The organism is Blautia sp. HCP3S3_C4 (assembly GCF_052064095.1).
Classification (GTDB): Bacteria; Bacillota; Clostridia; order Lachnospirales; family Lachnospiraceae; genus Blautia_A.
Window position 1 is genome coordinate 115,343 of sequence record NZ_JBQHWF010000002.1, and the last position, 226,076, is coordinate 341,418.

The 226,076-nt window shown below is 42.3% G+C and carries 202 protein-coding genes, 1 tRNA gene, 6 pseudogenes and 2 other annotated features (1 of these 211 cut by a window edge); of the genes and pseudogenes, 177 read left to right on the forward strand and 32 right to left on the reverse strand.

Annotation, left to right across the window (positions count from 1 at the left end; translation table 11 throughout):
• The 12 genes and pseudogenes from ACTNC6_RS02460 to ACTNC6_RS02515 all read left to right on the forward strand — a co-directional run.
• On the forward strand, positions 1-622 hold the 3' portion of the coding sequence (locus ACTNC6_RS02460) for a type III pantothenate kinase (protein WP_441034981.1). The gene continues 143 nt to the left of window position 1, outside the view; only the last 622 of its 765 coding nucleotides appear in the window; its start codon lies off the left edge, out of view; it ends in the stop codon at positions 620-622.
• A gap of 33 nt (positions 623-655) precedes the next feature.
• Complete coding sequence (locus ACTNC6_RS02465; RefSeq protein WP_441034982.1) at positions 656-1,999, forward strand: MATE family efflux transporter; 1,344 nt, start codon at positions 656-658, stop codon at positions 1,997-1,999.
• 313 nt (positions 2,000-2,312) lie between these two features.
• Positions 2,313-3,473, forward strand: a complete 1,161-nt coding sequence (gene cbiD / locus ACTNC6_RS02470) for a cobalt-precorrin-5B (C(1))-methyltransferase CbiD (protein WP_441043127.1) — start codon at positions 2,313-2,315, stop codon at positions 3,471-3,473.
• Positions 3,474-3,728: 255 nt separating this feature from the next.
• Positions 3,729-4,505, forward strand: coding sequence for a precorrin-4 C(11)-methyltransferase (gene cobM, locus ACTNC6_RS02475; protein ID WP_347457334.1), 777 nt, complete (start codon positions 3,729-3,731; stop codon positions 4,503-4,505).
• A 73-nt stretch (positions 4,506-4,578) separates the two neighbouring features.
• Entirely contained in the window at positions 4,579-5,700 is a 1,122-nt protein-coding gene (locus ACTNC6_RS02480; RefSeq protein WP_441034987.1) for a cobalt-precorrin 5A hydrolase, read from the forward strand.
• The gene (gene cobJ, locus ACTNC6_RS02485) at positions 5,693-6,424 is read left to right on the forward strand and encodes a precorrin-3B C(17)-methyltransferase (RefSeq protein ID WP_008704807.1); all 732 of its coding nucleotides are present in this window, start codon (positions 5,693-5,695) and stop codon (positions 6,422-6,424) included. The genes ACTNC6_RS02480 and cobJ overlap by 8 nt, the downstream gene beginning before the upstream one ends.
• On the forward strand, positions 6,417-8,468 hold the full coding sequence (gene cobK, locus ACTNC6_RS02490) for a precorrin-6A reductase (RefSeq protein ID WP_441043128.1): 2,052 nt from the start codon (positions 6,417-6,419) through the stop codon (positions 8,466-8,468). The genes cobJ and cobK overlap by 8 nt, the downstream gene beginning before the upstream one ends.
• Positions 8,469-8,590: 122 nt before the next feature.
• Positions 8,591-9,985 carry a cobyrinate a,c-diamide synthase gene (locus ACTNC6_RS02495; protein ID WP_441043129.1) on the forward strand — a complete coding sequence of 465 codons (1,395 nt, stop codon included), beginning with the start codon at positions 8,591-8,593 and terminating at the stop codon, positions 9,983-9,985.
• 4 nt (positions 9,986-9,989) lie between these two features.
• The gene (gene cbiB, locus ACTNC6_RS02500; protein ID WP_441034994.1) at positions 9,990-10,967 is read left to right on the forward strand and encodes an adenosylcobinamide-phosphate synthase CbiB; all 978 of its coding nucleotides are present in this window, start codon (positions 9,990-9,992) and stop codon (positions 10,965-10,967) included.
• A 67-nt stretch (positions 10,968-11,034) separates the two neighbouring features.
• Entirely contained in the window at positions 11,035-12,078 is a 1,044-nt protein-coding gene (locus ACTNC6_RS02505) for a pyridoxal phosphate-dependent aminotransferase (RefSeq protein ID WP_441043130.1), read from the forward strand.
• Between the two features lie 32 nt (positions 12,079-12,110).
• Entirely contained in the window at positions 12,111-13,619 is a 1,509-nt protein-coding gene (locus ACTNC6_RS02510) for a cobyric acid synthase (RefSeq protein ID WP_441043131.1), read from the forward strand.
• A gap of 91 nt (positions 13,620-13,710) precedes the next feature.
• Positions 13,711-14,346: pseudogene (locus tag ACTNC6_RS02515) on the forward strand (precorrin-8X methylmutase); the annotation flags it as partial.
• On the opposite strand, the gene ACTNC6_RS02520 reads toward ACTNC6_RS02515, so the two are convergent.
• Positions 14,240-14,473 (reverse strand): DUF6783 domain-containing protein, encoded by a 234-nt coding sequence (locus tag ACTNC6_RS02520; RefSeq protein WP_441043248.1) that lies wholly within the window; start codon positions 14,471-14,473, stop codon positions 14,240-14,242. The pseudogene ACTNC6_RS02515 and the gene ACTNC6_RS02520 sit on opposite strands and share 107 nt — an antisense overlap.
• On the opposite strand from ACTNC6_RS02520, the pseudogene ACTNC6_RS02525 reads away from it, so the two are divergent.
• Positions 14,423-14,533: pseudogene (locus tag ACTNC6_RS02525) on the forward strand (DUF6783 domain-containing protein); the annotation flags it as partial. The gene ACTNC6_RS02520 and the pseudogene ACTNC6_RS02525 sit on opposite strands and share 51 nt — an antisense overlap.
• On the opposite strand, the gene pdxR reads toward ACTNC6_RS02525, so the two are convergent.
• The gene (gene pdxR, locus ACTNC6_RS02530) at positions 14,514-15,839 is read right to left on the reverse strand and encodes a MocR-like pyridoxine biosynthesis transcription factor PdxR (protein ID WP_441043132.1); all 1,326 of its coding nucleotides are present in this window, start codon (positions 15,837-15,839) and stop codon (positions 14,514-14,516) included. The pseudogene ACTNC6_RS02525 and the gene pdxR sit on opposite strands and share 20 nt — an antisense overlap.
• Positions 15,840-16,002: 163 nt before the next feature.
• Here pdxR and ACTNC6_RS02535 point away from each other — a divergent pair, with 163 nt between their 5' ends.
• From ACTNC6_RS02535 to ACTNC6_RS02590, 12 genes are all read left to right on the forward strand, one after another.
• Positions 16,003-16,872 carry a pyridoxamine kinase gene (locus ACTNC6_RS02535; RefSeq protein ID WP_441043133.1) on the forward strand — a complete coding sequence of 290 codons (870 nt, stop codon included), beginning with the start codon at positions 16,003-16,005 and terminating at the stop codon, positions 16,870-16,872.
• 66 nt (positions 16,873-16,938) lie between these two features.
• Positions 16,939-17,475: a TIGR04002 family protein gene (locus ACTNC6_RS02540; protein ID WP_441043134.1), complete on the forward strand. Its 537-nt coding sequence runs from the start codon at positions 16,939-16,941 to the stop codon at positions 17,473-17,475.
• 44 nt (positions 17,476-17,519) lie between these two features.
• Entirely contained in the window at positions 17,520-18,125 is a 606-nt protein-coding gene (locus ACTNC6_RS02545) for a TIGR04100 family radical SAM protein (RefSeq protein WP_008704792.1), read from the forward strand.
• Between the two features lie 287 nt (positions 18,126-18,412).
• Positions 18,413-18,697, forward strand: coding sequence for an autorepressor SdpR family transcription factor (locus tag ACTNC6_RS02550; protein ID WP_008704791.1), 285 nt, complete (start codon positions 18,413-18,415; stop codon positions 18,695-18,697).
• On the forward strand, positions 18,681-19,709 hold the full coding sequence (locus tag ACTNC6_RS02555; protein WP_441043135.1) for an SdpI family protein: 1,029 nt from the start codon (positions 18,681-18,683) through the stop codon (positions 19,707-19,709). The genes ACTNC6_RS02550 and ACTNC6_RS02555 overlap by 17 nt, the downstream gene beginning before the upstream one ends.
• Positions 19,710-20,171: 462 nt before the next feature.
• Positions 20,172-20,849: a transposase gene (locus ACTNC6_RS02560; RefSeq protein ID WP_441043136.1), complete on the forward strand. Its 678-nt coding sequence runs from the start codon at positions 20,172-20,174 to the stop codon at positions 20,847-20,849.
• A gap of 357 nt (positions 20,850-21,206) precedes the next feature.
• Complete coding sequence (locus ACTNC6_RS02565; protein WP_005341250.1) at positions 21,207-21,413, forward strand: helix-turn-helix domain-containing protein; 207 nt, start codon at positions 21,207-21,209, stop codon at positions 21,411-21,413.
• A gap of 355 nt (positions 21,414-21,768) precedes the next feature.
• Entirely contained in the window at positions 21,769-21,954 is a 186-nt protein-coding gene (locus tag ACTNC6_RS02570) for a DUF6440 family protein (protein WP_019161960.1), read from the forward strand.
• Positions 21,955-22,702: 748 nt separating this feature from the next.
• Positions 22,703-24,040 (forward strand): TrkH family potassium uptake protein, encoded by a 1,338-nt coding sequence (locus tag ACTNC6_RS02575; protein WP_441043137.1) that lies wholly within the window; start codon positions 22,703-22,705, stop codon positions 24,038-24,040.
• Positions 24,041-24,059: 19 nt separating this feature from the next.
• Positions 24,060-24,707 carry a potassium channel family protein gene (locus ACTNC6_RS02580; RefSeq protein WP_173696772.1) on the forward strand — a complete coding sequence of 216 codons (648 nt, stop codon included), beginning with the start codon at positions 24,060-24,062 and terminating at the stop codon, positions 24,705-24,707.
• Positions 24,708-24,777: 70 nt separating this feature from the next.
• Entirely contained in the window at positions 24,778-26,343 is a 1,566-nt protein-coding gene (locus ACTNC6_RS02585; protein WP_441043138.1) for a sensor histidine kinase, read from the forward strand.
• On the forward strand, positions 26,336-27,040 hold the full coding sequence (locus tag ACTNC6_RS02590; protein WP_118338429.1) for a response regulator: 705 nt from the start codon (positions 26,336-26,338) through the stop codon (positions 27,038-27,040). Before ACTNC6_RS02585 ends, ACTNC6_RS02590 begins: the two co-directional genes overlap by 8 nt.
• Here ACTNC6_RS02590 and ACTNC6_RS02595 read toward each other — a convergent pair.
• Positions 27,024-27,248: a hypothetical protein gene (locus tag ACTNC6_RS02595; protein ID WP_441043139.1), complete on the reverse strand. Its 225-nt coding sequence runs from the start codon at positions 27,246-27,248 to the stop codon at positions 27,024-27,026. The genes ACTNC6_RS02590 and ACTNC6_RS02595 overlap by 17 nt on opposite strands.
• A 207-nt stretch (positions 27,249-27,455) precedes the next feature.
• Between ACTNC6_RS02595 and ACTNC6_RS02600 the strand changes: the two are divergent.
• The 8 genes and pseudogenes from ACTNC6_RS02600 to ACTNC6_RS02635 form a co-directional block, all read left to right on the forward strand.
• Positions 27,456-27,961, forward strand: a pseudogene (locus ACTNC6_RS02600) (AAA family ATPase); the annotation flags it as partial.
• A gap of 531 nt (positions 27,962-28,492) precedes the next feature.
• A complete protein-coding gene (gene hemA, locus ACTNC6_RS02605) occupies positions 28,493-29,722 on the forward strand; it encodes a glutamyl-tRNA reductase (RefSeq protein WP_441043140.1) in 1,230 nt (409 codons plus the stop codon).
• Positions 29,712-30,209: a precorrin-2 dehydrogenase/sirohydrochlorin ferrochelatase family protein gene (locus tag ACTNC6_RS02610; RefSeq protein ID WP_022381476.1), complete on the forward strand. Its 498-nt coding sequence runs from the start codon at positions 29,712-29,714 to the stop codon at positions 30,207-30,209. The genes hemA and ACTNC6_RS02610 overlap by 11 nt, the downstream gene beginning before the upstream one ends.
• Positions 30,187-31,107: a hydroxymethylbilane synthase gene (hemC, locus tag ACTNC6_RS02615; RefSeq protein WP_441043141.1), complete on the forward strand. Its 921-nt coding sequence runs from the start codon at positions 30,187-30,189 to the stop codon at positions 31,105-31,107. Before ACTNC6_RS02610 ends, hemC begins: the two co-directional genes overlap by 23 nt.
• A 48-nt stretch (positions 31,108-31,155) precedes the next feature.
• Entirely contained in the window at positions 31,156-32,661 is a 1,506-nt protein-coding gene (gene cobA, locus ACTNC6_RS02620; protein WP_441043142.1) for a uroporphyrinogen-III C-methyltransferase, read from the forward strand.
• Positions 32,662-32,721: 60 nt separating this feature from the next.
• The gene (hemB, locus tag ACTNC6_RS02625; protein ID WP_195565688.1) at positions 32,722-33,705 is read left to right on the forward strand and encodes a porphobilinogen synthase; all 984 of its coding nucleotides are present in this window, start codon (positions 32,722-32,724) and stop codon (positions 33,703-33,705) included.
• Entirely contained in the window at positions 33,705-34,979 is a 1,275-nt protein-coding gene (hemL, locus tag ACTNC6_RS02630) for a glutamate-1-semialdehyde 2,1-aminomutase (RefSeq protein ID WP_441035027.1), read from the forward strand. The genes hemB and hemL overlap by 1 nt, the downstream gene beginning before the upstream one ends.
• Positions 34,980-35,198: 219 nt before the next feature.
• Positions 35,199-36,263: a lactonase family protein gene (locus ACTNC6_RS02635; RefSeq protein ID WP_441043143.1), complete on the forward strand. Its 1,065-nt coding sequence runs from the start codon at positions 35,199-35,201 to the stop codon at positions 36,261-36,263.
• Positions 36,264-36,358: 95 nt separating this feature from the next.
• Here ACTNC6_RS02635 and aroC read toward each other — a convergent pair whose 3' ends face one another.
• Entirely contained in the window at positions 36,359-37,453 is a 1,095-nt protein-coding gene (gene aroC, locus ACTNC6_RS02640; protein WP_441035031.1) for a chorismate synthase, read from the reverse strand.
• A 251-nt stretch (positions 37,454-37,704) separates the two neighbouring features.
• On the opposite strand from aroC, the gene ACTNC6_RS02645 reads away from it, so the two are divergent.
• The 4 genes from ACTNC6_RS02645 (at position 37,705) to ACTNC6_RS02660 (ending at position 42,622) form a co-directional block, all read left to right on the forward strand.
• Entirely contained in the window at positions 37,705-38,646 is a 942-nt protein-coding gene (locus ACTNC6_RS02645; protein WP_303242541.1) for a magnesium transporter CorA family protein, read from the forward strand.
• 64 nt (positions 38,647-38,710) lie between these two features.
• Positions 38,711-39,583, forward strand: a complete 873-nt coding sequence (locus ACTNC6_RS02650) for a hypothetical protein (RefSeq protein ID WP_441035033.1) — start codon at positions 38,711-38,713, stop codon at positions 39,581-39,583.
• A 24-nt stretch (positions 39,584-39,607) separates the two neighbouring features.
• Positions 39,608-40,888, forward strand: coding sequence for a diaminopimelate decarboxylase (locus tag ACTNC6_RS02655; RefSeq protein WP_441035035.1), 1,281 nt, complete (start codon positions 39,608-39,610; stop codon positions 40,886-40,888).
• A 177-nt stretch (positions 40,889-41,065) separates the two neighbouring features.
• The gene (locus tag ACTNC6_RS02660) at positions 41,066-42,622 is read left to right on the forward strand and encodes a glycerophosphodiester phosphodiesterase family protein (protein WP_441043144.1); all 1,557 of its coding nucleotides are present in this window, start codon (positions 41,066-41,068) and stop codon (positions 42,620-42,622) included.
• 97 nt (positions 42,623-42,719) lie between these two features.
• On the opposite strand, the gene ACTNC6_RS02665 is transcribed toward ACTNC6_RS02660, so the two are convergent.
• Positions 42,720-42,803 (reverse strand) — tRNA-Leu (locus ACTNC6_RS02665).
• A 135-nt stretch (positions 42,804-42,938) separates the two neighbouring features.
• Here ACTNC6_RS02665 and ACTNC6_RS02670 point away from each other — a divergent pair.
• The 8 genes from ACTNC6_RS02670 to ACTNC6_RS02705 all read left to right on the forward strand — a co-directional run bounded on the left by ACTNC6_RS02670 (position 42,939) and on the right by ACTNC6_RS02705 (position 52,689).
• Positions 42,939-43,946, forward strand: a complete 1,008-nt coding sequence (locus ACTNC6_RS02670; protein WP_441043145.1) for a glycoside hydrolase family 5 protein — start codon at positions 42,939-42,941, stop codon at positions 43,944-43,946.
• Positions 43,947-44,075: 129 nt separating this feature from the next.
• Positions 44,076-45,992 carry an ATP-dependent zinc metalloprotease FtsH gene (gene ftsH / locus ACTNC6_RS02675; protein WP_441035041.1) on the forward strand — a complete coding sequence of 639 codons (1,917 nt, stop codon included), beginning with the start codon at positions 44,076-44,078 and terminating at the stop codon, positions 45,990-45,992.
• A gap of 330 nt (positions 45,993-46,322) precedes the next feature.
• Positions 46,323-46,670 (forward strand): anti-sigma factor family protein, encoded by a 348-nt coding sequence (locus ACTNC6_RS02680; RefSeq protein WP_441043146.1) that lies wholly within the window; start codon positions 46,323-46,325, stop codon positions 46,668-46,670.
• Positions 46,671-46,709: 39 nt separating this feature from the next.
• Positions 46,710-49,364: a DNA polymerase I gene (gene polA, locus ACTNC6_RS02685; protein WP_441043147.1), complete on the forward strand. Its 2,655-nt coding sequence runs from the start codon at positions 46,710-46,712 to the stop codon at positions 49,362-49,364.
• Between the two features lie 264 nt (positions 49,365-49,628).
• The gene (gene coaE / locus ACTNC6_RS02690) at positions 49,629-50,228 is read left to right on the forward strand and encodes a dephospho-CoA kinase (protein ID WP_441035046.1); all 600 of its coding nucleotides are present in this window, start codon (positions 49,629-49,631) and stop codon (positions 50,226-50,228) included.
• Positions 50,215-51,009: an MBL fold metallo-hydrolase gene (locus ACTNC6_RS02695; RefSeq protein ID WP_019161326.1), complete on the forward strand. Its 795-nt coding sequence runs from the start codon at positions 50,215-50,217 to the stop codon at positions 51,007-51,009. The genes coaE and ACTNC6_RS02695 overlap by 14 nt, the downstream gene beginning before the upstream one ends.
• A gap of 16 nt (positions 51,010-51,025) precedes the next feature.
• Positions 51,026-51,298 carry an ACT domain-containing protein gene (locus ACTNC6_RS02700; RefSeq protein WP_019161327.1) on the forward strand — a complete coding sequence of 91 codons (273 nt, stop codon included), beginning with the start codon at positions 51,026-51,028 and terminating at the stop codon, positions 51,296-51,298.
• A 26-nt stretch (positions 51,299-51,324) separates the two neighbouring features.
• The gene (locus tag ACTNC6_RS02705) at positions 51,325-52,689 is read left to right on the forward strand and encodes a PFL family protein (protein WP_173742971.1); all 1,365 of its coding nucleotides are present in this window, start codon (positions 51,325-51,327) and stop codon (positions 52,687-52,689) included.
• A gap of 385 nt (positions 52,690-53,074) precedes the next feature.
• Here ACTNC6_RS02705 and ACTNC6_RS02710 read toward each other — a convergent pair whose 3' ends face one another.
• Entirely contained in the window at positions 53,075-54,163 is a 1,089-nt protein-coding gene (locus ACTNC6_RS02710) for a pyridoxal phosphate-dependent aminotransferase (RefSeq protein WP_441035049.1), read from the reverse strand.
• 214 nt (positions 54,164-54,377) lie between these two features.
• Positions 54,378-54,629, forward strand: a binding site (T-box leader).
• Positions 54,630-54,817: 188 nt separating this feature from the next.
• Between ACTNC6_RS02710 and ACTNC6_RS02715 the strand changes: the two genes are divergently transcribed.
• The 3 genes from ACTNC6_RS02715 to ACTNC6_RS02725 all read left to right on the forward strand — a co-directional run bounded on the left by ACTNC6_RS02715 (position 54,818) and on the right by ACTNC6_RS02725 (position 57,700).
• Positions 54,818-55,840, forward strand: a complete 1,023-nt coding sequence (locus tag ACTNC6_RS02715; RefSeq protein ID WP_441043148.1) for an ABC transporter substrate-binding protein — start codon at positions 54,818-54,820, stop codon at positions 55,838-55,840.
• A 150-nt stretch (positions 55,841-55,990) separates the two neighbouring features.
• The gene (locus ACTNC6_RS02720; protein WP_173743007.1) at positions 55,991-56,902 is read left to right on the forward strand and encodes an ABC transporter permease; all 912 of its coding nucleotides are present in this window, start codon (positions 55,991-55,993) and stop codon (positions 56,900-56,902) included.
• 3 nt (positions 56,903-56,905) lie between these two features.
• Positions 56,906-57,700: an ABC transporter ATP-binding protein gene (locus ACTNC6_RS02725; RefSeq protein WP_441043149.1), complete on the forward strand. Its 795-nt coding sequence runs from the start codon at positions 56,906-56,908 to the stop codon at positions 57,698-57,700.
• Between the two features lie 83 nt (positions 57,701-57,783).
• Here ACTNC6_RS02725 and ACTNC6_RS02730 read toward each other — a convergent pair whose 3' ends face one another.
• The gene (locus ACTNC6_RS02730) at positions 57,784-59,046 is read right to left on the reverse strand and encodes a chloride channel protein (protein WP_441043150.1); all 1,263 of its coding nucleotides are present in this window, start codon (positions 59,044-59,046) and stop codon (positions 57,784-57,786) included.
• Between the two features lie 18 nt (positions 59,047-59,064).
• Complete coding sequence (locus ACTNC6_RS02735) at positions 59,065-59,601, reverse strand: HdeD family acid-resistance protein (RefSeq protein WP_441043151.1); 537 nt, start codon at positions 59,599-59,601, stop codon at positions 59,065-59,067.
• Positions 59,602-59,695: 94 nt separating this feature from the next.
• Between ACTNC6_RS02735 and ACTNC6_RS02740 the strand changes: the two genes are divergently transcribed.
• Complete coding sequence (locus ACTNC6_RS02740) at positions 59,696-60,109, forward strand: potassium channel family protein (protein WP_173701971.1); 414 nt, start codon at positions 59,696-59,698, stop codon at positions 60,107-60,109.
• Positions 60,110-60,118: 9 nt separating this feature from the next.
• Here the strand turns inward: ACTNC6_RS02740 and ACTNC6_RS02745 are convergent, their stop codons facing one another.
• Entirely contained in the window at positions 60,119-60,907 is a 789-nt protein-coding gene (locus ACTNC6_RS02745; RefSeq protein ID WP_441043152.1) for a hypothetical protein, read from the reverse strand.
• 79 nt (positions 60,908-60,986) lie between these two features.
• Positions 60,987-62,354, reverse strand: coding sequence for a tRNA(Met) cytidine acetate ligase (locus ACTNC6_RS02750; protein ID WP_441043153.1), 1,368 nt, complete (start codon positions 62,352-62,354; stop codon positions 60,987-60,989).
• Between the two features lie 154 nt (positions 62,355-62,508).
• Between ACTNC6_RS02750 and pta the strand changes: the two genes are divergently transcribed.
• The 7 genes from pta (at position 62,509) to ACTNC6_RS02785 (ending at position 71,651) form a co-directional block, all read left to right on the forward strand.
• Positions 62,509-63,519 (forward strand): phosphate acetyltransferase, encoded by a 1,011-nt coding sequence (gene pta / locus ACTNC6_RS02755; protein ID WP_019161337.1) that lies wholly within the window; start codon positions 62,509-62,511, stop codon positions 63,517-63,519.
• Between the two features lie 118 nt (positions 63,520-63,637).
• Complete coding sequence (locus ACTNC6_RS02760) at positions 63,638-64,828, forward strand: acetate/propionate family kinase (protein ID WP_441043154.1); 1,191 nt, start codon at positions 63,638-63,640, stop codon at positions 64,826-64,828.
• A gap of 277 nt (positions 64,829-65,105) precedes the next feature.
• Positions 65,106-65,633, forward strand: coding sequence for a YceD family protein (locus ACTNC6_RS02765; protein WP_227218182.1), 528 nt, complete (start codon positions 65,106-65,108; stop codon positions 65,631-65,633).
• 3 nt (positions 65,634-65,636) lie between these two features.
• Entirely contained in the window at positions 65,637-65,819 is a 183-nt protein-coding gene (gene rpmF, locus ACTNC6_RS02770) for a 50S ribosomal protein L32 (RefSeq protein ID WP_008704709.1), read from the forward strand.
• 145 nt (positions 65,820-65,964) lie between these two features.
• Positions 65,965-67,317, forward strand: a complete 1,353-nt coding sequence (locus ACTNC6_RS02775; protein ID WP_441043155.1) for an MATE family efflux transporter — start codon at positions 65,965-65,967, stop codon at positions 67,315-67,317.
• A gap of 133 nt (positions 67,318-67,450) precedes the next feature.
• Positions 67,451-69,694, forward strand: coding sequence for a hypothetical protein (locus ACTNC6_RS02780; RefSeq protein WP_441043156.1), 2,244 nt, complete (start codon positions 67,451-67,453; stop codon positions 69,692-69,694).
• A gap of 52 nt (positions 69,695-69,746) precedes the next feature.
• On the forward strand, positions 69,747-71,651 hold the full coding sequence (locus ACTNC6_RS02785; protein ID WP_441043157.1) for a sensor histidine kinase: 1,905 nt from the start codon (positions 69,747-69,749) through the stop codon (positions 71,649-71,651).
• A 44-nt stretch (positions 71,652-71,695) separates the two neighbouring features.
• Here ACTNC6_RS02785 and ACTNC6_RS02790 read toward each other — a convergent pair whose 3' ends face one another.
• The gene (locus tag ACTNC6_RS02790) at positions 71,696-72,418 is read right to left on the reverse strand and encodes a LytR/AlgR family response regulator transcription factor (RefSeq protein WP_441035070.1); all 723 of its coding nucleotides are present in this window, start codon (positions 72,416-72,418) and stop codon (positions 71,696-71,698) included.
• A gap of 248 nt (positions 72,419-72,666) precedes the next feature.
• Between ACTNC6_RS02790 and ACTNC6_RS02795 the strand changes: the two genes are divergently transcribed.
• The 15 genes from ACTNC6_RS02795 (at position 72,667) to queA (ending at position 88,557) form a co-directional block, all read left to right on the forward strand.
• On the forward strand, positions 72,667-73,479 hold the full coding sequence (locus ACTNC6_RS02795; protein WP_441035072.1) for a hypothetical protein: 813 nt from the start codon (positions 72,667-72,669) through the stop codon (positions 73,477-73,479).
• Between the two features lie 447 nt (positions 73,480-73,926).
• Positions 73,927-75,753 carry an ABC-F family ATP-binding cassette domain-containing protein gene (locus ACTNC6_RS02800; RefSeq protein ID WP_441035074.1) on the forward strand — a complete coding sequence of 609 codons (1,827 nt, stop codon included), beginning with the start codon at positions 73,927-73,929 and terminating at the stop codon, positions 75,751-75,753.
• A 140-nt stretch (positions 75,754-75,893) separates the two neighbouring features.
• Positions 75,894-76,934, forward strand: coding sequence for a phosphate acyltransferase PlsX (plsX, locus tag ACTNC6_RS02805; RefSeq protein WP_441035076.1), 1,041 nt, complete (start codon positions 75,894-75,896; stop codon positions 76,932-76,934).
• Positions 76,935-76,969: 35 nt separating this feature from the next.
• Positions 76,970-77,197: an acyl carrier protein gene (gene acpP, locus ACTNC6_RS02810; protein ID WP_441035078.1), complete on the forward strand. Its 228-nt coding sequence runs from the start codon at positions 76,970-76,972 to the stop codon at positions 77,195-77,197.
• A gap of 118 nt (positions 77,198-77,315) precedes the next feature.
• Entirely contained in the window at positions 77,316-77,999 is a 684-nt protein-coding gene (rnc, locus tag ACTNC6_RS02815) for a ribonuclease III (protein ID WP_019161348.1), read from the forward strand.
• Between the two features lie 11 nt (positions 78,000-78,010).
• On the forward strand, positions 78,011-81,571 hold the full coding sequence (gene smc, locus ACTNC6_RS02820; protein WP_441043158.1) for a chromosome segregation protein SMC: 3,561 nt from the start codon (positions 78,011-78,013) through the stop codon (positions 81,569-81,571).
• A gap of 13 nt (positions 81,572-81,584) precedes the next feature.
• Complete coding sequence (gene ftsY, locus ACTNC6_RS02825) at positions 81,585-82,535, forward strand: signal recognition particle-docking protein FtsY (RefSeq protein ID WP_441035082.1); 951 nt, start codon at positions 81,585-81,587, stop codon at positions 82,533-82,535.
• A gap of 13 nt (positions 82,536-82,548) precedes the next feature.
• Positions 82,549-83,760 (forward strand): threonine ammonia-lyase, encoded by a 1,212-nt coding sequence (ilvA, locus tag ACTNC6_RS02830; protein WP_441035084.1) that lies wholly within the window; start codon positions 82,549-82,551, stop codon positions 83,758-83,760.
• Between the two features lie 72 nt (positions 83,761-83,832).
• Complete coding sequence (gene ylxM, locus ACTNC6_RS02835; RefSeq protein ID WP_019161352.1) at positions 83,833-84,156, forward strand: YlxM family DNA-binding protein; 324 nt, start codon at positions 83,833-83,835, stop codon at positions 84,154-84,156.
• Between the two features lie 3 nt (positions 84,157-84,159).
• Positions 84,160-85,515 carry a signal recognition particle protein gene (gene ffh, locus ACTNC6_RS02840; protein ID WP_186994884.1) on the forward strand — a complete coding sequence of 452 codons (1,356 nt, stop codon included), beginning with the start codon at positions 84,160-84,162 and terminating at the stop codon, positions 85,513-85,515.
• Positions 85,516-85,624: 109 nt separating this feature from the next.
• On the forward strand, positions 85,625-85,870 hold the full coding sequence (gene rpsP, locus ACTNC6_RS02845; RefSeq protein ID WP_019161354.1) for a 30S ribosomal protein S16: 246 nt from the start codon (positions 85,625-85,627) through the stop codon (positions 85,868-85,870).
• Positions 85,871-85,930: 60 nt separating this feature from the next.
• Positions 85,931-86,161 (forward strand): KH domain-containing protein, encoded by a 231-nt coding sequence (locus ACTNC6_RS02850; protein ID WP_019161355.1) that lies wholly within the window; start codon positions 85,931-85,933, stop codon positions 86,159-86,161.
• Between the two features lie 111 nt (positions 86,162-86,272).
• Complete coding sequence (rimM, locus tag ACTNC6_RS02855) at positions 86,273-86,776, forward strand: ribosome maturation factor RimM (protein WP_173742994.1); 504 nt, start codon at positions 86,273-86,275, stop codon at positions 86,774-86,776.
• Positions 86,777-87,535 carry a tRNA (guanosine(37)-N1)-methyltransferase TrmD gene (gene trmD / locus ACTNC6_RS02860; protein WP_441035086.1) on the forward strand — a complete coding sequence of 253 codons (759 nt, stop codon included), beginning with the start codon at positions 86,777-86,779 and terminating at the stop codon, positions 87,533-87,535.
• On the forward strand, positions 87,532-88,557 hold the full coding sequence (gene queA, locus ACTNC6_RS02865) for a tRNA preQ1(34) S-adenosylmethionine ribosyltransferase-isomerase QueA (protein WP_173742996.1): 1,026 nt from the start codon (positions 87,532-87,534) through the stop codon (positions 88,555-88,557). Before trmD ends, queA begins: the two co-directional genes overlap by 4 nt.
• Positions 88,558-88,657: 100 nt before the next feature.
• On the opposite strand, the gene ACTNC6_RS02870 is transcribed toward queA, so the two are convergent.
• Positions 88,658-88,891 (reverse strand): hypothetical protein, encoded by a 234-nt coding sequence (locus ACTNC6_RS02870; RefSeq protein WP_173742997.1) that lies wholly within the window; start codon positions 88,889-88,891, stop codon positions 88,658-88,660.
• A gap of 237 nt (positions 88,892-89,128) precedes the next feature.
• On the opposite strand from ACTNC6_RS02870, the gene ACTNC6_RS02875 reads away from it, so the two are divergent.
• Entirely contained in the window at positions 89,129-90,424 is a 1,296-nt protein-coding gene (locus tag ACTNC6_RS02875) for a CapA family protein (protein WP_441043159.1), read from the forward strand.
• Positions 90,425-90,540: 116 nt separating this feature from the next.
• Here ACTNC6_RS02875 and ACTNC6_RS02880 read toward each other — a convergent pair whose 3' ends face one another.
• A complete protein-coding gene (locus tag ACTNC6_RS02880; RefSeq protein ID WP_433844193.1) occupies positions 90,541-91,530 on the reverse strand; it encodes a 2-hydroxyacid dehydrogenase in 990 nt (329 codons plus the stop codon).
• A gap of 189 nt (positions 91,531-91,719) precedes the next feature.
• On the opposite strand from ACTNC6_RS02880, the gene ACTNC6_RS02885 reads away from it, so the two are divergent.
• Complete coding sequence (locus ACTNC6_RS02885; protein WP_019161362.1) at positions 91,720-91,983, forward strand: barstar family protein; 264 nt, start codon at positions 91,720-91,722, stop codon at positions 91,981-91,983.
• Between the two features lie 90 nt (positions 91,984-92,073).
• Here ACTNC6_RS02885 and aroA read toward each other — a convergent pair whose 3' ends face one another.
• Both aroA and ACTNC6_RS02895 read right to left on the reverse strand, forming a co-directional pair.
• Positions 92,074-93,351: a 3-phosphoshikimate 1-carboxyvinyltransferase gene (gene aroA, locus ACTNC6_RS02890; RefSeq protein WP_441043160.1), complete on the reverse strand. Its 1,278-nt coding sequence runs from the start codon at positions 93,349-93,351 to the stop codon at positions 92,074-92,076.
• Positions 93,352-93,360: 9 nt separating this feature from the next.
• Complete coding sequence (locus tag ACTNC6_RS02895; protein WP_441035093.1) at positions 93,361-94,452, reverse strand: prephenate dehydrogenase/arogenate dehydrogenase family protein; 1,092 nt, start codon at positions 94,450-94,452, stop codon at positions 93,361-93,363.
• 426 nt (positions 94,453-94,878) lie between these two features.
• Between ACTNC6_RS02895 and ACTNC6_RS02900 the strand changes: the two genes are divergently transcribed.
• From ACTNC6_RS02900 to eno, 4 genes are all read left to right on the forward strand, one after another.
• Entirely contained in the window at positions 94,879-96,969 is a 2,091-nt protein-coding gene (locus ACTNC6_RS02900; RefSeq protein WP_441043161.1) for an elongation factor G, read from the forward strand.
• Between the two features lie 161 nt (positions 96,970-97,130).
• Positions 97,131-99,785 carry a hypothetical protein gene (locus ACTNC6_RS02905; protein WP_441043162.1) on the forward strand — a complete coding sequence of 885 codons (2,655 nt, stop codon included), beginning with the start codon at positions 97,131-97,133 and terminating at the stop codon, positions 99,783-99,785.
• Positions 99,786-99,915: 130 nt separating this feature from the next.
• Positions 99,916-102,318, forward strand: coding sequence for a leucine--tRNA ligase (gene leuS, locus ACTNC6_RS02910; RefSeq protein WP_173743004.1), 2,403 nt, complete (start codon positions 99,916-99,918; stop codon positions 102,316-102,318).
• Positions 102,319-103,219: 901 nt separating this feature from the next.
• Positions 103,220-104,524: a phosphopyruvate hydratase gene (gene eno / locus ACTNC6_RS02915; RefSeq protein WP_441043249.1), complete on the forward strand. Its 1,305-nt coding sequence runs from the start codon at positions 103,220-103,222 to the stop codon at positions 104,522-104,524.
• 183 nt (positions 104,525-104,707) lie between these two features.
• On the opposite strand, the gene mscL is transcribed toward eno, so the two are convergent.
• From mscL to ACTNC6_RS02945, 6 genes are all read right to left on the reverse strand, one after another.
• On the reverse strand, positions 104,708-105,124 hold the full coding sequence (gene mscL, locus ACTNC6_RS02920) for a large conductance mechanosensitive channel protein MscL (RefSeq protein WP_441043163.1): 417 nt from the start codon (positions 105,122-105,124) through the stop codon (positions 104,708-104,710).
• Positions 105,125-105,282: 158 nt separating this feature from the next.
• Complete coding sequence (locus ACTNC6_RS02925) at positions 105,283-105,690, reverse strand: EAL domain-containing protein (RefSeq protein WP_441043164.1); 408 nt, start codon at positions 105,688-105,690, stop codon at positions 105,283-105,285.
• Positions 105,602-105,805, reverse strand: a complete 204-nt coding sequence (locus ACTNC6_RS02930) for a FeoA family protein (protein WP_441043165.1) — start codon at positions 105,803-105,805, stop codon at positions 105,602-105,604. The genes ACTNC6_RS02925 and ACTNC6_RS02930 overlap by 89 nt, the downstream gene beginning before the upstream one ends.
• 197 nt (positions 105,806-106,002) lie before the next feature.
• A complete protein-coding gene (locus tag ACTNC6_RS02935) occupies positions 106,003-106,878 on the reverse strand; it encodes a ComEC/Rec2 family competence protein (RefSeq protein WP_441043166.1) in 876 nt (291 codons plus the stop codon).
• 344 nt (positions 106,879-107,222) lie between these two features.
• On the reverse strand, positions 107,223-107,915 hold the full coding sequence (locus tag ACTNC6_RS02940; RefSeq protein WP_441036502.1) for a hypothetical protein: 693 nt from the start codon (positions 107,913-107,915) through the stop codon (positions 107,223-107,225).
• A 128-nt stretch (positions 107,916-108,043) separates the two neighbouring features.
• The gene (locus ACTNC6_RS02945) at positions 108,044-109,462 is read right to left on the reverse strand and encodes an alanine/glycine:cation symporter family protein (protein ID WP_441043167.1); all 1,419 of its coding nucleotides are present in this window, start codon (positions 109,460-109,462) and stop codon (positions 108,044-108,046) included.
• Positions 109,463-109,550: 88 nt separating this feature from the next.
• Between ACTNC6_RS02945 and ACTNC6_RS02950 the strand changes: the two genes are divergently transcribed.
• From ACTNC6_RS02950 to codB, 4 genes are all read left to right on the forward strand, one after another.
• Positions 109,551-110,408 (forward strand): leucine-rich repeat protein, encoded by an 858-nt coding sequence (locus ACTNC6_RS02950; RefSeq protein WP_441043168.1) that lies wholly within the window; start codon positions 109,551-109,553, stop codon positions 110,406-110,408.
• Positions 110,409-110,593: 185 nt separating this feature from the next.
• Positions 110,594-110,812, forward strand: a complete 219-nt coding sequence (locus ACTNC6_RS02955) for a DUF3791 domain-containing protein (protein WP_441043169.1) — start codon at positions 110,594-110,596, stop codon at positions 110,810-110,812.
• Between the two features lie 259 nt (positions 110,813-111,071).
• Complete coding sequence (locus tag ACTNC6_RS02960; protein WP_441043170.1) at positions 111,072-112,199, forward strand: hypothetical protein; 1,128 nt, start codon at positions 111,072-111,074, stop codon at positions 112,197-112,199.
• A gap of 19 nt (positions 112,200-112,218) precedes the next feature.
• On the forward strand, positions 112,219-113,487 hold the full coding sequence (gene codB / locus ACTNC6_RS02965; protein WP_441043171.1) for a cytosine permease: 1,269 nt from the start codon (positions 112,219-112,221) through the stop codon (positions 113,485-113,487).
• 349 nt (positions 113,488-113,836) lie between these two features.
• Here the strand turns inward: codB and ACTNC6_RS02970 are convergent, their stop codons facing one another.
• Entirely contained in the window at positions 113,837-114,931 is a 1,095-nt protein-coding gene (locus tag ACTNC6_RS02970; RefSeq protein ID WP_441043172.1) for a hypothetical protein, read from the reverse strand.
• Between the two features lie 205 nt (positions 114,932-115,136).
• Here ACTNC6_RS02970 and ACTNC6_RS02975 point away from each other — a divergent pair, with 205 nt between their 5' ends.
• The 10 genes from ACTNC6_RS02975 to ACTNC6_RS03020 all read left to right on the forward strand — a co-directional run bounded on the left by ACTNC6_RS02975 (position 115,137) and on the right by ACTNC6_RS03020 (position 127,006).
• Positions 115,137-115,973 carry a deoxyribonuclease IV gene (locus tag ACTNC6_RS02975; protein WP_441043173.1) on the forward strand — a complete coding sequence of 279 codons (837 nt, stop codon included), beginning with the start codon at positions 115,137-115,139 and terminating at the stop codon, positions 115,971-115,973.
• A gap of 54 nt (positions 115,974-116,027) precedes the next feature.
• Positions 116,028-117,977 carry a bifunctional metallophosphatase/5'-nucleotidase gene (locus tag ACTNC6_RS02980; protein WP_441043174.1) on the forward strand — a complete coding sequence of 650 codons (1,950 nt, stop codon included), beginning with the start codon at positions 116,028-116,030 and terminating at the stop codon, positions 117,975-117,977.
• Positions 117,978-118,135: 158 nt separating this feature from the next.
• Complete coding sequence (locus ACTNC6_RS02985) at positions 118,136-119,677, forward strand: ABC transporter substrate-binding protein (RefSeq protein WP_441043175.1); 1,542 nt, start codon at positions 118,136-118,138, stop codon at positions 119,675-119,677.
• A 69-nt stretch (positions 119,678-119,746) separates the two neighbouring features.
• Positions 119,747-120,760, forward strand: coding sequence for an ABC transporter ATP-binding protein (locus ACTNC6_RS02990; protein ID WP_441043176.1), 1,014 nt, complete (start codon positions 119,747-119,749; stop codon positions 120,758-120,760).
• Entirely contained in the window at positions 120,753-121,667 is a 915-nt protein-coding gene (locus ACTNC6_RS02995) for an ATP-binding cassette domain-containing protein (protein ID WP_441043177.1), read from the forward strand. The genes ACTNC6_RS02990 and ACTNC6_RS02995 overlap by 8 nt, the downstream gene beginning before the upstream one ends.
• A complete protein-coding gene (locus ACTNC6_RS03000) occupies positions 121,664-122,668 on the forward strand; it encodes an ABC transporter permease (RefSeq protein WP_008707781.1) in 1,005 nt (334 codons plus the stop codon). The genes ACTNC6_RS02995 and ACTNC6_RS03000 overlap by 4 nt, the downstream gene beginning before the upstream one ends.
• Positions 122,665-123,552: an ABC transporter permease gene (locus tag ACTNC6_RS03005; protein ID WP_441043178.1), complete on the forward strand. Its 888-nt coding sequence runs from the start codon at positions 122,665-122,667 to the stop codon at positions 123,550-123,552. Before ACTNC6_RS03000 ends, ACTNC6_RS03005 begins: the two co-directional genes overlap by 4 nt.
• Positions 123,553-123,663: 111 nt before the next feature.
• A complete protein-coding gene (locus tag ACTNC6_RS03010; protein ID WP_441043179.1) occupies positions 123,664-125,364 on the forward strand; it encodes a fibronectin type III domain-containing protein in 1,701 nt (566 codons plus the stop codon).
• Positions 125,365-125,539: 175 nt separating this feature from the next.
• On the forward strand, positions 125,540-126,082 hold the full coding sequence (locus ACTNC6_RS03015; protein ID WP_303243515.1) for a flavodoxin family protein: 543 nt from the start codon (positions 125,540-125,542) through the stop codon (positions 126,080-126,082).
• Between the two features lie 33 nt (positions 126,083-126,115).
• Positions 126,116-127,006 (forward strand): LysR family transcriptional regulator, encoded by an 891-nt coding sequence (locus ACTNC6_RS03020; RefSeq protein WP_433844246.1) that lies wholly within the window; start codon positions 126,116-126,118, stop codon positions 127,004-127,006.
• Between the two features lie 135 nt (positions 127,007-127,141).
• On the opposite strand, the gene ACTNC6_RS03025 is transcribed toward ACTNC6_RS03020, so the two are convergent.
• Complete coding sequence (locus tag ACTNC6_RS03025) at positions 127,142-129,517, reverse strand: phosphoketolase family protein (RefSeq protein WP_441043180.1); 2,376 nt, start codon at positions 129,515-129,517, stop codon at positions 127,142-127,144.
• A gap of 485 nt (positions 129,518-130,002) precedes the next feature.
• On the opposite strand from ACTNC6_RS03025, the gene ACTNC6_RS03030 reads away from it, so the two are divergent.
• The 5 genes from ACTNC6_RS03030 (at position 130,003) to ACTNC6_RS03050 (ending at position 134,892) form a co-directional block, all read left to right on the forward strand.
• Positions 130,003-131,178, forward strand: coding sequence for an ABC transporter substrate-binding protein (locus ACTNC6_RS03030; protein ID WP_173742581.1), 1,176 nt, complete (start codon positions 130,003-130,005; stop codon positions 131,176-131,178).
• Positions 131,179-131,345: 167 nt separating this feature from the next.
• The gene (locus tag ACTNC6_RS03035) at positions 131,346-132,230 is read left to right on the forward strand and encodes a branched-chain amino acid ABC transporter permease (protein ID WP_303242654.1); all 885 of its coding nucleotides are present in this window, start codon (positions 131,346-131,348) and stop codon (positions 132,228-132,230) included.
• Positions 132,231-132,243: 13 nt separating this feature from the next.
• Positions 132,244-133,323 carry a branched-chain amino acid ABC transporter permease gene (locus tag ACTNC6_RS03040; RefSeq protein ID WP_441043181.1) on the forward strand — a complete coding sequence of 360 codons (1,080 nt, stop codon included), beginning with the start codon at positions 132,244-132,246 and terminating at the stop codon, positions 133,321-133,323.
• Entirely contained in the window at positions 133,323-134,168 is an 846-nt protein-coding gene (locus tag ACTNC6_RS03045) for an ABC transporter ATP-binding protein (protein WP_441043182.1), read from the forward strand. Before ACTNC6_RS03040 ends, ACTNC6_RS03045 begins: the two co-directional genes overlap by 1 nt.
• A gap of 1 nt (position 134,169) precedes the next feature.
• Positions 134,170-134,892 carry an ABC transporter ATP-binding protein gene (locus ACTNC6_RS03050; RefSeq protein ID WP_441043250.1) on the forward strand — a complete coding sequence of 241 codons (723 nt, stop codon included), beginning with the start codon at positions 134,170-134,172 and terminating at the stop codon, positions 134,890-134,892.
• 74 nt (positions 134,893-134,966) lie between these two features.
• Here the strand turns inward: ACTNC6_RS03050 and ACTNC6_RS03055 are convergent, their stop codons facing one another.
• Positions 134,967-136,712: an Rqc2 family fibronectin-binding protein gene (locus ACTNC6_RS03055; protein ID WP_173742577.1), complete on the reverse strand. Its 1,746-nt coding sequence runs from the start codon at positions 136,710-136,712 to the stop codon at positions 134,967-134,969.
• A 451-nt stretch (positions 136,713-137,163) separates the two neighbouring features.
• On the opposite strand from ACTNC6_RS03055, the gene ACTNC6_RS03060 reads away from it, so the two are divergent.
• The 6 genes from ACTNC6_RS03060 to pgsA are packed head-to-tail and all read left to right on the forward strand — an operon-like array spanning position 137,164 to position 141,195.
• Positions 137,164-138,045, forward strand: a complete 882-nt coding sequence (locus ACTNC6_RS03060; RefSeq protein WP_173742576.1) for a YicC/YloC family endoribonuclease — start codon at positions 137,164-137,166, stop codon at positions 138,043-138,045.
• 15 nt (positions 138,046-138,060) lie between these two features.
• Positions 138,061-138,333 (forward strand): DUF370 domain-containing protein, encoded by a 273-nt coding sequence (locus ACTNC6_RS03065; RefSeq protein WP_173742575.1) that lies wholly within the window; start codon positions 138,061-138,063, stop codon positions 138,331-138,333.
• On the forward strand, positions 138,326-138,949 hold the full coding sequence (gene gmk / locus ACTNC6_RS03070; protein ID WP_019161441.1) for a guanylate kinase: 624 nt from the start codon (positions 138,326-138,328) through the stop codon (positions 138,947-138,949). Before ACTNC6_RS03065 ends, gmk begins: the two co-directional genes overlap by 8 nt.
• Positions 138,950-138,995: 46 nt before the next feature.
• Positions 138,996-139,322, forward strand: coding sequence for a DNA-directed RNA polymerase subunit omega (rpoZ, locus tag ACTNC6_RS03075; RefSeq protein WP_441036466.1), 327 nt, complete (start codon positions 138,996-138,998; stop codon positions 139,320-139,322).
• Between the two features lie 12 nt (positions 139,323-139,334).
• Positions 139,335-140,672 carry a 30S ribosomal protein S12 methylthiotransferase RimO gene (rimO, locus tag ACTNC6_RS03080; RefSeq protein WP_433844249.1) on the forward strand — a complete coding sequence of 446 codons (1,338 nt, stop codon included), beginning with the start codon at positions 139,335-139,337 and terminating at the stop codon, positions 140,670-140,672.
• Complete coding sequence (pgsA, locus tag ACTNC6_RS03085) at positions 140,656-141,195, forward strand: CDP-diacylglycerol--glycerol-3-phosphate 3-phosphatidyltransferase (protein WP_441036462.1); 540 nt, start codon at positions 140,656-140,658, stop codon at positions 141,193-141,195. The genes rimO and pgsA overlap by 17 nt, the downstream gene beginning before the upstream one ends.
• Before the next feature lie 25 nt (positions 141,196-141,220).
• On the opposite strand, the gene ACTNC6_RS03090 is transcribed toward pgsA, so the two are convergent.
• Entirely contained in the window at positions 141,221-141,517 is a 297-nt protein-coding gene (locus ACTNC6_RS03090) for a hypothetical protein (RefSeq protein WP_173742571.1), read from the reverse strand.
• Complete coding sequence (locus tag ACTNC6_RS03095) at positions 141,498-141,872, reverse strand: hypothetical protein (RefSeq protein ID WP_441043183.1); 375 nt, start codon at positions 141,870-141,872, stop codon at positions 141,498-141,500. Before ACTNC6_RS03095 ends, ACTNC6_RS03090 begins: the two co-directional genes overlap by 20 nt.
• Before the next feature lie 178 nt (positions 141,873-142,050).
• On the opposite strand from ACTNC6_RS03095, the gene ACTNC6_RS03100 reads away from it, so the two are divergent.
• Complete coding sequence (locus ACTNC6_RS03100) at positions 142,051-142,200, forward strand: hypothetical protein (protein ID WP_441036455.1); 150 nt, start codon at positions 142,051-142,053, stop codon at positions 142,198-142,200.
• A 32-nt stretch (positions 142,201-142,232) separates the two neighbouring features.
• On the opposite strand, the gene ACTNC6_RS03105 is transcribed toward ACTNC6_RS03100, so the two are convergent.
• Complete coding sequence (locus tag ACTNC6_RS03105; RefSeq protein ID WP_303242647.1) at positions 142,233-142,535, reverse strand: hypothetical protein; 303 nt, start codon at positions 142,533-142,535, stop codon at positions 142,233-142,235.
• Between the two features lie 235 nt (positions 142,536-142,770).
• Here ACTNC6_RS03105 and ACTNC6_RS03110 point away from each other — a divergent pair, with 235 nt between their 5' ends.
• The 11 genes from ACTNC6_RS03110 to ACTNC6_RS03160 all read left to right on the forward strand — a co-directional run bounded on the left by ACTNC6_RS03110 (position 142,771) and on the right by ACTNC6_RS03160 (position 156,052).
• On the forward strand, positions 142,771-144,141 hold the full coding sequence (locus ACTNC6_RS03110; RefSeq protein WP_441036453.1) for a cell wall hydrolase: 1,371 nt from the start codon (positions 142,771-142,773) through the stop codon (positions 144,139-144,141).
• 146 nt (positions 144,142-144,287) lie between these two features.
• Positions 144,288-144,586: a binding site (T-box leader), on the forward strand.
• Between the two features lie 50 nt (positions 144,587-144,636).
• Positions 144,637-145,866: a tyrosine--tRNA ligase gene (gene tyrS / locus ACTNC6_RS03115; RefSeq protein ID WP_008704520.1), complete on the forward strand. Its 1,230-nt coding sequence runs from the start codon at positions 144,637-144,639 to the stop codon at positions 145,864-145,866.
• 63 nt (positions 145,867-145,929) lie between these two features.
• Positions 145,930-148,569, forward strand: a complete 2,640-nt coding sequence (gene alaS / locus ACTNC6_RS03120; RefSeq protein WP_441043184.1) for an alanine--tRNA ligase — start codon at positions 145,930-145,932, stop codon at positions 148,567-148,569.
• A 132-nt stretch (positions 148,570-148,701) separates the two neighbouring features.
• A complete protein-coding gene (rpsU, locus tag ACTNC6_RS03125) occupies positions 148,702-148,878 on the forward strand; it encodes a 30S ribosomal protein S21 (protein ID WP_004222305.1) in 177 nt (58 codons plus the stop codon).
• Between the two features lie 234 nt (positions 148,879-149,112).
• The gene (gene cls, locus ACTNC6_RS03130; protein WP_173742609.1) at positions 149,113-150,600 is read left to right on the forward strand and encodes a cardiolipin synthase; all 1,488 of its coding nucleotides are present in this window, start codon (positions 149,113-149,115) and stop codon (positions 150,598-150,600) included.
• A gap of 209 nt (positions 150,601-150,809) precedes the next feature.
• Positions 150,810-151,625, forward strand: coding sequence for a metallophosphoesterase (locus ACTNC6_RS03135; protein WP_441043185.1), 816 nt, complete (start codon positions 150,810-150,812; stop codon positions 151,623-151,625).
• Entirely contained in the window at positions 151,625-152,422 is a 798-nt protein-coding gene (locus ACTNC6_RS03140) for a segregation and condensation protein A (RefSeq protein ID WP_019161455.1), read from the forward strand. Before ACTNC6_RS03135 ends, ACTNC6_RS03140 begins: the two co-directional genes overlap by 1 nt.
• Before the next feature lie 10 nt (positions 152,423-152,432).
• Positions 152,433-153,002 carry an SMC-Scp complex subunit ScpB gene (scpB, locus tag ACTNC6_RS03145; RefSeq protein ID WP_173742563.1) on the forward strand — a complete coding sequence of 190 codons (570 nt, stop codon included), beginning with the start codon at positions 152,433-152,435 and terminating at the stop codon, positions 153,000-153,002.
• Between the two features lie 23 nt (positions 153,003-153,025).
• Positions 153,026-153,820: a zinc dependent phospholipase C family protein gene (locus ACTNC6_RS03150; protein ID WP_441043187.1), complete on the forward strand. Its 795-nt coding sequence runs from the start codon at positions 153,026-153,028 to the stop codon at positions 153,818-153,820.
• 113 nt (positions 153,821-153,933) lie between these two features.
• Positions 153,934-155,166, forward strand: a complete 1,233-nt coding sequence (locus tag ACTNC6_RS03155; protein ID WP_441036440.1) for a D-alanyl-D-alanine carboxypeptidase family protein — start codon at positions 153,934-153,936, stop codon at positions 155,164-155,166.
• Between the two features lie 109 nt (positions 155,167-155,275).
• Entirely contained in the window at positions 155,276-156,052 is a 777-nt protein-coding gene (locus ACTNC6_RS03160) for a shikimate kinase (protein ID WP_441036438.1), read from the forward strand.
• 80 nt (positions 156,053-156,132) lie between these two features.
• On the opposite strand, the gene aroD is transcribed toward ACTNC6_RS03160, so the two are convergent.
• On the reverse strand, positions 156,133-156,894 hold the full coding sequence (gene aroD, locus ACTNC6_RS03165) for a type I 3-dehydroquinate dehydratase (RefSeq protein ID WP_441043188.1): 762 nt from the start codon (positions 156,892-156,894) through the stop codon (positions 156,133-156,135).
• A gap of 274 nt (positions 156,895-157,168) precedes the next feature.
• Here aroD and ACTNC6_RS03170 point away from each other — a divergent pair, with 274 nt between their 5' ends.
• The 39 genes and pseudogenes from ACTNC6_RS03170 to ACTNC6_RS03360 all read left to right on the forward strand — a co-directional run bounded on the left by ACTNC6_RS03170 (position 157,169) and on the right by ACTNC6_RS03360 (position 198,380).
• Positions 157,169-158,605 (forward strand): acyl-CoA carboxylase subunit beta, encoded by a 1,437-nt coding sequence (locus ACTNC6_RS03170; RefSeq protein WP_441043189.1) that lies wholly within the window; start codon positions 157,169-157,171, stop codon positions 158,603-158,605.
• Between the two features lie 14 nt (positions 158,606-158,619).
• A complete protein-coding gene (locus ACTNC6_RS03175) occupies positions 158,620-159,363 on the forward strand; it encodes an OadG family transporter subunit (RefSeq protein ID WP_441036432.1) in 744 nt (247 codons plus the stop codon).
• Between the two features lie 27 nt (positions 159,364-159,390).
• Positions 159,391-159,759, forward strand: coding sequence for a biotin/lipoyl-binding carrier protein (locus ACTNC6_RS03180; protein WP_008704467.1), 369 nt, complete (start codon positions 159,391-159,393; stop codon positions 159,757-159,759).
• A gap of 16 nt (positions 159,760-159,775) precedes the next feature.
• On the forward strand, positions 159,776-160,924 hold the full coding sequence (locus ACTNC6_RS03185; protein ID WP_441036429.1) for a sodium ion-translocating decarboxylase subunit beta: 1,149 nt from the start codon (positions 159,776-159,778) through the stop codon (positions 160,922-160,924).
• Positions 160,925-160,958: 34 nt separating this feature from the next.
• Entirely contained in the window at positions 160,959-162,371 is a 1,413-nt protein-coding gene (locus ACTNC6_RS03190) for an oxaloacetate decarboxylase subunit alpha (RefSeq protein WP_008704465.1), read from the forward strand.
• Between the two features lie 216 nt (positions 162,372-162,587).
• The gene (locus ACTNC6_RS03195; protein ID WP_441043190.1) at positions 162,588-163,931 is read left to right on the forward strand and encodes an NAD(P)/FAD-dependent oxidoreductase; all 1,344 of its coding nucleotides are present in this window, start codon (positions 162,588-162,590) and stop codon (positions 163,929-163,931) included.
• Between the two features lie 283 nt (positions 163,932-164,214).
• Positions 164,215-164,886, forward strand: a complete 672-nt coding sequence (gene cmk, locus ACTNC6_RS03200; RefSeq protein ID WP_173742554.1) for a (d)CMP kinase — start codon at positions 164,215-164,217, stop codon at positions 164,884-164,886.
• Positions 164,887-164,967: 81 nt separating this feature from the next.
• Complete coding sequence (gene ispH / locus ACTNC6_RS03205) at positions 164,968-165,846, forward strand: 4-hydroxy-3-methylbut-2-enyl diphosphate reductase (protein ID WP_441036423.1); 879 nt, start codon at positions 164,968-164,970, stop codon at positions 165,844-165,846.
• On the forward strand, positions 165,827-166,903 hold the full coding sequence (gene rpsA, locus ACTNC6_RS03210) for a 30S ribosomal protein S1 (RefSeq protein WP_441043191.1): 1,077 nt from the start codon (positions 165,827-165,829) through the stop codon (positions 166,901-166,903). The genes ispH and rpsA overlap by 20 nt, the downstream gene beginning before the upstream one ends.
• Before the next feature lie 192 nt (positions 166,904-167,095).
• On the forward strand, positions 167,096-168,439 hold the full coding sequence (locus tag ACTNC6_RS03215; RefSeq protein ID WP_441043192.1) for an N-6 DNA methylase: 1,344 nt from the start codon (positions 167,096-167,098) through the stop codon (positions 168,437-168,439).
• Between the two features lie 5 nt (positions 168,440-168,444).
• Positions 168,445-169,188 (forward strand): hypothetical protein, encoded by a 744-nt coding sequence (locus ACTNC6_RS03220; protein ID WP_441043193.1) that lies wholly within the window; start codon positions 168,445-168,447, stop codon positions 169,186-169,188.
• Positions 169,185-170,801 (forward strand): hypothetical protein, encoded by a 1,617-nt coding sequence (locus ACTNC6_RS03225; RefSeq protein ID WP_441043194.1) that lies wholly within the window; start codon positions 169,185-169,187, stop codon positions 170,799-170,801. The genes ACTNC6_RS03220 and ACTNC6_RS03225 overlap by 4 nt, the downstream gene beginning before the upstream one ends.
• On the forward strand, positions 170,788-172,140 hold the full coding sequence (locus ACTNC6_RS03230; protein WP_441043195.1) for a hypothetical protein: 1,353 nt from the start codon (positions 170,788-170,790) through the stop codon (positions 172,138-172,140). Before ACTNC6_RS03225 ends, ACTNC6_RS03230 begins: the two co-directional genes overlap by 14 nt.
• A 126-nt stretch (positions 172,141-172,266) precedes the next feature.
• The gene (gene srtB, locus ACTNC6_RS03235) at positions 172,267-173,070 is read left to right on the forward strand and encodes a class B sortase (RefSeq protein ID WP_441043196.1); all 804 of its coding nucleotides are present in this window, start codon (positions 172,267-172,269) and stop codon (positions 173,068-173,070) included.
• Positions 173,071-173,074: 4 nt separating this feature from the next.
• Positions 173,075-173,383 (forward strand): hypothetical protein, encoded by a 309-nt coding sequence (locus tag ACTNC6_RS03240; RefSeq protein WP_441043197.1) that lies wholly within the window; start codon positions 173,075-173,077, stop codon positions 173,381-173,383.
• Positions 173,384-173,660: 277 nt separating this feature from the next.
• The gene (locus ACTNC6_RS03245) at positions 173,661-174,419 is read left to right on the forward strand and encodes a tyrosine-protein phosphatase (RefSeq protein ID WP_441043198.1); all 759 of its coding nucleotides are present in this window, start codon (positions 173,661-173,663) and stop codon (positions 174,417-174,419) included.
• Between the two features lie 25 nt (positions 174,420-174,444).
• On the forward strand, positions 174,445-175,380 hold the full coding sequence (locus ACTNC6_RS03250) for a hypothetical protein (RefSeq protein ID WP_441043199.1): 936 nt from the start codon (positions 174,445-174,447) through the stop codon (positions 175,378-175,380).
• A gap of 8 nt (positions 175,381-175,388) precedes the next feature.
• The gene (locus ACTNC6_RS03255; RefSeq protein WP_441043200.1) at positions 175,389-176,879 is read left to right on the forward strand and encodes a polysaccharide biosynthesis tyrosine autokinase; all 1,491 of its coding nucleotides are present in this window, start codon (positions 175,389-175,391) and stop codon (positions 176,877-176,879) included.
• 14 nt (positions 176,880-176,893) lie between these two features.
• Positions 176,894-178,327, forward strand: coding sequence for a polysaccharide biosynthesis tyrosine autokinase (locus ACTNC6_RS03260; protein ID WP_441043201.1), 1,434 nt, complete (start codon positions 176,894-176,896; stop codon positions 178,325-178,327).
• Between the two features lie 303 nt (positions 178,328-178,630).
• Positions 178,631-180,661 carry a polysaccharide biosynthesis protein gene (locus ACTNC6_RS03265; RefSeq protein WP_441043202.1) on the forward strand — a complete coding sequence of 677 codons (2,031 nt, stop codon included), beginning with the start codon at positions 178,631-178,633 and terminating at the stop codon, positions 180,659-180,661.
• A gap of 36 nt (positions 180,662-180,697) precedes the next feature.
• Positions 180,698-180,862 (forward strand): hypothetical protein, encoded by a 165-nt coding sequence (locus tag ACTNC6_RS03270; protein ID WP_441043203.1) that lies wholly within the window; start codon positions 180,698-180,700, stop codon positions 180,860-180,862.
• A complete protein-coding gene (locus tag ACTNC6_RS03275) occupies positions 180,859-181,134 on the forward strand; it encodes a sugar transferase (protein WP_441043204.1) in 276 nt (91 codons plus the stop codon). The genes ACTNC6_RS03270 and ACTNC6_RS03275 overlap by 4 nt, the downstream gene beginning before the upstream one ends.
• A 629-nt stretch (positions 181,135-181,763) precedes the next feature.
• Positions 181,764-183,044: a DegT/DnrJ/EryC1/StrS family aminotransferase gene (locus ACTNC6_RS03280; protein ID WP_441043205.1), complete on the forward strand. Its 1,281-nt coding sequence runs from the start codon at positions 181,764-181,766 to the stop codon at positions 183,042-183,044.
• Positions 183,037-184,113, forward strand: coding sequence for a sugar transferase (locus ACTNC6_RS03285; protein ID WP_441043206.1), 1,077 nt, complete (start codon positions 183,037-183,039; stop codon positions 184,111-184,113). Before ACTNC6_RS03280 ends, ACTNC6_RS03285 begins: the two co-directional genes overlap by 8 nt.
• A complete protein-coding gene (locus ACTNC6_RS03290; protein ID WP_441043207.1) occupies positions 184,110-184,712 on the forward strand; it encodes an acetyltransferase in 603 nt (200 codons plus the stop codon). Before ACTNC6_RS03285 ends, ACTNC6_RS03290 begins: the two co-directional genes overlap by 4 nt.
• Before the next feature lie 46 nt (positions 184,713-184,758).
• On the forward strand, positions 184,759-185,058 hold the full coding sequence (locus ACTNC6_RS03295; protein ID WP_441043208.1) for an HAD family hydrolase: 300 nt from the start codon (positions 184,759-184,761) through the stop codon (positions 185,056-185,058).
• Between the two features lie 46 nt (positions 185,059-185,104).
• Positions 185,105-186,232 (forward strand): glycosyltransferase family 4 protein, encoded by a 1,128-nt coding sequence (locus ACTNC6_RS03300; RefSeq protein WP_441043209.1) that lies wholly within the window; start codon positions 185,105-185,107, stop codon positions 186,230-186,232.
• A gap of 20 nt (positions 186,233-186,252) precedes the next feature.
• Positions 186,253-187,197, forward strand: coding sequence for a glycosyltransferase family 2 protein (locus tag ACTNC6_RS03305; protein ID WP_441043210.1), 945 nt, complete (start codon positions 186,253-186,255; stop codon positions 187,195-187,197).
• 14 nt (positions 187,198-187,211) lie between these two features.
• The gene (locus ACTNC6_RS03310) at positions 187,212-187,706 is read left to right on the forward strand and encodes a serine O-acetyltransferase (protein ID WP_441043211.1); all 495 of its coding nucleotides are present in this window, start codon (positions 187,212-187,214) and stop codon (positions 187,704-187,706) included.
• A 14-nt stretch (positions 187,707-187,720) separates the two neighbouring features.
• Positions 187,721-188,941 carry a glycosyltransferase gene (locus ACTNC6_RS03315; protein WP_441043212.1) on the forward strand — a complete coding sequence of 407 codons (1,221 nt, stop codon included), beginning with the start codon at positions 187,721-187,723 and terminating at the stop codon, positions 188,939-188,941.
• 49 nt (positions 188,942-188,990) lie between these two features.
• Positions 188,991-190,250: an O-antigen ligase family protein gene (locus ACTNC6_RS03320; RefSeq protein WP_441043213.1), complete on the forward strand. Its 1,260-nt coding sequence runs from the start codon at positions 188,991-188,993 to the stop codon at positions 190,248-190,250.
• The gene (locus ACTNC6_RS03325; RefSeq protein WP_441043214.1) at positions 190,156-191,349 is read left to right on the forward strand and encodes a glycosyltransferase family 4 protein; all 1,194 of its coding nucleotides are present in this window, start codon (positions 190,156-190,158) and stop codon (positions 191,347-191,349) included. Before ACTNC6_RS03320 ends, ACTNC6_RS03325 begins: the two co-directional genes overlap by 95 nt.
• A 4-nt stretch (positions 191,350-191,353) precedes the next feature.
• On the forward strand, positions 191,354-192,439 hold the full coding sequence (locus ACTNC6_RS03330; protein ID WP_441043215.1) for a polysaccharide pyruvyl transferase family protein: 1,086 nt from the start codon (positions 191,354-191,356) through the stop codon (positions 192,437-192,439).
• 127 nt (positions 192,440-192,566) lie between these two features.
• Positions 192,567-193,556, forward strand: a complete 990-nt coding sequence (locus ACTNC6_RS03335) for a glycosyltransferase family 2 protein (RefSeq protein ID WP_441043216.1) — start codon at positions 192,567-192,569, stop codon at positions 193,554-193,556.
• A gap of 16 nt (positions 193,557-193,572) precedes the next feature.
• Positions 193,573-194,568 carry a glycosyltransferase family 10 domain-containing protein gene (locus ACTNC6_RS03340; RefSeq protein WP_441043217.1) on the forward strand — a complete coding sequence of 332 codons (996 nt, stop codon included), beginning with the start codon at positions 193,573-193,575 and terminating at the stop codon, positions 194,566-194,568.
• Positions 194,568-195,164 (forward strand): acyltransferase, encoded by a 597-nt coding sequence (locus ACTNC6_RS03345; protein ID WP_441043218.1) that lies wholly within the window; start codon positions 194,568-194,570, stop codon positions 195,162-195,164. The genes ACTNC6_RS03340 and ACTNC6_RS03345 overlap by 1 nt, the downstream gene beginning before the upstream one ends.
• Positions 195,165-195,350: 186 nt before the next feature.
• The gene (locus ACTNC6_RS03350; protein WP_441043219.1) at positions 195,351-196,178 is read left to right on the forward strand and encodes a glycosyltransferase family 2 protein; all 828 of its coding nucleotides are present in this window, start codon (positions 195,351-195,353) and stop codon (positions 196,176-196,178) included.
• 238 nt (positions 196,179-196,416) lie between these two features.
• Positions 196,417-198,004 (forward strand): annotated as a pseudogene (locus ACTNC6_RS03355) (IS3 family transposase).
• Between the two features lie 244 nt (positions 198,005-198,248).
• Positions 198,249-198,380 carry a glycosyltransferase gene (locus tag ACTNC6_RS03360; protein WP_441043220.1) on the forward strand — a complete coding sequence of 44 codons (132 nt, stop codon included), beginning with the start codon at positions 198,249-198,251 and terminating at the stop codon, positions 198,378-198,380.
• Between the two features lie 3 nt (positions 198,381-198,383).
• On the opposite strand, the pseudogene ACTNC6_RS03365 reads toward ACTNC6_RS03360, so the two are convergent.
• A pseudogene (locus ACTNC6_RS03365) lies at positions 198,384-199,526 on the reverse strand (IS3 family transposase).
• Between ACTNC6_RS03365 and ACTNC6_RS03370 the strand changes: the two are divergent.
• From ACTNC6_RS03370 to ACTNC6_RS03440, 15 genes are all read left to right on the forward strand, one after another.
• Complete coding sequence (locus ACTNC6_RS03370) at positions 199,461-200,333, forward strand: glycosyltransferase (protein ID WP_441043221.1); 873 nt, start codon at positions 199,461-199,463, stop codon at positions 200,331-200,333. The pseudogene ACTNC6_RS03365 and the gene ACTNC6_RS03370 overlap by 66 nt on opposite strands.
• 27 nt (positions 200,334-200,360) lie before the next feature.
• Positions 200,361-201,884: a lipopolysaccharide biosynthesis protein gene (locus ACTNC6_RS03375; protein ID WP_441043222.1), complete on the forward strand. Its 1,524-nt coding sequence runs from the start codon at positions 200,361-200,363 to the stop codon at positions 201,882-201,884.
• 39 nt (positions 201,885-201,923) lie between these two features.
• Positions 201,924-202,700, forward strand: a complete 777-nt coding sequence (locus ACTNC6_RS03380; protein ID WP_441043223.1) for a glycosyltransferase family 2 protein — start codon at positions 201,924-201,926, stop codon at positions 202,698-202,700.
• Between the two features lie 37 nt (positions 202,701-202,737).
• On the forward strand, positions 202,738-203,781 hold the full coding sequence (gmd, locus tag ACTNC6_RS03385; RefSeq protein ID WP_441043224.1) for a GDP-mannose 4,6-dehydratase: 1,044 nt from the start codon (positions 202,738-202,740) through the stop codon (positions 203,779-203,781).
• A 6-nt stretch (positions 203,782-203,787) separates the two neighbouring features.
• Positions 203,788-204,729 carry a GDP-L-fucose synthase family protein gene (locus ACTNC6_RS03390; protein ID WP_441043251.1) on the forward strand — a complete coding sequence of 314 codons (942 nt, stop codon included), beginning with the start codon at positions 203,788-203,790 and terminating at the stop codon, positions 204,727-204,729.
• A gap of 173 nt (positions 204,730-204,902) precedes the next feature.
• On the forward strand, positions 204,903-206,219 hold the full coding sequence (locus ACTNC6_RS03395; protein WP_441043225.1) for a sugar phosphate nucleotidyltransferase: 1,317 nt from the start codon (positions 204,903-204,905) through the stop codon (positions 206,217-206,219).
• A gap of 83 nt (positions 206,220-206,302) precedes the next feature.
• Positions 206,303-207,289 carry a type I phosphomannose isomerase catalytic subunit gene (locus tag ACTNC6_RS03400; RefSeq protein ID WP_441043226.1) on the forward strand — a complete coding sequence of 329 codons (987 nt, stop codon included), beginning with the start codon at positions 206,303-206,305 and terminating at the stop codon, positions 207,287-207,289.
• Positions 207,290-207,317: 28 nt separating this feature from the next.
• Positions 207,318-207,854 carry an NUDIX hydrolase gene (locus tag ACTNC6_RS03405; protein WP_441043228.1) on the forward strand — a complete coding sequence of 179 codons (537 nt, stop codon included), beginning with the start codon at positions 207,318-207,320 and terminating at the stop codon, positions 207,852-207,854.
• Positions 207,851-208,063 (forward strand): hypothetical protein, encoded by a 213-nt coding sequence (locus ACTNC6_RS03410; protein ID WP_441043229.1) that lies wholly within the window; start codon positions 207,851-207,853, stop codon positions 208,061-208,063. Before ACTNC6_RS03405 ends, ACTNC6_RS03410 begins: the two co-directional genes overlap by 4 nt.
• Before the next feature lie 130 nt (positions 208,064-208,193).
• Positions 208,194-208,493: a helix-turn-helix domain-containing protein gene (locus tag ACTNC6_RS03415; RefSeq protein ID WP_055060664.1), complete on the forward strand. Its 300-nt coding sequence runs from the start codon at positions 208,194-208,196 to the stop codon at positions 208,491-208,493.
• A gap of 26 nt (positions 208,494-208,519) precedes the next feature.
• Positions 208,520-209,170, forward strand: a complete 651-nt coding sequence (locus tag ACTNC6_RS03420) for a transposase (protein ID WP_441043230.1) — start codon at positions 208,520-208,522, stop codon at positions 209,168-209,170.
• The gene (locus ACTNC6_RS03425; protein ID WP_441043231.1) at positions 209,155-210,699 is read left to right on the forward strand and encodes a YifB family Mg chelatase-like AAA ATPase; all 1,545 of its coding nucleotides are present in this window, start codon (positions 209,155-209,157) and stop codon (positions 210,697-210,699) included. Before ACTNC6_RS03420 ends, ACTNC6_RS03425 begins: the two co-directional genes overlap by 16 nt.
• Entirely contained in the window at positions 210,699-211,460 is a 762-nt protein-coding gene (gene dprA, locus ACTNC6_RS03430) for a DNA-processing protein DprA (RefSeq protein ID WP_441043232.1), read from the forward strand. Before ACTNC6_RS03425 ends, dprA begins: the two co-directional genes overlap by 1 nt.
• Before the next feature lie 667 nt (positions 211,461-212,127).
• On the forward strand, positions 212,128-213,342 hold the full coding sequence (locus ACTNC6_RS03435) for a hypothetical protein (protein WP_441043233.1): 1,215 nt from the start codon (positions 212,128-212,130) through the stop codon (positions 213,340-213,342).
• Positions 213,343-213,790: 448 nt separating this feature from the next.
• Entirely contained in the window at positions 213,791-214,090 is a 300-nt protein-coding gene (locus ACTNC6_RS03440; RefSeq protein WP_441043234.1) for a helix-turn-helix domain-containing protein, read from the forward strand.
• A gap of 83 nt (positions 214,091-214,173) precedes the next feature.
• Here the strand turns inward: ACTNC6_RS03440 and ACTNC6_RS03445 are convergent, their stop codons facing one another.
• Both ACTNC6_RS03445 and ACTNC6_RS03450 read right to left on the reverse strand, forming a co-directional pair.
• The gene (locus tag ACTNC6_RS03445) at positions 214,174-215,262 is read right to left on the reverse strand and encodes a GDP-mannose 4,6-dehydratase (RefSeq protein ID WP_441043235.1); all 1,089 of its coding nucleotides are present in this window, start codon (positions 215,260-215,262) and stop codon (positions 214,174-214,176) included.
• Between the two features lie 70 nt (positions 215,263-215,332).
• A complete protein-coding gene (locus ACTNC6_RS03450; protein WP_441043236.1) occupies positions 215,333-216,790 on the reverse strand; it encodes a nucleotide sugar dehydrogenase in 1,458 nt (485 codons plus the stop codon).
• A gap of 506 nt (positions 216,791-217,296) precedes the next feature.
• Here ACTNC6_RS03450 and ACTNC6_RS03455 point away from each other — a divergent pair.
• The 3 genes and pseudogenes from ACTNC6_RS03455 to ACTNC6_RS03465 all read left to right on the forward strand — a co-directional run bounded on the left by ACTNC6_RS03455 (position 217,297) and on the right by ACTNC6_RS03465 (position 220,016).
• Entirely contained in the window at positions 217,297-217,857 is a 561-nt protein-coding gene (locus ACTNC6_RS03455) for a VanZ family protein (RefSeq protein WP_441043237.1), read from the forward strand.
• A 219-nt stretch (positions 217,858-218,076) separates the two neighbouring features.
• Positions 218,077-219,785: pseudogene (locus tag ACTNC6_RS03460) on the forward strand (IS1634 family transposase).
• A gap of 3 nt (positions 219,786-219,788) precedes the next feature.
• Positions 219,789-220,016 (forward strand): ErpK protein, encoded by a 228-nt coding sequence (locus ACTNC6_RS03465; RefSeq protein ID WP_441043238.1) that lies wholly within the window; start codon positions 219,789-219,791, stop codon positions 220,014-220,016.
• A 460-nt stretch (positions 220,017-220,476) separates the two neighbouring features.
• Here ACTNC6_RS03465 and ACTNC6_RS03470 read toward each other — a convergent pair whose 3' ends face one another.
• On the reverse strand, positions 220,477-220,659 hold the full coding sequence (locus ACTNC6_RS03470) for a hypothetical protein (protein WP_441043239.1): 183 nt from the start codon (positions 220,657-220,659) through the stop codon (positions 220,477-220,479).
• Positions 220,660-220,946: 287 nt separating this feature from the next.
• On the opposite strand from ACTNC6_RS03470, the gene ACTNC6_RS03475 reads away from it, so the two are divergent.
• The 6 genes from ACTNC6_RS03475 (at position 220,947) to ACTNC6_RS03500 (ending at position 225,969) form a co-directional block, all read left to right on the forward strand.
• Positions 220,947-221,483, forward strand: coding sequence for a hypothetical protein (locus tag ACTNC6_RS03475; RefSeq protein ID WP_441043240.1), 537 nt, complete (start codon positions 220,947-220,949; stop codon positions 221,481-221,483).
• A gap of 1 nt (position 221,484) precedes the next feature.
• Entirely contained in the window at positions 221,485-222,162 is a 678-nt protein-coding gene (locus tag ACTNC6_RS03480; RefSeq protein WP_441043241.1) for an HAD family hydrolase, read from the forward strand.
• 56 nt (positions 222,163-222,218) lie between these two features.
• Positions 222,219-223,184, forward strand: a complete 966-nt coding sequence (locus ACTNC6_RS03485; RefSeq protein ID WP_441043242.1) for a radical SAM protein — start codon at positions 222,219-222,221, stop codon at positions 223,182-223,184.
• Positions 223,185-223,188: 4 nt separating this feature from the next.
• Entirely contained in the window at positions 223,189-224,751 is a 1,563-nt protein-coding gene (locus ACTNC6_RS03490) for a hypothetical protein (RefSeq protein WP_441043243.1), read from the forward strand.
• Positions 224,726-225,364: a DUF2284 domain-containing protein gene (locus ACTNC6_RS03495; RefSeq protein WP_441043244.1), complete on the forward strand. Its 639-nt coding sequence runs from the start codon at positions 224,726-224,728 to the stop codon at positions 225,362-225,364. The genes ACTNC6_RS03490 and ACTNC6_RS03495 overlap by 26 nt, the downstream gene beginning before the upstream one ends.
• 278 nt (positions 225,365-225,642) lie before the next feature.
• The gene (locus tag ACTNC6_RS03500; RefSeq protein ID WP_441043245.1) at positions 225,643-225,969 is read left to right on the forward strand and encodes a hypothetical protein; all 327 of its coding nucleotides are present in this window, start codon (positions 225,643-225,645) and stop codon (positions 225,967-225,969) included.
• The last annotated feature ends 107 nt before the right edge of the window (positions 225,970-226,076 follow it).

Sequence of the window (226,076 nt, forward strand, 5' to 3'; positions counted from 1 at the left end):
TATTTATCATATAAAACGGACAGACATTGAGGGGTGCATTATTTCTTCTGTTGTGCCTCAGATTACAGATATTGCAAAACTGGCAGCAGAGAAAATTCTGAAAAAAGAGGTTATGGTGCTGGGGCCTGGTGTAAAGACTGGTTTGAATATTGTGATGGATAATCCGGGACAGCTGGGAGCTGATCTGGTGGCTGATGCGGTGGCAGGACTGGCTAGCTATCCGGTTCCTCTTGTGGTGATCGATATGGGCACTGCTACTACAATATCAGTGGTGAACAGCAAGAAACAATATGTAGGTGGTATGATCATGCCAGGTGTGGGAATTTCTTTGGATGCGCTCACTGCCAGAGCTTCCCAGCTTAGTGGAATCAGCATCGATGCACCCAGACATATTATCGGAAAAAATACAATTGAGTGTATGAAAAGTGGGGTGCTTTATAGCAATGCGGCGGCTTTGGACGGAATTATTGACCGCATAGAAGAAGAACTTGGAGAAAAAACAACTGTGATTGCTACCGGCGGTCTGGCAAAGAAGATTGTGCCTCACTGCAGAAAGGAAATCATCCTGGATGAAGAACTGCTTCTCAAGGGCTTGATGTTGATTTACAGGAAAAATAAATAATTCGGGTAAAGTAAAAAAGAGGAATTGACGAAAATGGAAGAACAGCAACATATTTTCACGAACAAAATGCTCCGAACCCTGTTGATACCGGTTATTTTTGAACAGGTACTGAATTCCCTGATGGGAACTGTGGATACCATGATGGTCAGCAATGTAGGCTCTGCTGCAATATCCGCGGTATCTCTGGTGGATTCCATCAATGTATTGGTGATCCAGGCGTTCTCGGCGCTGGCAGCAGGCGGTGCAATCCTCTGTTCACAGTACATAGGTCAGAAAAATCATGAAATGGCAAATAAATCAGCAAGACAGGTATTATTTATCATTACTGCCATATCCGTAGCAGTGACTGCTCTGTGCCTGCTGTTTCGTGTGCTGCTGTTAAAACTGATATTCGGAAAAGTAGAAGCAGATGTTATGACTGCCTCTCAGGTGTATTTCTTCTATACGGCATTATCCTTCCCATTTATAGCACTTTATGATGCGGGAGCATCCATATTCCGGTCCCAGGGAAATACCAGAGGGCCAATGACAGTATCGGTTATTTCAAATGTGATTAATATCGGCGGAAATGCGGCGCTGATCTGGGGATTCAATATGGGAGTGGCAGGAGCTGCCATCGCAACTCTTGCATCCAGAGTCTTCTGTGCTGTAGTGGTACTCTGGCAGCTTCGTATGGACAGACAGCCTATTGTAGTCAGAAATTACAGACAGATCCGTCCGGATGGAAAAATGATTAGAAGAGTTCTGGCTCTGGGAATCCCGTCCGGCATAGAAAACAGCATGTTTCAGCTTGGAAAGCTGGCAATACAGTCTTCCGTATCTACACTGGGGACGGTAGCCATTGCAGCTCAGGCAATGACGAATATCCTTGAGAACCTTAACGGTATTGCAGCTATCGGTGTAGGAATCGGTCTGATGACTGTAGTAGGACAGTGTCTGGGAGCGGGCAGAAAGGATGAGGCAGTTTACTATATTAAGAAATTAAGTGTTCTTGCAGAAATCATTGTTGTTGCAAGCTGTCTTTTGGTGTTTGCCTTAACCATTCCGGTCACAAAGCTGGGTGGTATGGAACCGGAAAGTGCAAGAATGTGTTTCCATATGATATCCTGGATAACGGTTGTCAAACCTATTGTATGGACTCTGGCATTTATCCCTGCCTATGGCCTCAGAGCAGCCGGAGATGTAAAATTTTCTATGATCACATCCTGTATCACTATGTGGACATTCCGTTTTTGTCTTTGTGTATATCTGATCCGTTTCAGAGGCTTCGGCCCAATGGCTGTATGGATTGGAATGTTTACTGACTGGACAGTGCGGGGAATCGTATTTTCTCTTCGCTTCCACAGCAGGAAATGGCTGAAGCATAAGGTAGTATAACAAGGCGGTATAACCATGAAATGCGTTGACTTTTACTGCTCAAAATTATATAATGATTCTCGGAAATAATTCTGGAAAAGCATTACAGGAAGTCAGGTGAAATTCCTGCGCAAGTCCGTTACTGTAACAGCCAGATACTGTCTGCTTTTCATTGTAGAGAGGAAATATGATCTGCGGCAACCAGAGGATATTTCGGGAAAAGAACTTTCAGGAGGGATTTTGTTGCACACAGAAATCCCTCCTTTTTATGTATAGCAATGCTGTGGAGTAATCTGCAGACAGAATGTGACAACAATGCAGCAAGGGAGGCGTCATGAAAAACGGACTGGAAGATTACTACGTGATACGTGGCAATAAAAAAATGAGGTTTGGCTATACAACAGGCTCCTGCGCAGCAGCTGCATGTAAGGGTGCTGCAGAGATCCTGCTGGGTGGTGTCATGCAGAAGGCTGTCACCTTGATGACTCCTAAGGGAATCCTGCTTACACTGGAACTGAAAGATATCCGAATTGAAGAGGATAGAGTGACCTGTGCAATTCAGAAGGATGCAGGAGATGATCCAGATACTACCAATGGAATTCTGGTCTATGCCACAGTGCAGAAGACAAAAGAACCGGGAATCATCCTTGACGGAGGCGTTGGCGTGGGAAGGGTAACAAAAGCCGGACTTTCCCAGAAAATCGGGGAAGCAGCTATTAATCCTGTGCCAAAGGCCATGATTTTGCGTGAAGCCACAGAAATCGCTGAGAAATATGATTATGAGGGTGGTCTGAAAATCATCATTTCCGTTCCTGAAGGTGTGGAGATTGCAAAGAAAACCTTTAATCCACGTCTGGGAATTGTGGGAGGAATCTCCATTCTGGGAACTTCCGGGATTGTAGAACCTATGAGCGAAGCTGCTCTTGTACAGAGTATCAATGTAGAGATGAAGCAGCATTTTTTCCAGGGAGAAGAATATCTTCTGGTAACACCGGGAAATTACGGGGCAGATTATCTGCGGGAGCATATGGATCTCCCTTATGAAAAAAATATTAAATGCAGCAATTATGTAGGTGAGACCATTGACATGGCAATTGATATGGGAGTTAAGGGAATCCTTTTCATTGCTCATATCGGAAAGTTTGTAAAAGTTGCAGCAGGAATCATGAATACCCATTCCCACAGTGCAGATGCCAGGATGGAAGTGCTGGCATCCAATGCGATCCGGGCAGGAGCATCGTTGGAGTGTGCAAAGGAAATCCTGAATGCATCTACTACAGATGAAGCAATAGACATTCTGGAAAAATATCAGATACTTCAGAAGACCATGAAAGAGATCCTGGACAGGATCCAGTTTTATTTAAATCACAGATCCTATGAGCAGATCCTTCTGGGGGCAGTGATTTTTAATAATACTTATGGGTATCTGGGGCAGACTGCAGATGCAGAGAAGCTGATAAAGCTGATTAATGCACAGAATGATGAGGCACAGTAAAGATCCTATCGCAAAGGCGATTTTAACCGAATCAAGTAAGTCCCCTGCTTCAATTGCGAAAAGCAATAAGCAGTGGGTGGGGACTTGCTTGTATCAGGAGGAGTGCAAGCTCCTTCTGATAAACTGCGGAGCAGTTATTCGGTTATGAGCAAGTAGCGAAGCGGATTGCGAATATCCGCTTGAATGGATTTTGACTCACAACTGTGAAAGTATTGAACAGTTGAAATAAATTTATAATAAGGAGAATGATAGATTATGGTACATTTCGTAGGAGCAGGTCCGGGAGCACCGGATCTTATCACAGTAAGAGGAAAACAGTATCTGGAGGAAGCAGATGTGGTGATCTATGCAGGATCACTGGTAAATCCAAAGCTTCTGGAATATACAAAGGACATCTGCACTATCCACAACAGTGCAAAAATGACACTGGAGGAAGTGATCCATGTGATCGAGAAGGCGGAAGCAGAGGGAAAGACAACTGTCCGCCTTCATACCGGAGATCCATGTATTTACGGTGCAATCCGTGAACAGATGGATATTCTGGATGAGAAAAATATCGCTTATGATTACTGTCCGGGTGTCAGTGCATTCTGCGGTGCTGCAAGTGCCCTGAATCTGGAATATACTCTGCCGGATATTTCCCAGAGTGTGATCATTACACGAATGGAAGGCAGAACTCCGGTTCCGTCCAAGGAAAGCATTCAGTCATTTGCGGCTCATCAGGCAACTATGGTTGTATTCTTAAGTACAGGAATGCTGGAAGAACTGAGCAGACGTCTTATTGAAGGCGGTTACACAGCAGAAACACCTGCAGCCATTGTATATAAGGCAACCTGGCCGGAACAGAAGACCTTCGTCTGCACAGTGGGAACACTGGCAAAAACGGCTGCAGAAAATAATATTACAAAAACTGCTCTGATGATCATCGGAGATACAGTTGCAGCAGCACACTATGACCGCTCCAAACTGTATGATCCGGAGTTTACTACAGAATTTCGTGAAGCTGTGAAATCAAAAACACATCACTCATAGAATCTGGTAACCTTAAGGAATTGCTATCGTTTATGAGATTACTGTAAACAGGAGAAAGAGAAGGAATATAACAGTGAAGGTTGCACTTATATGCTTCAGCCTTACCGGTCAGCAGACCGGGGAGAGATTATGCCGGGGTCTGGAAGCTGCCGGTATGACAGCAGAACTGGATAAAAAAAGTAAATATCTTCCGGATTCTATTCAGATCAGTACCTCTGCATGGGCAGGAGAGAAATTTTCTGATTCAGATGCACTGATCTTTATCGGTGCCACCGGAATTGCCGTCCGCAGCATTGCGCCTTATGTAGCGTCAAAGAAGTCAGACCCTGCGGTGCTGGTCGTAGATGAGTGTGGAAAGTTTGTCATTTCCCTTCTGTCAGGACATCTGGGCGGTGCCAATGAACTGGCGCTAAAAACAGCAGAAATTCTGGATGCTATACCAGTGGTCACAACAGCCACAGACCTGCATCGTCGTTTTGCAGTAGATGTTTTTGCAAAGAAAAACAATTGCAATATCTTTAACATGAAAGCAGCAAAGGAAGTCTCTGCTGCACTTCTGGCAGGAAAGAAAGTTGGATTTTACAGTGAGTTTCCGACGGACGGCGAACTGCCAGAGGGGCTGATCCGGTGTGACGAATATGGGAATCCTGTCAACAGTACGGATGACAGATCAGAAGAGGAAACACAGAAAAGCTCTGATTTTGATGGAACAGGGACAGACTGTACGAATATAGACTGCGGAGTTGCGGTTACTGTACATACTTCCTGTAATCCTTTTATTTCTACCACACAGGTAGTTCCGAAATGTCTGACTCTGGGCATGGGCTGCAGGAAAGACAAGGATGCCCGTGGAATCGCAGAGGAAGCGCAGAAGGTGCTGGACAGATCCGGATTTTATAAAGAAGCATTTGAGCAGATTGCAAGTATCGATCTGAAGAAAGAAGAACAGGGAATCCTGTCATTGTCACAGGACTGGCAGATTCCTTTTGTGACTTATACAGAAGAAGAACTGAAACAGGTGCCTGGAGAATTTACTCCCTCACCTTTTGTAAAAAAGATCACAGGTGTGGACAATGTCTGTGAGAGAAGTGCAGTCCTTGCCAGTGGAAATGGCAGGCTGCTGCAGAGAAAAACAGGAGAAAATGGTGTGACCACAGCAGTGGCTGCCAGGGAATGGAGGATACATTTTGAGTAAAATATATGTAATCGGAATCGGACCGGGAGCTTATGACCAGATGACAGGAAAAGCGATCCGCGCCATGAATGAAAGTGATGCGATCATCGGATATACCGTATATGTAGACCTGGTGAAGGAATATTTTCCGGGAAAAGAATTTATGACTACACCAATGAAAAAGGAAGTGGACCGCTGTGTACTTGCTTTTGAAGAGGCAAAGAAAGGCAAAACTGTTTCCATGATCTGCAGCGGTGATGCAGGAGTTTACGGTATGGCAGGTCTGATGTATGAGGTTGGTGTCAATTATCCGGAAACAGAACTGGAGATCATCCCGGGTGTGACAGCTGCAACAGGTGGAGCTGCTGTTCTGGGTGCACCTCTGATCCATGACTTCTGTCTGATCAGCTTAAGCGACCTTCTCACACCATGGGAAAAGATAGAGGCAAGACTTCTGGCAGCAGCCCAGGCAGATTTTGTTGTATGTCTTTACAATCCGTCAAGTAAAAAACGTCATGATTATCTGCAGAAAGCCTGTGATCTGATGATGAAATACAAATCACCGGATACCATCTGCGGAACAGTTTCCAATATTGCAAGAGAAGGCGAAGAAGCTCATGTAATGACATTAAAGGAACTGAGAGATACACAGGTGGATATGTTTACCACAGTATTTATCGGTAATTCTCAGACAAAGGAAATCAACAATAAGATGGTAACACCGAGGGGATATAGGAATGTATAAAGTTCTTGTTTTTGCGGGAACAACAGAAGGATACGAGATCTGCCGGTTTCTGGCAGATCATAAGATAGAGACAAAGGGATTTGTTGCCACAGAATATGGCAGCAAATCTCTTACAGAAAGTGAATTCCTCACTGTGCAGACCGGAAGACTGGATGCAGCGGCCATGGAGGAGACCTTTTTACAGGAGAAACCGGAAATGGTGCTGGATGCCACTCATCCTTATGCTGCTGAGGTGACTGTAAATATCAGGACAGCCTGTGAGAATACGCAGACAGCATATTACAGGGTGCTGAGAGAAGCAGGAGAACATGAGGACAGGGCAGTATATGTGGACAGTGTTCAGGCTGCTGCAGATTATCTGGATCAGACCCAGGGAAATGTACTGCTGACAACAGGAAGCAAGGAGCTGGCCGGCTTTACAGGCATGAAGGATTATCAGAACCGTCTTTATGCAAGAGTCCTTTCTCTGCCCAATGTGATGAAAGCCTGTGCAGAGCTGGGATTTGAGGGAAAACATCTGATAGGAATGCAGGGGCCTTTTTCCAGAGAGCTGAATGCTGCAATGCTCAGACAGTATGACTGCAGATATCTGGTCACAAAGGATACAGGAAAAGCAGGGGGATTTCAGGATAAGATCGATGCTGCCCTGGAATGTGATGCAGTTCCTGTGATCATCGGGCGTCCTCTGAAGGAGGAAGGCATGTCTGTGAGAGAATGTAAGAGATTTCTTACAGAGCATTTCGGTTTAGCCCACAGACCGCATATTACATTGCTGGGAATTGGAATGGGAAGTCAAAAACTTCTCACTGTCCAGGGTAAGAACAGCCTGGATCAGGCGGAGCTTCTGATCGGTGCCAGGAGGATGGTGGATTCTGTGAAACGTCCGGGACAGGATGTGTTCGTGGAATACAGAAGCCAGGAGATCAGGGATTATATTGATGCACACCCGGAGTATAACAATATTGTGATCGTCCTTTCCGGAGATGTGGGATTCTACAGCGGGGCCAGAAAACTTCTGGAAGTACTGTGTCAGGACAGTGCGGATCTGAGAGTACAGAGAAAGAACAGATCAGAGAAGGGTGAGGAAGAACGGGATAGTTCAGCACAAAATAATACAGAGATAGAGATTCAGTGCGGGATTTCCTCAGTTGTATATTTTATGTCCCAAATAGGATTGTCCTGGGATGATGCCAAAATCGTCAGTGCACATGGAAGAGGCTGTAATCTTATCTCACATATCTGTAATACAGAGAAAGTTTTTTCCATACTCGGAACTTCAGACGGTGTAGCAGTTCTGGCAGAGAAACTGGTAAAATACGGGATGGGTGATGTGCTTCTTTATGTGGGAGAAAATCTGTCCTATGAAAATGAGAAGATTTTTGCAAAGCCTGCCAGCGAACTGACAGAATATAAGGGTGATCCTTTGTCCGTCATCTGTGCAGTAAATGAAAATGCAGGAACACGTCTGGAGACGCATGGGATTAGAGATGAAGAATTTATCAGAGGCAAAGCTCCTATGACAAAGGAAGAGGTGCGTACGGTATCCCTTTCCAAACTGCGATTGACTGCTGATTCCGTCTGCTATGATGTGGGCGCAGGAACAGGCTCACTGTCAGTAGAGATGGCACTTCGTGCTCATCAGGGACAGGTCTGGGCAATCGAGAAAAAGGAAGATGCAGTTGAACTGATCCACCGGAATAAGTTGAAATTTGCAGCGGATAATCTGGAGATCGTGGAAGGACTTGCACCGGAGGCTCTGAAAGATCTTCCGACACCAACCCATGCTTTTATCGGAGGCTCGTCAGGAAATCTGAAAGAGATCGTGAAGCTGCTGGTTGAAAAGAACCCTCAGGTCCGGATCGTGATCAACTGTATCACTCTTGAGACTGTGTCTGAAGCATTGGAAACAGCGAAAGAGTTTGGATTTGAAGAAAATGAAATCGTGCAGTTAAGTGCGGCACGTTCAAAGGCAATCGGACGTTATCATATGATGATGGGCGAGAATCCTATTTATATTATTACACTTCAGAATCCCGGGAAATAACAAATGATGCAGATATCAGGGATTACAAATTAACAGTTAAGGAAATACAGATTAACAGTTAATAGATTGGAATGCCCTGAAATTGTTGAAAAAATATAGGACAGAAACAGAGGAGAACAGGGATGGATATTCCAAGAATACTTCTTGCGGCAGGATCCAGCGGCAGTGGCAAAACACTGATCACCTGCGGACTTCTGCAGGCACTGGTCAATCGAAAAATGAAAGTGGCATCTTTTAAATGCGGACCGGATTATATAGATCCCATGTTTCATTCCAGAGTCATCGGGACGAAATCCCGTAATCTGGACACCTTTTTTACAGATGCCCAGACAACCCGATACCTGCTTGGGAAAAATGCAGCAGACTGTGATATTGCAGTGATGGAAGGTGTTATGGGCTATTATGACGGCGTGGGTGGAATATCCACGAAAGCAAGCGCCTATGATCTGGCAGATACCACAGATACTCCGGTCATCCTTGTGGTAAACAGCAGAGGGATGAGTATTTCCGTGGCAGCTTATATTAAAGGTTTTATGGAGTACAAAGAGAACAGTCATATCAAAGGCGTGATTTTTAACCAGATGTCCCCCATGCTTTATCCCAGAATGAAGAAGCTGGTGGAAGAACAGCTTGAGGTGGAGGTTCTTGGATATGTGCCAAAGGTAGAGGACTGCGTGATCGAGAGCCGTCATCTGGGTCTTGTGCTTCCTGAGGAGATTTCTGATCTGAAGGAACGTTTGCAGAAGCTTGCCGGAATATTGGAAGATACACTGGAGATTGACAGGATTCTTGCACTTGCCAGGCATGCAGAGGAGCTGCAGGTGCCGGAATCGCTGGTACAGAAAGACGAGACATATGGATATTGTCTGCCACAGAAGCTGCGTATCGGAGTGGCAAAGGATGAAGCCTTTTGTTTCTTTTATGAAGACAATTTCCGTCTTCTGCAGGAAATGGGTGCAGAGCTGGTTGATTTCTCACCAATTCATGATGAACATCTTCCTGCAGATCTGGATGGGCTTCTTCTCTATGGCGGTTATCCGGAATTAAATGGAGAGGCACTGGAACGCAATACATCCATGAAAGAGGAGATTGCACAGGCAGTTAAACAGGGTATGCCATGTATGGCAGAATGCGGAGGCTTCATGTATCTTCATGAGCAGATGGAGGATATGAATGGAGTGTTCCGGAAAACCTGCGGAGTGATCCCCGGAAAATGTTTCCGTACTCCCAGACTGACCAGATTTGGATATATCACATTAACTGCCGGGAAGCCTGTTTTCGGCAGAAGCGCAGAGGAGATCGGTGAGATTCCGGCTCATGAATTCCACTATTTTGATTCTGAGAATTGCGGAAGTGACTTCCATGCGGCGAAGCCTTTAAGTAAAAGAGGCTGGGACTGTATACATAGCAGCAGTAATCTGCTGGCAGGATATCCTCATATCTATTATTATGGAAATCCCCAGATTCCCAGGGCTTTTCTCATGAAATGTCTGGAATATCATAACAAGGAGTTTTAAAAATATGTTATATTACAGTATGCCTGCTCTTGCTGCAGGCTTCATACTTGATCTTATGATAGGAGATCCCAGATGGCTGTATCATCCGGTATGTCTGATCGGAAATCTGATCGCATTTCTGGAAAAAATACTCCGAAAGATTTTTCCGAAAACAGATAAGGGCGAACTGGCTGCAGGTACAGTGGAAGTGATCCTTGTCTGTCTGTTAAGCGGTGGAATCCCATTTCTGATCCTGCACATTCTCTATGGAATTTCAGTATGGGCGGGATTTGCACTGGAAACCTTCTGGTGTTATCAGCTTCTGGCAACGAAATCTCTGAAAACAGAGAGCATGAAAGTCTATGACAGACTGAAAAACGGAACTTTGGATGAGGCCCGTTATGCAGTATCCATGATCGTAGGCCGTGATACCCAGTCGCTGACAGAGGAGGGGGTTACAAAGGCGGCAGTAGAAACTGTGGCAGAGAATGCTTCAGACGGTGTTATAGCACCGATGTTCTATATGGCAATCGGCGGAGTGTGGCTGATGTTTCTTTACAAAGGAATCAATACCATGGATTCCATGCTGGGTTATAAGAATGATAAATATCTGTATTTTGGTCGCTGCGCTGCAAAGCTGGATGATGTGGCCAATTATATTCCAGCCAGACTTTCAGGATGGCTGATGGTGGCAGCCTCTGCATTTGTAAAAATGGATGTGAAAAATGCAGCGAAGATCTACCGCAGAGACAGAAGAAATCACGCCAGCCCCAATTCTGCACAGACAGAGGCAGCAATGGCAGGTGCGCTGGAGGTACAGCTTGCAGGCAATGCTTACTATTTCGGAAAGCTTTATGAAAAACCAACCATCGGAGATGGAATCCGCCCTGTGGAGGTGGAGGATATCAGACGTTCCAACCGCCTGCTTTATGCAACAGCGATCCTGGGGGCTGTGATATTCCTTCTGATCGGAAGCGCGGTGCGATATTGTTTCTTTTTATAATTCCGGTAACGTGGATTGCTGAATAGTTGTTAATATAAAACATGTATAGTAAGACAGGAGACAACTGATGACAAAACATATACATGGCGGTGATGTTTATAAATATGATCACTGTCTGGATTTCTCTGCAAACTGTAATCCGCTGGGAACACCGCAGAGTGTAAAGCAGGCGATCATAGACAGTGTAGAGGACCTGAGTGATTATCCCCGTGTAGGATGCGGACCTCTGAAAGAGGCAATCGCAGATTATGAACATACAAAAAAAGAATATCTGATCTGCGGGAATGGAGCCGCAGACCTTATTTTTTCCCTCAGCAGGGCATTGAATCCAAAGAAGGCCCTTCTTCCTGCTCCTACCTTTGCGGAGTATGAACAGGCACTGATCAGTGTTGGCTGCGAAATCAGCAGATATTATCTGAAAGAGGAAAATGATTTCTGTATACAGAAAGATTATCCGGATGTTCTGAAAAGAGAAAAGCCGGATATTATTTTCCTGTGTAATCCCAATAATCCTACAGGGATCACCATACCTCAGGACCTTCTGGAAGAAATTCTGGAAACCTGTGCCATGCAGGGAATATTTATGGTAGTAGATGAGTGCTTCCTGGATTTTGTAAAAGATCCGGAGAAACATACGCTGAAGGGAAAACTGGAAAAATATCCGGGACTTTTTATTCTTAAGGCATTTACCAAAAGATATGCGATCCCCGGTGTGCGGCTGGGCTATGGATTCTGTTCGGACGGGGAAGTACTTGACCGGATGGAGGCAGTCACCCAGCCCTGGAATGTGTCTACCATGGCACAGCAGGCAGGAATGGCAGCACTGAAGGAAGCAGAATATGTGGAAGCAGGACGGCAGATCATTTTCTGTGAATCTGCATGGATGAAGGAAAAGATGAGACAGCTTGGGCTGACGGTATATCCTTCTGAAGCAAATTATATATTCTTTTACGGACCTGAGGATCTCTTTGAAAGATGCGTTGCAAAGGGAATCCTGATCCGGGACTGCAGTAACTATCCGGGGCTGAAAAAGGGATATTACCGTGTGGCAGTGAAGCTGCATGAACAGAATAAAAAGCTAATAGAGGTACTGGAAGAAGTGCTTTCATAAGTATTTATACAGGAGAAAAGGGGAAACAAAAAATGGCAAAAGCAATTATGGTGCAGGGGACAATGTCCAATGCAGGAAAAAGCCTTCTGGCAGCAGGGCTTTGCAGGATTTTTAAACAGGATGGATACAGGGTGGCACCCTTTAAATCCCAGAATATGGCACTGAACTCTTTTATTACAGAAGAGGGGCTGGAGATGGGCAGAGCTCAGGTGATGCAGGCGGAGGCAGCCGGAATTAAGCCTTCTGTGCTGATGAACCCCATTCTTCTGAAGCCTACCAATGATGTAGGCTCCCAGGTGATCGTAAACGGAGAAGTCCTGGGAACCATGAGTGCCAGAGACTATTTTAAATATAAGAAAAAGCTGGTGCCGGATATTATGAAAGCTTATGATAAACTGGCATCAGAAAATGATATCATTGTGATCGAGGGGGCCGGAAGCCCGGCGGAGATTAATCTGAAAACAGAAGATATCGTAAATATGGGAATGGCAAAGATGGCAAAGGCACCGGTGCTTTTGGTGGGAGATATTGACAGAGGTGGTGTTTTTGCACAGCTGATCGGTACAGTGGAGCTTCTGGAAGAGGATGAAAGAGAGATGGTAAAGGGTCTGATCATCAACAAATTCCGCGGCGACAAGACCATCCTTGATCCGGGAGTGCAGATGCTGGAGGAGAGAAGCCATATCCCTGTAGTGGGAGTGGCTCCGTATCTGGATATTCAGGTGGAGGATGAGGACAGCCTCACAGAAAGATTTGACAGAAAACAGGAAGTGGATCTTATTGATATTGCGGTGATCCGGGTACCAAGGATCTCCAATTTCACAGATTTTAATCCACTGGAAAGTATCCCGGGAGTTTCCCTGAGATATGTACAGCATGTCAGTGAACTGAAAAATCCGGATATGATCATCCTTCCAGGAACAAAAAATACAATGGAAGATCTGCTGTGGATGCGGGCTAATGGTCTGGAAGCTGCAGTTTTGAAGGAAGCTGCAAAGGGTAAGATCATTTTTGGAATCTGTGGCGGTTATCAGATGTTGGGTGAGACCTTAAGTGACCCTCATCATGTGGAAGCCGGAGGAACCATCAAGGGAATGGGACTGCTTCCTATGGATACTGTTTTTGCGGAAAAGAAAACCAGAACCAGAGTTTCCGGCAGATTTCTGGAACTTGAGGGAGAGCTGCAGGCACTTTCCGGCGCAGAACTGGAGGGTTACGAGATCCATATGGGAGAAACTGTGTTAAAAGGCGAGGCCGAACACAGTGTATCCATTGAAGATCAGGTGTCAGGAGAGTGTAAGGAAGACGGTGCATACTGTAAAAATGTCTGTGGAACCTATGTCCATGGAGTTTTTGACAGGGAAGATGTGGCAGAGGCTGTTGTACGTGTCCTGGGTGAGAAAAAGGGAATCGATGTATCTCAGATGACAGGAATCGATTTTGCAGCATTTAAAGAAACCCAGTATGATATTCTGGCAGCAGAACTGAGAAAACATCTGGATATGAAGAAAATCTACGAAATTCTGGAGCAGGGAATCTGATCCGGAACTGTATGGTGAAAATCCAGATAAACCAATGAGTGATAGATGTAACTATTGTATACGGGAATTTATGGAATTTGGGAGATAAGGAATGAAAGTAGAACTGGAAAATGTAAAACCAATGGATATAGAGAAACGCAGCTTTGAGATCATCACAGAGGAACTTGGAGATAAAAAGCTGGTTCCCGGAACAGAGCTGATCGTAAAAAGATGTATTCACACAAGCGCAGACTTTGATTATGCAGAGAACCTCTGTTTCTCTGAGAATGCAGTTGAGAAAGCAATTGCTGCTATCAAAGACGGTGCCTGCATTGTGACAGATACACACATGGCAGAGTCCGGGATCAACAAGAGAGTCCTTTCCCGTTACGGCGGAGAAGTATTCTGCTTTATCTCTGATGAGGACGTAGCTGCCACAGCCAAAGCCAACGGAACCACAAGAGCTACAGCCAGCATGGATAAGGCTGCTGCCATGGGAAAGAAGCTGATCTTTGCCATCGGAAATGCCCCCACTGCGCTGGTACGTCTCTATGAACTGATTGAGGAGGGCAAGCTGGATCCTGAGCTGATCATCGGTGTGCCGGTAGGATTTGTAAACGTGGTTCAGTCCAAGGAACTGATCATGCAGGCAGACGTACCTTATATTGTAGCCAGAGGAAGAAAGGGCGGAAGCAATGTTGCCGCATGTATCTGTAATGCATTGCTTTATATGATTGATAATAACAGAGGATACTAGAGTGTGTTTGAAAAATCATTCTCACAATCTGCACGCCCAACTTTGTGGTATATTTTGCCCGAATTCGGTTGCCGTAGCCCGCTACGACGCCCTCATTCGGACAAAATCTCCCACAAATTGTGACGCACATCTTGCGAAAAGCATTTTTCAAACACGCTCTAATTCTGTATCTGACTGATATCCTTTAACAGCTTGCATGCCGGGACGAAATCTGCCACAGGCATGGAGGAGCAGGAGAGAATCAGGGTAATCTTACCGGGAGCCTCTCTCAGAAGCTGCAGGCGCAGACCATTGGTCTGTGCCTTTTTTTGAAGCTCCTGCCAGGTAAGAGTTGTGGACAGAGTCAGGGCCAGGCTGGTACCTGCGGCTCCGGTCTGGATCTGGGAATCTTTTCCAAATACTTCCCGCACAGCACTGCGGAGTGCTTTCAGCTTTACAGAATACAGACGTTTCAGCTTACGGGTCTGTGCTGACAAGTGACCATCCCGGATAAATTGGCACAGAGCAATCTGCTCTGTTTTTGATGCTGTCTGATTATATTGGGCTGCTTTTTTTCTGTACAGTACAGACAGCTCCGGAGGAAGGACCATAAAGCTGATACGGATGGAGGGCAGTAGAAGTCTGGAAAAGGTTCCCAGATACACCACATTCTGACCGCCTGCCAGACCAAAAAGAGAAGGGGTAGGCTTCTGCAGATACACAAATTCATTTTCAAAATCATCCTCAATGACCAGACTGCCATGTGCAGCAGAGTAATTCACCAGCTCCAGGCGTCTGGAAACAGGCATAATATCACCCCATTTTGTCATATGTGCAGGAGAAACATAAATAATATCACAATCCTTATTCCTGTAATCTACCTGAAATCCATAGTCATGAAACACAGTGCTTCCCTGTACAAAGGAAGGATTGGGAAAAGAAACAGTCTGGCGTTGCTCAAGGAGCGGGCAGAGGATGTGCAAAAGACTCTGAATACCTGCACCGATCACAATATCCTCCCCACTGCATAGCACGTTTCTGCGTTCTCTCACATAATCGGCAAGTGTATCTCTCAGGTCAGCCTCACCCTGAGGCTCTCCATAAGACAGTAGTCTTTCATCCTGGCGAAGAGCGCTTTTGATATAACGTCTCCAAAGGTCAAAACGGAAACTCTCCCGATCTACTCCTGAAGAAGCAAAATCAAACCGGCAAGGTGTCTGAGCGTGTTTCTCTGTTTTTCTGACAGATGTGTGTTGTCTGTCAGCTATATCTGTCACATAGTATCCGCTCTGGGCTTTGGAAATAATATATCCCTCCGCAGCCAGCTGCAGATAGGCATTTTCAATGGTGGTGCGGCTCAGCTTCAGTTCCTGCGAACATTTTCGAAGGGAGGGCATCCTGCTTCCGGGAGGAAGCTTTTTCTCCATGATCAGTTCCCTGTAATAGTGGAACACCTCCAGATACAGGTGCTCCTTTTTTTTATTCTTATCTAAAATTAATTCCATATGTAAAACTCCGATCCTTCAAACATGCTGATGGCATTCTTGAATTGCTATAGGGTTAAAAATAAACTGACCCTTAAAAAAACATTAAATCTGGCTATATTCATATATCCACTGTGATGCTATATTAATACAAAGCATAAAAGAAAGCAAGAGGAATAAAAAATTGAAAAAAATTGCAGTAATTCATGATCTGTCCGGTCTGGGAAAATGCTCTCTTACAGCGGCGATTCCTGTAATTTCCGCCATGGGAGTCCAGGCTTGTCCGCTGCCCACCGCAATATTGAGTAATCAGACAGGATACGGATCTTATTTCTGGGATGATTATACAGACCGGATGGAGCTGATCATGGATGAGTGGAAAAAAACGGGATTTACACCGGATGGTGTTTATACAGGATTTCTGGGAGATGCCAGACAGGTGGATCTGATCCTGAAATTTGTAGATATGTTCTGCACAGAGGGAACACATATCCTGGTTGATCCCGTTATGGGAGACAGAGGGGAAACATACAAAACCTACTCAGAGACGCTCTGTGAAAAAATGCGGACTCTGGTCAGAGAAGCTACAGTGATCACACCGAACCTGACAGAGGCACTTCTTCTTTTGGATGGAGAAGACAGAATGAAAGAAAGAATGAGAGCGCTTTCTGATATGGAAGAAACACAGCTGCTTAGGGAAATAGAAACATCCGGCAGAGAACTGACTCAGCGTTTTGGACTGGAAGCAATTGTGATCACAGGAGTAGAGGTGTCCGGCAGTGACGGCAGAGCACGAATGGGAAATCTGGTTCTGGAGAAAGAAAAAGCAGACTGGTGTTTTTCTGTAAAAGAGGGCGGCAGTTATTCCGGAACAGGAGATCTTCTGGCATCTGTCCTGAGCGCAGGAATGGTGAGAGGGATTCCCATGAAAGCATGTGTGGAGAAGGCTGTTGAATTTCTGGGAGGAGCTATTCACGATGCAGTGGAAGAAGGAACTGACAGAAACGACGGGGTCTGCTTTGAAAAATATCTGGGGATACTGACACAGATATAAAACAGGAAATCATAGATACCAAATGCCGGATAGTTAAGTAAAATATATAACAGGAGGGACCATATTATGTCTGAATTAACAGCAAAAGAGAACGTCAAAACAGCCGACACAGTGAAAAGGATCACAGCCACAGCGGTAATGGCAGCATTGACTACTTTGATGACAGCTTATATCTTCCACATTCCGGTAGGGGTGAACGGAGGATATGTACATCTGGGCGATACTATGATCTATCTGGCAGCAGCGTTTCTGCCATTGCCTTACGCATGTGCGGCAGGAGCAATCGGAGGTGGTCTGGCAGACCTTCTGACAGCACCTGTATGGGCTCCTGCAACCATAATCATCAAAATGCTGATCTGTCTTCCGTTTTCTTCTAAGGGAACAAAGCTGGTCATAAAGAGAAATGTAGTTGCATTACTTCTTGCATTCGCCATCTCAGCAACAGGATACTATATTGCAGAAGGAATTATGTTTGGATTTACAGCATCCTTCTTTACTTCTGTCAGCGGAAGTATTGTACAGTCAGGGGGAAGTGCTATTATGTTTGTGATCATCGGTACTGCACTTGATAAAATCGGATTTAAGACCAATATTGCGAAATAATACGAAAAATAAAATAACTAAGTTTAAAATGAGGAAAATATAAAATGACAACAGATATCATATACAGATATAAAAACCAGGTATATTTTAACATTACCAATAAATGTCCATGCAGATGCACTTTCTGCATCCGAAATACAGAGGATGCCATCGGTGAGGCATCCAATCTCTGGTTTGAACATGAACCTGCATTGGAAGAGATTTACAAAGCCATTGATGAGTTTGATTTTTCAGACTGTAATGAAGTGGTTTTCTGCGGATACGGAGAACCGACCATGGCTCTTGAGAACCTTATAGCAGTAAGCAAATATATCAGGGAAAGATACCCATTCCGGATCAGGCTGAATACCAACGGCTTATCTGATCTGATTCACAAACGTTCTACTGCAGAAGAAATCTGTCAGGCTGTAGACAGTATATCCATCAGCCTGAATATGCCGGATGCAGCTTCCTACAATGAAGTAGTCCGTCCTGCATACGGCGAGAAATCCTTTGATGCCATGCTGAAATTTGCAAGAGACTGCAAGCAGTATCTTGATGATGTACGCTTCACAGTTGTAGATGTGATCGGCGAGGAAAAAGTAGAGCAGAGTAAAATCCTGGCTGCTCAGAATGGGATTCCGTTAAGAGTGAGAAAATATTCACCGTGATACAGAATAGAAAGTTTCTGTTTTTGACTTTTGAGTTTGTCTGAAAACTACAGCAGTCATGCACCTTACCGTGCGTGGCTGCTTATTTTTTATGTTATAGGAAATTACTCCGTAATGTTTCTATAACATAAAAAGCCTTCCGGGCAGGATGAAGTCCCCTTCTTCGAAAATTGCAAAAAGTAATAAGTAATAAGCAATAAGAGAGTGCACTTGACATATGATATTCTTTATACTATATTATATTTAACAATTAGGTTAAATGTTAAATGAAAGGATGTGATGAACTATTGGGATTACAGGATACATTGAAAGCACTGGCAGATCCAATACGACGTGAGATTCTAAATTTGTTAAAGGGCGGACGGCTTTCAGCAGGAGAGATATGTGAACATTTTTCAGTGACGGGGGCGTCTATATCCAGACATCTGGCAATATTAAAGGATGCTGATCTGATCAGGAGCAAAAGGGAAGGAAAATTTATTTATTACGAACTAAATACTTCTGTATTGGAGGATGTTATGTTGTGGATCACAGACTTAAAGGGGGTATCGGATTATGAAGGAAATGATTAAAAAATATAAAGGTACATTGATCTGTTCTGTACTGGTAATGCTTGCAGGAATTTTGGTGGGTTTTACGATGGCGCAGAGCATATGGATAAACGTGTTTTTTGTAGTGACAGATTGTATACTGGTGACAATCATCTTTTATGACAACAGGAACAGACAGCAGAGCAGCAAGGTTATAGGGATGATCATATGGATGATACCTGTTACCGCGTTAATCTATAATGGTATGGCAAGACTGATCAGTATGGATGCGGATAGTGAGAATCTGTTTATGGCAGTAATTTACTTTGGAACAGGATTATTGTTTATGATCATAGGAAATTATTTGCCAAAGGTGAAACAGAATAACACCATAAGAATCAGGGTTGTATGGATATTGCAGGATGAAGAAAACTGGAGTGCAACTCATAGATTCAGTGGAAAATTATGGGTGGCATCAGGTGTCTTATGTATGCTTTGCGGCCTTTTTGGAGAAAGCATTGCTGCTTTGGTTTTGTATATTGTGAGCATTATGGCTGCTGCAATTGTCAGCATTCTTTATTCTTATCTTTTTTATAAGAAAAAAATGGCAGCCGGAAAAAAATTAAAAATCCAGTATAACAAGAAGACAATCGTGATATATGTAATCGTATCAGTTTTTGTCGTAATATTTACTATATGGACTTTGTTCTGGGGTGGTATTGATATCAGTTTCCATGATAATGATTTTACTGTTGAGGCACAGGGATGGAGTGATTATACAGTGGATTATGAGCAGATTGACAGTATCTCATACAAAGAAAATTTATTTCAAAATGGGAATGATCGCAGAACAAATGGTATGGGAAACCTGAAGTATGGTATGGGAAATTTCAGAAATGATATTTATGGAGATTATATCCGCTACACCCATGCATCCTGCCACTCATATGTAGTTATGGATATAGGCGGAAAAATCTTGGTGGTAAATGGCGTAGATGAATCAGAAACAAAGAAAATTTATGACACTCTCAGAGAGAAATGTCAGATGAATTAGTGTGTATTTAATTATAAAAAATGACCTTTTTGTATGTATGGCTGGTGCTGTAAGAGTACAAAAAGGTCATTTTTATAGAAAAAAGATTCTTCTGATAATAATAAATCATTTATTTCTAACAACCGTAGCAAGAATTCCCTCACCTATAGGTGAGGGGATGAATTGCACATTCGAGCATGTCTGCTCAAATTCATAAAAAATCGCAAAACACTTGTTCTGATACAATAAATATATTATAATAGAAAAAAGAACAATATGCTCTTGGAATTTGGACGGTCGAAATAAGCAATAAGTGAGTGTACATAATGAGTTTAGATAATAATTCTCATTCAGTGTTTTTGTTTGATTCTGGTTATGAAATATAGCAGAAAGATGCTGGACGATAAGATGTCAGAGAGAACAAAAGAAATCTTTGAAATATAGCACCTGTTGAAACAATCCATCAGTATATAGAGAGTCAGGGTGAGAAAGATAAACCGAGCAGTAAAAATAAGGATCTATCCAAATAAAGAACAGATAACCCAGATAGAGAAGACAATCGGCTGCAGTCGTTTTCTCTATAACCGGATGCTTGCGGATAAGATCCGTTATTATCAGGAAGAAAAAAAGATGCTGAAAAATACGCCGGCCGGATATCCCATGTTTTACCGGAATGCAGAGAAAAAACTTGCCCGGGAACAGAGAAAGCTTTCCAGATGTGAAAAGGGCAGCCGTAACTATCAGAAACAGAAGAAAAAGGTTGCTTTATATCATGAAAAGATAAAGAACCAGAGGAAGGATTTCCAGCATAAGCTCAGCCACAGCCTTGCAGAAGACTATGACGCAGTATGTGTGGAGAATCTGAACCTGAAGGGGATAGCCGGAGGCCTGCATTTCGGAAAAGGGATACAGGATAACGGATACGGTCAGTTCCTTTCCATGCTTGGATATAAGCTGGAAGAACGTGGAAAATATCTGATAAAAGTAGACAGATATTTTGCATCCAGCAAGATATGCAGTGTATGCGGGCATAAAAAGAAAGAGCTGGCATTATCAGAACGGACATACCTGTGCGAATGTGGAAATCGGATGGACCGGGATGTGAATGCGGCGGTCAATATTCTGGAAGAAGGAAAAAGAATATATAAAAAATGTGCATAATAGCACAGAAAAGATCCGTAACCGGATAAAAAAGAACCGCGGGACACGCGGGGATAGCCCGTTTTAGCTTTGCCCTGAAGGGCAATTGAGCAGGAAGCTCCCACTTCAAAATCTGTAAGATTTAAGTGGCGAGAGCATGTCACAAGCATTTCTAAACTGTTTTGGAGTCATATGATAGTGTTCCTTAAAACACTTATAAAAATGAGTTGTGTTAGTAAAGTTTGGTTGGAGAGGCTGCCCTTTGCCGGGATATCCTCTTTTCTATTTTACAGAAGAAATCAAAAATTACAGGTATTCAACCTAACGAAATCGTGATATAATCAAAATATATTTGAATGAGAAATATTGAGGTAGCTTATGGGCGTAAGTTATAACAGATTGTGGAAAATGCTCATAGATAAAAATATGAAGCGGATAGAGATGCAGTACCTCACTGGAATCAGTGGAAACATTCTTGCCCGGATGGGAAAAAACCAGTATGTATCAATGGAGACGATTGAGAAGATCTGTAAGAAACTGGACTGCACCGTTGATGAGATGATGGAGTTTACAGATGATGAGTAACAGGAGCAGACATGTCAAATTATTAAAACTGGCAGAATGCACCAGAAGTCGAAAAAAGAATTTGAAAAAAGATAACACGCCGGATACGGCATAAATCTCTTAGCAAAGCTAAGAGCGCACTTCTATACAGGCAATTTCATCTGCCTGTATCGTGCGACCTGCGGTGCTGCTCCCGGTTTTGAGAAATCTCAATCTGGGAAATACAGCGAAATCAGAGATTTCGTACAAGGGGCTGTTTCCCCTTGCGGCACAGGTGCCTATCCCCGAAGTTTGTGACTGAATACCTCAGATACAAACATATGGGGTGAAAAAAAGCGTGAAATCGGGATTTAACGCTTAACGAGGAGGAATAAACATGGCAAAGAAAGAAGAAAGATTTGAAGTTATATTTAGAGATGGAAGTTCGCTTAAAGATGAAGGGATTCGACAAATTCTTGTAGATAAGGAGACTGGAGTTAATTATCTTTGTTGGAAATCTGGATACGGGGCTGGTATTACACCTCTTCTGGATTCTGAAGGAAAAGTCATAATTACAAAGTAAAATTCAGTGTTTTCAAGGGTTTGCAGAGAATTTAATAACAAAATATAACAGTTATTAAATCGCTTAAAACAGGTGAAATCTCAATCGGTATTTGGAGGAACATAAATGAAACAAACAACAAAGAATACGGGAACAGATATGGCATTAGGGATGTGCTTTGGTGCAGCTGTTGGTTCTGTGATTGATAGTTTAGTTTAGCAGGAAAAACTGAATTGTCCTGCAAGATTATAGATGCAGATGATGAATGGATAAAAATTTGCTATACAGAGAAAAAAGATAAACAGGTAGTTAAACTGATGCGGATTGAAAATGTTGACTCAATAGAAGAACAGTAAGTTTCGTTTTGGAAATTCAAGGGCAGCATCGTTTAAAACTTTACGAAATGTGAGGTGGAACGTATGGGAATAAACTATACGTTCTCTTTTTTTGCTCATTTTCGAGAAAAAGTGATTAAAAAACTATTGACATTTTGTTGAAGGATTGTCCAGATTGTTTGTAAGAAACTTCAATATAGGGTGTGAACCCGGTTGTTCGATATCTGGAAAATAGCCCTTCTGTTCATCGTCAGACTGTCCGCATGTCTATTGATTTTTTACCCTTTTGCAGTTGTATGTTCCAATAGAAAATCTTTATACAATCTTAATACGAAATCATAGACTTTTATACTATCTTTGAAAGCAATTGTATATAATAAAACGCATTATGAAGATATTGCTATAGAATCATTAGTAAGGAGTTATGATCATTTATGCCGGAAAAAATGTGTAGGAAAAAACACCTGACATCTTTTCAGCTGATTATTCTGGGATTTGCAGGTGTGATCCTTTTGGGAAGCATTTTGCTGATGCTTCCGGTTTCTTCTTTGGAGAAAGTGCCGACGCCATTTCATGAGGCACTTTTTACAGCCACTTCGGCAGTATGCGTTACAGGGCTTGTAGTAAAGGACAGCGGAAGTTACTGGTCTGTGTTCGGACAGACGGTTATTCTTGCGCTTATACAAATAGGTGGATTTGGAGTAGTAACCGTAGCGGCAGCGGTTTCGCTTCTTTCAGGGAAAAAAATATCTCTCATGCAAAGAAGTACAATGCAGGATGCAATTTCAGCACCTAAAGTTGGAGGAATCGTCAGATTGACAAGGTTCATTTTAAAGGGGACTCTTTTGATTGAAGCAGCAGGAGCTATGTTATTGCTGCCGGTTTTTGTATCGGATTATGGCTTAAAGGGAATCTGGATGGCAGCCTTTCATTCTGTTTCTGCTTTTTGTAATGCAGGATTTGACATTCTGGGAACGGCAGATAATGCCTTTCCGTCTTTGACAGGGTATTCTGGAAATATCCTTATAAATGTGGTAATTATGCTGCTGATCATCACAGGAGGAATCGGTTTTCTCACCTGGGATGATATTTATAGGAATAAAATGAATTTTAAACGTTACCGCATGCAAAGCAAGATTATTCTCATGACTACTGTATGTCTGATTATTTGTCCGGCAGTTTTTTTCTTTGCCTGTGATCTGAAAAACCTGCCTGCAGGAGAACGCCTGTTAGCTGCCATGTTTCAATCGGTAACTACAAGAACTGCCGGCTTTAATACCATAGACATTTCAGAGATGAGAGAGGCATCAAAAGCGGTTATGATACTGTTAATGCTGATCGGTGGTTCGCCGGGTTCTACAGCAGGAGGAATGAAAACAACCACTTTTACGGTACTGATTCTGAATGCAATTGCAACCTTTCGCAGTCAGGAAAATGCAGGGGCTTTTGGACGGAGACTGGAGTATCATGTGATAAAAAATGCAGCCACAATAGCTATGCTCTATTTTACATTATTCTTTTGTGGAGGTGTTGCAATCAGCGTATACGAAGGTCTTCCCCTTTTGGATTGTCTGTATGAAGCAGCTTCAGCTGTGGGCACGGTAGGTCTGACCTTGGGAGTCACACCGGGACTTCATGTTTTTTCACAAGTTGTGCTGATCATACTGATGTATCTGGGACGCGTAGGCGGCCTGACCCTGATTTATGCAGTATTCTCAGGAAGAAATAAGGGAAATGCAAAGCTTCCTCTGGAGAAAATCACAGTTGGATGAGAAGGAGAAAAGTAATATCATGAAGAATGTATTGATTATTGGACTTGGAAGATTTGGAAGACATATTGCCATGCAGCTGAATCAGCTTGGGCATGAAATTATGGCAGTTGACTGGAATGAAGAAAGGGTGGACAAAGTGCTTCCGTTTGTGACTAACGCCCAGATCGGGGACAGTACCAATGCTGAATTTTTACAATCCCTTGGAATTGGAAACTACGATATCTGTTTTGTGACTATTGGAGGAAGCTTTCAGAATTCTCTTGAGACCACTTCCCTTCTGAAAGAACTGGGAGCAAAACTGGTAATATCCAGAGCTGAACGTGATGTCCAGGAAAAATTTCTTTTACGCAATGGTGCAGATAAGGTGGTTTATCCGGAAAAGCAGGTTGCAAAATGGGCATCTATCCGTTACACAGATGATCATATCCTTGATTATATGGAGGTGGATGCTTCCCATGCGATTTTTGAGGTAGAAGTGCCGGAGGAATGGACTGGAAAAACTGTAGGCGGACTGGATATCAGAAAGCGTTACAATATTAATATTCTGGCAGTAAAAAATGAAGGAGAATTTAATATTGCAATTTCTCCGGATACGTATTTGGAAGAGAATAGTAAATTACTGGTGCTGGGAGAATACAGAGCTCTTCAGAAGTGCTTCCACATATAGTAAAAAAGATTTTTGACCACAACACAGCCCCATGATATAATTTTCAAAACAGTAAAAGGTGGGGGACAGGATGAATTTAAAAAATGTGAATCATCAGAAACGATCATTTACATGGTCTATGGAAAAACCGTCTGCAAAGGATTATTTTCTGACAGTATTTATATTTGTGGTATGCACCTTAATTGGTCTGTTGTTTCAGAAACTGAATTTTACGGATACGAATATTGTAACCATATATATTCTGGGGGTTTTGATTACTTCGATTGTGACAGATGGCTATCTTTGCAGTGTGGTAGGCTCTTTTTTAAGTGTATTTTTATTTTGTTTTTTTCTGACAGAACCAAGGATGTCTTTCAAAACCTATGCGGTGGGTTATCCGGTGACATTTTTCATAATGCTTATTTCATCCGTACTTACGGGAGCACTTGCAGCAAAGCTGAAAACACATGCAAAGCTGTCTACACAGCTTGCTTTTCGTACACAGATTCTGTTCGATACAGACCGTCTGCTGCAAAATGCAAAAGGGGAAACAGAGATTCTTGATGTCACCTGTACACAGCTTCTCCGTTTATTAAACCGCAATATTACAGCATATGTAGTAGAAAACGGAACTTTATCAGAGGGAAAGCTTTTTTCCGGGGAAAAAGAGGACACAGAAGATTTTTTGATACCAGAAGAGCAGCAGATAGCCAGATGGGTCTGTGAAAACAGACAGCATGCCGGTGCGTCCACACACCATTTTCCTCAGGCTAAATGTTTATATCTGGCAATCCGGAGCGGGGATAATGTTTACGGTGTGATCGGGATACCATTGCAAAAAGAAACACTGGACTCTTTTGAATACAGCATCCTGTTGTCTGTAATAAATGAATGTGCGCTTGTAATGGAAAATGCGAAAAATGCATTAGAAAAAGAAAAAAATGCAGTTATGGCCAAAAATGAACAGCTGCGGGCAGATCTTCTTCGGGCGATTTCGCATGATCTTCGTACGCCGCTTTGCTCCATTTCCGGTAATGCAGATATGCTGCTTGGCAATAGTGACCGTCTGGACGAAGCTACAAAACATCAGATTTATAGCGATATCTATGATGATTCTGAATGGCTGATCGGAGTTGTGGAGAATCTTCTTTCCATTACCAGACTGAATGACGGAAGACTGAAATTTAAATTTACAGACCAGCTTCTGGATGAGGTGATTGCAGAATCCCTGCGGCATATCAGCCGGAAACATGATGATTATAAAATTGTGACAGACTGCGAAGAACTTGTTCTTGCACGTATGGATGTACGTCTTATTATGCAGGTTCTGGTAAATTTAGTTGACAATGCAATAAAATATACACCACCGGGTTCTGTGATCTGTATTCGGGGAACGAAAACAGATGGGAAAGCGCAGATAAGTGTGGAAGATAATGGCCCGGGAATTCCGGAAGAAATGAAGTCACATATTTTTGAGATGTTTTATACAGGGAAAACAACAGTTGCGGATAGTCAACGAAGTCTGGGACTTGGACTGGCACTTTGCAGCTCTATTATAGAAGCACATGAAGGAACCCTGGTTTTGACAGATCATAATCCTCATGGATGCAATTTTACTTTTACTTTACCCTTAAGCGAGGTGACATTAAATGAATAAAACATTAATTCTGGTGGTTGAAGATGACAGACCCATACGCAATCTGATCGTTACTACATTAAAAACACATGACTATAAATATCTGACTGCAGAAAACGGATCTTCAGCTATTCTGGAAGCTTCGTCCCACAATCCGGATATTGTTCTTCTGGATCTGGGGCTTCCTGATATGGAAGGGGTAGAAGTGATAAAAAAAATCCGTACCTGGTCGAACATGCCGATTATTGTGATCAGCGCCAGAAGTGAGGACACAGATAAAATAGAGGCGCTGGATGCAGGAGCGGATGATTATATTACGAAACCGTTCTCTGTTGAGGAATTACTTGCGCGTATCCGTGTCACCCAGAGGAGACTTGCGGTTATGCAGAGCGGAGAGCAGATAGAAAGCTCTGTTTTTGAGAATGGTGGATTAAAGATAGACTATACGGCAGGCTGTACATATCTGAAGGGAGAGGAATTGCATCTGACACCTATAGAATATAAGCTGCTCTGTCTTTTGTCCCGCAATGTGGGAAAGGTATTGACACATACCTATATTACCCAGCAGATTTGGGGACGGTGTTCGGATAATGACGTTGCTTCTCTCAGAGTTTTTATGGCAACATTGCGAAAAAAACTGGAGCCTGAGAAAAATGGGGTGCAATACATCCAGACCCATATTGGCATTGGATATCGTATGCTTAGAATTGAAAAGTAAAAGGCTGGATACGGAGTATGTCACATACAATGACTGTCTTTCCATCGTTTTCCGGGTCGATCGTATCTGCTGCATCAACGTAAACTGCGTCTTTCAGAGCTGCTTTTGTTTTGGGGTTATCCACAAAGATCATCTTTAAAGCAGATACAAAAAAGAATATTCCGATTATTACAAGGAGAACCCCTCCTGCTTTCTTCAATATCTTCACAAATTTCATCACCTTCCCTTTCTGTTAATATTTTCTGCAAGTATCTCAATCATATTATTACATATTTTGCTTCGTTTGCCACTGTCACTTGCGATAGTAACAGGTTAGATTATTTTCTGGAATTACCATAGGATTCATGCTATTATGAAAAGTAATAAGACGGATAACAATAATAAGGTATGCTTTATAAATGGAAGGGGCGATAAGATGGCAGGATTAAAAAAACTTCCAATTGGAATTGAAAATTTCGAAAAGCTGCGGAAGGAAGATTTCTATTATATAGATAAGACACGACTGATTGAACAGCTGCTTACAAGATGGGGTGAAGTAAACCTGTTTACCCGCCCAAGACGCTTCGGAAAATCCCTGAATATGAGTATGCTCCAGAGTTTTTTGAGATTGGAAAAGATAAGGCTCTGTTTGATGGGCTGAGGATTTCAGATAATCAGGAATTATGTGAAAAATATCAGGGAAAATTTCCGGTGGTTTCTGTCAGTCTGAAGGGAATTAATGGTGCCACATATGAGGAAGCCCGAAGATTTCTCATAAAAACAATCAATGAAGAAGCCCGCAGACTATCCGTACTTTCAGACAGCACAGAGCTTGATGAAACAGATCACGAATTACTGACACAGTTAAAGAAAAAAGAAATGACAAACGATTCTCTGGTGTACAGTATCCGTGAACTGACAGAATTGCTGGAAAAGCACTTCAGCAGATTATAGATATCAGATATACTGAGTCGTTGGAACAGGAAGGGATTCATACAATTATAAAATATGGAATCGCCTGTTACAGAAAGAAATGTAAGGTGCTGATGAGAATAGACAAACAGTGAACACAGAATATTCAGACCTCATTACCGGATGCAGAACGAACGGTAATGAGGTCTTGTCACGTTATCCTTTAGTTACTGTTCACTCCGTTCACAGTAACTTAGCCAAAATTTATTCCAGATTGCCTGCGGCAATGGAATTTTGGCTTGTATGTCTCGGGATTTTGGCATATTCATGCCAAAACACCTCGCGGGATAGTGGTATGTGAACAGTAACATCCTTTACTCTAATGCTGAGCTTTTTCCATGTTTACAATTGACATCTTAACAGGAAATGATTATGATATTTCTGACAGCGCTTTTTAGCTGTCCCGATTTCATATCAAATCAAATACCCTGTTGCCAGTGGGATATTTGATTTGATATGAAATGAATGAGGAATGGTGAAATACGAAGGAGAGTTAGAGTTATGAGTATTTCCATGATTGGAATTGACCATAATATGGCACCGGTGGATATTCGTGCGAAATTTGCATTTACAAAGAAAAATGCCGGTGAAGCAATGGAAAAAATAAAGAATCAAAATGGAATATATGGATGCGTGATCCTGTCCACCTGTAACCGCCTGGAGGTCTGGGCAAGTGTGGATGATGAGGTGGATGTCTGTCTTTATGACTGCCTCTGCAGGATAAAGGGAATTACTGAGGATTCTTACAGACAATATTTTGTGGAGCGTAAGGATCAGGAGGCAGTTGAGCATCTTTTTTATCTTACCAGTGGTCTGAAATCACAGATCATAGGGGAGGATCAGATCCTTACACAGGTGAAGGATGCCCTGAATCTGGCAAGAGAGAATTTTGCGGCAGATGGTGTTCTGGAGGTTTTGTTCAGAATGGCTGCCACAGCAGGAAAGAGGATTAAGACAGAGGTTCCTTTTTCTCATGGAAATCCGTCAGTGATCCATCAGGCCATCGGATTTCTGGCAGAGAAGGGGTATTCTCTCAGGGATAAGACCTGTATGGTCATCGGTAACGGTGAGATGGGCAAGGTGGCTGCTCAGGCCTTGCAGGAGGCAGGTGCAGATGTAACAGTGACCATCCGTCAGTACAGAAGCGGAGTTGTGAATATTCCGCTGGGCTGCAAGCGTATTAATTACGGTGACAGAATGGAGTATATGCCACAGTGTGATCTTGTAGTAAGTGCAACTGCAAGCCCGAATTTCACATTAAGAGAAGAATTATTCCAGGGAATCCGGACAAAGGATGACCTGATCCTGATCGATCTGGCAGTTCCCAGAGATATAGAGCCATCTGTTGGAAAGATCCAGGGGGTCACACTTTATGACATGGACAGCTTTCGTATAGAGGAGGTTCCTGCAGAACTTCAGGAAAATCTGGAGGCAGCAGGCGCGATCGTAAGAGAGCAGATGGATGAATTTTTCCAATGGCTGGATGGAAGGGACCTGATTCCAAGAATTCAGGATATTAAAGATGAGGCAGTCAATGACCTGAATTTAAGGATTGCAAAGATATTAAAGAAAACACCCATGGAAGAGGATGACAGGCAGAATCTGGTCCATGCAGTGGATACGGCAGCAGGAAAAGTAGTAAATAAACTGATCTTTGGTCTGCGTGACAGTCTGAATCAGGAGATTTTCCTTGAGTGTGTGGCAGGACTGGAGAAAATATATGAAGAATAAGCCGTATTTTCCAATGTTTATAGATTTATCAGACAAGAATATCGTGGTTGTGGGCGGCGGAAACATTGCAACCCGTCGAGTGAAAACCCTTTTATCATTCACCAGAAATATCAGAGTCATTGCTCCGAAGGTCACCATGGAGATGATGGAGCTTGGCAAAGCCGGCTATGTAGAGCTGATCACACGTCCGGTGAAGCGTACAGACTTTGCGATGGCATATATGGTGATCGCAGCTACTAATGACAGAAAGTTAAATGATGAGATCCACAGGATCTGCAGGCAGGAAGGCGTTTATGTTAATGTAGCCAGTGACAGGGAGCAGTGCGATTTTTATTTCCCGGGAATTTATATGGAAGAGGGACTGGTGGTGGGAATCACAGCCAGCGGTCTGGACCATAAAAAAGCGCGCAGGATAAGAGAAGAGATTCAGAATGCCCTGGAGAGAGTTGCGCAGGAAGATGATAATGAGGAGGAAAATGATGACTGAGGTGATCATTGGAAGTAGAGAGAGTAAGCTGGCAGTTCTCCAGAGTGAGATGGTAAAAAGCTACATAGAACAGAAAAACCGTGAAGAAAATGCCGGCTCTGAAGTAACAGTAAATATCCTGACTATGAAAACGACAGGAGATATTATTTTGGATCGTACCCTGGATAAGGTGGGCGGAAAAGGACTGTTTGTAAAAGAACTGGACAGGGCATTGCTGGATGGTAAAAGTAATCTGTCTGTACACAGTCTTAAAGATATGCCTATGGAGGTTCCAAAAGAGCTTCCGCTTCTGGCCTTTTCAAAGCGTGAGGATCCAAGAGATGTACTGGTGCTTCCTGAGGGAGTGGCGGAGCTGGATCCGGATAAACCTCTGGGATGTTCCAGCTTAAGGAGAACTCTTCAGTTAGAGAAGTTGTATCCTGAGATGGAGGTAAAGAGTATCCGTGGAAATCTGCAGACAAGGCTTCGCAAGCTGGATGAAGGAGAGTATTCCGGGCTGATCCTGGCAGCGGCAGGTCTGAAACGACTGGGGCTGGAAAGCAGGATCAGCAGATATTTTACACCGGATGAGATGATTCCTTCAGCAGGTCAGGGAATCCTGGCTGTGCAGGGACGCAAAGGTGAGGATTATGGGTATCTGGACGGATACTGTGACAGGGATGCCTGGATTGCAGGAACTGCAGAGCGCGCATATGTAAAATATCTGGACGGAGGATGTTCTTCGCCTGTAGCTGCATTTGCAGAGGTGGACGGAGATGAGATCTTTATCCGCGGTTTATATTACAGTGAAGCTACAGGAAAGTGGCTTACAGGTCAGATCAGAGGTGCAGCAGAGGATGGAGAGAAGCTTGGAATTGCACTTGCAAAGCAATTGAAATCTGACTGTGAGGGAAGATAAAAAAATTTATAAAAAGAAAATTCTTGTGATGCAAAAAGGAGAAGAAACATGGCAGCTGGCAAGGTTTGGCTGGTTGGTGCGGGACCGGGTGATATCGGGCTTTTTACATTAAAGGGCGCAGCGGTTCTGCAGCAGGCAGATGTGGTAGTATATGACAGTCTGGTAGGCGAAGGGGTTCTGGCAAAGATCCCGGAGCATGCCAGACTGATTAATGTAGGCAAAAGAGCAAATCACCATACCATGGTGCAGGAGGATATTAATAAGGTTCTTCTGGAAGAAGCTGAAAAAGGAAATAAAGTAGTAAGACTTAAAGGTGGAGATCCCTTTCTCTTTGGAAGAGGCGGGGAGGAACTGGAACTTCTTTCTGAGAATGGAATCCCTTATGAGATTGTACCCGGAGTGACATCTCCCATTTCTGTTCCTGCTTATAATGGGATTCCTGTGACACACAGGGATTTCTGTTCGTCCTTACATATTATTACAGGACATAAACGTGCAGGGCAGGAGTATGATATAGATTTTAAAGCACTGACTCAGACAAAGGGAACACTGGTATTTCTAATGGGAATTGCAGCATTGGAGGATATCTGCAAAGGGCTTCTTGCAGGCGGCATGGATCCGGATATGCCGGCAGCAGTTCTTCAGAAAGGAACAACAGCAGGACAGAAGCGGGTGGTTGCTACTGTAGGTACACTCAAGGAAGAGGTGGACAGACAGGGGATAGAGACACCTGCCATTATTGTTGTGGGAAAGGTATGTTCTCTGGCTGACAAATTTGCCTGGTATGAGAAGCTTCCTCTGGCAGGCTGGAAGGTTCTGGTCACAAGACCAAGACAGCATATTTCAAAGACAGCAGATCTTCTCCGCCAGAAAGGTGCCGAGGTTCTGGAACTGCCGTCTATCTGTACAGTACCTGTAGAGGATAACAGCAGACTGTATGAGGCATTTGAGAAACTGGATACTTACCAGTGGATTATTTTTACAAGTCCTGCAGGTGTGGAGATCTTTTTCGATGAGATGGACAGAAAAGAGATGGATGTGCGCAGTTTGGGACAGGCGAAGATTGCAGTGATCGGTGAAGGAACGAAGAAAAAGCTGAAAGAGCATCACCTGCTGGCTGATTTTGTGCCAGGTGTGTATGATGGAGATACTCTTGGAGCAGAACTTGCAAAAGAACTTCAGGGAAATGAAAAAATTCTGATCCCAAGAGCTGAGGCCGGAAATAAAAAGCTGACAGAATTGCTGGAGCAGACAGGTGCGAAGGTAGATGACATTGCTACTTACACAACCTGTTATGAAAAGAGCAGGTTGATCGATGAGAAGAAAGAGCTGGAGACAGGAAGTGTGGACTGTGTAGTATTTACCAGTGCCTCTACTGTAAAGGGATTTGTGGAAGGCACAAAGGGACTGGACTATACGAAGGTAAAAGCTGCCTGTATCGGAAAACAGACCAAAGCTACAGCAGATGCTTATGGTATGCAGACCCGCATGGCAAAGAAGGCTACCATCGAAAGTCTCATAGAGCTTGTGGAAGAGATGAAACAGGAAAATTGATAACTATTCTGCAAAAAATGGAACAGTTATGAGAATTGTTGATAAAAGGAGCAAAAAGACATGGACTTAATTCAGAGACCAAGAAGATTAAGAGGCAGTGAAAACTTAAGAAAAATGGTAAGAGAGACCAGAATGGACAAGTCTTCTCTTATTTATCCCTTATTTGTAAAAGAGGGAACAGGGATTGAAGAAGAAATCCCTTCTATGGAAGGACAGTTCCGCTACAGTGTAGACCGTCTTCCTTTTGAACTGGAACGTCTGCAGAAGGCAGGAGTAAACAGCATTATGCTGTTCGGCATCCCGGATCACAAGGATGAGGTGGGAAGCGGTGCATACGATCCCAACGGAATTGTACAGAAGGCCCTGAGAGAAGCAAAGAAACAGTTCCCGGACATGTACTATATCACAGATGTATGTATGTGTGAGTACACTTCACACGGACACTGCGGAGTGCTCTGCGGTCATGATGTAAATAATGATGCAACACTGGAATTACTGGCTAAGACAGCTGTTTCCCATGTGGAGGCGGGTGCAGATATGGTAGCTCCTTCTGATATGATGGACGGACGTGTACGTGCTATCCGTGAGGCTCTTGATGCAAACGGACATTATGGAGCACCGATCATGTCCTATGCAGTAAAATATGCATCTGCTTTCTACGGACCATTCCGTGATGCTGCAGGTTCTGCACCGTCCTTTGGTGACAGAAAGAGTTACCAGATGGATTTCCACAATAGAAGAGAGGGAATGAAGGAAGCTCTTACAGATGTAGAAGAGGGCGCAGATATCATTATGGTAAAACCTGCCATGTCTTATCTGGACATGGTCTCTGAGGTATCAAAGGCTGTAAATGTGCCGGTTGCAGCATACAGTGTAAGTGGTGAATATGCAATGGTGAAAGCAGCTGCAAAGATGGGCTGGATCGATGAAGAACGTATTATGTGTGAGATGGCAGTCAGTGCATACCGTGCAGGTGCCCAGATCTATCTTACTTATTATGCAAAAGAACTTGCGAAATGCATGGATGAAGGGAGAATCGGCTGATGGGTTTATCAGAAGAATTATTTGACAGAGCAGTAAAGGTAATTCCGGGAGGAGTAAACAGTCCTGTACGTGCCTATGGCGCTATCGGTATTGCACCGAGATTTATCGACCGTGCAGACGGATGCCATATTTATGATGTTGATGGAAAAGAATATGTGGATTATATCGATTCCTGGGGACCTATGATCCTGGGACATAATTTTCCGGAAGTAAAAGAAAGTGTACTGAAGGCATGTGAAAAGGGCCTCAGCTTCGGATGTGCAACTGCAATCGAAGTGGAGATGGCTGAATTCATCTGTGACCATATTCCACATGTGGATATGGTGCGTATGGTAAATTCCGGTACAGAAGCTGTTATGAGTGCAGTCCGTGTTGCCAGAGGATTTACAGGAAAGAATAAGATTATTAAATTTGCAGGATGCTATCATGGACACAGTGATGCCATGCTGGTAAGCGCAGGCTCCGGTGTGATGACAAGCGGTGTTCCGGACAGTGCCGGTGTTCCTAAGGGATGCACAGAGGATACCATGACTGCTGTTTATAATGATCTGGACAGTGTACGTGCACTGATGGAGCAGGCTGACGGACAGACTGCTGCTGTTATTGTGGAAGCTGTAGGCGCCAACATGGGTGTGGTTCCCCCGAAAAAGGGGTTTCTGGAAGGGCTGAGAAAACTCTGCGATGAGTACGGTGCTCTTTTGATCTTTGACGAGGTTATTACTGGCTTCCGTCTGGCTTTTGGCGGTGCTGCAGAATATTTTGGCGTGACCCCTGATCTGGTTACCTATGGTAAGATCATCGGCGCAGGTATGCCGGTTGGTGCATATGGTGGACGCAGAGAAATCATGGAACTGGTTTCTCCTGTTGGAAAGGTTTATCAGGCCGGTACCTTAAGCGGAAATCCTATTGCAATGGCAGCAGGACTGACACAGTTAAAATACCTCTATGAGCACCAGGAAATCTATAAAGATCTGGAGGAAAAAGGAAAACGTCTCTATGGCGGTATGGAGAAAATCCTGGCAGAGAAAAATCTGCCTTACCATATCAATCACGTATCTTCCCTGGGAAGCCTGTTCTTTACAGAGCAGGAGGTTGTGGATTATACCTCAGCCAAATCCTCAGATACAAAAGCTTTCTCTGAATATTTCAAGGGAATGCTTGCGCAGGGAATCCATATGGCTCCGTCACAGTTTGAGGCAATGTTTTTATCTGTTGCCCATACAGATGAGATCATAGACCAGACATTGGAAGCTGTCAGAAATTATTTTGCCTGAATCAGAGGAAAATACAGTTTTTGCCCTATGGATCTGATATTTTATTTTTACCCATGGACAGGAAAAAATACATAAATCTAAGCTTCGGAATCTTGTTCTGATTGGAAAAATGTGCTATAATCTTTCTATTGTATGACATATATTATTGTTCACTGACAGTAACCGGAAACGGAGTGGACAATGAAGTAAAACTTCAGGACAGTAGGAGGCAATGGCTTTATGAGTGAGAGAAAATATGTAGCCTATGTGGGATCCTATACACATGGCTCTTCCAAGGATGGAATTCATGTTTATGATGTTGATGTAGAAAAGGGCACTCTTACAGAGCGCAGCGGAGTGGAAGTAAGCAATGCATCCCATACAGCAATATCAAAAAACGGCAGATACCTGTATTCTATCGAAGATGAAGGTGTAGCAGTATTTGAGAGAGATTCTGAGGGTGACCTGTCACGTATCAACAGTGTAAATATTGATGGCATGAGAGGCTGCTATCTGGCTACAGATGTAGATGGTAAATATCTCTATGTAGCAGGCTATCATGACGGTAAGGTGACCGTTGTACATACTCATCAGGATGGACGTCTGGGAAGTTTGATGGATGGTGTATTCCATAAGGGGCTTGGCAGTGTGGCAGAGCGTAATTTCCGTCCGCATGTAAACTGCGTACGTCCTACACCGGATAACAAATATCTTTGTGCAGTAGATAATGGAATCGATCAGGTGAAGATTTATAGGATCAATAAGAGAAGACATAAATTGGAACTTGTGGATATTCTGAGATGTCCCAGAGAGAGTGGACCGCGTATTATCCGTTTCAGTGATGACGGCAAATTTGCATACATTCTTTTTGAATTGACAAATGAGATCAAGACCTATAAATATGACGGTAGTGGCAAAACTCCGGAATTTGAACTGATTCAGAGTATTCCTACCATTGTAGTGAAAGATAAGGATACTCACAATGCATCTTCAGGACTGGCTATGTCTCATGATGGCAAGCATCTGTTCTGCACCACAGCCGGTATAGATACTGTGACTATGTTTGAGAGAGATGAAGAAACAGGACTTCTGGACAGAAAGTTTTTCCTGCCTGTAAGTGGCGAATATCCCAAAGATTTGGTGCTGTTTCCGGATGATAAGCATCTGGCAGTGGCAAATCATGCAAGTAATACGGTTACGGTATTTACCATTGATTATGAGAAAAATATCATTGTAATGAATGGAAAACCATTAAAAGTGGAAACACCGAATTCCATTCACATCTGGGCAGTGCCGGAGAAATAAGAATTACAGAGAAATCAAAATTACAGTTTGCTTTGATAAAAGTATTATTTGTCAAAGCAAACTGTTTTTTGTTAGTAGAACTAAATGGGGTCATGTTAATTCATGTAAAAATCCCGAACCCTGTCCATCTGGGAGCTCATATTGACAAAGAGTGCATCTGCCAGTGTAATTGCTGCCATGGATTCTACTACAACTACAGCTCTTGGAACAATGACCGGATCATGGCGGCCGTGGATTTCAAGAGAAAGAGTTTCCTTATCTTTGGTCACAGTCTGCTGGGGCTGACTGATGGATGGAGTTGGCTTAATATGGGCGCGGAGTATAATCTCACTGCCGTCGCTGATTCCGCCCATGATTCCCCCTGCGTGGTTAGAGGTTTTGACAATTTCACCATCTTTGATTGTGAATCCATCATTGTCAGTGGAACCGTTTAAGGAAGTCACTGCAATGCCATCACCGATTTCAACAGCCTTGACTGCGCCGATGGACATCAGGGCGTGGGAGAGAAGAGCACTGAGTTTGTCAAAAACAGGTTCGCCAAGTCCGGCCGGTGTTCCGGTAATGCGGCATTCGATCACACCGCCGGCACTGTCCTGGTTTTTCATACATTCTTCCAGATACTCACCGGCTTTTGCTGCTGCCTGGGCATCCGGCATGTAAAATGCATTCTGGTTGATTTCTTCTTTGTCAAAAGAAGAAATTTTGACAGGTCCGATAGATTTGGTATAGGTGCAGATGGAAATGCCAAGCTCACCTAATATTTTAGAGGCAATGGCACCTGCTGCAACTCTTCCGATAGTTTCCCTCCCTGAAGAACGTCCGCCTCCGCGGTAATCCCGGAAACTGTATTTCTGGTCAAAAGTATAGTCTGCATGTCCCGGACGGTAGGAGTATGCAATATTTCCGTAGTCTCTGGAGCGCTGGTCAGTGTTTCTCACCATCAGAGAAATGGGGGTGCCGGTAGTTTTACCTTCAAAAACGCCGGAAAGGATCTCGACCAGGTCTCCCTCTTTGCGGGCAGTGGTATAACGGCTCTGACCAGGTTTTCTTCGGTCAAGGAAAATCTGGATATCGTCTTCAGAGAGAGAGAGGCCGGCAGGACATCCGTCTACTACAGCTCCAAGGGCTTTTCCGTGGGATTCGCCCCAGGTGGTTACTTTAAATTTATTTCCAAATGATGACTGGCTCATATATTTTGTATCCTTTCGTACTGTCATTTTTGTGTGATATATATATATGAATGTGGAATATATATGACTTTATTATAGCGAAGTGTAAAAGTTTTGTAAACCGGAACCATTGGAATTGACAAAAATTAATGTTCAAATTATAATGTATGGTGTGTTTTTGGCAGCTTTGGGTAAGCTGTCTGATGAGGGGAAAGATAGACTGCTGTGTAAACTCTTACAGCAGTAATAGAAAAAGAAGGGAAGTGTGAATCGTGGTAAGGATTTTTAAGACAATCGATGGCTCCATCCATGAGATCCAGGAACCTCAGGAGGGATGTTGGATTGCATTGACAAATCCTACAGCAACAGAGATATTTGAGATTTCTGAACAGTTTGGGATAGAGGTAGACGATTTGCGCGCTCCGTTGGATGAAGAGGAACGTTCCCGTATCGAAGTAGAGGATAATTATACGTTGATCCTGGCAGATGTGCCTACCATTGAGGAGCGGAATGAGAAGGACTGGTATGTGACCATTCCTCTTGGTATCATCGTCACTCAGAAGATGATTTTTACTGTTTGTCTGGAGGATACACAGGTTCTGACCAGATTTATGGAGGGCAGAGTGCGGAATTTCTTCACATATATGAAGACAAGGTTTATTTTACAGATTCTGTACCGTAACGCCAGCATGTATCTGAGATATCTGCGTATTATAGATAAAAAAAGCGAACAGATTGAGGAAAAGCTTCATCTGTCCACCAGGAATCAGGAGCTGATGGAGCTTCTGGAACTGGAAAAATCACTGGTATACTTTACAACCTCTCTGAGATCAAATGAAATGGTACTGGAGAAATTGCTGAAGGTTGAAAGTATTAAGAAATATCCGGAAGATACAGAGCTTCTGGAGGATGTTATTATTGAGAACAAGCAGGCGATTGAGATGGCCAATATTTATAGCGGAATCCTGAGCAGCATGATGGGAACCTTTGCTTCGGTTATTTCAAATAACCTGAATATTGTCATGAAGGTTCTGGCTGTAATTACCATTGTCATGAGTATTCCGACTATTGTATTCAGTGCCTACGGTATGAACCTCAGTGCTGCGGGAATGCCCTTTTCCAGGACACCCTGGGGATTTCTCATAGTGATCATTCTTTCTGTAGTAGCAAGTATCATTGCAGCGATATTTCTGTCCAAGAAGAAATTTTTCTGATGAGAGAAACTGGTTGTGGAGAGATGCTGACTGTGGCAGATTTCCCGGATAGTAAAGGAGAGTTATGAGATTTATTGACAAACTGGAACGAAAATATGGAAGGTATGGAATTGAGAATCTGACGATGTATATTATCATCAGCTATGTGCTGGGATATGCACTGATGTATATTAATCCCGGTGCACTGTCAATGCTGAGCCTGAATGTTACGAAGATACTTCAGGGACAGGTATGGAGGTTGATCACCTGGATCGTATATCCGCCAAGTACATCATCACCTCTTTGGTTTGTGATCGCGATTTTATTTTTTTATTATCCGATCAGTGCTTCTCTGGAGCATACCTGGGGAAAATTTAAATTTACCTTATATATATTGTCAGGAATGATTTTTACTGTAATCGCTGCATTTATCCTTCATTTTGTGATGGGAGGCGTATTAGATGGGCTGGGAGGAATTATTTTTTCCACATATTATATTAGCTTATCTATTTTTCTGGCATATTCATTGACATATCCTGATATGACAGTGTTACTTATGTTTGTAATACCGGTTAAGATGAAATGGATGTCAATTGTCTATGCTGCGATTGTGATCTATGATGTTGCCAGATATTTTATGAATGGAGCATGGTTTATGGCACTTCCGATCATTGCATCATTGCTGAATTTTGTGATCTTTTTCCTGGGAACCAGGGATTTCAATCGTTACAATCCCAAGGAAATCCACAGAAAGAATGAGTTTAGGCGTGCAGTGAACGGCGGAAGTAAAACAGTGCCTTTCCCTGGAAGCAGCAATGCGGTTACCAAGCACAAATGTGCAGTCTGTGGACGTACGGAAAAGGATGATCCTAATCTGGAATTTCGTTTCTGTTCCAAGTGTAACGGAAATTATGAATACTGTCAGGATCATTTATATACACATATACACAAGAAATAGGGCATAAGAGGAGAGAAAATTATTATGAAAAAAGTACCATTCGTTACTCTGGAAAAACTTCAGGAGATTACATCACAGTTTCCAACACCTTTTCATCTCTATGATGAGAAGGGAATCCGCGAGAATGCCAAAGCAGTGAAGGAAGCATTTGCATGGAATAAAGGCTTCAAAGAATACTTTGCAGTAAAGGCTACACCAAATCCTTTTCTGATCCAGATTCTTCAGGAGTATGGCTGTGGCTGTGACTGCTCGTCTATGACTGAGCTTATGATGTCCAAGGCCCTTGGCTGTAAAGAGGGAGATGTAATGTTTTCTTCTAATGATACTCCGGATGAAGAATTCAAATATGCCAATGAGATTGGCGGAATTATTAATCTGGATGACATTACTCACATTGAGAGTGTGGAGAAAGCAGTGGGATATATTCCCAAAGTGATCAGCTGCCGTTATAATCCGGGCGGATTATTCAAGATCAGCAATGATATTATGGACAATCCGGGAGATGCAAAATATGGTATGACCACAGAGCAGATTTTTGAGGCATTTAAGATTCTGAAGGCTAAGGGAGCAGAGGAATTTGGTATTCATTCTTTCCTTGCAAGTAATACAGTGACTAACGAGTATTATCCTATGCTTGCCAGAGAATTGTTTAAGCTGGCAGTTGATCTGCAGAAGGAAACAGGCGCTCATGTGAAGTTTATCAATCTTTCCGGTGGTGTGGGAATCCCTTACAGACCGGATCAGACACCTAATGATATCCGTGAGATCGGCGAGGGCGTCCGCAAGGTTTATGAGGAAGTTCTGGTTCCGGCAGGAATGGGAGATGTGGCAATCTATACAGAGATGGGACGTTTTATGATGGGACCTTATGGCTGCCTGGTAACGAAGGCAATTCATGAGAAACATACTCACAAGGAGTATATCGGAGTGGATGCCTGCGCTGTAAACCTGATGCGGCCGGCAATGTATGGTGCTTATCATCACATTACAGTAATGGGCAAAGAAGATCAGCCGTGTGATCATATGTATGATATCACAGGTTCTCTCTGTGAGAATAATGATAAATTTGCCATCGACCGTTATCTGCCCAAGGTTGATATGGGAGATTTGCTGGTGATCCATGATACAGGTGCTCATGGTTTTGCAATGGGATATAATTATAATGGTAAGCTGAAATCTGCTGAGATTCTTCTTCATGAGGATGGAAGCTTTGAAATGATCCGCCGTGCTGAGACACCAAAGGATTATTTTGCAACATTTGATTGTTTTCCGATTTATGAAAAATTGCTGGAAGATACGAAATAAGTCTGAAAGGACTTGTGATTGTCTGGAGTTTCGTGAATAGGAACATCAGACAGTTACATAAGCTTTTGTGAAGTCAAGGATATACCGGTCTGCTCGGAAAGGACTGCAGACCGGTTTTCTTGCGCCTTTATGGAGAAGACAGAAAACTGCATGATTATGGGATTTGGAGCGAGAAATATGAAATTGAAACTGAAAATAAAATTATCCGGAATGATAATCCTGCTTGGATTATTATTGATAGGAAATTTCTGCTGTCAGGTACAGGCTGCAGAAGAATATTATGTGCCTTATGGGACGATGGAGATTAAAGCAGGAAAGTCCAAAGCGATGGATATTTACTGTGATAATGTAAAGCTGAAACCATCCGGATTTAAATGGAGCAGCAATAAACCGGAATGTGTGTCTGTTGTGGGCGGTATTGTAAAGGGGAAAAAGACTGGATATGCCAGAGTCACTGCCGAAAAAAATAAAAAAACCGTAAGCTGTATGGTGTATGTATACAATAAAACACAGACAGTACCCTTTAAGAATTACCGGGGACAGGTGAAGATTACCAGAGATTCGGATCTGACACTAAAACCGGAAAAGCTTGGAAAAGGAATTACGTATACATCTTCTGATTATAATGTTGCAAATGTGACGGCTGATGGAAAGGTGATTCCATTTAAAAAGGGAAAAGTAACGATTACCTGTTGCTCCTATGGTACCAGCAAATATGTTTCCAAAATAGTAGTAGTAATTGGAAAGGCTGCCCGGGATATCAGTATAAAAAAACAGCTTTCTTTGGAAACCGGAGAGAAAATCCAGCTAGATGTAAAGGCAGTTCCTGCGAATAGGGTTTTATCTGCAATCAAATATTCTTCCGATGACAGCACAGTAGCATCTGTGGATAATAAGGGGCAGATTATCGGTAAATCTGCGGGAAGGGCCAATATTACAGTGACTGCTGCTGGTGCTGACGGGACAATTCAGAAGAATGTGGAGGTATATGTAGCGGAGGCAGATAAGGAAACAGACATTACCCAGGGAACGGATACCGGATATATCTATCACAGAGGAGATCCCACCAGTGCTCCTGAGAATACTCTTCCTGCTTTTGAAATTGCAGGAAAAAATGGGGCCCAATATGTGGAAACAGATGTATATGAGACAAAGGATGGTGTACTTGTGATTTTCCATGATACATCTCTGAAACGAATGTGTGGTGTGGATAAAAATATTCTGGATATGACATATGCAGAACTTTGCCAGTATCCGATCATTTATGGCAGAAATGCGGCTATGTTTCCCAACAATGTGGTTCCAACGCTGAAGCAGTATATTGACTGCTGTAATACCTATAATATGACACCTGTGATTGAGATCAAGCAGATTCCCAGTGCCAATGGGATGAAACAATTTAAACAGCTTTTATCTATATCTAAAAAGCAGCCGTTGATCATTTCTCTGAGAGACAGTTATCTGATCACATTGAGACAACTGGGAATTCCGTATAAAATGCAATGGGTGATCAAGGAGCCGATCACAGACAGCATCATTCGCCGATGCTCACAGTATAACTGGGATGTAAGTACCATGTATAACTTTGTGAAAAAAGAAGATATTCCCAAAGCACATCAGATGGGAGTAGGAGTTGCAGTATGGCTTTGCAAAGACCGGAAAATTGCAGATTTATTTGAAACCTGGGGTGTGGATTATATCACATGTGAAATAAATATGGAGGAGATGCTTTAGAGCGTTTTTTAAACACGCTCTAGAACATATAGAAAAAAAGGCCTGTAAAATACTTGATTTTACAGGCTTTTAAATATAATATACAAATTAAAAGAAGTGCCGGCAGTGGGACTTGAACCCACACGATGTTGCCACCAACAGATTTTGAGTCTGCCTCGTCTGCCAATTCCGACATGCCGGCGTTTGAACTTTTACTATGATATCATGATTCTGACAGATTGGCAAGAAAAATTTTACATATTTTTATAAGATATTTTTTTATAAGATACTTTTATAGTTCATTGACAATGTGATGAACGGAAACAGGGAGGGGAAAATGAAAAAAAACAAAACAATAAGGATACTTCGGATTTTATGTGCAATGCTTTGCTGTATCTGTCTGGTGGGAACGTTGCCTGTGGAAAATGTGAGTGCAGCCACCACACCGGTGAAGAAAAACGGACGCCTTAGTGTAAAGGGTACGAGACTGGTCAATTCCCAGGGAAAGGCTGTGGTATTAAAAGGGGTCAGTACCCATGGAATCAACTGGTTTCCCCAGTATGTGAATAAGGCTGCGTTTAAAACACTGAGGGATAACTGGGGTGTGAACTGTATCCGGCTGGCAATGTATACGGAAGAATATAATGGTTATTGTTCCGGAGGAAATCAGGCAGAACTGAGAAAACTGATCAACAATGGTGTGAAATATGCCACAGAACTGGGAATGTATGTGATCATTGACTGGCATATTTTAAGCGACGGAAATCCTGTGAAAAATAAAAAGCAGGCAATGTCATTTTTTAAATATATGGCAAAGAAATATAAAAACCAGAACAATATTTTTTATGAAATCTGCAATGAGCCTAATGGGGATACATCCTGGAACAGGATCAAAGGCTATGCCTCATCTGTTACAAAAATCATCCGCAAATATGATAAGAAAAATATTATTCTGGTGGGAACACCTACCTGGTCCCAGGATGTAGATGTGGCAGCAGACAGTCCTATTAAAGGATATTCCAATATTATGTACACTTTTCATTTTTATGCAGCTACTCACGGTGACAGCTATAGGCAAAAAGTGCAGGCTGCTATTCAGAAGGGACTGCCGGTTTTTGTCAGTGAATTTGGAATCTCTGAAAGTTCCGGGAATGGCAGAATTGACAAAAACGAAGCAAATAAGTGGATGCAGTTTCTGAAGAAAAATAAGATCAGCTATGTCTGCTGGAGCCTGTGTAATAAAAATGAAAGCTGCTCACTGCTGAAAAGCTCCTGCAGCCGGACGGGAAATTTCAAAAAATCGGATTTGTCCCAGGCTGGCTTGTGGTATAAGTCTGTAAAATGACAGAGAGATGGAAGAATCTGATTTCTAAAAAGTTTATGAAATTCTCATGAAATTTTCGGCCTTTTATTGAAAATTACATGAATAAGTGATATGGTACTTGTTACAAAATAACAAATGGAGGAATTGCCAATGAACTTTGATAATAAAAAGCCAGGCAGAAAACCGCTTTATGTCTATTATATTATTGCTGCGGTTATTATAATTCTGCTGAATGTGCTGCTTCTTCCTGCAATTGAGGGAAGAAAGGTACAGACCACAGATTATAACACCTTTCTCACTGGCGTAGAAAAAAATTATGTAAAAGCAGTTGAGATTCAGGATAATTATATTTATTACGAAGTTGAGAGTGATGGACAGGAGTTATATTGCCGGACAGTAAAGGTGAATGATCCGGAGCTGGTAGACAGACTTCACGATGCAGGCGTAAAATTTGAAGCAGTTGCACCTCAGCAGACATCTATCTGGGTGAGTATTCTGGCTGGATATGTACTGCCTATCCTTATCTTCGTTCTTCTGGGACGCTGGCTTAGCAAGAAGATGATGAGTTCCATGGGCGGAGGACCGGGAGGTGCTATGTCCTTTGGAAAAAGTAATGCCAAAGTATATGTAAAATCATCTACAGGTATTAAATTTGCAGATGTTGCCGGCGAGGAGGAAGCAAAGGATCTGTTAAAGGAGATAGTAGATTATCTTCATAATCCTCAGAAATACAGAGAAATTGGTGCGTCCATGCCAAAGGGAGCCCTGCTAGTAGGCCCTCCGGGAACAGGTAAAACTCTTCTGGCAAAGGCTGTAGCAGGCGAGGCAGAGGTTCCTTTTTTCTCTATTTCAGGTTCAGAATTTGTGGAAATGTTTGTTGGTATGGGAGCAGCCAAGGTTCGTGATCTGTTTAAACAGGCTAATGAGAAGGCACCCTGCATTGTATTTATTGACGAGATAGATACCATTGGTAAGAAACGAGATGGTGCAGGATTTACAGGTGGTAATGATGAGCGTGAGCAGACATTAAACCAGTTGCTGACAGAGATGGACGGTTTTGATGGTTCCAAGGGTGTTGTGATCCTTGCCGCCACTAACAGACCGGATTCTCTTGATCCGGCTCTTCTCAGACCTGGCCGTTTTGACAGACGTATTCCGGTAGAGCTTCCGGATCTGAAGGGAAGAGAGGATATCCTTAAGGTTCATGCTAAGAAGATTAAAATTGCAGATTCTGTCCGCTTTGATGAAATTGCCAAGGCTGCAGCAGGAGCTTCCGGCGCAGAACTTGCCAATATTGTAAATGAAGCTGCGCTCCGTGCAGTTCGTGACGGAAGAAAATTTGCTACACAGGCTGATTTTGAGGAGAGTATTGAGGTAGTTATTGCCGGATATCAGAAGAAGAACAGAGTTCTTTCCAACAAGGAAAAACTTATTGTAGCTTATCATGAAATCGGCCATGCGCTGGTTGCTGCAAAACAGACAGAATCCGCACCTGTTCATAAGATCACAATTATTCCGCGTACTTCAGGTGCCCTGGGATATACCATGCAGGTAGATGACGGTGACCATTATCTTATGACAAAGGAAGAATTGGAGAATAAGATTGCTACCTTTACAGGCGGCCGTGCAGCAGAGGAACTTATTTTCCATTCCATTACTACAGGAGCTTCCAATGATATTGAGCAGGCTACCAAGATTGCCAGGGCTATGATCACCAGATACGGTATGAGTGAGGATTTCGATATGGTTGCTATGGAAAATGTTACCAACCAGTATCTGGGAGGAGATTCCAGTCTTGCATGTTCCTTTGAAACACAGACACTTTTGGACAAGAAGGTTGTGGATCTGGTGAAAATGGAGCACCAGAAAGCACTGAAGATTCTGCAGGACAATATGGGAAAGCTTCATGAGCTTGCAAAATATCTGTATGAACATGAGACTATTACAGGGGAAGAGTTTATGAAAATCCTGAATGATCCCCTTCCTTCTGTGAATACCGGGACTGCAAAGCAAGAGAATACAGAAGAAAATACAGAAGAGAATACAAAAGAGAATACAGAAGAATAGAAGACATATTGACAAAAAGTTATGTAGAGAAAGCAGCAGGAGAAGAGTGCCTGCTGCTTTTTTCGGTGGTCAGGATTCTTGTTACTGTTCACTGATAGTATCCCGCGAGGTGTTTTTTGTGAGCGAAGGTCACAGAAAACCTGAGACATACCGCGCGAATTTATGCGATTAGCATAAATCCTGTGCATCGCGAAGCGTGTTATTGGGCGCGGAGTGAACAGTAACGGATTCTTCCTTGTAAATCAGACCGGGTTCAGTTATAATAGGAACAATGAAATGAAGTTTAGCCGGTTGACAGAGAAAACAGGACAGTCAGAAAGAAGGGACGTTATGAACTGCCGTACTGCAGAGGGAATGGTAAACGGATATATTAATCATGAACTTTCTTTGAAGGAGCTGGAGGAATTTTTGGATCATATCCAGACATGTTCTTCCTGTTATGATGAATTGGAGACATATTTTATTGTTTATGAGGCCATGCAGCAGCTGGATGACAATGACAGCGGATCAGTGATGGATTTCAAGAGACTTCTGGAACAGGATATTCGGAAATCCAGACGATATATCCGTAAGAAAAAATTAGGCCGTTTTTCAGTGGGAGTCCTTTTGTGTATACTGATCGTGGCTCTGGCAGCGTTTATGGTATATGTGGTGATGCAGATGATTCGTATTATCTGATCGCTAAATGAAGAGGTTATTGTATGATTGGAGGAACTTATGAGTGAAAAAATATTACTGATCGACGGACATAGTATTTTAAACAGGGCTTTTTACGGTCTGCCGGATCTGACTAATTCTGAAGGAAAGCATACAGGGGCAGTCTATGGCTTTCTGAATATTCTTTTCAGAATTCTGGAGGAGGAAAAGCCACAGTATCTGACTGTGGCCTTTGATCTTCACGCACCTACCTTCCGTCATAAAATGTATGAGGCATACAAAGGAACCCGTAAACCCATGCCTGAGGAACTGAGAGAACAGGTGCCCTTGATCCAGGAAATACTTACTGCCATGGGTGTAAAAATTGTTACTATGGAGGGCTATGAAGCAGATGATATTCTGGGAACTTTGGCCGGTAGAAGTGAGAAGAAAGGGATGGATGTGATCATTCTCTCAGGAGACAGGGATTTACTACAGCTTGCCACTGAGAAAGTAATGATCCGCCTTCCAAGAACTGTAAGAGGGAAGACTACCATAGAGGATTTTCATGCAGAGCAGGTGCTGGAGAAATATCAGGTAACACCACCTCAGATTGTTGATCTGAAGGCTCTTATGGGAGACAGCGCAGATAATATCCCCGGAATCCCGGGAGTTGGTGAGAAAACTGCTACAAAGATCATAGCGGAATATGGCTCTGTTGAAAATGCCCATGAACATCTGGAGGAGATCAAACCCAACCGCGCAAAGGAATCTCTCAGAGAGCATTATGATCTGGCACAGCTTAGTAAAGCATTGGCTGCAATTAATACAGACAGCCCGGTGGAGTTTGACTATGAGCAGGCGAAGCTTGGAAATCTTTATACACAGGATGCATTTTTGCTTTGTAAGCGATTGGAATTCAAAAATTTACTGGGTCGTTTTGATTCAGAAAATGCACAGCCACAGCAACAGATGCAGGAATTTTTCAGCTGCAGTGATCTGTCCGGATGTGAAACACTTTTTGACAGAGCTGCAAAGCAGGAATATGTGGGAATTTCGCTGGTTGCAGAGCAGGGACAGGTATTTGGTGTGGGACTGGCACTGGATAGCGAGGAAGTTTATTTTATACCTGTGGAGGGACTGCTTACAGAGAATTATCTTTGTGGAAAGCTTCAGCAGCTTTTACAGAAATCCTCCCATGGAGCTTTGACAATCTGCTCCATGGATGTGAAATCCATGCTGAAATATGTAGATGGTGAGGATTTTGGTGAGATTTTTGACACAGGAGTAGCTGCTTATCTTCTGAATCCGCTGAAATCATCATATACCTATGATGATATTGCAAAAGAATATTTAAATGGCCGGCTTCTTCCGTCCAGAGAGGAACTGCTGGGAAAAATGACCCTGGAAAAGGCATGGCAGCAGAGCGAGGACGGGCTGGTAAATATGGCCTGTTATATGGCGTATACGGCACTTGTGAGTAGAGAACCTCTTTGCGAAGTGTTGAAAGAAACGGACATGTGGAGAGTTTACACAGAAATTGAGCTTCCTTTGATTTTTACATTGAATTCCATGGAAAAATGGGGAATCAAAGTAAAGGGAGAGGAACTGAAAAGCTACGGAGAGAGACTGAATATTCGGATCGCAGAGCTGGAACAGCTGATCTGGAAACAGGCGGGAGAGGAATTTAACATTAATTCTCCCAAACAAATGGGAATCATCCTTTTTGAAAAGCTGGGGTTAAAGGGTGGAAAGAAAACAAAAACAGGTTATTCTACAGCTGCTGATATTCTGGAGAAGCTGGCACCGGAGTACCCGATTGTGAAAGATATTCTGGAGTACAGACAGTTAACAAAACTGAAATCCACCTATGCAGATGGGCTGGAAAAGGTGATCGAAAAGGACGGAAGAATCCATTCAACCTTCAATCAGACCATTACTGCTACAGGACGTATCAGCAGTACAGAGCCTAACCTTCAGAATATTCCTGTCCGCATGGAATTGGGACGCCTGATCCGAAAGGTTTTTGTACCGGAGGATGAGTATGTATTTCTGGATGCAGATTATTCCCAGATTGAGCTGCGTGTGCTGGCACATATGTCAGGGGATGAGAAGCTGATTCAGGCTTACCGTGAGGCACAGGATATTCACAGACTGACGGCGTCACAGGTATTTCATGTGCCTTTTGATCAGGTAACTCCTTTGCAGAGAAGAAATGCCAAGGCAGTTAATTTTGGAATTGTGTATGGAATCAGTTCCTTTGGACTCAGCCAGGATTTAAGTATTACAAGAAAAGAAGCGGCTGATTATATTGAAAGATATTTTGAAACTTATCCTAAAATCAAGGGATTTCTGGATGAGCTGGTGGAACAGGGCAAGAAAAAGGGCTATGTGACAACCATGTTTGGAAGACGAAGACCAATTCCGGAATTGAAGTCCAGCAATTTTATGCAGCGTTCTTTTGGGGAAAGAGTTGCCATGAATTCTCCTATTCAGGGAACGGCAGCAGACATTATTAAAATTGCCATGAACCGTGTCTATAAGCGACTGAAGGAAGAGGGATTGCGTTCCCGTCTGGTATTGCAGGTTCATGATGAGCTTCTTATAGAAACTTATAAAGAAGAAATTGAACAGGTTTCTGCAATCCTGGAGGAAGAAATGAAAGGAGCTGCGAACCTGTCAGTAGAACTGGAAGTGGATATGCACCAGGGCAATAACTGGTATGAAGCAAAGTAAGAACCTTTGGGTTACTGTTTACTGGTAATATCCCGCGAGGTGTTTTTGGTGAGCGAAGGTCACAGAAAACCTGAGACATACCGCGCGAATTTATGCGTTTAGCATAAATTAAGTTTGCGAAGCAAACGATACTCCTTGGGCTTTGCACAAGGAGATTCATATTTCCTGCATCGCGAAGCGTGTTGATGGTAACGGAGTGAACAGTAACACTTTGGGTATTGTAAGGCAGAGGAACCATTGGTGGATATCTTGTTAGGAGTATAAATGATTACAATAGGGATTACCGGCGGAGTGGGAGCCGGCAAGAGTACAGTGCTGGATTTTCTGGAACAGGAATATCAGGCATATGTGATGAAAGCAGATGAGATAGGTCATCTGGTGATGGAACCGGGACAATCCTGTTACGAACCGGTAATTGCATTATTTGGAAAACAAGTTATAAAAAATGACAAAACTATTGACCGCAGACTGGTTTCGGATGTAGTATTTTCACATCCGGACATGCTTGAGAAATTAAATCACATTATTCATCCTGCGGTGAAGGAATACATCCGCAGACAGCTTGCCCTGAAAAAGGAAGAGGGACAGAGAATCTGTGTGGTAGAAGCAGCCCTTCTTCTGGAGGATCATTATGAGGAATTTTGTGATACCGTCTGGTATATCCGTACGGATTCAGAGATCCGTATCCGCAGGCTGATGGAAAGCCGGGGATATACCAGAGAGAAATCAATGAGTATTATAGCCAGTCAGGCACCGGAAGAATTTTTTAGAACGCATACAGATTATGTGGTTACAAATAATACTGATCTGGAGGATACCTGGCAACAGATCAGGGAAGGAATTAAAAAATATGAGACTTTGTAGTATTGCCAGCGGCAGCAGTGGGAACTGTATTTATGTAGGCTCTGATCAGACACATCTGCTGGTAGATGTAGGAATCAGTGGTAAGCGCGTGGAGCAGGGACTGAATGAGCTGGAGCTGACAGGAAGAGATATTGACGGTGTTCTGATTACCCATGAGCATTCGGATCATATTAAAGGACTGGGAGTGCTTGCCAGAAAGTATCAGATACCTGTTTATACCACAGGAGGTACGGTGGATGCCTTGTCCAGAATGAACCTTGGGAAAATGCCGGAAGGTATTTTTCATGAGATCAGGGAAGATGAGACATTCTCGGTGGGAGATCTGAAAATAGATCCTTTTACGATTTCTCATGATGCCGCGCAGCCGGTGGGATACCGTATAGAATGTGATGACCACTCTGTGGGAATTGCCACAGACCTTGGAAAATATAATGAATACATAATTGAGAATCTCCAGAATCTGGATGCCCTTCTTCTGGAGGCAAACCATGATATCCGTATGCTTCAGGTGGGAAAATATCCTTATTATCTGAAACAGAGGATTCTGGGAGACAGAGGACATCTTTCTAATGAAAATGCAGGCAGACTTTTATGCAGGCTTCTTCATGACAACATGAAAGCTATTTTTCTGGGACATTTAAGCAGAGAAAATAACTATGAAGAGTTGGCCTATGAGACTGTGTGCTCAGAAGTAACCTTAGGTGACAACCCTTATAAGTCCCGTGATTTTAAAATACAGGTGGCAAAGAGGGATTGCATATCAGAAGTAATTACAGTGTAGAAAGGACAAAGAACTTATGAAAAAAACAATCATTACCGTAGTAGGAAACGACACAGTGGGGATTATTGCAAAGGTTTGTACTTATCTTGCAGACAACAATGTAAATATTCTTGATATCTCCCAGACCATCGTACAGGGATACTTCAACATGATGATGGTAACAGATGCCACAAAATGTGAAAAAGATAATGGGGTTCTTGCAAAAGAACTGGAAGACCTTGGAAATCAGATCGGCGTAGTGATCCGCTGCCAGCATGAAGATATCTTCAATGTAATGCACAGAATCTGAGAAAACATACAAGGGAGAAAAATAAAATGATCAATATTTTTGAAGTAAATGAAACCAATAAAATGATCGAGCAGGAGAATCTGGATGTGCGTACCATTACAATGGGAATCAGCCTTCTGGACTGTATCGACAGTGATCTTGAGACCTTGAATAAAAAGATTTATGACAAGATCACAACCTGCGCCAAAGATCTGGTATCTACAGGTGAGGCAATTTCCATGGAATATGGGATCCCCATCGTAAATAAAAGGATTTCCGTAACTCCCATCGCTCTGGTCGGTGGTGCTGCATGTAAGACAAAAGAAGATTTTGTGACAATTGCAGAGACTCTGGATAGGGCTGCAAAGACAGTTGGGGTCAACTTCATCGGCGGTTATTCTGCTTTGGTAAGCAAGGGAATGACTCCTGCAGAGAAACTTCTGATCGAATCTATTCCGCAGGCACTGGCAAAAACCGAGCGTGTCTGCAGTTCTGTAAATGTGGGCTCTACACGTACAGGTATTAATATGGATGCTGTCAAACTGATGGGAGAGATTGTTCTGGAAACAGCTCAGGCAAGTAAGGAACAGGATTCTCTGGGATGTGCGAAGTTGGTTGTATTCTGTAATGCACCGGATGATAATCCGTTTATGGCAGGTGCGTTCCACGGTGTGACAGAGGCAGATACGATCATCAACGTAGGTGTCAGCGGACCCGGTGTTGTTAAGACTGCTCTGGAACAGGTTAGAGGTAAGGATTTTGAGACTCTTTGCGAAATGATCAAGCGTACTGCTTTCAAGGTAACACGTGTTGGACAGTTGGTAGCCAGAGAGGCTTCCAAGCGTCTGGGTGTGAAGTTTGGTATTGTGGATCTGTCTCTGGCTCCCACTCCTGCCATCGGCGACAGTGTTGCTGAGATCCTGGAGGAGATTGGTCTGGAGCATGCAGGTGCACCGGGTACAACAGCAGCTCTTGCTCTGTTAAATGACCAGGTGAAAAAGGGCGGCGTTATGGCTTCTACTGCAGTTGGTGGTTTAAGTGGTGCATTTATTCCGGTCAGTGAGGATCAGGGTATGATCGATGCTGTAAATGCAGGGGCACTGACTCTTGAGAAGCTGGAGGCTATGACCTGTGTATGTTCTGTAGGTCTTGATATGATTGCGATTCCAGGAGATACCAAGGCTTCCACTATTGCAGGTATTATTGCAGATGAGGCAGCTATTGGTATGGTAAATCAGAAGACAACAGCTGTACGTCTGATCCCGGTTATCGGTAAGGGCGTTGGAGAGGTTGTTGAATTTGGAGGATTGCTTGGTTATGCACCGATTATGCCGGTGAATCAGTTCTCCTGTGATGCGTTTGTGCAGAGAGGCGGAAGGATTCCAGCGCCGATCCATAGCTTTAAAAACTGATAAAAAAGGCCGGAAACTTCGGAAAAGGAGTTTCTGGTTTTTTTGTTCAAGAGGGACGCGGGGCGGAAAATATTTTGTCTGGGGTGCGGTTTCGGAGCCTAAGATATTCTAAGCCGCCAGAAATCTGCTAAAAGCATGAGCCGTCCTGTCAAACTCGCTCCGCCTCCGACTTCGCTCAGACAGTGAGGCAGACGGCTCATAACGCAGATTTCTGGTGGCTAAGAATATCTAAGACTCCTGCAAATGCACCCCAGACAAAATATTTTCCGCCCCGCTGGTATCTGTTTTTAACTATAGAAATTCTGACGCAGGACTGCACGCTATGAAGGATTGGATTGTTTGCATTATTTTATAGAATTGCTATAAATAAAGGAAGTATTTTGCTTTAAAGGGACTCCAATACATGGAGGAGCCGGGTGTTGTCTTCGGGGTGCATGATGCAGAAGCGGATGTATTCGCCGTCCAAGCATTCGAAGGAGGAGCAGTTGCGGATCATGAGGCCCTGGCGGATGCAGGTGTCGAAGATGTCCTGGGAGGTCAGGCCGGGCTTCTGGATTTTCAGGAGGAGGAAGTTGGCATAGGTTGGGTAGGTTTTGTAAGTGGGAGTATTCTCCAGTGCTTTGAGCAGGCGGGTGCGTTCTGAGAGGATGAGGTCCCGGGTCTGGCGGATGTAGGTTTTGTCCTGGAGCATCAGTTCGCCGGCCAGGGCTCCCAGACTGTTGAGGGACCATGGTACCTGTTTTTCTTTCATTTTTTTGAGAAATTCCAGGTTCCCGGTGATTCCGTAGCCCAGACGCATGCCTGGGGCTGCGTAGAATTTGGATACGCCGCGGAGTACCATCAGGTTCTGGAATTCTCTGGTGAGGCTAATGGCGGTAATTTCATTGATATCCGGGGCAAACTCTACATAAGTTTCGTCGATCATTACGAAAATGTTCCGTTCATTGCAGAAGGAAACGATTCTGCGCAGGTCGTTTACCTTAATTGCAGATGAGGTAGGATTATTTGGGTTGCAGAGGATGAGAAAATCATATTTTCCCTCCAGAGTGTGACAAAGATCATCTACGTTGAGGACAAAGTTATCCTCTTCGCGCAGATGATAATATTCCTGTGTACTTCCGGAGAAGGAGAGCTCCCTGGCGTATTCTGAATAGGTCGGACCCAGGATAAGGGTGTGTTTTGGATTTTGTTCCTGTATCAGCAGCGCGATCAGTTCGCTGGAACCATTTCCCGGCAGGATGAATTCAGCAGGAATATTGCAATATTCTGAAATTGTGCTGCAAAGTGAAGTGTAATTTCTGTCAGGATAAGAAGACAGGATATCCAGACGCCCTGCAAGCTGTTCCTTTACATGCTCAGAAAGCCCCAGAGGGTTTACATTTGCCCCAAACATAATGATATCTTCTCTGCGAAGTCCGTAAATCTCGCAGACTTTCTCAATGTCACTTCCGTGAAATTCTATTTTAGCACTCATAATAAAGCCTCACAATCTGTTATAATAGTTCTGAATATGTGATATCTGAAATATAGTATATCATTTTTGTGCTTTTGTTTCCAGAAAAACAAATCATTTCTTGTCATATATTCAGACAGATGGTAAAATGAACCTATAATTATCATATTAAACCTCAGGCAGAAAATTCAAAAAACTCTTGACATATCTGCATTACCGTGGTAAAGTAAACACATCAAAACCGATGAGAAAGAAGAGTAAGCAACCAAGGATCATTACAGAGAGCAGCAGGTGGTGGGAAGCTGCATGAGACTGATTGTTGAATGGCCTTTCGAGGGCGGTCCGAAATCTTAATAAGCGTGAGAGTAGGCACCGACGGGAACCGAACCCGTTATAAATCAGGAGTGTATGTTTGTACATGAGAAAGTGGACGTTTCGTCAATTTGAGTGGCACCGCGATAATAAGATACTTATTACCGTCTCAAGCAAATGCATTGTTTGAGACGGATTTTTTATATATACAAAGCGGCTTTCACATCAGTTGGCACATCCGGTAAAAGGAATCCGGGAGTTCTTTCTCACAGACGGTAACAGGGGATTGGCATATATCCCTGAGGCTACGGCAGTTAATATTATGAGCTGCTGAATCATTGATGTAGAGAGAGGAAAAAGACTATGAAGAAAAGAGTATTAGCAATCGCAGCAACAGCAATGGCAACTATGATGATGGCATCACCGGTTATGGCACAGGATTTCAAGATCGGCATCTGTAATTATGTAGATGACGCTTCCTTAAACCAGATCGTAGACAATATTCAGTCCCGTCTGGAAGAACTTGGCAAGGAAAAGGATGTAAACTTTGAGGTATCTTATGATAACTGCAATGCTGATGCCAATGTTATGGAGCAGATCATTTCTGATTTTCAGGCTGATAATGTAGATTTAATGGTAGGTGTTGCAACACCTGTAGCAATGCGTATGCAGTCCGCAACAGAAGGAACGGATACACCGGTTGTATTTTCTGCAGTATCTGACCCTGTAGGAAGTGGCCTTGTAGAGGATCTGGAGGCACCGGGAGCAAATATCACCGGAACCAGTGATTATCTTGATACAGCTTCTATTATGAAATTGATCCAGGCAGTAAATCCGGATGTGAAAAAAATCGGACTTCTCTATGATGTGGGACAGGATGCTTCCACTACAGCCATCCAGGAAGCCAAGGATTATCTGGACAAGGAAGGCATTGAATATGTAGAGCGTACAGGAACCACAACAGATGAGGTACAGCTTGCGGCAGACGCTCTGGTGGCAGATAAGGTAGATGCAATATTTACCCCGACAGACAACACCATCATGACAGCAGAGCTTTCTATTTATGAAAAATTTATTGAGGCAGGAATCCCACAGTATACAGGGGCTGATTCCTTTGCATTAAACGGTGCGTTCGTTGGATATGGTGTGGATTATGCAAATCTGGGACAGAAGACAGCAGATATGATCGCAGCAATCCTGGTAGACGGTGAAGACCCATCTGAAACACCGGTAGAAACCTTTGACAATGGTACAGCAACTGTAAATACAGAGACCTGCGAAGGGCTGGGACTTGATCTTGACACAGTTAAAAAGGAATTTGAGCCATTATGCACACAGGTAAACGAGATCGTTACAGCAGAGAGCTTTGATGAAGTAGAAAAATAATAAAGATGTTTGGATTGTGTTTTGATCGGACGTGAATTTGAACAAAATATTTTCTGAATTGAAATGAACAGCAGCAGTTTTTCTGTTGCTGTTCATTGAATGTAATAAAATAAATACAAATTGGAGGAAATTATCGTGACTATTGCGACTATGCTCTCCCTGGGAGAGACTGCGCTGAAGCTTGGCCTGATCTGTTCACTGACAGTTCTTGCCCTGTTTCTCAGCTATTCCATGCTGAATGTCTGTGACCTTTCCACTGATGGCTGTTTCACACTGGGAGCAGCAGTGGGAGCGGTAGTGGCAGTCAGCGGACATCCTTTTTTATCTATTTTTGCAGCCATGGCTGCAGGTGTATGCTCAGGCTTTGTGACAGCCATACTTCAGACAAAGCTGGGGGTTGACAGTCTTCTTGCAGGAATTATCGTTAATACAGGGCTTTATTCTGTGAATATTGCAGTGATGGGAGGTTCTTCCCTGATCAATATGAACAGAACAGATACAGTATTTTCCATGATGAAAGAAACGCTGAAAAATACACCGCTGAAAGGCAGAGGAGATATTGTAGTTGCCCTTATCGCAGTGATCATAGTGATCGCTTTTCTTGTATTCTTTCTGAGAACAAGACTTGGCCTGGCGATCAGAGCCACAGGAAATAATGCAGATATGGTAAAATCCTCATCTATTAACCCGGTGTTTACCACGATCGTAGGTCTCTGTGTTGCCAACTCCTTTACAGCACTTTCCGGATGTCTTCTGTCTCAGTCACAGAAATCCGTAGATATCAATATCGGACAGGGAATGGTTACCATTGCACTGGCCTCCCTGCTGATCGGAGGTACGATTCTTGGCAGAGGCGGAATTTTTGTGAGAGCCGTAGGCATGGTGCTTGGATCTTTTATTTTCCGTCTGGTATATACGGTTGCGCTGAGGTTTAATATGCCTGCATTTATGCTGAAACTGGTATCTTCTGTGATCGTTGTATTGGCTATTTCAGGCCCATATCTGAAGAAACAGTGGCCGCAGATTAAGAGAAGAATGACTCACAGGAAGGGAGTACAGTGATTTATGCTGAAGATTGAACATATTTCCAAGACTTTTAATCCGGGTACGGTAAACGAGAAACAGGCCATCAGAGATTTATCCCTGAATCTGGAGAAAGGTGATTTTGCAACAATCATCGGTTCTAACGGTGCTGGTAAATCCACTCTGTTTAATGCAATCTGCGGAGATTTTCTTACAGATTCCGGCATGATCATGCTGGATGGACAGGATATTACTTTTATGCCCCAGCATGTACGCGCAAAAACCATCGGCCGCCTGTATCAGGATCCTATGAGGGGAACTGCACCTGGAATGACCATAGAAGAGAATCTGGCACTTGCAGCAGGGAAAGGCGGATGGCTTTCCCATGTGTCCAGACAGGAAAAAGAGCGATTCCATGAAGAACTGAAGCTTCTGGATATCGGACTTGAGAAGCGAATGACTCAGCCGGTAGGACTTCTTTCCGGCGGACAGAGACAGGCGCTGACACTTCTCATGGCAACCATGAATCCGCCCAAGCTTCTGCTTCTGGATGAGCATACAGCAGCCCTTGACCCGGGAACTGCAGAAAAGGTGCTGAATCTTACGAAACGGATTGTAGAGGAACATCAGCTTACCTGCCTGATGATCACCCACAATATGCAGTCAGCCCTTGATTTGGGAAATCGTATCCTTATGATGGATTCAGGAAACGTTGTGCTGGATATCCATGAAGAAGAAAAGAACGGCCTGACTGTAGAAAGACTTCTGGATAAGTTTAAGACAGGTGCAGGCAAGATGCTGGATAATGACCGAATTCTTCTTTCCGGAGAGAAATAAACATAATAAAAGAACCATTATATACAGCTGTATAGTCTGATATAATGGTTCTTTTTTTGCAGGTTCTTTTTTAGAGACTTGTTCTAATTTGCAGAAGGTTCCTGCTCTGCTTTAAGTGTAGTAAGCTTGCTTCCAACTACTGCTGCAATGAAAATCCAGATAAACATTTTAACCGGGAAGCAGAGGAAGAGAAGCATGGTTATTGCCAGTGGCTTTTTCATAATTCCGCCCAGAAGTGACGCAGTAACGATTGCAGCTCCAAATACCACATGTCCCCCGTCTGGCCCGCAGGTCAGCATTGCCACGCCGTATCCCATACATACTCCGGCAAAGATGACAGGGAAGAAATGTCCTCCCTTTAAACCGAACTGAATACACAGATTTGTCAGCAGAAGCTTGAAAAACGCAATGCCAATAAGTGCCAGTGGCAGATAAGAGGTATAGGTTTTCATAAGTGTTCCCATCTGTTCTTCTCCGGAAAATATAAGTGCAGGTAAGAATGAACCTGTGATTCCAAGGCATAAACCTGCAAAAATCTCTTTGACAACTGCCGGGAATCTGTTGGAAATATTTCCGGTCAGCTTGTGCGTTGCCTGATAGAAGTATGCCAGAATAAGACCGCACAAAATATACAGAATTATAAGCAGATAGTCTTTTTTCTGGATTTCCACCATATCAAAGGATGGAAATCCGGAAAGCCCTGCACCAAAAAGTGCAGATAAACCTGCATAAATACCGGTGCCTGCAGCCAGCGCGATTCCGTAAATAAATAATTTGGAACCCTTTGTTAAGGATGCAAGGTCTTCCTCAGAGTTTTCTTCTACTTCGAAAATACCGAACAGAGGTGCGTGAAACAGCACACTCATGGAGACTGCGGCACCGATCTGCGAATAATTTCTGGTATTCTGTTTGGCAAACTTCAGATTGTCTCCGGCCCAGTAGCATAAACCTATGATAATTCCGGTAAGTCCGGCTTCGGGACCTACACTGCTTCCTATGAGTAATGGCAGCAGTGCTGCCACCATCATTACAAGCATGTTTTTGTATTCGTATCTTTTTTCTGTTCTGACTTTTTCCATAACGGTTTCCAGATCTTCGGGATAGTCTCCGAATATTTTTCGGAAAATACCGATAATTGCTGCACCGGCTACACAGATAAGAATTGTATAATAGGGAACAGAGGTTTTTCCGGGAAACCATTTCCACAGAAATTCAGTTCCCACTGCCATTATTTTCAGCAGGATCCATACCAGTGCACCGGCAACAGCACCAATGAGTGCGCAGAACAGCCACAATTCAAGCTGATTTTTTAAAGATACGTTTTTGGGGCTTTTTGTGTTATTCATACAGTCATAACCTTTTTGTTAGTTTTCGGTCTTTCCGAAATTGATTCCAAGTACGATCATATTAATACCCTGCATTAAAACAGAAAAAGCGATCATATATCCTGCAGAGATCATGGTAAGAACAGGATGAGTAAATGAAATGATGCTGACGATCACGGATAAAACACCGCACACAATGCTCAGGATACCTTTTCCTTTAGAGGTTTTATATACCTTTGCGCCGCCGGCAATCTGGAAAATACCATAAATCAGAATGATTGCGCCAACCATATAAGCAGCCATTACGTCTGTGATGAATCGCTGAATGCCGCTGAATAATAAGATAATACCTGCAAGTCCTTCCAGAACACCGAGAATACATGCTCCGATTTCTTTCTTTTCTTTGGATAAAGAAAGGATTACAAGTTCAATACCATTTACAAACAGAAGGATTCCCAGGATCCATCCGATGGCAAGAAAAGTTCTCATTGGTCTTACAAGAGTGTAGACTCCTAATAACAATGTTAAAACTCCGGTGATCAAAGTGAGGTATTTTAGTGCTTTATTATCTTTCATACTGTTAAGCTCCTTTCATATTGCAAGTGAAACCGTTTTATACTATACTTCAATTAATTTCAGATAGTAGATTATTTCATTGGAGGACAGGTGCATGAAAAGAATTAAAGTATTAGGCAGTGTATTAAAACGGACTCGCGCAGATAAAATTATCATTGGTTTTATTGTGTTTATTTTTGCTATCGCAGCAGTGATCCAGCTGGTTGAACCAGACATTAACCGATATGGAGATGCACTGTGGTATTGCTATGCGGTGATCTCCACTGCCGGATTTGGCGATGTAGTTGCGGTTACTTTCATTGGAAAAATGTGTTCCGTTCTTCTGACAATCTATTCCCTTTTTGTAGTTGCCATTGCTACCGGGGTAGTGGTTAATTTCTACACCCAGATGGTGGAAATGCAGCGAAAAGAGACACTTGCCATGTTTATGGATCAGCTGGAAAGACTTCCTGAGCTTTCCAGAGAAGAACTGGAGAATATTTCCAGAAAAGTGCGCCAGTTTCGGTAACTGTGGATCTTACTGATCTCTGGAAGAATGTTCTTCTTCCTGCTTGCTGCGTACCTGCGGGATCAGAGAAGCTGCCAGCTTTCCTTTTCCGCGGTTTCGCAGATACAGAATACCGATAACAGAAAATACTACTGCACCGATAAAGTTTACGATCAGATCTTTCATGGTATCAACAATACCAATATCAAGATAGCCTCCCAGATCCCAGGTCTCACCGTTAACGACCAGGGACTGAACATCTACATGGATGGGAACGTTTGCACCGGTAGGATTCAGCTTCACAGAGTTGATGGCCGGTACGATCCAGTCCTTCTGCATATCCATTCCAAAGAACCAGTCCATGCTGAATTCAAAGAATTCCCACATAACACCAACAGTCATTGAAAAACAGAATGCAAAAAAAACTACAAAATACGGTGACATTTTAATGGAAAACCTGTCACTGCGGTTAAAAAGATCAATCAGTGCAAATCCGATGGCGGCCATCAGAAAACCGTTAGTAGTATGTAAAATGGTATCCCAGATAGGGATTTTTACATAAAAGGCATTGATTTCGCCAAGAATTTCTGCTGAAAAGATAAAGATCAGAATTACTGTCTCCAGTCCCGGTGGTATTGTGACGTTCAGTTTTCTGTCCAGAAACTGTGGAACCATAAAAAGGATCAATGTTAAGATTCCCAGAAACATATTGTGGTAATTTCCCAGGAAAAACTGACGTACAACAGATAAGATTACTAGGGCGCTAAGCACCATCTGAATCTTTGTTCTATTCTTTTTCAAACCTGAATTAGCTTTCATTTTTCTTTTCCTCCTTCCTTATTTTATATCCCTATCCTCACTGTTTTATTCTAACATAAGCGGATTTAAACAACAAGAATTATATGATAATAAGCTGTTTCTGGGACTGGTGGCAGAATTTTCTGCCGGTTTTCAGACACAGAAGTTTTTCATATAAATTGGAAGAAAAAACAGTTTCAGATAAAATCTGATTTCCTTTACTGTCCAAAAGATTTTGTGCATCTGCAAGCTTGGTAATGAGAGGGATACTGCTGTGCTGCTTGATCTGGCTTAGCAGTTCACTGCTTTCCTTGCGGAAACCAAGAACCCGGGCAAAGGGAATCTGTGTGGGCGCAGTATGGATATTTAATATAATATGAAGCAATGCTCTCTGTATTCTTGTCTGAGTCAGCTCTCTGGTTTTTAAAACAGATACAGACTGGGAAAAGGACGACAGAAGATTTTGCTGATTTATGATCCGTCGGGCGAGATCCTCGGAAACATCCATATAGGAAGAAAGGCTTTTCACGTTTTCCTTCATAAGGCAGTAGGAGAGGATAGAGTCCAAAGAATTTTCTGTGAGAAATTCACCGGAATTTACAGCCTTTTGAAAAACAGGAAAAGCCTGTCCCGGAATCTGGGATGCCAGGGAATCCGGGTCAGGGGAATCCTGAAGAATCAGATTTCGTATAGCAGTTGCAGATGCAAAGAAATCAGTGGGTGACTGTAGATCCGGGGAGGATACTGCGGAATGTTCATCAGGGACAGTGGTTTCATGATACCCCATTCCTTCCCTGCGGATGGTAACAGGGCGGATCTGGCTGTTCAGGCGGAGAAGTGCCTTGCAGTATTCGATTCCCAGGATATTATTGGGTGTATTCAGGATCTGTGTGACTTCATTTAACAGAGGAGTAAGTACCCCGTCAAAATCGTCACCGCTGAAGTTGCGAAGATTTTTAAAATATTCTGTCAGTGCCTGGCTTCTGGCAGCCGGAAAAGTCAGCCCTTCGCATAAAAAGCTTTTCAGCAGCTTTTTATATTCTTCAGGTTCTTCTACAAGGATCTCAGCCAGTTCTCGCAGTGCGCTGATCTCTCCGGATTCACTTCCAAAACAGAGCATATCAACAATGCCAAGGCTGTCCAACAGGGAAACACCTCCCATTGCGAAGGCTTCTGCACTTGCTGTAGAGATGGATACCGGCATTTCAAGCACAAGGTCGGCACCACACCGCAGAGCCATTTCTGCACGTGCGTGTTTGGAGATGAGAGCGGGAGTGCCGCGCTGCACATAATCTCCGCTCATGGCAACAATCACATAGTCTGCCTTTAGCTTTTCTTTTGTATACCGGATTTGATATTCATGTCCTTTGTGAAAAGGATTATATTCTGCAATAATTCCTGCTGTTTTCATAAATTTAGACAGAAAGCTCCTTTCTGAAATTTTGTAGAGTTCTCTCTTTTTTACCATATTGCATCTTAAAAAATACTTTTTTATGTCATATTCTACCATTCAGATGCTTGAAATACAAGGCTTCAGGAGTTATAATGAAAACAGCGCAGATAATTGATAGAAAATTGATATTGGATATCAGAACTGCTATATGAAAGGAGCCATTTTAATCATGGGATTTATTGACACACTCAAAGAAAGAGCAAAAGCAAACGTAAAAACAATCGTACTTCCGGAGACAGAGGATAAGAGAACTCTGGCAGCTACAGAGAAAATTTTAAAAGAAGGAATTGCAAAGGTTATCCTTGTTGGTAACGAAGAAGCTGTTAAAAAGAGTGCAGCTGAAGACGGATATGACATTTCCGGCGCACAGATCGTAGATCCTGCTACATCAGAGAAAACACAGGGATACATTGACAAGTTAGTAGAATTAAGACAGAAAAAAGGCATGACACCGGATCAGGCTAAAGAGATTCTTCTTAACCAGTATCTGTACTATGGTGTAATGATGGTAAAAATGGGCGATGCAGACGGTATGGTATCCGGTGCATGTCACTCTACAGCTGATACCTTAAGACCATGTCTTCAGATCCTGAAAACAAAACCAGGTACAAAACTTGTATCCGCATTCTTCTTAATGGTAGTTCCGAACTGCGAATACGGCGCAAACGGCGCATTTGTATTTGCTGATTCCGGTCTGAACCAGAACCCGACTTCAGAAGAACTTGCAGCAATCGCAGCATCTTCTGCAGAATCCTTTGAACTTCTTGTTCAGGAGAAACCAATCGTTGCCATGCTTTCACATTCCACTAAAGGCAGTGCAAAACATGCTGACGTAGACAAAGTAGTAGAAGCTACAAAGATCGCAAAAGAGCAGAATCCGGAACTTGCACTTGACGGAGAATTCCAGCTTGACGCAGCTATCGTTCCAAGTGTAGGTGCATCCAAAGCTCCTGGAAGCGAAGTTGCCGGTAAAGCTAACGTACTTGTATTCCCAGACCTTGATGCAGGTAACATCGGATATAAACTTGTACAGCGTCTTGCAAAAGCAGAAGCTTACGGACCTGTAACCCAGGGTATTGCTAAACCTGTAAATGACCTGTCCCGTGGATGCTCTGCAGACGATATCGTTGGTGTAGTAGCTATCACAGCAGTACAGTGCCAGGCTGATGACAACAAATAAGATTTCGGTCAGACAGTAAAGCAGAATTATTTTATCGACTACATAATTTATTGATATTATAATATGAAAGGAAAAGCTGGCAGAAATATTCGGAATTTATTGCCGGCAGAATATGAAAATGAACGTATTAGTAATCAACTGTGGAAGTTCATCCCTGAAATATCAGCTGATCAACTCTGATTCAGAAGCAGTTCTTGCAAAAGGTCTCTGCGAGAGAATCGGTATCGATGGAAGATTAGTATATCAGAAAACAGGCTGTGACAAAGAGATCACAGAAGCTCCTATGCCTACACATAAAGAAGCAATCCAGATGGTTCTGGATGCCCTTACAAATGACAAAACAGGCGCTATCGGAAGCCTGAAAGAAGTAAACGCTGTTGGACACCGTGTTGTACATGGTGGTGAGAAATTTGCCAAATCTGTAGTAATCACAGATGAAGTGATCGCAGCAGTAGAAGAGTGCAACGATCTTGCACCGCTTCATAACCCGGCAAACCTGATCGGTATCCGTGTATGCTCTGAGCTTATGCCGGGTGTACCTCAGGTAGCAGTATTCGATACCGCTTTCCATCAGACAATGCCTGCAAAAGCATATCTCTATGGCCTTCCACTGGAATATTACAAGAACTACAAAGTAAGAAGATATGGTTTCCACGGAACCTCCCACAGCTTTGTTTCTAAACGTGCTGTTGAATGCCTTGGCCTTGACAAAGATAACTCAAAAGTTATCGTATGCCACCTTGGAAACGGTTCTTCTATCAGTGCTGTTGTAAACGGTCAGTGTGTTGATACAACAATGGGTCTTACTCCGCTTGAAGGTGTTGTTATGGGAACACGTTCCGGTAACATTGACCCGGCTATCATGGAATTCATCGCTAAGAAAGAAAACCTTGACATTGCAGGTATGATGAACGTTCTCAACAAGAAATCCGGTCTTCTTGGATTATCCGGCGGATTATCCAGTGACTTCCGTGATCTGAACGATGCAGCTCAGAGCGGAAACGAAGATGCAGCTAACGCAATCGACGTTCTCTGCTATGGTATCGCTAAATTCGTTGGCGGATATGTTGCAGCCATGAATGGTGTAGATGCGATCGTATTTACAGCAGGTATCGGCGAGAATGCTATTCCTGTACGTGAGAAGGTTGTAAGCTATCTTGGATACCTTGGAGTTACACTTGACAAAGAAGCTAACGGAGTTCGCGGAGAAGAAATCGTTATCTCTACACCGGATTCCAAAGTTAAAGTTGCTGTAATTCCTACAAACGAAGAACTTGCAATCTGCAGAGAGACAGTAGCTCTGGTTTAATTTTCACAGATAATAAAGTGTCTGTTTTGTGTCCGGACGAGAGAAATATAGTTGGATGAAACTATATTTATTATAGAAAGGAAAGGTGCATCTGTTAGGAGCACCTTTCTTTCTGTCTATGCCTATAGCGGATTCAGACGGGATAATATCCGCTGCTTTTTACAGGAAATATGCCGTAAAGGAATATTACTTGACAAAATGTGAAATTTTTCTAATTTATCGTTGACAAAAGCAGAGGCGGTATGTATAATAAAACAAGTGTGGATAGGAGAAAAGTATGCAGATACATTTATCAGATATTTCATCCAGTGAAGGAATGCGTATTCAGAAGACTGTAGAGTTTGGAATGGATACGATCACCTTTCAGTCAGGAAGCTTTCCGGTACTTGCAAAAGAGCCTATAGAGCTTACGATTACGAATATAGGTGACAGGAATCTTGAGATCAGAGGAACAGGTAAGATTACCGTAGGTATTCCCTGTGACAGATGTCTGGAAGAGGTTTCCACAGAGATTCCTTTAGAGATTGAGCGAAAACTTGATATGAAGCTTACGGATGAAGACCGTGTGAATGATCTGGACGAGAGTTCTTATCTCACAGGTATGGACCTGGATGTGGACCAGCTGGTCTATCTTGAGGTACTGATGAGCTGGCCTTTGAAGGTTTTATGTAGAGAAGACTGCAAAGGAATCTGTAGCCAGTGCGGGAAAAACCTCAATGACGGTCCTTGCGGATGCGTCGAGGGACCAAAGGATCCCCGTATGGCAGCTATCAGTGATATATTTAGTAAATTTAAGGAGGTGTAACATATGTCCATCTGTCCAAAGAATAAATCTTCTAAAGCAAGACGTGATAAGAGAAGAGCAAACTGGAAAATGAGCGCTCCGAACCTTGTAAAATGCAGCAAATGTGGCGAACTGATGATGCCGCACAGAGTATGCAAAGCTTGCGGAAGCTACAACAAAAAGGAAATCATTAAAGTTGAAGACTAATTTTTAATGATTGCAAAGTATGGCAGGTTCTCCCGTTTGGGATGCCTGCTTTTTTGTATGTTAAAATATAATGCCATGGAACCCATGGTGCTCGGACTGCGGCAAAATGCAGAAATATTTTTAAAATGTGGATGAGGGAAAAGAAATGGAGAAAAAGGAAAAGGTAAATCAGATTACAGAAGGAGTGATCTGGAAACAATTGCTGTTATTTTTCTTTCCTATTGTATTTGGAACGTTTTTTCAGCAGATTTATAACACTGCAGATACAATTGTTGTAGGCCGTTTTGTAGGAAAACAGGCACTTGCTGCAGTCGGAGGCTCTGCCAGTCAGATTTCCAATCTGATCGTGGGATTTTTTGTAGGCCTTTCTTCGGGGGCTGCAGTTGTAATTTCACAGTTTTATGGAGCAAAGGATAAAAAGAATGTAAGCAAGGCGTTGCATACGGCATTTGCATTTTCCATTGCTGCCGGGATTTTTCTTACAGTAGCAGGAATTCTGCTGACAAGACCTGCATTGCTGCTTATGAAGACACCGGCAGATGTTGTGGAGGATTCGGCCATTTATCTTCATATTTATTTTGGAGGGATGATTTTTAATCTGATCTATAATATGGGGGCTTCTATTCTGCGTGCAGTGGGAGATTCTAAAAGACCACTTTACGTGTTAATTATTACCTGTGTGTTGAATATTATTCTGGACCTTTTGTTTGTGGTAGTTTTGGGTATGGGAGTAACAGGTGTGGCAGCAGCAACCGTTACTTCGCAGGTGATCAGTGCATTGCTTGTAGTGGGTATGCTGCTTAAGACAGAAGAAATTTATGTGTTAAAACTGAGAGAAATCCGATTTGATCAGAGAATGCTGTCTTCAGTGCTCAGGATCGGAATTCCGGCAGGACTGGAATCTGTCATGTATAATATCTCGAATATTGTGATTCAGATATTTGTCAATAATCTTGGCACCGATACTGTGGCGGCGTGGGGTACACTTGGAAAGATTGATGCCATTTTCTGGATGGTGATCAATGCATTTGCGATTTCCATTACTACCTTCGTCGGACAGAATTACGGGGCAGGAAAGTATCACCGTATGAGAAAGAGCGTGCGTGTCTGCATGACTATGAGCATGGTTGGAGCGACGGCTCTGATCGCGGTTATGTATGCGTTTGCGCCGTGGATATACAGTCTGTTTACTACAGACAGTGCTGTTATTGGGCACGGTGTTCATATGAGTCGTTTTTTACTGCCGTCCTATTTCATTTATGTGATCATAGGAATTTTGTCCGGGGCACTGAGGGGTACCGGAAAGGTTCTGGTGCCTATGATCCTGACCTGTGGCGGAGTGTGTTCTCTGAGGATTCTGTGGCTTTTTACAGCAGGACAGATGTATCCCGGAATTAATACGATCATGCTTAGCTATCCGGTTTCCTGGAGCATTACGGCAGTATTATTTATTGTATACTATTTTATGAAATTTCCGGGAAAGAAAAAGGAGAATTAACCATTTTCCGGCACACCATTTTTCATGAAATAATGCAGTTTATCCTATGTCTGTTGCCGAAATCCGCCAGATAAGGTAAGCTAAGAACAAAGGAAATTGAGAATAAAGATAACAGATTGAGCAGTAACGTAAAATGAAAGTATGGAAAAGCATGAGAAAACAGAAAATAACAGTTCTGATTTTTATGATAGCCCTGTGTCTGACTGGCATATGGGGAATGAAAAAAAATACCACAGTATGGGGCGCGGTGATCCAGGTAAATGATGTGATCGTACCTCATGATATTCCTGCAGTAGCTGTAGAAATAAATAAAAGCAGCGAACTGATCGCTGAGAAACTGTCCCAGGTTTTCTATACAGTTTATACAGATGCAGATACACTGCATATTCCGGTTTTCTGGGATGTTTCTTCTGTGAATATGAAACTGGCAGGCGTTTATACAGTGAAAGGTGTATTTAAACTTTCGCCTGAGTATGCTTTTGAAGAGAGTGAAAGTCTGCAGGTGCAGACAACTGTTTCTGTGCAGTACCCGGACAAACCGGATATTAATACATATTACAGGCTGACTGCGGCAGGAATCTATATATTTCCCTGGTTGAAACAGGAAAATTCCGATTCCATGGAAGCTTATCTGAAGAAAGAAAGCGGACAGTGGATCAATCTTACTGAGGAGGGCTTTGCTCTCTGTGAAGAGGAGGGGCTGTATGTATCTAACCAGAGTATGGTTGTGGGTAATACCTATTCCCTGCTGGTAACCTATGATAATGGAAAGAAGCAGACCAATACTCTGCGGTTTCAATACCAAAAAGACGGCAGTCTTAAAATTTACGGTTATCAGCACAGTTTGCTTGGAAACACACAGAAGCCTGGAAAGATCATCTGTTCTTATGATACCGGAGATGAGAAATATCTCAGCAGATGTGCTGCCTATGCAGTAAAAACGGGGGGAAGCCTGAAGCAGATTGAGAAAGAATTGAAGGAGAATATCAGACTGAGGGTCAGTACTGCTGAAACATTTGAAAATACAGCCGAGAATCCGGAGCTGATTCTGGAATCCTCCTGGGATCTGAGCCAGGTAAACAGGGAAAAACAAGGTGTGTACAAGGTAACCGGATCATTTGTAATCCCAGAAGGATATGAAGTAGCTGACAGCCTGGCGCTGCCAGAGGCATATGCATATCTTTCTGTACAGAAAAAAGGAGAACCACAGATTAATACCTACAGTATGCCAACTGTGGATCTGCTGGAATTTCCTGTGCTACTGGATGGACTTTCCACAGAGGAACGCCGGAATATACAGGTTTATCTTTCTGAGAATGAGGGGAATTACTGGAAAATAGATGATGACCTGGTGGAAGTGACTTCTGATGGAATTCAGATTTATTACAGAGAGATATTAAAGAAAGGACAGAACTACCAGATCTGTGCTGTCTATGAGAATGGGAGCACGGGAATTTATTCTTTTTCCTATAATGATGCCTTTATTGTCAACGAATACTGGCATGAGCGGAATTTTTCAGACAGGGAGGAAAAAGATCTTCCTGACATTGTGCAGAAAGCACCTGCTTCGTCAGAAGTAGTACAGGGAGAAAAGGAAGAGAATCTGAATACGGGAAGTGCCGGATATCATTATGACAATTCTTACGGAACAGACAATAATACAGACGGACAGAATAGCAGCAGTAACAAAGCTTCTGATGCAAAATCTGCTGAAATATCGGATACAGAGAATTCTGTGACAGAGTTAAGCACCGACACCATTACTGCAGTCAGTGGAAAGAGAATGCTTCTTATGATCCAACAGAATGGAAGTGCAAGGTATGAGAAACAGGGAATCTCTGTAACATTTTCTCCGGATACAGTGAACGGATGGAAGATCAATGCAGAGGATGAAATCCAGATAGGAATCGAGAAAACGTCAGAAACTGCATTTTCTCTGCGGATTTTTGTCAGAGGTGAGGAGGTAACAGAAGTTCCGGGAACAGTGGTGGAATTTCAGATATCTGTGTTTGGCGGAATCCAGTCACCTGAAACAGTAAAAGCGGAGGATGTGCAGGGAAATCAATATACAGTGAGCTATCAGGAAAAGCAAAATGTTCTCCGTATGGAGATCGGACAGACAGGGGACTATTTTTTGACAGATGGAGAGTCGGAAAATATCGAGGACCAGACGGTTGAGGACAGTGTGAAAGCTATTTCAGACGGAGAAGATATAGGTTTTACAGAAGAGCCAATGCCAGAGGAGGAAACGGGGCAAAAGACAGAGCAGAAAACAGAGAATTCCGCCAAACAGTTTCTGATGATAATACTTACATTATCGGCAGTATGTATCGTGGTGGCTGCCATTATTTTTGCAATTCGTAAAAAACGCAGATAAGCGACAGTGGAAAGGCAAACAAAGCACCTGAAAACAGAAGGAGGTGTCAGCAATGAAGAAGAACTGGAAATATTCATTACTACTTATAGCAACTGTATTTGCATTGGCTATGGGCGTATTCTTTCTGTTTTACTGCTTTGATAACAAATATACGGCCAGGGGAGATCAGGCCATTCAGGGAATCCTCTATGTGCCTGATGATGATTCTGTGCATTATCTTGCCAGGGAATGGGAATATTATCCGGATGTATTGCTGACACCGCAGGAAATAAAGGAAAAGAAGGATAAATACTACAGCTGTTATGTTTCCATTGGCGAGTACGGTGGAATGGACCTGGGCGACAAAAATAAATCTCCTTTTGGAAGTGGTACCTATCGGATGACCCTGGTGCTTCCTGAAAAAGAAAAACAATATGCTATTGGCCTGACAGAGATTTTTTCTGCTTACAAGCTGTATATTAATGGGGAATTGATGGGGCAGATGGGAAATCCGGATCCGGACAATTACCAGGAGCAGATTCAGAACAGGGTATTTACCTTTGAGGGAAAAGGAACTGCAGAGATTGTGATCGCAGTGACAGACAAACATTCGGTGTCATCGGGAATTCAGTATGTGCCGGTTTTGGCTTCTCCTTTTAAAGTGAATCTTATCCGCGGGTTGTCACTTATGATTGCTGTGGTATTTATGGCTTTTACATTTTTTATCCTGATTTTTTCAGTGTATATGTATATGCGAACTAAAAAAGTGGAGTTTGGACTTTTTGCCCTGCTTTGTATCTGTGTGCTGGGATATGGTTCTTATCCGATCCTGCATTCCTTTGTTGCAGTAAAAGTACAGCCTTGTTATGGAATGGAGGCATTGTTCTATTATCTGATGTTTGCCGGTGTTATGCTGGTCCAACAGAAGATCCTGGGAGGTGAGGAAAGGATTCCGGAAATTCTTGCAGGTGTGGCCGCAGCAGCCGGAGTGATGGTTTTTGTGGCAGAAATGCTGTGCAGCAGGGCCCAGTCTGCAACAGGGCTGTATCGGATCTCTAAGCTTACAGAGATTTTGAAGTGGGCAGCAGCCGGTTATCTGCTTTTCAGAAGTGTAAAGGAGATAAAACAGAAGTACAGTAATGTACTTTTAGTGGGAATTGTTGTTTATGCAGCGTCTCTGGCAGCAGACCGGATATGGAGATTATATGAGCCGATCATTGGCGGGTGGTTTACGGAAATTGGTGCAGCAGTGCTTGTAGCCAGTGTGGGACTGACTCTGTGGATGGAGATTGCCAATGCTTACAGATTTCAGCTTACCTATAGAGAATACAGCCGTCAGATGGAACAGAAACTGCAGATACAGAAACAGAATTATGAGGAACTTACAGAAAAGGTGGATGAGATCAGCAGGATGCGCCATGATATGAGACACCATCTGCGCACCATCATGTCTTACACCCAGCAGGGAAAATATCAGGAGATGATGGAATACCTGCAGGAGTATGCATCCGTTATAACAGAAGAGGAAAAGCTAATCTGTTATTGCAGAAACATGGCCGTAGATGCAGTGATCCATTTTTATGCAGGAGAACTGAGAGAGAAAGGGATTCCTTTTGAATGTGATATGATGCTGCCGCAGAACATTGGCATTTCAGATACAGATCTGTGCAAAATATATGGAAATCTTCTGGAAAATGCCGTAGATGCAGTAAAAGATCTGTTGCCGGAAAATAAGCCTTATGTAAAGATGCTTACAAAGGTTAAGAACAAGAAGCTTCTGATAGAGATTTCAAATCCATATTCCAATGAAATCCAGCGAAGAGAAAAAGTTTTTTATTCAACAAAGCATGAAGGCTTTGGAATCGGAACAGCATCTGTGGCAGAAGTGGTACAACGAATGGGCGGATATGTAGTTTTTAATACAGAAGAGGGTATTTTTAAAGTAAATATCTTTCTGCCGGTGAAAACAGTACAGTAAATAAATAGTTACTGCCCGGAGGGGGAAAGGCATATCGGAAATACTTATTTATCAGAGTCTGAAGAGAATAAGTATTCCAGATATGCTTTTTTTATTGCGTTGGAGCCACGTTTGCGTACAGTGACAAGCTCCTGATTGTCCATAACAAAGCCTTCATCTGTGGATTTCTCGATGTGATCCATATTTACGATACAGCCTCTGTAACAGGAGAGAAAACATTTCATTCCCTCCAGAAGCTCTTCGAATTTCTGGAAGGTTATGTAGGAGCGTATGATACCTGCATCTGTGGTATGTACCTGAACTGCATTGCGGTAGGTATCCACGTACAGAATGCTTCTGATAGGAATCTTTACAGGGGTGCGGTCGGAGATCAGCTCTATATATCTGGAATTCTGCGACTGCCTGAACTGGATCGTTGAGAGGATCCGGCAAAGCTTCTCCGGGTCAAAGGGCTTCAGCAGATAGTAGGATGCCTGTACATCATAGCTTTCCACAGCAAAGGAATCACTGCTTGAAATAAAAATCAGAGCAGCTGTATCCCTGGCTTCGCGGAGCTTTCTGGCTGCATCCATACCGGTCATACTGCCCATATAAATATCCATAATGATCAGGTCGTAAAATCCGGGTATGTATTTAGTAAAAAAAGCTTCTGCGCTGGAATACAAATGGATGTCTGCGGATGTATTCTGGGATTCATAATAAGAAGAAATGACAGATTTTACCTGACGCAGATCTTCCTTTGAATCGTCAAGGATTGCAATATTCAAAAGGGGTACCTCCTAAATTAACTTAAACATAATTTGTATTTTAGCGTATTTTCATGAGTTATTCAAGTACGGATTCCTTACTGAAAGCAAGTAATACCATAAATATTTATTCATTTTTCCATATTTCATGAAAAATGTCATTTAATCCCATGTATCTTGAAAATAAGACTGAAATTTTTTATAGTAAGAACATAGAAATTCAGTTTAGAAATATGTACACACATTTTAAGAAAGGATGGTAAAAAAATATGAAAAACTGGAAAAAAATAATGGCAGGTCTTTGTGCTACTGCAATGGTAAGCTCTATGGTTGTTCCGGTATGGGCAGCAGAGGAGACTACAGAAGAAGCAGCAGATGACGGAGATGTCGCGGATGTATCAGAGGCAATGTTAGGACTCTGGAAGGACAGCGCAGGAGATATCTACGGATTCTACAAAGATAATTCGTTTTTTGGTCAGTGGAAGGATGAAGAACAGGATATTTTAGGCGTATATGCGCTGAGCTCAGATGGAGAGAATACAGCGCTGGTAATGCAGCTTGCAAATGACGACGGCACGTATGATGATGAAAATATGGTATCTTATTTGGTACAGGCAAATGAAGAGGAAAATCTTCTGGAGCTTTATGACCCAGATACTGAGGAGCTGACAGCAACTCTGGAACCTTACGAGGGAACCGGCGATGAGGCAGATTACAACAAGACCTATCAGGATATGGGTGATCTGCTTACAGAATGCTATTCCGGTGAGACAGAAGCAGGTGAGACTTTTATTTATGCAGCAAATGAAGATGGAACTTTCTGCTCAGTGCTTGTGATCGACCAGGATGATAATTATGTAAGCTTCATCGGCAAAGGTACTTTTGATGAGGAAAATGCAACAGTAACTATTGAGGATGAAGTATCTGAAATGTCACTTACCTTTGGTGTGACTGCAAATGATGATGATACTCTGACACTGGATATGGGTGATCTTGGAAGTGCTACTGTACAGGAAGCTACACTGGCAGTTGCAGTTCAGGGACTGAAATATGCAGTTGAGAACGGAACAGAGATGAACTAATGCTCTTTTCTTGAAAATGAATAGTGTTTGGGATGCTCCTCTTCGGGTTTGCCTGGAGAGGAGCTTTTTGCGTATCTTTGAAAAGGGACGCGCAGAAAAATAGTTTGTTTTGGGTGCGGTTTCGGGCACTAAGATATTCTAAGCTGTCATAAATCTGCTAAAAGCATGAGCAATCAGAGCCAAACTCGCTGCGCTCAGACAGTGTCTCAGATTGCTCATAACGCAGATTCCTGACGGCTAAGAATATCTAAGAACCCTGCAAATGCACCCAAAACAAACTATTTTTCTGCGCTGGGTATTGAACGTCGAAAGTTGTTTTGGGAGGGAGATGTTCTGGATAACTGGGGGTTTTAGAAAAGGGAGAAAAATGGTATAATAAGGTGCAAATTTGTTTTCGGATAAGTAAAAACAGGTAGAAAATGAAAATTACGAGAGAGGTTTGGACTTATGAATATTCTGAATATAGAGCATGTTTCCAAGGTGTTTGGCGAGAAGACGGTTCTGGATGATGTTTCCTATGGAGTGCATCAGGGGGATAAGATTGGGATTATCGGGATTAACGGAACCGGGAAATCTACGATCTTAAAGATTATCGGTGGTCTGGAGGAGCCGGATGAGGGACAGGTGATCACACAGAATGGTCTGCGGATTACCTATCTGCCGCAGATGCCGGAGTTTCCCCAGGGAGCTTCTATCCTGGATTATGTGGCTGAAGGAAAATGGCAGAAGGACTGGAGTACAGAAAGCGAAGCAAGAAATGTGCTGAATAAGCTTGGGATTACGGATCATGAGGAAAAGATTGATCATTTGTCCGGCGGGCAGAAGAAAAGGGTGGCGCTGGCCAGGACGCTGGTGAATCCCTGTGATGTGCTGCTTCTGGATGAGCCCACCAACCATCTGGATAATGAGATGGTGACCTGGCTGGAGGATTTTCTGAGAAGCTTTAAGGGGGTTGTGATCATGGTTACCCATGACCGATATTTTCTTGACAGGGTTACCAATAAAATTCTGGAGATTTCCCATGGAAATCTGTATGCTTATGAGGCCAATTACTCGAAATTTCTGGAGCTGAAGGCAGAGCGTGAGGAGATGGAGCTTGCCAGTGAGAGGAAGAGGCAGAGTGTGCTCCGCATGGAACTGGAGTGGGCGAAACGTGGCTGCAGGGCCAGAAGTACCAAGCAGCGAGCCCGTCTGGAACGTCTGGAAGCTCTGAAGAATGGAAAGGCACCTGTGAGGGATGCCAGTGTGGAGCTGGATTCTGTGGAAACCCGTATGGGAAAGAAGACCATTGAGCTTCATCACATCAGTAAGAGCTTTGGCGAAAAGAAGATTCTGGATGATTTTAATTATATTGTGCTGCGTAATCAGCGTCTGGGAATTATCGGCCCCAATGGATGCGGAAAGTCAACTTTGATCAAGATTATTGATGGGATGGTACAGCCGGATGCAGGGGATGTGGAAATCGGGGAGACTATCCGCATTGGGTATTTTGCACAGGAGGTACCGGATATGGATACGGATCAGCGTGTGATCGATTATATCCGTGATGTAGCGGAATATATTCCTACCAGAGATGGGAAGATTTCTGCAACAATGATGCTGGAGAGATTCCTTTTTGATTCAGCCATGCAGTATGCGCCTATTGCCAAGCTGTCAGGGGGAGAGAAGAGAAGACTTTATCTGCTGAAGGTTCTGATGGAGGCGCCCAATGTGTTGCTTCTGGATGAGCCAAGCAATGACCTGGATATCCCCACATTGACAATCCTGGAAGACTATCTGGATTCTTTTGCAGGAATTGTGATCGCAGTCTCTCATGACAGATATTTTCTGGATAATATTGTGGACAGGATTTTTGCGTTTGAAGGGGAGGGACGCCTCACTCAGTATGAGGGCGGATATACGGATTATGCCCAGGCAGTAAATAAAAAAGGCGCTGTCTCTGATATGCAGGGAGGAAAGTCTGCTACTGACAGTGAAGAGGATAAAAACAGAAAGAAGGCTTCCCAGGCAGACTGGAAGCAGAACCGTCCCCAGAAGCTGAAATTCAGTTACAAGGAGCAGAGAGAATTTGAGACCATTGATGATGAGATCGCTGCTCTGGAAGAGAAGCTGGAGAAGCTGGACAAGGACATGGAGGCAAATGCCACCAATTCCATGAAGCTTCGGGAGATTATGGAAGAGAAAGAAAACACCCAGCAGAAGCTTGATGAAAAAATGGACAGATGGGTGTATTTAAATGATCTGGCAGAGAGAATCCAAGCCCAGAAAGCGTAAATAAAATACAGCAGAAGTATTGACTTGCAGAGGTTTTCTTTAGTATGATACAGATTATGGATTATTGACAGATATGAAAGAAGAGTAATGATCTGACAGAAACGGAATCATTACAGTGAGAGAAACAGGAGGCAGAAATCATGGCAGAACAGGTCAGGGTAGTGGTAGATGCAATGGGCGGGGATAATGCCCCCGCAGAACCTGTCAAGGCAGCAGTGGAAGCTGTAACTGAGAGACAGGATATAAAAGTAATACTTACAGGAAAACAGGATGTGATAGAGGGAGAACTGGCAAAATACTCCGGATATCCCACAGAACAAATCCAGGTCGTTCCTGCCTCAGAGGTGATCGAGACAGCAGAACCGCCTGTATTTGCAATCCGTAAGAAAAAGGATTCCTCCATTGTAGTGGGTCTGAAGCTGGTTAAGACACAGGAAGCAGATGCTTTTGTTTCCTCAGGAAGTACAGGAGCTGTGCTGGTAGGCGGACAGGTACTGGTAGGCAGAAGTAAGGGGGTGGAGAGACCTCCTCTTGCACCGCTGATCCCTACCACCAAGGGAGTGGCCCTGCTGATCGACTGTGGCGCAAATGTGGACGCACGTCCCTCTCATCTGGTACAGTTCGCAAAGATGGGATCCATCTATATGGAGAATGTAGTGGGAATCAAAAATCCAAAGGTGGCCATTGTTAATAATGGAGCTGAAGAAGAGAAGGGAAATGCACTGGTAAAAGAAACTTTCCCGTTGCTTAAGGAATGCAAGGGAATTAATTTTATCGGAAGCATTGAAGCCAGAGATATTCCCTATGGATATGCAGATGTGGTAGTATGTGAAGCCTTTGTGGGTAATGTTATCCTGAAATTATATGAAGGTGTAGGCGGCGCACTGATCCAGAAGGTGAAGGAAGGACTGATGACCAGTCTGAAGACAAAAATAGGAGCTCTTCTGATCAAGCCTGCACTGAAATCCACTTTGAAATCCTTTGATGCCAGTGAGCATGGAGGAGCACCGCTTCTGGGCCTGAAGGGTCTGGTGGTGAAAACCCATGGAAGTGCAAAGGCAATTGAGATCAAACATGCTATTTTCCAGTGTGTGCAGTTCAAACAGCAGAAGATTAATGAAAAAATCGCAGAACATATTCTGGAGGACCAGCCGGATAAGACTGCAGAGAAGCAGGAGTAGTAGCCAGGCTGTCAAAAAGGGAAGGAGGATGAAGGATGGAACTTGAAAAGCTCAGAGAGATTATTGGGGAGGTCCTGAATATTGACCCGGATACCATAACTGCAGATACTACCTTTGTGGATGATCTGGGAGCAGATTCTCTGGACATTTTTCAGATAATCATGGGAATGGAAGAGGAATATGATATTGAGTTGGAGAACGAAGCAGCAGAGCAGATCCGGACAGTAGGAGATGCTGTGGAAGCAATTCGTGCGATCCGATAACCGGGCTGGAATTCAGACCGGAGAGCAATACAAAAAGTAACAGGAAATAACAGACGAAGCGAAGAGGCAGGGGGCTGTGAGGACAGCGCCCTGTAATCGCATTAAGGAGAATGATGTTATGAATAAAAAGACAGAAGAACTGGAAGAAATCATAGGATATCATTTTAAAAATAAACACTATCTTACCCAGGCCCTTACCCACAGCTCTTATGCCAATGAAAAGAAGCTTGGCAAGCTGGGCTGTAATGAGAGACTGGAGTTTCTGGGAGATGCTGTGCTGGAGCTGATCAGCAGTGATTTTTTGTATGCCAGGTTTTCCAAGGTTCCTGAGGGAGAACTGACAAAAAAGAGAGCCAGTCTGGTATGTGAGCCAAGCCTTGCTTATTGCGCCAGAGAGTTTGGCCTGCCCCAGTTTCTGCTCCTTGGAAAGGGTGAAGATATGACAGGCGGCAGAAACAGGGATTCTATTGTTTCAGATGCTACAGAAGCTCTGCTTGGAGCTATTTATCTGGATGGTGGTTTTGCTAGTGCAAAGGAGTTTGTACTGAAATTTATTCTGAATGATATTGAACACAAACAGCTCTTTTATGATAGCAAGACCATCTTACAGGAAATCGTCCAGGAAAAAGGCACCCAGCCGGTGGAATATGTGCTGATTGCTGAGGAAGGACCGGATCATAACAAAAGCTTCACAGTGGAAGCAAGAGTGAATGGCAGACTTATGGGAACAGGAACCGGCCATACCAAGAAGGCAGCAGAACAGGCTGCCGCATATCAGGCGATCCGTGAGATAAAAAAATAGACAGGTGAACTATGTATTTAAAGAATATTGAGGTACAGGGCTTTAAATCCTTTGCCCAGAAGATCAATTTTGAATTCCATAACGGGATTACCGGTATTGTAGGGCCTAATGGAAGTGGTAAGAGCAATGTTGGTGATGCAGTGCGTTGGGTATTGGGAGAACAAAGCGCAAAGTCTCTCCGAGGGGGGAATATGCAGGATGTTATATTCTCGGGAACAGAGACCAGAAAGCCCTTAAGCTATGCTTCTGTTGCCATTACGCTGGATAATTCAGATCATAAGCTTCCTGTAGAATTTAATGAGGTTACTGTTACCAGGCGGCTTTACCGTTCAGGGGAAAGTGAATATCTGATCAATGGCAGTAACTGCAGACTGAAGGATATTAATGAAATGTTTTATGACACAGGTATCGGTAAGGAAGGATATTCCATTATCGGCCAGGGTCAGATTGACCGTATTTTAAGTGGTAAGCCGGAGGAACGCAGGGAGCTTTTTGATGAGGCAGCAGGAATTGTCAAATTTAAGAGAAGAAAAAATACAACAGTAAAAAAGCTGGAAGAGGAACGTCAGAATCTGGTTCGTGTGACAGATATTCTGTCAGAGCTTACCAGACAGCTGGGACCTTTGGAGAAGCAGTCTGAGACAGCGAAGATTTATCTGGCAAAAAGAGAGGCTTTGAAGGAACTGGATGTAAATATGTTTCTTTTGGAATATTCCTCCACAGCAGAGAGCCTGAAAGAGCTGGGAGAGAAGCACAGGCTTGCTCAGGAGAATCTGGAGGATACACAGAAGGAATATGAACAGACCAGAGTGGAATATGACAGGCTGGAACAGGAACTGGAGGAATTAAATACCAGAATGGATGCCCTGCGCATGGAAAGCCAGGAGCAGGCTTTGCACAAGCAGCAGCTGGAAGGCCAGATTAATGTACTGAATGAGCAGATTCTGGCCGGAGTCCAGAATGAGGACCATTACAGGGGCCGTCTGAAAACCATAGAGGAGGAGCTGGCTGTAAGAGAGGCTTCCAGAAAAGAGCTGGAAGAAGAGAAATCCGATCTTTATTCACAGTTAAAGGAAGTGCGCAGCAGACTGAAGGATGAAGAAGAGAAGCTTAATACTGCCCAGGAAAATATCCGGACCTGTACCCAGGCTGTGGAGGAAGGCAAGAATGAGATCATAGAAATTTTGAACAGTCGTGCCAATACTAAGGGAAAAGCCCAGAGATTTGATGCAATGATGGAGCAGGCGGATATCAGAAAGGCTGAGATCAGCCAGAGGATCCTCCGCTTAAAGAGTGAAGAGGAGGAGCAGCAGACCATCCTCAGGAAAGCCCAGGAGCAGTATGATTCCATTACAGAATCCATCCATTCTGCAAACGAGGAATGTGACAGACTGAATCAGGAAGTGGGAAATATCCAGGAGAAATTAAAGGAGCAGACGGTTCAGCTGGAAAAGGAGCAGACCTCTTATCACAGAGAAGCCTCCAGACTGGAATCCTTACGTAATCTTACAGAGCGCTATGATGGTTACGGCAACAGTATCCGCCGGGTAATGGAACAGAAGGAACGGGTTCCCGGTATCCAGGGTGTTGTGGCGGATCTGATCCAGGTAAACAAGGATTATGAGGTAGCAATTGAGACTGCTTTGGGAGGTAGCATCCAGAATATTGTCACAGACAATGAGCAGACAGCCAAAACCCTGATCGAGTTTTTGAAAAAGAACCGATATGGAAGGGCAACCTTCCTGCCTATGAGCAGTATCAGTCCCAGAGGGGAGTTTTCACCCAGGGAAGCACTGAAAGAACCGGGAGTGATCGGTGTGGCCAGTGAACTGGTGACTACAGCACCTCAGTATCAGCAGATTGCCAGATTTTTACTGGGAAGGGTACTGGTGGTGGATCATATTGACCATGCCATTGCTATCGGCAGAAAGTACAGACATAGCCTGCGAATGGTTACCATAGAGGGTGAGTCCTTAAGCCCGGGTGGTTCCATGACAGGTGGTGCTTTTAAGAATAACAGTAATCTCCTTGGACGAAGGAGAGAGATCGAGGAACTGGAAAAAGGCGTTGCAAAGCTGAAGTCAGAGGTTGCCATGATCCAGAAGGCAATGGAAGACAACAGAAACAGAAGAAATGTACTTCGGGATGCCATTGCAGATTTTCAAGACAAGCTCCGCCAGCAGTATATAGAACAGAATACTGCAAAGATGAATATTGCCCAGCAGGAAGAGAAAGCAGAGGAAATCCGCGGAGGCTATGAGCAGATCAACAGAGACAAGGAACAGATCAGACGCCAGATGCTGGAAATCCGTCAGGATCATGAGCAGATTGCCAGGGAGCTGGAAAGCTCCCGCCAGGATGAACAGGAGCTGGAAAGCTTCATAGAGGAGAAACAGGCAGAGCTGGATCAGTGGAAGGAAGAAGAGACAAAGCTAACCAGAGAGTTGGAGGAAATCCGTCTTCAGGCTTCTTCCCTGGATCAGAAGAACCGGTTTGACCAGGAAAATCTGAACCGTCTGAATTCGGAGACCCAGACTCTGGAGAATGAGCAAAAAAGTATCTATGAATCTCTTGCCCACAGCAGTGAGGAGATGGAGCAGAAGAAACTGACGATCCAGGAGCTGAAAACAGAGGCTGCCAACTCCGGTATCCAGGCGCAGGAAGCAAAGCTGCAGCTGGAGAAATGGCAAAAGGAGAAAGAGAAGAGAAACGGAAAGCATAAAGAATTTTTTGAAAAAAGAGATCAGCTTTCCGGTCAGATCGGCCTTCTGGACAAAGAGTGCTTCCGTCTGAAAAGCCAGATGGATAAGCTGGAGGAGAGCAGGGAAGAACGTATTTCCTATATGTGGGAGGAGTATGAGATCACTCCCAACAATGCCCTTTCCTACAGAAAGGAGGAGCTGACCGATCTGCCTGAAATGAAAAAGCAGGTAGCTCAGATCAAGGAGGAGATCCGCAGACTGGGTTCTGTTAATGTTAATGCCATTGAGGATTATAAGGATCTTCTGGAACGGCACACCTTCCTTTCCGGACAGTATAATGATTTGATCACTGCAGAGAAAACTCTGGAGCAGATCATACAGGAGCTGGATGAAGGAATGCGTAAGCAGTTTACAGAGAAATTTGCAGAAATCCAGAGAGAGTTTGATAAAGCCTTCAAAGAGCTTTTCGGAGGAGGAAAAGGAACTCTGGAGCTGGACGAGGAGGCAGACATCCTGGAAGCAGGAATCCGGATCACCTCTCAGCCGCCAGGGAAAAAGCTTCAGAATATGATGCAGCTTTCCGGTGGAGAAAAGGCACTGACAGCCATTGCCCTGCTTTTTGCCATTCAGAACCTGAAGCCCTCTCCTTTCTGTCTTTTGGATGAGATCGAGGCAGCGTTGGATGACTCCAATGTAGGAAGATTTGCAGGATATTTACAGAAGTTGACGAAAAACACACAATTTATTATAATAACCCATAGGCGTGGGACCATGAATGCAGCCGACAGGCTTTATGGTATCACCATGCAGGAAAAAGGGGTATCTACGCTGGTTTCCGTAGATCTTGTAGAGAACCAGCTTACCCAGTAACAGGAGGAGTATTATGGCAGAAGAGAAGAAAGGCTTTTTCAAACGACTGGTCAGCGGACTGGCCAAGACCAGAGATAATATCGTTGCCGGCTTTGACAGTATTTTCAGTGGCTTTTCCAGTATTGACGAGGATTTCTATGAGGAACTGGAGGAAATCCTGATCATGGGAGATATTGGTATTAATGCCACTACTTCTATTATAGAAAATCTGAAAAAAGAAGTTGCAGAACAGCACATTAAGGAGCCAATGGAATGCAAACAGCTTCTGATCAATGAAATCAAGGAGCAGATGCGTGTGGACAGCACAGAATATGAGTTTGAGAACCGTAAGTCCGTGATCCTTGTGATCGGTGTCAACGGTGTGGGAAAGACTACTTCTGTAGGCAAGCTTGCGGGCAAGCTGAAGGATCAGGGCAAGAAGGTGATCCTGGCAGCTGCGGATACCTTCCGTGCAGCAGCAGGTGAGCAGCTGACACAGTGGGCAAACCGTGCAGGAGTGGAGATCATTGGCGGACAGTCCGGTGCAGATCCGGCTTCTGTAGTTTATGATGCAGTTGCAGCAGCAAAGGCGAGAAATGCAGATGTTCTTCTGTGTGATACAGCAGGACGTCTTCATAATAAGAAGAATCTTATGGAGGAGCTGCGTAAGATTTATAAAATTCTGGAGAGAGAGTATCCGGAGGCTTATCTGGAAACTCTGGTGGTGCTGGATGGTACCACAGGACAGAATGCCCTTTCCCAGGCAAGACAGTTCTCAGAGGTGGCAAATGTAAATGGTATCATCCTTACCAAGCTGGATGGAACAGCCAAGGGCGGTATTGCAGTGGCGATCCAGTCTGAGCTGGATATACCGGTAAAATACATTGGTGTAGGCGAAAGTATTGACGATCTTCAGAAATTCGATGCAGATGCATTTGTAAATGCATTGTTTGATGTAGACCACAAGGATGAGCCGGACAACTAAAGGAGGAAAAACAATGCTTACATTAGAAAGCTTTGAACAGGCAGCAGAGATTGTAAAACAGGTGACACAGGAAACAAAACTGATCAAAAGCAGTTATTTCAGCGATCTGACCGGCAATAAGGTTTACCTCAAACCGGAGAATATGCAGCGCACAGGAGCATACAAGGTTCGTGGCGCTTATTATAAGATCAGCACTCTTTCGGAAGAAGAGAGAAATAAGGGACTGATCACAGCATCCGCAGGAAACCATGCCCAGGGTGTGGCTTATGCGGCATATAAATACGGAGTGAAGGCAGTGATCGTCATGCCTACCACTACTCCGCTGATCAAGGTTGAGAGAACCAAAAGCTATGGCGCACAGGTAATTCTTCACGGTGATGTATATGATGAGGCCTGCGCCCATGCCCTGGAACTGGCTGAGAAAGAGGGTTATACCTTTATCCATCCTTTTGATGATCCGGCAGTTGCCACAGGTCAGGGTACCATTGCCATGGAAATTGTCCAGGAGCTTCCGCTTGTGGACTATATCCTGGTTCCTATCGGAGGCGGCGGTCTGGCAACAGGTGTCTCCACTCTGGCAAAGCTTCTCAATCCACACATTAAGGTGATCGGTGTGGAACCGGCAGGAGCAGCCTGCATGAAGGCTTCCCTGGCTAAGGGTGAGGTGGTGACTCTTCCCCATGTAAATACCATTGCAGACGGTACTGCAGTACAGACACCGGGCAAGAAAATCTTCCCATATATCCAGCAGAATCTGGATGATATCATTACTATTGAAGATGATGAGCTGATTGTAGCTTTCCTGGATATGGTGGAAAATCATAAGATGATCGTTGAGAATTCCGGCCTCCTTACAGTGGCTGCCCTCCGTCATCTGGATGTAAAGAATAAAAAGATCGTTTCTATCTTAAGCGGAGGAAATATGGATGTGATCACCATGTCTTCTGTTGTCCAGCACGGACTGATCCAGAGAGACAGAATCTTTACAGTTTCAGTGCTGATCCCGGATAAGCCGGGTGAACTGGTGAGAGTTGCCAGTGTGATCGCCGGACAGCAGGGTAATGTGATCAAGCTGGACCACAACCAGTTTGTAAGTACCAACAGAAATGCAGCTGTGGAACTGAAGATCACTCTGGAGGCCTTTGGCACAGAACACAAGAATCAGATCGTGAAGGCACTGGAGGATGCAGGCTGCAGACCCCGCCTGATCAGACCAAGTTTATAAATATTTTTTCTGTCAAGAAAAAATACTTGACACAGGTAAAATTATAAGGTATGATAGCCAAGGTGATTACAGATGGAGAAGTTTGTAGAGCAGGGTTATTTGTATGATTTTTATGGTGAGCTTCTGACAGAGAGACAGCAGCAGGTTTATGAGAGCGTGGTGCTGGAGGATTATTCTCTCAGTGAAGTGGCAGAGGATCTGGGAATCAGCCGCCAGGGTGTGCATGATATGGTAAAGAGATGCAACAAGACTCTGGAGGAATATGAACAGAAGCTCCATCTGGTTGAGAAATTCCTGAATATCAGAGCCCAGGTGAAAAGAATACGGGTTCTGGCGCAGGAGTATCATTCCGAGGAAATTGCAAATATATCCAGCGAGATTTTAGAGGAGTTATAATATATGGCATTTGAGAGCTTGACAGATAAACTGCAGAATGTGTTTAAGAAGCTTCGAAGCAAAGGCCGCCTTACAGAGGAGGATGTGAAGCTTGCCCTTAAGGAAGTTAAGATGGCTCTTCTGGAAGCAGATGTTAACTTCAGGGTTGTAAAGCAGTTTACCAAGTCCGTACAGGAGCAGGCAATCGGACAGGATGTTATGAATGGTCTGAATCCCGGTCAGATGGTGATCAAGATCGTAAATGACGAGCTGGTAAAACTGATGGGAAGTGAGACTACAGAGCTGCCCATGCATCCGGGAAATGAGATCACTGTATATATGATGGCAGGTCTTCAGGGCGCAGGTAAGACAACTACGGTTGCCAAGCTTGCAGGTAAGCTGAAATCCAAAGGTAAGAAGCCTCTTTTGGTAGCCTGTGACGTTTACCGTCCCGCAGCGATCACACAGCTGCAGGTGAATGGTGAGAAGCAGGGCGTGGAAGTTTTTTCCATGGGAGATAAGCAGAAGCCTGTAGACATTGCGAAGGCCGCAATTGAGCATGCAAAATCCCATCAGCAGAATGTAGTCCTGATCGATACAGCAGGACGACTTCATATAGATGAAGACATGATGCAGGAGCTTGCAGATATAAAAGAAAATATTCATGTGGATGCCACTGTTCTGGTGGTAGATGCCATGACAGGACAGGATGCGGTAAATGTTGCCAAAACATTTGCAGACAAGGTTGGAATCGACGGTGTGATCCTGACCAAAATGGACGGCGATACCCGAGGTGGTGCTGCACTTTCCATTAAGGCGGTAACCGGTAAACCTATCCTCTATGTAGGTATGGGTGAGAAGCTTTCTGACTTAGAGCAGTTCTATCCGGAGCGTATGGCTTCCAGGATCCTGGGTATGGGAGATGTAATGAGCCTCATCGAGAAGGCAGAAGCTGCTATTGATAAGGAACAGGCTCAGGACATGCAGAAGAAGCTGAAGAAGATGGATTTCGACTTCAACGACTACCTGACCAGCATGGAACAGATGAATAAGATGGGCGGCATCGGCAGTATTCTGAATATGCTTCCGGGAATGGGAAGCAAGATGAAGGATATTGAGGGAATGATCGATGAGAAGGCTCTGGACCGTACCAAGTCCATTATCCTTTCCATGACACCACAGGAGAGAACCAATCCGTCAATCCTGAATATTTCCCGTAAGAACCGTATTGCCAGAGGTGCAGGTGTGGATATCGCAGAAGTGAACCGTCTGGTCAAACAGTTTGAGCAAAGTAAAAAAATGATGAAGCAGATGCCTGGACTTATGGGCGGCAAAGCCGGCAAGCGAGGCGGCGGATTCAAGCTTCCTTTTGGACTGTGAGCAGGACAGCTGACACAGAAGCCGGGGAATGAGCAGTTAGCGAAGCGAATAACGCTTTGACATAAAACCTAAGAGATAATATATTTAATTTAATGGAGGAAAAGAAACAATGGCAGTTAAAATCAGATTAAGAAGAATGGGACAGAAGAAAGCACCTTTTTATAGAATCGTAGTTGCAGATTCCCGCTGCAAACGTGACGGAAGATGCATCGAAGAGATCGGAACATACGATCCAAATCTTGAGCCAAGCGCAGTTAAGGTTGACGAAGAAGCAGCTAAAAAATGGCTTGCAGCAGGAGCTCAGCCTACAGACGTTGTAGCTAAACTTCTTAAGGATGCCGGAATTGAAAAATAATCAGATCTACCAGTAGGTATTTCTGCAGCGTCCAGCTAGGACGGGTCAGGGAGGTATGTAATGAAAGAATTAGTGGAAGTAATTGCAAAATCTCTTGTTGAAAATCCGGATGAAGTAGTCGTTACTGAGACTGAAAAAGAAGATGCAGTTATTGTAGAACTGAAAGTTGGACCTGCCGATATGGGCAAGGTGATCGGACGCCAGGGAAGAATTGCCAAGGCAATCCGTACTGTAGTCAAAGCGGCCTCTTCAAAAAGCAGCAAAAAAGTGATTGTGGATATTCTGCAATGAAAATAAAAGGGAAAGGAGCTGTGGTTGCCATAGCTCCTTGTTTTTACCATAAATGTCAGGACAGATAGCTTTGTAGCCTGACAGCATTATATATAAAAGAGGAGTCAGCAGATGGAGGATTTATTAAAGGTAGGTGTGATCACCACCACACATGGTGTACGGGGAGAAGTTAAGGTTTATCCTACAACAGATCCGGAGCGTTTTCCGGAGCTGGATTATGTTCTCCTTGACACAGGCAGAGAAAAAAGAAAACTGGAAATTGAAAAAGTAAGATTTTTCAAGAATCTGGTGATCCTGAAATTTAAAGGCATTGATAATATCAACGATATTGAAATGTATAAACAGAGAGAGCTGTGGATTCCCAGAGAAGAGGGACAGGATCTGGAAGAGGATGAGTATTATATTGCAGACCTGATCGGTATGAAGGTAGTCCTGGAGGATGGCAGCAGCTTTGGAACCCTGACAGATGTTATGGAAACAGGGGCCAATGATGTATATGTGGTAGAGAACGGAGAAGGGGAAGAGATTCTTCTTCCGGCCATCAGGGAATGCATTCTGGATGTGGATGTGGAGAAAAATGTGATGACCATCCATCTGATGAAAGGATTAATCTAAATGAATTTTCATGTTTTAACGCTGTTTCCGGAAATGATTGAAAATGGTATGAATACCAGTATCACAGGCCGGGCCATTGCCAAAGGACTTCTTTCTCTGGAAGCCATTAACATCCGGGATTTTGCCTTTAACAAGCACCAGAAGGTAGACGATTATACTTATGGCGGCGGTGCAGGGATGCTGATGCAGGCAGAGCCGGTATATCTGGCCTATGAATCTATTGCCAGCCACACGGCAAAGAAGCCCAGGGTGGTATATGTGACCCCTCAGGGACAGGTGTTTAACCAGAATATGGCCCGGGAAATGGCAGCGGAGGAAGATCTTATCTTTCTCTGCGGACATTATGAGGGAATTGACGAACGTGTGCTGGAGGAAATTGTAACAGATTATGTGTCCATTGGAGATTATGTACTTACAGGCGGGGAACTGCCGGCTATGGTAATGATGGATTCCATATCCAGAATGGTACCGGGAGTACTAAATAACCAGGAGTCCGGAGAGACAGAATCCTTTGCCGGAAATCTTCTGGAATACCCTCAGTACAGCCGTCCGGAGGAGTGGCACGGAAAAAAGGTACCGGAGGTGCTAATGTCCGGACATCATGCAAATATAGAAAAATGGCGCAGAGAGCAGTCCATTCTCCGCACTGTCCAGAGACGGCCGGATCTGCTGAAAAAAGCAGACCTGACAAATAAAGAATGGAATTATGTACGCCAGTTAAGGAAACAGATGAAGGAAGAAGAGGAGCAGACAAAATGAGAACAGCAGATTTTTATTATGATCTTCCTCAGGAATTGATTGCCCAGGATCCTCTGGAGGATAGAAGTTCATCCAGACTGATGCATATTTCCCTGAAGGATGGAAGTATAGAGCACAGACATTTTACAGATATTCTGGATTATCTGAACAAGGGTGACTGTCTGGTTATCAATGATACCAAGGTAATTCCTGCCAGATTATACGGACATAAGGAGGAGACAGGGGCACTGATTGAGATCCTTCTCCTGAAGAGACGGGAAAATGATATCTGGGAGTGTCTGGTCAAGCCTGGTAAAAAGGCCCGCCCTGGAGCAAAGATCACTTTCGGAAACGGGATTTTGAAGGGCGAGATCCTGGATGTGGTAGATGAAGGTAACAGACTGATCCAGTTCCACTATGAGGGAATCTTTGAGGAGATCCTGGATCAGCTGGGCGAGATGCCTCTGCCTCCTTATATCACCCATAAACTGAAAGACAAGAACCGTTATCAGACCGTATATGCCAAACACGAAGGCTCTGCCGCAGCACCTACTGCAGGTCTGCATTTCACAGAGGAGCTTCTGGAAAAGGTAAAGGAAAAAGGGGTTAACATTGCCCACGTGACCCTTCATGTAGGTCTGGGAACCTTCCGTCCTGTAAAGGTAGATGATGTGGAAAAGCATCATATGCATTCAGAATTCTATATTGTGGAGGAGGATCAGGCAAAACTGATCAATGACACCAAGAAAGCCGGTGGCCGTGTGATTTCCGTGGGAACCACAAGCTGCAGAACTTTGGAATCCGCAACCGGTGAGGATGGAATTTTGAAAGCAGGCAGCGGATGGACAGAGATTTTTATTTATCCGGGATATCATTTCAAAATGATTGATGGACTGATCACTAATTTCCACCTTCCGGAATCTACTCTTCTTATGCTGGTATCCGCACTGGCAGGAAAAGAGACGATTATGCATGCCTATGAAGTGGCAGTGCAGGAAAAATACCGATTCTTTTCTTTTGGGGATGCCTGTATTTTGATCTGACAGAAATATCCAACATTTGTTGGGTGGAGAGATCATACAAAGAACAGAAAGAAACCAGGAGGAAAAACGCTTCCTGGTTATTTTTGAGCTCAAATAACTGTTAATTATCTGTGTTTTCTACGTCTTCGGCATCGTCCGGATCATCGATGGATTTCATATCGTCATCTGAAGTATCTGCATCCATGGCGTTCAGCTCGTCCTCTGTAAGGGGCTGCAGATCATCTTCGAAAATCTCCTTGTTTGTAATATCATCCTCTGCCTTCTTGCCACAGCCGGACAGACCGATTGTAGCCAGAAGCATTCCTGTGAGTAAAAAATATTTAAATTTCTTCATAAATTTCATCCTTTCCATTTGGGGGTTCATTATTTGCTTATGAAATTCTTTGACGTCTGTAATATTAATGTAACCTTTTGTCATAATATTATAACAAAAATGTGCCTTTATGAAAAGACTTATTTATTGACGATTGTGTGAATTCTTTATATACTTTTAATAGTTGCACCCATTTCAGGGTGGCTTCTGTTATACATAATTTCCGGAAAGCTTTCCGGACAGAAAGAGAGAAAGTATATGTCTATACAAAAGAAACCTATAAGGGGAAGATCAGCAGCTTCAAGAAAAAGAAAGCTTCTGAGAAAATCCAGATATTACCAGAAGTCCTGCCAGAAACTGTATCTGGCAGCAGGGGTTGGGATATTTGTTTTTGTCTTTATATTAATCCTGGCAGGAATCAAAGGATGTGGTAATTACCGTCATGCAAAAAAAGCAGCCTCAGATAATGTGATTTCCATGAAAGCAACCCAGGATTCAGCTTCTGACAGCGCAGATACAAAAGAAGCGGAGAATACAGTTACAATGTCTGCACCTGTGACTCTTACGCTGAGTGTGGTAGGCGACTGTACCCTGGGAACAGATGAGACCTTTGATTACAGCACCAGCTTAAATGCATACTACGAAAATAATGGAGCTGCCTATTTTCTGCAGAATGTAAAGAGCATTTTTGCAGCTGACGATCTGACCATTGCCAATTTTGAGGGCACTCTCACAGAATCAGATGCCAGGGAGGACAAAACCTTTGCCTTTAAAGGCCCGGCAGAGTTTACCTCAATTCTCACATCAGGTTCAGTGGAAGCAGTTACCACAGCCAATAACCACAGCCACGATTATGGTGATCAGGGCTATGAGGATACCATTGCAGCGCTGGATGCTGCAGGGATCGTAAATTTTGGCTATGATAAAACTGCTGTTATGGATGTAAAAGGTGTGAAAGTGGGACTGGTGGGAATATATGAACTGAAGGATCACCTGGAGAGAGAACAGCAGCTGAAAGATAATATTGCCAAGGTAAAGGCTGAGGGCGCCCAGCTGATCGTAGTGATCTTCCATTGGGGAAATGAGAAAGAAACCTGTCCTGACAGCAATCAGACAACTCTGGGCCGTCTGGCTATAGATGAGGGCGCAGATCTGGTATGCGGACATCATCCCCATGTTCTTCAGGGAATTGAGACCTACAAGGGGAAAAATATTGTGTACAGCCTGGGCAATTTCTGCTTCGGTGGAAACAGCGCCCCCAGTGATATGGACACCATGATCTACCAGCAGACCTTCACCATTGACCAGAATGGAGTAAAGACGGACAATGTGACCAATATCATTCCCTGCTCCATTTCCTCTGCAGCCTATGAGGGCTACAACAATTATCAGCCCACTCCGGAAGAGGGGGATGAGGCTGACAGGATCCTCTCAAAGATCAATGAGAGAACTGCTGAAATTTCTACTGCTGAGGGAACTACCTTTACAGCAGAAACCAGGAGTACAGATACTGTATCCGTTGATTCCTCTGAGGATGAAAATACAGCAGAATAAGAACAGAAATTCATAATAAAAAGCTCCGTAACAGATACAAGGAAGTATCTTTACGGAGCTTTTTTGTGGGATATTCAAAGAATGTTTATGACAGATCTTCCTGTCCGGTCTGGAACTTATGACAGTACTTCGTTTTTCAGTTCCTCGCCGTTCATGTAAGCTCTGGCATTTTCCATAGTAGTCTCTGCAATATTGGTCAGCGCCTCTCTGGTAAAGAAGCCCTGATGGGAAGTCATAACTACATTTGGGAAGGAGAGCAGTCTCTGGGTGATAGAGCTTGGCAGGATCATTTCGGACATATCCTCAAATACGAAATCTGTTTCCTCCTCGTATACGTCCAGACCTACCGCAAAGAATTTATGCTCGCGGATGCCTGCGATCAGGTCATCTGTGCGGATCAGACCACCTCTGGAGGTATTGACAAGGATCACACCATCCTTCATTTTTTCGATGGTCTCTGCATTGATCAGATGTCTGGTTTCCTTGGTAAGCGGGCAGTGAAGACTGATCAGGTCACTCTGAGCCAGCAGTTCGTCCAAAGATACATATTCCACGCAATCCAGGTTTGGATTTGGGAAAAGATCATAAGCGATAACCTTCATACCAAAGCCTCTGCAGATTCTTGCCATAGCCTGACCGATTTTTCCGGTACCGATGATGCCGGCGGTTTTGCCGTAGAAGTTTACACCCATCAGACCGCTTAATGCAAAATTATTCTCGCGGCATTTGATATATGCCTTGTGAGTGTGACGGTTGGCTGTGAGAGCCAGAGCCATGGCATGCTCAGCAACTGCCTCCGGAGAATATCCCGGGACACGGAGCACCTTTATACCATATTTATGGGCTGTTTCCAGATCTACGTTGTTGTAGCCTGCACAGCGCATAAGGATTAATTTAACACCCTGATTATGGAGTTCCTCAATGATTTCAGTACCCAGGTCTGCATTTACAAAAGCACAGATTGCTTCATAGCCCTTGGCAAGGGAAGCAGTTTCCTCATGGATATTTGCTTCTGTAAATTTGATTGTGATTCCCGGGAAAGAGGGAAGAAGTTTTTCGAAAAATTCTTCGTCGTAGTTTTTTGTGCCGTAAAACAAAATTTTCATAAAAATATTCGCTCCTCTCTGGAAAAATAGATAATGGTGTGATATACTCACCGTGAACATCAGGACAGTAATAAAAGTCTGCCCCTGACATGATAATTATATACTATTTCAGACAGTATGAAAAGAGGAAACAGGATAAAAATTATCAAGTATTAAAAAAGATACATCATACGTAATGTGGAGGTAATTATGCAGGAAGTATATGTGAATGGAAGCGAATTTGATAGTGCACAGGAGATTCTGGAATATCTGAGGGATGAGATTGGACTGGATGCAGAGAATATCAATACTCTTTATGATGCACTGACAGCCGTAAGTGATGATACAAAGATCACCATGGATATGTCCGGGGTAACAGATGATGAGCTGCTGGATGCTATGGAACGTATGTCTGAGGTCATGGGAGATGCGGCAGATGACAGTGATTATCTGGAGATCACCTGTATAGAATAAACAGGCACATAAAATAGATAAAAATACATAGACAAAGTCAAAAAGGATTGCCGGTCCATTGTGGATCAGCAATCCTTTTTTTGCAGCAGATCAGCATTCTCCAAGAGAATACAGATCCTTGTAAAATTCCGGATAAGAAATATTCACGCAGTCTCCCTTTACAATATCCATGGTTCCGTCACAGATAGTTCCTGCCACAGCAAAAGACATGGCAATTCTGTGATCCAGATAGGAATTGATCTTGGCACCCTGGAGCGGTTTGCCTCCGTGGATGATCATACCGTCCTCTGTTGGCTGGATATCTGCACCCATACGGCGGAGCCCTTCGGTGACGACTGCAATACGGTCAGACTCCTTTACCTTCAGCTCTGCAGCATCGCGGATCACAGTGGTACCCTCTGCAAAAGCAGCCATTACAGCAATCATAGGGATCTCATCGATGAGCGTGGGGATAATAGAGCCCTCCACTGTTGTACCGTGAAGCTGACTGGAGCGGATCAGCAGGTCTGCCACCGGCTCTCCCTCCTCATTAACATTCAGAAGGGTGATATCTGCACCCATGGCCCTGCACACCTTCAGGATTCCGTCTCTGGTAGGATTGATCCCTACATTCCGGAGAAGGATCTGACTGTCCGGGGTGAGAAGCCCTGCTGCAATAAAATAGGCAGCAGAGGAAATATCTCCAGGCACCTGGATTTCCCTGGCCTTTAACAAAGGTTCCGGCTCAATGGAGGCGGTAGTACCCTGTGAAGTAACTTTGGCCCCCAGATAATTCAACATGATCTCCGTGTGATTTCTGGAAAGTACGGGCTCTGTTACCCTGGTGATTCCATCTGCATACATACCTGCCAGAAGTACGCAGGACTTCACCTGGGCAGAAGCAACCGGTGACTGGTAGTGTACAGCCTGGAGAGACTTTCCTGTAATACGCAAAGGTGCACATCCATTTCCTTTTATACTGACAATATCTGCCCCCATAGACTGAAGGGGAGTCATGATCCTCTTCATAGGGCGGGACTGGATGGAGGCGTCACCGTTTAACTCACTGGTAAAAGACTGGCCTGCCAGAATGCCGGAGATCAGCCGGGTGGTGGTACCGCTGTTGCCTACATCCAGAATTTCTGAGGGCGCACTTAGACCGTGCAGACCCTTGCCGTGAACCAGAATCTCAGAAGCATTGCGCTCAATGTCTACGCCCATTTTGCGGAAACAGGAGATGGTGGAGAGACAGTCTGCACCCTCCAGAAAATGTGTGATCCTGGTAGTTCCCTGGGCAAGAGAGCCAAACATAACTGCCCGGTGGGAGATGGATTTGTCTCCCGGTACAGTCAGTTCCCCTCTCAGCCTTGTCTGTTTTTTGATTTCCATTTATGTTACCTACCGTTCGTATACAATATAGTTTCGCTTTTTCAGGAGAGCGGCTCCCTTTTCCATGGAGGATCCGTCATAGAATTCGATTTTTAAGACACCTTCCTCAAATTCCCGGTTATGGATAATGCCGATATTCTTGATACTGATCTTCTCCAGAGCCAGGATAGTGGCGATTGTGGCAATCCCTCCGGCCTCATCTGCAATATCCAGATAGAGCACATAGGCTTTCTTCAGGAGACCGCTGTCCACTACATCAATAGAATCTCTGTAATCCCTGGAGCTTGCAAACATCTGGTACAGGCTCTGGGAATCCTTGTTATCCACAAAGCAGCGGATCTGGATCAGAAGACGGATATAGTCATCCAGCACATTGGAAATATTCTTATTATTTTCCACGCAGATCTGCTCCCACATGATAGGGGAAGAGGAGGCAATACGGGTAATATCCCGGAAACCTCCGGCTGCGATGGTCTTCATATATTCCTGGTCACTGTCCAGCATGCTTACCAGATTTACAAGGGCAGAAGCAATGATATGAGGCAGGTGGCTTACACCTGCGGTGATAAAATCGTGTTCCTCACTGGTCAGTACCATGGGAATGGCACCCAGGGAAGAAATCAGCTCTGTAAAGTCTGTCAGACGGTCCAGAGGAATCTCTCCTCCCGGTGTGATGATATAATAAGCGTTTTCCAGAAGTCTGTCGCTGGAGGATTCAAAGCCGGTTTTTTCAGAGCCGGCCATGGGATGTCCGCCGATAAAGCAGGATTCCATACCCAGACGTTCTACCTCCTTATGGATGATGCCCTTTACACTGCCCACATCTGTGAGAATGGTATTGGGACCCAGGTGCTCCTTGAAATATTCCAGATACTGGACATTAAATTCCACAGGGGCACACAGGAAAATATAATCGCAGCCTGCAAAACGTTCATCATGTTCCTCGCATACAGCGTCGATCATATTGGAGCTTACTGCTGAGGCAAGTGTCTCCCGGTCCTGATCGTAAGCCAGGATCCTGTAATCGCTATGGTATTTTCGGATGGTTTTGACGATGGAACCGCCGATGAGACCAAGTCCGATAAAACCGATGGTTTTCATAAGTTTCTCTGTATCCTTTCAAATAGCAATTTATCAGTTGCGTACACAGGGTGTGCAGCAATTGTCATTCTGTATGACTTATACAGAAACAGTCTGCATATATTTTAAGATAGATAGGAAAAAAAGTCAATCAGCAGCAATACTTTTGCACATAAATAATTTAAAGCAATACAGTAAATAAAAGCCTCTCTGAATGGTGAAAAAACCAGATGATAAAAATGCCAGATAGTATTTTGGAACATAATAAAAAATATTGTTAAAATTACATAAAATGCTTGAAAATTACAAATAAATTTAGTAATATATAAACATATAGTTGCTGAGACAGAAATGAAAAAGATGAACAATCTGACTATTTCGGGGCTCAAACAGAGAAAAGCTCCCACAACAGCAGCGCATATCAGACAAACAGGGAGGTATTACAACATGGATGTATTTAGAACTGACCGAATCAGAAATGTAGTTCTTTTAGGGCATGGGGGTGCAGGCAAGACTACACTGGCTGAAGCAATGGCGTATCTGGCAGGAATGACCAGCAGGCTTGGCAGAGTTGAGGACGGCAATACTGTCAGCGATTTTGACAAAGAAGAGATAAAGAGACATTTTTCCATTTCCACAACATTGATCCCGGTACCATGGGATAAGGTGAAGGTCAATGTACTGGATACTCCCGGATACTTTGACTTTGTAGGAGAGGTAGAGGAAGCGGTAAGTGCGGCAGACGCAGCTGTGATCGTAGTCTCCGGCAAGACAGGCGTACAGGTGGGAACCCAGAAGGCATGGGAGTTATGTGAGAAATATAAACTTCCGCGTATGATCTTCGTTACAGATATGGACGTAGATGATGTCAGCTACCGTAAGGTAGTAGAGCAGCTGACAGAACTCTATGGAAAGAAGATCGCACCTATCCATTTCCCGATCCGTGAGGATGGTAAATTCGTAGGTTATGTTAATGTAGTAAAACAGGCAGGACGTAGATTCATTGATAAGGCAGGTAAGGAAGAATGCCCGATTCCTGAATATCTGAATGAATATCTGGAGAAATATCATGAGATTCTTATAGAATCTGTAGCTGAGACCAGCGAGGAATTTATGGATCGTTACTTTGAGGGAGATACCTTCTCTGTGACAGAGGTTTCCGCAGCACTGGCTACCAATGTACAGGAAGCTGCTATTGTACCTGTATGCATGGGATCACCTATTAATCTCCGCGGCGTATCCAATCTGCTGGATGATATCTGTGGATATTTCCCAAGTCCGGACAAGCGTTCCTGCAATGGTATTGCAGTGAAGACAAATGAGATCTTCGAGGCAAATTATGACTTTGCAAAAACAAAATCTGCATATGTATGGAAAACAATCGCAGATCCGTTCCTTGGAAAATATTCTCTGATCAAGGTATGCTCCGGTGTTATCAAATCAGATGATACCTTGTTAAATGTAGAGAAGGGCGAAGAAGAACGTCTGAACAAGCTGTATGTACTGGAAGGCTCCAAGCCTATTGAAGTACCTGAGCTTCATGCCGGTGATATCGGTGCCATTGCCAAATTAAACAGTGTACAGACCGGAGACAGCCTTGCAACCAAAGCTACACCGATCATGTATCCAAAGGCACAGATCTCCGTCCCATATACCTGCAAGAGATTTAAGGCAGTGAAGAAGGGAGACGAGGATAAGATTTCCCAGGCACTGGCTAAGATGATGAGTGAGGACAAGACTCTCCGTGTAGTAAATGACAGTGCAAACCGCCAGAGTCTGATCTATGGTATTGGCGATCAGCATCTGGATATTGCAATGAATAAACTGAAAGAGCGCTACAAAGTAGATGTAGAGCTGAGCAAACCGAAGGTTCCGTTCCGTGAGACCATCCGCAAGAATTCCGATGTGGAAGGCAAGCATAAGAAACAGTCCGGCGGACATGGACAGTATGGTCATGTAAAGATGCGCTTTGAGCCATCCGGTGATCTGGAGAATCCTTATGTATTTGAGCAGGTAGTTGTAGGCGGTGCAGTGCCGAAGAACTACTTCCCTGCAGTTGAGAAGGGTCTGCAGGAATGCGTATTAAAGGGACCTCTGGCTGCATATCCTGTAGTTGGTGTGAAGGCTACTCTTTATGACGGATCCTATCATCCGGTAGACTCCTCAGAGATGGCATTCAAGATGGCAACGATCCTGGCCTTCAAGAAGGGCTTTATGGATGCATCCCCTGTACTTCTGGAGCCAATCGTATCCATGAAGGTTACAGTTCCGGATAAATATACAGGTGATGTTATGGGTGACCTGAACAAACGCCGCGGCCGTGTACTGGGTATGAATCCTGATCATCAGGGTAATACTATTATTGAGGCAGATGTACCTCAGCTGGAGATCTACGGATACTCCACAGACCTGCGTTCCATGACAGGCGGAAGCGGAGAATTTTCCTATGAATTTGCACGCTATGAGCAGGCTCCTTCTGATATCCAGGCAAAGGAAATCGAGGCAAGAGCAAGCAAGGTTGACAAAGCAGACGAATAATAGAATTTATATACCTATGAATTAAGAAGAAAACAGACAGAACTATCTCAGATATAGAGGTAGTTCTGCCTTTTTTTGTAAAAATACCCTGTCCTGATTGACAATGGCGGGATAAACGATATACTGGACTCATATTAATCTCAGAAAGCAGGAAAATTAGTATGAAAAATAATAGAAAACTGGCTGCCCTGATACTGGCAGCTGCAATGACTGTCACCACACCCTACACAGCCTGGGGCGCAGATGTCTTTTCTGCAGGGGAATCCTTTGGGGATGGCACAGAGAGTATTCCCGGAATCCTGACTTCCATACTGGATTATGGACAGGTGGGAAAAGAATATAAGGTACAGCTGCAGGCGGATTCGGATGTGAGGTGGAGCCTGGCTTCCGACAGCCAGCTTCCCCCGGGCCTGACTTTGCTTCAGACAGGCCTGCTCTGCGGAGTTCCCCAAAAGGATGGTTATTTTCACTTTACAGTACAGGCAGATAACAACACAGGAAGAGCAGCCTGTGATCTGGACCTGACGATCATTGAGGCAGAACGGCCGGAAGAGAGATACAGACTGACCTCAGAGAATTCTCAGATTGACCTGGGAATCTATGCAGAGGGACAGCAGATTAATCGGGATTTTTCCCTTCAGAATACAGGCACAGAAGCACTCCATGTGGGTAAGCTTCCGGAGAGCCGATATTTTGATCTTTCCTATGCATATGGGGATGAGGATACGGAGATCCCCACAGGAGCCTATGTGACACTGGAGGCAGAACTGAAGAAAAACCTGACTGCAGGAAAATATGAGGAGAATCTTACCTTTACCACAAAGGAGGGCGCTTCCTGCCAGGTAACCCTGAAGGTGATCCTGGGAGCCTCCTCTGAGAAGGAATATGATCTGACAGTAGATCATCCGGAGATATGTTTTACAGAGGATGATTTCTATGATCCGGAATTCCGTGTGGAAAAATATGTTTCTGTGAGAAATTCCGGCAAAAAGGAAACCAGGATCAGCGTGGATGCTTCAGGTCTGGAGCATTTTACAGTTGACGGCCAGAGCGCAAGGAATTCAGAGGATTTTGAAGAACAGGATGTGCAGAGACTGTTGAAGCCAGGGGAAAGCCTCCAGTTCTATATATTGCCAGGGGAGGAATACGGAACCTTTGATGAAACCTTTGATTTCCTGGCAGATGACGGCAGCAGATATTCGGTACATGTTACCATGAACAGAGAGCTGAATCCTGTAGAGAAGAAAAATCTGGAAATTACAGAAAATGACACAGCTGCCTTTCCTGAACTACAGTGGGGCTACAAAACTTTGCCGGAGGCCAAAATCTATACTCTGAAAAATGTGTCAGACAAGGATCTGGATCTGACCTTCAACCGCAGCCAGGGATGCAGTGTAACCCTTTCCGGTAATACCCGTCTGGCTCCCGGAGAGAGCACAGAACTGCGGCTTTTGCCTCAAAAGGGACTGGCAGCGGGAGAGCATTCCTTCCAGGTCACAGTTACTGCCAGAACTGCAGCAGGAGAGAAGACAACAGAAAATCTTTACAGCTCTTTCCGGGTAGGTACCCGTACTTATCAGGGACTGACTGCTTCGGTGGAGCCTGTGACAGGAATTACCAACGGTGTGGCCAAAACAGCAGAGGCTCTTCACCTGCCTGCACAGACCGTAGTCTATGGAGCAGAGAAGAATGGTGAGAAAACAACCTTTCCGGCAGGAATCATCTGGGATGTGGACGGATGTGATTATGATCCCCAAAATAAAGAAGCTCAGAAGTTTACGGTAACCGGTCATCTGGATCTGGAAGACGGGGAAAATAACACGGAAATGGATACCACCCTGCAGATCCAGGTACAGGTAGATGCTTATCAGGCGCTGAACAGACCGGTCTTTGATCTTCATTGGGTTAAGGTGATCACCAACTATGTGCAGGTCAGCCTGAGGGATTTTTCCAATGAGGCAGAAGGATATGAACTTGTGACAGCTGCCACATCAGAGGATCTGGAAAAAGAGAATTATACAGCCCGGATGACAGTACCTGCAGCCCAAATGGCAGAGGGTACCGTAAATCTGAAATATCTGCCTGCAGGCAGCCATCTTCTGTACTGTAGGGCTTACAGAACTGTGGAAGGACAGCCGGAATACGGCCCATGGTCAGAAGGCACGGCCATTGAAGTAAAGGCAGTAACGCCTGAACCCCCTAAAATCGCAAAAACACAGGTGAAAAAATGTGATGTCAGACTAACACTGACAAATCCTCAGAAGGTGGATGGCTATGATGTGGTTGCAGCCAGAAGCGAAAAAGAAGGGGAACCGATAGATTATGTAAAGGTACAGACCAGATATTCCGGAGACAGCAGTCAGCTGGTCCTGAAGGGACTGCCTGCAGGCACCTGGTATATTGGTGTACACAGTTATACTTATCAGTCAGAATTTTCCACCACCAAGGTTCTGAGCAAATGGGCACCCTTACAGAAGGTTACCATAAAGACAGGGGCAGCAGCCCAGGCACCGACTGTAAAATCAGTAAAAACCTCCGGTCAGGGAAAAACAAGAAACACAACAGTAAGCTTTAAGCTGCCCAAGGGTGCCACAGGCACAGACTGGGTACTCTCTAAACAGGTATATAAAAATGACAAAGGAGCCTATACAGGAGTAGGCAGCTACAGCTACGTAGTAAAAAACCAGACAAAGAGCACCATCACCTTTGAAAAGGTACGCCCGGGAACCTATTACCTTACCGGCCACGCCTATACAAAGGGCTACGTCAAGAATTTCACCCGCTGGTCCCGGATCAGGAGAATTGTAATAAAATAGTAGGAATCGGGAAGGACTTACATTGACAAACGCTCTGTCATGAATTAAAATAAAATGAGTTTTTATAGGTAATGAATGGTTGCTGTGCTTCTATTGGGCAGTGATCATAGTATGTTGGAGGAAGTATAAAATGAAATACCTGTTTAAAAAGATCGAGCCCAAGTGGCAGGCAAAATGGGAAGAAGCCAAAGTCTTTGAAGCCAAGGACAACAGCGACAAACCTAAATTCTACGGTTTAGTAGAGTTTCCATATCCAAGTGGTGCAGGAATGCACGTAGGACATATTAAAGCATATTCCAGTCTGGAGGTTATTTCCAGAAAACGTCGTATGGAGGGATACAATGTACTTTTCCCCATCGGATTTGATGCATTCGGTCTTCCTACAGAGAACTACGCAGTAAAGACAGGCACACATCCACGTATCATCACAGATGAGAACATTAAGAGATTCTCCAACCAGTTAAAGAGAGTAGGATTCTCCTTTGACTGGAACCGCGTGATTGATACTACAGACGAGGATTATTACAAATGGACACAGTGGATCTTCCTGAAAATGTTCGAAAAAGGTCTGGTATTCCGTGACAGAACACTGGTAAACTACTGCCCACACTGTAAGGTAGTCCTTTCCAATGAGGACAGCCAGGGCGGCAAATGTGATATCTGCCACAGCGATGTAGTTCAGAAGTCCAAGGATGTATGGTATCTGAGAATTACCCAGTATGCAGATAAGCTTCTGGAAGGTCTGGATCACGTAGACTATCCGGAGAACGTAAAACAGCAGCAGGTTCACTGGATCGGCAAATCCAAAGGTGCTTTTGTCAACTTTGATGTAGACGGAATCGATGAGAAACTGGAAATCTACACAACCAGACCGGACACCCTGTTCGGTGTTACCTTCATGGTAATCGCACCGGAGCATCCGATCATTGATAAATATGCAGACAAAGTTGGAAACATGGATGAGATCACTGCATATCGTAATGAGTGTGCCAAGAAGACAGAGTTCGAGAGAACCCAGCTTGTAAAAGAAAAAACAGGAGTAAGGATCCAGGGACTTGAGGGTATCAACCCTGTAAACGGCAAGAAAATCCCAATCTACATTGCAGATTATGTAATGATGGGATATGGCACAGGCGCTATTATGGCAGTACCTGCCCATGACCAGCGTGACTATGATTTTGCCAAGAAATTCGGCATTGATATTATTGAAGTAATCAAAGGCGGAGACATCTCCAAAGAAGCCTACACAGGAGACGGCGAGATGGTAAACTCCGATTTCCTCAACGGATATACAAAGAAAAAAGACTCCATTGAGCGTATGCTGGAAGAACTGGAAAAGAAAGGCATCGGTAAAGCAGGTGTTCAGTACAAGATGAAAGACTGGGCATTCAACCGTCAGAGATACTGGGGTGAGCCGATTCCGCTGATCCATTGCCCGAACTGTGGTGTTGTAGCAGTTCCGGAAAAGGAACTGCCTCTGCGTCTGCCGGATGTTAAGGACTTTGAGCCAGGGGAAGACGGACAGTCTCCACTTGCAAAGATTGACTCTTTCGTAAACTGCACCTGTCCGAAATGCGGCGCTGCAGCAAAACGAGAAACAGACACCATGCCTCAGTGGGCAGGATCCTCCTGGTATTTCCTGAGATATACAGATCCCCACAATACAAATGCACTGGCAGATATGGACAAACTGAAATACTGGATGCCTGTAGACTGGTACAACGGTGGTATGGAGCATGTTACCAGACATATGATCTATTCCAGATTCTGGCATCATTTCCTGTATGATCTGGGTGTAGTGAACACACCGGAACCATATGCAAAACGTTCCATTCAGGGACTGATCCTGGGACCGGACGGTGACAAGATGAGTAAATCCAAGGGCAACGTAGTAGATCCGCTGGATATTGTAGAGGAATACGGTGCAGATACTCTCCGTACCTATGTACTGTTCATGGGTGATTACGGTGCAGCTACTCCGTGGAGCGAAAGCTCTGTAAAGGGATGCAAGAAATTCCTGGACCGTGTGGCAGGACTGACAGATATCCTCAGCGAAGAATCCGTATCCGATGAGCTTGAAATGAAGCTTCACCGCACCATCAAAAAGGTTTCCGGAGATATTGAGAACCTGAAATTCAACACAGCCATCGCCAGCCTTATGACCCTGATCAACGAGATCACAGCAGAGGGACACTTAAGTAAGGACGACCTGGCTATCTTCATCAAACTGCTCAGCCCATTTGCACCTCATATCTGTGAGGAAATCTGGGAGTTCATCGGTGGAGAAGGCCTGCTGGCAGTAGCACCATGGCCGGAATACGATGAAGGCAAAACTATTGCCAAGACCATTGAAATCGGTGTACAGGTCAACGGTAAGGTAAGAGGCACCATCGTAATCCCTAATGGCTGCGAAAAGGAAAAAGCCTTCGAGATTGCCAAAGCAGATGAAAGAATTGCCTCCTTCCTGGAAGGCAAGAACCTGATCAAAGAGATTTACGTGCCGAACAAGATCGTGAACTTTGTTGCGAAATAAGACAAAAACAGAATATCTGATGCTCTGGGAACCATATGATTCCCGGATATCTGAATCAAAAGGGAGCTGCCGTAAAAAGCAGCTCCCTTTTTGTCGAAAAAAATGTCATATAAAAAAAATTCGCAGAGTATGTTACTCTACGAAAGCTCTCTTTTCATTCAATCTTCATATATAGACAAATAATACCTCAATCTGACCTGATTTTCAAGTCCTACGAGGGAAATACTGTTATATTCTATCAAATTTTGGAGAAAATAGTATGATATAGGGCATGGAAGTGCCCCTTTTTTATACATATATTCACTTCTGCCAGACAGGAAAAGATGGGTAGAGGGGTGTATGGAATCTGGATTATCCTCTCTTTAAGCCGTCAGTATTCTGGTCAGATTCTCCGTCAAAAGCCTGGAAGCATTACGTTGTTAATAACATCCAGGGAAAAGCATATACATGAGACACCGATACAAGGAATAAAGCAGAATACCGTGTGAACTTCCAGTAATTTTTCCACCTAAAGAAAAAAGAACGAAATAAAATCATAAAAAATCCCGATTTTCTGCGGTTTTCCATTGCCCAGCTTGACTGTTCGTAATATTATGGTATATAAACCATAAATATACATGTGTTTTCTGAAATACTTTCTCAATATCTCCCCAATTACCCTCTTGCATTTCAACAAGAGTTAGAATACACTAACTATCAGAGTTAGGTATCATAAACTCTAGCGTGAATCAATCATTTGAACTCCATCCGAAGACCTGCTGAAACCTTCGGAACAATGGATCGCATCTGTGCTTGCTGAACTCACGGCTATGCTGAAGGCCGTACCTCAGATATGATCCCCCCCGGTACATCCCAGTTGCGGTGTACCAGGAGTCCAAATACAAAACCAGAAAGGGGATTTATCATGTACTTAGAAATTGAGAAAGTAATTGGAAGAGAAATTCTGGATTCCAGAGGAAACCCAACAGTGGAAGCAGAAGTATATCTGATGGACGGCACTGTTGCAAGAGGAACAGATCCAAGCGGTGCTTCCACAGGAGAATTCGAAGCTCTGGAACTGAGAGATGGAGATAAAGCTCGCTATCTTGGAAAAGGCGTACAGAAAGCAGTAGAGAACATCAACACAACAATCAACGAAGCAATCGAAGGTCTTGATGCAGGCGATATCTATGCAGTAGATGTAGCTATGATTGCAGCAGACGGAACAAAAGACAAATCCAAACTTGGAGCAAATGCAATCCTTGCAGTATCTATCGCATGCTGCAGAGCAGCGGCAGCTTCTCTTGAAATTCCGCTGTATCGTTTCCTTGGCGGAGTATCTGGAAACCGTCTCCCTGTACCAATGATGAACATCGTAAACGGCGGATGCCATGCATTATCATCCGGTCTGGATGTGCAGGAATTCATGATTATGCCAGTTGGGGCACCTTCCTTCAAGGAATGCTTAAGATGGTGTGCAGAAGTATTCCACGCACTTGCTTCTATTTTGAAAGAGCGCGGACTTGCCACATCAGTAGGTGACGAAGGTGGTTTCGCACCTGCACTGAAATCCGATGAAGAAGCAATCGAGACAATCCTCGAGGCAGTGAAGAAAGCCGGATATGAACCAGGCAAAGACTTCCGAATTGCCATGGATGCTGCTTCCTCCGAATGGAAGAGTGAAAAGGGAAAAGGATACTACAAACTTCCAAAAGCCGGCACAGAATATACATCTGAAGAACTCATCGAACACTGGGCTAAATTATGTGAGAAATATCCAATCATCTCCATCGAAGATGGTCTGGATGAAGAAGACTGGGAAGGATGGCAGAAACTTACAGACAGACTTGGTGACAAAGTACAGCTTGTCGGTGACGACCTGTTTGTTACAAATACAGAAAGTCTTGCAAAAGGTATCAGCCTTGGTGCAGGTAATGCGATCCTGATCAAATTAAACCAGATCGGTTCCGTATCCGAAACACTGGAAGCAATCAAGATGGCTCACAAAGCAGGCTACACCGCAATTTCTTCTCATCGTTCCGGCGAGACAGCAGATACAACAATTGCAGATTTTGCAGTAGCACTGAATACCTGCCAGATTAAGACCGGCGCCCCAAGCAGATCTGAACGTGTTGCAAAATACAATCAGCTTCTCCGCATCGAAGAAGAACTCGGTGCAAGCGCAGTATATCCGGGAATGAAAGCCTTCAATGTAAAACAGGACTAAACAAAACTATAGCAATCTTCGTAAATAACGCATACCATAAATAAAATAAACCTTTAAAATGCAAAATGCATTTCTCATCTTAATCGTTTAGTGAGAAATGCATAGCAGGAAGAAGAGAAGGAATAATAAAAATCTTCGCAGTATGGTACATTTTATATGTTATATGCTGCGAAGACTTTTTTGTTATGCTTGTTTGGTTTCTTCTTCCGGTAACTGGGAAGTGCAGTGTGGACAGCGTGTAGCTTTGATGTCGATTTCGCTCATGCAGAAAGGACATTTCTTAGTAGTCGGAGCGGCTGGTTCTTCTTTTTTGGCACCGAAGGATGTTACTTTGTTCACTGCCTTCAGCAGGCAGAACAGGATGAATGCCATAATGATGAAGTTAACTACTGAAGAAATGAAAGAGGATGCGAATCCGGATACATCCTGGAGTGAATATGTAGCTCCGCCAGTAAGTACGTTGAGAACCGGATTGATGAAGTTGTCGGTCAAAGAGGTTACGATTCCGGAAAAAGCACCTCCGATAATAACACCGATTGCCATGTCCATGACATTGCCGCGCAGGGCAAATGTTTTGAATTCTTCCATGAATTTTTTCATTGGAATTTCCCCCTGAAAGTATTTTTTTTGCTGTATCTTGCAGACAAGAGACAGATATCATGATTTTATGATAGCGCCGGAAGGTAAGAACGTCAATAGTTTTTACAAAATATAGAATGGAAAAGTATAATGTACTTGCAGCTGAGTGCCTGGTTTGATCAGAATGTTTTCTGCAACAATTGTTCAAATGATTCCTGACTCATAGGCTTATAGTAGTAATATCCCTGGAGCTCATCACAACCCTCTTCTACAAGGAAATCTACCATTTCTTTTGTTTCCACACCTTCGCAGACAATAAATTTCTTAGTCCTTTTTAACAGGTGAAAAATTTCCTGAAGGACAATCTTTCCGTTTTCAGACAGATCGTCCGAGAGAAAGAGTTTGTCTATTTTTACTTCATCAAAAAGAATATCTTTTAAAGTATTCAGAGAGGAATAGCCTGAACCAAAATCATCCATAGATATCCGTATGTTTTTATCATGAAAGAAACGGATCATGGCAATATCCTGAGTATATTCGCATGTAATAGCCATGGATTTCAGAAAGGAGTTCGACTTCACTTCCACATATAAATCCCAGGGATTCCAGATAATGGCGCTGCTTTTCCTGCCCGCAGACTTTGCTTATCCGGTATTTCTTATTAAAATCTGCTAAGTTTAATGGCATAATTGTTCCTTTCATTTCTTATTATACATCGCTGTTATACTTGACTAACATAGTATACCATAATTTATAACGAAAAGAAGTTTTTTTTGATTGTTGAGAAATTTTATCTCGACCATGAAATTTATGTGCGACAGCCTTTTATCTATTTAAACGCAGAAAACCCCACCCGATTGACGTCGGATGGGGTAGTTCAAGCTTTGGAAAGCAGTCTCTCAGTGTATGATCACACTCTTTCTGTGATCAAAAGAATATAATTTGCTGCCCAGACCTTTTAAAATATTTATATTTTCCTGGATAGCAGCATTGCTGTTTCGTAATGAAGCCTGTGCATCAATAAAGGTAACTTTTGGATGGATATATGTAAAGAAAGATTTCCGCCCTTTATTGTTTCCGTGATGGGGAGCCTGCAGGTAAGTTGCTTTTAATTCTGATCCGTATTCTTTTATTAACCTTTTTCCGATTGGGGAAATTATATCTCCAGTAAAAAGCATACTTGTCTTTTTGCCATATATCTTGAATACCAGGGAGGAGCCATTGCAAATGTCTTTTGTGGTATCATTGATATCATTACTGTAGCTGTTGAAAAATTTCATGTTAAGTCCATATAATTTCATGGTTTTTCCTGGCTTGATCCATTTGAGTTTGGGATAGTTAGATACCAAGCTCATGAATTTAGTGAAAACGGGATATTCATCCCAATAGTATTTGTATGTATTATATCGTTCTGCATTGATCTTTGGGGCCAGAACATATTCGATTTTGATCCCTTGTGGGTTTGATTTTATTTTGTTAAATGCTCCAACATGATCCGGATGAGGATGGGTGATGATCCATCCGTCAACTTTGTTGCCATTTTTTTTGATTACGTTTCTGACGCGTCCTTCATTTGCTGCCCAGCCTCCGTCTACGATAAATAATCTGCCGTTGCTGCCTTTAATGGTATAAAACATAGATTGGGCAGAATCATTGTCGCTACCATACTGTGTAACGGTCCAGGAAATATCTTTTGCCTGGCAGTCTATAGGTTTTCCGTTGAGTAGAATCATTACTAAAAGAAATAATGTTGTGATAAAAGAAATTCTTTTCATAAGCGGGCCTGTACTTTCTTAAAATATATATTTTTAAAATGAAAAATAGGACTTTTTGAAAGATATTTTGTAATTTTATTATATCATACTTTTCAGTAAACAGTCAGAAGTTTTTGCTGATTGAGAATACCCTCCGCGGAGGATGTTTTGCTATACTTTTGTAAATGATTTTGTATTATATCCGTGGAAGATGTTTTCTCTGCACCATGACATTGAGGTACGGCTATATGCCGGACTGCAAACATGGAAAGGATCATTCCAAATGCCAATAAAAAAGGACTCCTGAAACAAGAGTCCCTTTGTGCATAAATAAAGTGACCGTATCTTACTGCAGCAGTGGGATGCTACTTCTTATACCAGAATTTCTTACATTGCACTTTCGTTTTTCCATCTGGGGCATCCGCCATCCTTCCGATTTTGAATCTGTAATTTTTGGTCTTTCCGGCTGGAATGTTTACATTGTAGGTTTGGGTGGGCGTTGCAGTTTCATCCAGCGGTATCTCAAAATACATTGTTACCTTTGTAATGGTATAACTTGAAGTGTTTTGCATACGGGCAGTTATATACAGCTCTCCGGTGTTGGGATTATAATCATATCCCTTGTAGCTGACCTTGAGCTGGCTTAGCTTAGGGGTAGCAGACCGGTACCAGAACGACAAGCACTTTACCTTAGGTGATTTATACGGTTGCTGAGCCATTTTTCCAACATAAACAGTCTTGTTTACTGTTTTTCCGGGATTGATTGTCACACTGAAGGTCTGGGTTATGGTTCCATCCTCCATGATTGGGATTTCATATTCCATCCTCACTTTTGTAATTGTGTAACTGGAAGTATTTTTCAGTTTCAGCTTCAGATATAACTTTGCGGTATCATTGTCATATTGGAATCCGCTGCAGCTTACTTTAAGCTGCTTGGCAGTTGGCTTGGAAGCAGCCAGTGTCAGCCTTGGAAAAAATGAAAGTACGGCAAATGCTGTCAGAAAGAAAAATACCAGATAGCTTCTGCGTTTTTTTATAAAGCGTTCCTTCATACTCATAAAATCTCCTCCTTACACGATAGGCTATAATAGTTTCAGGCAAATATTATGACTTTTGGTACACGTAATGCTTTGCCCAAGTTTATTCTATAGTTACCATATAATAGGAGAGAGAAAATTTCTATTAACTATTGGTTAGTTTTTTCATTCCAGTAATCTGTTTTTTGCTTCAGGTCAATATTCTTACTGAAAAATACAGGATTCTTTTTCTGCTGAATCTGTATTTCATAATCTTTTAATGCTTTTACTACAGTATTGGACAGTACCAGGATCACCGGAATGTTGATCAACGCCATTACCCCCATCAATACATCGGAGATATGCCACAGTAATGTCATTTCCATACCTGCACCCCAAAATACTGCCAGTGCTGATACAATGCGAAATCCTGTCATGAATTTTCTGCCCGGTTGTTTTTTATGAATATACGTCAGCAGATTGTCACAGTAGAAACAATTTCCCAATAATGTGGTGAAAGCAAATAATACCATGGCGATCATGATAAAATATGGGCCAAAAGAACCAAGTGTCTTGTGAAGTGCTGCCTGCACCCATGGTGCACCCTGAAGTTCTTTCGCAGGTATCACACCAGATACCAGACACATCATGGCAGTTGCAGTACACAATAATAATGTGTCAATAAACACAGACAGCATCTGTACAAGTCCCTGCTTGACAGGATGGCTGACTACTGCAGACGCTGCCGCATTTGGTGCAGAACCAATACCTGCTTCATTGGAATACAGACCTCTTCGGATTCCCTGCATCATGGCTGATCCGGCAAAACCGGCAAAAATGGCTTTAAAGTCAAATGCTTCTTTGAAAATCTGTGCCATGACTGACGGAAGCTGTCCGATGTTCAATACTACGATTAACAGGGATACCAGAATATATGCAATTCCCATAAATGGCACCAGGGTAGAGGTTACTTTCACAATTCTGTTACCGCCACCCAGCAGACACCATCCCATTACCAGTGCCAGAATTCCGCCAATGATCCAAGGCGTGATATCTGCATTGTAAAATGGCTGGCCGGCAAAGGTAGACTGAAGATTGTAAGAAGCCAGCATATTAAATCCAAATGCATAAGTCAGGATCATGGCTACACAGAAAACCACTGCCAATCCTCTGCTGTGCAGTGCTGCTTCTATATAATAAGCCGGACCACCATAACACTTGCCATCTTCCCCTTTTTTCTTATATATCTGTGCCAGTGTGCTTTCTGCCAAAGCTGATGCACTGCCAAGAATGGCAATGATCCACATCCAGAATACGGAGCCTACACCACCGATGCAGATAGCGGAAGATACTCCCACAATGTTGCCCGTTCCTACACGAGATGCTGTAGAGACCATCAGTGCCTGAAAGGATGACACACTTTCTTTTCCCTCTGGCTTCTCCATTACAGCATTACAGGCTTTCCGGAATAAACGTACCTGCGGAAATCTGGTCCGAATAGCAAAATAGATGCCGGAACCAATTAATATCACAATCAGCAATTTGCTGTAAAGAAATGTGTTGATTGCGTCAATGATCGTTTGGAACATAAATTATCCTCTCAATAGAATTTTTATCATAAGTTACCGTTCTCTGTACATGACAGATACATCGGGCAAAAAAGCCTGAATTATTATTATGATACAATATTTTTGCTTCTTTGAAAAGGGAATCTTTCATTGGAGGCACAGATTTCCAATTGCAAGAATTATAGGAAGAGAAGCGTTCATGGGATGTATCAATTTGAAAAATATTACGTTATCTTACAGGCTTTCAGATATTCAGGAAAGAGCGTTTATAAATTGTGCTGCTACTTCAATTAAATTACAGTATTTATACGGAAGCATTTCCATAGGAAAAAACGCGTTTGGATATAAATATGAAGACAATGGAACTATAAACAAAATTAATGGATTTAAAATCTATGGAAATGTTGGTACAAATGTCGAAAAATATGCAAAAGGAAATGGTTTTGATTTTATAAACTGTAAACCGGCAGCAGGACGTTTTTCTTTAAGTTTGAAGTCCAAAACGATGAATTATACTGGTAAAATGGTTAAACCAGGAATTACGGTAACTTATAAAGGGAAAAAAGTATCCAGTAAAAATTATACGGTAAAGTATTTCAATAATAAAGAAGTTGGAACAGCTACGGTTCTGGTTACCGGAAAGGGAAGCTATAAGAACTGTTCTGGTTTCACAACTTTCGAAATCCTTCCAAGTCCTGTGCAGAATTGGAAATGTGTAAGTAATAAAAAGGGAACGATTCAAGTTACATGGAAGTATAATAAAAATGCAGATTTATACAGGATTGAATTCAGTACAAAGGCTGACTTTTCAGATATGATATCGGAAATGATATATGATCCAAATAAAACTACTTGCACAAAAGAAAATTTGAAGTCAGGAAAGAAATATTATGTCAGAATATGTGTAAGTGATGTAAACGGAAAAACGTCTAATTGGAGTAAAGTAGCAACAGTAGTTGTGAAGTGATTTTTACTAAATGCATTGTAGGAAAACATGCATATGGAAAGTATCTGTGTATTCCTAACTGGGGGAACGGCGGTGTTGCAATATTGGATGCCTACTTTTTGATAATAATAAAAAAATATAGTGTATGAAAATAAAATAATTGTTATAATCTAAGTAAGAATATAACAGAAAGGTTGGTAGTGATTATGTGTGAGAAAAAAGAATTGAGTTTTTCAATTTTCATGATATATAGTCTTGCAGATAAATGGAAAATGTCCCCAGCCAAAGTGTATAAAATATTAAACTCAACTGGGATTTTGGATAATTATATTATTAAATGCTACGATGTTCTTCATACACAGGGAAAGGAATATTTGGTAGAGGATATTACTGATTATGTGAGGGAAAAAGAGGTTAATGTATGATTGTATATCATGGATCAAACAATGGTAGATAAGAAACAATTGGCAGAAGATTTGATTGAGAATGAACCGAAGCTTTTTGGATAAACCTAAACCGGTCAGAAGAATGGAAAAGAAAAAGATCTCAATGCCAGTGATGGCAGAGAGATCTTTTTTGTGTGGAATAAAATGTCTGGAAATGTTTTTTCTACTTGACATTCTGAGCAGTTCATCATACTCTTTTGTAGATGCGTTATTGTGAATGGAGCAGTAACTAAGATTTATGAACATAAAATGTAGAGGAAAGGGAAAAGCACAGATGAAAAACTGGGATAATGTAGTTTTGGTGCCGGAGTTCGATGAGCAGGGTGTTGCATGCTATCGTCTCGAAAGTGGAGATTATGAAAATGAGTATTATGTTATTTCTGAGGCAGAATCAAGAAAACTTTTGAATACACCGGAAATAGTAGGATATGAGGTTTATAACTGTCTTGTTTCTTCCACTTCTCAGATGCTTTATTATCTGAAGGAGCAGAAGAAGGTTACAACAGCAAATATTCTTTCTATCCTGAGAGGTGCGCTGAATTATCCTCTCGAAGAGGCTTGTTATAGAGAACATATCCGTGTTCATGATATCAGCTTTCTTTCAAGTGAGCGTGTCTTTGAAGAAGAGGAGATCGCAGGCCTTGAAATCAAATACAGTAAGCTTACCATGGTACCGGACAGTACACTGATGATCGGTGACATCATTGCAAGCGGAGAGACACTGATTCACTGTCTTCGTTATGTAACTGATTTCTACAGAGATCACGGCGCAAGACTTCGCAATATTATTATCTTTACTATCGGAGGAACAAAAGGAATTGATATTCTTGAGAAGCTTACTGCAGAAATCCGCCAGTTCTGGCCGGAGTTTGAAGGCTTTATCACCGTTTATTATGAAGGAATCTTCAGTACATATCAGGATAAGGGTGTTTCCGGAATTAACCTTCCGGACGTGGATTTCTACTGGAAAGGTGGTATTGTTGCGCCTGAGTTCAGAAGAGAGACGCTTTCCATGTGCAGCCCTCTTTTTGAAAAATGTATTATTTATGATGGTGGTGCGAGACGTTACGAGATTCATGAGCATGTAGAAGAAGTTCTGGAATTCTGGAAAGGAATCAGTGAAAGAGCGGATAAGATCGATTTTAAGGAACTTCTGGATGAAAAACTGGGTTATCCGACTCCGATCAGCTATGAAGACTGGGTTAAGGCAAACCACTATCAGGATATCCGCCCGGCAGATGCAAAATGGCTGTATCGTCAGGAACTTGGATATATTGAAAGTATGAAAGATATTACATTAAAAGAGCTTGCAGAGCAGCGTATCGGAGAATTTACGGACGCACTGCGAAAATATATTTTAGATTAAGGAAAAACGGGGAGAACAGATGAGTGAAAAAATGACAACAGCAAATAGCGCAGAGCAGGGAAGTATAGACATTGACTTTGCAGAGTGCGCAGTTCCGAAATGGAGCAGACGCAGATTTCTGACAATGTTTATGATCATGCTTGGATTTACTTTCTTTTCTGCGAGTATGTGGGTAGGACAGGAAATGTCAGCAGGACTGGACTTCTGGGGATTTATCAAGGCCCTTCTTCTGGGTGGAGCGATCCTTGGTGTTTATACAGGTCTGCTTGGTTATGTAGGCGCAGAGACAGGTTTAAGCCTTGACCTGCTTTCCAAGAGAGCGTTTGGAGAAAAAGGTTCTTATATTTCTTCAGCACTGACAAGCTTTACACAGATTGGATGGTTTGGTGTAGGTATTGCGATGTTTGCGATTCCTGTTGCACGCGAACTTTTTGGCGGAAGCACAGCAGTTGAATGGGTATTGATTCTGATCGCAGGAGCATGTATGACTGCATCTGCATATTTTGGAATCAAGTCTCTTACAATCATCAGTTATATTGCCGTACCGCTTGTTGCAGTTCTTGGAACAGTGGCAATGGTCATGGCAGTAAGACAGGGGGATGGCACGATCATTGATCAGTTTGCTGTATCCAGTGGCTCTCTGAGTGTTATCGGCGGTGCAGGACTTGCAATTGGTTCTTTTGTATCAGGAGGAACTGCAACACCGAACTTTACACGATTTGCAAAAAATGGTAAACAGGGAATGATCGCAACAGTAGTTGCCTTCTTTATCGGAAACTCCCTGATGTTCTTCTTTGGAGCAATCTCTTATATTTTTGTTGGTGGAAATGATATTTTTGAAGTTATGATTCGTCTGAATCTGTTCTATCTTGCAATCCTGGTTCTGGGATTAAATATCTGGACAACCAATGACAATGCTCTGTATACAGCAGGACTTGGTCTTGCAAATATTTTCAATAAGAGAAAGAAACCCATGGTTCTGATCTCCGGTATTATCGGAACACTGCTTTCTGTATGGCTGTACTACAACTTCTGCGGATGGCTGAACATCCTGAACTGTACACTGCCGCCGGTTGGTATCATCCTGGTCCTCTCTTATTTTATGAATAAAAAAGCTTACGATACAGATACCTTTGAGATCGTAACAGTCAACTGGTTTGCAGTTGCCGGAGTTATTCTTGGTGCGATCGTGGCAAACGTAGTGACATGGGGAATTGCATCCATCAATGGTATGATTGTTGCAGCACTGTGCTATGTGATCGGAGAAATGTGCAAAAGAGAAAAATAAATAAAAAATTGTAATTATAAGAGAAATGAAAAAACCGGTCTTTTGTGACCGGCTTTTTTCATATTATTTCCGTAGTTTTGCTTCATCCAGCAAATTCAATTTTTTTGCAGAAAGTACAAGTTCTGTTTGCAGAAATGCAAGATTGCAGGCTGGTGACATGCATCCATAAGTAACTCGATACTGATCACTAATGCAATTCCTGCAGAGGGGATTCCTAATTGTGCAAATAAAATGGATTTACAACTTTTCCTTCAGCAGATAAAAGAATATAGGTTCTGCCGAATTTAGAGCCACTGGTAAAGGTACAATTTTTTCTGTCATCTTTTGCATTGAATACTCCTTTTTGGTCTTATTCTTTATTAATTTCTGCGAATCCGGCAGCATCAATCTTTAAGTCTGTTTTTTCGCCTTTTTTCAGCTTTTTCCATTCAGAGAAATCCATCTCATAGCGTTCTGTTTCGGTTTTGCCTTCCTTTTTCTCATAGGTAGCAGTCACGAAATAGTGCTCATCCTTTGTTCCTGTTCTCTGGTTGTCTTTCAGCTTTGGTTCTGGCCAGGCTGGATTCTGGTCCCTTCCGGAATTTTTCGCAGTGTCTACCACAGTCCACCGGTCTATTTCGTAGTAATATTTTGTAGCATACACCGGTTCTTGTCGATACACTGGTTTATCCGTGGTTTCTGTATAGGTTTCATCTTTGTATATAGGAACACTCTTGGTTTTCTCCTCAAAATACCCGTTTCCCAGGTCAACATGGGAGACTTCATCTTCATAATGGTCGATAACGCGGCGTGTTTTGGTTTCCGTAACTTTCTCATAGTGGTCTATGACTTGTTCGTATGACTTAATCTCATTTTTCGTGTATTGTAGCCGTGCGTCATCTGGCAGCTGCCAATCACTTTCGCTGTGTGTAACGATTTCTTCGATGTCGATGGTTCGTTCCCAGTCAAAGTCATCAATGGTTACATTTTTTACTTTCGGTGCCAGACAGGACATCATTCCGAAAATGATGACAGCAAAGATTCCCAGAAAGAGAAGAGCTCTTTTCATCAGTGATTTCTTCTTTTTTTCTTTTTTCTTTGGTGCACTTTTTGCAGTATTTTTCTGGTGCGCTTCTTTTTTCTCTTCTTTTTTGCGTTTCTTTTCTTCTTCCTGCTGCCGTATTTCGAAATAGTTTCTCTCAGAGTCTTCTTTTGTGGCTCCGCAGTTTTTGCAGATGTTCAGATCGTCACTGTTAAGGCTGCCGCAAAAACTGCACTGCCAGTCTGGATTTCGGCTGATTTTGGCAGCCTTCTCCTCTGAAACATATTCAATTGCGTCCGGCATGTAGAATTTTGTGTTTTCATCCTGTGGATGTCCGCAAAGTGGACAGGTTTTCTGCCCGGCTTTGATTCTCTTATTGTCACAAAACGGACAATCCCAGAGTCCTTCGATTAATTTTCCCATACTTAATTCTCCTTTCCTGTCTATTATACATTTAATTTGACGAAAAGAATAGACTGATAATTCGTTACTGTTCACACACCACTACGTTACTGTGAACGAAGTGAACAGTAACGATAATTCAGGAATTGCATCGCATTTGCCGGATTCTGTGTTATAATAAAAATAATTGATATGATAAAAAATACTACAGAAGAGGAGCAAAAAGATGCTGTATATAGGAAATCACACAAGTTCATCCCGGGGATATGTTGCAATGGGAAGGCAGATGCTGGCAAATGGCGGTAACACATTTGCATTTTTTACCAGAAATCCAAGAGGAGGAAAAGCCAAAGAAATAGATCCCCAGGATGTGCAGGCATTTCTGCAGCTGGTAAAGGACAATCATTTTGGAAAGCTGGTAGCTCATGCACCCTACACTATGAACTGTTGTGCTGCCAAAGAAAACCTCAGAGATTTCGCCAGAGAAATCATGACAGATGATCTGAAACGTCTGGAAATGACACCGGGAAATTATTACAATTTTCATCCGGGCAGCCACGTAGGACAGGGCGCAGAAGTAGGAATCCGTAAAATTGCAGAAATTCTTAATGAAGTGCTGACAAAAGACCAGAGTACAATTGTACTTCTGGAAACTATGGCAGGAAAGGGGACGGAAGTAGGAAGAAATTTTGAAGAACTCCGTCAGATCATTGACCAGGTGGAATTAAAAGATAAATTAGGGGTTTGTCTGGATACCTGTCATGTCTGGGATGGTGGATATGATATTGTAAATGATCCTGACAGTGTATTTGCAGAATTTGACCGGGTCATAGGTCTGGACAGACTAAAGGCCATCCACCTGAATGACAGCATGAATCCACTTGGCAGCCATAAGGACCGTCATGCCAGAATCGGAGAGGGTCAAATAGGAATGGAAGCACTTGTTCGCGTGATCAATCATCCTGCCACAAAAGGAATTCCCTTTATTCTGGAAACACCCAATGATGATGAAGGATGGACTCATGAAATCGCCTTGCTCAGAGCAGAGTATAAAGGAAAATAAATAAGATAAAGAAAAGTAAAGATAAAAAATTTCTTGAAGGAAAAGGAGATGTTTATGAAAAAACGGAAACGGATTCTGTCAGTGATACTTACCATTGTAACATTGCTTCTGCTTGTGTTGGATATTTCTGTGGCAGCAGCCAAAACCAAAAAGGTAGACGTTTTGTTTACCCATGATACCCATTCCCATCTGGATAGCTTTTCAACTATTGTAGAAGGCCAGCAAAAAGAAGTTGGCGGATTTGCCAGACTGAAAACCCTGATGGATGAAAAGCGAAAAGAAAATCCGGATACTCTGGTGCTGGATGGAGGAGATTTTTCCATGGGTACACTGATCCAGACTGTATATGATACAGAGGCAGCGGAGCTTCGGATGCTGGGGTATTTGGGGTATGATGTAACTACCTTTGGAAATCATGAATTCGACTACCGGTCAAAGGGGCTGGCAAATATGCTGAAGGCAGCTGTAAATTCCGGTGAGACACTGCCGGAGCTTGTAGTGTGTAATGTGGATTGGGACGCTATGGAGAAAGAGGGCTTAAGTGATGGCCAGAAGCAGATCAAAGAAGCATTTGAAGCCTACGGTGTAAAGGATTATGTGGTGGTTCAAAAGGGGGATACGAAGATTGCAGTAGTTGGTGTCTTTGGAAAAGATGCCCTGGAATGTGCCCCTACCTGTGAACTGCTGTTTAAGGATCCGACAGAGTCAGTAAGGCAGACAGTAGCAGAGATTAAGAAAAATGAAAAAGTAGATATGATCGCATGTGTGTCTCATGGCGGAACCTGGGAAGATGAGGATAAGTCTGAGGACGAAATCCTTGCAAAAAAGGTTCCTGAGCTGGATCTGATCATCAGTGGACATTCCCACACAGAGCTGAAGGAAGCCATCAAACATGGGAATACCTATATTGTATCCTGCGGTGAGTATGGGAGAAATCTGGGATCGCTTTCCATGACACAGAAGCAGGACGGACGCTGGGAGATGACCTCCTACGAGCTGATTCCTGTGTCCGAAGAGATCAGGCCGGATCAGGCAACACAGAAACGGATTGATGAATTAATGGATACCGTAGACACCAATTATCTGGAAGATTTTGGTTACACCAGGGATGAAGTCCTGGCTGAGAATGACGTTGAATTTAACAGCCTGGAAGAAATGAGCACAAAGCATGAAGAACTGAATCTTGGCGATATTATGTCTGATGCCTATGTATATGCTGTGGAACATTCAGAATATTTTGATGGAGATCCTGTAGATGTAGCAGTGGTTCCAAGCGGGACTGTCCGCGATACCTATACAAAGGGAAATATTACAGTAGAAGATGTCTACAATTCATTCTCTCTGGGAATCGGAAAAGACGGAGTAGCAGGATATCCTCTGATCAATGCCTATCTGACAGGAAAAGAATTGAAGCTGGCAGCAGAAGTGGATGCTTCTGTTTCAGACTTTATGACAACTGCAAGATTATATTGCAGCGGACTGAATTTTACATACAATCCTCATCGAATGATTCTGAACAAGGTGACGGACTGCTATCTGACCAGAGAGGACGGAGAACGGATCGAAATCCAGGATGATAAACTGTATCATGTTGTGACAGACCTGTACACCGGACAAATGCTTGGCTCTGTAATGAAAATGTCATATGGCCTGCTGTCTCTGGAACCAAAGGACAAGAATGGAAATCCTATTGAAAATCTGGAGGACCAGGCAATCATGGAGAATGGCAGGGAGCTGAAGGCATGGGATGCCATTGCAAGATATATGCAGTCCTTTGAAGATACAGACGGGGATGGAATTGCCAATGTACCGGAATATTATGCAGCCACACATAACCGTAAGGTTGTAGATGACAGTAAAAACATCCTGGATCTGGTGAAACATCCCAATAAATTCTCAGTAATCATAGTGCTGATTTGTTTGATCTTTATTGTAATAATTGTCGTTATTATCATTCTGATCCGGAAGCTTGTCCGCAGGAGAAAAAAGAAAAGAATATCATAAAACGTTATTGAGATGACTTATTCCAGGTATGCCATATATGGCATACCTCAGGTCTAAAAAGGAATATGTCAATATCCCCCCGCAGGGCTTACTGATGTCAGAATTGTCTGATATCATAAAAGCCAGTTACCAATAAAGAAAAAGCGAGGGAACATGAAATGAAAAAGGGTTTATTGACAATGGCCGGAGTGCTTCTGACTGTATCACTGGTCAGTGCCGGAACAACAGTGCCTGTACTGGCAGAGGAAGAAACAACACTGGTATACGGAAGCGGAGATTATACCAGGATCAATCCTGCTATGGATGAACATGGAGAGATCAATATTCTGATCTTCAACGGTTTAACTGCACATGACGGAGAGAATCAGGTAGTTCCGGGACTGGCAGAGAGCTGGGATTTTGATGATGAAACCAATACTTATACATTCCATATGGTAGAAGATGCGAAATGGCAGGATGGCGAACCTGTGACAGCAGAGGATGTTAAGTTTACTATCGAAGCAATCATGGATCCGGAAAACGGTTCTGAGAATGCACCCAACTACGAGGACGTAGAGGAAATCAATGTTATTGATGATCATACGGTTGCGTTCAAGCTTGAGGACAAAAACGTTGCATTCCTTGACTATATGACAATGGCAGTTCTTCCTAAGCATCTTCTTGAGGGCGAAGATATGCAGACCTCTGATTTCTTCCGTAATCCGGTAGGAACAGGTCCATACAAGATTGAATCCTGGGATGAGGGACAGGCAATCACACTGGTTAAGAATGAAGATTATTTCAAGGGCGAGCCTTCCATCGATAAAATTGTATTCAAGATCGTACCGGATGACAATGCGAAAGCACTTCAGTTAAAATCCGGAGAACTTGATCTGGCATTATTAACACCAAAGGATGCAGCTGCTTTTGCAGATGATGAGGCATATACATGCTACGATATGAAGACTTCTGACTATCGTGGAATCATGTTTAATTTTGGAAATGAATACTGGCAGAAAAACCGTGATCTGATCCCGGCAGTATGCTATGGGCTTGACCGTCAGGCGATCATCGACGCAGTTATCCTTGGACAGGGAATGCCGGCTTATGGACCTCTTCAGAGAAATATCTACAATTATGAAGATGTAGAGCATTATGATTACAATCCTGAAAAAGCAAAAGAAATTCTGGAAGCTGCAGGATGCGAGATGGGTGATGACGGATTTTATTATCGTGATGGCGAAAAAGTTGGATTTGTAATCAGCGTAAGTGCAGGAGATCAGGTACGTATTGATATGGCTCAGATCGCAGCACAGGAACTGAAAGAGATCGGCATGGATGTATCAGTAGAGATCCCTGCACAGACAGACTGGGCAGGACAGATGGCATTCCTCATCGGATGGGGAAGCCCATTTGACGCTGACGACCATACATACAAAGTATTCGGAACAGATAAGGGAGCAAACTACTCCGGCTACTCTAATGCAGACGTTGACAAGTATCTGAAAGAAGCAAGACAGTCAGCTGATCCAAAAGTACGTGCAGAAGCCTATGCTAATTTCCAGAAAGCTCTGGCAGAGGATCCGGCTTATGCAATGATCTGCTATATTGATGCCAACTATGTTGCTGACAGCAATATTAAGGGAATTGATCCTGATACAATTATGGGACATCACGGAGTTGGTATTTTCTGGAATGTATCAGACTGGACTATCGAATAAATAAGATAAAGGTTGTGACGGGGGCACGAGGAGTGCCCCCTTTTCACACGAGCGGAAAAAGGAATAAAGATGGAACATTTATTAGAGGTTAAAAATCTTTCAGTCAGCATAGACGGTCCTGCCGGAGAAGTCCAGGCAGTAAGAGATGTGTCTTTTTCATTAAAAAAGGGAGAGGTGCTGGCCATAGTTGGAGAATCCGGATGCGGGAAGAGTGTGCTTTGCAAAAGTATCATGAAGCTTTTGCCACCAAGCGCAAAAATAAAAGAGGGAAGCATCTGTGTGAACGGACAGGATATCACCTCTTACAGGGAAAAGGAGATGCAGAAACTGCGTGGAAGAGTTTTTTCCATGATCTTTCAGGATCCTATGACTTCCCTGAATCCAACTATTAAAATCGGAAAACAAATTGGGGAAGCAGTGGTGATCCACAATAAGAATTATACGAAAAAACAGGTAGATCAAAAAGTTCTGGAACTTATGGAACTGGTAGGTATCTCCCATCCAAAGGAACGATATCATCAGTATCCATGGCAATTTTCCGGGGGAATGCGTCAGAGATGTGTCATGGCCATCGCTCTGGCAGCAGATCCGGATATTTTATTTGCAGATGAACCAACTACTGCACTGGATGTGACTATACAGGCACAGATTCTGGATCTTCTCCGGGAAATACAGAGGAAGCTGGGAACAGCTACCATACTGGTATCCCATGATCTGGGAGTGGTTGCACGTGTGGCAGACAGGGTGGCAGTCATGTATGCAGGCAAGATCGTAGAGATCGGTACAGCAGAGGAAGTGTATTATGATCCCAGACATCCATACACATGGGGGCTGATGAGATCACTGCCTGCATTTGCAAATGGAAAAGAAAGCCTGTACACTATCCCCGGCATGCCTCCTACTTTGATAGATCCGCTGAAAGGTGATGCTTTTGCATGTAGAAACGAATATGCCCTGAATATTGATTATGAAGAAATGCCGCCTATGTTTAAGATAACAGATACTCATTATGCGGCAACCTGGCTGCTGGATCCAAGAGCACCGCAGATCAAATCACCTATGGGAGGAACAGCGCATGAGTAAAGAAGTTTTATTAGATGTCAGGCATCTGACTCAGCAGTTTCATCTGACAAAAAAGATCAAGGTAAAGGCTGTAGATGATGTCTCATTTCAGATCCATAAAGGTGAGATCTTTGGTCTGGTAGGGGAATCCGGTTCAGGAAAGTCCACAGTTGCCAGATGTCTGATGAATATATATCAGCCGGCTCAGGGAGAAATCTGGTATAAAGATGTAAATATCTGCGACAAAAAGGAATTCAAAAAGCATAAAAAAATGCTGCAGACCTGCCGCCAGATGATCTTTCAGGATTCCGCATCCAGTCTGAACCAGAAAATGAAGGTGTCAGATATTATTACGGAACCAATGAGAATCCAGCATATTACACCTCCGAGAGGAAGCTTTGTGAAGGAAGCTGCTTTTCAGATGGAATATGTAGGACTTGAGAACAGTTTCCTGAATCGATATCCATCTGAATTATCAGGGGGACAGAGGCAGCGAGTGGCCATAGCCAGATCTCTGTGTATGGAACCGGAATTTCTGGTGGCCGATGAACCGATAGCTTCCCTGGATGTGTCCATACAGGCCCAGATCGTCAATCTGTTCCGTCATCTGCAGGAGGAGCATGGATTTACATTTCTGTTTATAGCTCATGACCTGGCTATGGTTGAGTATCTCTGTGACCGTGTGGGAGTTATGTATCATGGAAAACTGGTAGAACTGGCGCCATCAGAAGAATTGTATTCCCATCCGGTGCATCCTTATACAAAAACATTGTTGTCTGCAATTCCTGTTCCTGACCCCATCAGGGAGAGAAAAAGAGTTCTGCAGTACTATGATGGCGAAGGAATGGAAAACAGTGTGTGGACAGAAGTGTCACCCGGACATTTTGCAATGCTTCCGGCTGAAGGAAAGGGGTGCAGTATATCATGAGACAAAAAAAGTTAGTTTACTATGGTAAAAAATGCCTGATATTCCTGATCTCAGTATTTATATTGTCTGTAGCTGTATTTTATGTAGCCCGTCTTGCACCGGGAGATCCTCTGATTTCCTACTATGGTGACCGTACAGAGAAGATGAGTCCGGAAGAACGTGAATGGGCTATGGGAAAACTGGGATTGAACGAACCAATTTCTGTGCAGTATGTAAAGTGGGTAAAAAATGCCTTTCATGGAGAATTTGGAATTTCATTTAAATATAAACAGGATGTAGTAGAAGTGATCGGCGGACGTATTGGCAATACACTTGTGCTTGGAGGAATCGGATTTATCATTATGTTTGCCGGAGCCTTGCTCCTGGGAATTCTGTGTGCCTGGTACGAAAACCGGCTGGCAGACCGGATTCTGTGTAAGCTGGGAACCATATCCAGCTGTATTCCTGAGTTCTGGATGGCCCTGGTCCTGATCCTTGTTTTTTCCGTAAATCTTAAGATCCTGCCAAGCAGTGGTGCTTACAGTACAGGAAATGCAGGAGATATAGGTGACAGAGTGCTGCATCTGATTATGCCTCTGACCATCGTGGTCATGGAGCATTTATGGTATTACGCTTACATGATCCGAAATAAGATTCTGGAAGAGGTCCGCGCAGATTATGTACTTCTGGCAAAGGCAAAAGGCCTGGATAAGAAAAAGCTTATGTTCAGACATTGTGTCCGAAATGTAATGCCTGCTTATCTGAGTATTATGGCCATTGCAGTCCCCCATGTACTTGGAGGAACCTATGTGGTAGAAAGTGTATTCTCTTATCCCGGAATCGGAGCTCTGTCCTATGAGAGCGCCAGATATCATGATTACAATTTGCTGATGCTGCTTTGTATGATGTCAGGAATCCTGGTTATTTTCTGCAATATTGTCAGTCAGACGATTAATGAACAGATAGATCCCCGTATGAAGGACGAAGTAATAACCGAGAAATCGGAGGTAGTAGAAGGATGACCAATCATTTATTTGAACTGGCAGGAAACAGAAAGACAGAAACAGTAATTCCCAAATCAAAGAAAAAGCGGTATCAGGGAAAACCTGTTGTTTCAGCAGCAATCCTGATTTTTATCGTACTGGGCTGCCTGTGCGCGGAACTGATCATGACAAAGGATCCTGCTTATATGGATCTGTTAAACTATAATAAAGCTCCTGACAGGGAGTTCCTTTTTGGAACGGATACTATGGGAAGGGATATTTTTTCCATGATCTGGTATGGAGGAAGGATTTCAATTCTGATTGGTGGATTAGCCACTGTTATTTCTACTTTTATTGCAGTAGTAGTCGGTGCCTTCAGTGGGGTGGCACCTGCCTGGCTGGATGAACTGATCATGAGATTTACAGAAATATTCTTAAGTATACCAACTCTGCTTCTGATCATTTTGCTGCAGGCTATTATGGGAAATGCTAATATTCTGAGTCTGTCCTTTGTAATCGGTGTGACCAGCTGGACCAGTATTGCGAAAGTGGTACGCACAGAGGTACGGCAGATACGAAACAGTGAGTATATCATTGCTGCAAGATGTATGGGAGCCGGATTCTTCCGTATTTTGTGGAAGCATCTGGTGCCGAACTTTTTCTCATCCATTATGTTTATGGTAGTTATGAATGTAACAACTGCAATGATCTCGGAGGCGACTTTGAGCTTTATGGGTATTGGACTTCCCATAGAGGTTATCACATGGGGAAGTATGCTGTCTCTGTCAGATAAGGCATTAATGACAGGATCCTGGTGGATCATTCTGATCCCCGGACTTTTCCTGATCGCCACAGTGCTCTGCCTGACCAATATAGGAAACGCCTGCAGAGAACAGACAAACAGAAAAGAAAGTAATTTCTGATACTGGGCTGTGCTGTTACCCCATAATTTGTCACGGAAAATGTCAAATTGTCCTTTTTTCCTTGTTGAATGGGTGAAAATTGTGTATGCTGTATTAAAGGAGGAAGTAGTTATGTATAGGAAAAAAAGTTTTATAAGTCTTAGCTTAAGTCTGATGCTGGCAATGGGAAGTCTGGCAGCACCGGTAGGAGCAGCAGAGTTTTCAGATGGAGAGGTGCAGGCTGTACAGCAGCAGGATGCAGAGGCAGCACAGGTAGAAGAATTTTCAGATGTGGAGCAGGCACCGTCTGTAGAACAGGAAGAAGAAACAGAGGTCTTTGGGGCAGAAGCACAGCAGGAATTTGACTTTTCAGACATGGAAACAGAGGAAAGTAATTTTACAGTTACAGACCGCAGTGTGGAGGAGCTTCCTGACGGTACTGTCCATGTGACAGAGAAAATCAGCATAAAGATAGAGGATCAGCCGGATGGGGATAAATTGTTCGGAGAATATGCCAGCCGCTTTTTCTATGATCAGGTATCTACCGCACCGGGTACCTCTATCGGTGAAACCGTTCTTTCCGGAGTACAGCAGGCACTTTATGAAGAAATGAAAACAAAGGTTACATCCATAGCAGCCAGAGGCGGATCTACCAAATTGGGAATTACTTCAGATCTTGGACTGCGCTGGCAGACTTCTGCCACAGGTGCAAAGCTGGAACAGGAAGTATCCAGGAAGTTTGACAGCCTGAATAAAGAAAAGATCACGACCTGTCTGCTGGCAGACTGTCCCTATGAGTTATACTGGTATGAAAAGACTGCAATGACACAGTGGGATTATAGTTATTCCGTATCTGTCAGGGGCGGAAAAAGAATCGCAGAGATTTCAGATATAACAGTTTCCATGCCTGTGATCAGCGAATATGCAGCTAAGGAGTACCGGGTAGATTCCCGGATGGTGAAGACTGCAAAGAAAGCAGCTTCCAATGCAAAAATGATTGTTAATGAATTTAAAAATATGTCTGAGCCGGAGAAGCTGGCTGCATATAAAGAAATGATCTGTTATCTGACAGATTATAATGATGAGGCAATCTCTGATTCCTATGGAGATAAATACGGAGATCCGTGGCAGCTGATCTGGGTATTTGACTGGGATGAATCTACCAATGTAGTTTGTGAAGGATATTCCAAAGCTTTCCAGTATCTGTGTGACCTTAGCGATATTACCTGTTATACAGTAACCGGTGATATGGATGGCGGAACCGGTGCAGGTGCCCATATGTGGAATATCGTGGAACAGGACGGCAGATATTATATTGCGGATATTACAAACAGTGACACGGATTCAGCAGGAGAGAATGGTGAGCTTTTCCTGAACACACCTGCCAGAGGAAGTGTTTCAAAAGGTTATACTTATGAGACTGAGGGCGGAGATATCTATTTCAAATATGATTCAGATACAAGAAGGGCCTATGGAACAGGAGCTTCCTCCATTCTGCAGATGACAAATGTAGAATATAATGTGGAAAGCACCACAGTAAAGCCTTCCAGACCGACGATCAGCAGTATTTCCAACAAAAATGCAAGAAGACTTACACTTACCTGGAAGAAATCCAGAAATGCAAAAGGATATGAAATCTACCGCAGGATCGGGACAACAGGTTCTTATAAGAGAGCTGCAGTGATCAAATCCGGTTCTACGGTACGATACACAAATACAGGTCTGAAAAAAGGAACGAAATATTATTACAGAATCCGTGCATATGCTTATAATGCCCAGGGGAAAAAGGTATACAGCAGATGGTCGGATATGAAATATAAAGCTTCCAGATAAATAAAATAATAAAAAATAATTTAAGCCATCTGGCAGGACAAGAACCGGTATCTGAGAGCAGAATAAGAAATGATTTTTCTGCTCTGATATAAAGACAAATGAAACAGCTTCATGTAAATGGATGGATAGTTCTTTGCATGGAGCTGCTTTTTATGGAAAGATAAGGAAGGCAGAAATGAAAACATTAATTTTTAACGGATCGCCCAGAAAAAAAGGTGAGACAGCGTATATGATCAAGACATTGCAGGAAAAACTTGGCGGGGAATTTAAGGTAGTGGATGCATACAGAGCCAGAATAAGTCCATGTATAGACTGCAGGTGGTGTTTTGAACATGCAGGATGTGCGGTACAGGATGAGTGGCAGGAAATTCTTTCTTTTATTGAAGAGTGCGATCATATTGTGATAGCTTCACCTGTATATTTTGAAGAGGTGACGGGAATGCTTCTTGCTGTGCTGAGCAGGCTTCAGACATATTTCAGTGCCAGGTATCTCCGCAAGGAAGAACCTGTCCCCAAAAAGAAAACAGGAGCAGTCCTTCTGGCAGCAGGGAGCATTGGACCGAGAGAAAAAGCGGAAAGTACAGCAGAAATGCTGCTCCGCCAGATGAGCTGTGACAGTCTGGGAACTGTCTATGTGAATCGCACAGATAAAGTACCGGTAAGAGACCGTGAGGATATTATACAGGAAATAGAAGAGCTGGCAGAGAAATTGAGATAAATGTGGACCTGAGGATAACGGACGGAGAATGATATGAACACAAATTTTGAATATTATAAGGTGTTTTATTATGTATCGAAATATGAAAATCTGACTAAGGCGGCTGCTGTATTAAAGACAAGCCAGCCAGCAGTGACCAGAACCATACATAATCTGGAAAATATGCTTGGCTGTAGATTGTTTACCAGAAGTAAAAGCGGAATGAAACTTACCCCTGAGGGAAAGGTTTTTTATCAGTATGTAGCTGCAGGATGTGCACAGTTCTTTAAGGCGGAAGACAATCTGAATAACCTGATCAGCCTTGAGAATGGGACTATTTATATCAGTGCTACAGAAACTGCTCTTCACTGTTATCTGTTTGAGGCAGTGAGAGATTTCAATATACAGTATCCAAATGTGCATTTTAAGATATTAAATAACAGCACGACAGATTCGGTAAATGCACTGAAGGAAGGAAAAGTAGATCTTGCTGTTGTATCGGCTTCTTTGCAGGTGTCAGAACCTTTGAGGATGAAGGTAGTGAGGAAGTATAAGGAAATCCTAATCGGCGGGAATCGTTTCGCTGAGCTGAAGGGAAGAAAAACCTCTCTGGAAGAATTATCTTCTTATCCATGGATCAGCCTGACTTCTGAAGCAATCACCAGACAGTTTCTGAATGCATATTTTGAAAAGAATGGTTTGCAGTTTTCGCCGGATGTGGAGCTGGCAACTACAGATATGATCCTTCCTGCCGTGCGTTATAATATGGGAATCGGATTTCTTCCGGAAGAATTTGCCAGGGAAGATCTGGCATCTGAAAAGGTTTTTGAGATTGATGTAAATGAGACCTTTCCGGAGAGAAGTATTATTTTGATCCATGATACGGAATATCCTCAGAGCATTGCATCCAAGGCATTTCAGAAGTTTTTAACAGACAGAAAATAAGTGCTCAGGCTCAAATATGGGAGAATAGAGACTTAAAATATAGTAAAAGTAAACAGCCGTCAGGAATTGACCAAATGTGGATTTCCTGACGGCTGTCTGTAAGATTAGGAATTTATCATTTTGTCTTGTAAGAGATTATTTATGCCACTCCCAGTTTCTGACCTCTTCCAGATCCTGGCCATATTCAGCAATGTACTGTTTGTGCTCAACAAGCTTGTCGTTCATCTTCTGAATTAAGAAGGAACCTTTGTTTCCAAGCTGTGGAAGATGCATGATGGCATCCTTTACAAGGTTGAAACGGTCGATCTGGTTCTGTACACGCATATCGAATGGAGTAGTGATAGTACCTTCCTCCTGATATCCGTGAACAGAAATGTTGCGGTTGTGACGTTCATAAGTAAGCTCATGGATCAGTGTTGGATATCCGTGGAATGCGAAGATGACAGGTTTATCTTTTGTAAAGATTGCATCATATTCTGCGTCACTTAAACCGTGTGGATGTTTGTGGTCGGATTCCAGTTTGAACAGGTCCACAACATTAACAACACGAATCTTAAGTTCCGGCATTTCATCACGAAGGATAGTAACTGCAGCCATGATCTCAAGTGTAGGTGTATCACCGCAGCAAGCCATAACAACGTCTGGCTCTTCCCCACAGTCATTACTTGCCCACTCCCAGATACCGATACCCTGTGTGCAGTGCTTAACAGCCTGCTCCATGGTCAGCCACTGGCAGCTTGGATGTTTGGAAGCTACGATTGCGTTTACATAGTTCTTACTCTTGATGCAGTGATCGAAGCAGGAGAGTAAGCAGTTAGCGTCCGGTGGTAAGTACATACGAACCACGTCTGCTTTCTTATTTGCAATGTGATCTAAGAATCCAGGATCCTGATGAGTAAATCCGTTGTGATCCTGCTGCCATACATTGGATGTCAGGATGAAGTTCAGGGATGCAATGGGCTGTCTCCAGGAAAGCTGGTTGCAAACTTTCAGCCATTTTGCATGCTGGGCTGCCATGGAGTCAACGATACGGATGAAAGCTTCATAGCTTGCGAAGAAGCCATGACGACCTGTTAACAGGTAACCTTCCAGCCATCCTTCACACATATGCTCACTGAGCATACTGTCCATAATACGTCCGTCTCTTGCAAGGCAGTCATCAGTATCAAGCATTTCTGCGTTCCAGTCACGTTTCTGATATTCAAATACTTTGTACAGACGGTTGGACATGCTTTCATCTGGTCCAAAGATACGGAAGTTCTTGTTTTCTTCATTCAGTTTGAAGATGTCGCGGATGTATCCGCCAAGTTCGATCATATCCTGAGCTTTTGTTTTGCCAGGCTGTACTTCAATACCGTAATCGCGGAAGTCCGGAAGACGAAGATCTTTCAGAAGAAGTCCGCCATTTGCATGTGGGTTGGCACCGAGACGTGCATTTCCCTTAGGAGCCAGTTCAGCCAGTTCAGGGAGCAGGCGTCCGTTTTTATCAAACAGCTCCTGAGGACGATAGCTTTCCAGCCACTCCTTCAGAAGTTCAAGATGTTCCGGTTTTTCCATAGTGATCGGAACCTGATGAGCACGGAAGGAACCTTCAATCTGAAGTCCGTCAACAACCTTAGGACCTGTCCATCCTTTAGGAGTACGGAGGACGATCATTGGCCATACCGGACGTTCCGGATCATTGTTCTCACGGGCGTTCTTCTGGATTGCTTTGATTTCCTCGATTACTGTGTCCATTGTCTCAGCCATCTTCTTGTGCATTGTCATTGGATCGTCGCCTTCAACGAAGTATGGCTTCCATCCACAGCCCTTGAAGAAGCATTCAAGCTCTTCGTGGGAAAGACGGGAGAAGATAGTCGGATTGCTGATCTTATATCCATTTAAGTGAAGAATAGGAAGTACAGCACCGTCAGTAATCGGGTTCAGGAATTTGTTGGACTGCCAGGATGTCGCCAGAGGACCAGTCTCAGCTTCGCCATCGCCTACAACAGTAGTTGCAATCAGATCAGGGTTGTCAAATACAGCTCCGAAAGCATGAGCGATGGAGTAACCAAGCTCGCCACCTTCATTAATGGAACCAGGTGTTTCCGGTGCGCAGTGGCTTGGAACTCCGCATGGGAAGGAGAACTGTTTGAACATTTTCTTCATACCTTCCTCATCCTGGCTGATGTTAGGATAAACTTCGCTGTAGGAACCTTCCAGATAGGTGTTGGCGATCATGAAGTTTCCGCCATGTCCAGGACCGGAAAGCAGGATCATATCAAGGTCATAACGTTTGATGACACGGTTGCAGTGTGCATAAATGAAGTTCTGTCCTGGTACAGTTCCCCAGTGACCAACAATTTTTTTCTTGATCTGATCCATAGTTAATGGCTCTCTCAGAAGCGGATTGTCAAGAAGATAGAGCTGTCCGGCAGACAGATAGTTAGCTGCACGCCAGTAAGCATCGATTTTGTCAAGCATTTCCTGGTTTAAAGGCTGCTTTTCCAGACATAATTTGTTGTCTTCCATTTTCTTACCTCTTTCTTTGTCTTTGATGTGTATAGTTAAAGATGTCGAAGATATCTGTATAAGAAACTTTCTGATGACAATTAATAGGAAACGCTTCTTAACAGATAAGTTGGAGTGTTGCTTTGTTATTTTTTTAACCGAACACATCCTATCATATCAGAAACAGAACGTAAAATAGCAATATTGCATTATAATTATAAGTTTTTGATATGGATATTAATTGGAAAATATATTGAAATAAGAAATTAATACTTGTAATATGGATTACAGGGTGTTATAATTTATTTTAAGCAAAGGTGCTGAAGAGAAATCTTCGGCACCTTTTTTGTTTAAAGTCCGTTATCCGGGGCTTTAAACATTAAAAAAATTTGAATTTTACTTGCGTAAAGTGATAAAGCATGGTATAATTCAAAAAATGTATGAGGTATGAGGACAGATGTTCTCCGAGAAAAAACAACCAAATTATCTTAAAGGAGGAAATTATTATGAAGAAAAGAGTTTTAGCCGTATTACTTAGCGCAGCAGTAGCAGTATCTATGGTGGCAGCCACAGCAGCAACTGCATTTGCAGCTGACACAGTAAAGATTGGTGTATATGAACCGGCATCCGGCGACAATGGTGCAGGCGGTAAACAGGAGACGCTGGGTATCCAGTATGCCAACAGTGTACAGCCTACCGTAGAGATTGATGGCAAGGAATATAATGTAGAGCTGGATATTGTTGATAATGAATCCTCCAATGATAAAGGACCATCTGCTGCATCCAAGCTGGTAAGTGATGGAGTTTCTGTTGTACTTGGATCTTACGGTTCCAGTGTTGCCATCGCAGCATCTGATATTTTCAAACAGGGCGGGGTTCCTGCAATCGGTGTTACATGTACCAATCCACAGGTAACTCAGGGAAATACCCATTATTTCCGTATCTGTTTCCTGGATCCTTTCCAGGGTACTGTACTTGCAAACTTTGCAAGTGACAAATTTAAAGCAAAAAAAGCCTATGTGCTGACAAAACAGGGTGATGATTATTCTGCCGGTCTTGGACATTACTTTACAAAAGCATTTGAGGATGCAGGCGGTGAAGTTGTATCTGATACATTCCCGGAAGGAAACAGTGATTTCGCTTCCTATGTAACAACAGCTAAGAATGAAGGGGCAGATGTATTCTTTGCACCGGTTTCCACAGAGGCAGCAGCCCTGATCATTGACCAGGCAGCTTCCCAGGGACTGGAGGCTCCTCTTCTTGCAGGCGATACCTGGGATTCCAATGTTATCCTGAATGCTGTTAAAGGCAAAGATCTTCAGCTTTATGTAACAACCTTCTACCAGGAGGGTGGTAACAAAGAATTTGATGAAGGTATGAAAGAATTTGTAAATTCTGATTCCACAAACAAAGCCAACAATGGTGGAAATGATACCATCGCTGCTGTATCTGCCATGGGCTACGATGCATACTTTACAGCTCTGGAGGCACTGAAGGGAGCTGGCTCCACAGATCCGGCAAAGGTAAATGAAGCACTCTGGGATGTTAAGTATGACGGCGTATGCGGACACATCGAATTTGACAAGGAAAACGGGGATGCAGTAAGAGATACAGCATATGTAAAACAGGCAAATACAGAGACCGGTGCATGGGAATTTGTAGGAGAACAGGGAATTAAATAATCTTTTTACTTATAAAACTGCAGTCGTGATATTAAAATGAATATCAGTAAGTAGCAGGGTATTTCCCGAGAAAGATACCTGACTGCTCCGGTGTTAGGGATGATGCATCTCTTAGCCGGAGCAGTTTTGGTTGATTATTATAAATCGTAAGCATAAGGAGAAATTATATGGAATGGTTCAGCAGAAATCTGCCCTATTTGCTGGCAGGTATTTCAGTAGGCGGACAGTACGCACTGATTGCCATAGGATATACCATGGTATATGGTATTCTGCGACTGATCAATTTCGCCCATGGTGATATTTTTATGGTCGCAGGTCTGATTATGATATATGCATCCACGGTTATGCCCATGTATATATCTATCCCTTTAGTATTAGTTGCAACTGTTGTGATTGGTTTTCTGGTAGAACGTGTGGCTTACAAGCCTCTGCGGTCTGCACCCAGAATGTCCATCATGATCTCAGCGATCGGTGTTTCCTATCTGCTGCAGAATCTTGCTTTGTACATAACTGGAGGTCTGGCACAGCAGTATCCGGCAATCCCATGGATCAGTGATACTATTACAGTATTTGGTGCTACCACAAAACGTGTAACAGTGATCACGCCCTTTCTGACAATTATTCTTGTAATCGCCCTGGTTGCCCTGATCAAATATACAAAGATCGGTATGGCCATGCGCGCAGCATCCAAGGATTTTGAGACTTCACAGCTTATGGGAATCAAGATCAATTCGGTCATTAGTATGACCTTTATTATCGGTTCTTTCCTGGCAGCAGTGGGAAGCCTTCTGTTTTTTACAAACTATACAGGTGTTACTCCTACTGTAGGTGCTATGCCTGGCCTGAAAGCTTTTGTAGCAGCTGTTTTCGGAGGTATCGGTTCTATCCCCGGTGCGGTGATCGGAGCGTTTATCATCGGTATCTGTGAGAATATTATTAAGGGTATGGGCTGGACGACCTTCTCAGATGCATTTACCTTTGCATTGCTGATCGTCATCCTTATTGCCAAACCAACCGGACTTTTCGGTGAGAAATCTACAGATAAGGTTTAAGGAGGCAGATATTATGACAAAGAAGAAAGAAACGATCATAAGCGTTGCCTTAATCGCTGCCTTACTGATCGTATTATATGTGCTGGAGCAGATTCTTCCGTCTACCTCCATGCTTTTTACAGTTTTGAAAAAAGGCGCTATTTATGCGTTGGTTGCAGTTTCCATGAATCTGTTAAACGGATTCACAGGACTGTTCTCTCTGGGACAGGCAGGATTTATGCTTCTGGGTGCCTATACCTATGGAATCCTTACCATTCCGGTGGAACAGAGAGAAAATGTATATATGTATTTTGACGGCGGTATTGTACAGTTTACTGTGCCGGTTTTTATTGCACTGATCGCAGCCGGTGTGGTTGCAGCGATTTTTGCATATCTTATCGGTTTGCCTGTGCTTCGCCTGAAAAGCGATTATCTGGCTATTGCCACACTGGGCTTTGCGGAAATTATCCGTGCAGTGTTCCAGTGGGATAAATTAGGACCTCTGACAAATGGTTCCAACCTGCTGAGATCCTATCCTACCTTTAGCAGTGTGCTGTTTCCTTTCATTGTATCCGGAATCTGTATTGCCATTATCGTGATGATGATTAATTCCACTTACGGCCGTGCTTTCAAGGCAATTCGCGATGACGAGGTGGCTGCAGAGGCTATGGGAATCAACCTGGCTCATCACAAGAGAATTGCCTTTGTAGTAAGCTCCTTTTTTGCAGGAGTTTCCGGTGCATTACTTGCCATGTATCAGACTACGATCCAGGCATCTACCTTCAAATCAGCCATGACCTATGAAATCCTTCTGATCGTGGTAATCGGAGGTATCGGTTCTGTTACAGGAAGCTGTATCAGCTCTTTCCTGTTTATCATTTTCTCTGAATGGATTCTTCGATTCCTTGACAATGATACTTATATAGGAAGCTTCCATGTGCCTCTTCTGCGTGCCGGTTTCCGTAAGGTTGTATTCTCAGTGGTCATCATGATCATCGTACTTTTCTTCCGACAGGGTATTATGGGAACCAGAGAATTTTCCATCAGGGGAATCTATAATTTCCTGACCGGAAAATCCAGAAAGAAAAAAACTGCCAAAGGAGGTAACGCCTGATGAGTGAGAACAACGTACTGAAGGTTGAGAATGTTACCATGCAGTTTGGTGGTGTGATTGCTGTAGATAACATGAATATTGAGGTAAACAAAGGGGAGATCGTTTCACTGATCGGTCCTAACGGTGCAGGCAAGACTACTGCGTTCAATGTAGTCACAGGAGTGTATGCGCCTACCAACGGAGCTGTTTATTTCCAGGGGGAAAAGATCATTGAAAATCATCCTCAGGGTAAAATGAAAAAGCTTTATCAGGGAGAAAATAATGGAAAATATACTCATTCCATTGTTCCCACGCCGGATAAGATCACAAAGCTGGGGATTGCCAGAACCTTCCAGAATATTCGTCTGTTCAAAAGCCAGACTGTATTCGAGAATATTCTCATTGCCAAGCATCTGAGAAGAACCAGTAATCTTTTTACCGCCACCTTCCATCTGAATGGAAAAGAAGAAGCGAAAATGCGTAAGGAGGCAGAAGAGCTCCTTCGCATCGTAGGTCTGGAAGATCTGAGAGATGAGATGGCAACTTCTCTTCCTTATGGTAAACAGAGAAGACTGGAGATTGCCAGAGCCCTGGCTACAGAGCCCAAGCTGCTTCTCCTGGATGAGCCTGCTGCAGGTATGAATCCACAGGAGACTGATGATCTGACTGCTTTTATTGCGAAAATCCGTGATGAATTTGGTCTGACTATATTTATGATCGAACATCATATGGATCTGGTTATGGAGATTTCTGACAGAATCTATGTTCTTGATTTTGGTAAACCTATTGCAGAGGGTGTGCCTGAAGAAATTCAGAATAATCAGAGAGTTATTGATGCATATCTTGGAGGTGCCGCAGATGAGTAATATTTTGGAAGTAAAGGATTTAAGCGTAAGCTATGGCGGCATTAAGGCTGTAAAAAAAATCAGCTTTCAGGTCCCGAAGGGGGAGATCGTAACCCTGATCGGAGCCAACGGTGCCGGCAAAAGCTCCACCCTGCGTTCTATTGTAGGTCTGGTAAAGCCAAAGACTGGCAGCATCAAATTAAATGGAAATGAGATCGCAGGAAAAACTCCGGAACAGATCGTAAGTCAGGGAATTACCCTGGTTCCGGAAGGACGTCGCGTTTTTGCAGATCTTACAGTGCTGGAGAATTTAAAGATCGGTGCATATATGCGCAAGGACAGCCTGGAAGAGGACATCAACTGGTGTTATGATCTGTTCCCCAGATTAAAGGAAAGAAACTGGCAGCTGGCAGGAACTCTATCCGGTGGTGAACAGCAGATGCTGGCCATTGCCCGGGCCCTTATGTCCAGACCGGATATTATCATGATGGATGAGCCCTCGCTGGGACTGGCACCTATTGTTGTTAAGGGCGTGTTTGATATTATCCGCGAGATCAATAAGCAGGGAAAAACTATCCTGCTGGTAGAACAGAATGCCAATATGGCTCTCCGTGCAGCTCACCATGGCTACGTAATGGAAACTGGAACCATCACCCTGTCCGGAACAGGAGAGGAGCTTGCATCCGATGAGTCAGTAAAGGCTGCATATCTGGGTAAAAATAAGAAGAATAATGCAGTAAGATAAAAAAATACCATTCTGTACTGAAAAATAGTACAGGATGGTATTTTTTTGCCGGAAACAGAAAAATCAGTGAAATATCAGATTTCCCTGACTCCCGCCAGGGAGGGCTCTGCCATCAGAGAATAATTGGTATAATAAACCACAAAGCCAGGCTTGGCACCTGCCGGTTTTTTTACCTGTTTTTTCTGGATATAATCAATTTCCACCTTTGGTGCAGTACGTCCTTTGGAATAATATGCTGCAAGCTGTCCTGCAATCTCAAAAATATGATCCGGCAGCTCTCCGTCCCTGGATTTTACCACAACATGGGAACCGGCCATCTTCTTCGCATGAAACCACCAGTCATTTCCTGTGGCAAACTTAAAGGTAAGTTCATCATTCTGGAAATTATTTTTCCCTACATAAATATCATAGCCATCCTCTGTGACATAGTGGAAGGGCTTGGATTTGGTCTGCATTTTCTGGCCTTTTTTTCGATCATAATGCTTCTTGATATAGCCGCATTCTGCCAGCTCCTCCTTGATCTGGGACAGATCGCTTTCAGCCAGCGCAATATCCAGGGCATTGGAGATAGACTCTAGATGATCGATCTCACTTCTTGTCTCTTCAAGCTGTTCCTTAAGAGCCTCCTCCGTACGTTTCAATTTGCCGTATTTGTCAAAATATTTCTTGGAATTTTCGGCAGGAGTCATGGTAGGATCCAGAGGAATGGTAACTTCTTCATTATTATAATAGTTCACAGCCTTAAATGACTTACAGCCATCCTCCAGGCCATAACCATAAGTATTAATCAGCTCTCCATAGATTTTATACTTGTCCTTTTTGGCAGTATCCTTCATCTGCTTCTCCTGCAGTATCAGCTTCTTGCGGTTGCGCTCAAGGGCAGTCTGTACAATCCGACGCAGATCTGCAGACTTCTGATGAATACGTGAAAGAGTATTCTTTTTCGCATAATAAGTTTCCAGCATGGCAGACACACTGTCAAAGGTCTCAGCATGATACTCAGCCCCATACTGCTGAAAAAGAAACACCCCATACTCCACAGGCTCCTCACCCCGGAACACAATGTTGGGGGTAAAATCACATTCCTTAACCTGCTCCATCAGTCTGCTGAAGGTATGGTACAGATGCACCTGGGCTGCTTCATCCAGTGACTGCGCCGCATCACTGCCGTCAATGGAAGCCCTGTAGCAGATTTCCTCTGCAACAACAGGACTAAGTCCGGTGAGAGAAGAGTAGATCGCCTTGGAAATATTACAAGGCTTACTGCAGATAACCCTTATAAAATCCTCCTCACTTACAGACAGCGGATCCAGCTTATCCTGAGTTTTCGGAATAAAATATTCCCTTCCCGGAAGAACCTCCCTTACAGAACTCATATGAGAAGAAACATGCTTAATACTGTCCAGAATCATCCTCTGATCATCACAGAAAATAATATTACTGTGTTTCCCCATCAGCTCCATGATCAGAACCTTCTTACAGGGATCCCCCAGCTCATTCAGATGCTCCAGCTCAAACTCCACCACACGCTCCAGCCCCGGCTGCCTGATCCCGGAAATACGCGCACTGCCAATATGCTTACGCAGCAGCATACAGAAATTGGGCGCAGTCAGAGGACTTACCTTATTCTTAGACGTAAAATAAATAAGCGGAAGCGAAGCACTGGCCGACAAAAGCAGCCTGCACTGCCCATTCGCCCCCTTCCCCGTAATCAACAACTCATCCGCCTCCGGCTGAGCAATCTTATTAAACCTGCCCCCATCCAAATTCAAATGCAGCTCCGCCACCATCGCCGCAATGGTAATTCCATCAAATGCCATATATACACACTCCTAATTAAAATTTATACATATAAGAAAGACAAACAAATCCCCGCAATCTTATTCCTGTCCCCATAGCACAGCCAGCAGGAGAAACGTCACGTCCGGGGCGCATTTGCAGGAGTTGTGTAGTTCTTAGTGCGTGGAAGACTGCGTTATGAGCCCAAAGCCTCACTGTCTGAGCGTCAGCGAGTTTGAGCTTTGGGCGAATGCACTTAGCAGTCTTTCACACACTTAGAACTACTAAACTCCGAAACCGCGCCCCAGACATGACGTTTCTCCTGCGTCCCTATAGTATACCATACCCCACGTCTCACAATCAAGGATTCAAGCATACCCCCAAAACCACAAAAAATATTTGACTAAGATTTCATAATGAACTATAATAAATCTGTATGTAAATTTTACACCCCAATACTTTTAAAACAGACCCACAAAGAGAGAAAAAAACATGATAAAAAGTATGACTGGTTTCGGCCGCTCAGAAGTCGTAACTGATGAACGAAAAATAACCATCGAACTCAAATCCGTTAACCACAGATATCTGGATCTGAGTATCAAAATGCCAAAGAAACTCAGCTTTCTGGAAGGATCCATCCGAAATCTGATGAAAACTTATATCCAGAGAGGTAAGGTAGACGTTTATATCACATACGAAGACTATACCATAAACAACGGCACTCTGAAATACAACAAAGAGCTGGCAGCCGAATATATAGCCTGCCTGAAGCAGATCCAGCAGGACTTTGACCTGGACTATGACATAAAAGTCAGCACCCTCTCCCGATACCCGGATATCCTTACTATGGAAGAACAGTCCGTAGATGAAGAAGAACTGTGGAGCATACTGGAGCCGCCGGTGCGGGAAGCCTGTGAGAAATTCGTTCAGACCCGTACCCAGGAGGGACACAACCTGGAGAAAGATCTTCTGGAAAAACTGGATGGCCTGGACAAGAAGGTTACCCGTATAGAAGAACGTTCTCCTGAGGTGGTAAATGCCTACAGGACAAAGCTGGAAGCCAAAGTTTCCGAGCTTCTTGAGGACACTCAGATTGATGACAACAGGATCGCAGCAGAGGTTATTCTTTTCTCTGATAAAATCTGTAATGATGAGGAAACAGTACGTCTGCACAGTCATGTGAAAAACATGAAGAAAATGCTTACCACAGAGACAGAGGGGATTGGACGAAAGCTGGACTTCATGGCACAGGAGATGAACAGAGAAGCAAATACCATCCTGTCCAAATCCAGTGATATGGAGATTTCTGATATAGCCATAGACCTGAAGACAGAAATCGAGAAAATAAGGGAACAGATCCAGAATATAGAATAAAAAGGATGGATGATGGTGGCCAGACTGATCAATATAGGATTTGGAAATGTAGTGAATTCACAGAAAATCGTGGCTGTGGTCAGCCCTGATGCTGCACCGGTGAAGCGTATGGTGCAGAGCGTCAGAGGAACCAGGTCATTGATCGATGCAACCCAGGGCAGGAAAACCAAAGCAGTGATCGTTACCAGTGATGATTATCTGGTGCTCAGCGCACTGCAGCCTGAAACCATCGCCCGCAGGTTTGCAGAAATATATGAATATGAAGATAAGGGAGAAGTTCATGAGTAAAGGAATTTTAGTTGTAGTTTCCGGCTTTTCAGGTGCAGGTAAAGGCACAGTGATGAAGCGTCTTCTTGAGAAATATGATGACTATGCACTGTCTGTTTCCGTGACTACCAGAGCACCCCGCCCAGGTGAGGAAGACGGTATTGCCTACTTTTTCCGCAGCAGGGAAGAGTTTGAGCAGCTGATCAGGGAGGACGCGCTGATCGAATATGCCCAGTATGTGGAGAATTATTACGGTACTCCCCGTTCTTATGTAGAAGAGCAGCTTTCAGCAGGCAGGAATGTGATCCTGGAGATTGAAATCCAGGGGGCAATGAAGGTAAAAGAAAAAATACCGGAGGCTTTACTGGTATTTGTAACTCCGCCTACAGTGGCAGAGCTGGAAAAGCGTCTCAAAGGCAGAGGAACAGAAACTGATCAGGTAATTGCAGACCGGCTGGCCAGAGCTGGAGAGGAAGCAAAAGGCATGGATCAGTATGATTATATTCTAGTTAACGATGATGTGGAGGAATGTGTGGATCATCTTCATGATATTATTGTAAGTGAGCATTCCAGAGCATCCAGAAATATTGATTTTATTGAGGACATCCAGAGACAGACAAAAGCTTTTCAGAAATAAAAGATAACTATATGGCAAAGCCATTAAAAGTGAAAGGAGAATATAAATGATACATCCATCTTATACAGAATTAATTGAGGCAATCAACACAAACAATGAGGACGATGATACCACAATGTCCATCAACAGCCGCTATTCCCTGGTACTTGCTGCCAGCAAGCGTGCACGTCAGCTGATCGCAGGAGCAAAACCTATGGTAGCTGGTGCAGCAGGTAAAAAGCCACTTTCTGTTGCTATTGATGAATTATATCAGGGACAGATAAAGATCCTGGCACCTGAAGAGGAGACAGAAGAAACAGCAGAAGCTGTACAGACAGAGGCAGCTGTGGAAGAGACAGAGGCTGTGGCAGAAGCTGAGACAGAAGAAAACTGATTGGGAGATTATATGAAGCTATTATTTGTATCATTAGGCTGCGATAAGAATCTGGTGGATTCTGAGGAAATGCTTGGACTTCTGACCAGAAAAGGATTTGAGATCGTAGATGATGAAACACTGGCAGAGGTGATCATTATCAATACCTGCTGCTTTATTAATGATGCTAAGGAAGAGAGCGTAAATACAATCCTGGAGATGGCAGAGTATAAAAAGGCAGGAAGCTGTAAGGCTCTGATCGTCACCGGATGTATGGCTCAGCGTTACAAAAATGAAATCACTGAAGAGGTTCCGGAGGTAGATGCAGTACTGGGAACCACTTCCTATGAGGATATTTACAGAGCAATCCAGGAAGCAGTGGATGGGAAACAGTTTCAGGAATTCAAGAGTATTGATTATCTGCCGGAAAGCCTGGGCAGGCGTGTCCTGACTACAGGCGGCCATTTTGGATACCTGAAGATAGCAGAAGGCTGTGACAAGCACTGCACTTATTGTATTATTCCAAAGCTTAGAGGTAAATTCCGAAGCGTTCCTATGGAGCGCCTGCTTACCCAGGCCAGAGAAATGGCTGAGGAAGGTGTGAAAGAACTGATACTGGTAGCACAGGAGACTACAGTATACGGTACAGATATTTACGGAAAAAAATCTCTTCATGTTCTTTTGAAGGAATTATGTAAGATCAGCGGAATCCGTTGGATCCGGGTGTTATACTGCTACCCGGAAGAGATTTATGATGAACTGATTCAGACCATGAAAGAAGAGAAAAAGATATGTCATTATCTGGATCTTCCCATTCAGCATGCCAGCGACAGGATCCTGAAGCGTATGGGAAGACGTACCACCAGGGCAGAACTGGTGGATATTGTAAATAAACTCCGGGGAGAAATTCCGGACATTGTTCTGAGAACGACTCTGATCACAGGATTTCCCGGTGAAACTGAGGAAGACCATGAGGAACTGATGGAATTTGTAGACGAAATGGAGTTTGACAGACTGGGAGTATTTACTTACTCACCTGAGGAGGATACTCCTGCTGCAGGAATGCCGGACCAGATTCCTGAGGAGATCAAGGAAGAACGAAGGGATGAGATCATGGAGCTCCAACAGGAGATTTCTTATGATAAGGGGACGGACCGTATTGGCCAGGAGCTGCTTGTCATGATTGAGGGCAAGGTAGCAGATGAAAGCGCCTATATCGGCAGAACCTATGGAGACGCACCGAAGGTGGACGGTTATATCTTTGTGCAGACCGGGGAACTTCTGATGACTGGTGATTTTGCAAAGGTACGTGTGACCGGTGCGTTGGAATATGATTTGATAGGAGTGTTGGCAGATGAATACACCGAATAAATTGACAGTTGCCAGAATGATCTTTGTACCATTTCTGGTGTTGTTTATGCTTACAGGATGGGGCGGAGAAGGAAACCGCTATATATCCCTGGCTATTTTCGTGGTAGCCAGTGTTACAGACTGGTTTGACGGTAAGATTGCCAGAAAAAATAATCTGGTAACAAATTTCGGAAAATTTATGGATCCTCTGGCAGACAAGCTTCTGGTCTGCTCTGCTATGATTTGTTTTATTGAGCTGGATAAGCTTCCAGCATGGATTGTGATCATCATTATCGCAAGAGAATTTATTATCAGTGGTTTCCGCCTGATTGCAGCAGAGAATGGAATTGTAATTGCGGCGAATTACTGGGGCAAGTTCAAAACCGTTTCTCAGATGATCATGATTATTCTTCTTCTGGCAGATCTGGGAGGTGTGTTTGACGTGCTGGCACAGATTTTCATCTGGCTGTCAGTAGCTTTGACTATTATTTCTCTGATCACTTATATCTGGCAGAACAAGAAAGTATTATCCATGCAGGACTGATAAAATGCAGGACTGACAAAGAAATTCAGCGTATCATCTTCATTAGCTGAACTACCTTGTCAAGCTTTTGAATCTCCTGAGGAGATTTCCCTGCTTTTAACACATCAATGATTGTTGAGATTTCACTGGCGCTGAAGTTCATACCGCTTTTCTTCCCCTGGGAGGCTGCTCCCAACAGGAAAGGCAGGAGTTCACCGGCGCCTTTTGTATTTCCCTGAGAAGCCAGGCTGCGGAGCATTTCCAGCTTGGTTTTGTCTATATCTGCAAGCTTTGGATTGTTGATCCAGTTATCATTCAGGTTATTATTTAAGGGATCCTTCATTGGAATCCTCCTTTCTGTATTCCGGCTGGTTTATGATATTTACTATTTGAACCATTGCCATCATATTCACAAGCTGATCCAGCTTCGACCTGGCAGGACCGTAGCAAAAGCTGCGGATATCGTTAAGCATATCCATGGGATCTGTGTCTGCAGTACTTGCAGCAGTCAGGTCGGATTCGTAATTCTTTTTTCCAAAAATAGAAACTGTATTTCGAAATTCCATTGCTTTTTCATAAATAGAGAGAATCTGGCGGCTTCTGGCAGGCAGGTAAGGAATAGCAGCCTTCAGCATCTGTCCGTAATCAGTACCTGTGATCTGATCCAGAGGAGTCTGGGAAATAAAATCCTGATTCATGATGATGCTCCTTTTTGTTTATGATTGATGACGGGCCTGAGATTTTTTGCCCCTAACAGTTTATGAGCTTTGCTATCAAGATATGAAGGAATTATGACGGAAACCGGGCAATAGTTATGGCGAAGCAGACAGCTGTGACATATAATAAATTATAAACAGAAGGAAAGAGGAAGGAAAAATGAAGGATCAGAAGGAAAAACAGATAATGGAGGGGAATTCTTTTTATGAAATAGATCTGGAATGCGTGCGAAGAAAGGAAGAAGCTGAAAAAGGTACGGGATCTGGTTGTGACAAATCGGATAGCCGTCCCCAAAGGCAGAGGGGTTAACCTCTGCCCGGGAAGGGAATAACGGCAGCCGGTCAGCAGCAGCTGTTATTGCATCCGCTGCCATTGCCACACAGGCAGAGGAGAACGATAATGATCCAGCAGTTGTCATTGCATCCGCAGCTATTACCTCCGCCAAATCCATTGTTACCGCACAGACAAAGAAGAATGATGATCCAAAGGATATTGCTGCAGGAATTGTTTCCGCAGGAGAGTCCACAGCCATTTCCGCATCCGCATCCACAGCCCATATTGCATCCACAGTTAGTGTCACAACCGGAATTGCATCCGCATCCTCCTCTGTCGTCGCAGCAGTTTGTAGCAGCTAAATCACTCATGTTGATTCCTCCAGAATTTCTTTACACTCTATCATATGTACCAGGATCAAATGTGTTACTGTGAACGGAGTGAACAGTAATTCAAATGTGTTGTTTGAGTAAACCGAATAGAAGTTGACATTAATATGAGATTCAGATATAATATATGTAACAATTTTGTAAAGAATGCAAAGATTGTGAAAAACAAATGCAATAAAAAGTCGAAAAATAACTATGAAAAGAATGGAGAGTATTCATGAAGAAACATAGAAACATATGGAAAAGCTGCCTGCTTCTTTCTGTGATCGCCGTTTTTGTACTGGGGTGTTTTTCTGTGTCGGCTGCGACCAAAACAGGCTTTGTCACTGAGAATGGCAAAACCTATTACATAAACAAGGATGGTTCCAGACAGAAAGGATGGCTTGAGCTAAATGGCAGAAAATATTATTTTAACAGAACTACAGGAGTTCAGCTGAAAGGCTGGGCCAAGGATTCCAGCGGTAAAGTGATCCGGTATTTTACCAAGGGTGCAGGCTATATGGTTACCGGCAATCTGAAGGATTCCAAGGGAAATATCCGTTATTTTGATGAGAAGACAGGCCTGCTTACCAGAGGATGGCGTACAGATGCCAAGGGATATAAATATTATTATTACAGTGGTTCCGGAGTGATGGCTACCGGTTGGGTACAGGATAAAAAATTACAGAGACGTTATTTCAGTAAAGCAAACGGCAGGATGCTTACGGGATGGGTTGAGAATTCTGCAGGTAATTACAGATATTTTCATCCGACGTCGGGAATTCTGTATGTAGGACTTCAGAAGGTGGGAGAAGATTACTACTATTTCTCCAAGACTACAGGTATCCGTTATGAGAAGGGCTTTGGCACGGTCGGAAGTAAGAAATATTATTTTGACAAAAAAACAGGCAAAATGAAAACCGGATGGCTGGAGGAGGATGGCAAAAAATATTATTTTGAATCCTCAGGTGCCATGGTTGTAAATGATGTGCGGGCTATTGACGGCGCTACTTACAAGTTTGATGAAAACGGTGTGGCGTCTAAAGTAGATTCCAACTATGTGATAGATGGAAAGTATGTCAAGGTATTTGATGCTAAAAATAATAAATGGTATTATATGGAGAAAGAGTTTCTGGAGCATCCGGGAATTGCTGACGGCACAGTTTCTGACCTGGATCTGCTGGCTGCAGTATGTGATGCGGAGGCAGGAGACCAGGGGCTTGTGGGTATGGAAGCAGTGGCTCTCTGTGTGCTGAACTGTACAGTGGACAAGTATAAGGAATTTCCGTCACAGATCCGTTATGTGGTATATCAGGGAAAACCGAACCAGTATGCAGTTGTGATTGACGGTGCTCTGATCAAACGACTGAAGGGACAGTTTGAAGACAGAACCAATGCCTATGCAGCTGCAAAAGCGGCAATGGCAATGTTTAATGATTATATTAATAAAGGAACTGCCAGAACTCTGCCCGGATTTAAGAAAAAGGATTTTGATTATAAATTCTTTATGACTCCTCAGGCCTTCTGGGCGCAGAACCTGAATTTCAGCAAACTGGATTATGAACAGTACAAGGGTCATATGTTCTTTGTAGACTGGATATCAGGCTGACACATTAACACTTTAAGTTGACAGAGAAAAACGAAATTATCTGTAAAATTTCTTGACAAACAAAATCTGTATTTGTATACTTGCAGATAGATAAGACAGTCAGGAAAAGAGCAATTCCCTATTCTAATCCTGACGGCTATATGAAAGTAAAGGCACAGATGGGAAATAGTAGCACGTGGAAAGCAGACAGAGAGCAGCCGGCTGGTGAGAGGCGCCTGAGGGAACCGTGTGAATACCTCCCGGAGCTCTGCACCGAAACTTTCGGATCGAATGTTTCTGAGAACAGTAGGCTGCAGCGGTTTGGCATCCGTTAATTTGCTTAAGTGAAAGGTCTGGCCGGGAAGATACTCTGGCAGTGACTTTATATCATTCACTTATGGAGGCAGAAAATGCGAGTTTTCTGTAAATTTAGGTGGTAACGCGAGACCCGGTTCTCGTCCTAAACGGACAGAGGAACCGGGTTATTTTAGTTATATTACGAGGAGGAAACAAACAATGACAGTTTGGGACGAGCTGAAAGCCCGTGGTCTGATTGCCCAGGTAACAGACGAAGAAGAGATCAAAGAAATGGTAAATAATGGAAAAGCCACATTTTACATTGGCTTTGACCCTACCGCAGACAGCCTTCATGTGGGACATTTTATGGCGCTCTGCCTGATGAAACGTCTGCAGATGGCAGGAAATAAACCAATCGCATTATTAGGCGGCGGAACCGGTATGATCGGTGACCCGTCCGGAAGATCTGATATGCGTCAGATGATGACAGTGGAGACAATCCAGCACAACATTGACTGCTTCAAGAAACAGATGGAGCGTTTTATCGACTTCTCAGACGGCAAGGCATTAATGGTAAACAATGCAGACTGGCTGATGAACTTAAATTACGTAGAGGTACTCCGTGATGTTGGACCACATTTCTCTGTAAACCGTATGCTTTCTCATGAATGCTACAAACAGCGTATGGAACGTGGACTTACATTCCTTGAATTTAACTATATGATCATGCAGAGCTATGACTTCTACATGTTATATCAGAAATACGGCTGTACCATGCAGTTCGGTGGCGATGACCAGTGGGCAAATATGCTTGGCGGTACAGAGCTGATCCGCCGTAAGCTTGGCAAAGATGCCTATGCCATGACGATCACACTTCTTCTGAACTCCGAAGGCAAGAAGATGGGTAAAACACAGTCCGGTGCTGTATGGCTTGATCCGGAGAAAACTTCTCCTTTCGATTTCTATCAGTACTGGAGAAACGTGGATGATGCAGATGTTATCAAATGTATGCGTCTCCTCACATTCCTTCCATTAGAAGAAATTGACGAGATGGCGAAATGGGAAGGAAGCCAGTTAAATAAAGCAAAAGAAATCCTTGCATACGAGCTGACAAATCTGGTTCACGGCGAAGAGGAAGCAAAGAAAGCGCAGGAAGGCGCAAGAGCACTTTTTGCAGGCGGCGCTGACACAGCACATATGCCGACAACTGAGCTTGCAGACGAAGACTTCTCAGAGGAAGGAACAATCGATCTGATCTCCATGCTTGTAAAAGCAGGAATGGTTCCAACACGTTCCGAGGGACGCCGTGCCATTGAGCAGGGCGGTGTTTCCATTGACGGTGAGAAGATCACAGATGTGAAATACACAGTTGCCAAAGATGCACTTACAGGTGAAGGTGTAGTGCTGAAAAAAGGCAAAAAGAAATTTAATAAAGTTCTGGCAAAATAAAAAATTCATTATAGAAATATCGGCGGATACTGATGGTTCCGCCGACTTCAGGAGGAAAAGATTATGAAGAAATACGGAGTAAACGAACTTCGTCAGATGTTCCTGGACTTCATGGAAAGCAAAGGACATCTGGTAATGAAAAGCTTTTCCCTGGTACCACAGGGAGATAAGAGTCTTCTGCTGATCAATGCAGGTATGGCTCCGCTGAAACCATATTTTACAGGTGCTGAAATCCCGCCGAGAACAAGAGTAAGTACCTGCCAGAAATGTATCCGTACAGGTGATATCGAGAATGTAGGTAAAACTGCACGCCACGGTACATTCTTTGAGATGCTTGGTAACTTCTCCTTTGGTGACTATTTCAAGAAAGAAGCCATCCACTGGTCCTGGGAATTCCTTACAGAGGTAGTAGGACTGGATGCAGACCGTCTTTATCCTTCCGTATATCTGGAAGATGATGAAGCATTTGACATCTGGAACAAAGAAATCGGAATCCCTGCTGACAGAATTTTCCGTTTTGGAAAAGAAGATAACTTCTGGGAGCATGGCGCAGGTCCCTGTGGTCCATGTTCAGAAATCTACTATGACCGTGGAGAGAAATACGGTTGCGGGAAACCTGGCTGTACAGTAGGCTGTGACTGCGACCGTTACATGGAAGTATGGAACAACGTATTTACCCAGTTTGAGAACGATGGTAACGGAAATTATACAACACTGAAACAGAAGAACATTGATACAGGTATGGGTCTGGAACGTCTGGCAGTTGTTGTGCAGGACGTAGATTCCATTTTCGATGTAGATACCATCTGTGCACTGCGTAACCTGGTATGTGAAATCTCCGGAAAAGAATACGAGAAGAACTATAACGATGACGTATCCATCCGTCTGATCACAGACCATATCCGTTCTGCAACATTTATGATCTCCGACGGTATCATGCCTACAAACGAAGGCCGCGGCTATGTACTTCGCCGTCTGATCCGTCGTGCAGCACGTCACGGACGTCTTCTTGGCATCGAAGGCACCTTCCTTGCAAAATTAAGTGAAGAAGTGATCAATGGTTCCAAAGCAGGATATCCGGAGCTGGAAGAGAAGAAAGAATTTATCTTTAAAGTTCTCACAAACGAAGAAAACCAGTTCAACAAGACCATTGACCAGGGTCTCCGTATCCTTGGAGAGATGGAAGATGAGATGAAAGCAGCAGGAGAGAAAACACTTTCCGGCGAAAATGCATTCAAATTATATGATACTTACGGATTCCCGATGGATCTTACAAAAGAGATTCTTGAGGAAAAAGGATATGATATTGACGAGGCAGGCTTCCAGAAATGTATGGAAGAGCAGAGAAACAAAGCACGTTCTGCCCGTGAAGTGACCAACTATATGGGTGCTGATGCAACTGTATATGATGATATCGATGTAAATGTTACAACAGAATTCGTAGGATACGATCATCTTACCTTTGATTCCAAAGTAACAGTGCTCACAACAGAGACAGAGATCGTCAATTCTCTGATGGAAGGCCAGAAAGGAACTGTCTTTACAGAGCAGACTCCATTCTATGCAACTATGGGTGGACAGATTGGTGACACAGGTGTGATCGAAACTGCAAACGGTAAGTTCGTAGTAGAAGACACCATCAAGCTTCGCGGCGGCAAATTTGGTCATGTTGGCCATATGGAATCCGGTATGATCTCCACAGGAGAAACTGTTTCCCTGAAAGTGGATGAAGCTGCAAGAAGAGACACTGAGAAGAACCACAGTGCAACACATCTTCTTCAGAAAGCATTAAAGACAGTACTTGGAAGCCATGTAGAACAGAAAGGTTCTCTGGTAACACCGGACAGACTTCGTTTCGACTTTGCTCATTTCCAGGCTATGACAGCTGATGAGATCGCACAGGTAGAAGCGCTTGTTAATAAAGAAATCCAGGCTGGTCTTGAAGTCCGTACAGATGTTATGGATGTGGAAGAGGCTAAGAAATCCGGAGCAATGGCTCTGTTCGGAGAAAAATATGACCAGAAGGTACGTGTGGTATCCATGGGCGACTTCTCCAAGGAACTCTGCGGTGGTACTCATGTGGCAAACACAAGCTCCATCATGCTGTTCAAGATCGTTTCCGAATCCGGTATCGCAGCAGGCGTGCGCCGTATCGAAGCTCTGACAGGCAACGGAGTTCTGGAATACTATAAGAAACAGGAAGAACTGCTTCACGAAGCAGCCAAAGCACTGAAAGCAAATCCTGCAGAGATCGTAGAGAAGATCGGACATCTTCAGGGAGAAGTAAAGGCACTCTCCAGCGAGAACGAATCCTTAAAGAGCAAACTGGCTCAGGGCGCTCTGGGAGATGTTATGGATAAAGTAGTAGAAGTCAAAGGTGTGAAACTCCTTGCTGCAAAAGTAGACGGAGTGGACATGAACGGACTTCGTGACCTTGGCGATCAGCTGAAAGGCAAACTTGGCGAGGGTGTTGTCCTTCTGGCAGCAGTAAACGGTGAAAAAGTAAACCTTCTTGCAATGGCTACTGACGCAGCACAGAAAGCAGGTGCCCACGCAGGTAACCTGATCAAAGCAGTGGCAGCTATCGTAGGCGGTGGTGGCGGCGGACGTCCGAACATGGCTCAGGCCGGCGGAAAGAACCCTGCCAAGGCTCAGGAAGCCGTAGATGCAGCAGCAGGAATCCTGGAAGGTCAGTTAAAATAATTTCAAAAATTAACCAAAAAGATGTTGACGAACCAAGAGCCAATGATATATAATATCACTTGTGCAAGAAAAATACCCAGACAGTTGTATTTTAGCACAATCTACAACTGGAGGGAGGTTAGGTGTGAGTCTATGTCAAACGTTATCGTAAAAGAGAACGAGACTTTAGATAGCGCTCTTCGCAGATTCAAGAGAAGCTGTGCAAAAGCAGGAATTCAGCAGGAAATCCGCAAAAGAGAGCATTACGAGAAACCAAGCGTTCGTCGTAAAAAGAAATCTGAAGCCGCAAGAAAACGTAAATATAATTAATTGTGCGCAAAAATCCCTGGCAGTATGTCAGGGATTTTTAACATTATAAAGTATTACTGTGCTGCGAAATCTGCTGCAGGGCATGAAGCAGACAGGAAAATTTTAAGGGGAAAGGAAGCAGGCTTGAAGGCAGAGAAAAATGAAAATTTAAAACAAAAGAAAAACTTTATATTACTGTTGCTCAGAAAATTGCTGAAGCTGCTGTTTAACAGGATTTTTTATGTGGTATTCGCTATGCTTATTCAGTTGGGCTGGATTTTTGTCATGGTTTTGAAGATTGCAGCCTTTTCCCGTTATGTGGATATATTTATCGGGATCGTGGGAGTACTGATCGTTCTCTGGATTGTTAACAAAGAGATCAATCCTTCTTATAAACTGGCCTGGACCATGTTGATCTTAAGTCTTCCCATTCTGGGAGTAACTCTGTATTTTCTCTTTGGAAAGTCCAGAATTGCATCTATTATGGACCGTCAGTTCGTGAAAAGAATAGAGGAGAGCAGTGAATTAATGCAGGATGATCCGGAGACTGTCAGCGGCCTCTGGGAGAGAGATCCTTCTGCTGCCATGCAGTCCCATTATATTTCCAGTGCTTCTCATTTTCCGGTACATCAGAATACTTCAGCTGAATATTTTCAGGTTGGGGATGATATGTTTCCTGTATTGGTAAAAGAACTGAAGCAGGCAAAAAAATATATTTTTATCGAATATTTTATTATTAATGACGGAGTGATGTGGCAGACAATTCTGGATATTCTGGAACAGAAGGCTGCAGAGGGAGTGGATGTAAGGCTGATCTATGATGGTTTTGGATGTCTGACCACCTTACCTCACAAATATTATGAAGAGCTTCGGAAAAAGGGAATTACCTGCCAGGTATTTAATCCTTTCCGTCCGATCCTTAATATTATCCAGAATAACCGTGACCACAGGAAACTGTGTATCATTGACGGATGGGTAGGATTTACCGGCGGGATCAATCTTTCAGATGAGTATATTAACCAGAAAGAACGATTCGGGCACTGGAAAGATACGGCTATTATGCTGAAGGGAGAAGCGGTCTGGAATATGACGGTGATGTTTCTCCATATGTGGGCAGTGATTGGACGCACAGAGGAGAAAATCGACTATGAAGTATATCTGCCCCACAGAAATCACCAGGAACAGTTTATGGGAAATGGATTTGTACAGCCCTTCTGTGATACTCCGCTGGATGAGGAGATTGTAGGGGAGAATGTATATCTGAATATTATTAATAAGGCCAGACGATATGTATATATCTGTACACCATATCTGATCATAGATAATGAAATGATGACAGCATTATGTCTGGCTGCCAAAAACGGGGTGGATGTAAGGATCATGACACCTGGTACCCCGGATAAGAAGCTGGTATTTTTACTGACCCAGTCTTATTACAGACAGCTGCTGGAAAACGGAGTAAAAATTTATGAATATCAGCCCGGATTTCTCCATGCAAAAACCTTTGTGTGTGATGACGAGATCGCAGTGGTGGGAACCATCAATCTGGACTACCGCAGTCTGTACCTGCACTTTGAGGATGGTGTGTGGATCTATGGCAATGATGTGATCTGGTCTATGAAGGAGGACTTTGTGCAGACTCTGGAGGATTGTCATACAGTGCCTCTGGAATTCTGCAAAAACCGCAAAATCCCGGTACGTATTATGCAGAATGTACTTCGGGCTTTTGCACCCATGCTGTGATGTGCGGGCGGTAATGCAGTCGTATCGTTACTGTTCACTGATAATATTCCGCGAGGTGTTTTTTGTGAGCGAAGGTCACAGAAAACCCGAGACATACTGCGCGAATTTATGCGATTAGCATAAATTCTGTGCATCGCGAAGCGCGTTGCTGGGAACGGAGTGAACAGTAACGCTGTATCTGATTAACAGTTTTGAAAATTGGGAGATTTATGAAGAAATTTAGAACTGTATACCATACAATAAATACACACAGGATTATTCCTGGAAAAACTGTCAGATTTGCAGTGCTGGCAGATCTACATGGACTGGAATTTGGTCCGGGAAATGAACGGCTGATACAAAAAATACAGGAATGCTCTCCGGATGCGGTGCTGGTATCCGGAGATGTGATCGTGCGGAATTGTACAGACACCTTCGATACAGCAGCTGAGCTTTTGACCAGACTGGCAGAAAGTTATCCGGTGTTTTATGCACTGGGAAATCATGAATATAAATTATATACTGCAGATCCCGGAGAGAATGGGCTGGCAGAAGAATATCTGAAATATGAAGAAAGGCTGAAAAAGGCCGGAGTAAGAATCCTGCATAACCAGTGTGAGCTTCTGGAGGCAGAGGGCTGTCCTTTTACTGTGTATGGTCTGGAAATTCCCTTGATTTACTATAAAAAGCCAAAATCCCCCATGCTACAGACAGAAGAAATCGAGCAGTTGATTGGAAAGCCGGATCAGGACAGGGTTAATCTGTTGCTGGCTCATAATCCCAAATATGGAAATGCTTATTTTGAATGGGGGGCAGACCTGATTTTATGCGGCCATTATCATGGAGGAATTGTGAGATTTGGACGGAACAAAGGAATACTTTCTCCTCAGTTTCAGTTATTTCCCCCTTATTGCTGTGGGGCTTTTCACAGGAAAAATCAGCATATGTATGTAAGTGCCGGTCTTGGAGAACATACAATTCCGGTGAGAATCCACAATCCCAGAGAGCTGTTGATAGTGGATTATAGAGGAAGAGAGGAAAAATAATGGGAATCCCCATAAAGCTTGAGGTATTTGAAGGTCCGCTGGATCTGCTGATGCATCTTATTGAGAAAAATAAAATAGATATTTATGATATTCCTATTGTTGAGATTACAGATCAGTATATGGAGTATATCCATGCCATGGAGCGTGAAGATCTGGGGATTATGAGTGAGTTTATGGTTATGGCTGCCACTCTTCTGGATATTAAATGTCGGATGCTTCTGCCTAAGGAAGTAAACGAGGACGGAGAGGAAGAGGACCCCAGGGCAGAGCTGGTGGAAAAGCTTTTGGAATATAAGATGTATAAATTTATGTCTTATGAACTGAAGGATAAAATGGATGAAGCGGCCAATTCTTTTTTTAAGGGTCCTACCATTCCAAAGGAGGTTGCTGTATACAGGGAACCGGTAGACACTTCCCAGCTTCTGGCAGGGCTGACTCTGGAGAAATTAAATGCCATTTACAAATCCATCATCCGCCGCCAGGAGAATAAGCTGGATCCCATCCGCAGTAAGTTTGGAACCATTGAGAAAGAGGAGGTCAGCCTTTCGGAGAAAATGCTGGAGATGAAAGAGTTTGCCAGAACCCATAAAAAGTTCAGCTTCCGGAACCTTCTGGAGAGCCAGTGCTCTAGAGTTCAGGTGATCGTAACCTTTCTCTCTGTGCTGGAGCTGATGAAGATGGGACACATCCAGGTGGAACAGAAGGAACTTTTTGATGATATTTCCATTGAAGTAAAGACAGATCCGGATACATGGAAAAATCTGACAGAATTTGCGGAAGAAGCAGAAGAAGGATAAGGAGTATTCAGTGAAAATGAAAGAACTAGAGGGAGCCATCGAGGCGATCCTTTTTGCAATGGGAGAATCGGTGGAGCTGTCCCGTATAGCCAAAGCGATTAATATGGACACCAAAACAACGGAGAAGCTCATTCACAATATGATGGACCGGTATGAGCAGGAGGAAAGAGGAATCCAGATCATAGAACTGGGGGATTCCTATCAGATGTGTACCAGAAAGAAATATTATGAATATCTGATCAATATTGCCCTTCATCCCCAGAAGCCGGTACTTACAGAGGTAATGCTTGAGACCCTTTCTATTATTGCATATAAACAGCCTGTGACAAAGGCAGAACTAGAGAAAATCCGAGGTGTAAAATGTGATCATGCAGTAAATAAGCTGGTAGAATATAATCTGGTAAGGGAACTGGGAAGACTGGATGCACCGGGAAAGCCGATTCTCTTTGGAACCACAGAGGAGTTTCTGCGAAGCTTCGGAGTACAGGATCTGGATGAACTGCCTATGCCGGATCCGGTCAAGGTAGAGGATTTTAAGGCAGAGGCAGAAGAAGAGGTCCAGCTGAAACTGGATATATGATCAGAGATCAGGAGGGAACAGTTATGCCAACCACATATGCACATGATTTGTTTGGAAGAGAAGTGTACAGGAGATTGCCGTCGGATATGAAGGGACTAATCCGCAGACATGGAGATCTGTACAGGATCGGACTTCATGGACCGGATATTCTGTTTTATTATATGGTTTCCAAAAATCCGGTCACTCAGTTTGGAATTGACATGCACAGAGAGAAGGCAAAGGTTTTTTTTGAAGAGGGAATGAGTCAGGTGCGCCGAAATAAGGATGAAGCGCTTCTGGCATATCTTCTGGGTTTTGGATGCCATTATATGCTTGATTCTGCATGCCATCCTTATGTGAACCGGATGGCAGAAGAGGGAGTGATTCCCCACATTGTTTTAGAAAAAGAATTTGACCGTGTGCTTATGGAGAAAACCGGCAGAGATCCGGATCATTATTATCCAGCCTGTGGTATTGTGCCAAGGATGGAATATGCCAGAGTGATCCACAGGGCGATGCCTCTGGTGAAAACAGTAAATATTTATATTTCTGTCAAAATGATGAAGCTTCTGACCAATTTTATGGTATGCGATGATCATGGCAGAAAGCGCCGGATCATAGGGAAACTTCTGAGCTTTGGCGGAAAATCTGCAGGCTCGGTTATTGAGCATTTTATGACTGCAGAAGCAGTAAAACAGGCAAAGGCTCCTATGCCTGAGCTGGAGAGGCTTTACAGAGAGGCCATTCCTGAGACAGTGGAATATCTGAAGGAGCTTTATACCTTAAGGGAAGGGGCTTATCATCTGAGCGCCAGATGGAACCGGACTTATAATGGATGATTTGACAGTACCCTGAACATATTTTTTCTGAACGGATATAGTCATATTCCGGACATGCAGGCATAAATTATCTTATAGATAAGATTTCTGAGCATGTGAGGTGGAATATGAGAATGAAGCATATTGCCGCTGTCATTATTGTGACGGCGGTATTGTTGTTTACGCAGACTTATGCTTTTGTGCGGGGAGAGGAGAATGAAATACCTCAGCTGGTAGATATGACGCCGGTTGCAGAGGAGCCGAAGCAACTGTATGCTTTATCTGCTGTTCTTATGGACGGGGATTCTGGCAGAGTACTGTATGAAAAGAATGGGGAAACACCTCTGGCAAATGCCAGCACCACGAAAGTACTTACCTGTATTGTGGCGTTGGAAAGTGCACCGGGAGATGATTATGTTCAGGTTTCTCAAAATGCAGTCTCCCAGTCAGAAGTGAAGCTTGGACTTCAGAAAGGGGAACAGTATTATCTGGAGGATCTGTTGTATTCCCTGATGCTTAAGAGTCATAATGATACTGCAGTTGCAATTGCAGAGCACTGCGGCGGTACAGTGGAAGGCTTTGCCAGAATGCTGAACCGGAAAGCGAAGCAGATAGGATGTGAGGACACTTATTTTATCACACCTAATGGGCTGGATGCAGAGGATGAGAATGGAAAGCACCATACAACTGCAAAAGATCTGGCTCTGATCATGAGATATGCCATCAGAAACCGGACATTTCTCCACATTGCACAGACCAGAGACTATACATTTTCGGAGATTACCGGAAAGAGAACTTTTTCTGTACATAATACAAATGCACTTCTGGACAGGATGGAGGGCGTTCTTGCCGGAAAAACAGGTTATACTTCTCAGGCGGGTTATTGCTATGTATGTGCCTGGGAAAAGGAAGGCAGGACATTTATCGTCAGTCTTCTGGGGTGCGGATGGCCTAACCATAAAAACTATAAATGGAGTGATACAGAAAAACTGCTGAGCTTTGGAGATTATAATTTTGATTATAAAACTTACTGGCAGGAGCCGCAGACAAAAAGAATCCTGGTGACAGATGGGGCTGCAGATAACTGGGATATGGGAGCGGAAGTTTATCTGAGGGGAAAGTGCAGTGTGACGGCAGAGGACAGGAAAAAAGAAATTCTTCTGAGAAAAGGAGAGACCGTAACCTGCAGGACGGAAATTCCCTCCAAAGTCACTGCACCTGTTCTTGCAGGGGCGAAGCTGGGCCGCATTGCCTATTATCTGGATGGGAAATTAATAGATGCTTATCCGGTTTATGCAGAGAAATCCGTGGAGAAGATCAGCTTTAAATGGTATGCGGAAAAGGTATTTCATGACTTTTTCCATTAACGGAAAATAATCAGGGATAATTTAATGGTTTAAAGGGTTGAAATGCTGAGACGGTATTGATATAATAAATTCTAACAGAAAAATTACAGGAAAGACAGAGGAAAGAGATATGGATCAGTTAGAAATACTCAGAGAGAGTCTTGGACAGTGTGATGAGATCATCCTGGATGCCCTTATCATGCGAAACAGAATCGTAGAGGACATTATGGCATATAAAGAAGCCAATGGGCTTCAGATCCTGCAGCCGGAGCAGGAAGCAAAGCAGAAAGAATGGCTGGAAGGCAGAATGGAAGGCAGACGCCATAAAGATGAGGTGGCCGATGTATTTGACTGCATCCGCACCAACAGTAAACGCATCCAGGCAAGAAAGCTTTTTAACTATAATATTGTATTGATCGGTTTTATGGGCGCGGGAAAATCCACAATTTCTGATTTCCTTAAGAATGTATTTGCAATGGATGTGGTAGAGATGGATCAGATTATTGCCCAGAGACAGGGAATGAGTATTTCTGATATCTTCGAAACATACGGTGAGCAGTATTTCCGTGACCTTGAGACAAATCTGCTTATTGAAATGCAGTCCCGCAGCAATGTGGTGATCTCCTGTGGCGGTGGTACTCCTATGAGAGAGTGCAATGTAGTGGAGATGAAGAAGAACGGACGGGTTGTTCTCCTTACTGCGAAACCGGAGACAATCCTGGACCGTGTTAAAGACAATCACGACCGTCCGCTGATTGAGAACAACAAGACAGTTCCGTTCATTGCAGACCTGATGGAGAAACGCCGCGCTAAATACGAGGCGGCAGCTGACATCATCATCGAAACAGACGGCAAGAACGCGTTGGAAATCTGCGAAGAACTGGTACAAAGACTCCGCTCTATATGAATTATCTGCTGCTGGATAGAAGTGATATCAGACGACAATAGGCAAGAATAACATCTGATATCACATCATTCATCAACAGATCACAGGCTGCTGTGAATAATATCCAGCACCTGCTTTAGCTCATTCACACCGACCTGTCCCGGAGCGGAAGCTTTGGAAACAGCGCCGAAGGTGAGAGCGGAGCCAAATGTCTCACCTGTCAGGCGGCTGACAACACCTGTTCCAGCCATGGACATAGTAATGATCGGGCGATCTGCATATTTCTCAGACATTTCCAGAGTAGCAGACAGCAGTGTGATAACATCCTGTTTACAGGTAGGCATTACTGCAATCTTAGGGATATCAGCACCAAATTCCTGCATCATGCAGAGGCGTCGGATAATCTCCTCCTTCTCCGGAGTCTTAAAGAAATCATGGTTGGAAGCAATTACCTTTACACCTGCCTCGTGAGCAGCATTGATGATTGTCTTGACAACTTCATCACCTGTAAATGCTTCTACATCAATTAAATCTACATAACCGCTCTGAGCAGCTGCAATATTTAAAGCAGCATAATCACTTACAGACATTTCCTTCTCGCCGCCTTCTTTGGAAGTACGGAATGTAAGGAGAACAGGGATATCTTTTAAGGCTTCCTGAAGCTCTTTGGCGGTTTCTAATACTTTCTCAGTAGTAAAGACATCATCAAACCAGTCTACACGCCACTCAACCACATCAACAGGAAGAGTGGTGATCTTTTTGGCTTCTTCCAGAATGTCTGTTTTTGTTTTTCCTACGATGGGAACGCAGATCTTAGGTCTGCCTTCACCGATCACAGTGTTTTTTACCTGAACTGTGTTCATCTTTTTATCCTCATATTTTTATTGCTTTCTAAGATTCTTTCAGCATTTATAATACTCCTTTTTATGTTTTGTTGTAAAGTTTTTATTTGCATAAGGATTGTCATATTAATTTGTATTACCTATTTTAAATAGGAAGAAACACAATTTCTGCCATTTTTTTAACAAAAATGCTAAAAAAATATTGAAATATTGTGTTAAAAAAGGTAGAATTAAAATTGGCTAAATTTTTGGGTTAACTTTAAAATATTCTCATAAAGATGGAGGGCAAACAAGAATGAGTAATGCAACACAAAGCTTAGCAGGCACAAGAATTACTTCTTTGCTTGACGCAAACAGTTTTGTCGAAATCGGTCAGAGCGTAACAGCCAGATCTACAGATTTCAACATGACTGCAAACAAAGAACCATCTGACGGTGTAATCACCGGATATGGTGTCATTGATGACAAACTGGTTTATGTATACAGCCAGGATGCATCCGTATTAAATGGTACTGTTGGCGAAATGCATGCCAAGAAGATCACAAGACTTTATGATCTTGCCATGAAAACAGGTGCTCCTGTTATCGGTCTGGTTGACTGTGCAGGTATCCGTCTGCAGGAGGCAACAGATGCACTGGAAGCTTTCGGAGAAATCTATCTGAAACAGACAATGGCCTCCGGCGTGATTCCGCAGATCACAGCAATCTTCGGAACATGTGGCGGTGGTATGGCAGTTATCCCGTCCCTGACAGATTTCACATTTATGGAATCTAAAAAAGGAAAAATGTTCGTTAACACACCAAATGCATTAGAAGGAAATAACACAGACAAATGTGATACAGCAGCTGCTGATTTCCAGAGCAAAGAGACAGGTGTGATCGATGGTGTTGGTACAGAAGAAGAGGTTCTTGGCCAGATCCGCTCTTTAGTATCACTTCTCCCATCCAATAATGAAGATACAGATAACTATACAGAGTGTACAGATGATCTGAACCGTGTATGCGCAGACCTTGCAAACTGTGCAGGAGACACTGCAATCGCACTTTCTCAGATTTCTGATAATGGTGAATTCTTTGAGACAAAAGCAGACTATGCAAAAGACATGGTTACAGGCTTCATCCGTTTAAACGGTGCTACAGTAGGTGCTGTTGCAAACAGAAGCGAAGTATATGATGCAGAAGGCAAGAAAGTAGAAACCTTTGATGGAAGCATCTCTGCAAGAGGCGCAAGAAAAGCAGCAGATTTCGTGAAATTCTGTGATGCTTTTGATATCCCGGTACTTACACTTACCAATGCTACAGGCTTCATGGCAACCTTATGCAGCGAGAAAATGATGGCAAAATCTGTAGGTGAACTGGTTGCTGCATTTGCAGATGCAACTGTTCCCAAGGTAAATGTGATCATCGGCAAAGCTTATGGTACCGCTTATGTGGCAATGAACAGCAAATCTATCGGTGCAGACCTTGTATATGCATGGGATAACGCAGAGATCGGTATGATGGATGCTTCCCTGGCAGCCAAGATCATGTATGCAGATGCAGATGCTGCTGAATTAAATGAGAAAGCTGCTCAGTACAGAGAGCTTCAGAATGGCGTTGCTTCTGCAGCAGCAAGAGGCTATGTTGACACTGTGATCAGCCCGGCTGACACAAGAAAATATGTAATCGGTGCATTTGAGATGTTGTTCACAAAAAGGGAAGATCGTCCGTCTAAGAAACACGGAACGATTTAAGCGGGGTGACGCATATGAAAATGATCAAAAAAATAACTTCTGTATTCATGACATTTCTTGTAATGGCTGCACTGGTGATCGGAAGTACTTCCATGGTATTTGCAGCTGATAAGATCGATGAATCTGTAAAAACCTCACTGGTAACAACTGCAGAGGGTCTGACAGATGCCATTGTCGCACTGAAGGATGCAGACATCGAGAATTACATGAACACAGGGGATGACTTTACTACAAGCGCAATGCAGTCCTGGCAGACCTCCAAGGATGAACTTGGTGCGAAGAAGGAAAGCAACGGCGAGACAACTGTAACTTTAAAAGATGATCAGTATACAGTAACTGTCCCTGTAAAATTTGAGAAAACAAATGCAAACTTTGTATATGTTTTTGAGTCAACAGGAACACCGGTTTCCATGTCTGTAGATGTACAGTATGGTCTGGGCAAAACTCTCCAGAGAGCCGGACTTAACACTCTGATGGGTGTTGGAACTGTATTCGTAATGCTGGTTTTATTAAGTCTTCTGATCTCTCTGTTCCGTTTCATCCCGAATCCGGAAGCAAAGAAAGCAGCAGAAGCAAAAGCAGCGAAAGAAGCACAGGCAGCAGTAATTGCAGCAGCTCCTGTACAGGCAGAAGAGAATCTTGCAGATGACGGAGAGCTGGTAGCTGTTATTGCAGCAGCTATCGCAGCAGCAGAAGGAACTACAACAGACGGCTTCGTAGTTCGTTCCATCCGTAAAGTAAAAAGAAATAGAAGATAATTGTCATTTATTTAGGAGGATTTTAAAATGAAAAGCTATACAATTACAGTAAATGGTACAGCATATGAAGTAACTGTTGAAGAAACAGGAAGTGTATCTGCTCCTGCAGCAGCTCCAAAAGCAGCACCTAAGGCTGCACCTGCAGCAGCTCCGAAAGCAGCAGCACCTGCAGCAGGCGCCGGCGCAGTAAAAGTAACTGCTTCCGTACCTGGTAAGGTTGTCAAAGTAGCAGCAAGTGTTGGACAGGCAGTAAAAGCCGGAGACAGCGTAGTTATTCTTGAATCCATGAAAATGGAAATCCCTGTAGTAGCTCCTCAGGACGGTACCATTGCAAGCATTGATGTTGCAGAAGGTGCCTCTGTAGAAAACGGAGATACTTTAGCAACAATGAACTAAGACGGGAGGTAGTCAAATGTCTTATGTAACAGAAACATTGTCCAACCTGATTCACCAGACAGCATTCTTCAGTTTGACATGGGGCAATTACCTGATGATCGCAGTAGCCTGCGTATTCCTTTATCTTGCTATCAAGAAAGGATTTGAGCCACTTCTGCTGGTTCCTATCGCATTCGGTATGTTGCTTGTAAATATCTATCCGGACATTATGGCAAACCCGGAAGACATGTCTAATGGTGTAGGTGGACTTCTTCATTATTTCTACATCCTTGATGAGTGGAGTATTTTACCATCCCTGATCTTCATGGGTGTAGGTGCCATGACAGACTTCGGTCCGCTGATCGCAAACCCGATCAGCTTCCTGATGGGTGCTGCAGCGCAGCTTGGTATCTATGCAGCCTACTTCCTGGCAATCTTCCTTGGATTCAACGGAAAAGCAGCAGCTGCAATCTCCATCATTGGTGGTGCTGACGGCCCGACCTCCATTTTCCTTGCAGGTAAACTTGGTCAGACAGCTCTGATGGGACCAATCGCAGTGGCAGCATATTCCTATATGTCACTGGTTCCGATCATCCAGCCGCCTATTATGAAGCTCTGCACAACAGAGAAAGAACGTAAGATCAAAATGGATCAGCTTCGCCCGGTTTCCAAACTGGAGAAGATCCTGTTCCCGATCATTATCACAATCGTTGTCTGCCTGATCCTGCCTACAACAGCTCCGCTGGTTGGTATGCTCATGCTTGGTAACCTGTTCAGAGAGTGCGGCGTTGTAAAACAGCTGACAGAAACAGCTTCCAATGCCCTGATGTATATCGTAGTTATCCTTCTGGGTACATCCGTAGGTGCTTCCACAAGTGCAGAAGCATTCTTAAACGTAGATACTCTGAAGATCGTAGTTTTAGGTCTTGTTGCATTCGCAATCGGTACATTCGGTGGATGTATGCTTGGTAAACTGCTTTGCAAACTGACTCATGGAAAGATCAACCCACTGATCGGTTCTGCAGGTGTGTCCGCAGTACCTATGGCAGCCCGTGTATCCCAGAAAGTGGGCGCAGAGGCAGATCCTACAAACTTCCTTCTGATGCACGCAATGGGTCCGAATGTTGCCGGTGTTATCGGTACAGCCGTAGCAGCCGGAACATTCATGGCTATTTTCGGCATTTAATTGAATCAACAGAATTATATAAGGAGATATAATAATGGCAGAATTAGAGAAAAAACCTGTTAAAATTGTGGAAACCATTCTCCGTGATGCTCATCAGTCCCAGATCGCAACACGTATGACCACAGAACAGATGCTTCCGATCGTAGATAAACTTGACAAAGTCGGCTATCACGCAGTAGAGTGCTGGGGTGGTGCAACCTTCGATGCATCCCTTCGTTTCCTTCATGAAGATCCATGGGAAAGACTTCGTAAATTACGTGACGGCTTTAAGAACACAAAACTTCAGATGCTTTTCCGTGGACAGAACATCCTTGGATACCGTCCATATGCAGATGACGTTGTAGAATACTTCGTACAGAAATCAGCTGCAAACGGAATTGATATTATCCGTATTTTTGACTGCCTCAATGACCTTCGTAACCTGCAGACAGCAGTAAGCGCTGCAAACAAAGAGAAGGCTCATGCACAGGTAGCTCTTTCCTACACATTAGGAGATGCTTACACACTGGAATACTGGACAGACATTGCAAAACGTATTGAAGATATGGGTGCTGATTCCATCTGTATCAAAGATATGGCAGGTCTTCTCCTTCCAAACAAAGCTACAGAGCTTGTAACAGCATTAAAAGAAACCGTTAAGATCCCGATCGACCTTCATACACATTACACCTCAGGTGTAGCTTCCATGACTTACTTAAAAGCAGTAGAAGCAGGTGTGGATATCATCGATACAGCAATGTCTCCATTTGCACTGGGAACATCCCAGCCTGCAACAGAGGTTATGGTTGAGACATTCAAGGATACACCATACGACACAGGATTTGACCAGAAGCTTCTTTCTGAAATCGCTGACTACTTCCGTCCGATTCGTGACGAGGCTCTTGACAGCGGACTGCTCAATCCGAAGAACCTTGGTGTTAACATTAAGACTTTACTGTACCAGGTACCGGGCGGTATGCTTTCCAACCTGACTTCTCAGTTAAAAGAACAGCACGCAGAAGACAAATTCTACGATGTTCTCGAGGAAGTTCCCCGTGTACGTAAAGACCTTGGTGAACCGCCGCTTGTTACTCCGTCTTCCCAGATCGTTGGTACACAGGCTGTATTCAACGTGCTTATGGGCGAGAGATACAAAATGGTTACAAAAGAAACAAAGGATATTCTGTTAGGAAAATACGGTGCAACTGTAAAACCGTTTAATCCGGAAGTACAGAAGAAGTGCATCGGCGATGAGAAACCGATCACCTGCCGTCCTGCAGATCTTCTTGACAACGAGCTTGAGAAACTTGAGAGCGAAATGGCTCAGTACAAGGAACAGGATGAGGACGTATTAACATACGCACTGTTCCCACAGGTAGCTATGGACTTCTTCAAATACCGTCAGGCTCAGAAAACAAAAGTTGACGAAAAAGCAGCTGACAAAAAGAACGGAGCATATCCTGTATAATTGATCAGTAATTAAATATGTCCAAACGAAAAAAGGAGCTTGCGTAAGCAGGCTCCTTTGCGTTATTATGAAAGAATATGATACCCGGGAATATAATGTGCCAATGGGTATATGATGTCAGAGGTACATATCTATATTGATCGTAGCGAAGCGGAGACGTGGAACCATGATGAAATAGACAATCTGCAGGGTAAAATAAATACAGGAGAATATTCCATGAGCAAAGTTATAATAATCGGCGGCGGAGCCGCCGGAATGATGGCAGGGGTTTTTGCAGCCCGTAACCATCATGAAGTTCATATATTAGAGAAGAACGAGAAACTGGGAAAGAAAGTATTCATCACAGGAAAAGGCAGATGCAATGTGACAAATGCCTGTGACACAGAAGAACTCTTTCCTGCAATGATGAGCAATCCCAAGTTCCTCTACAGCAGTTTCTATTCATTTACCCCTCAGGATGTAATGGAGTTCTTTGCGGAAGCAGGTGTCCCTCTGAAGGTAGAGCGTGGAAACCGCGTATTTCCACAGTCTGACCATTCCTCAGACATCATCCGCGCTCTGGAGCGTGAGCTGAAGAAAGCAGGAGCAAAGATTCATCTTCATACTGCTGTGCAGGAAATCGTAAAGAAACCTGTAACAGATTCCGTAAATACCCTTGAATCAGAAGCCGCATTAACAGAATCAGGATCTGATGCAGGAAAAAGCAGAAAAGGAAAAAAATTATCTGACATACCGCAGGAGAAGATCACAGGAGTTATACTTACAGATGGTACCTTCATGGAAGGCGATGCAGTCATCGTAGCCACAGGTGGATTCTCTTATCAGAGTACCGGTTCCACAGGTGACGGATACCGCTTCGCAAGAGAACTGGGACTGAAAGTCACGGACATTGCTCCCTCCCTTGTGCCATTAAAGACAAAAGAAGACTATGTCCCTAAGCTTCAGGGACTTTCCCTTAAGAATACAGGACTTACCATAAAGAATGGAAAGAAAGTACTCTATGAGGATTTCGGAGAGATGATGTTCACCCATTTCGGAGTCACAGGTCCCATGATCCTGTCCGCCAGTGCCCACATTGGTGCAAAACTGGCGAAAGCACCAAATGGCGAACTGTCCGCATATCTGGATCTGAAGCCGGCACTCACCAGAGAACAACTGGATGCCAGGATCCTGCGTGAATTTGAAGCAGGACCAAACAAACAGTTCAAGAACGTGATAGGAGTACTTTTTCCCTCATCCCTGACACCGGTAATGCTGGAGCTGGGCGGTATCCCTGCAGAGAAGAAAATCCACGATATCTCCCGAGAAGAACGCCAGCACTTTATTGACCTTATAAAAGCCTTTCCCTTCACAATCACAGGAATGGGCGAATTCAAGGAAGCCATTATCACCAGAGGCGGTGTCTCTGTAAAAGAGATCAACCCCGGAACAATGGGATCAAAGAAAATATCAGGTCTTTACTTCGCAGGCGAAGTGCTGGATCTGGATGCAGTGACAGGCGGATACAATCTGCAGATTGCATGGTCAACTGCATATCTGGCAGCACAGGCCATACAGTAAGCTGTTTGTTACTGTTCACACACCACTATTCCGCGAGGTGTTTTGGCATGAATATGCCAAAATCCCGAGACATACAAGCCAAAATTCCATTGCCGCAGGCAATCTGGAATGAATTTTGGCTACGTTACTGTGAACGGAGTGAACAGTAACAGCTGTTTGTTTATAGAAATAGGCAGAGGATGAGTACCTTGTAAGCAAATTATATTTATGATATGATTCGGTTATGCGTTATTTAGCGATTCATAAATATTGATCAATAATAGAAACAGGAGGAACCGTGAAAATGGGATGTAATATTGCCATCGACGGACCTGCAGGAGCAGGAAAGAGCACCATCGCCAAAAAAGTAGCAAAAGAATTATCATTTATCTATGTGGATACAGGAGCCATGTACAGGGCAATGGCCTTATATCTTCTGAATCACGGGGTAAATGGAGACAGCCAGGAGGAAGTTGAAGCTGCATGCCCCGGAGCTGATATCTCTATTGAATATAAGAACGGAGAACAGATCGTAATTCTGAACGGTGAAAATGTAAATTCCATGCTTCGCACAGAGCAGGTGGGGAACATGGCATCTAAAAGTTCTGCCAATGCAAAGGTAAGAGCACATCTTCTCAAGCTCCAGAGAACACTGGCAGAGAAAAACGATGTAGTCATGGATGGCAGAGACATCGGCACAACCATCCTTCCAAATGCAGAAGTAAAGATCTACCTTACCGCCAGCGCCGATACCAGAGCAAAAAGAAGAGCACTGGAATATGAACAGAAAGGCGAACCATTTGATCTTGACCAGATCCGCAAAGATATCATCCAGCGCGATGAACGCGATATGAACCGGGAAGTTTCTCCTCTGAAACAGGCAGAAGACGCAGTGCTTGTTGATTCATCAGAAATGGGAATTGATCAGGTTGTAGATGCTATTCTTGATGTGTATAATAAGAAAGTACAGAAATAACTGCCTGTAGTTCATCAGAAGGGCGGTTATTCGGTTGAATTTCAGAAGAATGGTAATGAATATAAATTAAGAGGACTAGTCATGAAAGTTAAAGTAGCAGAGACAGCAGGCTTCTGCTTCGGTGTCAAACGTGCAGTAGACAAAGTCTACGAACTTATAGACACAGAACAGAAACCCATCTTCACTCTGGGGCCGATTATCCACAATGAAGGCGTAGTAGCAGATCTGGAAGCCCGAGGCGTCCATGTTATCACAGAAGCAGATCTGGATTCCCCGGATGACATCCTGCAAAGCGGAACAGTAGTCATCCGTTCCCACGGTGTGGGCAAACCCATCTACGATAAACTAAAAGAAAAAAACATCTCTTACGTAGATGTGACCTGCCCCTTCGTTCTGAAGATCCACCGCGTCGTAGAGAAAGAAAGTCTGGCCGGAAATCACGTAGTGATCATCGGTGACAAAGATCACCCGGAGGTTCAGGGAATCTGCGGATGGTGTCAGGGCCCTTACACAGTAATCAAAAACCAGGACGAAGCAGAGGCATTTGTACCTCCAAAAGGGAAAAAAATAAGTATTGTGTCCCAGACGACATTTAATTACAACAAATTTAAAGATTTAGTTGAAATTCTTTGCAAAAAGAGGTATGATAATAATGTTTTAAATATTCTCAATATTTTAAACACTATTTGTAATGCTACCGAAGAACGGCAGAGAGAAGCAAAAAACATAGCCGGAGAGGTAGACACTATGCTGGTCGTAGGCGGCCGGCACAGTTCCAATACTCAAAAGCTGTTTGAAATATGTAAAAAGGAATGTGGAAATACTTACTATATACAAACACCTGTAGACTTGGATTCTGAAATGTTCCAATGCAGTAGTTATGTAGGTATTACAGCAGGGGCTTCCACCCCAAACAAAATTATTGAGGAGGTTCAAGAACATGTCAGAATTAAGTTTTGAACAGATGCTGGAAGATTCCGTAAAAACTATCAGAAATGGAGAGATTGTACAGGGTACTGTCATCGATGTAAAAGAAGATGAGATTATTCTGAATATCGGTTATAAAGCAGACGGTATTATCACAAAGAACGAATACTCTAACGATGCAAGCCTTGTACTCACAGATGCTGTTCATGTTGGAGACACAATGGAAGCAAAAGTTCTCAAAGTAAATGATGGAGAAGGTCAGGTAACTCTTACTTACAAGAGACTGGCAGCAGAGAAAGGCAACAAACGTCTTGAAGAAGCATTTGAGAATCAGGAAGTATTAAAGGCTCCTGTAACTCAGGTACTTGACGGCGGACTTTGTGTAAACGTAGACGAAGCAAGAGTATTCATTCCTGCAAGTCTTGTTTCCGACACATACGAGAAAGACCTTTCCAAATATGCAGATCAGGAGATAGAATTCGTTATTACAGAATTCAATCCGAGAAGACGCCGCATCATCGGTAACCGTAAGCAGCTTCTTCTTGCTGAAAAAGCAGAAAAACAGAAAGAATTAATGGAAAAGATCCATGTTGGTGACACAGTAGAAGGTGTTGTTAAGAATGTTACAGATTTCGGTGCATTCGTTGACCTTGGCGGTGCAGACGGACTTCTTCACATTTCCGAAATGTCCTGGGGCAGAGTAGAGAATCCGAAGAAGGTATTCACTGTTGGCGAGAAGCTGAAAGTCCTGATTAAGGATATCAATGGAGATAAGATTGCACTTTCCCTGAAATTCCCTGAGGAGAATCCATGGCTTACAGCAGCTGAGAAATTTGCTGTAGGAAACGTAGTAAAAGGTAAAGTTGCACGTATGACAGACTTCGGTGCATTCGTAGAACTTGCACCTGGAGTAGACGCACTCCTTCACGTATCCCAGATTTCCAGAGAGCACGTTGCAAAACCTGCAGATGTACTTTCTATCGGACAGGAAATCGAAGCTAAGGTTGTTGACTTCAACGGCGAAGACAAGAAGATCAGCCTGAGCATGAAAGCTCTTGAGGCACCGGCTGAGGAAGCTGCAGAAGAATAATATCTGTATGACTTATTAATTATATAAGGTCAGATTAAATTGAGAAGTACCGTCTGTATAAGAGTGATCTTATACAGACGGTTTTTTCTTTACGAAAAAATATTTTTATGATACTATTATTTTAGCCGAATGCGGATGCATATATCCGCCTGACAGTAATCTATACCTTGCTAAGAAGAAAAGGAATACACAATGAATCTTGTAAAAGATTATAAACAGTATTTTACTCCGGATAAACTGGCTGAATATATGGTTAACATGATACCGGATGACAGGATAAAAACAGTAATAGACCTCTCTATGGGGGAATGTGGTCTGCTTGAAAAAGCAAAAGATCGTTGGCCGGATGCCCGACTGTATGGAGCTGATATTGATGAAGAATTGATTTTGAAAATTAATAAAGACAGTCCATATATAAAAACTTTCCATGGAAATAGTTTGTCATCTGATCTTGAAAATTGGAAAAGCTATAATAAAATAGTAAAAAAACGAGGATTTGACCTGGCTATAGCAAATCCTCCTTTTGATTTTTATAAACAATCAGAAATTGATATTAATAAAAATGAAAAGAAAATTATGCCAATAGAAATTCGATTTCTATATAAATATATTGATATAGTAAAAGAAAATGGTTATATCTGTATCATTCTTCCATATGGATTTCTGTCATTGGATTTATATAAAGAGATCCGCAGACAGCTGCCAGAGAAAGTTACGATTATTAAAATAATGAAGATTTTTAATACCTGTTTTAAAAAAATTGATGCAGATACCTGTCTGATGTTAATGAAGAAAAAAAAGAAGCAGAAAATCAGCCAGTCATATATAAATGTACAGTATTTGAATAGTGATTATGAATTGTCTGTGTGTCAGAATGTTCAGATAAGTGAAACGGACAGATGGGATTTGGAATATCAGTCGTTATTGAAACATTCAGATATATTTACCCAAAATGTAAAAATGAAAAAGGATATTCTGGGGAATTATATACAGGAATGCAGAAGAGGAAAATCCATTACAAATAATAAAGAATTATTGGCAGACAAAGGAATAAGATACATTCATACTACAGATTTACAGAAATTATATATTACCAATAAAAATAAACGGTATGTATCTAACGATAAAGAATTTTTTGGAAAAGCTGTTTTAAGCGAAAATATGGTGCTGATAGGAAGAGTTGGAAAGGGATGCCTCGGAAAAACAGGAATTGTATTAAAAAGTTATTCCGGATTGTTTTTCAGCGACTGCATTTATGCGGTAAGATTGCAGAATATTAATCCTTATTATGTAACACTCTTTCTGGCATCTGAATTCGGACAGATGCAGCTAAAAGGGATTGCAAAAGGATCCTGCAGTAAATACATCACACAGGAAGGGCTATTTAATATTTGTATACTGATTCCTGACAGAGAACTTCAGGACTATTATGGAAACGAATATAAAAAGCTAATATCCCGCCCAGGTCCCAAAAATGAAATAATATTTGCAGATTTAGTAGAGAAATTGAATCAGACGATAAGAAAGGAGCGATAAAAACAATGTCATGGTCATCATATGCGCATTTACCTAACAGCAAAGATGAATATCGGGAGATTTTATCTCAATTGAAAAACGGAATGAGCGTAGATGAAGTTGACAATATAATTGCAACAGTAAAGGGTAAAGAAAAAGTTACGCATCATTATCGGAACAATCTTGCCAGAATCGGAATATTTAATATAAATCAGAAAAAAATATTTCTGAATTACGAAGCAGACCGGCTAAAAGAAGATCGGGAAGACAACTATCTGAAAATGATATTATCAGAATCTGTCAGACGAAATAGAAGTTGGGAATTGAATACAGTAGAATCTGTCATTCACAGAGAAAAAACATATGATATAGCAGTTATTGCAGAATATCTGACAAATGAATATCTGAATATACAAAAGAAAAATTTTATAAGATGGGTCAGACCCATTGTTAATATATTTAAGATTATTGATATTCTGCCGGTTACGGGTCATGAGAGAATTCTTCAGGAAATATATTTAAAATTAACGAATCAATATGGAAAGCTTGTTGCATTGGAAGAGCTTGACAATGAACTGAAGAAAATAGATAAGAGCTATGAAATTGTTGTATTTATTAATGATTTACTGAATGATATAAATATGAAATTTAAAATTGAGCTACTTATGTTACCGGACTGGGCGACTCAAAATAAAATATATATGATAAACACGGAATATTATACGCACATGAAAATAAAAAACAGCTTGTTGGAGGGAGTAAGCGAATGAAGAAAAAGATATCTGCAGATGATTGCAAAAAAATGTTTAATGACAGGTTTGATAGCCTGACTATGAAAGAACTCGGCATTGAACTGAAACACTTTTCCATGGGAACAGCTCCTGAGACACCCTCTTTTTTGGTGAATCAAGAGGAACTAAAGCAGAAAATTATAGAAAGATTTTCTGTTTTTTTTGATAAAAATAAAGCACAGGGGCTGGAAATAATTTTTCTGAAAAGCAACTATGGAAATGGAAAATCTCATTTTATAAGAATGATCTATAGTTTTTTTGAAGAGTATGAAAATATTATTGCCAGAAAAGTTTCATTAAAACAGGAAAAAACGGATTTAAAGAGAAAAGTTTTAGAGAGCGTTAGTCAGAGAATGCTCAAGGACTGTGCGGATCTTTTTGTTGGCATAGCAGAAAAAGATGCATTGTCTGATAATAAAGCATCCATTATATTTGCTTTACAAGAGAAATATTCCATAGGATCGGCCCTTGCTCTGATATTATACGAAGCGGCAAGAGGTGAGGATGTTGTTTCACAGATTCAGGCGGTTTCCATTCTCAAAGGAAACTATCTGCCTGAACATCTTAAAAAATTTAACTTCAGGAAATCAGATCTGGATGGTCAATTTTATTATGACGTCATTGAGATGGTTGCAGAATACCTGAAATGGATAAACAATTATCTGATAATTGTTTTTGATGAATATGAGCATGTTTTCTCCTGGAAGAACAAAACAGATAGAAAAAATCTGTTTGAAGATATTAAACTTTTTACTGATAATATTGAAACATTTGGAAATATGTTTTTTGTATTTGCGGAAAGTATTTCTGCGGATAAAAAATCAGAAAGTTCAGATGACCCCGCTTTTAAATCAAGAAAGGCGAATCTGACATATCAGATTGCGGATATATCTTCCAGAGAAGAAGTATACAGTTTGTTTGAAATGATCTTAAAAAGATATGAAAAATATTATGAAATTTCTTTTGGAGAGAACAAAAAAGCTATGTTTTATGCAATTTGCAGTGCTCCGGAAATAAAAGAAAAAACCAATTACAGAGCATATACACAGGTAATTATGCAGGTGCTGGAACAATATAGAAAAAAAATGTCTGATAAAAAAGAGGAGAAAGAGCGCAGGGTGACACGGCTGACATCCAACAGCATAAAAAAACATATGGCGTGGAAAAATGCAACTTCGATATCCAGAAAAACTATGTTATGTGAAATGAGCGAAAAGGTAATGGAAATTTCGAAAGAAAATATAATTTCACGAAGCAAAAAAAGGGGAGAATACGTAACAAATAAAGATAACATAATGAAAAGATATCATATTGTTGCGACAGATAATCCGTCGAAGGAAGATCTGGAAAAAAGGCTGAGATTATTAGAGGAAAATTTAAAAGAAGAAAAGGGATATCTTATTTATCCGGCTCCATCAATAGGACAGATTGGGAAACTGACAGAAGAAAAGGAAAAAATTAAAATCATTATTTATCAGGATGCTACAGTGTGTAACGCAATAAGCCTGATATATGGGAATGAAGATATAAAGTGTGATATGGATGGTTATCTGGAGATGTTGAATTCAAGGAGAGCAAATGCGGACAATTAAAGTGGTAAAGAATACAGGTGATGATCTGTTATTTTCGATAGGTGATATTGGATTTAAGTACGACGATATAAATGAAACACAGATTATAAAATATCAGTTGGAAATAGATTTAACTGAGCAGCAGCCTATTGATATCCGTTTCTGGCTGCAGGAAATAGATCCGGACTTTAAGTTTCTCCTTTCAGCGCCTGAAGAATTAACAGAATATATTAAGAAATATGAAGAGAATAATAATCCAAATGACGAGTGCCTGTTTCATGATTTCAGGACAAAATATATTGATTTTATCAGAAATCATGTACGCGGAAGAAAAAACATTCAGGACGAAATGATAATGGTAGGGTATAGTTTACTGCCTGAGAAAGTGTATCTGGTAATAAAGACTTTTTCCCTTAAAGGTTTATCTGATTTTTTGCAGAAGATATTAAAGTATTGCGTACAAAAAGAAATATCCGTAAAAACAGAGAAAGATATTCGATGGGTCGAATTACAGCAGTATATGCTGGAGGATGACTCTTCAAAAGAAAAAAAGATTTATAAAGACTTCCTGGAATGCACGCTTGTTGAAGATTATTTTGAAAGATTTCGCAAGATTTTTCAATCTATAGATATGGAAGGATATTTTGGAAAAAATATCTACGAAGAAGTTACGAAGCAGAAAATTACTGTGAATGGCGAAGAAAGAGATGTTCCCATCACGCAGATACGGAAATATGCTACCCCATACTGGAAACATAGTATCCATATGAATAGTAAAGAGAAAACAATTTTGTGCCTTGATAATGAAGCACCGGAGGATGAAACAGTAGCTGATTATGTATATACATTTCGCCCGGATCTGATGAGATATTATCTGCAAAATTGGTTTGAGGATTTTACAGTAGAAATTATAAAAAAACTGGATAATACTGCTTATCATGTGAAATATATATTGCCAGGCGGGAAATTTAATTTCTTTGCTGATAAGAACAATAAAAATATTCGGGAGATAGATGTAGTTTTGGGGATAGAAAAGGATGAATGTATGAAGTTTGTTGCAATTGAGTGCAAAAAAACATTATCAAGAAAAGAACTACAGACAACAAATAGAAAATGCAAAGAAAAGGTAGTCAACAGTGGAAATAATATCTTTGATGCATTTATCCATATAGGATGCTTTCGAGGAGACGTAGAATTTGACAAAAAAATAAAAGAGACAAAGAAAACATATAAACAGGATATTATGGAAGGAAAGAATGACTGTCTGGATGTTCCTTATTATGCTTTTATCATTGAATCTATTGAAGATTACAAAGTGAAATTTGAATACATATTAGATGACATATTTGAAAATTGGTAAAATACAGGAATGTTGTCTACTTTACGAATCCCCATATTTATGCTATGGTATAAAAAGACGTCGGATTTCATATAATTTGACATTCAAACACACATACTAACGAAGGAACATATCAGGTAAACGAAAATGAAAAAAAAGACATGGGCAGTTCTCTGTGCGATCGCTCTCACCGGATGCCTCATATCCGGAGGTTACATCCTGCACTATCGCCAGAACCAGAAACATGCAGAAGAACTATACGAAGAAGCAAAAAAGACTGCAGAGCAGTCAGATAAAACAGATAAAGAAACAACGCCAACCCCTGTAGAAGCCACCGAAACCCCGGTTCCTACACCAACAGAAGTCCCGGTAGAAATCCCCATAGACTTCTCATCTCTTCAAAAAGAGAATGAAGACATCTATGCATGGATAAAAATAGACGGAACCAATGTCGATTACCCTGTTGTGCAGAGCAGCACAGACGATACCTTCTATATCCACAGAGGAATCGACAAAGAAGATCTGTACGCCGGTGCAATCTACACAGAGATGCAGAATGCCAAAGACTTCTCAGACCCCAATACAGTACTGTATGGCCACAATATGAAAGATGGAAGCATGTTTGCCACACTCCATAATTTCCGTGACAGAGACTTCTTTGATCAGCACAGAGAAATCCTCATCTACACACCGGAGCACATCCTGCACTATACTATCTTTGCAGCATATACATATGATGACAGGCATATACTGAATTCTTTTGATTTCAGTGACCAAAAAGTCTTTCAGAATTATCTGGATGAGATATACAACATCCGCTCTATGGATGCCTACACTCTTGATAAGCCAAAAGTAACAGCAAAAGATAAGATTATTACACTGTCCACCTGTATGGGAAGTAACGCTTCCTCCCGATATCTGGTTCAGGGTGTTTTGACAGAAACGGAGTAGATAATTGGAAGAACAGAAGATAGACCTTGACAAAGTGAGGAGAGATGAAGGCAGAAGGGGAACTTTTTCTCATCACAGACCTCATAGAAAAAGAAAAAAGAAAAAGATCCTGAAGGGAATCCTGATATTCCTGCTGGTTCTGCTGCTGGCAGGTGTTGGTACTGTTGCATATATGTTCCATTCCGGACAGGAGAAGATTACCCGGAAGGGACAGGCAAGCAGACCACAACTGCAGCCCGTCCATACAGAAGAAGTTCAGATCGACACAGAGATCCTTAATACCCGGAACAGCCACCCTGTAAATATGATGTAGTTTTATACCGTAGAGTATCTGACGGAAGACTGGTTCTGCACCGTATCATACAATGTACCCCGCAGGGATACCTGATCAGAGGCGACAATACCTATCAGGATGAAAAAGGAATCACAGAGGAACAGATTCTGGGAGTCATGACCGGCTTTTACAGAAAAGACAGATACATATCCTGTGAAGACCGGAGGTATCTGCTATATGTTCGAGTATGGACATTGCTTTATCCCTTCCGGAGATTTCTGGTAAGAGCCCTGCGTTATTTACGGAGAAAAATAAAATGATAGATTTACATACACACATCCTTCCCGGAATAGATGACGGTTCCCGCAATCTGGAGGAATCGCTGGAGATGTGCAGGATTGCCGCTGCCGGAGGAACCCGTGGAATCGTTGCTACCTCTCACGGAAATCTGGGTCCGAAACCTCTTACAACAGAGGAGTATAAAAATGCCTACCGTCTCCTTAAACAGGAACTGGTCAGGGCAGACATTCCCATAAGGCTCTATTCGGGTATGGAGATATTTATGACTGCGGATGCGGCAGCCGGACTGAGAGCAGGAGAACTGCTCACTCTGAATGAAACAAAATATATTCTCATAGAATTTGATTTCCGGGAAGAACTCTGGATGGCAGAGGAATATCTTTGTATGCTGGAAGAAGCAGGCTATACTCTTGTGATCGCCCATGTGGAACGATATTACTTTATACAGAGAGCGCCGGAGATCATATATGACTGGGTCCGGCGTGGCTATGTGATCCAGGTTAACAAGGGAAGCCCTCTTGGAGCTTTTGGAAAGAAGGAGAGGGATACCGCTGTTTCCCTGCTGGAACACAACCTTGTTCATGTGATTGCCAGCGATGCACACGGGACACAGCACAGAACACCGGACATGACGAATATCTTCCGGTTTCTGGGAGAAACTGCAGGAAGTAAATACAGAAATCTGGTATTAAATGAAAATCCTGTCAGGATTCTTTCAGGAGAGGAAATCCTTTCATTTCCTCCCAGGCCATACAGACGGAACAGATACTGGTAGAAGATAAGGAGAAAACAAGAGACAGATGAAAAGAATAAACAGACTGATCATAGCTGTTTTTATAGTGACCTGCGTGATATTTGGAATCTATACAGGCAGCAGCTATATGTCAAGAGACACAGAAGGTCCTGTGATCACTATAAAAAAAGAGACTATCGAGGCAAGCATAGAAGATTCTGATAAAACTTTGCTGAAAGGGATTAAGGCAGAGGATAAGAAAGACGGAGATGTCAGCGATTCCCTGATCATTGAATCCATGCAGATGGGAGAGGATGGAGCCTGCACAGTTGTCTGTGCCGCATTTAACAGATCCAACAATGTTTCCAAGGCATCCCGCACAGTGAACTTCACAGATTACAGACCGATTCACTTTAATATCACACAGCCATTACGTTTTCCGGCAGGTCCCTCAAACCAGATTCTGAAGTATATTACGGCCTCAGACTGCATAGACGGTGACATTACCAACAGAGTTAAACTTACACAGAAGGACGAGGAAGCCGATTATACAGGGGCAGGAATCTTCGATTATCAGATAGAAGCTGTCAACAGCCTGGGAGACAGGGCGGTTCTTCCTGTTTCTGTAGAATACTATACAGATTCCTATGAAGAAAGACTGTTTCATCCGAATCTGTATCTGAAAAAGTATCTGGTTTATATTTCCGAAGGCAGCACATTTGATCCGAAGAATTACCTTGATTCCGTAGGAATCGGAAATAATCTGTACGCATTTGATGAGAATATTACCAGTGAAGAATCTGAGTCAGCCCTTCCGGAAGGAAGCGAACTGCCAACAACCACACAGACTGATAAACAGGTGACAGGAGCGATCAGTTATGACGCAGTCAGCTATCAGTCCAACGTAAAGACAGACAAGGCAGGTACTTACACAGTAGAGTATTCCTGCACCACCAAAAAAGGATACACAGGCACTACACAGATGATCGTGGTGGTGGAATAGGAGGAAGTATGAACGCAGAAACAAAAGTTTATCAGCAGAGGAATAATGATATCGACATACCTGCCATCATCCGTGCGCTGGTCCGCAGCTGGTGGGTCATCCTGCTGTGCGGATGCATTCTTGGAATGTGGAGCTACATGGGGATCAGCCTCTTAAAGAACCCTGTCTATACGTCACAGGCAACACTGGTCATCACCAATAGTGGGAATGATGATGCAGTTTACACAGATACAGCTCTGGAGAAGGTTGCAGGTCAGTATCAGAAGATCCTCAGCAGTAATACACTGAAAAACACCGTACAGAAAGAACTGGGAGTAGAAAATCTTCCCGGTAATCTCAGCGCAAGCATAGTTCCTGAGACAAACCTGATCATACTTCAGAGTACATCAGCAAAACCCGGGGATGCCTACCTCCTGGCGAAATCTGCAATACAGAATTACTCCAAAGTATCTGACTATGTTATCTCTTCCTTTGTACTGGAAGTAATGAAAGAGCCATCTATCCCTACCATAGCCTCCAATGCAGGTCTGGAACGGACATGGGCAGTAAGAGGCTTCCTGATCGGAATCCTGGGAACAGCACTTCTGATCGCAGTCTTATGCTTTATGCGTGATGACATCAAGAATGAGAATCAGGTTACAGCTCTGCTGGATACCAAACTCTTTGCCAGTATTTATTACGAAAAGAAACCAAAGAAAGACAAAAAGACAAGTATTCTTATTACAAATCCTGTTACCAGCTTCTTCTATGGAGAGAATATCAGAAAGATGGCAACAAAGCTGGATTATTATGCCAGAAAGCACCATCACAAAGTCATCCTGGTAACCAGTGTGCGTGAGAATGAAGGAAAGTCCACAATAGCTGCAAACCTTGCCCTCGCTCTTGCGAACAAGAACAGAAGAGTCCTTCTTATGGATGCAGACTTGAGAAAACCGACTCTGTATAAAGTTTTTGACAAAAAAATCACACCAGAGATCGAGTTTGGAAACTATCTGGATGAGAAGAGTACATTCCAGGATGTGCTATCCAGAGACAAAGATACCGGTCTTTATTATGTATTTGGGACAAGATCTTTCAGAAATTCCGATATCAGACTGTCATCAGATGGAATGAGAAATGTGTTTAAGATGGCAAGAAGAGCAGTGGATTATATGATCGTAGATACACCGCCTGCAGGAATGTTTCCCGATGTGGAGATCCTGGCAGATTATGCAGATGCAGGAATCCTTGTAGTGCGCCAGCAGGCATCCAGGATTCCGGATATCAACGACACGCTGGATACTCTTAAGAAGACAAATATGGAAGTCTATGGTTGTGTTCTGAATGCAGTCCATACAAAAGTACTGCCGAAATCAGCAGAATATGGATATTCCTACGGATATGGCGGTAAATATGGAAGATACAGCAAATATGGCAAGTACGGAAAATACGGAAAAACGGCTTCTTCAGGAAATGATTTACCGGAAGACACAAAACTGCCGGAAAGTAAAACAGAGTAAAGGAGGAGACGTCTATGCAGATATATGAAGAAAACGAAAATATACAGACAGATAACCAGATAGACCTATGGGATCTGGCAGAAACCATGTGGAAGAATTTCCGCAGATACTGGGGAAGACTGATCCTCCTTGTGATTATAGTAACTGTAGGATTTACAGGATATATGGTGTACAGTTATCATCCGGTGTATGAATCTTATGTGACCTTTGTTGTGACAAAGGACAATACCAATACAGTAGACTCTGTTGTCACAGCCCGCATTGCCAAATCCTTTCCCTATCTTCTCAGAAGTGGTGGCCTGGAGAACAGGATCCGCAAAGAGATAGGACTGATGAATGGAAACAGTCTGCCTGCAACTCTCACAGCATCTTCAATGGAAGACACAAACCTTCTCACTGTAACAGCAGTCTCTGCCAGTGACACACAGGGGCAGCAGGTAATTGATGCACTGATCCGGTACTTACCTGATTATGTGACAGAGGTAGTTGGAAATGTAACCCTGACAGTGATTGACCAGACAGGATTAAACGATCAGTCATCCAATGCCCTCAGTATTCCGAAAACTGTACTTAAGGGAGGGGCGCTGGGAGTTCTGGCTGTGCTGGTGATTCTTTTCCTGCTGGCATACAATGATTCAACAATCAGAAGATACGAGGATCTGAAGAAGCACCTGAATATTCCCTGCCTGGGAACAATACCTCTGACAAAATTCAAGAAGAGAAATCATAAATTTGATTCCCGTATTCTGATAACCAATGACAAGATCCCTGCAACCTTCCTGGAGGCAATGAATGCCCTTAAGACAAGAACAGAGAAGGAAATGAAAGAGAAGAATGTGGAGACTCTGCTGGTGTCCAGTTCCATCTCGGGAGAGGGAAAGACAATAGTTTCCCTGAACCTTGCCATTGCATTTGCAGAGAGGGATAAAAAAGTCCTCCTGATTGACGGGGATCTTCGCAATCCTTCCCTCCATACTAATCTGGAGATGACCCAGAAAGATATTCAGGTAGGAATCACAGATGTGCTTCGTGACAGAGCGAAACCCGGACAGGCCATTATCAATTATAAGGGCACAACGCTGGATCTGCTTCTTGGACGTAAATCTGTAGGAAATGCCTCAGAACTTCTCTCCTCCCGCAGAATGCAGGAGACAATTGAAGAACTTGCAGACTATTATGATTATGTGATCATAGATACCCCGCCTTCAGCCATGATGTCAGATGCTTCAGAACTGGCCGCCTTTGTAGATGGTGCTCTCTATGTGATCCGCCAGGACTATGCACAGATTAAATACATTACCGAAGGAATCGGGCTTCTCTCGGATACCGGTATCCAGGTACTTGGCTGTGTATTAAACTGCGCGGAGAATGGATTTGGAAGCTATGGTTACGGTAAATATGGTAAATATGGATACGGCCACAGTAAATACAATCCGGAAAATGAATAAAAACTGATAAACTTAGCCCGATACTGTGCGAAAAGAGAACTTCTTTGCCATAGTATCGGGTTAAATGTCGTCTGAACAGGAAAAATGTGGTTGCATGATACTTCGTATTGGAGTATAATAAAAACGCCCTGAAAAGGACGGAAGGATGAAGCGCCAAATAAGAAAGAACAATATGAGATTGAGAAATTGCAAAACAGATTTCTGAAAAAACAGGGGGGACTGGGCTACATTTTATCTGCCGTAGTGGCGGAGAATGTGAAGACGGTGCCTTTTTTGCGAAAATACAGTTTGGGGCTAAAACACATGAAGAAAGCTAACACAGAAGAGATGAAAAAAGAAAAAGAAAAAACATTTCGGAAACTGAAACTGGAACACTGGGAAATCGTGACTCTGTTATTGATCGTTTATGATTTTTGCGCAGTATTGGTTTCTTACCTGAGTGCATTGTGGATTCGGTTTGAGTGTAATTTTAATAAAATTGATCCGGTATTTATAGAAACTTATTATCATACAATTGGAACTTATGCCGCATTTTGTGTGGTTGTGTTCTGGTTTCTGAGACTTTATAAAAGTATCTGGAGATTTGCAAGTTACACAGAACTGATTCGCGTGATCCTGGGAACAGGAATTACCGGTATCTGCCATATTGTGTTTGTAAGCATAATGGTGCAAAGGATGCCGGTTTCTTATTATGTATTTGGAATTATGCTGCAGTTTATTCTGACACTGGGAGTTCGGTTTGCCTATCGCTTTATTCTTCTGTTAAGAGGAAGAAGGGAAGAACCTGCAGCTTCCGAGAAGAAGGTCATGCTTATCGGTGCAGGAAATGCAGGCCAGCTTATCCTGAGGGATATCAAGAACTCCAAGGAGACAAATGAGAGGGTATGCTGTTTTATTGATGATAATCCCAACAAATGGGGCAGATATATAGACAATATCCCGGTTTTTGGCGGAAGAGACTGCATTATGGAAGCAGCAGCCAAATTTGAGATTGACAAGATCTATGTGGCTCTTCCCAGTGCACAGCCCGAAGATAAAAGAGAAATCCTTCGCATCTGTAATGAGACTTCCTGTGAACTCTTAAATCTTCCAGGAATGTACCAGCTCTATTCCGGACAGGTGACAGTCAGCAAGATGAAACCTGTGCAGATCGAAGATCTTCTTGGAAGAGACCCGATCAGACCGGATATGAAAGAAGTGTTTGAATATATCACAGGTAAGGTGGTACTTGTGACAGGGGTAGGTTCTATTGGATCAGAGCTGGCAAGACAGATCGCAGCCCACAATCCCAAACATCTGATCCTGTTTGATGTCTATGAGAATAATGCCTACGATATCCAGCTGGAACTTAAGAAGAAATATCCGCAGATGAAGCTGGATACAATAATCGGATCTGTCAGGGACAGCAGGAAGATTTTTAAGGTTTTTGCAGACTACAGACCTGATATTGTATATCACGCAGCTGCACATAAGCATGTGCCGCTGATGGAAGACAGTCCCTGTGAAGCGATTAAGAACAATGCCATTGGAACTTACAAAACAGCATATGCAGCCATGGCACATGGATGTAAACGTTTCGTCCTGATCAGCACGGACAAAGCGGTAAATCCAACCAACATTATGGGTGCATCAAAGCGTCTCTGCGAAATGGTGATTCAGGCATTTGACTATAAGATCAAAGAGGGAAAAGCTTATGAGATTCCTCAGCTCTTCACACATAGAATGGATGAAGTAATCACGGCACCTGAAGTCAGAGAGGCCTTGAGAAATACACACACAGAATTTGTGGCAGTACGTTTCGGAAATGTACTGGGAAGCAATGGATCAGTGATCCCGCTGTTTAAGAAGCAGATTGAGTCAGGTGGTCCGGTAACAGTCACACATCCGGATATTATCCGCTATTTCATGACAATTCCGGAGGCTGTAAGTCTGGTGCTTCTTGCAGGTACCTATGCAAAAGGCGGTGAGATCTTTGTACTGGATATGGGAGAGCCTGTAAAGATCGATACACTGGCAAGAAACCTGATTCGTCTGTCAGGATATAAGCCGGATATAGATATGAAAGTAGTGTATTCAGGTCTCCGTCCGGGTGAGAAACTGTATGAAGAGAAGCTGATGGCAGAGGAAGGGCTGAAGAGGACGAAGAATGATCTGATACATATCGGATGCCCGATTCCATTTGATATTGAAGAGTTTCTGATGCAGCTGGAGGGGCTGTTGGAGGCTGCCTATAAGAATAAAGATGATATACGAGAACGTGTGCAGGAAGTGGTGAAGACATATCATCCTGCAGATATGGATACTGAGACTGTAAAAATGAAATCAGCTGTCTGATTTCTGTGGCCTTCTTATAATAATGGGAGAGTGAGTATGAACAAAAAGAAGATAGAGAAGTTTCTGAAGATAACAGGAAGTGTTCTGGGAGTAAGCTTTCTTGCACTGAATATTATAGGCGGAAAGAAAAAAAAGACTCCGTATACGCAAACGAACCGAAAGAAAAAAATCCACTGGAAGGATATAAAGTTACATTCGTGAAGGATGATAATGACCCTGAGAATGCAGATGGTGTCAGAGGACATCTTGAAGCAGCAGGAAAATCGGATTACTGTCCGGGAATATATGAGAAATATATAAAAAGGGCGATGGATGTAGTACTTTCTTTCGGCGGTCTGGTGGTACTTTCTCCTTTATATATCGGAATTTCAGCAGCAATTATCATTGATGATCCAGGACCGGTTTTCTTTATACAGAAACGTCTGGGACAGAATAAAAAGTATTTTAAGCTTTATAATGTCCTCTATGGTTAAGAAATGGGAAAATTCTTTGAATAGAATGCATAAATACTAGGTGTAATTGATATAAAAAATATGGTGTATCTGCGACTCCTGTAGAATCATGGAACCAATGTAAATTGATTGGGAATATTTCATAGTATGTTTAGTCCACTGACAGGAAGATGAAACCACTATATATAGTAGTTAATAACGCCAAAACACTCATTATATAGTATACAAAAATTCCGTCGAACGAACTGATTCACACTTACCTTCGAGTATCAAGAGTTGACCACACGCTGATTTTCTACCACACGCTACTGATCTACATTGGTAGACCGGGTTTGGTAGTGATAAACCGGATTTGGCAGTGGTAGACCTGGTTTATCGGCGTGGGATTGTGGATGTATGCAATATTTTGTAGAATATGGTGTGTGGATATACAAGATATTGTGGTGCGGGTGATGCGACCACAAGCAGAGTTGAGATTGGTGTGTGGATGAGCACAGCACTTTTACAGTTCTGATGAGTACATAAAATGTTTATGTGCCGATCAGAGCGGTAAAAAGCTCAAGAAAGTTACATAAGATGTGTGGATTGAGAAGATAACCACAGTAGATGTGTGGAACATACGAACAAAATATGAGGAGCAGGAAAGTATCATGTTCAAAAGAAAAGGTGAGTTTACACCGTTTGAGTCCAAGGTATGGCTGGCGAGTCCGACCATGCATGGAGAGGAACTTAAATATGTAACTGAGGCATATGAGACCAATTGGATGTCCACAGTTGGCAAGAATATAAATGAAGTTGAGAAAATCGCTGCTGAGAAGGCAGAGGTGAAGTATGCGGTTGGTCTATCCTGCTGCACGGCTGCACTTCATTTGTGTGTGAAGCTGGCGGGGGAGAGACTCTACGGAAAGCCTGCAATTAGCCATGGTACCCTGGAAGGAAAGAGGGTATTCTGCTCCGATATGACCTTCGACGCTACTCTCAATCCGGTGGTTTATGAAGGTGGTATTCCTGTCTTTATTGATACGGAAGCAGACAGTTGGAACATGGATCCGGTAGCACTGGAGAAGGCATTTGAACTGTATCCGGATGTGAGACTGGTGGTTTCTGCTGAGCTCTACGGATTTCCGGGTCGTATGGATGAGATCAAGAAAATATGTGAGAAACACGGTGCTTTACTTATTGAGGATGCTGCTGAAGCCATGGGTGCAACTATCGATGGTAAGCAGTGTGGATCGTTTGGTGACTACAGTGCGGTTTCTTACAACGGCAACAAGATTATCACAGGTTCATCTGGTGGTTGTCTGCTGACGAATAGTATCGAGGATGCGAACAAAGCGAGAAAATGGTCCACACAGGCACGCGAGAATGCCGCTTGGTATCAGCATGAAGAGGTTGGATACAACTATCGGATGAGCAATGTCATTGCTGGTGTGGTTCGCGGGCAGTATGGATATCTGGAAGAACATATCAGACAAAAGAAGGCAATTTACGAGAGATACAGAGAAGGTCTTAAAGGACTTCCGGTTAAGATGAATCCGATTACCGAGGGTACTGAACCTAATTACTGGCTGAGTGCGTTAATAATAGATCCTGATGCGATGTGCAAGCAGGTACGTGATGATAGCACTGCGATGTATATCAGTGAGCATGGAAAGTCCTGCCCTACTGAAATATTGGAAGCAATCAGTTCTATTAATGCTGAAGGTCGTCCAATCTGGAAACCGATGCACATGCAGCCTATGTACAGAATGCATGAGTGTATTGGGCGAGAGGGTAGTTTGAGATGCCGGACGAATGCTTACATAGAAGGTTCGGCTGTTGATGTTGGTGCTGATATCTTCGCTAGAGGAGTTTGTTTGCCGTCTGATAATAAGATGACGGTTGAGCATCAGAGTAAGATTATTGAGGTTATTAGAGCTTGTTTTGAATAAGAAAAGAGTAATAGCTGGGATTCTATTAATCCTCTACATAGGATTCATCATATACACAACTCTCTTGTGTAGAGAACCGAGAGATTACCGGGAATATAACTTTCAATTGTTTTGGTCTTACCAAAGGTTCTTTGATGATATTGAACCACTGGGAAAACAGATAGTTTGTAATATTCTATTTTTTATACCATTTGGTGTGTTGGTTCCATTGTGTGTGAATGGAAGTAGAAAGCAGCAGTTGGTTTTTACTGTAATATCAGCGTGTCTCTTATCTGGAACAGTAGAGTTTTTACAGCTTATTCTTAAGCTCGGATTGGCAGAGTTTGATGATGTATTTGATAACACATTGGGAACTGCGATTGGTGCAGTTCTTGTGTTGATATTGATGAAATTAAAGGGGAAAGAAATGAGCCACAAACCATATGGACCTTATGAGAAATATTTCAAAAGACCAATAGATTTACTTTGTGGTCTTGCCGCAGTTATTGTATTTAGCTGGCTGTACATAATCCTGATTGTCCTAGGAGCAATCTTTATGCGAGGAAATCCTTTCTTCACACAAGCCCGTCCAGGTAAGGATGAAAAGATTTTCAAGCTAATTAAGTTTCGGACCATGGATAATCGGAAGGATAAAAATGGTAAGTTACTACCTGATAAGATAAGACTCAATCGTTATGGTCGGTTTCTAAGAAAGACCAGTCTCGATGAACTTCCAGAGGCGTTCAATATTATTAAAGGTGATATGAGTGTCATTGGACCGAGACCGTTACTGGTTCAGTATTTACCTCGCTACAACGAGGAACAAAAACATCGTCATGATGTAAGACCAGGGCTATCTGGATATGCGCAGGTACATGGTAGAAACACTGTGTCTTGGGAAGATAAATTCGCTATGGACGTTTGGTATGCAAACCATGTCACATTTCTCGGAGATGTGAAAATCATTTTCCAGACTGTTGGAAAGGCATTTTTTAAGCAGGAAGGAATCAGCTCTGAGACATCCGCAACAATGGAAGAATTTATGGGTACTCCGGTTGGAGTGACCAGTACATGGAGGGCACCACAGTGAAAAAATTAGTAATTATAGGTGCCAGTGGTCATGGAAAGGTAGTTGCAGATATTGCAAGAAAAAATGGCTGCAGCGAGATTGTTTTTTTTGACGATGATGAAAGTATCCATGAATGTGGAGGTTATCCGATAATAGGAAAAAGCTCTGAAGCCGGAACGATAGATTCTGATGTAATTATTGGAATTGGAAATGCAGGCGTTCGGAAACGAATCCAGGAATCTGTTGATGAGAACAAGATTGTTACACTCATTCATCCAGATGCAGTTGTTGCGGACGATGTAGTGATAGGTGCAGGAACTGTGGTCATGGCAGGAGCTGTAATCAATCCGGGAACGCATATAGGGAAAGGCTGCATCATCAACACTTGTTCGTCCGTGGATCATGATTGTAAAGTGGGAGATTATGTACATATTTCAGTAGGCAGTCACTTGTGTGGGACTGTCAATGTTGGAGATAGAACATGGATAGGTGCGGGAGCAACCGTCAGCAATAATATTTCTATCTGTCCAGATTGCATGATTGGTGCAGGGGCAGTGGTTATTAAAAATATTGAGGAAGCGGGAACATATGTCGGGGTTCCGGTAAAGAAGATAAAGTAAACTTTCGTGCAAAATGATTTTTATTTGATTCTGAATGAACTATCACATGGTAAAGCAACGATTTATGCATGAGGTTCATCTGATAGACGACATCATCATCACTGATGAGCTCGGTGGACCTCAGTTTAGAAAACCTTGTGATATAGCATTTCGCATCATGCAGAATCGTTGGAGACTTCCATATGAACAGATTGTTTATGTGGGGGATAACCCAAACAAGGATTTTCAGGCATGTAGACAGCTTGGCATGAGATGGAAGTACTTAAGAAATGAAGATGGGCTGTATTTTGATAACAGCAAGAACGATGTTCAAGAGATAGATATGATTTCTGAACTGAGTTTTTGATTTTGATTGTTCAAAAATAGTAATGAGTGGAGAAAGAGAGGAGAATATGATTAAGATATGCTATGTGGTAACAATTCCTCTGACAATTGAATCATTTTTCATTCCTCAATTACAGTATTTGGCGGCGAATGGATTTGATGTGACTGTAGTATGTTCTAACGATTCGAGTCTACAAGAGAAATTGGGCGAATCTATTCGTTTTTACCCGATTGACATACCGAGAGGAATTTCTGTCGTCGGTTCAATATATGCACTCAAAGCTCTTACACATTTTTTTAAGAAAGAAAAATTCGATTTGATACAGTACTCCACCCCTAATGCGGCATTCTATTCTTCCATTGCTGCTAAGAGAGCAGATTGCAAAGTGCGAAATTATCATCTTATGGGTTTACGGTACTTAGGTGCTTCTGGAATAGGAAGAATTGTCCTGAAAACATTAGAAAGAATTGCGTGTAACAATTCTACCTCCATTGAGTGTGTGAGTAAATCCAATATGGAGATGGGCATCAAAGAGGGGTTGTTTCCCAAAGAAAAGGTTATAGTTGTCTGGAATGGAAGTACAGGCGGGGTAGACTTGTCAAGATTTGATTACAACAAGCGCGCACAGTGGAGAAGAGAGGTTCGTTCAGTACTCGGTTATAACGAGAATGATTTTGTCTACGGATTCGTTGGAAGAATCACGAGAGATAAGGGAATTAATGAACTGTTAAAAGCATATTTCTCTTTGAATACTGATGCAAAGCTTTTCTTGATTGGAAATATGGAAGGGGAGCAAACGTTAGATTCAGGTTTGTTGGAATGGGCAAGGGAATGTCCTAATGTCCAATTCCATGATGTGGTTTCTGACATTGAAAGATATTATGCAGCTCTTGATGTGCTTGTTCTTCCTAGTTACAGAGAGGGATTCGGCAATGTTGTGATTGAGGCAGGGGCTGTTGGTACTCCTGCCATTGTCAGTAATATTCCAGGTCCCATTGACACGATTGATGAAGGTCAGACAGCATTAACTGTTGAGGTAAAAAACGCTTCCGATCTTGCTGAAAAGATGAAGATGATTAGAGAGATACACTATAAAGCAATGGGGCAGAATGCAGCCAGGTTTGCTAAAGAAAAATTTGATGGTGAAATGCTGTGTAAAAAGATTCTTGAAAGGAAACAACAGTTACTTCGTTAAAATCATAGTGGAGAATCAGTATGAAAGATTTAATTAGTGTAATTGTGCCTGTGTACAATGCTGAAAAATATATAAGGAAATGTGTAGCAAGTATTCAAGAACAGTCGTATTCACATTTTGAACTGATTCTGATTAATGATGGATCAAAGGATAATTCACTTGCTCTTTGTCAGGAAATGGCAACATTAGATCAACGAATAATAGTGCATGATCGCATCAATGGTGGAGCTAGTGCTGCCAGAAACACAGGACTTGATATTGCTAAAGGCGATTATATAGTCTTTGTCGACAGTGATGATTTTGTGTCTCCTGACTATTTAAAAAATCTTTATTCAGCAGCAAAGCAAGGAAATTATGATATTGTACAGTGCAATTTGCAAAGTACAGATAGGTCAGATTTCCGGCCTGAGAAAATCGAGTTCAGGGAATCGGATGTGAGCGAGATCACTAAAGGGCAGGCACTTAATGAGCGCTTATACAAGGTTACTATTTGGGGGAAAATCTATAAAAGATATATTTTTGATTTATTCCATTTCCAAGAAGGAATTATTTATGAAGATGATGCTTCCTATTACATCTTTGTGGATCGGGCACATAGGCTTGCGGTATTGGATGAAACACTATACTACTACTATATGTCAGAAAATAGTGTGATGCGAAATGATAAGAAGGATAAGAGTACAGCTTTTATCGGAATTTACGAGGATAGAATCCGGTATTTCCGAGAGCGAAATAATCAGGAATTGCTTGATGGAAGCTATGATCGCTTCTGCCTTGTGCTGATGTTGAGTTTGGCTGCTTCTTATACACACGGAAATAATTGTGGGGATCGAAAGCAGCTTTGGACACTGTATAAGAAATATTATCATTCCACGATGCAAGCCAAAACTATTGGGATGAAAGATAAATTGATGTTTACTTGTTTTCGTATAGCTCCGCATTTGGTTGGGCGGATAATTGGTTAAGTGAGGATAGAATAATGGCAGCAAGTTACGGTGGTATTACAGCATGGATATGGAAAAAAGTCTCCCATTTTGATTATGATAAATACTGGAAAATGCGCGAATATGTTACTTCCCATCGGGGGGGGGTAAAAGCGTACTACTATTTGTACCTGATTAAGAAGATGGACGCATTCCACAATGCATCTTTGGGAACGCATATTGGGTTTAGCTCTGCGAAGTTTGCTGAACGCCCATATCTTCCTCACGGATTGAACGGAATTATTGTTAGCAATGACGCTATCATTGGAAAGCAGTGCCAGTTATATCATCAGGTTACAATTGGTGGTGGCAATGGTGGATCTCCAGTAATTGGGGATAATGTGTTAATTGGGGCAGGCGCAAAAATCATAGGGCCTGTGAAGATTGGTAATAATGTGAAAATTGGTGCAGGGTGCGTTGTAACGATTGATGTTCCAGACGATGCCACTGTAGTTATGGATAAACCAAGGATCATTTTACATAGGAATTAAGAGGTTTGAGATATATGAAGGTTTTGCAAATCAATGCGGTATATGAGAAGTTCAGTACAGGACGAACAACAAAAGAATTACATGAGGCAATGCAAAGCAAAGGAATCGAGTCCTTTGTAGCGTGCCCGGATCTTGCTTCGTTGCCTGAAAATGGGTACAAAATTGGCAATAAACTGGATTGGAAGTTTCATGCATTGCTTTCCAGAATCACCGGAAAACAGGGGTATTTCTCCCGCTTTGCAACCAAAGGCTTATTGGATTATATATCAGAGGTAAAGCCTGATGTGATCCATCTGCGAAACCTTCATAGTAATTACATTAACCTCCCTATGTTGCTGAAATACATTGCAGAAAAAGATATAGCAACGGTGCTGACTCTGCACGATAGTTGGTTCTATACAGGGAAATGTGTGTACTATATAGAATGTAATTGTGATCGTTGGGAAGCCCATTGTGGGAACTGTCCAGCGCTGAAAGCAGGAAATCCAAGCCTGTTCTTGGATAAAACAACAGAAATGCTGGCAGATAAGAAGAAACTATTCAGTACCATTAGAAGGTTAGCGGTAGTTGGCGTTTCACAGTGGGTAACGGATGATGCATCCAAGTCAATATTGAAGGATTCTCTGATAATTCAGTGTATCTATAACTGGATTGATTTGGAACGCTTTCACCCCCGAGATTGTAGAGAACTCAAGAAATCAATGGGGATGGAGAATAAGTTTGTGATTCTCGGAATTGCTATGAGTTGGATTCCACAGAAGGGCATCAATCTATTCCATGATTTGGCAGATCTATTGCCTGATGATTGCCAGATTGTGCTGGTTGGTGATGATTCCGAGGTGACAAATAAACATCCCAAAATCAAATACCTTGGAACAATTAAGGAAGTAGACCTTCTTGCAAAACTCTATGCCATGGCAGATGTTTTTGTGAATCCTACGATTCAGGAAACGTTTGGAAAAACTACTGCGGAAGCGATGGCGTGTGGAACGCCTGTTGTTGCCTATAATGGAACTGCAACACCGGAATTAGTAGGAAGCGATGGAAGTTGCGGATTTTTGATTGATGAAAATAATGCGAGGAATTATTTTGAGAAGATTTTGGATATAAAGGAACATGCTAAGGAAACCTTTGGGAGAGTAGCTCGTACACGAGCAGAAATGCTGTTCTCAAAGGAAAAAAATATTCAGAAGTATTTGGATATATATCAAGCATTGCTGCAAAATAAGGGTTAAAGGAATCTGGGACGTGTTGATTCTATCCACCAGAGTATAGGGAAGGCGTATGAGAAGTAAGAAGAAAACAATAGGATATTTTCTGGTTATCGCTATTTGTTATATGTACATAGCTACAACAACATCATCATTTGGAATAAATATTGATGTCTTTGGCATTGGTGCACGCAGAGCACAATTGCTGATTATGGTTACACTGATTGGCATTATTTGTGTGATAAGCGGAAGAATGCTAGCATATAATAATATTTTGAAGTCTGGAGCGCTTCTAATGTTCTATATGTTTATATTGGGAATTAATCAAAATGGAAATCTTGCTTCATGGATATCCTGCTCAGTTATGTGGTACTTTATTTTGCTGATTATTTATAATATGGATTTTTACTCGATGGACATCATAGCTGTTGCCCCAATATTATTTGGAACATCTGTTATCCTTTCGGTAGTATATATATATGGAACACTAAGTGCACATACAATTATCAGCGTAGCGAGTTTTAATTCGATATACTATGTATTATGTGCATTGCCATTTGTTTTCTTGATTCCAAAGATAAAGTGGCAGTTGATTGGCTTATTTGCGGCTACAGCAACAATTTTGATTTCAAAAAAAGGAACCTGCTTACTGGCATTAGCAATTATATGGGGTATCTTCGCAGTTAAGAGCCTGAATGTGAAAAAAATATCTATTTCAAATATTGTAGTTAGACTGTGCATTGCTGCGCTTCTGATTACCGTGCTTACTACCATTTTCCAAACGCAAACTAATATACAAATCAGAGAAGTTTTTGAAAATACTTGGTCTGAGTTAGACAGTGGAGGTAATGGCAGAAGCGATATTTATGCATCCGCATGGAACGAGTTTTTAAGGTCAGATATTTGGGGACAACTTTTTGGGCATGGTTATAATTGGATTAATAGTGTTATCAATATTGGAACACACAACGATTTTTTAATGGTTCTGTGCAATTACGGGCTCATAGGATTTTTGCTATATCTAGCTTTTTGGTTTTGCTTGATTCAAAGTATTTTTCAGCTAAAGAAGATGGAAAGTGAATTCCTTTTAGCATATGAAGTTTCCATTATAGCATTTTTCGCTGTTTCAATGGGAAGTAATGTACTAAACACGCAAATACAGTTTTTACTATTGTGCGTACTTTGGGGAATTTGTTCGCCACATCAGTGTAGAAATAATAGCAATAGAGGAGATCAATATGAAGATTGCGCTTGTAACAGCAAATACGAGGCCGATTCCAGCGACATGCGGCGGTGCGACTCAAACCATGTTAACACATCTTCTGGATGTTAATGAAGTGAAGAAAAAACATCAGTTCTTTGTTTATAGTGCCTATGAATCCGAAGCGGAAGAAAAATCCTATCAATATCAAGCATCTGTATTTAGGTATTACCATAATAGCAAAGTGGATTTTCTATGCGGACTTCCATACAGGATTATGCGTAAATTGACATTTGGTAAAACATATATTAAGACGAATTTTATCCGCTGGTGTGTACAAAAAATGAAAGAGGATCGGCCGGATGTTGTCGTGATTGAAGGGAATTATTTTCAGACGCTGCAACTGAAGAACGCACTCAATATTCCTTTGATTTTGCATATGCACATTGATGGGCTTCACACTGGAACCGATAATGGGAAAAATATTGTCAGTGCCTGCAAAGGGATTTTCGTTATCAGCGATTATTGCAGAAAACGTGTCGCGCAAATAGATCCAGCGCAATCATCAAAAATCCATATCCTGAAAAATACGATTGATGTGGCACACTTTGATGCCTCCGGTCGTGCAGAATTTAGAAACGAATTCCGTGAAGTGCATGAGATTGAAGAAAGGGATATCGTGTTTGTGTACTGCGGTCGCCTTGATGAGGTAAAAGGTGTTAAAGAGGCAATTGATGCGTTTTCTCAACTGCCGGACAAAAACTCTTATATGTTAGTCATTGGAAGCAGTGCCTATAAGGATGGTAAGAAGAACGCATATGTTCAACAATTGGAAAAGCAGTCGGAAAAACTTGGCAGACGCGTGATTTTCACTGGCTATGTTTCCCAGGAGGATCTGCCGAATTACTATGCTTCTTGTGATATTTCTCTGGTCCCGTCGAAGTGGCAGGAGGCAGCTGGAAATGTTACAATTGAGGCTCTAGCTTGTGGTTTACCTGTCATTGCAACAAAGCAGGGTGGGATTCCGGAATACGCAGATGAGGCGGGTTGTCTGTTGATTGATTGTGACGAGCGTCTTACTGAGCATTTGCAAGAAGCAATGGAAACCCTGATGCAAGATAAAGATTTGTATCAGGAAAAGAAGGAAAACGCAAGGAGTATTGCCTTGAAATATGATAAATTTCACTATTATTCAAACTTCTGTGACTTGATTGAGGAGGTGATGAGTTAATATCATGGAAAAAAAGAGAATTGGAATCTTGACATTTCATAGAGCGTTAAATTACGGAGCTGTATTTCAAACTTATGCTCTTCAGACTGCTTTGAGAAGTATGGGGGTAGAAGCGGATATTATTGATTATCGTGCGCAGTTTAATGAAAAGCGATTTCAACGAAAAAAACTTCGCGATATCTTACATGTCAGAGAACTGTATTCTGTGATTTTCCAAAATGCATATATGACTTACTCACGCAAAACATTTGAAGGTTTTTGTCAGAAAATGCAGATGTCGGAAGTTTGCACCACACAAGATGAGTTGAGAGAAGTTTGTTCAAAGTATGACAGAATTGTATCCGGAAGCGATCAGGTATGGAATATTGCCTGTACCAGTGGGGACGATTCCTATTTTCTGCCGTTCTTGAATGATTCTCAGAAAAAGACATCCTATGCGGCAAGCATTGGATATCAAAAGCTACCTGAGCAATTTATAGAGCAGTACAAAACATGGATTTCTGGATTCTCCGAAATCTCAGTTCGGGAGAAAAGTGCAGTGGATATTGTCAGACAACTGACAGGTCGAGAAGCGGAATACGTCGTTGATCCAACGCTGTTGCTCAATAAAGAAGAGTGGATGGGGCTTTCTGATGACACCTTAGTGCCCAAAGAGCCGTATGTCATAATGTATCTGATGAGTGAAGACAAGGAATTAATCCGCTTTGCAAAAAAACTGGCGAAGGAAAAACAATGCAAACTGCTATATATTCATGATAGGCTGTTTAATCTTCCTGGAGCTGTAAATTTACATGATGTCACACCGGAACAATGGCTTGGATTATTTGCAAACGCAAATTATGTGGTTACTAATTCCTTTCATGGAACGGTTTTTTCCATTAACTTTAATAAGCAGTTCTTCGTTCGATTTATTCCACGGTCTATTGCCAATACACGGATTAAGTGTGCGTTAGAGGAGTATGGTTTGATTAGCCGTGAACTTGACTCACTTTCAAGTAATATGGTTGATTATCAGGATGTGAATGATATTTTGAAAAAGAATAGAGAGCATTCATTTGAATTTCTTCGAAAAAGTGTTATCACTATTTAACATGTGAATGTGATGTGTGACCTATTTGCATAAAATAATTATACGAATAAAGAAACATATTAACTGTTAGTTCGACGTATGCAAAAAAGGGATACTAATCATAGATTTTTAGAGAAAGAGTGAAGATATGGTTTCAGTGATAATTCCAATTTATAATGGTGAAAGAACAATGCGTCGGGCAATTGACAGTGTTCTAAACCAATCATATAAAGATGTTCAGGTAATTTTAATTGATGATGGTAGTACAGACAATTCTCTTCAGATTATTCAAGAGTATGCAGAAATCGACAGTCGAGTCGAGTATATTTCTCAAAAAAATGGGGGGCAAGCTGCGGCTCGTAATGTTGGACTAAAGAATGCAAGGGGAGAATTCATTCTCTTTGTAGATTGTGATGATTCCTTGGAACCTTCTGCAGTAGCAGATGTAACATTGTGTATGGAGAAAAACCCATATGCATCATTCGTATTGTTCGGATTTAATGTGTATGCGGGTGAACGCCTACTTAGAACGCCGAATCCGGGAGATGGGTATTATACAAGGACTGCGGGATACAAGGCGTTTGCACCAGTTGAAAAGCTGATGGCGTCTCCCTGTAATAAGCTATATCGCAGAGAATATATTAGAGTATTATTTAATGAGTCAATGGTTTTCGGAGAAGACGGGTACTTTAACTATTCAAACCTTACTAACGATACAGAGGTCGCTCTGTGTAGTAAATGCTTATATAATGTCCAGTTAGGCACAGAAGGAAGTGTCAATAAACGTTACAAAACTGGAAAATTACTGGATACTCTCCGCGAAAGAGAGCTGCAGGAGATGACTTGCAAAGAAATCTTTGGAAGTGAATTTGATAGTAGGGCTTTTCAAAAAAGAGAATTATCAACCATATCTTTTACTGTATATAGTTGCTGTATAAAACTTAAGAAAAGCGAAGCTATTATTGAACTCAAAACAGCCACCGAACAGTCTGGTTATTTGGCAAAAATGTTTGATAATCTAAATACTTTGCGAACCCAGGATAAGTTGATTCTGATGCCACTAAAAGATAAGAGATATTCCTTGGTTATTATGATTTGTAGACTTTTGAAACTGATTCGTAAAGTCGTTGGGCGTTGATAATGGTGAAATAGCGATGAAAAAAAGCATTAAAATCAAATTTATTGATTTTTACAAAGGGTTTGATGAAAAGAATAATGACTTTATTGAGATTCTCTCAAAAAAATATGATATCGTTTATTCGGACAATCCGGATTATCTTTTCTATTCATGCTTTGGATATGAGCATTTAAAATATTCCTGTATTCGCATTTTCTTTACGGGTGAATGTATTACACCAGATTTTAATGAGTGCGATTATGCGATTGGCTTTGACCGTTTGCAATTTGGAGATAGGTATGTTCGTGTCCCGCTGTACAAGCTTTTCCAGTATAAACAGGAGTATTATGATCTAATTGGTAGAGCTACTTTTTCGGTATCTGATTTGGCGAAGAAAGAGGGCTTTTGTAGCTTCGTTTACTCGAATTGTTTTGCACAGGATAAGCGAACGGAGATGTTTGCAAAACTAAGCCAGTACAAGCAGGTTAGTTCTGGAGGAAGATATCTCAACAATATTGGTGGTGCGGTTCGGGATAAAAAAGAGTTTCAGAGCAAACATAAATTCGCAATTGCATTTGAGAACTCTGTATACGATGGCTATGCAACGGAAAAACTTATGGAAGCTTTTGCAGCCAGAACGATTCCAATTTATTATGGGGATCCTAGAGTAACTTTGGATTTCAATCCAAAAGCATTTATTAATTGTAGTGATTATTCTTCCTTAGATGAAGTTGTTGAGGTGGTTAAGAAAATCGACAGTAATGACGAGTTATACCTCCAAATAATCAATGAGCCGGTAATCACAAACAATGTATCAGATGATAGCTTGGAAAGGTTTTTATACCAAATTTTTGATCAAGATCAAGGGCGCGCATTCCGCAGACCGTTTTCTGCCCATCCGTTAAGTGCGGAATCAATGAAACTGAGACATGCCTTTTTTGAGACAAGGATTTACGATAATCTTAAACGTATCAGGAATCAAGTTTTACGGTTAAAAAAGGGAACTATGCTATCTAGAAAAAGGACAAAGTGATGAATAGCTATCGATTAAAAAGGGGATTGCTTACCTGTTTGAGCGCTCCAATCAATAACCTAAAAATGAGATTATTAGGTGTAGAAATAGGACGGGGATTTGGTTCCTGTGGAATCATTACCCTAGTGAAATTACAAGGATGTATGACTATCGGCAATAACTCATACATTAATTCGCACCGTATCGCGGATCCAATTGGCGGCCAAAATAGGACAATACTTCAATTGGCAGGTGGAAAACTGATTATTGGAAACAGAGTAGGAATATCTAATACAGCAATATGCTGTGCGAACTCTGTCATAATAGAAGATGACGTTACCATTGGTGCGGGGTGTAAAATATACGATACTGATTTTCATTCGCCAATTGCAGAGTATCGATTAAATGGTAATACGCATGTTAGGACTGCTCCTGTACACATTAAAGAACGCGCATTTATCGGAGGGCATAGTATCATTCTCAAAGGAGTCACTATTGGGAGAGAGTCAGTGATTGGTGCTGGTTCTGTTGTAACTTGCGATGTACCTGATGGCGAGATTTGGGCGGGAAACCCTGCAAAGTATGTAAAAAGAGTAGATGATTGCAGAGAAATATAGCAACCTAATCTTTAAGAGTCATAAGAAACGAACCCAAAAACCATATAGCATCATGAACCTTATAGTATATGGTTTATAGGAATAAAGTGTTTTTTATATTTGAATTACATAGTCAATATATAGTCATATTCCCTACATAATGAGTGTTTACCCTCATTGGGAATAGCTTTATGGGGGTATTACGAGATGTTTACAATCGTGACAATAACATTTAATGCTGATCAAGTTCTTTCAAAAACGATTGAATCTGTTTATAGTCAAACAAATACGGACTATGAATATTTCATCATTGATGGGAAATCTAGTGATAATACGGTTACTATAGCAAAAAAATATGAGAGCAGTTTTCAAAAAAAAGGAGTTTTGTATTATATATTAAGTGAAAAAGACAGCGGTATATATAATGCGATGAATAAGGCTATAAAGTTAGCGCATAACAAATGGATTATGTTTATGAATGCGGGTGACTGCTTCCTGGATGATAAAACACTTGAGAATGTTAAAAAAAGAATCAATAAGGATGCAATAGTCGTATATGGAGATGTCGTACTCTGTAAGAATAATATGTACAAATATTCAAAGGCAAAACCACTGGTGGAATTACGAACTGGTATGGTGTTTTGCCATCAATCATCTTTTGTTTGTACGGCGTGGGCGAAGAATCATGTCTTTGATGAAAAGTATAAGTATGCTGCAGACTATGAAATGATGTTATCTGCATATTTAGCAAATTGTAATTTCCAGTATATAGATTTTCCTTTTGCAATATATGAATGCGGCGGTGTATCTACGAAAAATGCATATGCATTTAAACGAGAATTCTTAGAGATACAAAGAAATCTTGGATTAATGAGTATGCAAGATTATTTAGATAAAGAAGAATTAATTAATAAATATGAAAGGAAAAGTAAAATTTTAGAATTAATAACCTCATGTATTCCTTTGAGATTTAGGATGAGGTATGTAATACGAAAACAGAAAAAAACAGGTTGGAAGGCTAACACATGTTTATAGAAAAGATAAAAAAGAGATTAGATAAACAGCGCATAATAAAGTATTATAATGGGAAAATAATTCCAATAGGCTATCCCCAAATTGATCTCCACTGTACATTCGAAGGTAAAAATTATATATACGGAGATGCAGCACTATACCATAGTGATGTTGGTTTCCCTGTGTGTTAGGATAGATGTCAGTGAAGCGAAAAAGTTTTTGTGGTAGAATAGAACTACCACAGGAAGGAGCTTTACACATGAACTACAGTCCAGAATTCAAGGAAGCCATGCTTCGCAGGATGCTTCCGCCAAACAACGAATCCATCACAAAGATCGCTAAAGAAGAAGGTCTCTCTGAACAGACCCTTCGCAACTGGCGCGATAAAGCGAGAAAGGAAGGATACGCCGCTCCTGGCACGGATGCATCTCCGGATGACTGGAGCACACAGGATAAATTTTTGATTGTTGTAGAAACCGCCAGCCTTAATGAGGCTGAGCTGGCTGAATATGCCCGCAAAAAGGGCTGTATATCGAGCAGATCAAAGCCTGGAAGGATGCCTGCATGAATGCAAATGGCGGGATCGCAAAGGAAGCTGCTCGACTTAACCGGGAACTCAAAGACTCCCAGAAGGAACGCAAAAAGCTTGAAAAAGAACTGCAGCGAAAGGAAAAAGCTCTTGCGGAAGCAGCGGCTCTGCTCGTGTTGTCAAAAAAAGCAAATGCGATCTGGGGGGATCCCGAGGACGAAAAATAAGCGCCTCAGATCGCAGTGAAGCAATCAAGCTTATTGATGAAGCGGTCGAACACGGCGCTAGACTCCGTGCCGCCTGCGAAAGACTCGGCATAACCGAACGAACCTATTACCGTTGGCAGGTACTTGATAAAAAACATGCTTCCTATGAAGATCGGCGATCTTTTGCGGATCACTCGAATCCGTCAAACAAGCTGAGCCCTGAGGAAAGGCAGCGGATCCTCGATACAGTGAACGAGGAACGCTTTGCCAGCATGCCTCCATGCCAGATTGTACCGGTTCTGACAGATAATGGTGAGTATATTGCCTCCGAATCCACCTTCTATCGGATATTGCATGAAGAAAAAATGCAGAACCACAGGGGGCGAAGCCAGGAACCGGGCAAACACGGCAAGCCCACATCGTATTGTGCAACAGCTCCAAATCAGGTATAGACCTGGGATATCACATATCTCGCAGGAGCGGTGAAAGGTCTCTTCTACTATCTTTATCTGATCATAGACATTTTCAGCCGGGACATTGTCGGCTGGGAGGTTTGGGAAGAGGAATCCGCAGACCATGCAAGCGAACTGATCAAGCGCGCCTGCATTGCACAGAATCGGCTGACAACCATGCCGCTGGTGCTGCATTCCGATAATGGTTCGCCCATGAAAGGTGCGACCATGCTGGAAACATTGTATGCACTGGGCATAACACCATCAAACAGCCGTCCTCGTGTGAGCAATGACAATCCTTATTCGGAATCGATATTCAAGACATTGAAATATCGTCCCAACTATCAGTCGAAGGGATTTGGCAGTGTAACAGAAGCGCGCATCTGGTGCAGGCATTTTGTCGAGTGGTACCGCTTTGAACACCATCACAGCGGGATCAAATTTGTCACACCGGCACAACGTCATGAGGGAAAGAGCGATGAGATCCTCCGGAAACGTCATGAGGTCTATGAAGCCGCAAAAGCTTCTCATCCAGAACGCTGGAACGGCCGCCAGATACGGGACTGGAGTGACATCGAAGCAGTATATCTGAATCCGGATAAAACCTATGAGGAAACGACAGTTGCTATTGTCAAGGATCCGGAAGTCAGAGCTTCATAAGATTTCATACTTGCTTGACTATCCAACACCTCGGTCAAAGCAAGAGGAAATATAGCAACAAAAATATAAAGTTTTACTGACATCTAGCTTGACAATTACCGGTATGGGCAGTATATTTATTAAGTAAAGTACAGGTTTGTATAATGAGGATAAAGCATAGAGAAATATGATGGAAATATGAGGTGTCGAAAAGTGGTAGAAAAATGTGGTATTTGAGCTTTTTCGAATATCAGAAAGGGAGAATATGAGATTGTTTTCAATAATAACAGTTTGTTTAAATGCAGAAAAGGAGATTGAAGGGACAATTCGTTCTGTGCTGGAACAAGATTTTGATAATTTTGAGTATTGGATTATAGTCAATAAAGTGGACAGGTAAAAATCAGGAGAAAAATAAATTTTCTCTCCGAATGGGAGACAAGCCGACATTGTGAGAATGCGGTCTGAGAGAATTGTAGAAGCCGTTGATGTAAGAAAACAGACTTTGTTTCAATTGATCGAGGGATTGATAAGAACGTCTGTCGGTTTCTTCCTTCTTAAAGATATTTGAAGAAGCATTCGACAACGGCATTATCATAAGGATGTCCTTTGGCAGAAAATGACTGGACGAAATGAAATTCATCCAGAATCCTGCGAAAATCATCAGAGGTAAACTGTGAGCCACGGTCAGAATGAAAAATGAGACCAGGAGAAGGATTTCTGGCAGCAACAGCATCACGAAGGGTATCAATTGCGAGAAAGCGATCCATTTTTGGAGAAACGCGATAAGCAATGACTTTGCGGGAAAACAGGTCGAGAATTACACATAGATAGTAAAACCTGCCGGCAACACGAAGATAGGTAAAATCACTTACCCAAACAAGATTCGGTTTGGGCTGGTTAAAATTCTGAGCGAGGATGTTTTCACAGGAAATACGCTGAGCAGAATGGTATCGAGGTTGAGGAGGCTTGACAGTACTCATTTTAGGAAGGTTCATAGTTTTCATGAGTCGGTACACTCGACCAACACTGATATGAATGCAATAATCACGCTGAAGGCAAATTTGAATTTTGTGTGCACCTAATCTCTTATCGGAAGCAGCATAAATTTCGAGGATATGAGAGCGGATCTCAGTATTTTCAGTTTCTCTGGCAGAAGGTCTATGGTTCAGAAATTTGTAATATGTACTGCGATTTACTTTCAAAACCCGGCAGAGGATCGAAATAGAATGCTGATGAGATAAAGCCTGTACAGCGATCAATCGTTGCCTGAGTGTGGCATGAATATTGCAATGGCTTTTTTTAATATAAGATTCTCTTCTTCCAATTGGGCATTACGTTTTTGGAGCTCTTTAATCTGTTGAGCAGTCACAACGGTATTGTCATCAAGCTTAACTTCAGAATACTGACGAATCCAGTTCGTCAGAGCGTTGGAAGATACTCCGTATTCTGATTTGATTTGGGCGTAGGTTTTCCCTGAATGATAAAGATTTACGATTGTTTGCTTGAATTCAGGGGTGTATTTGTTTTGCTTCTTGGTAGACATGCCATCACTCCTTTTTATTTGTCTACTATTATACTCCTCTTGTCCACTTTTTTAATATACATCCAGTATATAATCCAAGATGGGGCGTCAAGTGATCAAACTGTGAAAATTGCAGAATCCTTTGTACAAGCATTTGCTGAGAAAGAAATTCCCTTTAGGATTATTTCACAGAAGGATCAAGGTATCTATGATGCTATGAATAAAGCAAGGCAGGAAGCACAGGGAGAATGGATTCTGTATATGAATGCAGGAGATTTTTTTGCCAATGGAAAGATATTAAGTCTAGTAAGTAAAAATGAATGTTTAGAGATGGCTGATATAGTTTATGGAGATGTGATCCGTCGTGATAAGGATATGTATCTGTATATAAAGGCTCGTACATTGGAGACTATGCGATTGGGTATGCCTTTTTGTCATCAAAGCTCATTTACACGAAGAAAATTACTTAACTTGTTTCCATTTTCTCTGCAATATCGAATATGCAGCGATTATCGTTTCTATTTACAGATGTATCATGAGGGAAAGAAGTTTGTGTATCTTCCTATGGCGATTGCTATTTATGATATAAATGGAATAAGTTCAGATGCAAGAGCTAACCGTAAGGAGCGATTGAAGATTCTTGAGAAAATGCCTGTCAGAGATGAAGAAGCAATCCAGAGAGTAAAAGGCTGGTTGGAACAAGACACAAGAAAGAAATTTATGCATGAGCATTTCTGGAGATTTATCCCCAAAAAAATTCGTCAAAAGAGACGCAGTTATTTGCGGAAAAAAGCTGGGTGGAAGACGAAAGAAGAATTCTTTGGCTAAGTGAAATCAGGAGAAGAGAAGTCTAATATGAACAAAAGTGTAATACTGAAAAACGGTATATCCGGATTAACAAGCCAAGTTGTAAAAATCATTTTTACATTTTTTACCCGCAGCTTGTTTATAAAGTATATTGGTGTTGAAGTACTCGGAATCAGCAATACTTTTTCATCAATATTAAGCGCTTTATCATTGACAGATCTGGGATTTCAGACTGCGGTGGCTTTCAGTTTATATAAACCACTTCAAGAAGACGATAAAGAAACCATTAATGATATCATGAATGTTTTCCGTGTGGTATATGTTTTTATTGGATGTTTTATCATAGCAGCGGCAGTTGTTTTGTTGCCTGCACTGAAATATGTCCTAAAAGGGGTAGAGATATCTACAGAGATTTACATATATTTTATTCTTCAGGCATCCTCTTCCGCATGCTCCTATTTTCTCGCATATAAAAGGGTTCTTTTGTATGCGGATCAAAAAGCTTATATTTCAAAAAATATAGATTTAGTGATGTATATTATTTTTAATATACTGCAGTGTTTGACGCTGGTTCGGTTTAAAAACTATGTGGTTTATTTGATTTTAAATATTATTCAGGTTTGTGTGTCAAATATTTATGTTCATCTATATTGTGCAAAGGAATATCCGTTTTTACATTTTAGCAGATTTAATAAAGATATTTTTAAAAGTATATTTTCCAATGTAAAAAATGTATTTGCTGGTAAGATTGCTTCGTATATATATTCATCAACGGATAATCTGGTCATTTCGACCTTTGTCAGTACAGTAAGTGTGGGATATTTGGTAAACTATACAACAATTATTTCTAATTTAAAAATATTAACGAGAAGCGTTTTAGATTCAATGGTTCCTATCATAGGCAACTTTTTGACTGACGCATCAAAAGCGAAAAAAGAGGAGTCATTTCGGATATATTCGCACATAAGATATCTGATTGCTCTTTGTATCATCATTCCGTATTATATCCTTGTAGATGATTTTATGGGATGGTGGATTGGACCGGATATACGTTTGTCGAGAATAATAGTGCTTTTGCTTTCTGTAGAGCTTTATATGGATTTAGTTCATAGTGGCACATATGATTATATAACGGGCGCAGGTTTGTTTAGACAAGAAAAAAAAGTGAACTTTGCAGGAGCCATTGTAAATATTGTAACATCAATTGTTTTAGTTCAATTGATAGGTATTTCGGGTGTTTTGGTTGGTACTGTGATTAGTCAGATCATATTTTGGATTGGAAGAAGTTGGGTTGTTTATTTTCAATGTTTTCAAACTACAAGAAAATCTTATTATAAATATTGGATAACAAATGTGTTGTATGTAGTGGCGTTTGTTGGGATTTATTGGGGAGTAAAGTTTGTTTGTTCGTTTATTCAGATGGATTATATCCTTGTTGAAATTTTTGTAAAAGGCTGTGTGGCTGAAATTGTGATTGTGCTTTTGGCATGTATTATTTTTCAAAAGAATCAGGCTCAAAAATTTTTGGTTAATAAAATACTTCAAATTTGTAAATTACATTGGAAGTTGTAGTAAGAAAATCAAGTAGATATTAAAAAGATGGGGAAAAGTATGGAAAAGAAAATAAGTATAGTAACACCTGTCTATAATGGTGAACAGTATATCGAGAAAAATATAAAATCAATTATGCGTCAAAATTATAAAAACTATGAACATATTATCATGGATGGAGGATCTACGGATGCTACGCTTGAGATTGTCAAAAAATATCAGGATAAGTACCCTGTAGTTATTGTTTCTGAAAAGGATAATGGAATGTATGATGCGATATGTAAAGGGTTTCGTCAAGCAACGGGTGAAATATTTGCATGGCTCAATGCAGATGATACTTACCGGCCTTGGGCATTTCAAGTCATGAATCATGTGATTTCTGATAGAGTTAACTGGTGTACAGCTATCCCAACATGGCAAAGTGAGAATGATATTGTTTATTCTGTGGGGGAGAGGTATCTATATAATAGAGAATGGATAAAAAAGGGGATGTATGATGGTCGATGCTTCAGATTTATACAGCAAGAATCAACGTTTTGGTCGGCATCATTATGGAAATCAGTTGATTCTAATAAAATTAAAAAATATAAACTAGCTGGAGACTTTCAACTGTGGAAAATGTTTGCAGATATTACGGAACTTTACACAGTCCAAACAATAATAGGTGGATTCAGAGTTCATGACGGACAAAAGAGTCAGGATATACAAGCGTATTATAATGAGGTTGGCTGTACAGTTTTAAGTAATATTGAAAAGAGAGTATACAGAACTCTGGACAAACTATATCAACGCAACAATACAGACCGCCTAATTCGTATTAATAAGGAAGCACAATAAAAATTTTATTATGGCTGAAACGGGAGGATAAAGCACTATGAAGAAAGCATTGATTACCGGTATTACAGGGCAGGACGGCTCCTATCTGGCGGAGTTTCTGCTTGAAAAAGAATATGAAGTGCACGGCGTCGTTCGTCGGGCATCCATTTCTAATACTGCACGTATTGACCATTTGAAAGATAAGATTACCCTGCATGATGGGGATTTGAGTGACAGTTCTTCGTTGATTCGTATTATTTCTCTTGTTCAGCCGGATGAGATCTACAATCTGGCGGCGCAGAGCCATGTGCAGGTTTCTTTTGACGTACCGGAGTATTCCGGGGATGTGGATGCGCTTGGCGTGCTCAGGGTTCTGGAAGCAGTGCGTATTCTGGGGCTTACCAAAAAGACAAGAGTCTATCAGGCATCTACTTCTGAATTATATGGAAAAGTGGAGGAGGTTCCACAGCGTGAAACGACTCCTTTCCATCCATACAGTCCTTATGCAGTTGCAAAACAGTACGGGTTCTGGATTACAAAAGAGTATCGTGAGGCCTATGGAATGTTTGCTGTGAATGGTATCCTCTTTAATCATGAATCAGAACGGCGGGGAGAGAATTTTGTGACTCGTAAGATTACACTGGCAGCAGGTCGTATTGCGGAGGGGCTGCAGGACCATCTGGAACTGGGCAATATGGATTCTCTGCGTGACTGGGGATATGCGAAGGATTATGTGGAATGTATGTGGCTGATGATGCAGCAGGATGAGCCGGAGGATTTTGTAATTGCCACCGGTGTGCAGCATACGGTTCGTGATTTTACAGAGAAGGCATTTGCAGCAAATGGGATTACCATTCGCTGGGAAGGTACAGGGCTTGACGAGAAAGGCCTTGACGCAGTTACAGGTAAAATGCTGGTTTGTGTGAATCCGGCATGGTTCCGACCAACGGATGTGGACAATCTCTGGGGTGATCCGACCAAGGCAAGGACGGTCCTTGGATGGAATCCGCAGAAGACCAGTTACGAGCAGCTGGTCGAGATCATGGCGAAGCATGACAGGGAGCTTGCGAAGTGTGAAAAGGCCATGAAGGAGGCGAGATAACCGATGATGGAGAAAGATGCAAAAATATATGTTGCCGGTCATCGTGGCATGGTGGGGTCTGCGATTGTACGTGAGCTGAATCGCCAAGGATACAGCAATATTATCACCCGAACCCACAAGGAACTGGATCTTTGCCGCCAGAATGCAGTGGAAGCTTTTTTTGCAGAGGAGAAGCCGGAGTATGTGTTTCTGGCAGCAGCTAAAGTAGGAGGAATCGTAGCCAATCAGAATGCGCTGGCTGATTTCATGTATGACAATATGATTCTGGAGATGAATGTGATCCATTCAGCATGGCAGAACGGATGTAAGAAACTGGAGTTTCTCGGATCTTCCTGTATCTATCCACGTATGGCGCCTCAGCCTATGAAGGAAAGCTGTCTGCTGACTTCTGAACTGGAAAAGACCAATGAGGCTTACGCGCTTGCAAAAATCAGCGGTCTGAAATACTGTGAGTTTCTGAACCGTCAGTATGGTACGGATTATATCAGTGTTATGCCTACGAATCTTTATGGACCGAATGACAATTACCATCCTACCCATAGTCATGTCCTACCGGCACTGATCCGCCGCTTCCATGAGGCGAAGGTTGAAGGCAAGGAGAGTGTTACCTGTTGGGGAGATGGTTCTCCGCTTCGTGAGTTCCTGTATGTGGATGACCTCGCAAACCTCTGTGTGTTCCTGATGAACAATTACAGCGGTAACGAGACTGTTAATGCCGGTACTGGTAAGGAACTGACCATCAAGGAACTGACCGAGATGGTTGCTAAAGTGGTTGGGTATACTGGAAAGATTGAGTGGGATACCACTAAGCCGAATGGAACTCCTCGCAAGCTGCTGGATGTTTCCAAGGCAACGAACCTCGGCTGGACTTACAAGACTGAACTCGAAGATGGAATCAGATTAAGTTATGAGGACTTCCTGAACAATCCGATGAGAGCAGAAAGATAAAAAGGCTGTAATCAGCTTCACAGAGAAGTTGAGTACACAGAAAAAAGCGATACGATGGGCTGCTGTATGTAGATGATATATGCAGCAGTCCATTTTGATTAAGAGACTTCCGCTATTACCAAGCAAATGGTTATGTTGCTTTAGAGTAGGAGAGGCAGAAGGAGAAAGACAATATGAATCTGATTTTGTTATCCGGCGGTTCCGGCAAGCGCCTGTGGCCGCTTTCTAATGATATCCGCTCTAAGCAGTTTATTAAGATTTTCAAGAAGGAAGACGGCACTTACGAATCTATGGTGCAGAGAATGTACCGTCAGATTAAGAAGGTTGATGCCGATGCTACCGTGACCATCGCAACATCTAAGACACAGGTTTCTGCTATCCATAATCAGCTTGGCTCTGATGTGGGTATCTCTGTGGAGCCTTGCCGCCGTGACACCTTCCCGGCAATCGCTCTGGCAGCAGCCTATCTGAAGGATGTTATGCATGTGGGTATGGACGAGCCGGTTGTGGTGTGCCCTGTTGACCCTTATGTGAACGATGACTATTTTGAGGCACTAAAGTCTCTGTCTGATCAGGCGGAAAAGGGTGAAGCAAACCTCGTTCTTATGGGTATTGAGCCGACATATCCTTCCGAGAAGTACGGATACATCATTCCTATGAGCAAGGACTTCACAGCTGATGTCAAAACCTTCAAGGAAAAGCCTTCTGTTGAGGTTGCCGAGGAGTATATTTCTCAAGGCGCACTCTGGAACGGCGGTGTGTTTGCATTCAAGCTCCGTTATTTGATTGAGAAGTCCCATGAACTCATCAGCTACACCGATTATGCCGACCTCTTTAATACCTACGGCGAACAGCCGAAGATTTCCTTCGACTATGCTGTCGTTGAGAAGGAAGATAAGATTCAGGTACAGCGTTTTGCTGGCGAGTGGAAGGATCTCGGAACTTGGAATACTCTGACCGAGGCGATGTCTGAATCCATTATCGGCAAGGGCACTCTGAACGAGGAGTGTAGCAATGTCCATATCGTCAATGAGATGGATGTACCCGTCCTTGCTATGGGTCTGCACGATGTTGTGATCTCTGCCAGTCCGGAAGGTATTCTGGTTTCCGATAAGGAGCAGAGTTCTTATATCAAGCCCTTCGTGGATAAGTTCGAGCAGCAGATCATGTTTGCCGAGAAGTCTTGGGGCAGCTACAAGGTTATGGATGTAGAAGAGAAGTCCATGACCATCAAGGTAACTCTGAATCCGGGTCACTCCATGAATTACCACAGCCACAAGAACCGTGATGAGGTTTGGGTTGTGCTGGATGGCACAGGCAGAACTTTTGTGGACGGTATGGTGCAGAGCGTGAAGGCTGGCGATGTGATTACTATGTCTGCCGGATGCCGTCACACCATCTTTGCAGATACTGAACTGAAGCTGATCGAGGTTCAGCTGGGCAAAGCAATCAGTGTATCTGATAAGCAGAAGTTCGAGCTGGAACTGTAAGAAATAACACTTTGCTGTGCGGAGCGTAAGGAGCATAGCAGTTTAAGATTTATCGTGCATTGGCACAGAAAGCGAGGGCAAAGGTGAACAGGAATATTCATCCATTTTTGCTGAGACCCTCTGGAAAGGACTACCTATGGGGTGGTCAAAGATTAAATACAGAGTTTGAAAAGAATATTGATATGAATCCGCTGGCGGAGACATGGGAGTGCAGTACGCATCCTGACGGTCCCAGCACCGTGGCAAGCGGAGAGTTCGTGGGGCAGAGTCTGGTGGATGTGATTGCATCTCATCCTGAGTTCCTTGGCACTCGCCATGAGGGTGAGACTGAACTGCCTATCTTGATAAAGTTTATTGATGCCAAGCGTGATCTGTCTGTTCAAGTGCATCCTGGTGATGGCTACGCCAAGGAGTACGAAAACGGTCAGCTTGGCAAAACAGAGATGTGGTATGTGCTGGATGCCAGTCGGGACGCAAAGCTAGTGTATGGACTGCATCAGGATTGTACGGAAGAAGAAATCCGGGAGTCCATTGAGAACGGAACACTGGGTAAATACCTTCAGACTGTTCCGGTGAAACGGGACGACCTGTTCTTCATCCAGTCTGGCACGATTCATGCTATCGGAGCAGGATGTCTGATTGCCGAGATTCAAGAAAACAGCAACCTGACATACCGCCTTTATGACTATGACCGTGTGGGCAAGGACGGCAAGAAAAGACCCCTGCATGTGGACAAGGCAATGAAGGTCGCAAAGCTGACCAGTTCGGCTGAGCCAAAACAGCCTATGCGTGTTCTCAAATATCGGCAGGGAGTTGCCAGCGAACTGCTGACCCGCTGCAAATATTTTGAGGTTCACCGTATGCTGGTGAACACGGAAAGACGGCAGACCGTACATTATCAGGCAGATGACCTGGGCTTTCGCGTCCTGCTTTGTATAAACGGCTGTGGTAATATCAGCTTTGGTTCGGAGATGCTGCAATTCTATAAGGGTGACTGCATTTTCGTCCCGGCAAGTTCCGATGCGTTGACGATCCATGGACAGGCAACCTTCCTGGATGTGAGAGGCTGAGAACAGGCTGACAGAGAGGGTAAGCGTGATGTGGAAAGTAAAGAATTCAGAGAAACTAATAGATAATCGCTGGATCTCGGTGCGGAAAGATACAGTGGAACTTCCCAACGGAATGACCATTGATGATTTCTATGCCGTGACCATTTCTGACGCTGCTGCGATTGTGGCAGTTACGGAGAATGGAGAGCTGATCCTCAAGAAAGAATACAAGTATGCCGCCAATGAAGAACTAATTGAGATCCCGGCGGGTATGTTCGAGCCGGAAGAGCATGACGGTTTGGAGGTTGCCAAGCGGGAACTTTTAGAGGAGACAGGTTTTGTCTCCGATGAGTGGATGTATTTCGGTGACACCGTGGAAAGTTCCTCAAAACTGACCAATCGGATGCACATCTACTATGCAAAGAACTGTCGCAAGGTAGCAGAGCAGAAGCTGGATGCGACCGAGGAACTGGATGTTCTGGTTGTTCCGATGACTGAGGCAATCGAGATGGTCATGCGGAATGAAATCAAATGCAACAGTTCGGCACACGGTATTCTTAAGGCAGCGAGAATGATGGGCGTATGAGAATAATTATTGTAGAAAACGATAAGAACCCGGTTGACCTTAGAGATATCGAAGGAAAGAAAGTGGTTCTTGCTTCTGAACTTCCTTTAGCTTATCTACAAGGGATTCGAGATGCAGAAGGAATTGATGCAGTTCTCATTGGTAGCGGCGGCAAGGAAATCCAGATGGATAAAGAAAAAACTCCAAACTCTCGGGGTCAGACCCCATGAAATACCGATAAAGAAAATAAAACAGAACTAAAAGTTCTATAAAAGAAGCATAAAATATCTTGCAAAAACTTATCATGAGTGATAAAATCTCGTAAATAAGATATCAGAGATGGGATAGGGAGATAAGCAAATGCAGGAGAACATGAAAGAATACCTGACAGAAAAGGAAGCCAGGGAAAAGAGACTGGAAGTATATACAGAAAAGATTCAGGAAAAGGTGTTGAGCAGATCTTCGGAAACAATCCGGCAGTTAGTGGAGGAGAGACACCGCCAGAAAATGACGCAACAGGAAATAGCGGATATTACAGGGATAAAACCGTCGAATATGGCCCGGTTTGAGAGCGGTGGCAGGGTACCAACGCTGGTTGTACTGGAGAAATATGCGAATGCACTTGGAAAACATATTGAAATAAAAATCTGTGATGACTGACAGATTTTTATTCGGGATAATCATAGATGATACTATTATTAAAAATATCAAAGCAAAATGGAGGGAGAAAGATCGCAAGAAAATTAAGGGACTGGTATCCGGGGGCAATTTACCATATCATGCACAGAGGGGTGAGGAGAAAACCAATATTTGAAGATGAGATGGACCATCAGGTACTGCTGCAGATAATAAAGACATCATTGAGTAAATATAACTGCTGGCTGCATGCGTATTGTCTGATGACAAACCATGTCCATCTGTTGCTTGAAACAGGCGATATAGAAATAGGGAAGTTTATGAAATATATGTCAGAGTGTTATGCCATTTACTATAACCATAAGTATGGTTACAGAGGGCATGTTTTTGAGAGCCGGTATAAATCCTGCCTTGTAAAAGAAGATGCTTATTTTCTCCAGACAAGCCGTTACATACATCTGAACCCGGTAAAAGCACAGATGGCAGATTATCCGGAAGATCATTTATGGAGTAGCTATCGGACGATGATAGGGATTGCGGATGATGGGATCACAGAGAAAAAGAAGACACTTGCGTACTTTCCGAGAAACAGTATTTATCAATACAGGGAGTTTGTGGAAGATATAGGACACAAATATATAGTTCAGGAACAGCATATCAGAAAGATGATAGGGGAAGATGAATTATGGCTACCGTGGTAAGAAGTTTTGCAATTCAGGGGATTGATGGGTATCCTGTGGATATAGAAGTAAAGATGCTGGAGGGACAGCCGGTGATATCGATCATCGGGCTTGGGGATCAGGCTGTAAAAGAAGCTGCAGAGAGGATCCAGGCAGCGATTGATGAGAGCGGTTATGTTTTTCCTAAAAAGCGTGTGATCATCAGTCTTGCACCCAGTGATAAAAAGAAAAGCGGTTCGCATTTTGATCTTGCAATGGCGGTTGGAGTGCTCTGCCAGAACGGAGATATAGGGGTGAAGAACCTGAAAGAATATGGCTTTATCGGAGAACTGTCATTAGATGGAAGGTTAAGAGCCTGCAGAGGGATTCTGCCGATGATCATTGCCGGCCAGAAGAAAGGAATAAAGAAGATTATCGTGCCGGAGGCTAATCTTAAAGAAGCAGGACTGGTGCATGGAGTAGAAATTCTGGGATTTCATGATCTGACAGGCGTGATCCGCTGTCTTGAAGGAAAAACATCAGGGGGAGAAATCCATGTGGGTGAAAAGGAAAAAGGTTCGGAAGAATCAGGGACAGTTCTGGATTTTAAAGATGTTAAAGGACAGGATGAGCTGATAGAAGCGGTTGTTCTGGCTGCGGCAGGAGGACATAATATGCTGATGGTCGGGGAGCCTGGATGTGGAAAGACCATGATTGCGCAGAGGATTCCAACGATACTTCCGGAAATGACAGAGGAAGAATGTCTGGAAGTAACAAAAATATACAGCATTTCCGGCCTGCTTCCCAATGGACATGCCCTGATGAAATACAGACCGTTCCGTGCCCCGCATCATAATGCATCATTGAATGCTCTGATCGGCGGCGGTGCCTATGCAATGCCGGGCGAGGTATCACTGGCACATAATGGGGTACTATTCCTGGATGAACTTGCTGAATTTTCAAGGCGGACTCTTGACGCATTACGCCAACCGATAGAAGATAAAAAAGTATCTATTTCGAGAGTGAACGGTACTCATACGTTTCCTTCCAGTTTTATGTTTATTACAGCTATGAATCCCTGTCCGTGTGGCTATTATCCAGGTGCAAAATGTAAGTGTACGGATTATGAGATTATTAAATACAGGGGAAAGATCTCTGGCCCTATCATGGACCGGATAGATATACAGAAAGAAGTCCATCCTGTAGATTTCTTCGCAATAGCAGACCAGAAATCAGGGGCTTCTTCGGAAGAATTGCGTACAAAGGTAGAAAAAGCCCGGAAGATACAGCAGGAGAGATATGCGCAGGAAAAAGGGATCAATTGTAATGCACAGATGACAACGGAACTCATACAGAGATATTGTGTGCTGGATAAAGACTCATTGAAGCTGCTGAGAGAGACAAGTGAAAAGTATGGATATAGTGCCCGTGTGATCCACAAACTCTTAAGACTTGCCAGGACCAGTGCGGATCTGGATGGAGAAGAAAAAATCCGCCAAAAAGATATAGAAAAAGTTCTGACGTGCCGGGAGCTGGACAAAAGCAATAGTAAAATGGTGGTGGTTAAATAATGATATACTGGATATGGCTTACGCAGATACCATTTATCGGGCCCGTTACAATCAGATACCTGATAAAAGAACTGGGAGATGCGGAAAAAATTTATCAGGCTGACTATGAAACCCTGAGCAAAATGTCAGGACTGTCTGCAAGACAAAGAGAAAGTATCATCAGGAATCATTCATTGGAAAAAGCGAAAAGGATCATGGATGATTGCCAAAGCAAAAATATCTCTATCTTATGCTGGAACGACGATTGTTATCCTTTACGTGCCAGAGAACCTGCTGATGCACCACCAATGTTATACTATAAAGGAAACATCAAGAAAATGGATCAGACAGTTGGAATAGTAGGAGCAAGAAGATGCAGCCAGGAAGCAAAACAGGAAACGGTATTTCTGGCGTCAGAATATGCCAAGACCCGGATTGCAGTTGTCAGCGGAATGGCCAAAGGAATCGACAGCTATGCACATACTGCATGTCTCAATGCCGGTGGCTACACAATAGCAATATTAGGAAATGACCTGGACATCTGTTATCCAAGTGAACACCACAAACTGATGAAATGTATAGAGGAAAAAGGTCTGCTCCTGTCAGAATACCCACCCGGAACTCTACCATCCAGATACACGTTCCCCAGAAGAAACCGCCTGATCAGCAGCTGGTCCGATAAATTAATCATAATCCAGGCCGGGAAAGGAAGCGGAGCATTGATAACGGCAGAATATAGCAGAAAATATGGGAGGAAAGTGGAAATGAAAGAAAGCGGATAATTGTAAGTAACTCGAATATTAAGGTTATCTGGAAGCCGTGGTTGGGTGATTATTTATCGATTGGATTAAAGGATATTAGAATCTGTCGATGGAAAACTACAGGAGATTAACATAGATTCTTGTAATCAATATTTGAATATGGTATGATAAAAAACGAAAACAATAGGTGAGGGTCGGCTAAAGGATACCTATTGAGGATTTTGATGAATCGATATTTTAGGGCATTCTTGTGAAGGTTATGAATTCATAGGAATGCCTTATGTATATTGATACTTATTAATGGAATTATTAATAAAATGTGAACTTTCAGTAATTTTTTCACCTTGTTTTGTTAAAAAAATATAATAGATTAAAATTCATCTGGATTAATTGGTGTATTGACCTCATTTGCGAGAGGAACTTGATGTGGAAAAACTGGATTAATCATATCCGTCCGTTAAACATAAACAGAAATGAGCTTGCGGTGACCGTTCGCGGAAGCATTTTTATTTGGTAGAAAAAATACGTATATAGAAAGTATTTATGTATTCCCGATGGGAGATTCACTGGATTATGCAAAAATGGCAATGGTGCAAAACTAATCAGATTTATGTCATGGGAATAAATCTGATTAGTGACAAATTGAGAAATCAGCAATAATTATGAGAAAAGGGATATAGATGTTAGGATGGAGAAATTTTTAAATAAATGGGAAATACTTATTACTATAATTATTTCTATTACGAGTATTTTTTTAGCTATAAAAGCTAATGAAATGACAAAAATACAAACAGAAGTGGCAAGAAATAGTTCATTACCCAATATTCAAGTAGTGGAAAAAAATTTAATTAATGAAAAGACGGGAAAAACAGATGATTCAATAATACAGATTTCAAATTTAAATGGAAGACTTAATAATTATGAAAGTAGAATTGTAACATTTTTAAAATGTTCTTATTTAGATAATAAGAATAATGTTTATGAAGAAGAGATTCCAATATTTAATTATTATATAATTGGTCGTCAAAGTGGGAATACTGAAGGCATTTTGGAAGAAAAAATAACAGGAAAAAACAGTAATAAGATAAAAAAGATGATGGAAAAAATTCTTCAGTATAATGATTCAGACAGCTCTTTATATGTAGAGATTGAATCTTACCTGTGTGTTTCATATATAGATATATTAGGAGAAAAACACAGAATATACTATTTAACAGATGTGTTTGAATCTAAATTAATAACTGAAAAGGAAGGACAAAATAAATTTGAAATTTATGATAAATTGTTTAGTTTAAATGAGGGGATAGACCCTAATAGGGAAGAGGAGATAGATATACAGGGATTAATAAATAAAATTTATGAGGTTTCAAATTTAAACATTGAAAAAGTAGTAGAAAAAAATGAAATACAGAATAAAGGAATGATAGATGCAATGACAGAAATAATTGGTGTATTTTTGGCTTCAATTTTAGCTCATGTATTATGGATAGTGCAAGAAAGAAGAAGAAATAAAGAAAGTAAATCACATGCGGCATCTATTTTATATTATGATTTAAAAAGTATTGAAGGATATTTAGTAGGTGAAAGAAGTTCTGTTAATTTAAGATATTCCTCCGAGTGGCAGCAAATGGTTGCAGGGTGTTCTTTTTTGAAAGATGAACAAATCAAAGAGTTATATAATATATATGATGAAGTATATAATTACAATTATTTTTATAAGCTTAAAGAAGATAAAAAGGAAGCGGTTATAAAAGAAGATATACCTCAGTATAAGGCATTGAAAAATGTTTTTGTGAATGAGTCTGAAGACAACACAAAATATGCAGAAATATTGAAGGAGTTAAGAGTACATATAATGGTTTCTAATATGTATGTGGATAAGAAAAAGAGAAAGACTTCCTAATAAAGAAGAGATCAAGGCTAAGATGATGGAGCTTACATATATTCAGGGAAGATTAGCAGAAGAATAAATAGAAAAGGTGAGAATAAAATGGTAGAGCATAATTTTAACAACCGTAGCAAGAATTCTCTTACCTCTATAGGTGATGGTATGAATTGCACATTCGAGCATGTCTGCTCAAATTCATAAAAAATCACAAAAACACTTGTTCTGATACAATAAATATATTATAATAGAAAAAAGAACAATATGCTCTTGAAAATTGGACGGTCGAAATAAGCAATAAGTGAGAAAAAAAATACTCGGGGTCAGACCCCATGAAATACCGATAAAGAGAATAAAGAAGAACTAAAAGTTCTATAAAAGAAACATAAAATATCTTGCAAAAACTTATCATGAGTGATAAAATCTCGTAAACGAGATATCAGAGATGGAATAGGGAGATAAGCAAATGCAGGAGAACATGAAAGAATACCTGATAGAAAAGGAGGCCAGGGAAAAGAGACTGGAAGTATATACAGAGAAGATCCAGGAAAAAGTGTTGAGCAGATCTTCGGAAACAATCCGGCAGTTAGTGGAGGAGAGACACCGCCAGAAAATGACGCAGCAGGAAATAGCGGATATTACAGGGATAAAACCATCGAATATGGCCCGGTTTGAGAGCGGTGGCAGGGTACCAACGCTGGTTGTACTGGAGAAATATGCGAATGCACTTGGAAAACATATTGAAATAAAAATCTGTGATGACTGACAGATTTTTATTTCAATATAATCATAAATGATAGTATTATTGAGAATAAAAAGTGAAATGGAGGGAGAAAGATCGCAAGAAAATTAATATACATTATAAAATTCTTTATACCATTCAGCAAACTGTCTAAGTCCGGTTCTTAAGGAGGTGTTTGGTTTGAATCCATAATCTCTTTCCAGCGCACCTGTATCGGCATATGTTACCGGTACGTCGCCTGGTTGCATTGCAACAAGCTCTTTGTGAGCTTCAAAGTCATAGTCTGCCGGAAGTACTTTGGCGCGGATGAGCTCTTCCTGAAGGATCGTTACAAAATCAAGGAGATTTTCGGGATTGCTGTTTCCGATGTTGTATACAGCGTATGGTGGGATTGGAAGTCCGTCTTCGCCATTTTTCTTTTCCGGAGCTCCCTGCATGATACGTTTTACTCCCTCTACGATATCGTCAACGTATGTGAAGTCGCGTTTGCAATTGCCGTAGTTGAAAATCTGAATAGTCTCTCCTTTGAGAAGCTTGTTGGTAAAACCAAAGTAAGCCATGTCCGGTCTTCCTGCCGGGCCGTATACTGTGAAGAAGCGAAGTCCTGTAGATGGGATATTATACAGCTTGCTGTATGCATGAGCCATCAATTCATTTGATTTTTTTGTGGCTGCGTAGAGGGATACCGGATTGTCTACCTTGTCCTCCGTGCTGTAAGGTACTTTTTTGTTTGTTCCATATACAGAAGAGGAGGAAGCATAGACAAGGTGTTCTACGCCTTTTTCATCGTTATCATAAGAATGACGGCAGGCCTCAAGTATATTGTAGAATCCAATCATATTTGACTGGATATAGGCGTCCGGATTGCTGATTGAGTAACGTACACCTGCCTGTGCACCTAAATTTACAACAATGTCTGGCTTGTGCTCTTTGAAAATCCTGTCGATGATTGCTTTATTTGCCAGATCATCCTTATAGAAAATATAAGTAGAATCGCTATGCTCGTGTACGCATTTCTCAATTTCTTTTAAACGCCATTCTTTGATGCTTACATCATAATAGTCATTTACATTGTCCAGACCGATGATATGGATCGGTGACTGTGTCCTTAACAGTTCAAGTACAAGGTTGCTGCCGATAAAGCCGGCAGAACCTGTAATAAAAACAGTTTTATTTTTCAAATTTATATGGTTCATTTTATTAAAACCTCCATCATAATATCTCTCTTGATCTCTCGAGATTTCTTTTGCTTTCTTTTAATCTTTCTTAATCTCTCTTAAAGATATCTCTTGTATAAACTTTATCCTTTACATCATCAAGGCAGGAATTGTATCTGTTGGCAATGATCGCCTGACTGTTTGCTTTGAATTTCTCCAGATCATTGATTACTTCAGAGCCGTAGAATGTTTCGCCGTTCTTTAAAGTTGGCTCGTAAATAATAACTTTTGCACCTTTTGCCTTGATACGTTTCATGACACCCTGGATGGAGGACTGGCGGAAGTTATCGGAATTGCTCTTCATAGTAAGTCGGTATACACCGATGACTTTTTCACCTTCTTTACTTGGATCCCAGGAGCTGTTTGCTTCATATGCTCCGGCCATTTCAAGAACCTTATCTGCGATGTAGTCTTTTCTTGTTCTGTTACTTTCTACGATGGCAGAGATCATATTCTGGGGCACATCGTTGAAGTTTGCCAGAAGCTGTTTTGTATCTTTTGGCAGGCAATATCCGCCATATCCAAAGCTTGGATTGTTGTAATGAGTTCCGATACGTGGATCCAGGCATACGCCGTTGATGATCTCCTGTGTGTCAAGTCCCTTTGTTTCTGCGTAGGTATCCAGCTCATTAAAGTAGGATACACGAAGTGCAAGATATGTATTTGCAAAGAGTTTTACAGCCTCAGCCTCTGTGAATCCCATGAATAAGGTGTCGATGTTTTCTTTGATCGCACCCTGCTGAAGGAGCTTGGCGAAGATCTCAGCTTTTTCTCTTGTCTCTTCATCACAGGATACGATGATCCTTGATGGATAGAGATTATCGTAGAGTGCTTTTGATTCGCGCAGGAATTCCGGACTGAAGATAATGTTTTTGGTATGGTATTTTGCTCTTGCAGATATAGTATATCCAACAGGGATGGTGGACTTGATGACCATTGTTGCATTTGGATTTACCTTTAATACAAGTTCAATTACTGACTCTACAGCGGAGCAGTCGAAGAAGTTTTTCTTGCTGTCGTAGTTGGTCGGAGCTGCGATCACTACGAAGTCTGCATTTTTATACGCTTCTTCTCCGTCCAGTGTAGCTGTAAGATCAAGATCTTTTTCAGCCAGATATTTCTCGATATAATCGTCTTTGATCGGTGATTTTCTATTGTTGATAAGTTCAATCTTCTCCGGGATGATGTCGACTGCTGTAACGTGGTTGTGCTGGGAAAGAAGGGTCGCGATAGACAGGCCTACGTAACCGGTACCTGCAACAGCGATGTTGTATTTCTTATCAGGTGCTGGTTTATCTTCTACAAATAAGTCGGTCACTTCGAATCCAAGTGCTTCTGCAATCGCCTGAAGCTGATCAATGGAAGGAATATAATCCAGCCCCTCTAATCTGCTGACCATGGCTCTGTGGATACCTGTCATATCTGCAAGCTGAGCCTGTGTAAGTTTTTTTTCTTTTCTTTTGGCAATAATAGTATCAGCCATCTTTTGGTAAGATATTTTTTTCATATTTAATTCTCCAATGTTGCTGTTAATCACATTAAATGTTAAAATCAGGTTACTTAAAACATTTTTATATTATCAGAATTGGGAGGGGACGTCAATGGAGATGGGGAATAAAAAAGATACTCCGTTATTAATAACAAAATCACGTTATTAATAATAGAAAATAAAGTAATGTCGAATGCTTTCGGCGGAATTCCTCCAATTCAGTGTGGTAAATGCAATGGGGTAAATTTAGTTTCGTTAGATGGAAACGGATGGATGCCATACGGGGATTTATATGAAGGATATTGATAAAAGTACTTTGTAAGAATCAGGTAGTTTTGGTATAATTCATTGTAAATGAAAATATAACCGAATCAGGTAAGTCCTCTGCGGAGGTTGCAAAAAGCGATAAGCAGTGGGGGGAACTTGCTTGTATCAGGAGGATTGTAAGCTCCTTCTGATAAACTGCGAATATCCGATTGACAGGCAGTTAAAATCAGAATTCATGAGATGGGGAGAGATAGATAGTGGACATTTATCAGATTATTATTACACATAATCGAAGCTGGACGATCAGGGAAATTATTGCTTTTGCAGTGGTTTTCCTGATGGCTGTTTTTCTGGCAGCAGTATTATTAAGGCTGCATAAAATAGTGATCATTCAGGCAGTTTGTGGACTGTTGCTTCTGACGTTTCTTGCAATTGTATTTGGTTCTACTGTTTTTACGAGGATTCCGGGGATCAGGCAGTATCAGCTAGAGATATTCTGGTCATGGAATGAAATCCTGGGGATTGGTACATGTGGCAGACTGGGAAGTACTACGGGAGATGGTTTACTGCAAGAGAATCTGTTGAATATTCTGCTACTTTTTCCGGCAGGGATTTTATTGCCGGGGTTGACAGGCAGAAAACTGAAATGGTGGATGGGATTGCTTGTGGGAATTGCGGTATCATCTGCTATCGAGATTAGTCAGCTGCTGCTTTGCAGAGGGTTGTTTGAGTTTGACGATATTATTCATAATAGTTTGGGATGTATGCTGGGATGCTTGTTGGGGAATAGGATGTTAAGGTTGGTGTATGGAAAGTAAAGGGCAGGACCAGATGAAAAACTGACAAGTCATTTTGAATTGCGATTTCATGGAATACAGTCAACCTTAACTTCCTGAAAAAGTAACACTCAAAAAATGGCAGAATGTAAAAAAACTTGAAAAATAGGGATTTTTTGGAAGAAAATCTTGAAAAAACGGGAAAGCAGGAGCAAAATATTGAGTAGAAAGTAACACTCAATGTTTGAAGGGAGATATGCCATGGATATGAATTTTGAGGTAGACATTCCGAAGATACCCGGAAAGATAAATTATGTGAAAAAAGGGGGTACAGTATACGTCAGATATGTGCTCGAAAGAGTATATCATCCAGAGAAAAAATATAATGTTCCGGAGCAGAGGATCATTGGAAAAAGATCAGAAAATAACCCGGATAGAATGCTCCCAAATGAAACTTTTGTAAAGTATTTTGGCGGTCAGGAGATGCCGGAACAGAAAGCCGGACAGATGAGAAGCAGTTGTCTGCGGATAGGGACTTTTCTGGTGATCTAAAAGATCCTGAATGGATATAAACTGGCGGAGATCCTGGAAAAATATCTTGGAAAGAAGGAAACGGGGCTGTTTCTGGATCTGGCAGCTTATTCTCTTATCAGTGAAAATAATGCCGCACAGTATTATCCTTCCTATGCTTACAGCCATCCGCTTTTTACAAAGCAGATGCATATATATATATTGATTCAAAAGTATCAGATTTTCTTGCGGGACTTACAGATGATCAGAGGATAGGGTTTGTAAATGAGTGGAACGAAAACAGGGATCACCGGGAGAAAATATATATATCTTACGATTCGACCAATAAGAATTGTCAGGCCGGGGATCTGAGATTTGTTGAGTTTGGCCACCCGAAAGATGACCGTGGACTGCCGGTCTTTAACTATTCCATTGCGTATGATATATATAATAAAGAACCGTTGTTTTATGAGCAGTATCCTGGAAGTATCGTAGATATTTCCCAGCTCCAGTATATGTTAAAAAAAGCAGAAGGATACGGATATAAGAAGGTCGGATTTATCCTGGACAGGGGATATTTTGGCAGGGAAAACATCCGGTATATGGATGAATGCGGGTATGATTTTGTGATCATGGTAAAGGGTATGAGTGAATCTGTCAGGCGGGTGATCCTGGAAAACAAAGGAGAATTCGAGAATATTCATAAATACAATATACGGAAGTACAAGACATTTGGAAAGACAATAAGGAAAAAACTCTATATATCAGATGAAAAAGAAAGATATTTTCATATTTATTATTCAGACCAGAAAGCGTGTGCGGAACATGAACAGATAGAGGCAAAAATAGACCGGATGACGAAATATCTTAACGGTTTAAAGGGAGAAAAAGCGACCGTAGGGGATGGATATAAGAAGTATTTTAAACTTGAAATATATGAGGATGATGGAACGATCATATGCGCAAGGGAGAAGACAGAAGTGATCCAGGAAGAGATCGATCTGTGCGGATATTTTGTGATCGTAACGTCAAAACAGATGACAGCGGAAGAAGCTTTGGAACTGTATAAGAGCAGGGATGTATCAGAAAAACTGTTCAGGGGAGATAAGAGTTATCTTGGGAACAGGAGCCTGCGGGTACAGTCAGATGAGGCTGCAAATGCGAAGATCTTCGTGGAATTTGTAGCACTGATAGTAAGGAGCAGGATGTATGTCCTGCTGAAAGATGAAATGGAAAAACTTGACAAAAAGCCGAATTATATGACTGTTCCGGCAGCAATCCGTGAACTGGAAAAGATAGAGCTGGTCCGTCAGACAGATGGAAAATATCGTATGGATCATGCAGTAACAGCAACCCAGAAAATAATCTTAAAAGCATTTGATATGGATGCAGACCAGATACAGGACAAAGCTGTAGGATTGAGCAGACTGCTTGAAAAATATGCAGAAGAGGGAAAATAATATATGGCAAGACCGAGAAAAATGATATCTTTGGAAGAGCAGATAAAGAAGCAGGAAGAGACAGTATTAAAAGTAAAAGAAAAGTATGATTCCGAAATGATGAAACTGAAAGATCTTTATGCAAAAAGGAACGGAGAGAAGAAAAAAGAGCTGCTCAAAGCCGTTGAAAACAGTACAAAAACATATGAAGAGATCATGGCATTTATCTGTTCTGAAAGTGAAATAAATTAGATTTTGGACTGTTTTAATGAAAAAAGGGCAATTTGAGTGTTACTTTTTCAGGAAGTTTACGATGTCAGTATATACGAATGATAATGTGAACGATTCGTTTCGCAAAGAGCCGGATGCGGGAAAGTCGCACGTCCGAAATTCTGTGAGGGGTGTACGACCATAAGGGGTGCACTTACTCGACCCAGTAAGGGAAAATAAAGATAGTAAAAGTAACTGTTGATTTACACTTTCTTTTGATCCACTATCATTTCCCAAAGTAGCTGTCAAGGCATCACTTCGTTTGATAGGAATCAGCCTGAACAGCCACTCTAGGAAATAATTAGCAGTGATCAAGGACATAAGGCCAATTTATATCATGGGTCAATTTTAAGCGTTAAAACGCTCTCTCGCTTTTAATTATAAATCAACAGTATGTGGCTCTTAGTAACAGAAACACGTACTCCTCTAAACATATAAGTTCTTAATCATCATCTTTAGATACATCAACAGATTCTTCCATCTGATATGCACCATGAATATGTCCACAATCGCCAGTTCGTTGTGTCCGGTCAGATGTGTCTATATCCCAGCCTCCTTTATAATCAATACCATAAGTATGTCCGCTAGAATCTGCATTATATTTACCTGTGTTATCTCTGTTCATAAGAATGCCCTCCCTTTGATAAAGATAAAGTAAAATAGTTTACACTTATATTATACTATAAAAAAGCAAGAGTTCCATATTAAATGCAGGAATTTCGTAAGAAATTAAGCGCTTACGATAAAAATAAGCTGCCGACTCATAAAGAGAACCGATGACTCTGGCTGTTATCAGTCTACACCATCGTTTTTTCTAAGTCCAGCTAACCATTGAACAGTAACGAGGTACTTATTACAAATACTTGAGGCATTTATGGAAAACTGTTGCAGTTCAATATGAGGATTGCTATAATGATAATGCCTGTAACTACTTATGAAATATATTGGAAATGGGGAATCTTTATGGAGATTATATCATGGATATGGGATAATAGAGACGGTATTATTGCGAGTATAGTCGCTGCAATCATTTGCTGGGTAATAAAGAAAGCGTTAGAGATAATACAAATAAAGAAATCTATTTATAGCGGAAATTGGGAACAGTTGATTTATGACAATAATGACTATACAGGGGAGCCGATAAAGAGAGATATTTATAAGCTCAAGCATAAAAAATTGCGATATTCGGGAAAAATGACAGTAAATATTGTAGGAACTATTTCCAGAGTAAGTCCGGAAAAACAGAAACATAGAAAGTGGCATGTCATAGGGTATTTGGAGGGGAATATTTTAACAATGATGTATCAGGCTAAAGAAGCTCAGAAAAGTCGAGGATGTATTTATGTGAAATTGTTTGCAGATTTTGAATTTAGGGGCTATTATTTGGAAGAACATAGTGATGGAACAATAGATAAAACCCCTCTTATTATCAAAAAGAAGGGAAAATAGCATGAACAAATATCAAAAATATGCTCTTTTTGACTGGGATAATACTATACGAAGTGGGTATACATTGTATTCATGGGTAGAGTATCTGTATAAATGTAATATTACGAGTGCGTACTTACAAAAAAAATTGGAAATATTAAAGCAACAGTATATATATAAAGAAATAACTCATGATCAATATGCAGATAAAGCATGTACTGAATATACAAAAGCTTTGAAGGGAAAAAAATCAAAAGAAATAACACAGCTCATGGATAGCTATATAAGAAAAGACAGAAATGCATTATTTCCTGGAATGTGTAAGTTGTTAAAGGAACTGGCAAAAAGAGATATAGATATTATAGTTATAAGTGGTGCGCCGTTTAGAATATTAGAACAGTATAAGCAGGAATTTCATCTAAAAGAGATTTATGCATTTCAGGAGGAAGAGATTGAAGGCAAATTTACTGGAGAAGTTGCCTGTAATTATGGTTTTAATAAATACAAAAAGGTTCATGAACTTATTGAACGATATGGTGCAAATCCATATCTTGCATTTGGAGATTCACAGTCAGATGTTCCATTGCTAGATAGTTCAGATTATCCAATATGTGTTGGTAATGGAATGAAAAAAGCCAGATATATGAATATAGATTTTCGAGAATCTGTGGAGTATATTCTGAGTACTGTTAATTTGTAAATGTACAAGGTATGAGAAAATAAAAAAGTAAGTAAAATTTGATTAGGAGATTATTTATGTTAAAGGAAATCTCAATAGAGGTAATAAGAAAATGCCCTAATAAGTGTATACATTGTTCATCTTTTTCTACAGAGAAATGTTCGGAAATTATTCCCTTTGAAGTATTTAAAAGTGCCATTATGGGGGCGAAGGACTTAGGACTTCAAACAGTATGCTTTTCCGGTGGAGAGCCATTTTTACATCCTGACATAGTAAAAATGTTGGAAGTTGTTCATGAACAGGGGCTTAATAGTTATATTTATAGTAGTGGCATATATATGAATGAGTTGAAGGAAAGAGGACCTATTCCATATGAAATATTTGCTCAGATTGTGAATAAGGTTACAAAAATCATTTATAATATAGAAGCAGCAGAAGAGAATACGTATGACGTTATTATGGGAACGCAGGGATGTTTTGAATTTCTTAAACAGTCGATTCGTAGATCTGTTAGTGCCGGGATAATTGTAGAAGGTCATTTTGTTCCAAATAAAATCAATAAAGATCAAATAGAACAAACACTTGAGTATTGTACAGATTTGGGAATATCAAAGATGAGTTTCTTGCGGTTGGTTATTCATGGTCGTGCGTACGAAAATCGGAATAGATTGTTATTATCAGATGAAGAGTTGTTAAAAATTGAAAAAAAACTGTTAAAAATTAAAAATGAAAATAAATATAATATCAGAATAGGTGTTCCGCTTTTAGGAGAAACAGAGGAATGTCATTGTGAAGCTGCAAATGGAAAATTGAACATAAGATATGATGGGAAAGTCTTTCCATGTGAGGTTTTTAAGAATAATCGTGTTGAACCACTTGAAGATTGTGAGCCGGGGAATATTTTTACTGATTCAATTGAGAAGATATACACAGACTCGGAATATTTAAGGAAAGTAAGAGAATTGGTAAGAATCCATGCCTGCACTTGTAATTGTGAAAAGTGTGTAGGTCAATATTATATGAAAAAAGACGCGAAGGAGTAGACGGATGACAAATAGAGATTTGCAATTAATAAAAGAAATTGGCGAATATATTCCCAAGTGCGTACCTGTTTATAAAAAAGAAGCATTTGGCGAAAAAGACAGAGAGATAGAGCATCCTTTAGATAATGAAGTAAAAGAGAAACTGGATAAAATAAAGCATGCTATGCGAGATGAAGATGATGATTATCGGATTTATTACTTTGCGGATGATATAAAAGACATTTGGAAATTACTTATTCAAAAGTCAATAAAGTGTCTGCGATATTTCGATTCAAGGGAACCTTATTTGGAGAATCCATCGAAACATCCTGTTGCATATGGTGTGGATGAGCTCAGCAATTATTTTGATAAATATATTAAATTTGAATCAATGCTGTATGGCGGTGGAAAATATTACAGAGATCATGTCATTCATGTGTTTAGAGTTTGGCTTTTGGGGTTGGAATGTTTACTTGATGATGATGGAAATTATTTAAAACGGATTGTAATTCAGAAAGAAATTAAAGTTAATTCTTTAGAAAAAATAAGTATATGGTCAATGATTGCACTGACACATGATTTAGGTTATCCTTTGGAAAAAGCGCAAGGCATAATTGAGCAAACAAAGGACATGATGAAATCTTTCATTTCAAATCCTTCAGTTTCTATGGATTTGTCATTTAACGGGATTCAAACCAATATGAATGATTTTGTTGTACGTTTTATGAGTTCCAAAATGCATATAGCAGATAATAAATGCCCTAAAGAAGATACTGGTGATGAAAAGAAAAAGTATGTTGCCAGATTACAGCCGAAGTATTATTTTAAATTTCAGAAATCGTTGGAAGGATATAATCATGGTATTTTGAGTGCAATTATAATATATAAATTGCTTCGCTATTTTCTGGAGTCGGATTTCAGTATTAACGAAGATTATTTATTTGACGAAGAAGAGGCAAGGCAATTTTATATTAGACGTGAAATATTAAGAACAATAGCGTCACATACATGTCATGATATTTATCATCTGGATATGTTGAATTTTGCGTTTTTGCTTATTGTAGTGGATGATGCACAGGAATGGGGAAGAAAACGAATGTCAGAACTGTATGTTAATAAAGATTCTACATATGAGTTTGGCAGTATTGTACCGGCTTTTAATATTAAGGAAAGTGAGCATGGAGAAGAAAGAATAAAGATTCATTCTTTTGAAATGAAAGAAAAGTTTTGCTTTAATAATTTGAATGATTTACGGGAAACCTTGTTAAGCTTATATAAACAATGCAAAGGATATAAAGAGATATTTCGTGATGGACAGGATACAACCAGAAGAAATTTTGTCTTTAAAAAACAATGTGAAATTATTTATGAGGAATCTAAATCCGTTAAGTTCTGTGTTGATTTGGTAATATCGAATGAGGACAGACCACGATTTACTATCACTGTGTCAAGTGATACCAGTAAACCATTGGAACGTTTTAAAATATCATATTTTGAGGAAGTGTACGAGAAATATGCTGTTAAGGAAAGCAAAAAAGAATCTGGTGAAAAAGAAATGAAATATGAAATTAGTGACCGATTTGAGTGAAATAAGCTTAATTGCTAAAACGCCACATGGAAAAATACCGTATTATGGAAAAATACGTACAGTTTCAGCTGATGATATAGCTATGTATTGTAATAAAGAGAAATTTGATAATTTATGCCGATTAGGGTGTCCAAATTATGCAAAAAAATGGTCATGTCCCCCATATTCGCCAATATATAATAATTTTGCAGATGGATTTCAAAATTTATGTATTGTGCTGTTGGGATTGAATTTGGATGAGCTTGAATATATCAAACAGGATTATCTAAAGATTAAAGCTGCCAATTCTATGCTAAAGAGCAGAGTAGATAAAGTTTTGCGGTCATGTATGGATGTTGATGAAAAGTATATATCTACTGGAAGTTGCAGATTATGTAGGGTATGTCGAAAAAAAACAGGAGAATCATGTGCTCATTTAACAATGCGGACATTTAGCTTTGAAGCACTGGGGATTAATGTGTCTGAAATGGTTAAAGAGGTTTTTGAATTGGATCTTTTGTGGTATAAGCGTGGCGTGCTTCCAAAGTATACATGTGTAGTAGCTGGATTGTTAACAAATGAGTGTTTTCCAGATCAGAGACTTGTTTCAAAATTAATTAAGCTTCCTGTATAATTCAAAGTGTAGAGAGTAAATGATTTTACAAAAATAGATACCTGAGTTAAACTGTCATTGCTGATCGGCCAGCTAGTGAGGATACTCTGGGTCAGACCCCAATGTTGGGAACTTAGCGTCAACTTAAGGGCTTTAAATCGATTTACTTGTTCTTTGAAAATCAAATAGTAAAAATATATAATTTCGAGCGTAAAATATCAGCACTATGCCTACTTGACAAATTGGTCAAAATTTGCGGCGCAGCCTCTTGAATATATACTTTTTTAGGAGGTAATGCCATGAATTATTATGATTTAATTTCTTTGATTTTGACACAGTTATATGAACGGATTAATTCCGATGAATTTCTTGAACGATTTCGACGTCCAAATTCTTTTGTGCGATATCGTAAACTGACATTGAAACAGGTTGTTGCTTATCTTATCCATTCAAAAAAACGTTCCATGGATATTGAATTGTCTGATCTTCAGCGCCAGCTTCCGGACATTGATTTTCCTGATGTTTCCAGGCAGGCTGTTTCAAAAGCCAGAAAAGGAATTCTGCCGGATCTTTTCAAAGAACTTTTGGATAAACAGGTTGAAATGGTTTATACACACCTTGACTGAATATTCTTGTGCGGTAGGCTCTTCCGCAATTATCCGTTTTGGCTCTTTTAGCATGATCAGATATATAGTATAATGTTTGTATTAGGATGTATGAGGAGAATTATTTA

Coding starts and splice junctions, on each gene's coding strand:
- ACTNC6_RS03230 (WP_441043195.1), top strand. CDS start 170,788: ATGCGGACAATTAAAGTGGTAAAGAATACAGGTGATGATCTGTTATTT.
- leuS (WP_173743004.1), top strand. CDS start 99,916: ATGAAATACCTGTTTAAAAAGATCGAGCCCAAGTGGCAGGCAAAATGG.
- ACTNC6_RS02850 (WP_019161355.1), top strand. CDS start 85,931: ATGAAAGAATTAGTGGAAGTAATTGCAAAATCTCTTGTTGAAAATCCG.
- pdxR (WP_441043132.1), bottom strand. CDS start 15,839: ATGGAATTAATTTTAGATAAGAATAAAAAAAAGGAGCACCTGTATCTG.
- ACTNC6_RS03410 (WP_441043229.1), top strand. CDS start 207,851: ATGAGAATAATTATTGTAGAAAACGATAAGAACCCGGTTGACCTTAGA.
- gmk (WP_019161441.1), top strand. CDS start 138,326: ATGAGTAAAGGAATTTTAGTTGTAGTTTCCGGCTTTTCAGGTGCAGGT.
- ACTNC6_RS03340 (WP_441043217.1), top strand. CDS start 193,573: ATGAAAAAAAGCATTAAAATCAAATTTATTGATTTTTACAAAGGGTTT.
- rpmF (WP_008704709.1), top strand. CDS start 65,637: ATGTCCATCTGTCCAAAGAATAAATCTTCTAAAGCAAGACGTGATAAG.
- ACTNC6_RS02580 (WP_173696772.1), top strand. CDS start 24,060: ATGAAGAATGTATTGATTATTGGACTTGGAAGATTTGGAAGACATATT.
- ACTNC6_RS02800 (WP_441035074.1), top strand. CDS start 73,927: ATGAATATTCTGAATATAGAGCATGTTTCCAAGGTGTTTGGCGAGAAG.
- ACTNC6_RS03345 (WP_441043218.1), top strand. CDS start 194,568: ATGAATAGCTATCGATTAAAAAGGGGATTGCTTACCTGTTTGAGCGCT.
- ACTNC6_RS02720 (WP_173743007.1), top strand. CDS start 55,991: ATGCTCTCCCTGGGAGAGACTGCGCTGAAGCTTGGCCTGATCTGTTCA.
- ACTNC6_RS02575 (WP_441043137.1), top strand. CDS start 22,703: ATGCCGGAAAAAATGTGTAGGAAAAAACACCTGACATCTTTTCAGCTG.
- mscL (WP_441043163.1), bottom strand. CDS start 105,124: ATGAAAAAATTCATGGAAGAATTCAAAACATTTGCCCTGCGCGGCAAT.
- ACTNC6_RS02950 (WP_441043168.1), top strand. CDS start 109,551: ATGATACAATATTTTTGCTTCTTTGAAAAGGGAATCTTTCATTGGAGG.
- srtB (WP_441043196.1), top strand. CDS start 172,267: ATGAAAAAAAAGACATGGGCAGTTCTCTGTGCGATCGCTCTCACCGGA.
- ACTNC6_RS02880 (WP_433844193.1), bottom strand. CDS start 91,530: ATGAAAATTTTGTTTTACGGCACAAAAAACTACGACGAAGAATTTTTC.
- ACTNC6_RS03335 (WP_441043216.1), top strand. CDS start 192,567: ATGGTTTCAGTGATAATTCCAATTTATAATGGTGAAAGAACAATGCGT.
- ACTNC6_RS03010 (WP_441043179.1), top strand. CDS start 123,664: ATGTATAGGAAAAAAAGTTTTATAAGTCTTAGCTTAAGTCTGATGCTG.
- rpsA (WP_441043191.1), top strand. CDS start 165,827: ATGTCAGAATTAAGTTTTGAACAGATGCTGGAAGATTCCGTAAAAACT.
- ACTNC6_RS02565 (WP_005341250.1), top strand. CDS start 21,207: ATGGGCGTAAGTTATAACAGATTGTGGAAAATGCTCATAGATAAAAAT.
- ACTNC6_RS02510 (WP_441043131.1), top strand. CDS start 12,111: ATGGCAAAAGCAATTATGGTGCAGGGGACAATGTCCAATGCAGGAAAA.
- ACTNC6_RS03095 (WP_441043183.1), bottom strand. CDS start 141,872: ATGAATCAGGATTTTATTTCCCAGACTCCTCTGGATCAGATCACAGGT.
- hemC (WP_441043141.1), top strand. CDS start 30,187: ATGAGGAGGAAAATGATGACTGAGGTGATCATTGGAAGTAGAGAGAGT.
- ACTNC6_RS03060 (WP_173742576.1), top strand. CDS start 137,164: ATGATAAAAAGTATGACTGGTTTCGGCCGCTCAGAAGTCGTAACTGAT.
- ACTNC6_RS02680 (WP_441043146.1), top strand. CDS start 46,323: ATGAACTGCCGTACTGCAGAGGGAATGGTAAACGGATATATTAATCAT.
- ACTNC6_RS03250 (WP_441043199.1), top strand. CDS start 174,445: ATGAAAAGAATAAACAGACTGATCATAGCTGTTTTTATAGTGACCTGC.
- ACTNC6_RS02570 (WP_019161960.1), top strand. CDS start 21,769: ATGGCAAAGAAAGAAGAAAGATTTGAAGTTATATTTAGAGATGGAAGT.
- acpP (WP_441035078.1), top strand. CDS start 76,970: ATGGAACTTGAAAAGCTCAGAGAGATTATTGGGGAGGTCCTGAATATT.
- ffh (WP_186994884.1), top strand. CDS start 84,160: ATGGCATTTGAGAGCTTGACAGATAAACTGCAGAATGTGTTTAAGAAG.
- hemB (WP_195565688.1), top strand. CDS start 32,722: ATGGACTTAATTCAGAGACCAAGAAGATTAAGAGGCAGTGAAAACTTA.
- ACTNC6_RS03390 (WP_441043251.1), top strand. CDS start 203,788: ATGGAGAAAGATGCAAAAATATATGTTGCCGGTCATCGTGGCATGGTG.
- ACTNC6_RS03225 (WP_441043194.1), top strand. CDS start 169,185: ATGAAGAAAAAGATATCTGCAGATGATTGCAAAAAAATGTTTAATGAC.
- ACTNC6_RS03155 (WP_441036440.1), top strand. CDS start 153,934: ATGAAGCATATTGCCGCTGTCATTATTGTGACGGCGGTATTGTTGTTT.
- ACTNC6_RS02735 (WP_441043151.1), bottom strand. CDS start 59,601: ATGAAAGATAATAAAGCACTAAAATACCTCACTTTGATCACCGGAGTT.
- ACTNC6_RS02725 (WP_441043149.1), top strand. CDS start 56,906: ATGCTGAAGATTGAACATATTTCCAAGACTTTTAATCCGGGTACGGTA.
- ACTNC6_RS02710 (WP_441035049.1), bottom strand. CDS start 54,163: ATGAGTGCTAAAATAGAATTTCACGGAAGTGACATTGAGAAAGTCTGC.
- ACTNC6_RS03395 (WP_441043225.1), top strand. CDS start 204,903: ATGAATCTGATTTTGTTATCCGGCGGTTCCGGCAAGCGCCTGTGGCCG.
- ACTNC6_RS03305 (WP_441043210.1), top strand. CDS start 186,253: ATGAAAGATTTAATTAGTGTAATTGTGCCTGTGTACAATGCTGAAAAA.
- ACTNC6_RS03470 (WP_441043239.1), bottom strand. CDS start 220,659: ATGAACAGAGATAACACAGGTAAATATAATGCAGATTCTAGCGGACAT.
- cobM (WP_347457334.1), top strand. CDS start 3,729: ATGGTACATTTCGTAGGAGCAGGTCCGGGAGCACCGGATCTTATCACA.
- ACTNC6_RS03320 (WP_441043213.1), top strand. CDS start 188,991: ATGAGAAGTAAGAAGAAAACAATAGGATATTTTCTGGTTATCGCTATT.
- ACTNC6_RS02870 (WP_173742997.1), bottom strand. CDS start 88,891: ATGAAGAAATTTAAATATTTTTTACTCACAGGAATGCTTCTGGCTACA.
- ACTNC6_RS03475 (WP_441043240.1), top strand. CDS start 220,947: ATGATAATGCCTGTAACTACTTATGAAATATATTGGAAATGGGGAATC.
- ACTNC6_RS03380 (WP_441043223.1), top strand. CDS start 201,924: ATGGAAAAGAAAATAAGTATAGTAACACCTGTCTATAATGGTGAACAG.
- ACTNC6_RS02695 (WP_019161326.1), top strand. CDS start 50,215: ATGAGACTTTGTAGTATTGCCAGCGGCAGCAGTGGGAACTGTATTTAT.
- rpsP (WP_019161354.1), top strand. CDS start 85,625: ATGGCAGTTAAAATCAGATTAAGAAGAATGGGACAGAAGAAAGCACCT.
- cobA (WP_441043142.1), top strand. CDS start 31,156: ATGGCAGCTGGCAAGGTTTGGCTGGTTGGTGCGGGACCGGGTGATATC.
- ACTNC6_RS02585 (WP_441043138.1), top strand. CDS start 24,778: ATGAATTTAAAAAATGTGAATCATCAGAAACGATCATTTACATGGTCT.
- ACTNC6_RS03150 (WP_441043187.1), top strand. CDS start 153,026: ATGCCAACCACATATGCACATGATTTGTTTGGAAGAGAAGTGTACAGG.
- rimO (WP_433844249.1), top strand. CDS start 139,335: ATGAAGCTATTATTTGTATCATTAGGCTGCGATAAGAATCTGGTGGAT.
- ACTNC6_RS03030 (WP_173742581.1), top strand. CDS start 130,003: ATGAAGAAAAGAGTTTTAGCCGTATTACTTAGCGCAGCAGTAGCAGTA.
- aroC (WP_441035031.1), bottom strand. CDS start 37,453: ATGAGCCAGTCATCATTTGGAAATAAATTTAAAGTAACCACCTGGGGC.
- plsX (WP_441035076.1), top strand. CDS start 75,894: ATGGCAGAACAGGTCAGGGTAGTGGTAGATGCAATGGGCGGGGATAAT.
- ACTNC6_RS03375 (WP_441043222.1), top strand. CDS start 200,361: ATGAACAAAAGTGTAATACTGAAAAACGGTATATCCGGATTAACAAGC.
- ACTNC6_RS02540 (WP_441043134.1), top strand. CDS start 16,939: ATGTCTGAATTAACAGCAAAAGAGAACGTCAAAACAGCCGACACAGTG.
- ACTNC6_RS02980 (WP_441043174.1), top strand. CDS start 116,028: ATGAAAAAACGGAAACGGATTCTGTCAGTGATACTTACCATTGTAACA.
- ACTNC6_RS02955 (WP_441043169.1), top strand. CDS start 110,594: ATGTGTGAGAAAAAAGAATTGAGTTTTTCAATTTTCATGATATATAGT.
- dprA (WP_441043232.1), top strand. CDS start 210,699: ATGATATACTGGATATGGCTTACGCAGATACCATTTATCGGGCCCGTT.
- ACTNC6_RS03440 (WP_441043234.1), top strand. CDS start 213,791: ATGCAGGAGAACATGAAAGAATACCTGATAGAAAAGGAGGCCAGGGAA.
- ACTNC6_RS02765 (WP_227218182.1), top strand. CDS start 65,106: ATGCAGATACATTTATCAGATATTTCATCCAGTGAAGGAATGCGTATT.
- ACTNC6_RS02555 (WP_441043135.1), top strand. CDS start 18,681: ATGAAGGAAATGATTAAAAAATATAAAGGTACATTGATCTGTTCTGTA.
- ACTNC6_RS02545 (WP_008704792.1), top strand. CDS start 17,520: ATGACAACAGATATCATATACAGATATAAAAACCAGGTATATTTTAAC.
- ACTNC6_RS03000 (WP_008707781.1), top strand. CDS start 121,664: ATGAGACAAAAAAAGTTAGTTTACTATGGTAAAAAATGCCTGATATTC.
- coaE (WP_441035046.1), top strand. CDS start 49,629: ATGATTACAATAGGGATTACCGGCGGAGTGGGAGCCGGCAAGAGTACA.
- ACTNC6_RS02940 (WP_441036502.1), bottom strand. CDS start 107,915: ATGAGTATGAAGGAACGCTTTATAAAAAAACGCAGAAGCTATCTGGTA.
- ACTNC6_RS02975 (WP_441043173.1), top strand. CDS start 115,137: ATGCTGTATATAGGAAATCACACAAGTTCATCCCGGGGATATGTTGCA.
- ACTNC6_RS03350 (WP_441043219.1), top strand. CDS start 195,351: ATGTTTACAATCGTGACAATAACATTTAATGCTGATCAAGTTCTTTCA.
- queA (WP_173742996.1), top strand. CDS start 87,532: ATGAGAACAGCAGATTTTTATTATGATCTTCCTCAGGAATTGATTGCC.
- ACTNC6_RS02635 (WP_441043143.1), top strand. CDS start 35,199: ATGAGTGAGAGAAAATATGTAGCCTATGTGGGATCCTATACACATGGC.
- ACTNC6_RS03280 (WP_441043205.1), top strand. CDS start 181,764: ATGTTCAAAAGAAAAGGTGAGTTTACACCGTTTGAGTCCAAGGTATGG.
- ACTNC6_RS03185 (WP_441036429.1), top strand. CDS start 159,776: ATGTCTTATGTAACAGAAACATTGTCCAACCTGATTCACCAGACAGCA.
- ACTNC6_RS03295 (WP_441043208.1), top strand. CDS start 184,759: ATGGTAAAGCAACGATTTATGCATGAGGTTCATCTGATAGACGACATC.
- pta (WP_019161337.1), top strand. CDS start 62,509: ATGGGATTTATTGACACACTCAAAGAAAGAGCAAAAGCAAACGTAAAA.
- rimM (WP_173742994.1), top strand. CDS start 86,273: ATGGAGGATTTATTAAAGGTAGGTGTGATCACCACCACACATGGTGTA.
- cbiD (WP_441043127.1), top strand. CDS start 2,313: ATGAAAAACGGACTGGAAGATTACTACGTGATACGTGGCAATAAAAAA.
- hemL (WP_441035027.1), top strand. CDS start 33,705: ATGGGTTTATCAGAAGAATTATTTGACAGAGCAGTAAAGGTAATTCCG.
- pgsA (WP_441036462.1), top strand. CDS start 140,656: ATGAATACACCGAATAAATTGACAGTTGCCAGAATGATCTTTGTACCA.
- ACTNC6_RS03300 (WP_441043209.1), top strand. CDS start 185,105: ATGATTAAGATATGCTATGTGGTAACAATTCCTCTGACAATTGAATCA.
- codB (WP_441043171.1), top strand. CDS start 112,219: ATGAGTGAAAAAATGACAACAGCAAATAGCGCAGAGCAGGGAAGTATA.
- rnc (WP_019161348.1), top strand. CDS start 77,316: ATGAATAAAAAGACAGAAGAACTGGAAGAAATCATAGGATATCATTTT.
- ACTNC6_RS02465 (WP_441034982.1), top strand. CDS start 656: ATGGAAGAACAGCAACATATTTTCACGAACAAAATGCTCCGAACCCTG.
- ACTNC6_RS02505 (WP_441043130.1), top strand. CDS start 11,035: ATGACAAAACATATACATGGCGGTGATGTTTATAAATATGATCACTGT.
- trmD (WP_441035086.1), top strand. CDS start 86,777: ATGAATTTTCATGTTTTAACGCTGTTTCCGGAAATGATTGAAAATGGT.
- rpoZ (WP_441036466.1), top strand. CDS start 138,996: ATGATACATCCATCTTATACAGAATTAATTGAGGCAATCAACACAAAC.
- rpsU (WP_004222305.1), top strand. CDS start 148,702: ATGTCAAACGTTATCGTAAAAGAGAACGAGACTTTAGATAGCGCTCTT.
- ACTNC6_RS02660 (WP_441043144.1), top strand. CDS start 41,066: ATGAAATTGAAACTGAAAATAAAATTATCCGGAATGATAATCCTGCTT.
- hemA (WP_441043140.1), top strand. CDS start 28,493: ATGAGTATTTCCATGATTGGAATTGACCATAATATGGCACCGGTGGAT.
- alaS (WP_441043184.1), top strand. CDS start 145,930: ATGAAGAAATACGGAGTAAACGAACTTCGTCAGATGTTCCTGGACTTC.
- ACTNC6_RS03135 (WP_441043185.1), top strand. CDS start 150,810: ATGAAGAAATTTAGAACTGTATACCATACAATAAATACACACAGGATT.
- ACTNC6_RS03055 (WP_173742577.1), bottom strand. CDS start 136,712: ATGGCATTTGATGGAATTACCATTGCGGCGATGGTGGCGGAGCTGCAT.
- ACTNC6_RS03195 (WP_441043190.1), top strand. CDS start 162,588: ATGAGCAAAGTTATAATAATCGGCGGCGGAGCCGCCGGAATGATGGCA.
- cbiB (WP_441034994.1), top strand. CDS start 9,990: ATGTTATATTACAGTATGCCTGCTCTTGCTGCAGGCTTCATACTTGAT.
- ACTNC6_RS03450 (WP_441043236.1), bottom strand. CDS start 216,790: ATGAAAAAAATATCTTACCAAAAGATGGCTGATACTATTATTGCCAAA.
- ACTNC6_RS02900 (WP_441043161.1), top strand. CDS start 94,879: ATGGATGTATTTAGAACTGACCGAATCAGAAATGTAGTTCTTTTAGGG.
- ACTNC6_RS02730 (WP_441043150.1), bottom strand. CDS start 59,046: ATGAATAACACAAAAAGCCCCAAAAACGTATCTTTAAAAAATCAGCTT.
- ACTNC6_RS03445 (WP_441043235.1), bottom strand. CDS start 215,262: ATGAACCATATAAATTTGAAAAATAAAACTGTTTTTATTACAGGTTCT.
- ACTNC6_RS03310 (WP_441043211.1), top strand. CDS start 187,212: ATGGCAGCAAGTTACGGTGGTATTACAGCATGGATATGGAAAAAAGTC.
- ACTNC6_RS02650 (WP_441035033.1), top strand. CDS start 38,711: ATGAGATTTATTGACAAACTGGAACGAAAATATGGAAGGTATGGAATT.
- ACTNC6_RS03490 (WP_441043243.1), top strand. CDS start 223,189: ATGACAAATAGAGATTTGCAATTAATAAAAGAAATTGGCGAATATATT.
- ACTNC6_RS02785 (WP_441043157.1), top strand. CDS start 69,747: ATGAAGAAGAACTGGAAATATTCATTACTACTTATAGCAACTGTATTT.
- ACTNC6_RS02875 (WP_441043159.1), top strand. CDS start 89,129: ATGTCTATACAAAAGAAACCTATAAGGGGAAGATCAGCAGCTTCAAGA.
- ACTNC6_RS03190 (WP_008704465.1), top strand. CDS start 160,959: ATGGCAGAATTAGAGAAAAAACCTGTTAAAATTGTGGAAACCATTCTC.
- ACTNC6_RS03090 (WP_173742571.1), bottom strand. CDS start 141,517: ATGAAGGATCCCTTAAATAATAACCTGAATGATAACTGGATCAACAAT.
- ACTNC6_RS03220 (WP_441043193.1), top strand. CDS start 168,445: ATGTCATGGTCATCATATGCGCATTTACCTAACAGCAAAGATGAATAT.
- ACTNC6_RS03175 (WP_441036432.1), top strand. CDS start 158,620: ATGAAAATGATCAAAAAAATAACTTCTGTATTCATGACATTTCTTGTA.
- ACTNC6_RS03330 (WP_441043215.1), top strand. CDS start 191,354: ATGGAAAAAAAGAGAATTGGAATCTTGACATTTCATAGAGCGTTAAAT.
- ACTNC6_RS03170 (WP_441043189.1), top strand. CDS start 157,169: ATGAGTAATGCAACACAAAGCTTAGCAGGCACAAGAATTACTTCTTTG.
- ACTNC6_RS03485 (WP_441043242.1), top strand. CDS start 222,219: ATGTTAAAGGAAATCTCAATAGAGGTAATAAGAAAATGCCCTAATAAG.
- ACTNC6_RS02995 (WP_441043177.1), top strand. CDS start 120,753: ATGAGTAAAGAAGTTTTATTAGATGTCAGGCATCTGACTCAGCAGTTT.
- ACTNC6_RS03005 (WP_441043178.1), top strand. CDS start 122,665: ATGACCAATCATTTATTTGAACTGGCAGGAAACAGAAAGACAGAAACA.
- ftsY (WP_441035082.1), top strand. CDS start 81,585: ATGGCAGAAGAGAAGAAAGGCTTTTTCAAACGACTGGTCAGCGGACTG.
- ACTNC6_RS03270 (WP_441043203.1), top strand. CDS start 180,698: ATGAACAAAAAGAAGATAGAGAAGTTTCTGAAGATAACAGGAAGTGTT.
- ACTNC6_RS03500 (WP_441043245.1), top strand. CDS start 225,643: ATGAATTATTATGATTTAATTTCTTTGATTTTGACACAGTTATATGAA.
- ACTNC6_RS02930 (WP_441043165.1), bottom strand. CDS start 105,805: ATGAAAGGAACAATTATGCCATTAAACTTAGCAGATTTTAATAAGAAA.
- ACTNC6_RS02700 (WP_019161327.1), top strand. CDS start 51,026: ATGAAAAAAACAATCATTACCGTAGTAGGAAACGACACAGTGGGGATT.
- ACTNC6_RS02795 (WP_441035072.1), top strand. CDS start 72,667: ATGAAAAACTGGAAAAAAATAATGGCAGGTCTTTGTGCTACTGCAATG.
- ACTNC6_RS03325 (WP_441043214.1), top strand. CDS start 190,156: ATGAAGATTGCGCTTGTAACAGCAAATACGAGGCCGATTCCAGCGACA.
- ACTNC6_RS03215 (WP_441043192.1), top strand. CDS start 167,096: ATGAATCTTGTAAAAGATTATAAACAGTATTTTACTCCGGATAAACTG.
- ACTNC6_RS03260 (WP_441043201.1), top strand. CDS start 176,894: ATGCAGATATATGAAGAAAACGAAAATATACAGACAGATAACCAGATA.
- ACTNC6_RS02705 (WP_173742971.1), top strand. CDS start 51,325: ATGATCAATATTTTTGAAGTAAATGAAACCAATAAAATGATCGAGCAG.
- ftsH (WP_441035041.1), top strand. CDS start 44,076: ATGAACTTTGATAATAAAAAGCCAGGCAGAAAACCGCTTTATGTCTAT.
- ACTNC6_RS03265 (WP_441043202.1), top strand. CDS start 178,631: ATGAAGAAAGCTAACACAGAAGAGATGAAAAAAGAAAAAGAAAAAACA.
- ACTNC6_RS02655 (WP_441035035.1), top strand. CDS start 39,608: ATGAAAAAAGTACCATTCGTTACTCTGGAAAAACTTCAGGAGATTACA.
- ACTNC6_RS03425 (WP_441043231.1), top strand. CDS start 209,155: ATGGCTACCGTGGTAAGAAGTTTTGCAATTCAGGGGATTGATGGGTAT.
- ACTNC6_RS03040 (WP_441043181.1), top strand. CDS start 132,244: ATGACAAAGAAGAAAGAAACGATCATAAGCGTTGCCTTAATCGCTGCC.
- ACTNC6_RS03415 (WP_055060664.1), top strand. CDS start 208,194: ATGCAGGAGAACATGAAAGAATACCTGACAGAAAAGGAAGCCAGGGAA.
- ACTNC6_RS02885 (WP_019161362.1), top strand. CDS start 91,720: ATGCAGGAAGTATATGTGAATGGAAGCGAATTTGATAGTGCACAGGAG.
- ACTNC6_RS03495 (WP_441043244.1), top strand. CDS start 224,726: ATGAAATTAGTGACCGATTTGAGTGAAATAAGCTTAATTGCTAAAACG.
- aroD (WP_441043188.1), bottom strand. CDS start 156,894: ATGAACACAGTTCAGGTAAAAAACACTGTGATCGGTGAAGGCAGACCT.
- ACTNC6_RS02745 (WP_441043152.1), bottom strand. CDS start 60,907: ATGAAAGCTAATTCAGGTTTGAAAAAGAATAGAACAAAGATTCAGATG.
- cobK (WP_441043128.1), top strand. CDS start 6,417: ATGTATAAAGTTCTTGTTTTTGCGGGAACAACAGAAGGATACGAGATC.
- ispH (WP_441036423.1), top strand. CDS start 164,968: ATGAAAGTTAAAGTAGCAGAGACAGCAGGCTTCTGCTTCGGTGTCAAA.
- ACTNC6_RS02990 (WP_441043176.1), top strand. CDS start 119,747: ATGGAACATTTATTAGAGGTTAAAAATCTTTCAGTCAGCATAGACGGT.
- ACTNC6_RS02905 (WP_441043162.1), top strand. CDS start 97,131: ATGAAAAATAATAGAAAACTGGCTGCCCTGATACTGGCAGCTGCAATG.
- ACTNC6_RS02610 (WP_022381476.1), top strand. CDS start 29,712: ATGAAGAATAAGCCGTATTTTCCAATGTTTATAGATTTATCAGACAAG.
- ACTNC6_RS02775 (WP_441043155.1), top strand. CDS start 65,965: ATGGAGAAAAAGGAAAAGGTAAATCAGATTACAGAAGGAGTGATCTGG.
- ACTNC6_RS03465 (WP_441043238.1), top strand. CDS start 219,789: ATGGCAAGACCGAGAAAAATGATATCTTTGGAAGAGCAGATAAAGAAG.
- cmk (WP_173742554.1), top strand. CDS start 164,215: ATGGGATGTAATATTGCCATCGACGGACCTGCAGGAGCAGGAAAGAGC.
- ACTNC6_RS03025 (WP_441043180.1), bottom strand. CDS start 129,517: ATGGAAGACAACAAATTATGTCTGGAAAAGCAGCCTTTAAACCAGGAA.
- ACTNC6_RS03315 (WP_441043212.1), top strand. CDS start 187,721: ATGAAGGTTTTGCAAATCAATGCGGTATATGAGAAGTTCAGTACAGGA.
- ACTNC6_RS03180 (WP_008704467.1), top strand. CDS start 159,391: ATGAAAAGCTATACAATTACAGTAAATGGTACAGCATATGAAGTAACT.
- gmd (WP_441043224.1), top strand. CDS start 202,738: ATGAAGAAAGCATTGATTACCGGTATTACAGGGCAGGACGGCTCCTAT.
- ACTNC6_RS03160 (WP_441036438.1), top strand. CDS start 155,276: ATGGATCAGTTAGAAATACTCAGAGAGAGTCTTGGACAGTGTGATGAG.
- ACTNC6_RS02750 (WP_441043153.1), bottom strand. CDS start 62,354: ATGGTAAAAAAGAGAGAACTCTACAAAATTTCAGAAAGGAGCTTTCTG.
- ACTNC6_RS02945 (WP_441043167.1), bottom strand. CDS start 109,462: ATGTTCCAAACGATCATTGACGCAATCAACACATTTCTTTACAGCAAA.
- ACTNC6_RS03020 (WP_433844246.1), top strand. CDS start 126,116: ATGAACACAAATTTTGAATATTATAAGGTGTTTTATTATGTATCGAAA.
- ACTNC6_RS03360 (WP_441043220.1), top strand. CDS start 198,249: ATGAGATTGTTTTCAATAATAACAGTTTGTTTAAATGCAGAAAAGGAG.
- ACTNC6_RS02935 (WP_441043166.1), bottom strand. CDS start 106,878: ATGAAAAGAATTTCTTTTATCACAACATTATTTCTTTTAGTAATGATT.
- ACTNC6_RS02895 (WP_441035093.1), bottom strand. CDS start 94,452: ATGAAAACCATCGGTTTTATCGGACTTGGTCTCATCGGCGGTTCCATC.
- ACTNC6_RS03245 (WP_441043198.1), top strand. CDS start 173,661: ATGATAGATTTACATACACACATCCTTCCCGGAATAGATGACGGTTCC.
- ACTNC6_RS03480 (WP_441043241.1), top strand. CDS start 221,485: ATGAACAAATATCAAAAATATGCTCTTTTTGACTGGGATAATACTATA.
- ACTNC6_RS03035 (WP_303242654.1), top strand. CDS start 131,346: ATGGAATGGTTCAGCAGAAATCTGCCCTATTTGCTGGCAGGTATTTCA.
- ACTNC6_RS03015 (WP_303243515.1), top strand. CDS start 125,540: ATGAAAACATTAATTTTTAACGGATCGCCCAGAAAAAAAGGTGAGACA.
- ACTNC6_RS02760 (WP_441043154.1), top strand. CDS start 63,638: ATGAACGTATTAGTAATCAACTGTGGAAGTTCATCCCTGAAATATCAG.
- ACTNC6_RS03045 (WP_441043182.1), top strand. CDS start 133,323: ATGAGTGAGAACAACGTACTGAAGGTTGAGAATGTTACCATGCAGTTT.
- aroA (WP_441043160.1), bottom strand. CDS start 93,351: ATGGAAATCAAAAAACAGACAAGGCTGAGAGGGGAACTGACTGTACCG.
- ACTNC6_RS02740 (WP_173701971.1), top strand. CDS start 59,696: ATGAAAAGAATTAAAGTATTAGGCAGTGTATTAAAACGGACTCGCGCA.
- smc (WP_441043158.1), top strand. CDS start 78,011: ATGTATTTAAAGAATATTGAGGTACAGGGCTTTAAATCCTTTGCCCAG.
- polA (WP_441043147.1), top strand. CDS start 46,710: ATGAGTGAAAAAATATTACTGATCGACGGACATAGTATTTTAAACAGG.
- ACTNC6_RS02970 (WP_441043172.1), bottom strand. CDS start 114,931: ATGGGAAAATTAATCGAAGGACTCTGGGATTGTCCGTTTTGTGACAAT.
- cls (WP_173742609.1), top strand. CDS start 149,113: ATGCTTATTCAGTTGGGCTGGATTTTTGTCATGGTTTTGAAGATTGCA.
- ACTNC6_RS03100 (WP_441036455.1), top strand. CDS start 142,051: ATGAAGGATCAGAAGGAAAAACAGATAATGGAGGGGAATTCTTTTTAT.
- ACTNC6_RS02590 (WP_118338429.1), top strand. CDS start 26,336: ATGAATAAAACATTAATTCTGGTGGTTGAAGATGACAGACCCATACGC.
- ilvA (WP_441035084.1), top strand. CDS start 82,549: ATGCTTACATTAGAAAGCTTTGAACAGGCAGCAGAGATTGTAAAACAG.
- ACTNC6_RS03105 (WP_303242647.1), bottom strand. CDS start 142,535: ATGAGTGATTTAGCTGCTACAAACTGCTGCGACGACAGAGGAGGATGC.
- ACTNC6_RS03435 (WP_441043233.1), top strand. CDS start 212,128: ATGGAGAAATTTTTAAATAAATGGGAAATACTTATTACTATAATTATT.
- ACTNC6_RS02495 (WP_441043129.1), top strand. CDS start 8,591: ATGGATATTCCAAGAATACTTCTTGCGGCAGGATCCAGCGGCAGTGGC.
- ACTNC6_RS03420 (WP_441043230.1), top strand. CDS start 208,520: ATGATACTATTATTAAAAATATCAAAGCAAAATGGAGGGAGAAAGATC.
- ACTNC6_RS02985 (WP_441043175.1), top strand. CDS start 118,136: ATGAAAAAGGGTTTATTGACAATGGCCGGAGTGCTTCTGACTGTATCA.
- tyrS (WP_008704520.1), top strand. CDS start 144,637: ATGACAGTTTGGGACGAGCTGAAAGCCCGTGGTCTGATTGCCCAGGTA.
- ACTNC6_RS03255 (WP_441043200.1), top strand. CDS start 175,389: ATGAACGCAGAAACAAAAGTTTATCAGCAGAGGAATAATGATATCGAC.
- ACTNC6_RS03370 (WP_441043221.1), top strand. CDS start 199,461: ATGATAAAGATTTACGATTGTTTGCTTGAATTCAGGGGTGTATTTGTT.
- ACTNC6_RS02670 (WP_441043145.1), top strand. CDS start 42,939: ATGAAAAAAAACAAAACAATAAGGATACTTCGGATTTTATGTGCAATG.
- ACTNC6_RS02960 (WP_441043170.1), top strand. CDS start 111,072: ATGAACATAAAATGTAGAGGAAAGGGAAAAGCACAGATGAAAAACTGG.
- ACTNC6_RS03140 (WP_019161455.1), top strand. CDS start 151,625: ATGGGAATCCCCATAAAGCTTGAGGTATTTGAAGGTCCGCTGGATCTG.
- ACTNC6_RS02780 (WP_441043156.1), top strand. CDS start 67,451: ATGAAAGTATGGAAAAGCATGAGAAAACAGAAAATAACAGTTCTGATT.
- ACTNC6_RS03110 (WP_441036453.1), top strand. CDS start 142,771: ATGAAGAAACATAGAAACATATGGAAAAGCTGCCTGCTTCTTTCTGTG.
- ACTNC6_RS02715 (WP_441043148.1), top strand. CDS start 54,818: ATGAAGAAAAGAGTATTAGCAATCGCAGCAACAGCAATGGCAACTATG.
- ACTNC6_RS03405 (WP_441043228.1), top strand. CDS start 207,318: ATGTGGAAAGTAAAGAATTCAGAGAAACTAATAGATAATCGCTGGATC.
- ylxM (WP_019161352.1), top strand. CDS start 83,833: ATGGAGAAGTTTGTAGAGCAGGGTTATTTGTATGATTTTTATGGTGAG.